198 protein-coding genes, 2 tRNA genes, 3 pseudogenes and 1 riboswitch (2 of these 204 running past the window's edge) are annotated in these 230,686 nt (G+C 55.1%); of the genes and pseudogenes, 97 read left to right on the forward strand and 106 right to left on the reverse strand.

The features are described 5' to 3' along the window. Window positions 1-59: the 3' portion of an HTH-type transcriptional regulator MalT gene (gene malT, locus HV127_RS04790; RefSeq protein ID WP_182235140.1), read on the forward strand. 2,647 nt of this gene lie to the left of the window's left edge; only the last 59 of its 2,706 coding nucleotides appear in the window; its start codon lies off the left edge, out of view; it ends in the stop codon at window positions 57-59. Here the strand turns inward: malT and rtcA are convergent. From rtcA to HV127_RS04810, 4 genes are all read right to left on the reverse strand, one after another. Further along, entirely contained in the window at window positions 56-1,075 is a 1,020-nt protein-coding gene (gene rtcA, locus HV127_RS04795; RefSeq protein WP_182235141.1) for an RNA 3'-terminal phosphate cyclase, read from the reverse strand. The two genes, malT and rtcA, sit on opposite strands and share 4 nt — an antisense overlap. A 4-nt stretch (window positions 1,076-1,079) precedes the next feature. After that, window positions 1,080-2,294 carry an RtcB family protein gene (locus HV127_RS04800; protein WP_182235142.1) on the reverse strand — a complete coding sequence of 405 codons (1,215 nt, stop codon included), beginning with the start codon at window positions 2,292-2,294 and terminating at the stop codon, window positions 1,080-1,082. 87 nt (window positions 2,295-2,381) lie between these two features. After that, window positions 2,382-2,509 (reverse strand) — tRNA-OTHER (locus HV127_RS04805). 223 nt (window positions 2,510-2,732) lie between these two features. Beyond that, on the reverse strand, window positions 2,733-4,286 hold the full coding sequence (locus tag HV127_RS04810; RefSeq protein WP_182235143.1) for a TROVE domain-containing protein: 1,554 nt from the start codon (window positions 4,284-4,286) through the stop codon (window positions 2,733-2,735). A 188-nt stretch (window positions 4,287-4,474) separates the two neighbouring features. On the opposite strand from HV127_RS04810, the gene rtcR reads away from it, so the two are divergent. Continuing rightward, window positions 4,475-6,073, forward strand: coding sequence for an RNA repair transcriptional activator RtcR (rtcR, locus tag HV127_RS04815; protein WP_182235144.1), 1,599 nt, complete (start codon window positions 4,475-4,477; stop codon window positions 6,071-6,073). Here the strand turns inward: rtcR and HV127_RS04820 are convergent. The 3 genes from HV127_RS04820 to glpE are packed head-to-tail and all read right to left on the reverse strand — an operon-like array spanning window position 6,055 to window position 8,052. Next, a complete protein-coding gene (locus HV127_RS04820) occupies window positions 6,055-6,813 on the reverse strand; it encodes a DeoR/GlpR family transcriptional regulator (protein ID WP_110274938.1) in 759 nt (252 codons plus the stop codon). The two genes, rtcR and HV127_RS04820, sit on opposite strands and share 19 nt — an antisense overlap. Window positions 6,814-6,832: 19 nt before the next feature. Beyond that, window positions 6,833-7,663, reverse strand: a complete 831-nt coding sequence (gene glpG / locus HV127_RS04825) for a rhomboid family intramembrane serine protease GlpG (RefSeq protein ID WP_110274937.1) — start codon at window positions 7,661-7,663, stop codon at window positions 6,833-6,835. Between the two features lie 59 nt (window positions 7,664-7,722). Continuing rightward, window positions 7,723-8,052, reverse strand: a complete 330-nt coding sequence (gene glpE, locus HV127_RS04830; protein ID WP_110274936.1) for a thiosulfate sulfurtransferase GlpE — start codon at window positions 8,050-8,052, stop codon at window positions 7,723-7,725. 205 nt (window positions 8,053-8,257) lie between these two features. On the opposite strand from glpE, the gene glpD reads away from it, so the two are divergent. After that, window positions 8,258-9,766 carry a glycerol-3-phosphate dehydrogenase gene (gene glpD, locus HV127_RS04835; RefSeq protein ID WP_182235145.1) on the forward strand — a complete coding sequence of 503 codons (1,509 nt, stop codon included), beginning with the start codon at window positions 8,258-8,260 and terminating at the stop codon, window positions 9,764-9,766. Between the two features lie 68 nt (window positions 9,767-9,834). On the opposite strand, the gene HV127_RS04840 is transcribed toward glpD, so the two are convergent. Then, on the reverse strand, window positions 9,835-10,959 hold the full coding sequence (locus HV127_RS04840; RefSeq protein WP_182235146.1) for a glycerol dehydrogenase: 1,125 nt from the start codon (window positions 10,957-10,959) through the stop codon (window positions 9,835-9,837). 337 nt (window positions 10,960-11,296) lie between these two features. Here HV127_RS04840 and HV127_RS04845 point away from each other — a divergent pair, with 337 nt between their 5' ends. The 3 genes from HV127_RS04845 to HV127_RS04855 are packed head-to-tail and all read left to right on the forward strand — an operon-like array spanning window position 11,297 to window position 15,292. Continuing rightward, entirely contained in the window at window positions 11,297-12,631 is a 1,335-nt protein-coding gene (locus tag HV127_RS04845) for an MFS transporter (RefSeq protein ID WP_181484629.1), read from the forward strand. Next, entirely contained in the window at window positions 12,628-14,343 is a 1,716-nt protein-coding gene (locus tag HV127_RS04850) for a dihydroxy-acid dehydratase (RefSeq protein WP_110274932.1), read from the forward strand. The genes HV127_RS04845 and HV127_RS04850 overlap by 4 nt, the downstream gene beginning before the upstream one ends. 43 nt (window positions 14,344-14,386) lie before the next feature. Beyond that, the gene (locus HV127_RS04855; protein ID WP_181484627.1) at window positions 14,387-15,292 is read left to right on the forward strand and encodes a dihydrodipicolinate synthase family protein; all 906 of its coding nucleotides are present in this window, start codon (window positions 14,387-14,389) and stop codon (window positions 15,290-15,292) included. A gap of 43 nt (window positions 15,293-15,335) precedes the next feature. On the opposite strand, the gene HV127_RS04860 is transcribed toward HV127_RS04855, so the two are convergent. From HV127_RS04860 to HV127_RS04915, 12 genes are all read right to left on the reverse strand, one after another. Beyond that, a complete protein-coding gene (locus tag HV127_RS04860) occupies window positions 15,336-16,091 on the reverse strand; it encodes an IclR family transcriptional regulator (protein ID WP_110274930.1) in 756 nt (251 codons plus the stop codon). Window positions 16,092-16,267: 176 nt separating this feature from the next. Further along, window positions 16,268-18,715, reverse strand: a complete 2,448-nt coding sequence (gene glgP, locus HV127_RS04865; protein ID WP_182235147.1) for a glycogen phosphorylase — start codon at window positions 18,713-18,715, stop codon at window positions 16,268-16,270. Between the two features lie 15 nt (window positions 18,716-18,730). Then, entirely contained in the window at window positions 18,731-20,164 is a 1,434-nt protein-coding gene (gene glgA / locus HV127_RS04870) for a glycogen synthase GlgA (RefSeq protein WP_142513338.1), read from the reverse strand. Further along, the gene (glgC, locus tag HV127_RS04875; protein ID WP_182235148.1) at window positions 20,164-21,459 is read right to left on the reverse strand and encodes a glucose-1-phosphate adenylyltransferase; all 1,296 of its coding nucleotides are present in this window, start codon (window positions 21,457-21,459) and stop codon (window positions 20,164-20,166) included. The genes glgA and glgC overlap by 1 nt, the downstream gene beginning before the upstream one ends. A gap of 81 nt (window positions 21,460-21,540) precedes the next feature. Further along, on the reverse strand, window positions 21,541-23,517 hold the full coding sequence (gene glgX, locus HV127_RS04880; protein WP_182235149.1) for a glycogen debranching protein GlgX: 1,977 nt from the start codon (window positions 23,515-23,517) through the stop codon (window positions 21,541-21,543). Beyond that, a complete protein-coding gene (gene glgB / locus HV127_RS04885; RefSeq protein WP_182235150.1) occupies window positions 23,514-25,700 on the reverse strand; it encodes a 1,4-alpha-glucan branching enzyme in 2,187 nt (728 codons plus the stop codon). The genes glgX and glgB overlap by 4 nt, the downstream gene beginning before the upstream one ends. 248 nt (window positions 25,701-25,948) lie before the next feature. Next, window positions 25,949-27,055, reverse strand: a complete 1,107-nt coding sequence (gene asd / locus HV127_RS04890; RefSeq protein ID WP_182235151.1) for an aspartate-semialdehyde dehydrogenase — start codon at window positions 27,053-27,055, stop codon at window positions 25,949-25,951. Window positions 27,056-27,508: 453 nt separating this feature from the next. Next, the gene (gene gntU, locus HV127_RS04895; protein ID WP_004854994.1) at window positions 27,509-28,849 is read right to left on the reverse strand and encodes a gluconate transporter; all 1,341 of its coding nucleotides are present in this window, start codon (window positions 28,847-28,849) and stop codon (window positions 27,509-27,511) included. Continuing rightward, window positions 28,849-29,379 carry a gluconokinase gene (gntK, locus tag HV127_RS04900; RefSeq protein WP_110275063.1) on the reverse strand — a complete coding sequence of 177 codons (531 nt, stop codon included), beginning with the start codon at window positions 29,377-29,379 and terminating at the stop codon, window positions 28,849-28,851. Before gntK ends, gntU begins: the two co-directional genes overlap by 1 nt. Window positions 29,380-29,560: 181 nt before the next feature. After that, window positions 29,561-30,556: a gluconate operon transcriptional repressor GntR gene (gntR, locus tag HV127_RS04905; protein WP_110274923.1), complete on the reverse strand. Its 996-nt coding sequence runs from the start codon at window positions 30,554-30,556 to the stop codon at window positions 29,561-29,563. Window positions 30,557-30,780: 224 nt separating this feature from the next. Beyond that, a complete protein-coding gene (locus HV127_RS04910) occupies window positions 30,781-31,476 on the reverse strand; it encodes a pirin family protein (protein ID WP_110274922.1) in 696 nt (231 codons plus the stop codon). Window positions 31,477-31,597: 121 nt separating this feature from the next. Then, complete coding sequence (locus HV127_RS04915; RefSeq protein ID WP_182235152.1) at window positions 31,598-32,635, reverse strand: oxidoreductase; 1,038 nt, start codon at window positions 32,633-32,635, stop codon at window positions 31,598-31,600. A 255-nt stretch (window positions 32,636-32,890) separates the two neighbouring features. Between HV127_RS04915 and HV127_RS04920 the strand changes: the two genes are divergently transcribed. After that, window positions 32,891-33,550, forward strand: a complete 660-nt coding sequence (locus HV127_RS04920) for a polymer-forming cytoskeletal protein (RefSeq protein WP_182235153.1) — start codon at window positions 32,891-32,893, stop codon at window positions 33,548-33,550. Between the two features lie 260 nt (window positions 33,551-33,810). Then, the gene (yhhY, locus tag HV127_RS04925; protein ID WP_181486319.1) at window positions 33,811-34,290 is read left to right on the forward strand and encodes an N-acetyltransferase; all 480 of its coding nucleotides are present in this window, start codon (window positions 33,811-33,813) and stop codon (window positions 34,288-34,290) included. Between the two features lie 164 nt (window positions 34,291-34,454). Here the strand turns inward: yhhY and ggt are convergent, their stop codons facing one another. Further along, complete coding sequence (gene ggt, locus HV127_RS04930; protein WP_182235154.1) at window positions 34,455-36,197, reverse strand: gamma-glutamyltransferase; 1,743 nt, start codon at window positions 36,195-36,197, stop codon at window positions 34,455-34,457. A gap of 121 nt (window positions 36,198-36,318) precedes the next feature. On the opposite strand from ggt, the gene HV127_RS04935 reads away from it, so the two are divergent. Continuing rightward, complete coding sequence (locus HV127_RS04935; RefSeq protein ID WP_182235155.1) at window positions 36,319-36,639, forward strand: DUF2756 family protein; 321 nt, start codon at window positions 36,319-36,321, stop codon at window positions 36,637-36,639. A gap of 17 nt (window positions 36,640-36,656) precedes the next feature. On the opposite strand, the gene ugpQ is transcribed toward HV127_RS04935, so the two are convergent. The 5 genes from ugpQ to ugpB form a co-directional block, all read right to left on the reverse strand. Then, window positions 36,657-37,397: a glycerophosphodiester phosphodiesterase gene (gene ugpQ / locus HV127_RS04940; protein WP_182235156.1), complete on the reverse strand. Its 741-nt coding sequence runs from the start codon at window positions 37,395-37,397 to the stop codon at window positions 36,657-36,659. Then, window positions 37,394-38,464 carry a sn-glycerol-3-phosphate import ATP-binding protein UgpC gene (locus tag HV127_RS04945; protein ID WP_182235157.1) on the reverse strand — a complete coding sequence of 357 codons (1,071 nt, stop codon included), beginning with the start codon at window positions 38,462-38,464 and terminating at the stop codon, window positions 37,394-37,396. Before HV127_RS04945 ends, ugpQ begins: the two co-directional genes overlap by 4 nt. A 1-nt stretch (window position 38,465) precedes the next feature. After that, window positions 38,466-39,311 (reverse strand): sn-glycerol-3-phosphate ABC transporter permease UgpE, encoded by an 846-nt coding sequence (gene ugpE, locus HV127_RS04950; RefSeq protein ID WP_112214810.1) that lies wholly within the window; start codon window positions 39,309-39,311, stop codon window positions 38,466-38,468. Beyond that, window positions 39,308-40,195 carry a sn-glycerol-3-phosphate ABC transporter permease UgpA gene (gene ugpA, locus HV127_RS04955; RefSeq protein WP_182235158.1) on the reverse strand — a complete coding sequence of 296 codons (888 nt, stop codon included), beginning with the start codon at window positions 40,193-40,195 and terminating at the stop codon, window positions 39,308-39,310. Before ugpA ends, ugpE begins: the two co-directional genes overlap by 4 nt. 154 nt (window positions 40,196-40,349) lie before the next feature. Beyond that, entirely contained in the window at window positions 40,350-41,666 is a 1,317-nt protein-coding gene (gene ugpB, locus HV127_RS04960; RefSeq protein ID WP_181484614.1) for a sn-glycerol-3-phosphate ABC transporter substrate-binding protein UgpB, read from the reverse strand. 271 nt (window positions 41,667-41,937) lie between these two features. Here ugpB and HV127_RS04965 point away from each other — a divergent pair, with 271 nt between their 5' ends. The 4 genes from HV127_RS04965 (at window position 41,938) to HV127_RS04980 (ending at window position 46,793) form a co-directional block, all read left to right on the forward strand. After that, window positions 41,938-42,705, forward strand: a complete 768-nt coding sequence (locus HV127_RS04965; RefSeq protein ID WP_181484613.1) for an IclR family transcriptional regulator — start codon at window positions 41,938-41,940, stop codon at window positions 42,703-42,705. 229 nt (window positions 42,706-42,934) lie between these two features. After that, a complete protein-coding gene (locus HV127_RS04970) occupies window positions 42,935-43,834 on the forward strand; it encodes a dihydrodipicolinate synthase family protein (RefSeq protein ID WP_182235159.1) in 900 nt (299 codons plus the stop codon). 18 nt (window positions 43,835-43,852) lie between these two features. Then, window positions 43,853-45,163, forward strand: coding sequence for an MFS transporter (locus HV127_RS04975; protein WP_182235160.1), 1,311 nt, complete (start codon window positions 43,853-43,855; stop codon window positions 45,161-45,163). Window positions 45,164-45,197: 34 nt separating this feature from the next. After that, complete coding sequence (locus tag HV127_RS04980; protein ID WP_182235161.1) at window positions 45,198-46,793, forward strand: altronate dehydratase family protein; 1,596 nt, start codon at window positions 45,198-45,200, stop codon at window positions 46,791-46,793. Between the two features lie 192 nt (window positions 46,794-46,985). Here HV127_RS04980 and livF read toward each other — a convergent pair whose 3' ends face one another. Genes livF through livK form a run of 5 tightly spaced genes read right to left on the reverse strand, consistent with a single transcriptional unit; the run spans window position 46,986 to window position 51,848 of the window. Continuing rightward, complete coding sequence (livF, locus tag HV127_RS04985) at window positions 46,986-47,699, reverse strand: high-affinity branched-chain amino acid ABC transporter ATP-binding protein LivF (RefSeq protein WP_182240561.1); 714 nt, start codon at window positions 47,697-47,699, stop codon at window positions 46,986-46,988. Between the two features lie 17 nt (window positions 47,700-47,716). Next, on the reverse strand, window positions 47,717-48,484 hold the full coding sequence (livG, locus tag HV127_RS04990) for a high-affinity branched-chain amino acid ABC transporter ATP-binding protein LivG (protein ID WP_110274907.1): 768 nt from the start codon (window positions 48,482-48,484) through the stop codon (window positions 47,717-47,719). Further along, the gene (locus HV127_RS04995; RefSeq protein ID WP_182235162.1) at window positions 48,481-49,758 is read right to left on the reverse strand and encodes a high-affinity branched-chain amino acid ABC transporter permease LivM; all 1,278 of its coding nucleotides are present in this window, start codon (window positions 49,756-49,758) and stop codon (window positions 48,481-48,483) included. Before HV127_RS04995 ends, livG begins: the two co-directional genes overlap by 4 nt. Then, window positions 49,755-50,681: a high-affinity branched-chain amino acid ABC transporter permease LivH gene (livH, locus tag HV127_RS05000; RefSeq protein ID WP_110274905.1), complete on the reverse strand. Its 927-nt coding sequence runs from the start codon at window positions 50,679-50,681 to the stop codon at window positions 49,755-49,757. The genes HV127_RS04995 and livH overlap by 4 nt, the downstream gene beginning before the upstream one ends. Window positions 50,682-50,738: 57 nt before the next feature. Beyond that, the gene (gene livK, locus HV127_RS05005; RefSeq protein WP_182235163.1) at window positions 50,739-51,848 is read right to left on the reverse strand and encodes a high-affinity branched-chain amino acid ABC transporter substrate-binding protein LivK; all 1,110 of its coding nucleotides are present in this window, start codon (window positions 51,846-51,848) and stop codon (window positions 50,739-50,741) included. A gap of 421 nt (window positions 51,849-52,269) precedes the next feature. Here livK and panM point away from each other — a divergent pair, with 421 nt between their 5' ends. Beyond that, window positions 52,270-52,653, forward strand: a complete 384-nt coding sequence (gene panM, locus HV127_RS05010; RefSeq protein WP_182235164.1) for an aspartate 1-decarboxylase autocleavage activator PanM — start codon at window positions 52,270-52,272, stop codon at window positions 52,651-52,653. Window positions 52,654-52,884: 231 nt separating this feature from the next. Here panM and HV127_RS05015 read toward each other — a convergent pair whose 3' ends face one another. Together HV127_RS05015 and HV127_RS05020 are read right to left on the reverse strand one after the other, a co-directional pair. Further along, window positions 52,885-53,988: a branched-chain amino acid ABC transporter substrate-binding protein gene (locus HV127_RS05015; RefSeq protein ID WP_182235165.1), complete on the reverse strand. Its 1,104-nt coding sequence runs from the start codon at window positions 53,986-53,988 to the stop codon at window positions 52,885-52,887. A 317-nt stretch (window positions 53,989-54,305) separates the two neighbouring features. Further along, window positions 54,306-55,571 (reverse strand): 4-aminobutyrate--2-oxoglutarate transaminase, encoded by a 1,266-nt coding sequence (locus HV127_RS05020; RefSeq protein ID WP_182235166.1) that lies wholly within the window; start codon window positions 55,569-55,571, stop codon window positions 54,306-54,308. Between the two features lie 118 nt (window positions 55,572-55,689). Between HV127_RS05020 and HV127_RS05025 the strand changes: the two genes are divergently transcribed. Next, entirely contained in the window at window positions 55,690-57,204 is a 1,515-nt protein-coding gene (locus HV127_RS05025; protein WP_182235167.1) for a PLP-dependent aminotransferase family protein, read from the forward strand. A 34-nt stretch (window positions 57,205-57,238) separates the two neighbouring features. Here HV127_RS05025 and rpoH read toward each other — a convergent pair whose 3' ends face one another. From rpoH to ftsY, 4 genes are all read right to left on the reverse strand, one after another. Next, complete coding sequence (gene rpoH / locus HV127_RS05030) at window positions 57,239-58,093, reverse strand: RNA polymerase sigma factor RpoH (protein WP_004106554.1); 855 nt, start codon at window positions 58,091-58,093, stop codon at window positions 57,239-57,241. A 256-nt stretch (window positions 58,094-58,349) separates the two neighbouring features. Then, on the reverse strand, window positions 58,350-59,408 hold the full coding sequence (gene ftsX / locus HV127_RS05035) for a permease-like cell division protein FtsX (protein WP_182235168.1): 1,059 nt from the start codon (window positions 59,406-59,408) through the stop codon (window positions 58,350-58,352). Beyond that, the gene (ftsE, locus tag HV127_RS05040) at window positions 59,401-60,069 is read right to left on the reverse strand and encodes a cell division ATP-binding protein FtsE (protein WP_142513353.1); all 669 of its coding nucleotides are present in this window, start codon (window positions 60,067-60,069) and stop codon (window positions 59,401-59,403) included. Before ftsE ends, ftsX begins: the two co-directional genes overlap by 8 nt. 2 nt (window positions 60,070-60,071) lie before the next feature. After that, window positions 60,072-61,619, reverse strand: a complete 1,548-nt coding sequence (gene ftsY, locus HV127_RS05045) for a signal recognition particle-docking protein FtsY (RefSeq protein ID WP_182235169.1) — start codon at window positions 61,617-61,619, stop codon at window positions 60,072-60,074. Between the two features lie 193 nt (window positions 61,620-61,812). On the opposite strand from ftsY, the gene rsmD reads away from it, so the two are divergent. Next, window positions 61,813-62,409, forward strand: a complete 597-nt coding sequence (gene rsmD, locus HV127_RS05050; protein WP_110274895.1) for a 16S rRNA (guanine(966)-N(2))-methyltransferase — start codon at window positions 61,813-61,815, stop codon at window positions 62,407-62,409. After that, window positions 62,399-62,677, forward strand: coding sequence for a DUF1145 family protein (locus HV127_RS05055; protein ID WP_110274894.1), 279 nt, complete (start codon window positions 62,399-62,401; stop codon window positions 62,675-62,677). The genes rsmD and HV127_RS05055 overlap by 11 nt, the downstream gene beginning before the upstream one ends. A gap of 14 nt (window positions 62,678-62,691) precedes the next feature. Here the strand turns inward: HV127_RS05055 and HV127_RS05060 are convergent, their stop codons facing one another. Next, on the reverse strand, window positions 62,692-63,051 hold the full coding sequence (locus HV127_RS05060) for a DUF2500 domain-containing protein (RefSeq protein ID WP_182235170.1): 360 nt from the start codon (window positions 63,049-63,051) through the stop codon (window positions 62,692-62,694). A gap of 130 nt (window positions 63,052-63,181) precedes the next feature. Here HV127_RS05060 and HV127_RS05065 point away from each other — a divergent pair, with 130 nt between their 5' ends. Both HV127_RS05065 and zntA read left to right on the forward strand, forming a co-directional pair. Next, complete coding sequence (locus HV127_RS05065) at window positions 63,182-63,808, forward strand: lysoplasmalogenase (protein WP_139539048.1); 627 nt, start codon at window positions 63,182-63,184, stop codon at window positions 63,806-63,808. Window positions 63,809-63,886: 78 nt separating this feature from the next. Further along, on the forward strand, window positions 63,887-66,091 hold the full coding sequence (gene zntA / locus HV127_RS05070) for a Zn(II)/Cd(II)/Pb(II) translocating P-type ATPase ZntA (protein WP_182235171.1): 2,205 nt from the start codon (window positions 63,887-63,889) through the stop codon (window positions 66,089-66,091). Between the two features lie 103 nt (window positions 66,092-66,194). Here zntA and tusA read toward each other — a convergent pair whose 3' ends face one another. Further along, the gene (gene tusA, locus HV127_RS05075) at window positions 66,195-66,440 is read right to left on the reverse strand and encodes a sulfurtransferase TusA (RefSeq protein WP_004106582.1); all 246 of its coding nucleotides are present in this window, start codon (window positions 66,438-66,440) and stop codon (window positions 66,195-66,197) included. Between the two features lie 166 nt (window positions 66,441-66,606). Here tusA and HV127_RS05080 point away from each other — a divergent pair, with 166 nt between their 5' ends. Continuing rightward, window positions 66,607-67,272: a 7-cyano-7-deazaguanine/7-aminomethyl-7-deazaguanine transporter gene (locus HV127_RS05080; RefSeq protein ID WP_182235172.1), complete on the forward strand. Its 666-nt coding sequence runs from the start codon at window positions 66,607-66,609 to the stop codon at window positions 67,270-67,272. 73 nt (window positions 67,273-67,345) lie between these two features. Further along, window positions 67,346-67,903: a DcrB family lipoprotein gene (locus tag HV127_RS05085; protein ID WP_110274889.1), complete on the forward strand. Its 558-nt coding sequence runs from the start codon at window positions 67,346-67,348 to the stop codon at window positions 67,901-67,903. Here HV127_RS05085 and HV127_RS05090 read toward each other — a convergent pair whose 3' ends face one another. Beyond that, on the reverse strand, window positions 67,904-69,124 hold the full coding sequence (locus tag HV127_RS05090; RefSeq protein ID WP_182235173.1) for an MFS transporter: 1,221 nt from the start codon (window positions 69,122-69,124) through the stop codon (window positions 67,904-67,906). It lies immediately after the preceding gene. 132 nt (window positions 69,125-69,256) lie between these two features. Here HV127_RS05090 and HV127_RS05095 point away from each other — a divergent pair, with 132 nt between their 5' ends. From HV127_RS05095 to HV127_RS05185, 19 genes are all read left to right on the forward strand, one after another. Beyond that, window positions 69,257-70,306 (forward strand): AI-2E family transporter, encoded by a 1,050-nt coding sequence (locus HV127_RS05095; RefSeq protein WP_182235174.1) that lies wholly within the window; start codon window positions 69,257-69,259, stop codon window positions 70,304-70,306. 411 nt (window positions 70,307-70,717) lie between these two features. Then, window positions 70,718-71,107 carry a hypothetical protein gene (locus tag HV127_RS05100; RefSeq protein ID WP_182235175.1) on the forward strand — a complete coding sequence of 130 codons (390 nt, stop codon included), beginning with the start codon at window positions 70,718-70,720 and terminating at the stop codon, window positions 71,105-71,107. A gap of 74 nt (window positions 71,108-71,181) precedes the next feature. Continuing rightward, window positions 71,182-72,243: a class I SAM-dependent methyltransferase gene (locus HV127_RS05105; protein WP_181484593.1), complete on the forward strand. Its 1,062-nt coding sequence runs from the start codon at window positions 71,182-71,184 to the stop codon at window positions 72,241-72,243. Window positions 72,244-72,319: 76 nt separating this feature from the next. Then, on the forward strand, window positions 72,320-73,045 hold the full coding sequence (locus HV127_RS05110; RefSeq protein ID WP_182235176.1) for a beta-ketoacyl synthase chain length factor: 726 nt from the start codon (window positions 72,320-72,322) through the stop codon (window positions 73,043-73,045). Continuing rightward, window positions 73,042-73,857 carry a lysophospholipid acyltransferase family protein gene (locus HV127_RS05115; RefSeq protein ID WP_182235177.1) on the forward strand — a complete coding sequence of 272 codons (816 nt, stop codon included), beginning with the start codon at window positions 73,042-73,044 and terminating at the stop codon, window positions 73,855-73,857. Before HV127_RS05110 ends, HV127_RS05115 begins: the two co-directional genes overlap by 4 nt. Then, window positions 73,838-74,095, forward strand: a complete 258-nt coding sequence (locus HV127_RS05120) for a phosphopantetheine-binding protein (RefSeq protein WP_024131035.1) — start codon at window positions 73,838-73,840, stop codon at window positions 74,093-74,095. Before HV127_RS05115 ends, HV127_RS05120 begins: the two co-directional genes overlap by 20 nt. Before the next feature lie 12 nt (window positions 74,096-74,107). After that, window positions 74,108-74,359 (forward strand): acyl carrier protein, encoded by a 252-nt coding sequence (locus HV127_RS05125; RefSeq protein WP_110274883.1) that lies wholly within the window; start codon window positions 74,108-74,110, stop codon window positions 74,357-74,359. A 6-nt stretch (window positions 74,360-74,365) separates the two neighbouring features. Further along, window positions 74,366-74,947, forward strand: a complete 582-nt coding sequence (locus HV127_RS05130) for a hypothetical protein (protein ID WP_182235178.1) — start codon at window positions 74,366-74,368, stop codon at window positions 74,945-74,947. Continuing rightward, window positions 74,944-76,293: an AMP-binding protein gene (locus tag HV127_RS05135; RefSeq protein ID WP_182235179.1), complete on the forward strand. Its 1,350-nt coding sequence runs from the start codon at window positions 74,944-74,946 to the stop codon at window positions 76,291-76,293. The genes HV127_RS05130 and HV127_RS05135 overlap by 4 nt, the downstream gene beginning before the upstream one ends. Further along, on the forward strand, window positions 76,280-76,633 hold the full coding sequence (locus tag HV127_RS05140) for a hydroxymyristoyl-ACP dehydratase (RefSeq protein WP_182235180.1): 354 nt from the start codon (window positions 76,280-76,282) through the stop codon (window positions 76,631-76,633). Before HV127_RS05135 ends, HV127_RS05140 begins: the two co-directional genes overlap by 14 nt. Next, complete coding sequence (locus tag HV127_RS05145; protein ID WP_182235181.1) at window positions 76,624-78,315, forward strand: glycosyltransferase; 1,692 nt, start codon at window positions 76,624-76,626, stop codon at window positions 78,313-78,315. The genes HV127_RS05140 and HV127_RS05145 overlap by 10 nt, the downstream gene beginning before the upstream one ends. A 2-nt stretch (window positions 78,316-78,317) precedes the next feature. Further along, complete coding sequence (locus HV127_RS05150) at window positions 78,318-78,740, forward strand: thioesterase family protein (protein ID WP_182235182.1); 423 nt, start codon at window positions 78,318-78,320, stop codon at window positions 78,738-78,740. Continuing rightward, window positions 78,737-79,342 carry an outer membrane lipoprotein carrier protein LolA gene (locus HV127_RS05155; protein ID WP_112214838.1) on the forward strand — a complete coding sequence of 202 codons (606 nt, stop codon included), beginning with the start codon at window positions 78,737-78,739 and terminating at the stop codon, window positions 79,340-79,342. The genes HV127_RS05150 and HV127_RS05155 overlap by 4 nt, the downstream gene beginning before the upstream one ends. Further along, complete coding sequence (locus HV127_RS05160; RefSeq protein ID WP_182235183.1) at window positions 79,311-81,629, forward strand: MMPL family transporter; 2,319 nt, start codon at window positions 79,311-79,313, stop codon at window positions 81,627-81,629. Before HV127_RS05155 ends, HV127_RS05160 begins: the two co-directional genes overlap by 32 nt. Then, the gene (locus HV127_RS05165; protein WP_182235184.1) at window positions 81,626-82,210 is read left to right on the forward strand and encodes a DUF3261 domain-containing protein; all 585 of its coding nucleotides are present in this window, start codon (window positions 81,626-81,628) and stop codon (window positions 82,208-82,210) included. Before HV127_RS05160 ends, HV127_RS05165 begins: the two co-directional genes overlap by 4 nt. 1 nt (window position 82,211) lies before the next feature. After that, window positions 82,212-83,381: a beta-ketoacyl-[acyl-carrier-protein] synthase family protein gene (locus tag HV127_RS05170; RefSeq protein ID WP_182235185.1), complete on the forward strand. Its 1,170-nt coding sequence runs from the start codon at window positions 82,212-82,214 to the stop codon at window positions 83,379-83,381. Then, window positions 83,378-83,854: a 3-hydroxy-fatty acyl-ACP dehydratase gene (locus HV127_RS05175; protein WP_182235186.1), complete on the forward strand. Its 477-nt coding sequence runs from the start codon at window positions 83,378-83,380 to the stop codon at window positions 83,852-83,854. The genes HV127_RS05170 and HV127_RS05175 overlap by 4 nt, the downstream gene beginning before the upstream one ends. Then, window positions 83,851-84,582 carry a 3-ketoacyl-ACP reductase FabG2 gene (locus HV127_RS05180; protein ID WP_182235187.1) on the forward strand — a complete coding sequence of 244 codons (732 nt, stop codon included), beginning with the start codon at window positions 83,851-83,853 and terminating at the stop codon, window positions 84,580-84,582. The genes HV127_RS05175 and HV127_RS05180 overlap by 4 nt, the downstream gene beginning before the upstream one ends. Then, the gene (locus tag HV127_RS05185) at window positions 84,579-85,808 is read left to right on the forward strand and encodes a beta-ketoacyl-ACP synthase (protein ID WP_182235188.1); all 1,230 of its coding nucleotides are present in this window, start codon (window positions 84,579-84,581) and stop codon (window positions 85,806-85,808) included. The genes HV127_RS05180 and HV127_RS05185 overlap by 4 nt, the downstream gene beginning before the upstream one ends. 241 nt (window positions 85,809-86,049) lie before the next feature. Here the strand turns inward: HV127_RS05185 and arnF are convergent, their stop codons facing one another. The 8 genes from arnF to HV127_RS05225 all read right to left on the reverse strand — a co-directional run bounded on the left by arnF (window position 86,050) and on the right by HV127_RS05225 (window position 94,334). Further along, entirely contained in the window at window positions 86,050-86,433 is a 384-nt protein-coding gene (gene arnF / locus HV127_RS05190; protein WP_182235189.1) for a 4-amino-4-deoxy-L-arabinose-phosphoundecaprenol flippase subunit ArnF, read from the reverse strand. Continuing rightward, window positions 86,433-86,771 (reverse strand): 4-amino-4-deoxy-L-arabinose-phosphoundecaprenol flippase subunit ArnE, encoded by a 339-nt coding sequence (gene arnE, locus HV127_RS05195; RefSeq protein WP_182235190.1) that lies wholly within the window; start codon window positions 86,769-86,771, stop codon window positions 86,433-86,435. The genes arnF and arnE overlap by 1 nt, the downstream gene beginning before the upstream one ends. Continuing rightward, on the reverse strand, window positions 86,768-88,423 hold the full coding sequence (arnT, locus tag HV127_RS05200) for a lipid IV(A) 4-amino-4-deoxy-L-arabinosyltransferase (protein ID WP_182235191.1): 1,656 nt from the start codon (window positions 88,421-88,423) through the stop codon (window positions 86,768-86,770). The genes arnE and arnT overlap by 4 nt, the downstream gene beginning before the upstream one ends. Then, window positions 88,423-89,325: a 4-deoxy-4-formamido-L-arabinose-phosphoundecaprenol deformylase gene (gene arnD, locus HV127_RS05205; protein WP_182235192.1), complete on the reverse strand. Its 903-nt coding sequence runs from the start codon at window positions 89,323-89,325 to the stop codon at window positions 88,423-88,425. Before arnD ends, arnT begins: the two co-directional genes overlap by 1 nt. After that, window positions 89,322-91,307, reverse strand: a complete 1,986-nt coding sequence (arnA, locus tag HV127_RS05210) for a bifunctional UDP-4-amino-4-deoxy-L-arabinose formyltransferase/UDP-glucuronic acid oxidase ArnA (RefSeq protein ID WP_182235193.1) — start codon at window positions 91,305-91,307, stop codon at window positions 89,322-89,324. The genes arnD and arnA overlap by 4 nt, the downstream gene beginning before the upstream one ends. Next, the gene (gene arnC, locus HV127_RS05215; RefSeq protein ID WP_182235194.1) at window positions 91,304-92,287 is read right to left on the reverse strand and encodes an undecaprenyl-phosphate 4-deoxy-4-formamido-L-arabinose transferase; all 984 of its coding nucleotides are present in this window, start codon (window positions 92,285-92,287) and stop codon (window positions 91,304-91,306) included. Before arnC ends, arnA begins: the two co-directional genes overlap by 4 nt. A 1-nt stretch (window position 92,288) precedes the next feature. Then, entirely contained in the window at window positions 92,289-93,428 is a 1,140-nt protein-coding gene (gene arnB, locus HV127_RS05220; RefSeq protein ID WP_182240563.1) for a UDP-4-amino-4-deoxy-L-arabinose aminotransferase, read from the reverse strand. Window positions 93,429-93,827: 399 nt separating this feature from the next. After that, complete coding sequence (locus tag HV127_RS05225; protein WP_182240565.1) at window positions 93,828-94,334, reverse strand: phenolic acid decarboxylase; 507 nt, start codon at window positions 94,332-94,334, stop codon at window positions 93,828-93,830. A gap of 97 nt (window positions 94,335-94,431) precedes the next feature. On the opposite strand from HV127_RS05225, the gene HV127_RS05230 reads away from it, so the two are divergent. The 7 genes from HV127_RS05230 (at window position 94,432) to nikR (ending at window position 100,962) form a co-directional block, all read left to right on the forward strand. Further along, on the forward strand, window positions 94,432-95,289 hold the full coding sequence (locus tag HV127_RS05230; protein ID WP_181484572.1) for a LysR family transcriptional regulator: 858 nt from the start codon (window positions 94,432-94,434) through the stop codon (window positions 95,287-95,289). A 379-nt stretch (window positions 95,290-95,668) separates the two neighbouring features. Then, the gene (gene nikA / locus HV127_RS05235) at window positions 95,669-97,237 is read left to right on the forward strand and encodes a nickel ABC transporter substrate-binding protein (protein ID WP_182235195.1); all 1,569 of its coding nucleotides are present in this window, start codon (window positions 95,669-95,671) and stop codon (window positions 97,235-97,237) included. Then, window positions 97,237-98,181, forward strand: coding sequence for a nickel ABC transporter permease subunit NikB (nikB, locus tag HV127_RS05240; RefSeq protein ID WP_182235196.1), 945 nt, complete (start codon window positions 97,237-97,239; stop codon window positions 98,179-98,181). Before nikA ends, nikB begins: the two co-directional genes overlap by 1 nt. Next, the gene (gene nikC / locus HV127_RS05245) at window positions 98,178-99,011 is read left to right on the forward strand and encodes a nickel ABC transporter permease subunit NikC (RefSeq protein WP_182235197.1); all 834 of its coding nucleotides are present in this window, start codon (window positions 98,178-98,180) and stop codon (window positions 99,009-99,011) included. Before nikB ends, nikC begins: the two co-directional genes overlap by 4 nt. Then, a complete protein-coding gene (nikD, locus tag HV127_RS05250; protein WP_182235198.1) occupies window positions 99,011-99,775 on the forward strand; it encodes a nickel import ATP-binding protein NikD in 765 nt (254 codons plus the stop codon). The genes nikC and nikD overlap by 1 nt, the downstream gene beginning before the upstream one ends. Next, a complete protein-coding gene (gene nikE / locus HV127_RS05255; protein WP_182235199.1) occupies window positions 99,772-100,542 on the forward strand; it encodes a nickel import ATP-binding protein NikE in 771 nt (256 codons plus the stop codon). Before nikD ends, nikE begins: the two co-directional genes overlap by 4 nt. Before the next feature lie 3 nt (window positions 100,543-100,545). Then, window positions 100,546-100,962 carry a nickel-responsive transcriptional regulator NikR gene (gene nikR / locus HV127_RS05260; RefSeq protein ID WP_142670538.1) on the forward strand — a complete coding sequence of 139 codons (417 nt, stop codon included), beginning with the start codon at window positions 100,546-100,548 and terminating at the stop codon, window positions 100,960-100,962. Here the strand turns inward: nikR and HV127_RS05265 are convergent. Continuing rightward, a complete protein-coding gene (locus tag HV127_RS05265) occupies window positions 100,957-101,865 on the reverse strand; it encodes a DMT family transporter (RefSeq protein ID WP_182235200.1) in 909 nt (302 codons plus the stop codon). The two genes, nikR and HV127_RS05265, sit on opposite strands and share 6 nt — an antisense overlap. A 102-nt stretch (window positions 101,866-101,967) precedes the next feature. On the opposite strand from HV127_RS05265, the gene HV127_RS05270 reads away from it, so the two are divergent. Together HV127_RS05270 and HV127_RS05275 are read left to right on the forward strand one after the other, a co-directional pair. Next, the gene (locus HV127_RS05270; RefSeq protein ID WP_182235201.1) at window positions 101,968-102,882 is read left to right on the forward strand and encodes a LysR family transcriptional regulator; all 915 of its coding nucleotides are present in this window, start codon (window positions 101,968-101,970) and stop codon (window positions 102,880-102,882) included. Between the two features lie 97 nt (window positions 102,883-102,979). Continuing rightward, window positions 102,980-103,163, forward strand: a riboswitch (M-box (ykoK) riboswitch). Window positions 103,164-103,219: 56 nt separating this feature from the next. Continuing rightward, the gene (locus HV127_RS05275; RefSeq protein WP_182235202.1) at window positions 103,220-104,233 is read left to right on the forward strand and encodes a magnesium transporter; all 1,014 of its coding nucleotides are present in this window, start codon (window positions 103,220-103,222) and stop codon (window positions 104,231-104,233) included. Between the two features lie 38 nt (window positions 104,234-104,271). Here the strand turns inward: HV127_RS05275 and HV127_RS05280 are convergent, their stop codons facing one another. Continuing rightward, complete coding sequence (locus HV127_RS05280) at window positions 104,272-105,465, reverse strand: NAD(P)/FAD-dependent oxidoreductase (RefSeq protein WP_182235203.1); 1,194 nt, start codon at window positions 105,463-105,465, stop codon at window positions 104,272-104,274. A gap of 230 nt (window positions 105,466-105,695) precedes the next feature. On the opposite strand from HV127_RS05280, the gene pitA reads away from it, so the two are divergent. Beyond that, complete coding sequence (gene pitA, locus HV127_RS05285; protein WP_182235204.1) at window positions 105,696-107,192, forward strand: inorganic phosphate transporter PitA; 1,497 nt, start codon at window positions 105,696-105,698, stop codon at window positions 107,190-107,192. A gap of 68 nt (window positions 107,193-107,260) precedes the next feature. On the opposite strand, the gene uspB is transcribed toward pitA, so the two are convergent. Next, window positions 107,261-107,596, reverse strand: coding sequence for a universal stress protein UspB (gene uspB, locus HV127_RS05290; protein ID WP_110274851.1), 336 nt, complete (start codon window positions 107,594-107,596; stop codon window positions 107,261-107,263). A 380-nt stretch (window positions 107,597-107,976) separates the two neighbouring features. Between uspB and uspA the strand changes: the two genes are divergently transcribed. Both uspA and dtpB read left to right on the forward strand, forming a co-directional pair. Next, window positions 107,977-108,414 carry a universal stress protein UspA gene (gene uspA, locus HV127_RS05295; RefSeq protein ID WP_004126268.1) on the forward strand — a complete coding sequence of 146 codons (438 nt, stop codon included), beginning with the start codon at window positions 107,977-107,979 and terminating at the stop codon, window positions 108,412-108,414. 255 nt (window positions 108,415-108,669) lie between these two features. Next, the gene (gene dtpB / locus HV127_RS05300; protein WP_182235205.1) at window positions 108,670-110,142 is read left to right on the forward strand and encodes a dipeptide/tripeptide permease DtpB; all 1,473 of its coding nucleotides are present in this window, start codon (window positions 108,670-108,672) and stop codon (window positions 110,140-110,142) included. An 87-nt stretch (window positions 110,143-110,229) separates the two neighbouring features. Here dtpB and HV127_RS05305 read toward each other — a convergent pair whose 3' ends face one another. Further along, window positions 110,230-110,733, reverse strand: a complete 504-nt coding sequence (locus tag HV127_RS05305) for an Rrf2 family transcriptional regulator (protein WP_181484559.1) — start codon at window positions 110,731-110,733, stop codon at window positions 110,230-110,232. A 233-nt stretch (window positions 110,734-110,966) separates the two neighbouring features. Between HV127_RS05305 and HV127_RS05310 the strand changes: the two genes are divergently transcribed. Next, window positions 110,967-112,166, forward strand: a complete 1,200-nt coding sequence (locus HV127_RS05310) for an NAD(P)/FAD-dependent oxidoreductase (protein ID WP_182235206.1) — start codon at window positions 110,967-110,969, stop codon at window positions 112,164-112,166. A gap of 35 nt (window positions 112,167-112,201) precedes the next feature. On the opposite strand, the gene HV127_RS05315 is transcribed toward HV127_RS05310, so the two are convergent. Genes HV127_RS05315 through HV127_RS05330 form a run of 4 tightly spaced genes read right to left on the reverse strand, consistent with a single transcriptional unit; the run spans window position 112,202 to window position 116,059 of the window. After that, window positions 112,202-113,275: an extracellular solute-binding protein gene (locus HV127_RS05315; RefSeq protein WP_182235207.1), complete on the reverse strand. Its 1,074-nt coding sequence runs from the start codon at window positions 113,273-113,275 to the stop codon at window positions 112,202-112,204. A 20-nt stretch (window positions 113,276-113,295) separates the two neighbouring features. After that, complete coding sequence (locus HV127_RS05320) at window positions 113,296-114,132, reverse strand: ABC transporter permease (RefSeq protein WP_110274846.1); 837 nt, start codon at window positions 114,130-114,132, stop codon at window positions 113,296-113,298. Beyond that, complete coding sequence (locus tag HV127_RS05325; RefSeq protein WP_182235208.1) at window positions 114,129-114,995, reverse strand: ABC transporter permease; 867 nt, start codon at window positions 114,993-114,995, stop codon at window positions 114,129-114,131. Before HV127_RS05325 ends, HV127_RS05320 begins: the two co-directional genes overlap by 4 nt. Continuing rightward, a complete protein-coding gene (locus HV127_RS05330) occupies window positions 114,992-116,059 on the reverse strand; it encodes an ABC transporter ATP-binding protein (protein ID WP_182235209.1) in 1,068 nt (355 codons plus the stop codon). Before HV127_RS05330 ends, HV127_RS05325 begins: the two co-directional genes overlap by 4 nt. A 215-nt stretch (window positions 116,060-116,274) precedes the next feature. On the opposite strand from HV127_RS05330, the gene HV127_RS05335 reads away from it, so the two are divergent. Then, a complete protein-coding gene (locus HV127_RS05335; protein ID WP_182235210.1) occupies window positions 116,275-117,105 on the forward strand; it encodes a glycerophosphodiester phosphodiesterase family protein in 831 nt (276 codons plus the stop codon). A gap of 19 nt (window positions 117,106-117,124) precedes the next feature. Continuing rightward, complete coding sequence (locus HV127_RS05340) at window positions 117,125-118,243, forward strand: ROK family transcriptional regulator (RefSeq protein WP_182235211.1); 1,119 nt, start codon at window positions 117,125-117,127, stop codon at window positions 118,241-118,243. 268 nt (window positions 118,244-118,511) lie between these two features. On the opposite strand, the gene rsmJ is transcribed toward HV127_RS05340, so the two are convergent. From rsmJ to gntX, 5 genes are all read right to left on the reverse strand, one after another. Then, a complete protein-coding gene (rsmJ, locus tag HV127_RS05345) occupies window positions 118,512-119,276 on the reverse strand; it encodes a 16S rRNA (guanine(1516)-N(2))-methyltransferase RsmJ (protein WP_182235212.1) in 765 nt (254 codons plus the stop codon). Window positions 119,277-119,283: 7 nt separating this feature from the next. Then, window positions 119,284-121,326 carry an oligopeptidase A gene (gene prlC / locus HV127_RS05350; protein ID WP_182235213.1) on the reverse strand — a complete coding sequence of 681 codons (2,043 nt, stop codon included), beginning with the start codon at window positions 121,324-121,326 and terminating at the stop codon, window positions 119,284-119,286. A 208-nt stretch (window positions 121,327-121,534) separates the two neighbouring features. Then, on the reverse strand, window positions 121,535-122,851 hold the full coding sequence (gntT, locus tag HV127_RS05355; protein WP_110274838.1) for a gluconate transporter: 1,317 nt from the start codon (window positions 122,849-122,851) through the stop codon (window positions 121,535-121,537). Window positions 122,852-123,182: 331 nt separating this feature from the next. After that, window positions 123,183-123,758: a Fe-S biogenesis protein NfuA gene (gene nfuA, locus HV127_RS05360; protein ID WP_110274837.1), complete on the reverse strand. Its 576-nt coding sequence runs from the start codon at window positions 123,756-123,758 to the stop codon at window positions 123,183-123,185. 58 nt (window positions 123,759-123,816) lie between these two features. Next, window positions 123,817-124,491 (reverse strand): DNA utilization protein GntX, encoded by a 675-nt coding sequence (gene gntX / locus HV127_RS05365; RefSeq protein WP_182235214.1) that lies wholly within the window; start codon window positions 124,489-124,491, stop codon window positions 123,817-123,819. A gap of 37 nt (window positions 124,492-124,528) precedes the next feature. Here gntX and bioH point away from each other — a divergent pair, with 37 nt between their 5' ends. Together bioH and HV127_RS05375 are read left to right on the forward strand one after the other, a co-directional pair. Continuing rightward, complete coding sequence (gene bioH / locus HV127_RS05370; RefSeq protein ID WP_182235215.1) at window positions 124,529-125,311, forward strand: pimeloyl-ACP methyl ester esterase BioH; 783 nt, start codon at window positions 124,529-124,531, stop codon at window positions 125,309-125,311. A gap of 111 nt (window positions 125,312-125,422) precedes the next feature. Beyond that, window positions 125,423-125,692: a YdgH/BhsA/McbA-like domain containing protein gene (locus HV127_RS05375; protein ID WP_110274834.1), complete on the forward strand. Its 270-nt coding sequence runs from the start codon at window positions 125,423-125,425 to the stop codon at window positions 125,690-125,692. A gap of 62 nt (window positions 125,693-125,754) precedes the next feature. Here HV127_RS05375 and HV127_RS05380 read toward each other — a convergent pair whose 3' ends face one another. Then, window positions 125,755-127,029, reverse strand: a complete 1,275-nt coding sequence (locus tag HV127_RS05380; RefSeq protein ID WP_182235216.1) for a phosphatase PAP2 family protein — start codon at window positions 127,027-127,029, stop codon at window positions 125,755-125,757. Window positions 127,030-127,222: 193 nt separating this feature from the next. Here HV127_RS05380 and HV127_RS05385 point away from each other — a divergent pair, with 193 nt between their 5' ends. Beyond that, window positions 127,223-128,065, forward strand: a complete 843-nt coding sequence (locus HV127_RS05385; RefSeq protein ID WP_110274832.1) for a 23S rRNA (adenine(2030)-N(6))-methyltransferase RlmJ — start codon at window positions 127,223-127,225, stop codon at window positions 128,063-128,065. Window positions 128,066-128,136: 71 nt separating this feature from the next. Beyond that, window positions 128,137-129,489, forward strand: a complete 1,353-nt coding sequence (gene gorA / locus HV127_RS05390; RefSeq protein WP_182235217.1) for a glutathione-disulfide reductase — start codon at window positions 128,137-128,139, stop codon at window positions 129,487-129,489. A 50-nt stretch (window positions 129,490-129,539) separates the two neighbouring features. Here the strand turns inward: gorA and HV127_RS05395 are convergent, their stop codons facing one another. Next, entirely contained in the window at window positions 129,540-130,163 is a 624-nt protein-coding gene (locus HV127_RS05395; protein WP_220471420.1) for a glutathione S-transferase, read from the reverse strand. 120 nt (window positions 130,164-130,283) lie between these two features. Here HV127_RS05395 and HV127_RS05400 point away from each other — a divergent pair, with 120 nt between their 5' ends. Further along, a complete protein-coding gene (locus HV127_RS05400; protein WP_182235219.1) occupies window positions 130,284-131,432 on the forward strand; it encodes an iron-containing alcohol dehydrogenase in 1,149 nt (382 codons plus the stop codon). Window positions 131,433-131,690: 258 nt separating this feature from the next. Here the strand turns inward: HV127_RS05400 and HV127_RS05405 are convergent, their stop codons facing one another. Beyond that, entirely contained in the window at window positions 131,691-132,254 is a 564-nt protein-coding gene (locus tag HV127_RS05405) for an NADAR family protein (protein ID WP_182235220.1), read from the reverse strand. 435 nt (window positions 132,255-132,689) lie between these two features. On the opposite strand from HV127_RS05405, the gene HV127_RS05410 reads away from it, so the two are divergent. The 7 genes from HV127_RS05410 to HV127_RS05440 all read left to right on the forward strand — a co-directional run bounded on the left by HV127_RS05410 (window position 132,690) and on the right by HV127_RS05440 (window position 139,973). Beyond that, window positions 132,690-134,204 (forward strand): transcription antiterminator, encoded by a 1,515-nt coding sequence (locus HV127_RS05410; protein ID WP_182235221.1) that lies wholly within the window; start codon window positions 132,690-132,692, stop codon window positions 134,202-134,204. Between the two features lies 1 nt (window position 134,205). After that, entirely contained in the window at window positions 134,206-134,679 is a 474-nt protein-coding gene (locus HV127_RS05415; protein WP_182235222.1) for a PTS sugar transporter subunit IIA, read from the forward strand. 21 nt (window positions 134,680-134,700) lie between these two features. Beyond that, complete coding sequence (locus HV127_RS05420; protein WP_182235223.1) at window positions 134,701-136,113, forward strand: fructose-specific PTS transporter subunit EIIC; 1,413 nt, start codon at window positions 134,701-134,703, stop codon at window positions 136,111-136,113. 3 nt (window positions 136,114-136,116) lie between these two features. After that, window positions 136,117-136,977, forward strand: coding sequence for a ketose-bisphosphate aldolase (locus HV127_RS05425; protein ID WP_182235224.1), 861 nt, complete (start codon window positions 136,117-136,119; stop codon window positions 136,975-136,977). Between the two features lie 245 nt (window positions 136,978-137,222). Beyond that, complete coding sequence (locus tag HV127_RS05430; RefSeq protein ID WP_182235225.1) at window positions 137,223-138,875, forward strand: alpha,alpha-trehalase; 1,653 nt, start codon at window positions 137,223-137,225, stop codon at window positions 138,873-138,875. Between the two features lie 68 nt (window positions 138,876-138,943). After that, window positions 138,944-139,492 carry a GNAT family protein gene (locus tag HV127_RS05435; protein WP_182235226.1) on the forward strand — a complete coding sequence of 183 codons (549 nt, stop codon included), beginning with the start codon at window positions 138,944-138,946 and terminating at the stop codon, window positions 139,490-139,492. Window positions 139,493-139,544: 52 nt separating this feature from the next. Further along, a complete protein-coding gene (locus HV127_RS05440; RefSeq protein ID WP_182235227.1) occupies window positions 139,545-139,973 on the forward strand; it encodes a lysozyme in 429 nt (142 codons plus the stop codon). Here HV127_RS05440 and HV127_RS05445 read toward each other — a convergent pair. Together HV127_RS05445 and HV127_RS05450 are read right to left on the reverse strand one after the other, a co-directional pair. Next, window positions 139,970-140,578 carry a response regulator transcription factor gene (locus tag HV127_RS05445; protein ID WP_182235228.1) on the reverse strand — a complete coding sequence of 203 codons (609 nt, stop codon included), beginning with the start codon at window positions 140,576-140,578 and terminating at the stop codon, window positions 139,970-139,972. The genes HV127_RS05440 and HV127_RS05445 overlap by 4 nt on opposite strands. Window positions 140,579-140,934: 356 nt before the next feature. Then, on the reverse strand, window positions 140,935-141,693 hold the full coding sequence (locus HV127_RS05450) for an SDR family oxidoreductase (RefSeq protein WP_182235229.1): 759 nt from the start codon (window positions 141,691-141,693) through the stop codon (window positions 140,935-140,937). A gap of 119 nt (window positions 141,694-141,812) precedes the next feature. Between HV127_RS05450 and HV127_RS05455 the strand changes: the two genes are divergently transcribed. From HV127_RS05455 to HV127_RS05465, 3 genes are all read left to right on the forward strand, one after another. Next, window positions 141,813-142,712, forward strand: a complete 900-nt coding sequence (locus HV127_RS05455) for a LysR family transcriptional regulator (protein WP_182235230.1) — start codon at window positions 141,813-141,815, stop codon at window positions 142,710-142,712. Between the two features lie 258 nt (window positions 142,713-142,970). After that, the gene (gene yhjD / locus HV127_RS05460; protein ID WP_182235231.1) at window positions 142,971-144,002 is read left to right on the forward strand and encodes an inner membrane protein YhjD; all 1,032 of its coding nucleotides are present in this window, start codon (window positions 142,971-142,973) and stop codon (window positions 144,000-144,002) included. Between the two features lie 269 nt (window positions 144,003-144,271). Continuing rightward, the gene (locus tag HV127_RS05465; protein ID WP_110276200.1) at window positions 144,272-145,594 is read left to right on the forward strand and encodes an MFS transporter; all 1,323 of its coding nucleotides are present in this window, start codon (window positions 144,272-144,274) and stop codon (window positions 145,592-145,594) included. A 50-nt stretch (window positions 145,595-145,644) separates the two neighbouring features. On the opposite strand, the gene HV127_RS05470 is transcribed toward HV127_RS05465, so the two are convergent. After that, window positions 145,645-147,696 (reverse strand): AsmA family protein, encoded by a 2,052-nt coding sequence (locus HV127_RS05470; protein ID WP_182235232.1) that lies wholly within the window; start codon window positions 147,694-147,696, stop codon window positions 145,645-145,647. Between the two features lie 192 nt (window positions 147,697-147,888). On the opposite strand from HV127_RS05470, the gene HV127_RS05475 reads away from it, so the two are divergent. Further along, window positions 147,889-148,521, forward strand: coding sequence for a hypothetical protein (locus HV127_RS05475; RefSeq protein ID WP_001567369.1), 633 nt, complete (start codon window positions 147,889-147,891; stop codon window positions 148,519-148,521). Between the two features lie 28 nt (window positions 148,522-148,549). Here HV127_RS05475 and HV127_RS05480 read toward each other — a convergent pair whose 3' ends face one another. Further along, complete coding sequence (locus HV127_RS05480) at window positions 148,550-149,953, reverse strand: ISNCY-like element ISKpn21 family transposase (protein WP_001567368.1); 1,404 nt, start codon at window positions 149,951-149,953, stop codon at window positions 148,550-148,552. Window positions 149,954-150,173: 220 nt separating this feature from the next. Between HV127_RS05480 and HV127_RS05485 the strand changes: the two genes are divergently transcribed. After that, window positions 150,174-151,103: a sugar kinase gene (locus tag HV127_RS05485; protein ID WP_182235233.1), complete on the forward strand. Its 930-nt coding sequence runs from the start codon at window positions 150,174-150,176 to the stop codon at window positions 151,101-151,103. Window positions 151,104-151,395: 292 nt separating this feature from the next. On the opposite strand, the gene HV127_RS05490 is transcribed toward HV127_RS05485, so the two are convergent. From HV127_RS05490 to bcsR, 9 genes and pseudogenes are all read right to left on the reverse strand, one after another. Continuing rightward, window positions 151,396-152,895: a pitrilysin family protein gene (locus HV127_RS05490; RefSeq protein ID WP_182235234.1), complete on the reverse strand. Its 1,500-nt coding sequence runs from the start codon at window positions 152,893-152,895 to the stop codon at window positions 151,396-151,398. Between the two features lie 221 nt (window positions 152,896-153,116). Continuing rightward, the gene (locus tag HV127_RS05495) at window positions 153,117-154,403 is read right to left on the reverse strand and encodes a dicarboxylate/amino acid:cation symporter (RefSeq protein WP_110276204.1); all 1,287 of its coding nucleotides are present in this window, start codon (window positions 154,401-154,403) and stop codon (window positions 153,117-153,119) included. Window positions 154,404-154,556: 153 nt separating this feature from the next. Next, window positions 154,557-156,563, reverse strand: a complete 2,007-nt coding sequence (gene hmsP, locus HV127_RS05500; protein WP_220471436.1) for a biofilm formation regulator HmsP — start codon at window positions 156,561-156,563, stop codon at window positions 154,557-154,559. A gap of 393 nt (window positions 156,564-156,956) precedes the next feature. Then, window positions 156,957-160,442: a cellulose synthase complex outer membrane protein BcsC gene (gene bcsC, locus HV127_RS05505; RefSeq protein WP_182235235.1), complete on the reverse strand. Its 3,486-nt coding sequence runs from the start codon at window positions 160,440-160,442 to the stop codon at window positions 156,957-156,959. After that, complete coding sequence (bcsZ, locus tag HV127_RS05510) at window positions 160,424-161,533, reverse strand: cellulose synthase complex periplasmic endoglucanase BcsZ (RefSeq protein ID WP_182235236.1); 1,110 nt, start codon at window positions 161,531-161,533, stop codon at window positions 160,424-160,426. Before bcsZ ends, bcsC begins: the two co-directional genes overlap by 19 nt. Window positions 161,534-161,536: 3 nt before the next feature. Continuing rightward, complete coding sequence (gene bcsB / locus HV127_RS05515) at window positions 161,537-163,888, reverse strand: cellulose biosynthesis cyclic di-GMP-binding regulatory protein BcsB (protein WP_182235237.1); 2,352 nt, start codon at window positions 163,886-163,888, stop codon at window positions 161,537-161,539. 10 nt (window positions 163,889-163,898) lie between these two features. Then, window positions 163,899-166,517: pseudogene (gene bcsA, locus HV127_RS05520) on the reverse strand (UDP-forming cellulose synthase catalytic subunit). Next, the gene (gene bcsQ / locus HV127_RS05525; RefSeq protein ID WP_182235238.1) at window positions 166,514-167,251 is read right to left on the reverse strand and encodes a cellulose biosynthesis protein BcsQ; all 738 of its coding nucleotides are present in this window, start codon (window positions 167,249-167,251) and stop codon (window positions 166,514-166,516) included. Before bcsQ (HV127_RS05525) ends, bcsA (HV127_RS05520) begins: the two are co-directional and overlap by 4 nt. Before the next feature lie 11 nt (window positions 167,252-167,262). Beyond that, complete coding sequence (bcsR, locus tag HV127_RS05530) at window positions 167,263-167,451, reverse strand: cellulose biosynthesis protein BcsR (protein WP_110276210.1); 189 nt, start codon at window positions 167,449-167,451, stop codon at window positions 167,263-167,265. Window positions 167,452-167,619: 168 nt separating this feature from the next. On the opposite strand from bcsR, the gene bcsE reads away from it, so the two are divergent. Genes bcsE through bcsG form a run of 3 tightly spaced genes read left to right on the forward strand, consistent with a single transcriptional unit; the run spans window position 167,620 to window position 171,043 of the window. Next, the gene (gene bcsE, locus HV127_RS05535) at window positions 167,620-169,176 is read left to right on the forward strand and encodes a cellulose biosynthesis protein BcsE (protein WP_182235239.1); all 1,557 of its coding nucleotides are present in this window, start codon (window positions 167,620-167,622) and stop codon (window positions 169,174-169,176) included. Next, window positions 169,173-169,370, forward strand: a complete 198-nt coding sequence (bcsF, locus tag HV127_RS05540; RefSeq protein WP_182235240.1) for a cellulose biosynthesis protein BcsF — start codon at window positions 169,173-169,175, stop codon at window positions 169,368-169,370. The genes bcsE and bcsF overlap by 4 nt, the downstream gene beginning before the upstream one ends. After that, entirely contained in the window at window positions 169,367-171,043 is a 1,677-nt protein-coding gene (bcsG, locus tag HV127_RS05545; RefSeq protein WP_182235241.1) for a cellulose biosynthesis protein BcsG, read from the forward strand. The genes bcsF and bcsG overlap by 4 nt, the downstream gene beginning before the upstream one ends. Before the next feature lie 84 nt (window positions 171,044-171,127). Here the strand turns inward: bcsG and HV127_RS05550 are convergent, their stop codons facing one another. The 8 genes and pseudogenes from HV127_RS05550 to bcsO form a co-directional block, all read right to left on the reverse strand. Next, complete coding sequence (locus HV127_RS05550) at window positions 171,128-171,235, reverse strand: type I toxin-antitoxin system toxin Ldr family protein (protein ID WP_182235242.1); 108 nt, start codon at window positions 171,233-171,235, stop codon at window positions 171,128-171,130. A gap of 266 nt (window positions 171,236-171,501) precedes the next feature. Next, a complete protein-coding gene (locus HV127_RS05555; RefSeq protein ID WP_182235243.1) occupies window positions 171,502-172,500 on the reverse strand; it encodes a glycosyl hydrolase family 8 in 999 nt (332 codons plus the stop codon). Window positions 172,501-172,511: 11 nt separating this feature from the next. Beyond that, window positions 172,512-172,988 carry a cellulose biosynthesis protein BcsD gene (gene bcsD / locus HV127_RS05560; RefSeq protein ID WP_182240569.1) on the reverse strand — a complete coding sequence of 159 codons (477 nt, stop codon included), beginning with the start codon at window positions 172,986-172,988 and terminating at the stop codon, window positions 172,512-172,514. Continuing rightward, window positions 172,988-177,040 carry a cellulose biosynthesis protein BcsC gene (locus HV127_RS05565; RefSeq protein ID WP_182235244.1) on the reverse strand — a complete coding sequence of 1,351 codons (4,053 nt, stop codon included), beginning with the start codon at window positions 177,038-177,040 and terminating at the stop codon, window positions 172,988-172,990. Before HV127_RS05565 ends, bcsD begins: the two co-directional genes overlap by 1 nt. Further along, the gene (gene bcsB, locus HV127_RS05570; protein ID WP_182235245.1) at window positions 177,037-179,445 is read right to left on the reverse strand and encodes a cellulose biosynthesis cyclic di-GMP-binding regulatory protein BcsB; all 2,409 of its coding nucleotides are present in this window, start codon (window positions 179,443-179,445) and stop codon (window positions 177,037-177,039) included. The genes HV127_RS05565 and bcsB (HV127_RS05570) overlap by 4 nt, the downstream gene beginning before the upstream one ends. Next, the gene (bcsA, locus tag HV127_RS05575) at window positions 179,442-181,553 is read right to left on the reverse strand and encodes a UDP-forming cellulose synthase catalytic subunit (protein WP_110276219.1); all 2,112 of its coding nucleotides are present in this window, start codon (window positions 181,551-181,553) and stop codon (window positions 179,442-179,444) included. Before bcsA (HV127_RS05575) ends, bcsB (HV127_RS05570) begins: the two co-directional genes overlap by 4 nt. Before the next feature lie 20 nt (window positions 181,554-181,573). Further along, window positions 181,574-182,366, reverse strand: a pseudogene (gene bcsQ, locus HV127_RS05580) (cellulose biosynthesis protein BcsQ). Between the two features lies 1 nt (window position 182,367). After that, window positions 182,368-182,943: a cellulose biosynthesis protein BcsO gene (gene bcsO, locus HV127_RS05585; protein ID WP_182235246.1), complete on the reverse strand. Its 576-nt coding sequence runs from the start codon at window positions 182,941-182,943 to the stop codon at window positions 182,368-182,370. Between the two features lie 808 nt (window positions 182,944-183,751). Between bcsO and HV127_RS05590 the strand changes: the two genes are divergently transcribed. Continuing rightward, on the forward strand, window positions 183,752-184,663 hold the full coding sequence (locus tag HV127_RS05590) for a LysR substrate-binding domain-containing protein (protein WP_182235247.1): 912 nt from the start codon (window positions 183,752-183,754) through the stop codon (window positions 184,661-184,663). Here HV127_RS05590 and HV127_RS05595 read toward each other — a convergent pair. Next, window positions 184,646-185,431, reverse strand: coding sequence for a DUF2877 domain-containing protein (locus HV127_RS05595; RefSeq protein WP_182235248.1), 786 nt, complete (start codon window positions 185,429-185,431; stop codon window positions 184,646-184,648). The genes HV127_RS05590 and HV127_RS05595 overlap by 18 nt on opposite strands. A gap of 243 nt (window positions 185,432-185,674) precedes the next feature. Between HV127_RS05595 and HV127_RS05600 the strand changes: the two genes are divergently transcribed. The 6 genes from HV127_RS05600 to HV127_RS05625 all read left to right on the forward strand — a co-directional run bounded on the left by HV127_RS05600 (window position 185,675) and on the right by HV127_RS05625 (window position 192,512). Next, complete coding sequence (locus tag HV127_RS05600) at window positions 185,675-186,337, forward strand: cysteine hydrolase (RefSeq protein ID WP_110276224.1); 663 nt, start codon at window positions 185,675-185,677, stop codon at window positions 186,335-186,337. Window positions 186,338-186,410: 73 nt separating this feature from the next. Then, window positions 186,411-187,961 carry an acyl-CoA synthetase FdrA gene (fdrA, locus tag HV127_RS05605; protein WP_182235249.1) on the forward strand — a complete coding sequence of 517 codons (1,551 nt, stop codon included), beginning with the start codon at window positions 186,411-186,413 and terminating at the stop codon, window positions 187,959-187,961. 3 nt (window positions 187,962-187,964) lie between these two features. Next, window positions 187,965-189,371 carry a DUF1116 domain-containing protein gene (locus HV127_RS05610; RefSeq protein WP_182235250.1) on the forward strand — a complete coding sequence of 469 codons (1,407 nt, stop codon included), beginning with the start codon at window positions 187,965-187,967 and terminating at the stop codon, window positions 189,369-189,371. Continuing rightward, window positions 189,358-190,311, forward strand: coding sequence for a carbamate kinase (gene arcC / locus HV127_RS05615; RefSeq protein ID WP_182235251.1), 954 nt, complete (start codon window positions 189,358-189,360; stop codon window positions 190,309-190,311). Before HV127_RS05610 ends, arcC begins: the two co-directional genes overlap by 14 nt. A gap of 190 nt (window positions 190,312-190,501) precedes the next feature. Then, window positions 190,502-190,897: a glutamyl-tRNA amidotransferase gene (locus tag HV127_RS05620; protein ID WP_112215995.1), complete on the forward strand. Its 396-nt coding sequence runs from the start codon at window positions 190,502-190,504 to the stop codon at window positions 190,895-190,897. A 16-nt stretch (window positions 190,898-190,913) separates the two neighbouring features. Continuing rightward, complete coding sequence (locus HV127_RS05625) at window positions 190,914-192,512, forward strand: regulator (RefSeq protein ID WP_182235252.1); 1,599 nt, start codon at window positions 190,914-190,916, stop codon at window positions 192,510-192,512. A 243-nt stretch (window positions 192,513-192,755) separates the two neighbouring features. Here HV127_RS05625 and dppF read toward each other — a convergent pair whose 3' ends face one another. The 9 genes from dppF to HV127_RS05670 form a co-directional block, all read right to left on the reverse strand. Continuing rightward, complete coding sequence (gene dppF, locus HV127_RS05630; RefSeq protein ID WP_142513403.1) at window positions 192,756-193,769, reverse strand: dipeptide ABC transporter ATP-binding subunit DppF; 1,014 nt, start codon at window positions 193,767-193,769, stop codon at window positions 192,756-192,758. After that, window positions 193,766-194,749, reverse strand: coding sequence for a dipeptide ABC transporter ATP-binding protein (gene dppD / locus HV127_RS05635; protein ID WP_110276231.1), 984 nt, complete (start codon window positions 194,747-194,749; stop codon window positions 193,766-193,768). Before dppD ends, dppF begins: the two co-directional genes overlap by 4 nt. Before the next feature lie 10 nt (window positions 194,750-194,759). After that, window positions 194,760-195,662: a dipeptide ABC transporter permease DppC gene (gene dppC, locus HV127_RS05640; RefSeq protein ID WP_182235253.1), complete on the reverse strand. Its 903-nt coding sequence runs from the start codon at window positions 195,660-195,662 to the stop codon at window positions 194,760-194,762. 9 nt (window positions 195,663-195,671) lie between these two features. Continuing rightward, window positions 195,672-196,691 carry a dipeptide ABC transporter permease DppB gene (gene dppB / locus HV127_RS05645; protein ID WP_182235254.1) on the reverse strand — a complete coding sequence of 340 codons (1,020 nt, stop codon included), beginning with the start codon at window positions 196,689-196,691 and terminating at the stop codon, window positions 195,672-195,674. A 164-nt stretch (window positions 196,692-196,855) separates the two neighbouring features. Further along, window positions 196,856-198,463: a dipeptide ABC transporter periplasmic-binding protein DppA gene (gene dppA, locus HV127_RS05650; protein ID WP_182235255.1), complete on the reverse strand. Its 1,608-nt coding sequence runs from the start codon at window positions 198,461-198,463 to the stop codon at window positions 196,856-196,858. Between the two features lie 769 nt (window positions 198,464-199,232). Beyond that, window positions 199,233-199,309, reverse strand: a tRNA-Pro gene (locus tag HV127_RS05655). A 90-nt stretch (window positions 199,310-199,399) separates the two neighbouring features. Then, on the reverse strand, window positions 199,400-201,091 hold the full coding sequence (eptB, locus tag HV127_RS05660) for a kdo(2)-lipid A phosphoethanolamine 7''-transferase (RefSeq protein WP_182235256.1): 1,692 nt from the start codon (window positions 201,089-201,091) through the stop codon (window positions 199,400-199,402). A gap of 240 nt (window positions 201,092-201,331) precedes the next feature. Next, window positions 201,332-202,534: an MFS transporter gene (locus HV127_RS05665; protein ID WP_181484508.1), complete on the reverse strand. Its 1,203-nt coding sequence runs from the start codon at window positions 202,532-202,534 to the stop codon at window positions 201,332-201,334. A 239-nt stretch (window positions 202,535-202,773) separates the two neighbouring features. Continuing rightward, window positions 202,774-203,418 (reverse strand): autotransporter outer membrane beta-barrel domain-containing protein, encoded by a 645-nt coding sequence (locus tag HV127_RS05670; RefSeq protein ID WP_182235257.1) that lies wholly within the window; start codon window positions 203,416-203,418, stop codon window positions 202,774-202,776. 160 nt (window positions 203,419-203,578) lie between these two features. On the opposite strand from HV127_RS05670, the gene tag reads away from it, so the two are divergent. Both tag and HV127_RS05680 read left to right on the forward strand, forming a co-directional pair. Next, entirely contained in the window at window positions 203,579-204,160 is a 582-nt protein-coding gene (gene tag, locus HV127_RS05675; protein WP_182235258.1) for a DNA-3-methyladenine glycosylase I, read from the forward strand. Then, entirely contained in the window at window positions 204,138-204,584 is a 447-nt protein-coding gene (locus tag HV127_RS05680) for an N-acetyltransferase (protein WP_182235259.1), read from the forward strand. The genes tag and HV127_RS05680 overlap by 23 nt, the downstream gene beginning before the upstream one ends. On the opposite strand, the gene HV127_RS05685 is transcribed toward HV127_RS05680, so the two are convergent. Continuing rightward, on the reverse strand, window positions 204,547-206,877 hold the full coding sequence (locus HV127_RS05685) for a molybdopterin guanine dinucleotide-containing S/N-oxide reductase (RefSeq protein ID WP_182235260.1): 2,331 nt from the start codon (window positions 206,875-206,877) through the stop codon (window positions 204,547-204,549). The two genes, HV127_RS05680 and HV127_RS05685, sit on opposite strands and share 38 nt — an antisense overlap. A gap of 167 nt (window positions 206,878-207,044) precedes the next feature. Between HV127_RS05685 and HV127_RS05690 the strand changes: the two are divergent. The 6 genes and pseudogenes from HV127_RS05690 (at window position 207,045) to ghrB (ending at window position 212,994) form a co-directional block, all read left to right on the forward strand. Continuing rightward, window positions 207,045-207,707: pseudogene (locus HV127_RS05690) on the forward strand (OmpA family lipoprotein). Between the two features lie 91 nt (window positions 207,708-207,798). Beyond that, on the forward strand, window positions 207,799-208,815 hold the full coding sequence (locus HV127_RS05695) for a LacI family DNA-binding transcriptional regulator (RefSeq protein WP_182235261.1): 1,017 nt from the start codon (window positions 207,799-207,801) through the stop codon (window positions 208,813-208,815). A 108-nt stretch (window positions 208,816-208,923) separates the two neighbouring features. Beyond that, on the forward strand, window positions 208,924-209,673 hold the full coding sequence (locus HV127_RS05700) for a sugar phosphate isomerase/epimerase (RefSeq protein WP_182235262.1): 750 nt from the start codon (window positions 208,924-208,926) through the stop codon (window positions 209,671-209,673). A 3-nt stretch (window positions 209,674-209,676) separates the two neighbouring features. After that, a complete protein-coding gene (locus HV127_RS05705) occupies window positions 209,677-210,615 on the forward strand; it encodes a sugar kinase (RefSeq protein WP_182235263.1) in 939 nt (312 codons plus the stop codon). A 102-nt stretch (window positions 210,616-210,717) separates the two neighbouring features. Further along, the gene (locus tag HV127_RS05710) at window positions 210,718-211,998 is read left to right on the forward strand and encodes an MFS transporter (RefSeq protein WP_182235264.1); all 1,281 of its coding nucleotides are present in this window, start codon (window positions 210,718-210,720) and stop codon (window positions 211,996-211,998) included. 24 nt (window positions 211,999-212,022) lie between these two features. After that, window positions 212,023-212,994 (forward strand): glyoxylate/hydroxypyruvate reductase GhrB, encoded by a 972-nt coding sequence (ghrB, locus tag HV127_RS05715; protein ID WP_182235265.1) that lies wholly within the window; start codon window positions 212,023-212,025, stop codon window positions 212,992-212,994. A 50-nt stretch (window positions 212,995-213,044) separates the two neighbouring features. Here the strand turns inward: ghrB and HV127_RS05720 are convergent, their stop codons facing one another. Further along, window positions 213,045-213,755, reverse strand: coding sequence for a DUF3053 domain-containing protein (locus HV127_RS05720; protein ID WP_110276247.1), 711 nt, complete (start codon window positions 213,753-213,755; stop codon window positions 213,045-213,047). 441 nt (window positions 213,756-214,196) lie between these two features. On the opposite strand from HV127_RS05720, the gene HV127_RS05725 reads away from it, so the two are divergent. From HV127_RS05725 to cspA, 3 genes are all read left to right on the forward strand, one after another. Beyond that, on the forward strand, window positions 214,197-215,555 hold the full coding sequence (locus HV127_RS05725; protein ID WP_182235266.1) for an aromatic acid/H+ symport family MFS transporter: 1,359 nt from the start codon (window positions 214,197-214,199) through the stop codon (window positions 215,553-215,555). 238 nt (window positions 215,556-215,793) lie between these two features. Beyond that, on the forward strand, window positions 215,794-216,084 hold the full coding sequence (locus HV127_RS05730) for an HTH-type transcriptional regulator (RefSeq protein WP_182235267.1): 291 nt from the start codon (window positions 215,794-215,796) through the stop codon (window positions 216,082-216,084). A gap of 260 nt (window positions 216,085-216,344) precedes the next feature. Beyond that, the gene (gene cspA / locus HV127_RS05735) at window positions 216,345-216,557 is read left to right on the forward strand and encodes an RNA chaperone/antiterminator CspA (RefSeq protein WP_110276250.1); all 213 of its coding nucleotides are present in this window, start codon (window positions 216,345-216,347) and stop codon (window positions 216,555-216,557) included. Window positions 216,558-216,576: 19 nt separating this feature from the next. On the opposite strand, the gene yidD is transcribed toward cspA, so the two are convergent. The 6 genes from yidD to HV127_RS05765 all read right to left on the reverse strand — a co-directional run bounded on the left by yidD (window position 216,577) and on the right by HV127_RS05765 (window position 222,937). Then, complete coding sequence (gene yidD, locus HV127_RS05740) at window positions 216,577-216,987, reverse strand: membrane protein insertion efficiency factor YidD (protein WP_228727451.1); 411 nt, start codon at window positions 216,985-216,987, stop codon at window positions 216,577-216,579. Between the two features lie 118 nt (window positions 216,988-217,105). Continuing rightward, window positions 217,106-218,725, reverse strand: a complete 1,620-nt coding sequence (locus HV127_RS05745) for an ATP-binding cassette domain-containing protein (RefSeq protein ID WP_182235268.1) — start codon at window positions 218,723-218,725, stop codon at window positions 217,106-217,108. Between the two features lie 305 nt (window positions 218,726-219,030). Next, window positions 219,031-219,183 (reverse strand): type I toxin-antitoxin system toxin HokA, encoded by a 153-nt coding sequence (gene hokA / locus HV127_RS05750; protein WP_110276253.1) that lies wholly within the window; start codon window positions 219,181-219,183, stop codon window positions 219,031-219,033. Window positions 219,184-219,509: 326 nt separating this feature from the next. Then, window positions 219,510-221,579 carry a glycine--tRNA ligase subunit beta gene (glyS, locus tag HV127_RS05755; protein ID WP_182235269.1) on the reverse strand — a complete coding sequence of 690 codons (2,070 nt, stop codon included), beginning with the start codon at window positions 221,577-221,579 and terminating at the stop codon, window positions 219,510-219,512. A gap of 9 nt (window positions 221,580-221,588) precedes the next feature. Further along, window positions 221,589-222,500, reverse strand: coding sequence for a glycine--tRNA ligase subunit alpha (gene glyQ, locus HV127_RS05760; RefSeq protein WP_110276255.1), 912 nt, complete (start codon window positions 222,498-222,500; stop codon window positions 221,589-221,591). A gap of 137 nt (window positions 222,501-222,637) precedes the next feature. Continuing rightward, window positions 222,638-222,937 carry a YsaB family lipoprotein gene (locus HV127_RS05765; protein WP_182235270.1) on the reverse strand — a complete coding sequence of 100 codons (300 nt, stop codon included), beginning with the start codon at window positions 222,935-222,937 and terminating at the stop codon, window positions 222,638-222,640. Window positions 222,938-223,122: 185 nt separating this feature from the next. On the opposite strand from HV127_RS05765, the gene HV127_RS05770 reads away from it, so the two are divergent. Then, window positions 223,123-224,118, forward strand: coding sequence for an acyltransferase (locus tag HV127_RS05770; protein ID WP_182235271.1), 996 nt, complete (start codon window positions 223,123-223,125; stop codon window positions 224,116-224,118). A 2-nt stretch (window positions 224,119-224,120) separates the two neighbouring features. Here HV127_RS05770 and yiaB read toward each other — a convergent pair whose 3' ends face one another. The 3 genes from yiaB to xylA all read right to left on the reverse strand — a co-directional run bounded on the left by yiaB (window position 224,121) and on the right by xylA (window position 227,514). Then, window positions 224,121-224,498: an inner membrane protein YiaB gene (gene yiaB, locus HV127_RS05775; RefSeq protein WP_182235272.1), complete on the reverse strand. Its 378-nt coding sequence runs from the start codon at window positions 224,496-224,498 to the stop codon at window positions 224,121-224,123. Between the two features lie 169 nt (window positions 224,499-224,667). Continuing rightward, window positions 224,668-226,122: a xylulokinase gene (xylB, locus tag HV127_RS05780; protein WP_182235273.1), complete on the reverse strand. Its 1,455-nt coding sequence runs from the start codon at window positions 226,120-226,122 to the stop codon at window positions 224,668-224,670. A 69-nt stretch (window positions 226,123-226,191) separates the two neighbouring features. Continuing rightward, a complete protein-coding gene (xylA, locus tag HV127_RS05785; RefSeq protein ID WP_110276288.1) occupies window positions 226,192-227,514 on the reverse strand; it encodes a xylose isomerase in 1,323 nt (440 codons plus the stop codon). 374 nt (window positions 227,515-227,888) lie between these two features. Between xylA and xylF the strand changes: the two genes are divergently transcribed. The 3 genes from xylF to xylH all read left to right on the forward strand — a co-directional run. After that, complete coding sequence (gene xylF / locus HV127_RS05790) at window positions 227,889-228,881, forward strand: D-xylose ABC transporter substrate-binding protein (RefSeq protein WP_220471421.1); 993 nt, start codon at window positions 227,889-227,891, stop codon at window positions 228,879-228,881. A gap of 64 nt (window positions 228,882-228,945) precedes the next feature. After that, window positions 228,946-230,487: a xylose ABC transporter ATP-binding protein gene (locus HV127_RS05795; protein ID WP_182235274.1), complete on the forward strand. Its 1,542-nt coding sequence runs from the start codon at window positions 228,946-228,948 to the stop codon at window positions 230,485-230,487. Continuing rightward, window positions 230,465-230,686: the beginning of a xylose ABC transporter permease XylH gene (xylH, locus tag HV127_RS05800; protein WP_182235275.1), read on the forward strand. It continues 960 nt past the right edge of the window; 222 of the gene's 1,182 nt are visible here — the first part of the coding sequence; its start codon is at window positions 230,465-230,467; the stop codon falls past the right edge of the window. The genes HV127_RS05795 and xylH overlap by 23 nt, the downstream gene beginning before the upstream one ends.

Below are 230,686 nucleotides of genomic sequence, written 5' to 3' on the forward strand. Positions count from 1 at the left end.
GCCAGGATGCCGTACAGCATGCCCAGCGATTGCTCAAAATGATGGGGTATGGGGTTTAACCCCGTACCTGAATAAGATAGCCGCCGTCGAGCGGTTCGCAGCTAAACCTCACCGGTAAAAAACGTTCGACCACCGCGATATTCGTCAGCAGATGCGCTGACGTTTTCGCCACGGTAAACGCGCCTTCTCCCGCCAGCGCTAGCGGTAAAATCAGCTGGTCAGCCAGATATTCCCCCACCGCCGCCGGGCTTGCGAGATAGCGTTTTGCCTCCGATGCCAGCTGGTGCGAGACCTTTTCCGCGCTCACGCCTTTGGTGCCAAAGGCGATAAACAGCTCCGTCAGATGCACGCTCTCAACGGTCAGCGACAGCGTATTTCCCGGTCCGGCACCACCTTCCAGCACCCGAACTTTCTTATCCGTCAGCGGAAACCAGGCTTCCAGCGCCATCAATTCGCGCTCGCCAACGTGGTAAGGAACTGCCGCCAGCAGGGCTTCGGCGTGAATACTCACCGTTTCACCCCGCGATATCAGTTGCAACCCGCTCAACGCCTTAACCGGCTCAACGTCGGTGGTTACCGCACCGCCGCCTGCCGGATAAAAGCCATGTTTTATCAGGGTGGTGCGCTGGTTTATCCCCATCTTCACCAGCAGTGGTTCCCAGACGCGGCAAATAAAATCCGCACTGGGAGCGGCCTGATTGTGGGTTCCGCCATGCACCTCAATACGTGCGCCAGCGTCGGCAAACCACAGCGCTGGAAGTACGGTTTGCAGCACCAGCATGCAGCTACCTGCGCTACCGATGGCAAATTTATACTCCCCACCGCGAACCCGTCCCGGAGCAAAGCGTAACCGCTGCGAGCCCAGTTCATCGCCGCTGACCTCGGCACCACAGATTTCCTTCGCCGCCAACACCGCCGTTAAATGCTGGCGCAGAAGACCCGGCTTAGCCCGCCCGGCGCGAATGCCAGTAATCTCAAACGGCTGGCCGGTTATCATCGACAGACTCAGCGCCGAGCGCAAAATCTGCCCGCCGCCTTCTCCCTGCGCGCCGTCCAGCACGATAGTCCTTTCCATTTTGTTATCCCTTAACGCACACCACCTGACGCAGCGTATGCACAATTTCCACCAGATCGGATTGCGCGGCCATCACCGCATCAATGTCCTTATAGGCCATCGGAATCTCGTCTATGACATCCGCATCCTTACGACATTCTACATGCGCGGTGGCGCGAATCTGATCGTCGACGCTAAACAGTTTTTTCGCTTTGGTTCGGCTCATCACCCGTCCGGCGCCGTGGCTGCACGAGCAGAACGACTCTTCATTACCCAGGCCGCGCACAATAAAGCTTTTCGCCCCCATGGAACCCGGAATGATCCCAAACTGCCCCTTCTGCGCGGATACCGCGCCTTTACGGGTCACGAAGACCTCTTCACCAAAGTGCTGCTCTTTTTGCACATAGTTATGGTGGCAGTTAATCGCCTCACTCTCCAGCGTAAAGGGCTTGCTGATGATTTTACGCAACGCCAGCAGCACGTTTTCCAGCATCGCTTCACGGTTGGCACGCGCATAATCCTGCGCCCAGCCAACAGCGCGAACGTAATCAATAAAATGCTCGCTACCTTCGGCAAAATAAGCCAGATCGCGCGAAGGAAGATTAGCAATATGCTGCTGCATATCTTTCTGCGCCATTTCAATAAAATAGCTACCAATAGCATTACCAATTCCGCGCGAACCGGAGTGCAGCATCACCCATACCTGCTGCGTCTCGTCCAGGCAGATTTCAATAAAATGGTTACCAGTACCCAGTGTTCCCAGATGCTTATAGTTATTGGTGTTAAGGAAGCGCGGATATTTGCTCGTCAGCCACTGAAACTCCGTGTGCAGCGTTGACCAGTGGGCGTCAACGTTAGCCGGGGGATTTTCCCATGCCCCTGCGTCACGACGGCCCCGTCCAGTTGTACGCCCGTGCGGTACCGCGGCTTCAATTGCGTTACGCAGTTCAGCAAGGTTATCCGGCAGATCCGCCGCCGTTAAGCTGGCACGCAGCGCGTTCATTCCACAACCGATATCCACGCCCACCGCGGCCGGGATAATCGCCCCTTTAGTCGGGATCACGCTACCAATCGTGGACCCTTTACCCAAATGCACATCCGGCATCACCGCCACGTGGTTAAAAATAAAAGGCATTTTTGCCGTATTAATCAGCTGCTGACGAGCTTCGTCTTCTATCGGCACGCCTTTGGTCCACATTTTTACCGGAGCATTCTGGGTAGTCATTAATTCGTAATTCATTGTCTTTTCTCATTTTATTAATAGGGTGGCGACAAGTTTTATGGCGGATCGTTATCAGTATGCTCTATCTGATTGAGCTACAGAGGCTTGCTCTGGCAGGATTTGCACCTGCAACCTTACCGTCCCATGTAGATTCGCCGGCATTCGCCGAAATTCATTAAAAATGGCGACAAGTTAATGTGAATACACCGCTCTACCATTGAGCTACAGAGCCAGGCTCTGACGGGACTCGAACCCGCAACATATGTAGATCCACAGGCATTCGCCAAAACAGGGTGGCACGACAAGTAAAGGTGGATCGGCCTGCTCTACCGCTGAGCTACGGAGTCGGACTCCGGCAGGATTCGAACCTGCGACCTGGATCGTTATAAGATGTAGATCCACCGGCATTCGTGCCTTCAGCGTTGCGCAAAAACTGTACGCCGCGCTGAATACTCTTTACAGCACCACAGACTCGATCTCTTCCAGCCAGTGCTCGCTGCCGTAGCGACCGTTAACAAAGTTATCAATCACCGTAAATACCTCGTCGCTAAAACCGCCGACGTTTAAAATATCGCCCCGTTCCATTGCCTGGGTGGTGCCGTAAGGCAGCAGGTCGATGCACACCAGACGCGCCAGCGGGTTACGTTTTTTCAGTTCAACCCAGCACTCCATGGTGGCCGTCGAGCCGTGGCGCGACTTATCCATCCAGGATTCGTTATCCGACACCATAATCACCAGATCCACTCGTGCCCGTTCGGCCAGCAGCTTGCGCAGCGGCGCGGAGCAGTTGGTGCCGCCACCGCCCACCGCCGCCAGCTTCTGCGCGTTGTGCATCACCGACTGCTTAGCATCAAGCGCAACGTTCACCACATCGCATTCAAACGGCAACACGCGGGCCTGCGGGTGGTTACGCAGCACGGTGGCGGCAATCAGCCCGGCAACGTCCACGCAGCGAATTTTGCTGGTCGCCCCCTGGCGATGGCCAGTTACCGGTGAACGCATCGACCCGGACACGTCCGGGCAAACCACCACGTTGCCGCGAAACTGTGGCACGTTTTCCAGCGCGTATTCCATTGCCTGCTCTAAGGCCTCGCCGATAACCTGCGGCACGCTGCTTTGCAGATTGCTCCACGCCGACAGCAGCTGGTAAGGATAGACCCAGGACTGACGCACCTGCGCCCTGTCCGCCAGCCGTTTCGCCACGCTGGCGGCAAGCGTTGCATCCTCAAACACGCCGTGACGCGCCAGGGTATTCAAATTCATACGCAGCGTTTGCCAGCTCATCCGCTGGGCCAGCAGTGCCCACTGTTCAGTACTTAGCGGCGAGTGAGTCAGTAGTAAAAACGGTACATCCGGTAAGGCCGCGCCTTCACGACCTTCGCGAAACGCCAGCAGCGCCTGCGTTTTCTCCGGCAACTGCGCTTTGTCGCACGGCTTGCCAATTAGCCAGGCAAAGAAAGCGTCGTGCCACGGAGCCTGTGGACGCGGGTGCACCATCTTCACGATATCCGCCAGCGATGGTGCGTTGCCTACCGAAGCCTGCAATAAGCGCTCTTCGCTGGCCTCCTGTAGCCAACGCTGAACCAGCTTCTTCGGCCGCGTGCCCAGCGAGCGCCGACCGGTGACGCCGCTGCGCAATATCTGCACGAAGTTACGCAGCATCCGACCATTGTTAATTACTCGCGCAAACACCACCGGCAGCAGCGCCGAACCTCGCGCCGCCAAAAGTGCGGTCAACAACGCGGGCATATCTTTCATCATTCCCCGCTCGCGGCCATAAATCGCCAGCTTCGCGAGAAACAGATCGTCCAGGTCTTTCGCTATCTCCAGAACATCACTGAGCTGTGCCTGAGCGCTGGCATAAAAGGTCTCGTTCATGCAGCCGGTCATCACCATCTGCGCCAGCTTATGGCGCGGGGTGAAGGCAAAAGCCGCTGCACGTTCGTGGTTTTGCGCATTTGCCAGCGGCGCGTCCCGTAACAGTGAACGGAACAAAAGTGGATTAGCCATCTGTCTTCCCATTTCCGTTATTCTCCATGCCATGACTATTGCAACCACCGTGCCAGATTTTAAAAATAATTATATTTTATTGATTTTTATGAATTAATTATTTTTATCTTCGTTTTAACGAAAAAACCGCTGCGCGGCAGAAGCCAAAAGACGATAATTAAATATCGTCTTTTATAAGGAAATCTAAGATGCGCAAAACGGTAGCCTTCGGTTTTGTCGGTACGGTATTGGATTATGTTGGCCGCGGCAGCCAGCGCTGGGAAAAATGGCGACCAACCTTAAGCCTGTGCCAACAGGAAACGTTAGTCGTCCATCGCCTTGAGTTGCTGTACGACGCGCGTTCGCGGGGGCTGTTTGAAACCTTAAAACAGGATATCGCCAGCGTATCGCCGGAAACGGAAGTCATTGGCGTCGAGATAGCCATCCGCAATCCATGGGACTTCGAAGAGGTTTACGCCTGCCTGCATGATTTCGCCCGCAGCCACAGGTTCCATCCTGAAGATGAAGACTATCTGATTCACATCACTACCGGCACCCACGTCGCCCAGATCTGCTGGTTTTTACTGGCCGAAGCACGCTATCTCCCGGCGCGGTTAGCCCAGACCTCACCACCGCGCAAGAAAGATAAGCCGCATAGCACGGGCGAAGTGACGATCATCGACCTCGATCTCAGTCGTTACAACGATATCGCCAGCCGCTTTGCCCAGGAGCGCGAAGAGACGCTTAACTTCCTGAAATCCGGTATCGAGACCCGCAATCCGCATTTCAACCGCATGATCGAGCATATTGAGCGCGTCGCCATCCGCTCCCGTTCACCCATGTTGCTTAACGGCCCGACCGGCGCGGGCAAATCATTTTTGGCCCGCCGCATCTATGAATTAAAGCTGGCACGCCATCAGTTTAGCGGCGCGTTTGTTGAGGTGAACTGCGCGACTCTGCGTGGCGATACCGCAATGTCGACGCTGTTTGGTCATGTCAAAGGGGCGTTTACCGGCGCGCGGGAAGAGCGTGCCGGTCTGCTACGCAGCGCGAACGGTGGGATGCTTTTTCTCGATGAGATTGGCGAACTGGGGGCAGATGAACAAGCGATGCTGCTCAAAGCTATTGAAGAAAAACGCTTTTATCCCTTCGGCAGCGACCAGCAGGTGAGCAGTGATTTTCAGCTTATCGCCGGTACCGTGCGCGATTTACGCCAATTGGTTGCCCAGGGTAAATTCCGCGAGGATCTGTATGCGCGTATCAATCTGTGGACGTTTGAACTGCCGGGTCTGCGCCAGCGGCAGGAAGATATCGAGCCGAACCTCGATTATGAAATTGAGCGTCATGCCACGCTGACTGGCGATAGCGTGCGCTTCAACACCGAAGCACGTCGCGCCTGGCTGGCCTTCGCCACCTCACCGCAGGCGGCGTGGAGCGGCAATTTCCGCGAGCTTTCCGCCAGCGTCACCCGTATGGCAACCCTGGCGGACAACGGTCGCATCACGGTAAACACGGTAGAAGATGAGATTGAGCGCCTGCGCTACAGCTGGAATGATAACCGCCCCTCAGTGCTCGATGCGCTATTAGGGGCGGAGGCGGAAAATCTGGACCTGTTCGACCGACTGCATCTGCAAAACGTCATTGTCGTATGTCAGCAGGCAAAAACCATTTCCGATGCCGGACGCCAGCTCTTTAACGTCTCACGCCTCGGTAAAGCCACCATCAACGATGCAGACCGGCTGCGAAAATATCTCGCGCGCTTTGGCCTGACCTGGGAAACGCTGAAGAATCAGCACAGCTCCAGTTGAAGGTTGTTGTCGGTTATCACTTTCAGCACACCAGCTGGCGGCATCACGTCGGTGTAGACTGCATCGACCATGCTGATGCTGCCCATATTGACCATCGCGTTACGGCCAAATTTAGAGTGGTCAACAACCAGCATCACGTGGCGCGAGTTTTCAATAATCGCTCGCTTGGTGCGCACTTCGTGGTAATCAAACTCGAGCAGCGAACCATCGCTGTCAATGCCGCTGATGCCGAGAATGCCGAAATCAAGGCGGAACTGGGAGATAAAGTCCAGGGTCGCTTCGCCGATAATACCGCCATCGCGGCTGCGCAGTTCGCCGCCCGCCAGAATAATGCGGAAATCCTCTTTCACCATCAGCGTATTAGCGACGTTGAGGTTATTGGTGACGATGCGCAGGTCGTTATGGTTCAGCAACGCATGGGCCACAGCTTCAGGCGTGGTGCCGATATCGATAAACAGCGTCGCGCCGTCAGGGATTTCACTCGCCACCTTGCGGGCAATACGCTCTTTCTCCTGGGTTTGGGTCGACTTCCTGTCGTGCCAGGAAGCGTTCACCGAACTGGAAGGCAGCGCCGCGCCGCCGTGGTGGCGCAAGATCATTTTTTGTTCGGCTAAATCATTCAGATCGCGACGAATGGTCTGCGGGCTGACGGCAAACTGCTCAACCAGCTCTTCAGTACTGACGTATCCCTGTTTTTTTACCAGCTCGATAATCGCGTCATGACGTTGTGTTTGTTTCATGAAATATCCCTGGGAGTCTCTACGTTCGCTTTCGCACATTCTGCGTATCAACAAACGCCATCGCCAGCCCGGTCGCCAGACCAGCCACGTGGGCACCGTTTGCGATCGACATGCCGAAAACGTCAAACCAGCCAGCAATTAACCATACTAAAGAGAAGAGTATCAAGCCGCGCTGCAAAAAAATGCCGCTTTGCGGATCGCGTTCGCCGCGTAGCCAGACATAGCCCATCAGCGCATAGACCACACCCGATAAGCCACCAAACCACGGACCGCTAAACTGATGTTGAACAAAGCCGCTCAGCAGGGCGCTGATCACGGTAATCACCACCAGCTTTCCGCTGCCAATGCGCTTCTCCACCGCTCCGCCGAGGTACCACCACCATAGCAGGTTGAACAGAATGTGCATCAGCGAGAAGTGCATGAAAGCGTGAGTAAAGTAACGCCAGACTTCAAATTTCAGCGAAGGATCGTAGGGCCAGGCCAGCAGTAGCATAACCGGCTGATCGCCAAGAACCGTTTGCAGCACAAACACTGCAATACAGGCGAATAAAATCCCCCATGTAAACGGCCCGGCGTTGTGGCGAAGCGTCGCTAAAAAGGGGAAACGCTGATAGTGCAGGCCGCTGTTGGTGTGCCCCGACTGCCAGCTGGCAGCCAGATAGCGCGGATCGGCAGGATTTTCCAGAAAGCGGGCCAGCTCGGCATGAACCCGCCCGGCCTGGCTCTCATCAGCAAGCCAGACATCGCTCTGCGTATGCTGCTGGATAGTCAGAATAATCCCCTGCGTCGCCATATAGTCGACAAACGCCTGGGCCACGCGAGGGTTGGCAAAAGAGGTAATCATTAACATGCAGCGGATCGCTTATTCCACACAAAGGGGGATATTATAGCCATAACCTGCGCTAACGCCTAAAGCGCGCCATGCGCGACTTCCGCCGGAAAATGCCGATGCCAGGCATCAAATCCGCCATCCACGCTGTACACCTTGTCGTAGCCCTGCTGAAGCAGATACTGCGCGGCGCCTTTACTGCTATTACCGTGATAACACATCACCATAACGGCCGTCTCAAAGTCGTTATCGCGCATAAACGCACCCAGCGTATCGTTGGTCAGATGAAAAGAGCCCGGCGTATGCCCCATCGCGTAGCTCTGCGGGTCGCGAATATCCACCAGCACCGCCGTCTGCTGATGCATTTTCTGGTGGGCTTCTTCTACGTTAATACATTCAAAGTGATCCATATGCTCTCTTCTCTATATAGGCAGGCGGCTGATAAGCGCTCGCGATTTTAACGTCTAGTGTACAGCCAGGCGGTAAATAAACGCCAATATGTTACGCACATCACTCTGAAATGTTTTTTTGATGTTACCAATGACGCGATTGTTTGCTATATTGAGCGATATCGAACATTTGTGAACTTAAACGAAAGTGTAAGAGGTAGCGAGCGTGGAAACCAAAGATCTGATTGTGATAGGAGGAGGCATCAACGGTGCCGGTATCGCGGCAGACGCCGCAGGGCGTGGTTTATCCGTGCTGATGCTGGAGGCAAACGACCTGGCCAGCGCCACGTCCAGCGCCAGCTCAAAACTGATTCACGGCGGGCTGCGCTACCTTGAACACTACGAATTCCGCCTGGTGAGCGAAGCGCTGGCCGAGCGTGAAGTGTTGTTAAAAATGGCTCCGCACATCGCCTTTCCGATGCGCTTTCGTTTACCGCATCGCCCGCACCTGCGCCCGGCCTGGATGATCCGCATCGGTCTGTTTATGTACGATCATCTGGGCAAGCGCACCAGTTTACCCAGCTCAACTGGATTGCGTTTTGGCTCGGAATCGGTACTTAAACCTGAAATCGTGCGCGGTTTCGAATATTCCGACTGCTGGGTTGATGATGCGCGTCTGGTGCTGGCCAATGCCCAAATGGTCGTGCGTAAAGGTGGGGAAGTGCGTACGCGTACCCGCGCTATTTCCGCAAAGCGCGAGAATGGTTTGTGGATTGTTGAAGCGGAAGATATTGATAGCGGCGAGAAGTTCAGCTGGCAGGCGCGCGGTCTGGTGAACGCCACCGGCCCGTGGGTCAAACAATTCTTCGACGACGGTATGCATCTACCATCGCCCTATGGCATCCGCCTGATTAAGGGTAGCCATATTGTCGTGCCGCGCGTGCATACCCAGAAGCAGGCCTACATTCTGCAAAACGAAGATAAACGCATCGTGTTTGTGATCCCGTGGATGGACGAATTCTCAATAATCGGTACCACCGACGTTGAGTACAACGGCGATCCGAAAGCCGTGGCGATCGATGACAAAGAGATCAACTACCTGCTGAACGTCTATAACGCGCATTTTAAAAAGACGCTCTCTCGCGATGATATCGTCTGGACTTACTCCGGCGTCCGTCCGCTGTGCGATGACGAATCAGACTCACCGCAGGCGATCACCCGCGATTATACTCTCGATATTCATGATGAGAACGGGCAGGCTCCGCTGCTGTCAGTGTTTGGCGGCAAGCTCACCACCTATCGTAAGCTGGCCGAACACGCGCTGGAGAAACTGACGCCTTACTACAAAGGTATCGGCCCGGCATGGACCAAAACCGCCGTTCTGCCCGGTGGCGATATCGGGAGCGACCGTGATGATTATGCGGCAAAGCTGCGCCGTCGCTTCTCATTTATCAGCGAGTCAATGGCGCGCCACTACACCCGAACCTACGGCAGCAATAGCGAGTGGATCCTTGGTGAAGCCACGTCACTTGCCGATCTCGGCGAAGATTTTGGTCACGAGTTTTACGAAGCGGAACTTAAATACCTGGTCGAACATGAATGGGTGAGAACCCTGGACGATGCGATATGGCGGCGAACCAAGCAGGGAATGTGGCTAACGGCCGAGCAGCAGGCTCGCATCAGCGAATGGTTGGCGCAGCACGTGGGAAAGTCTGAGCTGTCGCTGGCGTCGTAAATTTACATCAAACACGATAAAAGGGGGAACTTATCCCCCTTATGCTAATTAACGGACACTTTCCTGAGTCACTTTCCGCCAGAGGCCGAAGCGATGGCAGCTTTTTTCCGCGCCTGACCAACGGCATCGGCGGCCCGCAATGCCGCCTGCACGGCCTCCGGCGTAATGGTAAACGGCTCGTTGTGCATCGTTTCCCCTATTTGACAAGACGCCCTGGCAACGGCCAGCAGTTCATCATCGCTAACGCCAGCCAGACCAATATCCGCCAGCGTGGTGGGCAAGCCAATATCTTCGCAAAACTGATAAACCTCCTCTATGAGCTCAGGCGCTCTATCGGTGAGCATGAGCATTGCCAGTGTGCCAAACGCAACTTTTTCCCCATGCCAGTATTTGTGCGTGGCGGGCAGTACCGTCAGACCGTTATGAATGGCGTGCGCTGCCGCCAGCCCACCGCTTTCAAAACCGAGCCCGGATAATAGCGTATTCGCTTCGATAACATGTTCGAGCGCCGGAGTAACCTGATGTTGTTCACAGGCAAGCTTCGCCAGGCGCCCATAGCGCATCAAGGTGGTGTAGCAAAAGCGCGCCAGCTCAAATGCAGTCATCGGTCCTGGCCTGGTGGTCATATTGCCTGCCCCTTTGATGCGGCAATCTTCCGCTTCAAACCAGGTTGCTAGCGCATCGCCTATCCCAGAAACCAAAAAGCGTACCGGCGCGGCAGCAATAATACTACTGTCCACCAGCACAAGCGTCGGGTTACGTGGAATCATGAGGTAGCGTTTGAATTCCCCTTCTGGTGTATAGATAACAACCAGTGAACTGCAGGGCGCATCCGTTGAGGCCAGTGTAGGAACCACGGCAATAGGCAGCCGCAGGCTGGCACCGGTTGCTTTTGCCGTATCCAGGGTTTTCCCGCCCCCCATACCAACAATCACATCGGCGCCAATTTCATGCGCACGTGCGGAGATGCGAGCAATTTCCTCATCACTGCATTCGCTACTGAACACTTCGATATCAAAATCAATCACCCCGTGCAGTGCTGTTGCAACCGCATCCCGGTAGGTGCTGTAAACAACAGGATCCTGCAAAATCAGCGCCTTATGACCGAGTGCGGCCAATTCCTGCGGGAGATGCGTTGTCAATGCTCCTTTACCCTGAACATATCGTGACGGAAAGATCGCGGTAGTAACCATTGTTTCTCCTTAAAAACATTAAAGTTCAATATACAGAACACAAATTCCACATAAAGAATTTAATGCTGTTTATTCTGAACGCACAATGACCAGGTGAGAGCATAATTTTATCCTGTGAGGCAGCGCACAATTTTGGCTACGTATTAGACCAATGCGCAGTTTCCATTGGGTTACCCACTCTTTCTCACCTTATCTCCGTTCATTTTTGAAGCAAATCACAAAATATAACCTTCCTTAGAGTATGGAATTGACGCTGTATGAATACGTCGGCATAGTATCAATATACAGAACAACAGTTCCATATGCAGAACATAATTTTTGATACTAAAGGGATGCAATGATGAGCATTGAAATAGAGAAACCGACCACACGAGGGCGCTGGCTGCATATTATTCCAGCCACGATCCTCGTTTATATCGTGGCCTATATGGACAGGACCAATATCGCCATTGGGATTGCAGGCGGCATGGATGAAGATTTAGGCATGACTGCTTCTTTTGCTGGCCTGGTCGCCGGGATCTTCTTTATTGGTTATATCTTCCTGCAAATTCCCGGCGGTCAGATAGCCGAGCGGCTAAGCGCCAAAAAGTTGATTGCCTGGACAATCGTCGCCTGGGGTGGCTTTGCCCTGCTGACCGGTTTTGTTCAGACATCGACGCAGTTGTTGATCATTCGCTTTGTGCTCGGCGTGGCGGAAGGTGCCGTGTATCCCGCCATTCTGGCACTGATTGGTCACTGGTTCCCAAATGAGGAGCGCGCCAGGGCTATCGCCTATTTCCAGATGAACCTGGCCGTCGCCTCTATCATTACCGGGCCGCTTTCCGGCTGGCTTATTGAAACATACGGCTGGCGGGAGATGTTTATCATCGAAGGCTTGCTCTCTCTGGGACTGCTCTTTGTCTGGCTACCTTTGGTTTCCGATCACCCGCATCAGGCAAAGTGGCTAGATCCGAAAGAGCGCGCCTGGATCGAACAAAAATTGCTGGCCGATCGCGCGTTGAGTATTGGCGGAGAGCAAAGCAGCATTCGTGGCGTATTAAAAAGCATCAACCTGTGGAAGCTTGTCGGTATCTATTTCTTCGTACAGGTCGGATTCTATGGCTTCGCACTGTGGATGCCAAATCTGATTAAACACCTGACCGGCAGCGGCATGACCATCGTTGGGGTACTCACCGCGGCGCCTTACGTTCTGTGCATTATCGGTCAGTATTACATCGCCAAATGGTGTGATAAAACAATGAATCGCCGCCTTTACACGGCTATTCCTCTGCTGGGTTTCGCGGTCTGCCTCGCCCTCTCCTTATTACTGAAAGATAACGTCTGGCTCGCTTACGGCATGATGGTTATTTGCGGGTTCTTCCTGCAAGCCTATGCCGGTCCATTCTGGACGCTGCCACCATTACTCTTCGCCCCCAACGTTCTGGGCGGCGTGCGCGGTACGATCAACGCCCTGGGCAACATCGGTGGCTTTATCGGTCCGTACCTCGTAGGGCTGTTAACGGTGACGTTCTCGCAAACAGCAGGTATGACCGTACTGGTTGCCGCCCTGCTTATCGCCGTTGGACTGCTTTTCAGCTTGCCTTCTGTTACCGCTCGTCCTGCAGGTAGCAGCAACACGCCTAACACCTCGACGCCGGGTGCGTCACTTAAACAGGAAGGAATCGCCAAATGAGCCAGAAATGTCAGCATGCTCGCGATCTGTGGTCACAGCTCGACGCTCTGCGTCTTGGAATGAATTACAGCAAAGAAGATGTCAATAAACTGCAGGTCCTGGTGGATGATTGCTATGGCGAAAGCCATCCGGGCAGTTTCCATCTTAACCAACTGGGCGATGAAGCCGTACTGGGTGTTCATGAAAGCGGCGGTCGTGCGGTCCGTCACCATGTGACGGATATCTGCGACGGCTGGGGTCAGGGCCACGATGGGATGAACTACATTCTGGCATCTCGCGAAGCCATTGCCAACATGGTCGAAATTCATGCCTCAGTGGTGCCTTATGATGCCGGAATTCTGATCTCAAGCTGCGATAAATCTATCCCGGCGCATCTGATTGCCGCCGCACGTTTGAATCTACCGCTATTGCATATTCCCGGCGGTTCTATGCGTCCGGCACCGAATATGAGTACTTCTGACCTAGGCGGGATCACCGCTAAGTTGAAGAAAGGCGAAATCGGCATTCAGCAAGTGGAAGCAATGCAGCAATGCGGTTGTCCCACCGCCGGAGCCTGCCAGTTTATGGGAACGGCCAGTACCATGCAGTGCATGTCGGAGGCATTGGGGCTGGCTCTGCCTGGTAGCGCTCTGCTGCCATCGACCCTTGCGGAAATTCGCCGCGTTGCCAGAACCGCAGGCCACCAGGCGCTGTATCTGGCGGAGAAAAATATCACCACCCATAAGATCCTAACTCCTGCGGCGTTTGAAAATGCTATCAAAGTCCATGCCGCTATTGGTGGCAGCACCAATGCGATGATCCACCTTCCGGCCATCGCTCATGAACTCGGATGGGAGCTGAAGCCCGAACTGTTTGATCGGATCAATAATGAAATCCCTTATCTGACCAACATTCAGCCCAGCGGTGAATACGTTACCGAAATGATGTGGTTCGCAGGCGGCGTGCCAATGGTGCAATGGTATCTACGCGATTATCTGGATCTTGATGTTCTTACCGTGACTGGCCGTACGCTCGGCGACAACCTGGAAATGCTCCATCAATCCGGCTTCTTTACCCGCAACCACGGTTACCTCAACAATTACAAAGTCAGCCCAGAGGAGGTGATCCGGAAACCAGAAAATGCCACCAAAAAAGGGTCGATTGCGGTACTGAAAGGCAACATCGCGCCTGAAGGAGCGGTCATTAAATATGCGGCCTGTGCGCCGGATATGCATCACCATACCGGTCCTGCTCGGGTCTTTAACTCCGAAGAAGACGCTCAACAGGCCATCATCCATAACCATATCGAACCCGGCGACGTCATTTTCATTCGCTACGAAGGCGCAAAAGGCTCTGGCGCACCGGAAATGCTGATGACAACCGATGCCATAGTGTATGACAAACGCCTCGACGGAAAAGTCGCATTGATTACCGACGGTCGTTTCTCTGGAGCGACCAGCGGGCCATGTGTCGGACACGTCTCGCCAGAAGCCGCTGATGGCGGGCCGATTGCCCTGGTGGAAGATGGTGATTTAATCGAAATGGATGTGAAAGGCCGTAAGCTCAATATCGTAGGGATCGACGGAGTGTTTAAAACAGAAGAGGAAATACGCCGCTGCCTTGAAGACCGTCGAGCAAGCTGGAAGAAACCTGATTATTCAAACCGTCGCGGCGTCTTTAAACAATTCACCGCTAATGCAACATCATTAATGGCCGGAGCCTGGCTTAAATAATATCCCTGGCGGGCTACGGCTCGCCTGTTTTAAGGATCAATACATGACTCAGATTACAAAATTTCACGGCGTATTTCCGCCAGTCCCGACCATTGTTAATGCGCAGGGAGAGTTAGATAAAGTCGGCATGGCGACCTTGCTGGATCATCTTATTGCAAGCAAGGTCAATGGCGTATTACTGCTGGGCAGCGGGGGGGAATTTTGCCATATGACCAATGCGCTGCGTCTGGAAACCGCAGAGTTTTGCGTCCGTCATATTAACCGCCGCATTCCAGTACTATTAGGTATTAGCAGCACCAGCACGCAGGAAGTGATTGAGTATGGTCAGCATGCCGACCGGCTCGAAGTCGATGCCGTGCTGGTACTCAATCCCTACTATGCCAGATTGACCGATGAGTATATTTATCATCATTTCAAAACCGTGGCTAATAACATAAAAAGCCCGGTCATTCTATACAACTTTCCAGCATTGACGGGACAGGACCTTAGCGTTGATTTAATTACCCGGCTGGCGCAAGATCACCCCAATATTATCGGTATTAAGGATACCGTTGATAATATCAGCCATATTCGTGAAATCATCAATAATGTCAGGCCAGCGCGTCCGGACTTCGTTATTTTCTCCGGCTATGATGAATATATGATGGATACACTTATCTTAGGCGGCAACGGCGGGATCCCAGCGACAGCGAACTTTGCGCCGCAGCTAACCTGCGGGATCTACCGCGCGTGGTGTGAAAAAGAGTATGAGATAATGTTCGGATTACAGCGCAGGCTGTCCGCGCTTTCCACTATTTACAGCCTGGATTCACCTTTCTTCGGGATAATCAAAAAGGCAATTCAGCTTAGCGGAGTCGATATTTCAACTCACGTAATGCCCCCCGTTTTGCCGGCAAATGAAGAACATATTTCGAATTTGAAGCAGGTCTTACAGCGTGCGGGACTTTAAGCGATGACGAAAGCGGGCTTCTTGCCCGCTATGTTTTTTTATTTCAGCACATCAGGCGCGTCAGGCTACGGCTGGCATCCATCATCAGCGTAGCAAGCGACTCGCGTTTATCATCGGGGATCTGGAACGCAACGCCGGATACGCTCAGGGCGGCAATCACTTTCCCCTGCGCATTGAATACCGGCACCGCAATGCAGCGCACGCCAAGGGAGTCTTCTTCGTTATCATAACCCCAGCCGCGGCGGCGAATTCCGGCTAACTCCTGTTTAAGGATATTCACATCCGTGATCGTCGTATCCGTAAAACGCGTTAATATCTGATCTGGAGGCAGCAATTCTTCCAGCTCTTCCCCGCTAAGCCATGCAATCAGTACCTTCCCCAGCCCTGAGCTATGTAATGAGAGGCGCTTGCCCTCCCAGCTTCGAATCACAATAGCCTGTGGGCTTTCGACTTTCAAAAGATAAATGGGGGCATCGCCTTCCAGAACGCCGAGATGGCAGGTCAGGCCGGTGTTATCGCGAATCTCTTCAAGAATCGGTAACGCGATTTTTTTAATGTCGTACTGTTCCGCCGCTTTATTACCTAATTCATACAGGCGTAACCCCAGATAATACTTGTCTTTTTCCTGGCGTAATAACCCGTGTTCCACCATGCCATTGAGCAAAGATGAGGTACTGCTTTTCGCAATCCCTGAATTTTGATGGATCTGGGTAAACGTTGCGCCATCGCACTCCAGAAGATAAGCAAATACGCGCATGATTTTATCGAGGGCCGGAATAGATGTTGTAATCTTTTTCATATTATTATCAATTAATTATGAATTTTTCTGCTAATACTATACACCAGTACTCAACCCTTTTTCCATAACAGAGACCAAATGCTGCTAATAGATTCAGCAGACGAATATCAGCATACCCACGAATATACCACGATAAAAAACGGGGCCGTTTGGCCCCGTTCTCAAGGTTTAACCCACTACAGCCTGACCGGGTCGATATGCCAGATATGGTCGGCGTACTCTTTGATCGTACGATCGGAAGAGAAGTAGCCCATATTGGCGATATTCAGCATCGCTTTATTGGCCCACTCTTCCGGATGACGATACAGTTCGTCCACCTTATCCTGACAATCCACATAGCTGCGGTAATCTGCCAGCACCTGATAGTGGTCGCCAAAGTTAATCAGCGAATCCAGCAGGTCGCGATAGCGGCCCGGCTCCGACGGACTGAACAGACCGGTGCCGATTTGCGTCAGAGTCTGATGCAGCTCTTCATCCTGCTCGTAGTATTCGCGCGGTTTGTAGCCACTGGCTCGCAGCGCTTCAACTTCTTCCGCGGTATTACCGAAGATAAAGATATTGTCTTCGCCGACGTGCTCCAGCATCTCAACGTTAGCGCCATCCAGCGTACCGATAGTTAACGCGCCGTTAAGCGCGAACTTCATGTTGCTGGTCCCGGAGGCTTCCGTTCCCGCCAGCGAAATCTGCTCAGAGAGATCCGCCGCCGGAATAATCAACTGCGCCAGGCTCACGCTGTAGTTAGGGATAAACACCACTTTCAGCTTATCGCCAATCTGCGGATCGTTATTCACCACCGCCGCCACGTCGTTGATCAAATGAATAATATGCTTGGCCATGTAGTAAGCGGAAGCCGCTTTCCCGGCGAAGATATTCACTCGCGGCACCCACTCGGCATCAGGATCGGCCTTAATGCGATTGTAGCGAGCAATCACATGCAGCACGTTCATCAGTTGGCGTTTGTACTCGTGAATACGCTTGATCTGCACGTCAAACAGCGCTTTCGGGTTCACCACCACGATAAGCTGCTGGCCGATGTAGTTCGCCAGCCGCTGCTTGTTCTCAAGCTTGGCCTGCCGTACCGCTTTATTCACCGTCGGATAGTCAATGTGCTGCTCCAGCTCCTTAAGCTGGCTCAGGTCGGTACGCCAGGTACGACCGATATTCTCATCAAGCACTTTCGACAACGGCGGGTTGGCCACCGCCAGCCAGCGACGAGGCGTCACGCCGTTGGTGACGTTGGTAAAGCGCATCGGGAAAATTTTCGCAAATTCAGCGAACAGCGACTCCACCATCAACCGGGAGTGCAGCTCAGACACGCCATTAACCTTATGACTGACCACTACCGCCAGCCAGGCCATGCGCACGCGACGACCATTAGACTCATCGATAATCGATGTGCGACCCAACAGCGCGGTATCGCTGGGATACTGTTCCTGCAAGGTCTTCAGGAAGTAGTCATTAATCTCGAAAATAATCTGCAAATGACGCGGCAGGATTTTACCCAGCATCTCAACAGGCCAGGTCTCCAGCGCTTCGCTCATCAGGGTATGGTTGGTGTAAGAGAAGACCTGGCAGGTCACCTCAAACGCCTCATCCCAGCTGAACTTATGTTCGTCAATCAGCAGGCGCATCAGCTCAGGAATCGACAGCACCGGGTGGGTGTCATTGAGGTGAATGGCGATTTTATCCGCCAGATTGGCGTAGGTTTTATGCAGCTGATAGTGACGACTGAGGATATCCTGCACCGTCGCCGAAACGAGGAAATACTCTTGACGCAAGCGCAGCTCGCGCCCGGAATAGGTGGAGTCATCCGGATAGAGCACGCGGGAGACGTTTTCAGAGTGGTTTTTATCCTCTACCGCCGCGAAGTAGTCACCCTGGTTGAATTTCCCGAGGTTAATTTCGCTACTGGCCTGGGCGCTCCACAAACGCAGCGTGTTAGTGGCGTCGGTATCAAAGCCAGGGATAATCTGGTCATAGGCTTCGGCGAGGATCTCTTCGGTTTCCACCCAGCGCGAGTTTTTACCTTCCTGCTGAATACGTCCGCCAAAACGGACTTTATAGCGAGTATTATGGCGCTCAAACTCCCACGGGTTACCATATTCCAGCCAGTAATCCGGGGACTCTTTCTGCCGTCCATCGACGATGTTCTGCTTAAACATGCCGTAGTCGTAGCGAATACCATAACCGCGGCCCGGTAAACCCAGCGCCGCCAGAGAATCGAGGAAGCAGGCCGCCAGGCGACCCAGACCGCCGTTGCCTAAGCCGGGGTCGTTTTCTTCGTCAATCAGCTCTTCAAGGTTCAGCCCCATTTCTTCCAGCGCGTTATTGACGTCGTCATAGATTCCCAGCGACAGCAGCGCATTAGACAAGGTTCGGCCAATCAAAAACTCCATCGACAGGTAATAGACCTGGCGAACCTCCTGCGAAAGCTGGGCGCGGTTTGAGCGCAGCCAGCGCTCCACCATGCGATCGCGAACGGCGAACAGCGTGGCATTGAGCCATTCATGCTTGTTAGCGATAGCCGGATCTTTGCCGATGATAAACATCAGCTTATAAGCAATAGAGTGTTTTAACGCCTCAACGCTCAGCGTGGGTGATGAGTAGCTAAAAGGTACATTCATAGCGTTGGCTCCTGGTTACAGCAAGCGCTGATAAAGTTCGCGGTAAGAATTTGCGGCAACCTGCCAGCTAAAATCCATATTCATCGCCTGACGCTGAACGTAGCGCCAGAGCGACGGGCGCGACCACAGAACGAATGTGCGTCGAATAGCCCTCAGTAACGACACGGCGTTACTATCTTCAAAAACAAACCCGGTGGCGAGACCGTCAGCAAGGTTTTCCAGCGAGCAGTCGGAAACGGTATCCGCCAGACCACCCGTGCGCCGAACCAGCGGCAGCGTGCCGTACTTCAAGCCATACAGCTGAGTTAGGCCGCACGGCTCAAAGCGGCTCGGTACCAGAATCACATCCGCGCCGCCCATAATGCGGTGCGAGAAGGCTTCATGGTAACCAATCTGCACGCCAACTTTGCCAGGATGCTCAGCAGCGGCAGCAAGGAATCCCTCTTGCAGCACCGGATCTCCGGCCCCCAGCAGCGCCAGTTGGCCTCCCTGCTCAAGCAGACCCGGCAGCGCTTCCAGCACCAGGTCCAGCCCTTTCTGGCTGGTTAGTCGGCTGACAACAGCAAACAGCGGCGCTTTGTCATCCACCTTCAGCCCCATGGCGATTTGCAGCTGACGCTTATTCTCGGCCTTCTCTTCCAGACGATCGCGGTCATAGCGTGTGGCCAGCAGCAGATCGTTTTGCGGATTCCAGATTTTATCGTCAACACCGTTGAGGATCCCTGACAGACGACCCTCATGCTGACGCTGGCGCAGCAAACCTTCCATTCCGTAGGCAAACTGCGGCTCGGTAATTTCGCGAGCATAGGTCGGGCTGACCGCCGTAATGTGGTCGGCGTAATAAAGACCCGCTTTCAGGAAGGAGATCTGACCGTTAAATTCCAGACCATGAACGTTATAGAACGACCACGGCAGCTCAATGTCATTCATATGCCATGAGTAGAACATGCCCTGGTAGGCCAGGTTATGTACCGTAAAGACCGACTTAGCCGGATGGCCGCGCGCCGCCAGGTATGCAGGCGTCAGGCCCGCATGCCAGTCGTGGGCATGGACGACATCAGGACGCCAGAATGGGTCCAGGCCGCAGGCCATCTCGCTGCCCACCCAGCCCAGCAGCGCAAAACGCAGCACGTTATCGGTATAAGCATGCTGATGGGTATCGTGGTAAGGGCTCCCTGGGCGATCGTAGAGATGTGGGGCATCAATCAAATAGATGCCCACGCCGTCAAAATGTCCGAACAGCAGGGTAACAGGACCGGCAAAGGTCTCCCGGCGAGTCACTACCTGTGCATCGGTAATACCGCGGCGGATATCAGGGAACGCGGGCAGCAGCACGCGGGTATCGATGCCCTGTGCAATTTGCGCCGCAGGCAGCGCGCCGATCACATCCGCCAGTCCACCGGTTTTCAACAGCGGGAACATCTCCGAACATACATGTAATACCTGCATTAGCGCTCCTGTGGGTACCCCAATTTCCGCAGCATGTCGCGGGTGACCAGCACGATACCTTCTTCCGAGCGGTAGAAACGACGTGCATCCTCTTCCGCATTTTCACCGACAACCATACCTTCCGGGATCACACAGGCGCGGTCAATAATGCAGCGACGCAGGCGGCACGAACGGCCAACCCAAACCTCTGGCAACAAGACTGCCGAATCAATGTTACAGAATGAATTCACCCGCACGCGCGGGAACAGCACCGACTGAACGACCACGGAGCCGGAGATAATGCAGCCGCCGGATACCAGTGAGTTCAGAGTCATTCCATGACTGCCTGAGCGGTCCTGGACGAATTTTGCTGGCGGCAAAGGTTCCATATGGGTGCGAATCGGCCAGTTCTGATCGTACATATCCAGTTCCGGCGTCACCGACGCCAGGTCGAGGTTGGCCTTCCAGTACGCTTCAAGGGTACCGACATCGCGCCAGTACGGCTCAGACTGCGGGTCTGACTGCACGCAGGAGAGCGGGAAAGGATGTGCATAAGCCATGCCAGCTTTGGTTATCTTTGGAATGATGTCTTTACCAAAGTCGTGACTGGAGTTCTCATCGCCATCATCTTCTTCCAGCAGCTCATAAAGGTAATCCGCATCAAAGATATAGATACCCATACTCGCCAACGATTTGCTCGCATCCCCCGGCATCGCCGGTGGGTTAGCCGGTTTTTCGACGAACTCGATAATCTTCTCGCTTTCGTCAACCGCCATCACGCCAAACGCCGGTGCTTCTTCAATGGGCACTGGCATACAGGCCACGGTGCAACGCGCCCCTTTTTCGACATGGTCGATCAGCATGCGCGAGTAGTCTTGCTTGTAAATATGGTCGCCCGCGAGGATCACCACATACTCCGCCTTATAGCGGCGGATGATGTCGAGGTTCTGCGTCACCGCATCCGCCGTGCCACGATACCAGTTTTCACCCTGCATCCTTTGCTGGGCGGGCAGCAGGTCGACAAATTCGTTCATCTCTTCATTGAAGAACGACCAGCCGCGCTGGATATGCTGCACCAGAGTATGTGATTGATACTGGGTGATGACGCCGATGCGGCGAATACCTGAGTTAATACAGTTAGATAACGCAAAATCGATAATACGGAACTTACCGCCGAAATGGACAGCAGGTTTCGCACGTTTATTGGTTAAATCCTTCAGACGGGTACCACGTCCCCCGGCAAGGATCAGCGCAACAGATTTGATCGGCAACTGACGTGCCAGCATCAACGGATCGTTCTTTTCTACCCCAACCATAATTAACTCCTTTTTTACTCCCCAGCTTGCCTGCCCTTCTCGCCGCGCCGCCGCTTCGAGACCAACCGGAAGCCTCGAGGTTTACGACCTTTGAAATACGCACACTCCGTGCGCGGGCCCATGCCAGACAGCCATAATGACCGGATTATCCTCTCCGGCGAAAGGTGGAATGGCGCGCCATTCCCCCGCAGGTAAAACCATCTCCGCCACCTCAGGGGTAGCATTGAGCGTTATCAACCAGCGATCGGACAATATGATCTGCATACGCGGTGCACCATGCTGCCATTCATTGGCAGACAGCGGCTGCGCATTCTGGTTTAACCAACGAACACTGCCGTCACCCTCCTGCCACCAACGATTAGCGGTTAATGCCGCAATACGTCGGCGCAGATGAATCAGCGCGGCGGTGAACGCGGTCAGCCCGCGGTTCGTATGGTTCCAGTCCAGCCAGGTCAACGCATTGTCCTGACAATAAGCATTGTTGTTGCCATGCTGGCTGTGACCCTGTTCGTCACCCGCCAGCAGCATCGGCGTTCCTTGCGCCAGCAGCAGCGTCGCCAGGAGGGCGTGGACGCTGGCACGGCGCCGTTCAATCACAGCAAGATTCCCTTCTAATCCCTCTATACCATGATTGTTGCTGTAGTTATTGTTAGTCCCATCGCGATTCTCTTCGCCGTTTGCCTCATTATGTTTCTGATTGAAACAAACGCAGTCGCGAAGGGTAAAACCATCGTGCGCGGTGACCAAATTGACCGCCGCCGCAGGCTGCCGTCCATTGCGCTGAAAAACATCGCTGGAGGCAGCAAACCGCTGAGCGAAATCGCCCAACGAGACATTTTGTTGTAACCAGAAACGACGCGCGGTATCGCGGAAGTGGTCGTTCCATTCAGCAAACAGCGGCGGAAAATTACCGACCTGATAGCCGCCGGGGCCAATATCCCAGGGTTCAGCGATCAGCTTCACTTCCGCCAGACGCGGGTCGTTCCGGATAGCCTCAAACAACGGTGCATCCTGACGAAACTCCGGCGTGCGCCCCATGACTGACGCCAGGTCAAAACGAAAACCATCAACGTGACACTCATCCACCCAAAAAAGCAGACACTGACGGGCATACTCAACCACGCCCGGATGGCTGAGGTTGATGGTGTTCCCGCAGCCGGTCCAGTTGTGATAATCACCGTCTTCTCTGATCCAATAATAGCTACGGTTGTCGATTCCGCGCAGGGAGAAGGTCGGCCCTTCAAGATCTATTTCAGCGCTATGGTTCAGCACCACGTCGAGGATCACTTCAATGCCCGCGGCGTGCAGCGCTTTTACCGCATCGCGAAACTCATTGAGCGCCCGTTCCGGCTCGCTGGCATAGCGCGTATCAAGGGCGAAAATCGCCAATGGGTTATAGCCCCAGTAGTTGCTTAACCCCATCCGCTGGAGACGCGGCTCGCTGGCGAACTGCGCCACCGGCATTAACTCTAGTGCAGTAATACCCAGCGTGCGGAAGTAGTCGATCATCACCGGGTGACCCAGCGCCTTGTAAGTGCCGCGAATCGCCTCGGGTAGTTCAGGATGCAGGTACGTCAGCCCTTTGACGTGCGCTTCATAAAGGACCGTCTGACCCCACGGCGTGCGCGGCGGTTTATCACCGCGCCAGTCGTAATGCAGATCGATAACCCGCGATTTCGGCGCTATTGCCGCGCTATCGCGGTTATCGGGGTCGCAATCGCCGCCATGAAGACGCTCATCATCAGGCAGCACGCCGTCAACCTGATGGCAGCAGGGATCGAGCAGCAGTTTCGCCGGGTTAAAGCGGTGCCCCTGCGCCGGAGCCCACGGACCGTGGACGCGGTAGCCGTAGCGCAATCCCGGCCCGACATCAGCGAGCCAACCGTGCCAGATATCACCACTGCGCGTGGGCAGGTCGACACGCCGTTCGTTGCCCTGCTCATCGAACACACAGAGTTCCACCCGCTCCGCATGGGCGGAAAAGAGGGCGAAGTTCACTCCCTTACCGTCGTAGCAAGACCCCAACGGCGCGGGCTTTCCTGCCGTGAGCACGATCATTGTGCCTCCCGCACCAGCCACACCGTCGCCAGCGGCGGCAGCGTGATCGAGAGAGAGTATTCACGGCCGTGGCTGGCAATCGCTTCGCTTTCAACAACCCCACAGTTACCTGTATTGCTGCCGTGGTAATGCATGGAGTCGGTATTCAGCTCTTCGCGCCATTTCCCCGGCTGGTTGATACCAAAACGGTATTCATGACGCGGCACCGGGGTAAAGTTGCTGGCCACGATGATTTCATTACCAGACTTGTCACGACGGACAAAAATAAATACCGAGCGCTCATGATCGTCGACCACCAGCCATTCGAAGCCGTAAGGGTCAAAATCCAGCTCGTGCAATGCTTTATGGTGACGATAGGTATGGTTCAGGTCGCGCACCAGCCGCTGAACGCCGTGGTGCCAGTTATCACCGCCCTCCAGCAGGTGCCAGTCGAGGCTCCCGTCATGGTTCCACTCACGACCTTGAGCGAATTCATTGCCCATAAACAGCAGCTTTTTACCCGGGAAGGCAAACAGCCAGCCGTAGTAGGCACGCAGGTTGGCGAACTTCTGCCAGGCGTCACCCGGCATACGGTCAAGTATCGATTTTTTACCGTGCACCACTTCGTCGTGGGAGAGCGGCAACACAAAGTTCTCGGTGTAGTTATAGAGCATGCCGAAAGTCATCTTGTCGTGATGATGGCGACGATGCACCGGATCTAACTTCATGTAATCGAGAGTGTCGTGCATCCAGCCAAGGTTCCACTTAAACCAAAAACCCAGACCACCATCAGATGAAGGGCGAGATACGCCAGCAAAATCGGTCGACTCTTCCGCCATCGTCACCGCGCCCGGCGTTTGTTCGCCCAGGACCCGGTTGGTATTACGCAGGAACTCAATCGCTTCAAGATTTTCCCGACCGCCGAATTCGTTCGGCACCCACTCGCCCTCTTTACGGCTGTAGTCGCGATAAATCATCGATGCCACCGCATCGACCCTCAGCGCATCAATGCCAAAGCGCTCAATCCAGTACAGCGCATTGCCAACCAGGAAATTGCTGACCTCGCGGCGACCGTAGTTGTAAATCAGCGTGTTCCAGTCCTGATGATAACCTTCGCGCGGATCGCTATGTTCATACAACGAGGTGCCGTCAAACGACGCAAGGGCAAAATCATCCGATGGGAAATGACCCGGCACCCAGTCAAGGATGACGTTAAGGCCAGCAGCATGTGCGGCGTTGATAAAGTAGCGGAAATCTTCCCGAGTGCCGAAACGGCGGGTTGGCGCATATAGCCCGGTTGGCTGATAGCCCCAGCTACCGTCAAACGGATGTTCATTAACCGGCAGCAGCTCCAGATGGGTAAAGCCCATCCATTTGGCATACGGCACCAGTTGATCGGCCAGCTCACGATAGCTCAGCCAGAAATTGTTATCGGTATGGCGACGCCAGGAGCCGAGATGAACTTCATAGATAGATATTGGCGCATCAAACCCGTTAGCCTGTTTACGCGCCTGCGGCTGCTCAACTTTCTCCGGAAGCCCGCAGATAAGCGAAGCGCTGTCCGGGCGCATCTGCGCTTCAAAAGCGTAAGGGTCAGACTTCACCCTTAGCTTGCCGTGGGCATCAATAAGCTCGAATTTATACAGTTGGCCGTTCACGGCTCCGGGAACGAACAGCTCCCAGATACCGGACTCTTTGCGCAGACGCATCGGGTGGCGGCGGCCGTCCCAGTAGTTAAACTGGCCGACGACTGAGACCCGGCGAGCGTTCGGTGCCCAAACTGAAAAACGCGTCCCAATGACGCCGTCCATAGTATCGGCGTGCGCACCCAGCGTTTCATACGGGCGCAGATGCGTGCCTTCCGACAGCAGCCATACGTCCAGGTCCTGCAACAGAGGGCCGAAACGGTAAGGGTCGTCGATCAGGTTTTGCTGGTCATGCCAGGTCACGGCCAACTGATAGCGAAAAGGATTTTTACGTCGCGGCAGAACGCCGCTAAAGAAACCGCGCGAGTCAAGGCATTCAAGCTTGCCGACTTTGCGTCCGGTTTTCGGTTCAATGACCCACACGTCGGTGGCGTCAGGTAATAATGCGCGAACTTCCAGCCCGGCTTCGGTGCAATGCATACCAAGTACGGAAAAAGGATCCGCAAAATGGCCAGCAATAAGCGCATTAATCACGTCCCTATCAATACGATTAGACATGGTTTCATCCTGTTGTAAGTGCCGCCTTTTCCTGCATCCGGCGACTTTTTTTGACCTGAACGGCGCAGCACAATGTGCATCCTCCTGCTCCGTCCCACCTTCAGGTAAGGAGACATCATTGCCCCTTACTTAAAGCATAGCCAAGGCTGCGTTACCTCCGTTGGGAAAAATCAAACATCCGCGTTTACTCCTTGTATTACGCAAAAAAAAGGGGTGTTCTATCACCCCTTTTTGCTCATCCTGTTTTTTTATGCCAGCTGTCGTAGCATGCGGCGTAGCGGTTCAGCTGCGCCCCACAAGAGCTGGTCACCGACGGTGAAGGCCGACAGATACTCAGGCCCCATGTTCAGTTTACGTAAGCGACCCACCGGGGTGGTCAAGGTGCCGGTCACGGCAGCTGGGGTCAGCTCACGCATGGTAATGTCACGATCGTTCGGTACCACTTTGGCCCACGGATTGTGCGCAGCCAGCAGTTCCTCAACGGTCGGGATTGAAACATCTTTTTTCAGCTTGATGGTGAACGCCTGGCTGTGACAACGCAGCGCGCCAACGCGAACGCACAGGCCGTCTACCGGAATCGCCGAAGCGGTCGCGAGGATTTTGTTGGTCTCCGCCTGGCCTTTCCACTCTTCGCGGCTCTGACCGTTATCCAGCTGTTTGTCGATCCAAGGGATCAGGCTGCCTGCCAGCGGTACGCCAAAGTTGTCCACCGCCAGCTCGCCGCTGCGGGTCAACGACGTCACTTTGCGTTCAATATCCAAAATGGCGGAAGCCGGATTCGCCAGCTCTGTCGCGACATGGCTATGCAACTGCCCCATCTGAGTCAGCAGCTCGCGCATATGCCGCGCGCCGCCGCCGGAAGCCGCCTGGTAAGTCGCCACGCTGACCCACTCAACCAGATCCTGAGCAAACAGGCCGCCAAGGGACATAAGCATCAGGCTGACGGTACAGTTACCACCAACAAAGGTCTTCACACCGTTGTTCAAGCCAGCGGTGATAACATCCTGGTTCACCGGGTCAAGAATGATAATCGCGTCATCTTTCATGCGCAGCGAAGAGGCCGCGTCAATCCAGTACCCCTGCCAGCCGCTTTCACGCAGCTTCGGGTAAATCTCGTTGGTGTAATCGCCGCCCTGACACGTGACAATAATGTCCAGCGCCTTCAGTGCTTCCAGGTCAAACGCATCCTGAAGCGTGCCACCGGTACTGCCACCAAAAGATGGAGCAGGCTGCCCCAACTGGGAGGTGGAGAAAAAAACAGGGCGAATGGCGTCAAAATCGCGCTCTTCAACCATGCGTTGCATCAGGACAGAGCCGACCATTCCGCGCCAGCCGATAAAACCAACATTTTTCATAACGTATTCCTGCGAGGTGTGTGCTGTTTGTGCCAAGCCAGTTTCCTACTGGTTAATCCCTCACATTACAAAATGCAGCTAAAGTCGCAAGTGAAATTAATCAATGATTGCCAGGCAATCAGTAACGCAACTAATTCTGCATCGTGGCTACCATCATTGGCATCCCGGAAAACTGTAATGATTATCAGGGTATTTGTATTGCGAAGGGAATATTTTCTCGCGCTATTTTATTGATCCGGGTTATGGATCAGGGCGGAAATTCAGTAGCTTTAATCTTCCTGACAAAACCCGACAAACCCAGTGCTGGCGCGGGTTGATGATATCTGTGACGTTCGTCGTATTTATCATGATGGGGATTTAAGTGGGGGTAAAACGAAGGATTTCGAGTAAAAAAGTTTGGTGGGGAAATCTCACCCGGCGTCGCTTTGCTCAGCCGGGCATTATTTCTTACATTTAACTCAACAACGTGAACGCAATCATACCAACAATCGCGCCGACGGTGCCGAGGATGGTTTCCATCATCGTCCAGGTCTTCAGCGTTTGCGCTTCGGTCGCGCCGGTAAACTTACCGAACAGCCAGAAGCCCGCGTCGTTGACGTGGCTGACCACAATAGAGCCACCGGCGATACAGATAGAGAGCGCTGCCATCTGCGCGCCGCTGTAGTGCAACTGTTCGATAACCGGCATCACCAGGCCAACGGCCGTCAGGCAGGCGACGGTCGCGGAACCCTGAATAATACGCACCGCCGCAGCCAGCACGAAGCAGGTGATCGCAATCGGCAGACCCATGCCGGTCAGCGCTTCGCCCAGCGCCGGACCCACGCCGGAGTCAACCAGTACCTGTTTGAACACACCGCCCGCGCCGATCACCAACAAGATAATCCCCGCTGGCTGGAGCGCATGGCCGCAAATCTCCATCACCCGGTCTTTCGCCATCCCCTGACGTACCGCCAGGCCATAGATAGCCACCAGGCAGGCAACCAGAATCGCGGTAAACGGATGGCCGATAAACTCAAACCATTCGTAGGCGGTAGAACCTTCCGGTACAAAGCGCGCAGCGATAGTTTTCAGGCCAACCAGCACTAACGGCAGCAGAATTAACGACAGGCTGAAACCGAACGACGGCATTTTGCCTTCGCCAAGGTGCGGCTCGCTAATATCGTCAGGGATGTGCAGCTCAACGTAGCGGCTGATAAAGTTGCCCCACAGCGGCCCGGCAATGATCATCCCCGGAATTGCCGCGCACAGGCCAATCAGGATCATCCAGCCAAAGTCGGCGTGCATCTGCGAAGCCAGCAGCATCGGCGCAGGCCCCGGCAGCAGAAATGCCGCAGCAGCAGCCACCCCGGCAAACAGCGGGATCACCAGCTTCACAAGGTTGGTACCGGTATGGCGCGCCATCGAGAAGGCCACGCTAATCAACAGGACAATCGCGACTTCAAAAAACAGCGGCAGCGCGCAGATAAGCCCGGCCAGGCCAATCGCATAGTGGGCGCGGCTATGACCGAAAGATTTCAGCATCTTGACGGCAATCTGGTCGACCGCGCCGGTTTCATGCAGGATCTTACCGAACATTGCCCCTAACGCGACGACGATTGCCAGAAAGCCCAGCGTGCCGCCCATGCCTTTTTCCATCGTCGCCGCGATTTTATCCAACGGCATTCCGGAAAAAAGACCTGCTCCAATAGAAACCACCATCAAAGCCACGAAGGCATGCATACGCGCCTTCATAACTAAAAACAGCAGCAGCAAAACGGAGCCGACTGCTGTTAAAACAAGCGTTAATGTACTCACTAGTTACTGCCTTTGTTGATCACCTCAATGGTGCTGGCGACCACGCCTTCCAATGACTGGTCGATATCGACGATTAAAACATCGCTTTCTTCTGTGCCCGGTTCTTGCAGCGTTTCAAACTGCGTCACCAGCATCTGGGTTTTAAAGAAGTGGCCTTTGCGCGCCTTCAGGCGTTTTTCAATAACCTCAAAATCGCCTTTCAGGTAGATAAAGGAGAGATTCGGGTTACCTTTACGCAGGATGTCGCGGTAGCTCTTTTTCAGCGCAGAACAGACAATCAGCGACACTTTGTTGGTACGCTGCATGGCGAATGCGGCATCGTTCAACGCCTGCAGCCACGGAGTGCGGTCGTCATCGTTTAACGGTTCGCCCGAAGCCATCTTGTTGATGTTGCTGCGCGGATGCAGAAAGTCGCCGTCGAGAAACGCGGCATGCAGTTGATGCGCCACTTCGCTGGCGACAGCGGATTTACCGCTGCCGGAAACGCCCATCAGGACATAGATGTGGTGATCATGGTTAGTCGTGCTCAAAGCTTCCTCCCACTGGACACATACGCGCAGCCTGGCTGCTTTAAAAGGCATGAAATGCTCGCGTACAGATTAATTGTTACGGGTAACTGTTATCGGTAACATTGTCATGCCGGACTTGTGGAGAAGCAATAACCATTCGTGCCAGATGTGAATATGTGTGATCTACTTCAAATTTGTCAGTTTAAATAGATCCACCCGGTGACAATGTGAAACCTAAATCTAACATCTTAGGCGTCACTACTTCACCGCGAATGCGTGCCAGCAGACGTTCAGCGCCAATACGCCCCATACGCTCACGCGGCGTGAGAACGCTGGCCAGACGCGGCTCCATCACCTGGCCGATATCATGACCGTGGAAACCGGCAATCGCCATATCATCAGGGATTTTCAGCCCCAGGCGCTGACACTCGAACGCCGCGCCAACCGCCAGGTCGTCGTTGGTGCAGAAGATACCGTCAAGCTGCGGATATTCGCGACGCGCCTGGCGCATCAGCTCAATTCCCGATGAAAAAGAGGAAGACTGTTCGACCATCACGCTGTAGGGCATCATCCCGGCATCAAGCATCGCCTGCTCATACCCCTTCTGTTTGATGATAGTACGTTCGTCGAGACGTGCGCCAAGATAGGCAACGTGGCGGTGGCCGTGATTGATGATCGCCGCGGTCATCTGCCGGGCCGCTTCGAAGTTATCAAAGCCGACGGCAATATCGAGGCACGGCGACTGGCTGTCCATCAGTTCGACAACCGGGATCCCGGCCACTTCAATCATTTTCAGCGTGCGCGGCGTATGGCTACGTTCGGTGAGGATCAGGCCATCGATGTTCCAGGAGAGCATCGATTCCAGGCGTTTTTCTTCCATTTCCGGCTTATAGCCGTAGTGCGCTAGCATGGTCTGATAACCAAAAGCGTCAGTAACGCTTTCAATACCACGCAACACTTCCGAAAAGACCTGGTTAGTTAACGAGGGCAGCAGCACGCCAATGGCGCGACTGGTGGCATTAGAGAGGATGTCAGGGGCGCGATTTGGAATATAACCCAGTTCATCGAGAGCAACGGCTATCTTGCCACGCAGCGCCTCGGAAACCTGTTCCGGGTTACGTAGATAGCGACTGACCGTCATTTTGGTCACGCCGACAAGATCGGCTACATCCTGAAGTACGGGTCTTTTCTTTTTCATCGTCCTGACTGTGATAAATGGGAAACATTTTCTCAGTTTATCACGGACAAAGCGCAACCTTCCCGGAGAAAAGAGGGCTGACAGATTTATTTAGAGTTGGTACGCAAAATCATTCAAGTTGCATTGAGGCGGCAACGCAACGAATCCCCGGAAGCGTACAAGGGGTACGCGCCCGGGGTGAGTGAGGAGAGCCAACAAAAATGCGGCTTGAAGGATGACGCGTATCATACCGGCGGCAGATCGAACAGCAGGATCTCACTATCGCTATCGGCGTGTACGGAAATCGCCTGCTCATCCCAAATCGCCAGACCATCGCTGGTGGTTGCTTTGGTCCCATTAATGGTCACTTCGCCTTTCACTACCTGAATCCACACGCGACGTTCGGCGGCAATCTGATGCACTGACTGCTCATCTTTCAGCAGCGCCCAACGGTACAACTCCATATCCTGAAACACTTTCAGCGAGCCATCACGTGCATCCGGTGACAACACCAGTTGTTTGCCCTGCGCGGCGTCAAAGCGACGTTGCTCGTAGCGCGGGGTGATGCCATTTTTTTCCGGCATGATCCAGATCTGATACAGGTGCAGTTTATCGGTGTCGCTCGGGTTGTACTCAGAGTGACGGATCCCGGTGCCTGCGCTCATAATCTGGAACTCACCCGCCGGAACCTGCTCTTTGTTACCCATGCTGTCCTGGTGTTCAACCGCGCCTTCCAGCACATAGGTCAGGATTTCCATGTCTTTATGCGGATGGGTACCGAAACCCTGGCCTGCATCAATCACGTCATCATTGATCACGCGCAGCGCCGAGAAGCCCATAAAGTTCGGGTCGTAATAGTTAGCAAAAGAGAAAGTATGCCAGGAATCCAGCCAGCCGTGGTTAGCGTGACCGCGTTCGTTAGCTTTGCGTAAAAAGATCATGTTGCACCCCCGTATGTTTTCGATGGATTAAGTGTGGACCCAATCCCCAAACGATCATAGAGGGTGAAAATTGACTCCTCTGTTCAAAAAATATGAACGAGTACAGAGGAGCCATCGTGGCTTATCTGGCGAGGGTTATGGTTGAGGGTGATGGCTGTTCAAAGCCGCGTTCAAGGATCTCCATATTGGTGAGAGTTTCAGATTCCTTGACGAAATTCGGCTGGCCGCTAACGATTGTGTCATAAAGCGAATCATAGACGCGGCCATAGTCGCCGGTTTCAACCGGAATCTCTTCCCGCACGGTTTCACCCGCCTCATTGACGTACTCCAGCAGGCCGAGCGTGTCGTCCGCGCCGAATCCCGGCTCGCCCGGCATAATGTTGGCCTTAAGGCTGGTCTCCTGCTGGTCAATTCCGTATTTGATAAACGAGCCTTTATGGCCATGAACGATGAATTTTGGATAGGGCAATTTCACCAGATGGCTGGTTTTGACGACCGCCTTCAGGTTGCCGTAGAACAACTGAGCCTCAAAAGTATCGTCCGGATTGGCCTGGTTGCGCACGCTACGAATGTCATACGACACGTGATCCGGACGGCCAAACAGAGAGATAATTTGGTCCATGGTATGGACGCCCAGACCGTAGAACGCGCCGTCCTGCGGCAGTCCGGGTTTCCCCCCATCCACCGGGCGATAGTTGTCGAAGTGGCTTTCAATCTCGACAATTTCACCGAGTTTTCCACTCTCGATAACCTTTTTGGTGGTCAGGAAGCAGGAGTCAAAGCGGCGATTCTGGTAAGGCGTGACCGTCAGCCCTTTGCTTTTCGCCAGCGCAAATAGCGCTTTCGCCTCTTCCAGGGTTGGGGTGAAAGGCTTTTCGACCAGCACGTTTTTGCCCGCCTCCAGCGCCCGTTTCGCATACTCAAAGTGGCTGTCAGCTTGGGTACAGACAATCACCAACTTGACCTGCGGGTCATTAAGTATCTCATCAAGGTCGCTGGTGAAATGGATATGTGAATACTGCGGCGACTGCTCCTCCGGCTTTGCGCTGCGGCGGAAGATATGCGCCACATGCCAGCGGTCTTTACGGTGCAGTACATAGGGAAGATGGTAGCGGGTGGTGCTTTTGCCAAATCCAATAAATGCGCAGTGCAAAGTCATAACGCTGTCCTTAGTTAAGGTCTCTGCTATTAACCATAGCGCAAGCTGGTAGCGAACTTAACCCTCTATTTAGCGTAGCAAATTCTTAAATGTTAAATTTATCGATCAAATTCATTGACCCCACTGATTAAATTACGGATAAGAGGAATTCTCGGGAAAAGAACATTTTTTATCCAGAACGTTCGCGGGCATGACGCCACTTCGCGCTCACCCTTTCCCAAATACGATGACTAAAGGAGTAGCCATCTCATTCACATGGAAAGCAAGTATATCGCCTTAAACAGCGCCCTTCTCTTCTGGCTGCTTGGCCTGATGGCCTGGTGCTTTGAGTCTACGTACATAGCCTTACTATCAGGTTCTTTCTCTCTGTCATCCTTCGTTTTTCATTTTCAATACCATCGGGTTAACCATATGTTTAAAAAGAATAAAACTACCGAAGCTACGCCACCAGCTGTGAGTACGCCAGCCCCCGTCACGACACCCCCGCAAACCGTGATAAAAAAGCCTGCCGCCACGATTATCGCCAGCGGCATCCGCTTTGAAGGAAATATCATTGCGGAAGGAGATGTTGATATTTACGGTACCGTAAATGGCAATATCGACGCTAAAGACAGCCAAATAAAGATTATGACCGGCGGCCTGGTCGAGGGGAATATCCTCTGTCGAGAGCTGATTATTGACGGCGGCGTCATCGGCCAGTGCAACAGCGACACCATTGAAATCGACAAGAACGGCAAAATCACCGGCACGTTAGCCTACCGCACGCTGGCTATCAAAAAAGGTGGCGTATTTTCAGGCCAGGCAGAAGTACTGCCGCCACTCGCAGAAAAGAGCAACGTCGTGGGGTTTATCACTGATACCACTGCGGAAATCAAAGATAAGGCTGAGATACAAAGCGCAAAGGTTGCGCAGTAACCCTCTTCCGGGAGTTGGCTGAAAAAAGAGCAAAAAAAAGCCAGCACCCGGCTGGCTAAAGTAATACTGGAAGCAATGTGAGCAATGTCGTGCTTTCAGGCTTTCCGCAAGGGTCTCCCTGAATGCAGGACAATAATAATCATTCTCATTCGCACTTGTCTACTCCTTTTTGCAAAAAATAGTCGTTGACGCATTTTTTAAAGTCAGTGATGTTTAAAGGGACTTTTAGCCAACTAAGGAAATGAAGAATGAGTGACATAGTGATACGCCATGCCGAGCCACGCGATGCTGAACCTTTACGCCAGCTGACTTCGCATCCGGAGGTCTATCACGACACGTTACAGCTACCTCATCCTTCTATGGAAATGTGGCAGGAGCGCCTGCTACCGAAACCCGGTAGCCGTCATCTGGTCGCCACCATCGATGAACAGGTTGTCGGCCACCTCAAGCTGAGCGTCGAGCCTAATCCTCGTCGCAGCCACGTGGCGACCTTCGGCGTTAGCGTTGCGTCGCAGGCACACGGTCGTGGCGTTGGCAGCGCGCTGATGCGTGAGATGATTAACCTGTGTGATAACTGGCTGCGCGTTGAACGCATCGAGTTAACCGTATTTACGGACAACCCATCCGCGATGGCGCTTTACCGCAAATTTGGCTTTATTGTGGAAGGAACCGGCAAGAGATACGCCCTGCGCAACGGCGAGTATGTGGATGCGTACTTTATGGCGCGACTGAAGGGGTGACCCTCACCCTAACCCTCTCCCTAAAAGGAGAGGGAACCGTTTCGAGCTGTAGTTTAGATCGCATACAGCCCTGCCTCTCCCACAGAGCACCATAGCTAAGATCGCACACAGGCCCCGCTTTCCCCCACTCCCTTCCAAGGTGTACAGTCCGGGTGAGGGTGAAACTAATACCCTGCCGTTAAATCATCTGGCGAACGCGGATCGGATGCGCCATACAGCGTGCCATCCGGGCCGACCATAATACTTTGGGTGCTGCCCATCGCCTCCTTCAACGCCACTTTCTGTCCTTTTCCCTCCAGCAGCTTCAGCGTATCCGGGCTAAACCCCTTCTCCACCCGCAGCTCATCCGGCAACCATTGATGATGGAAGCGCGGAGCATTGGTAGCTTCTGCGACGTTCATACCGAAATCGATGGTATTCACCACCATCTGCAGCACGGTGGTGATAATACGGCTGCCGCCGGGGCTGCCGGTCACCAGCCAGGTTTTGCCATCTTTCACCACGATGGTCGGCGACATCGACGACAGCGGACGCTTTTTCGGCTCGACGGCGTTGGCATCGCCGCCCACCAGCCCGTAAACGTTCGGCACGCCGGGTTTCGCAGAGAAGTCATCCATCTGATTATTCAACAAAATGCCTGAGTTACCCGCCACGATACCGGTACCAAAGGTCGTATTCAGCGTATAGGTGACCGCAACGGCGTTACCGTCTTTATCCACCACCGAGAAATGGGTGGTTTGATTGCTTTCATACGGCGCCAGCTTGCCGGGGCGAATCTGGCTCGACGGTTTCGCTTTATTCACGTCGATCTGTTCGGCAATCGATTTGGCGTACGCTTTGCTGGTTAGCGCCTGCCACGGCACTTTGACGAAGTCCGGGTCACCAAGGTATTCCGATCGGTCGGCATAGGCATGTTTTTCCGCTTCCGCCATTACCTGCATGGCGTCGGCGCTGCCGAAGCCGTACTTATGCATATCGAAATTTTCCAGGATATTGAGGATCTGTACGATGTGAATGCCCCCGGATGAAGGCGGCGGCATTGAGAAGACCTGGTAGCCGCGATATTCGCCGCTAATTGGTGTGCGCTCGACCGCTTTGTAATTTGCCAGATCTGCTTTGGTAATAAGCCCGCCATTATTCTTCATTTCTCCGGCAATCTGGTCGGCAATCACGCCTTTATAGAAGGCATCTGGCCCCAGCTCGGCAATCAGTTCCAGGCTTTTACCTAGCTGTTTTTGCACCAGTTTATCGCCCTTTTTCAGCGGCTCGCCGTTTTTCCAGAAGATGGCCCGGCTGTTGGCGTGGTCGGGGATCACTTCGCTACCGTAGGTTTTCAGGTCATCGGCCAGCGCATCGTTGACGATGAAGCCCTCTTCCGCCAGCTTAATCGCCGGATGAATAACCTTGTTCAGCGGCATCGTGCCGTATTTTTCCAGCGCGAGGGAGAAACCCGCAACCGTGCCCGGCGTGCCGGAGGCCAGATGCGATGTCAGCGATTTTTTGCTGTCCGGGTTACCCTGATCGTCGAGAAACATATCGCGGGTGGCCTGCTCGGGGGCCATCTCACGAAAATCGACCGCCGTCGTATTACCGTCTTTGGTACGCAGCATCATAAAGCCGCCACCGCCAATATTACCGGCCTGTGGGTGCGTCACCGCCAGCGCATAGCCCACCGCCACGGCGGCATCCACCGCATTGCCGCCCTGACGCAGAATATCCACGCCGACGTTGGTTGCCAGCGCATCCACCGAGGCCACCATCCCCTGCTGTGCGCGAACCGGATGAAAAACATCTTCCTCGACACCATAAGAAACCGGAGGCGGAGCGGGATTTGCCGCGACGGTAAAACTGCCGCCCGCCAGCAAAGCAGCGATGACCACCTGACGCCAGCGCGTTGTTTTTATCATTGTCATACTCCTGAATATGTTTTTATTTACACATAATCCTGGATGATAAGTCTTAAAAAATCATTGTTATGCCGGAAAGGGGGTAAACTTAACTCATGCCACTCACGTGGAGGAGAGAACAATGAAAGCACTTTTATTTCTGGCGGCGCTGCTGCCGTTGAGCACTTTAGCACAACCGCTCAACGTCGATAACAATCCCAACCAGCCGGGGTACGTGGTGCCCAGCCAACAGCGGATGCAAAACCAGATGCAGAACCAGCAGATGCAGCAGCAAAACAAGCTGAAACAGGATATTCAAAGCCAGTCGCGCACGCAGCAACAGCATCTACAGACGCAGATGAATAACAATCAGCAGCGGGTACAGCAGAATAACAACCTGAATCGTCAGCAGCCTCTGCCGAACAATAACGGTGGGATGTTGCAGCGGCAGACGACCCCATAAGGGCCGCCTGTCACAGATTACGCCGGGAAGTTGGGGCCGATAACGTCAATCGCATCGGTGCAGATGCAATCCACGCCCCAACGCAGCAGCTCGGCGGCGCGCTGGGGTTTGTTTACGGTATACACGAGGATGTGCAGGCCCGCCTCTTTCAGGCTCGCCACGCGCGCTTCATCCAGCAGTTTATGATTAAGATGGATTGAGACGCAGCCCAGACGCGTGGTCAGTTCGCGCCAGTCATCCCGCCATTCATCCAGCAGCAGCCCGCGCGGCAGTTCAGGCGCAGCTTCTTGTGCCGCTTCCAGAGCATCGATTTCAAACGACGAAAGCAGCGGCGGAGTCATTCCCTGCCAGAATTCACGGGCCGCCAGCGCCACCATTTTACCGGTCAACGGGCTGGTACCAGTAGTAGGCTTAATTTCGATATTCGCCATCATGCCGTGCTGACGGCAGCGCTCGGCCACTTCAATCAGCAGCGGCAACGGTTCACCTTTGAACTCACCGCTATACCAGCTTCCGGCGTCCACTTTCAGCAGATCCTGCCATGCCAGTTCACCCGCCACGCCCCAGCCGTTACTGGTCCGTTCGAGGTTGTCATCGTGGAGTAAAAAAATCAGCCCATCTTTCGATAACTTAGCGTCAAACTCAATCATCGTATGACCGTAGCGAGCGCCGGTATCGATAGCCGCGAGGGTATTTTCCGGAGCCAGTTTACCGCCGCCCCGGTGGGCGACGATATGAGGATAAGGCCAGTGACTCATGCGCGTTGTCCTGTTTCACTATCAAAAAGATGCAGATCCCCCGGCGGCAGATGTAGCCACAGAGTGCAGCCCGCCTGTGGACGCTGCAGATGCGACAGCCTGACCACCAGCTTCTGTTCGCCCCAGCGCCCGTGGGCGAGGTTATCGGCACCTAAAATTTCCAGCGTATCCATCACCAGCGGTACGCCACCTTCCGCCTGCGAGCTTAATGCAAAATGTTCCGGGCGGATACCGAGCGTCATCTTACGCCCGGCGTAACGGCGATGCTCGCTGTTCATTGGCAAAAGCATTCCGTCCTCAAGCTCAAAGCGGCTACCATCATCGCTGACCCGCCCTTTCAGTAGGTTCATTGCCGGGCTACCGATAAAGCTCGCCACAAAGAGGCTGGCCGGTTTTTCATACACTTCAATCGGCGTGCCTATCTGTTCGGCAATCCCCTTATTCATCACCATCACCCGCTGAGCGAGGGTCATCGCTTCAACCTGATCGTGAGTGACGTACAGCGAAGTGGTTTTCAGACGGCGATGCAGCTGTTGCAGCTCAAGGCGCATCTGTACGCGCAGCTTGGCATCGAGGTTGGAGAGCGGCTCATCAAACAGGAATACCGCCGGATCGCGAACGATGGCTCGCCCCATCGCCACGCGCTGGCGCTGGCCGCCGGAAAGCTCGCGTGGGCGGCGCTTTAGCAGACCGTCCAGCTCCAGAATTCTTGCCGCCTCCTGCACGCGCTCGGCAATTAATCCCTTGCCCATGCCGCGAATCTTCAAGCCCCAGGCCATGTTCTCTTCCACGCTCATATGCGGGTAGAGGGCGTAGTTCTGGAACACCATCGCGATACCGCGATCTTTCGGCTCCATTTCAGTAACGCGCTTGCGGTCAATCCAGATATCGCCGCTGGTCACTCGCTCAAGCCCCGCCACCATCCTAAGCAACGTTGATTTCCCGCAGCCCGATGGGCCGACCATCACGATAAATTCTCCGTCCGCCACGTCCAGCGTTAACGGTTGAATGACCTGGGTTTTGCCATCCCAGCTTTTCGTTACTGCCTGTAGTTTTAAACCAGCCATTTTATTTCTCACTATCGACCAGGCCACGCACAAACGCGCGCTGCATGGCTAAAACGATGACAACCGGGGGAATCAGCGTGAGCAGCATCGCCGCCATCACCTGGTTCCACTGCGTAGTGCCTTCGCCGGTGGCAATCATGCCTTTAATGCCGGCGACGGCGGTGCCAAGATTCACATCCTGAATAATCAGCAGCGGCCACAGGTACTGGTTCCAGCCGTAGATAAAGGTGATAACGAACAGCGCCGCCAGATTGGTTTTCGACAACGGCAGCACGATATCGCGAAAGAAGCGCATCGGTGACGCGCCGTCGATACGCGCGGCCTCAATCAGCTCGTCCGGTAACGTCATAAAGAACTGGCGGAACAGGAAGGTGGCGGTGGCCGAAGCCATCAACGGCAGCGTTAGCCCGGCGTAGCTATCGAGCATTTTCAGGTTAGCGATGACTTCCACGGTCGGGAAAATACGCACTTCAACCGGCAGCATCAGGGTGATGAAAATCATCCAGAAGAACAGGTTACGCAGCGGAAAGCGGAACCAGACGATGGCGAAAGCGGAGAGCATTGATACCGCGATTTTGCCCACCGTGATGCCGAAGGCCATAATGAAGCTGTTGAGCATCATCAGCCAGAACGGCGCGCTGTTGGCCCCGACGCCGTTCACCCAGATGGTTTTCATGTTGTCGAGCAGGTGCCCGCCGGGGATCAAGGTCATCGGCGTTTCAAAGACCGCTTTGCTATCCAGCGTCGCCGCAACAAAGGCGACATACAGCGGGAACAGGATTACCGCGATGCCTAAAATCAACATGGTGTGGCTGAAAATCGTCAGCCCGCGACGGTTCTCAATCATTGGTAGCGCACCTTACTTTCAACGTAGCGGAACTGCACCACCGTCAGAATAATGACGAGGAACATCAGCACTACCGACTGGGCGGCGGAAGCGGAAAGGTCGAGCCCGGCAAAACCCTCACGGTAGATTTTATAAATCAGCGTTGTCGTTGCCTGTACCGGCCCGCCGCCGGTTGCGGCATCGATAACCGGGAAAGTATCAAAAAAGGCGTACACCAGGTTCACCACCAGCAGGAAGAAACTCACCGGGGCGATCAGCGGCAGCGCCAGCTTGAAGAAGCGGCGAACTGGCCCGGCGCCATCAATCGCGGCGGCTTCCACCAGCGAACGCGGGATAGATTGCAACGCGGCGAAGAAGAATAGAAAGTTGTAACTAATCTGCTTCCATACCGAGGCGAAAACCACGAGGAACATCGCCTGTCCGCTGTTCTGCGCGTGGTTCCAGTCGTAACCAAGCTCGCCGAGAAAATGGGTAATCAGCCCGCGCCCGGGGTTGAACAGGAAGATCCACAGCACGGCGGCCACCGCAGGCGCAACGGCATAAGGCAGCAGCATTAGCGTTTGGTAGAAACGGCTACCACGCACCACGTAATCCACCAGCGCGGCAAAAAACAGCGAGAGCAACAGACCGCTAAAAGTAACCATCGTGCTGAACTTAATCGTGGTCCAGAACGAATCAAGATAGTACGGGTCGTGGAATAGCATCAGGAAGTTATCCAGACCAACAAACTGGCTGGAGAGCCCAAAAGGATCGACGCTCTGTAGCGAATACCACAGCGCTTCGCCCGCAGGCCAGATAAAGAAGATAACGGTGATGACCAACTGTGGCGCAACTAATGCGTAGGGCAGCCAGCGGGATTTAAACACCGGACGGGATGAGGACATAGTTAAACTCTGCGTTGGTTTCCCCTCACCCCGGCCCTCTTCCCAAAGGGGCGAGGGAGGAAAGACAGCCCGGAGCACTCTCTCGCAGAGAGCACCGAACGGTCCCCTCTCCCCTATGGGGAGAGGGCTAGGGTGAGGGGGTCAGGCTATAAAATTAAGACTTCGTCGACTGCTCGAAACGGCGCAGCAGCTGATTACCGCGTTCAACGGCGGAGTCCAGCGCCTGTTGCGGCGTTTTCTTACCGGTCCATACGCTTTCCAGTTCCTCATCCACGATGGTGCGGATCTGCGGCATATTGCCCAGGCGCAGGCCCTTGGTAAACGGCAACGGCGGCTTGTTCAGCATCTGGCGCGTAGCGATATCAGCACCCGGGTTCTTATCATAGAAGCCCTGCTCACGGGTCAGGTTGTAAGCGGCAGTGGTAATTGGCAGATAGCCGGTTTTCTGATGCCATTCGGCAGCATTTTCTGGTTTAGCGAGGAAATCGAGGAATTTAGCGACGCCAGTATAAGTTTCTTTATCTTTACCTTGCATCACCCACAGACTGGCCCCGCCGATAATGGCGTTCTGCGGCGCGCCCTTCACGTCGGCATCGTACGGCATCATGCCAACGCCGTAGTTGAATTTGGCGTACTGACGGATATCCGCCAGGGAGCCGGAAGAGGCGGTAGTAATCGCGCAGTCGCCGTTATAGAACTTCTCGGTGGACTCGTCTTTACGCCCGAAGTAGCTAAAGTCGCCCTTCTTGTTCATCTCTTCGAGCAGGGCGATATGTTTCACCTGCTCCGGCTTGTTGAACTCCAGCACCGCATCGGTACCATCAAAGCCGTTGTTTTTGGTGGCGACCGGCAGACCATGCCAGGCGCTGAAGTTTTCAATCTGAATCCAGCCCTGCCAGCCGCTGGCGTAGCCGCACTTCATACCCGCCGCTTTCAGCTTGGCGGTATAGGCTGCCAGATCCTGCCAGGTTTTCGGTGGCTGTTCCGGGTCTAAACCCGCTTTTTTGAAGGCGTCTTTGTTGTAGTACAGCACCGGAGTGGAGCTGTTAAACGGCTGGGAGAGCAGATGACCGGTTTTGGAGTCGGTGTAATAACCGGAAACGGTCGGCACGAACTGCGTCTCATCAAACTTGATGCCCGCATCGCTGAATACCTGGTAAACCGGTTTAATGGCTTTGGAAGCCATCATCGTCGCGGTCCCCACTTCATAGACCTGCAAAAGCGCCGGGGCGTTGCCGGTACGGAACGCAGCGATACCCGCGCTCAGGCTCTGCTCATAGTTGCCTTTGTAAACCGGAACAATTTTGTAATCAGGATTGGCCGCGTTGAAACGTTGCGCCAGTGAATCAACTTCTTTCCCTAACTCCCCTTCCATCGAATGCCAGAACGGAATAGTGGTTACCGCCAGGGCTTGTCCGGCAAACGCCAGGCTGAGCGCCAGTCCTAAAGCTGTATGTCGTAACGATTTCATCGGTTATCTCTCTTGTTGTTCCGGATGCGCGATTTCACGCGTTTTATGCTCGCGGGGGTAACATGACATGCTCGAATGACAGAAAAATAACTATTGCATTACAAAAATATTACAATAAATTGGCGAAAACATGATGAAACGGTGAAAAAAAAGTGGCAGGGAAATGGCAAAGCGAAAAAGAGAGGCAGGCCAGGCTACAGATAAAAGGGAATCTGTAGTTAAATAAGGTTCGTTAAAAAGCACTCTCCGGCGAACCGTCACAAGGAAAAATATGAAGACGCTTCATAAACCTACCGAGCGCGTTTTACTCATTCTGGAAACATTAGCCAACGCGGATGGGATGACGCTTTCTGAGCTATCGCTCAAAACGGACATTTCGAAAGGAACGATTTTTCCCATCCTCAAATCATTACAATACCGAAAATATATCAGTCACGACGATCGCAACGGTATTTACACCCTGGGGATCTCATGCGCGGTACTGGCCAGCTCAACGGTTGAAAAAGAGTTTTGGCTTAAAATGATCAACAGTGAAATGCACACGGTGGTCAATGAGTGCAATGAGGTTTGCCAGCTCGGAATTCTGGATGACGCCTGGGTGCTTTACGTTGATAAAGTGCAGGGTGAGCAAACCGTACAGCTGGTCTCTAAGGTAGGAACGCGTCTCCCGGCAATTTGCTCTGCGTTGGGAAAAGCACTGCTGCATAAGCATCGCGACGAAGAGATTCTGGAGCTCTATCCGCAAGGTCTCCCTTCAGTCACCGCTCGCAGCGTGACGGATATGGCTCAGCTTCGTCAGCAGTTAGTGCAGGTCGCAGATAACGGTTATGCCATGGACGATCGGGAAATCAACGACGATACCATCTGCTTCGCCGTCCCCCTGCAGCAGAAAGGCATCATTCTGGCAGCAATTAGCGTCTCATTACCTTCCTTTCGCGCCACTGATGAAAAAACCCAGCAGGTCATTCGTTCGTTAAAAGACGCGAAAGACAGGATTGAAAGCGTGCTGAACAAGCTGCCCGATATCAAAAATTACTAATTCATTCACAATGCAATGCCGCAGGAATTGTGATTCCCCACACAATACCGATATTTAATCATTCGCTGCGGCACCTGTTCTTTCTACTTATTCTCCCATCTATTCATTGACTTAATCAATTATCCAGACGTCTTTTTCGCCATTTGACTTCGCATTCATAGCGTGTTTTCTTATGTCAAGTCGCAAATACAAACACAGTTTGTATATACGAACAAATAAGAGGAAAAATATGCAAAGTCGTTACATCACACCAGCAATAACGGTTTTTGATGAACATGGCAGGCTGGATCCTGAAGGGAATTTCCGTCTGTACGATTTCATTAAAAATAGCGTCTCGGGATTTGTCGTCATGGGCAGTACCGGTGAGTTTTTCTCCCTTGATATGAAAACCTCCCGTCAGATAATTCAAATGGCGGCAGAATTCCCACGCGAAGGTATAAAGGCCTATGCGGGCACCAGCCGCATGGATATTGACGAGTGCGTAGAGCTGGCAAACTACGCCGACGAATGCGGGCTTGATGGCGTTATGATTATCAGCCCCTGGTACTTCCGCCTGACTGATGAGGGAATTTATACATTTTATAGCCAGATAGCTCGCCGTACTGCCGCCAAAATCTTCATCTATAACTTCCCGGAACGTACCAGTTATTCCGTCTCACCCGAAGTCTGTTTACGCCTCGCCAGAGAATTCCCCAATATTATCGGTCTTAAGGACACAATTCCGGACACCAATCATACAGCGCAGGTCATTCGCCAGGTAAAATCTGAACTGCCATATTTTGAAGTTTATGCCGGTTATGACAATAACTTTGCGCACAATGTCTTGTCAGGAGGAGATGGATGTATCGGCGGGTTATCCAATATTTGCCCGGAGATCTTCCGCGACTGGATGCAGGCATTTAACGATAACAATCTGGACCAGATTTCACTATTCCAGCAAAAAGTGGATGATTTAATGGATATTTACGCGGTTAACGATCCGTTCATTCCCACATTTAAAAAAGCGTTACAGCTGCGCGGAATTATTCAGTCCGATCGCTGCACACCACCTTTTAGCACGCTCTCAACCGGCCAGACCGAAAGTATTCAGCAGATACTTTCCCGGGCTGGTATTGCCATTAATGCCTGACCTCAACGCGGAGGTATTATGAAAACGATCACAGCTTACGACAACCCGGTATTGAATTCCGCGATTACTAAATCATGGAAGCGCCTGGTGCCACTGATGTTTATTTTATACTTCATCGCCTTTATCGACAGGGTCAACGTGGGATTCGCCAAAGAGGCGATGCAGGTGGATATTGGGCTCTCCAACTCCGCCTTTGCCCTGGGCGCAGGGATATTTTTCGCCGCCTATGCGTTGTTTGGTATTCCAGCCAACCTGATCCTCAATAAGATTGGCGCGCAAAAATGGTTAAGCATCACCACCATCCTGTGGGGCATATTGTCTGCCCTCACCGGGCTGGTACAGACGGAAGCCCAGTTTATTGTCCTGCGCTTCTTATTAGGATTAGGCGAAGCGGGTTTTTACCCCGGCATTCTGCTGCTGGCTTCTATCTATTTCCCCAATAAGGTTCGCGCATCCGTCGTCGGCATTTTCGTCCTCGGCGTCCCGCTGGCGTTGACCCTCGGCTCGCCTCTCTCCGGCGCACTACTGGAAATACACGGTTTTCTCGGCAAGCCCGGCTGGTTCTGGATGTTCTTTATCGAAGGGATCCCAGCGGTCATCATGGGGATCTTTGCCTGGTTCTGGCTCGACGATACGCCGGACAAAGCTCGCTTCCTGAGCGAAGAGGAGAAAAAAGCGCTAATTGAACAGCTTCAACAGGAGCAGCGACAAACCGAAACCAGCAGCGTCAGTACCGCGCTGAAAAGCCTTAAAGTCTGGCACCTGGCGCTGATCTACGGCACCATCCAGATCAGCGTTTACGGACTGATGTTCTTCCTGCCTTCACAAGTTGCCTCATTAATGGGATCCACGCTCGGCTTTAAAGAGTCGTTAGTTGCCGCCATTCCGTGGGCCTGCTCTGCCGTCGGCGTTTATTACATCCCGCGTCTTGCAGACAAAATGCCGAACCGGCGGATCCTGATTTCGGTACTGTGCATGCTGGCAGCGGCGCTGGGTCTGTTTGTTTCGGCCTGGTCAGGCCCGGTGCTGGCCATTGCCGCCCTCTCGCTCTCGGCGATCGGCTTCCTTTCCGTACAGCATATTTTCTGGACCTTCCCGGCGCAGATTGTGTCAGGTTCAGCGCTGGCGGCCAGTATCGGCTTCTGTACCACGATGGGCGCGTTTTGTAGCTTTCTGGCTCCGCTCATTCGCGTTGAGGTCGATACCTTCTTCGGCAACGATTCGGCTGGACTGGTTGCCCTGTCGCTTATCACCGTCTGCTGCGCACTGCTGATTGCCGCACTCGCGGGCAGAAAAGCGACAAACGGCGTCGCGGTCACCCACCACTAAAGTCCTGATGCACTCATAAAAAAGGATAAATAAAATGCAGACCATCTTAAAAATTGACCCTACTGACAACTTGATCGTTGCGCTGCAAGACTTACGCAAAGACCAGCGGGTTAACTGGAACGATGAGGAGTACGTTTTACAAAGCAATGTCAAAGCCAAGCACAAGTTCGCCACCCAGGATATCCAGCCCGGCGATATCGTTTCGCTATATGGCGTTCCAGTTGGCAAAGCGACGCAACCCATCACCCGCGGCGAAGCCATCACCACCGACAATATCAAACATTATGCGGCCCCGGTTTCGCTTGACGATGTTGCGCCCTATGACTGGCAGCAGCCCGATGTCTCCGCCTGGCAGCAGCGGACCTTTCGCGGGATCGTCCGTGAAGATGGCCGGGTCGCCACGGCAAACTACTGGCTGGTCATTCCACTGGTTTTCTGTGAAAACCGCAACGTTCAGCGCGTCACCGATGCGCTAAACGACGCCCTCGGCTATGCCAATAACGGCCTGAAAAATTTCGCCCGACAGGTAACGTCGGCCAGTGCTTTAAACGATAACCGGCATCTGCCCTTCCCGCATCTTGACGGTATCCGCTGTATCACCGTCAACTCCGGCTGCGGCGGCGCGACATCAGACAGCATGACAATGTGCGACGTCCTTGCCGCTTATTCCGATCACCCAAACGTTCTCGGCGTAACGGTCTTCGCGCTAGGCTGTGAAAAAGCGCGAATTGTTGATTTCAAGGCCGCACTCGCGAAGCGTAACCCACAGTTCAGCAAGCCGGTAATCTACTTCAGACAGCAGGACTGGAGTAGCGAAGAAAAAATGATGCAGGATGCATTGACCGAAACGTACAACGCAATTCGCGAAGCGCCCGTCGCTGAGCGTCAGGACGTCCCGCTCTCCCACCTCAAAATCGGCGTGAAGTGCGGCGCTTCCGACGGATTCTCAGGGATCAGCGCGAACCCGGCCATGGGCGAAGTATCAGACCGTCTTGTCGCCCTTGGCGGCGCATCCGGGCTGGCGGAGTTCCCGGAACTGTGCGGCGCGGAGGGGGATATCGTACAACGCTGCATGAATCGTGAGCTGAAAGAGAAGTTTCTGTCGCTGATGAAAAACTATGAACATGTGGCTAACTTCTTCGGCACCACCATTGCCGATAATCCCAGTCCGGGAAATATTGCCGATGGACTGATTACTGACGCCATCAAATCCGCCGGTGCGGCGAAAAAAGGCGGCAGAGCACCGGTGAGCGCAGTATGCGATTACGCCGAACCGATGGGTGAGAGCGGCCTTTCACTGGTCTGTACGCCGGGCAATGATGTCGATGCGGTGACGGGACTGGTTGCAGCGGGATGCAACGTCGTTATCTTCTCAACCGGGCTCGGTACGCCGACGGGTAACCCTATCGTTCCGGTTCTCAAAGTTTCGACCAATTCTACGCTGGCGAAAAAGATGCCGGATATTATCGATTACGACTGCGGGCCGATTATCGAAGGTACCCCGCTGGCGGAAATTGCCGACGGCCTGTTTGAGAAAATTATCGCCACTGCCAGCGGGACCTGGCAGACAAAAGCGGATGCGCTTGAACAGTATGATTTTATGATGTGGAAACGATCGCTGGAGCTGTAGGAAGCGAGCAAAACGCCCGGTGGCGGCTAGCGCCTTACCGGGCCTACGAAAAATGCACAATTTATTGATATTGTGGGTTTTGTAGGCCGGGCAAGGCGTCAGCCGCCGCCCGGCAGAAACGCGAGCACAATCATTAAACCTGGTTTGTCATCAGATTCAAACGCCCGGCAGATGTCGGGCGTTTTTACTTCATTACCCACCCAGATAGGCGCTGCGTACCGCTTCGTTAGCCAGCAGCGCATCACCGGTATCCTCTAACACCACGTGGCCGTTTTCCAGCACGTAGCCGCGGTCAGCCAGCTTCAGCGCCTGGTTAGCGTTCTGTTCGACAAGAAATATTGTCATCCCTTGTTCGCGCAGCTGTTCGATGGTGTCGAAGATTTGCTGAATGATAATCGGCGCAAGTCCCAGCGAGGGCTCATCGAGCAGCAGCAGACGCGGCTGGCTCATCAACGCACGGCCAATCGCCAGCATCTGCTGTTCGCCGCCGGACATAGTGCCCGCTCGCTGAACCCGACGTTCATGCAGGCGCGGAAACAGCTCGTAGACCCACTTGATGCGGGACTGAAACTGGTCGCGCTCGGCAAAAAAGCCGCCCATCGCCAGGTTCTCTTCTACCGTCATGCGCGAGAAGACGCGACGTCCTTCCGGCACAATCGCCACCGCTTCACGCATGATCTTCGCCGTCTGCCAGTCGGTAATATCTTTACCGTCGAAAACAACGCGCCCGCTGGAAGCGCGCGGATCGCCGCACAGCGTACCCAGCAGCGTGGTTTTCCCCGCGCCGTTCGCGCCAATCAGGGTGACAATCTCCCCATGGTTGATGTGCAGACTGACGTTATGCAGCGCCTGAATCTTGCCGTAGTGCGCGCTGACGTTGTCAAAAGATAACATCACTTTTTCCATCTTATCCGTCACCACCATTATGCTTCACCTAAATAGGCGCGGATCACGTCCGGGTTATTGCGGATCTCTTCCGGCGTACCGTTGGCCAGCGGCGTGCCCTGGTTTACCACGTAAATACGGTCGGAAATGCCCATCACCAGCTTCATATCGTGCTCAATCAGCAGGATAGTGGTGTTGTGATGGTTGCGCAGCTCGACGATCAGTTCGTCCAGCTCTTTGGTTTCTTTCGGGTTCAACCCTGCCGCCGGTTCGTCGAGCATCAGGATTTCCGGCTGGGTCACCATACAGCGGGCGATCTCCAGACGACGCTGGTCGCCATAGGCCAGGTTGCTGGCCTGACGGTTAGCGTGCTCAAGCAGGCCGATACGCTCAAGCCAGGTGGCGGCGCGATCGAGCGCTTCGCTCTGCGCACGACGGAAAGATGGCGTTTTCAGCAGACCAGAGAAGACGCCGGTTTTCAGTTGCTGATGTTGCGCCACCAGCAGGTTTTCAATCACCGTCATTTCGCGGAACAGGCGCACGTGCTGGAAAGTACGCACCACGCCCATACGGGCAATCTGCTGGCCCGGCAACCCTTCGAGATGCTGGTCGCGTAGCATAATGCTACCGCCGGTCGGTTTATAGAAACCGGTCAGGCAGTTAAATACCGTCGTTTTGCCGGCACCGTTAGGGCCGATAAGCGACACAATTTCCCGCTCGCGCAGCTCCAGCGACACGTTGTTGACCGCCAATAGGCCGCCAAAACGCATCATCAGACCGTTTACGGACAATAATGGCTGACTCATGCCTGCTCTCCTTTCGCTTGACCGTTTTTCAGCTTCAGCTGCGGACGGGTCATCGGCAGAAGGCCCTGCGGACGCCAGATCATCATCAGTACCATTAACGCACCCAGCATCAACATGCTGTATTCATTGAAATCACGCATCAGCTCGCGCGATACCACCAACAGAACTGCCGCCAGGATCACCGCAAACTGCGAACCCATCCCGCCCAGCACCACAATCGCCAGCACAAAGGCAGATTCGGCGAAGGTAAAGGATTCCGGGCTGACGAAGCCCTGACGCGCGGCGAACAGGGTTCCGGCAAAACCGGCAAACGCGGCGCTGATGGTAAAGGCGGTCAGCTTGATGCGCGTCGGGTTGAGGCCCAACGAACGACAGGCGATTTCATCTTCACGCAGCGCTTCCCATGCGCGGCCCAGCGGCATACGCAGCAGGCGGTTGATAACAAACAGCGAGAAGACCACCAACAGCAGGGCGACCAGATAGAGGAAAATCACCCGGTCGCCAGGGTCGTATTTCATACCAAAGAAGTTGCTGAAAGTGTCCCAGCCGCCTTCGCGAGCGCTGCGGCTAAACTCAAGGCCAAAGAGGGTTGGTTTTGGGATCTGGCTGATACCGTTCGGGCCACCGGTTATCTCAGTATTGTTGAGCAGCAGGATACGCACGATTTCGCCGAAACCGAGGGTCACAATCGCCAGATAATCGCCGCGCAGACGCAGTACCGGGAAGCCAAGCAGGAAACCCGCAGCCGCTGAAACCAGCCCCGCCAGCGGCAGGCAGGTCCAGAATCCCAGACCGTAATAGTGATTCAGCAGCGCGAAGGTGTAAGCGCCGATGGCATAGAAACCACCGTAGCCCAGCACCAGCAGGCCGGAAAGCCCCACTACCACGTTAAGGCCCAGGCCGAGGATGATATAAATCATCGTCAGCGTGGCGATATCCACCGTCCCGCGCGACACCATAAACGGCCACACCACGGCGATAACCAGCAGCGCAATCAGGAACAGTTTCTGCTTAACCGTCGAACCATCGATAGCCGGCAGAATAAACTTCGGCCCGGAGACGTTTTTCATGGTTTTCTGAAAAACAGGACGCAGTAGCTGGAAGAGGAAGACGACCGCGGTGCCGATAAAAATCCACTGCCAGCGGATATCCGCGGCGGTATCCACCACCAGCTTGGTGCCGTCCAGCTCCAGCTGCACGCCCATAAAAACGCCAGCCAGAATAAAGAACATCACCGCAGACAACAGCGCCATCGCAAAATGCATCGGTTTCATACTTTCTCTACCTCCGGGCGGCCCAGAATGCCGGTCGGCATCACCAGCAGCACCACAATCAGCAAGGCAAAGGAGACGACATCTTTATATTCCGTGCTGAGATAGGCAGAGGAAAGCGCTTCAGCGATACCCAAAATCAGACCGCCAATCATCGCTCCTGGAATACTGCCGATGCCACCCAGAACCGCAGCGGTAAAGGCTTTCATCCCGGCCATAAAGCCGATATAGGGGTTGATAACACCGTAGAACTGACCGAGCAACACACCCGCGACCGCCGCCATTGCAGCGCCGATCACAAAGGTCAGCGCGATCACGCGGTCGGTGTTAATCCCCAGCAGGCTGGCCATTTTGAGGTCTTCAGCACAGGCGCGACAGGCACGGCCCATGCGGGAATAGCGGATAAACACCGTCAGCGCCAGCATGGCGATAAAGGTTACGACCCAGATAACGGCCTGCATGGTGGTGATGGTAGCAGAGAAGTTTTCGCTGCTGCCTACCGTCCACTGGCCGTTAAACAGACTCGGCAGCGCGACATCGCGCGAACCTTCCGTCAGGCTGACGTAGTTTTGCAGGAAAATGGACATCCCGATGGCGGAGATCAGCGCAATCAGGCGCTTGGAGCTGCGAACGGGTCGATAGGCCACCCGTTCGATACTCCAGCCGTAGGCGCTGGCAATCACAATCGCCCCCACGAATCCGGCAGCGACCAGCAGCCAGCTGGTATCAATGCCCATCATCATCAGGGCGGCAATGATCATGAAGGAGACATAGCTGCCAATCATGTAAACCTCGCCGTGGGCGAAGTTAATCATGCCGATAATGCCGTACACCATGGTATAGCCGATGGCGATCAGCGCGTAGGTACTGCCCAGCGTGACGCCGTTAAACATCTGCTGCAGAAAATAGAGAAACTGCTCGGACATAAGGTAACCTTTTTCTACCGCCCGACGCGCGGGCGGTGGGATAACTTGTCTTATGGCTTATTTCGCGAGGGTGGATGACCCGTCCGCATGCCACTGGAAGACACCAAACTCAAATCCCTTCAAATCGCCTTTTTCGTCCCAATTCAGCGGCCCAATCACGGTTTTCGCACCGTGAGCTTTCAGATCTTTGATTAAATCCAGCGGCTCCTGGCTGCTGGCTCTGTCCATCGCCTGCGCCAGAGACTGCACGGCGGCGTAGGTGATCCAGACATACGGACCGCTTGGATCTTTCTTCTCAGCTTTGAGCGCGTCAACGATAGCGCTGTTCGCCGGATCCTGGTCATAGCGTTTTGGCATCGTGACCAGCATGCCTTCCGCCGCGTCGCCTGCAATATTCGACAGTGATGCGTTACCCACACCTTCCGGCCCCATAAACACGGTTTTCAGGCCGACGGATCGTGCCTGGCGCAGCATCTGGCCCATTTCCGGGTAGTAGCCGCCGTAGTAAACAAAGTCGATATTGTCTTTCTTCAGGCGCGCCAGCAGCGCGGAGAAGTCTTTTTCACCGGCGGTAATACCGTCAAAGAAGACAATGTTCGCGCCGCCTTTTTTCAGGCTATCCTGGACAGAACGCGCCAGGCCTTCACCGTATTGCTGCTTGTCATGAATAATAGCAATACGCTGCGGTTTGACGGTTTCCATGATGTATTTAGCAGCGGTCGGCCCCTGAGAAGAGTCCAGACCCGCGGTACGCATAATGTACTGGTAGCCGCGCTGAGTCAGTTCCGGGTTGGTCGCCCCCGGAGAGATCATCAGAATGCCTTCGTCTTCATAGATATCTGATGCGGGCTGAGTTGAGGAGGAGCAGAGGTGACCAATAACATACTGGATGCCGTCGTTAATGATTTTGTTGGCAACCGCAACGGCCTGTTTCGGGTCACAGGCATCGTCATATTCCACGCCAACCAGCTTATCGCCCTTAATGCCGCCCTGGGCATTAATGTCTTTAATCGCCTGGCGTGCGCCGTTGAACTCCATATCGCCCCACTGGGCTACCGGGCCAGACATCGCACCGACAACAGCGACTTTAATATCCTTGGCCATTACCGCATGGGACATCGCCAGTGCGACGAATCCCGCGATAATTGTTTTCGCGTTCCTTTTCATGCTGCAGAACCCCGTTCGTGATGTGATGTAAATATTTTGTATTTTTATGGTTAAAAAGCATTCTGTGCTTTTATTAAACAACGCTACTTTTACCATTATCTTTAATGGTTTAGCGCAGTTTTTTGCCTAAATCCAGATTAAAATCTCTATTTTTCAGGCGATTAAGCAAAGATAATATTCTGTATTTGCGGGAAGATAAACAAAAAAAGTCCAGTAAACAGCATAAAATAACGATACATAAGGCGGAATAAAACGCTACATATTAGGTTAAAATTCTGCTTATTTTTCGATCCATGATGAATTGCGCTACCCTGCTCCATCCAGGAAAACGAATCACCTGATGAATGCGCAAAAAACAGCGCTCCGCCTGACAGTGAATTTGGATACACTGACGCATCCGTTTTAACTGGACTCACCGCGCATGAAACTGACCATTATTCGTTTACAACACTTCAGCGATCAGGACCGCATCGACTTAGCGAAAATCTGGCCGTCGCAGGATCTGGCAGCATTAACCTTAGATGATCGCCAGCGCATTTATGCCGCCCGTTTTAACGAGCGCCTGCTGGGTGCGGTTCGCGTAACGCTGAGCGGCGTCGCGGGCGAGTTAAGCGCGCTGTGCGTGCGTGAAGTGACCCGCCGTCGCGGCGTCGGGCAATATTTAGTCGAGGAAGTCTTGCGGGATAACCCGGAAATCAGCAGCTGGCGGGTTGAGGATGCTGGCGTGGAAGACCGCGGCGTGATGGCGGCGTTTATGCATACGCTGGGATTTAGCGCGCAGACGGGCGGTTGGGAAAAACGCTGAAAGTAGCCCGGACAGGCGCGACCAAACACTAAAAAAGGCAACTTGCGTTGCCTTTTTACTTCTACCTTTGCCCTCGCCTATACGAAGACGCAAGGAGCCACTGATTTAACCAAGAATTTCGCGTTGCAGAAAGGCGGCAAGAACCGAAATCCCCGGGAGCTTACATCAGTAAGCGACCGGGGTTGAGGGACGCAGCCAACGTATCTGCGGCGCGAAAGGCGCAGGTTAAATTTATTTGGCGTCGGTCGCGGTACCGTTAGCATGCCAGGTAAACACGCCGAACTCGAAGCCTTTCAGATCGCCCTTCTCGTTCCAGGAAAGCGGCCCCATAACGGTTTCGACCGTCGCCCCCTTCAGATACTTAGCAATTTCAGCCGGATCGTCTGACTGATTCAGGCCCGCTTCCAGCGATTGCAGCGCGGCATAGGTGGTCCACACGAACGCGCCGCTCGGATCCTGTTTTTTAGCTTTGATCGCGTCTACGATCGGTTTGTTCGCCGGAACCTGGTCGTAGTTCTTCGGCTTGGTGACCAGCATACCTTCCGCCGAAGCGCCAGCGATGTTAGACAGCGAAACGTTCGCTACCCCTTCTGGACCCATAAACTGGGTTTTCAGGCCAGCGGCGCGGGACTGACGCAGGATCTGCCCCATCTCCGGGTGATAGCCGCCGTAATAGACAAAGTCGATATTTTCTTTCTTCAGACGCGCAACCAGGGTGGAGAAATCTTTCTCACCGGCGGTGATACCGTCAAAGAACACCACGTTAGCGCCGCCTTTCTTCAGGTTATCCTGCACCGCACGCGCCAGGCCTTCACCATACTGCTGCTTATCATGAACAATCGCGATACGCTGCGGTTTCACCTGGTCCAGAATATATTTTGCGGCAGTCGGACCCTGGTCAGAATCGAGGCCAGTGGTACGCAGAATCAAGTGATAGCCACGAGCAGTCAGTTCCGGTGCGGTTGCCGCTGGAGTGATCATCAGCACGCCTTCATCTTCATAGATATCAGACGCCGGCTGAGTGGAAGAGGAGCACAGGTGACCGATAACGTATTTAATGCCGTCGTTGATCACTTTGTTGGCCACGGCAACTGCCTGTTTCGGGTCACAGGCGTCGTCGTATTTTACCATTTGCAGCTTATTGCCTTTGATGCCGCCTTTGGCATTGATATCCGCAATTGCCTGCTCTGCCCCAGTAAATTCCTGGTCGCCATACTGCGCTACCGGGCCAGACATCGCGCCAACAACGGCAACTTTAATGTCTTCAGCCATTGCCGCACTGCTCATGATCAAGGCAATACATCCTGCCAGTAACGCTTTACCCTTCATATTCATCCTGAGGCTCCCCATTATTATGGTTTTTTGCATTTGTTGTGATGTTGTTTATTAGCGCATTATTCTAATTAGACACATAAGAAAAGCATATGACAGTTAGATTAGGGTCTGCTGCCTGCGCTTTTGCAGCACACTATGCTAAACATACCGTCATTCAGGAGAATTGGAAACGATAAAATTGCGGGTTATGTAACAGATAAGTGACAAATAAAAATCTGCGCCAAAAGAAAACGTCACGGGCTAAACGATAGACGGGATGTATATAACGCGTAGGGATAATAAGTCTGCGGCAGCATCAACCGCCGCAGAGTGTAGGATTAGTTCTTCAGTATGCGGGCCAAAATATCCAGCGCCTTAGTAAACTGCGCATCCGGAATGGTTAACGGATAGAGGAAGCGAATAACGTTACCGTAAACACCGCAGCTCAGCAGCAGCAGACCGTTTTCCTGGGCTTTTTGCTGGATCTGACGAGTGATTTCCGCCGATGGCTCGCCGGTTTGCGGATCGTTAAATTCTACCGCTACCATTGACCCCTGACCGCGAACATCAGCAATGGCCGGGCAGTTCTGACGCGCCTGATTTAGCACCTCTTTCAGATGACTACCCAGCTGTTCAGCACGCTGACACAGCTGCTCTTCTTCAATGACATCAAGTACCGCGTGCGCCGCCGCCACCGCCAGCGGGTTCCCGGCGTAGGTGCCACCGAGGCCGCCAGGTGCCGGAGCATCCATCACTTCGGCACGACCCACCACCCCGGAAAGCGGGAAGCCACCGGCGAGGCTTTTGGCCATCGTCATCAGGTCAGGCTTCACATCATAGTGCTGCATCGCAAACAGCTTGCCGGTACGCGCAAAGCCGGTTTGTACTTCATCAGCAATCAGCAAAATGCCGTGGGTATCGCACAGCGTGCGCAATGCCTGCATGAAGTCAGACGGTGCAACATTAAAGCCGCCTTCTCCCTGAATCGGCTCCAGCACAATCGCCGCGACCTGGTCTGCTGCAATATCGGCTTTGAAAATGCGCTCAAGGCTTTTCATCGCGTCGGCGGTAGTAATACCGTGAGCGGCGTTTGGGTAGACGGCGTGATAAACCGAGCCTGGGAACGGGCCAAAGCCAATCTTATAGGGGGCCACTTTGCCGGTCAGCGCCATGGTCATAAAGGTACGGCCGTGGAAACCGCCGCCAAAGGTGATCAACCCCGGACGTCGGGTATAAGCGCGAGCAATCTTCACCGCGTTTTCAACAGCTTCCGCACCGGTGGTAAAGAACGCGGTTTTCGCCGGGCCATCAATCGGCGCCAGGTCGTTAATGCGTTCAGCCAGGGTGACATAGCTCTCATATGGGACAATCTGATAAGCGGTATGGGTAAATGCCTGTAGTTGCTGTTCAACTGCGGCAACCACTTTTGGATGGCGATGACCGGTGTTCAGCACCGCAATACCGGCGGCAAAATCAATCACCTCATTGCCTTCAAGATCCCACAACGTAGCGTTCTCTGCTTTCTCAACAAAGTAGCTGCACATTACCCCTACGCCGCGCGGAGTCGCCTGCTGGCGACGCTGATTCAGTTCTGAACTTTTCACCCGAGAATCTCCTGTCATGTGTGTCACGCTATCGCAACAAATTCGAAACTATGTCGTTTATTTACACAGGATTTGGCTCTACAATCGAGTACCAATTCAGATTATCTGAGGGATCCAATTGCGCTCGCTCGTCGCAGACCTGGTACTGGTCAGATTGCAGGAAGAAGCAGACCCACTCCTGCATAAACGTCTTTATAAGGCGATTCGCCGCTCAATTCTGGACGGTTCTCTGCCGCCTCATAGTCGCCTGCCCCCCTCACGAGACCTGGCCGGGGAATTACGAATATCACGCAACACAATTTTAACAGTTTACGAACAACTGCTTGCGGAGGGATATGTCGTTTCCCGCCGCGGTAGCGGGACGTTTGTGGCAAAAACGCTGCCTGATATGTTCCCTTCCGCAAGCAGCGCCAATGAAAACAGCGCCATGCCTGCGACAACAGCGTATATCTCCCGACGCGGTCAGCATCTACTGAGTCACGTTAGCGCCAGCCCTCGTCAATGGGGAGCTTTTATCCCTGGCGTTCCGGACGTCAACGCCTTCCCCCACCCGCTATTCAGTAAAATTCAGGCGCGTATCAGCCGCCGCCCGAAACCGGAACAACTTAGCTATAGCTGCAATGGCGGCACGCCCGAACTGCAACATGCGCTGGTGGACTACTTAAGAGTAGCGCGCGGCGTGCAGTGTCAGGCAGATCAGATTCTTATTACTGAAGGGATCCACCAGGCCATCGACCTGGTCACCCGTATGCTTTGTGACAACGGGGATCTTGCCTGGGTCGAAGAACCGTCTTATTGGGGCATTCGCCACGTGCTGGCGATGAATGAAGTACGAGCAGAACCGATTACCGTTGATGCCAATGGCCTGTGTCCGCCCGACACCATCGCCGAAGCACCAAGGCTTATCTTCGTCACGCCATCCCATCAGTATCCGCTGGGCGCGGTAATGAGCCTCGAGCGCCGACAACGGCTACTGGCACTAGCCCATCAGCACGGAAGCTGGATTGTGGAGGATGACTACGACAGCGAGTTTCGCTTTTCCGGTCAGCCGATACCGGCTCTTCAGGGCCTGGCCCCCGAAGCGCCGGTGGTCTACATCGGCACGTTCAGTAAGACGCTCTATCCGGGACTGCGGCTAGGCTATGTGGTGCTTCCCCGACCGCTGACGGCTGAACTCAAAAACGCCCATGCCGAACTGTATCGCGGTGGTCACTCGCTGATCCAGCTGGCGCTGGCGGAGTTTATCAACGCCGGTCATTACTCGGCGCATATTCGCCGTATGCGCCTGCTGTACAGCCGCCGCCGCATCTTTTTGACCGAGCTGATTCAGCAATACTGCGGCCCGCACGCACTATCAGATTTTAGCGATAATGCCGGACTGCATCTGATTCTGAATTTGCCGGATGAGGCGGATGACGTGGCGATTGCTCAGGACGCGAACAAGCACAATATTCTCGTGCGCCCGCTATCTCGCTACTACCTGACGGCACAACGTAAGAAAGGGTTATTGATGGGTTTTGCTTCCCAGCCTGAAGCGCAGATGGAACCGGCGTTCAATATTTTGCTGGAGTGCTTACGGATGTACTGTCCGCAGGCGCTGGCGGGGGCTAAAAAACAAAACGCCCCAACGTAATGTGGGGCGTTATCGGGGGGCGCTGGCGTTCAGATTAGGCTTCGATAGCCGCGCGCAGTTTTTTCATGGCGTTCTTTTCAAGCTGACGTACACGTTCAGCCGAAACGCCGTAACGATCTGCCAGTTCCTGCAGCGTGGACTTGTTATCTTCGTCCAGCCAGCGGGCGCGGATAATATCCTGGCTACGCTCGTCGAGTCCCTGCATCGCGTCGGTCAGCTTATTCGCCGCCTGCTCTTCCCAGTTATCGTCTTCAATGCCGTCGGCAAAGTTAGACGTTTTATCCTGCAGATAGAGCACCGGTGCCATCGGCTGGCTATCGGACTCATCATCCGACGACATATCGAAGGTCATGTCCTGCGCTGCCATACGTGACTCCATCTCACGCACGTCTTTGCTCGACACGCCCAGCTCACGGGCAACCATTTCCACTTCATCCTGGTTGAACCAGCCCAGACGCTGCTTAGTTTTACGCAGGTTAAAGAACAGCTTACGCTGCGCTTTAGTGGTCGCGACTTTCACGATACGCCAGTTACGCAGCACGTATTCGTGAATTTCCGCTTTGATCCAGTGCACGGCGAAAGAAACCAGGCGCACGCCCACTTCTGGGTTAAAACGGCGCACGGCTTTCATCAGGCCGATATTACCTTCCTGAATCAAATCCGCCTGCGGCAGGCCATAGCCCGAGTAATTACGAGCAATATGAACAACAAAGCGCAGGTGAGACAGGATCAGCTTTTTCGCTGCTTCCAGATCGCCCTGGTAATGCAGCTTTTCAGCAAGCTCCCGCTCTTCATCAGCCGATAACATCGGCCAAGTGTTCGCAGCCCGGATGTACGATTCCAGGTTACCAACGGGGGCTAAGGCTAAAGTTTGCATATCTTTGGTCATTCAAATCCTCTCAATCGATATCTTCTGACATCATTCTGTCCTCACAACGGAGCAACAAACATGCCAGCATTGATGAGCAACGAGAATATCACTCACATTAGTATCAGACAGTGATTTTATCCACAAGTTCCATGCAATGATGTGAATAGATTACGCACAAAATGTGACATGGAGATGAACTAAAGGGAAGAGCCGACAGGGACTCTTTCCCTGCAGAGAGACATTCAGTGCAGGGAAAGATTATACCAGATTTTTATTACTCGGGAGTAAAGTGACGTAAATGTTGAACGGTTGCCAGCCAGGCCGCAACCCAACCAATCATTGAACAAACCAGCAGCATCAGCAGGCATTCATCGAAGCCTAAACCACTGAGCTCGAACTGAGTACCGAACACTTTCGCCACTTCGGTGACCGCCGACGACAGGCGCATCACCATAATTTCTGACAGAATCAACGACAAAAATGCGCCGGAGAAACCTAACAGCGCGCCGCCGTACAGGAACGGACGCAGAATAAAGCCATCGGTCGCGCCGATAAGTTTCTGCACGTTGATAGTATCGCGACGGGCAAAGATGCTTAAACGCACACTGTTGCCGATAACCAGGAATACCGCCGCGATCATCAGCACACCGATCATCGCCGAAACGCGCCCGACCAGTCCGGTCAACGACGAGAGCCGCGCAAACCAGCTGTCATCCATACGCACTTCATCAACGCCCTGAACATGACTCACCCGGTCACGCAGCGTATTCAGCGCCTCAACGCTCTGGAAATCAATCTTCGGCACCACAATCGCGACCGCCGGCAGCGGGTTTTCTTCCAGCATATCCAGCGCGCCGCCAAAACCCGACCAGTTACGGAACTCGCCAAGGGCTTCATCGCGCGACAGGTAGTTTACCTTTTCCACGCCCTGCTCGGCTTGTAGCTGACCAACGACCCGGGCGGCTGCATCGTCATCCAGCGTTTTTTCCAGATAGACGGTAATTTGCGGCGTCGGATAATACTGCGTCGCGGCGGTGCTGACGTTTTTGTACACCATGTAGCACACGCTCGGTAGCGTCAGTGAAATGGCGATCACCATTACCGTCAGGAAAGTCGCCAGCGGTGTGCTTTTCAGATCCTGAAGCGCACCGTTCCAGGCGTAGCGCACCTGTTCATTAAACACGTTGCTCTTACGGGAAGCCGGATTCGGTGTCGCTTTTGGCCGTTTTGACGAATTGCGCCCGCCGCTACCGCCTGCGCCCGTCGTGTTGCGAAAACGATCGAATCGATTACCGAACCGGCGAATGTGGTTCATTGCCTCACGTTTATTCACCGATGCGGCCTCCATGCATATGCCCGTCGCTGAGGGACAGGACGCGGTACGGACGGCTGGAGATAAGCCCCAGGGCATGCGTTGCCATCAGAACCGTCACCCCAACGCGGTTAAACTCTTCAAACAGACGTAAAATCCCTTCCGACAGCGCTTCGTCGAGGTTACCCGTCGGTTCATCAGCCAACAGCACCGCAGGCTTGTTCACCACCGCGCGGGCAATACCCACACGCTGCTGCTCACCACCCGAAAGCTGAATGGGAAGGTTTTTCGCTTTGTCCAGCAGGCCCACTTTATCCAGCGCCGCCGATACGCGACGACGAATGTCATCGCCGCTGGCACCCGCAATGATCAGCGGAATCGCCACGTTATCAAATACGGTCCTGTCCATCAGCAGGTGGTGATCCTGGAAAATCATACCGATTTGGCGGCGCAAAAACGGCACCTCACGGCTTTTGAGACGGCTAATATCGTGGCCGCCAAATAAGATTTTCCCGGCGCTGGGCCGTTCAATACCGCAGATAAGCTTCAGCAGGGTACTTTTCCCCGCGCCGGAATGGCCGGTCAGAAACGCCATCTCGCCTGACTGCAGGTGGAAATTGACCCCCTGCAGCGCTTGTCTCCCACCGAGATAGGCTTTGCTGACTTGTTCAAAGCGAATCATTCTTAATCCTCTCGGGCAAAAAGTGCCTCAATAAAGTCGCCCGCATTAAACGGACGCAGATCTTCAATACGTTCGCCAACACCGATATAGCGAATTGGAATACTGAACTGGTCAGCAACCGAGAAGATAACCCCGCCTTTGGCGGTACCATCCAGCTTAGTCAAGGTGATACCGGTCAGTCCAACCGCTTCATGGAACAGTTTGGCCTGGCTAATCGCGTTTTGCCCGGTGCTGGCGTCAATCGTCAGCATGACTTCATGCGGCGCATCGACATCCAGTTTTTTCATGACGCGGACAATCTTCTTCAGTTCTTCCATCAGGTGCGATTTATTCTGCAGGCGGCCTGCGGTATCGGCAATCAGGACGTCAACATTACGCGCCTTCGCCGCCTGGATGGCATCGAAAATAACCGATGCTGAGTCCGCACCGGTGTGCTGTGCAATCACTGGAATATTGTTACGCTGACCCCAAACCTGGAGCTGTTCAACGGCTGCCGCACGGAAGGTATCCCCTGCCGCCAGCATCACCGATTTACCCTGCTGCTCGAACTGACGCGCCAGCTTGCCGATGGTGGTGGTTTTACCGACGCCATTGACGCCGACCATCAGAATAACAAATGGCGTTTTGCCTTCAACGTTTAGCGGCTCGTCCACTTTAGCAAGAATATCGCCCATCTCTTCTTTCAGCAGGCCGTATAGCGCTTCCGCGTCGCGAAGCTGTTTACGGCTGGCGCCTTCGGTAAGATTCGCGATGATCTTACGGGTGGTCTCCACGCCTACATCGGCAATCAGCAGTTGCTCTTCCAACTCTTCAAACAGATCATCGTCGATTTTCTTGCCGCGGAACAAGCTGATAAATCCGGAACCGAGGTTCTGTTTGGTTTTTACCAGGCTACGTTTGAGGCGGGCGAAGAAGCCTTCTTTGGTCGGCTTTTCTTGCTCAAGCTGCGTGACGACGGTTTCATCCGGCACCACAATGGCATTTTCTGCCGCATCCGCTGCAGCCAGGGCCTGCGCTTCCAGCTCTTCGTCAGAAATTTCCGGCTCCGCGTCGTCTTCTATCGGTTCTTCAACCGTCAGCGCTTCAACGACCACGACTTCCGGTTCGGCAATCACCTCTTCCGGTATATTTTCAGCCACCACCGGCTCGGCAATGACGTCTTCAATCAGAGGCTCAACAGCCGCCTCTTCCGGCACCGGCTGTTCCACAATCTCCTCAACCACAACTTCAGGTTGATAAGCGACCGGTGGGACGATATTTTCTTCAGCAACCGGGGCTTCAACGACCGAATGCGGCTGCTCGTTTTCCACAACCTGCTCGGTTACCTCAACGATATCGGCAGCGAAGGCTTCCGCATCTTCTTTTACCGCAGCAGGCGCTTCAATCGTTTCAGGCGCCACAACCGCTTCCACTGGCGATTCAGCCGCCGGAGATTGCTCTTCAACCTCTTGCTGAGCTTCTACTTTTTGTTCTGTTTCTGTTCCCTGCGCCTGCTCTTTTTGTCCAAAGCCCAGCCAGGAAAAGAAGCCACGTTTCTTGTCTTTCGCCATTTGCGACTACACTCCTCGCTGTTTATTCATGGCACAGCTTCGGCATATCTGTCGCGGAAGCTGAAAAAATGATGAAATTAGTCGGATAGTCTACCACTTAACTTAACTCGCATCACCGCCCCCGGATTAAGGTTTCGTCAACCGCTATCGATCGTTAGAATAGCAGCCCGGAAGTTGAGACTTGAGCAAAAAAATGAAGAAACCAAACCACGCAGGCAGCGGCCAGATCCGCATTATCGGCGGGCAATGGCGAGGCCGCAAATTACCGGTGCCGGAGAGCCCGGGTCTGCGCCCGACAACCGACCGGGTTCGCGAAACGCTTTTTAACTGGCTATCACCCACCATCGTCGACGCAAAATGCCTCGACTGCTTCGCCGGTAGCGGCGCGCTGGGCCTTGAAGCTCTATCCCGCTACGCGGCGAACGCCACGCTGCTGGAAATGGAGCGCGGCGTCGCCCAACAGTTGCAAAAGAATCTGGCCACGCTGAAGGCCAGCAACGGTAAAGTCGTCAATACCAATACCTTAGCGTTTCTTGCTCAGACAGGTACGCCGCACGATATCGTGTTTGTCGATCCCCCTTTCCGTAAAGGGCTACTCGAAGAGACGCTGAAATTGCTGGAAAGCAACGGCTGGCTTAACGATGAAGCGCTAATCTACATTGAGAGTGAAGTCGAAAACGGCTTACCGCCGGTGCCTGCAAGCTGGCATCTGTATCGAGAGAAAGTGGCCGGACAGGTCGCCTACCGCCTTTACCAACATGAGGTCCAGGGAGAAAACCATGCTGATTAATTTTGGCCGCTTGCTGATGCTGTGCGTGTGGGCGTTTTTATTGCTGAATCTGTTTCAACCGTTCCCAAAGCCGCTGAATATCTTCGTTAACGTGGCGCTGATCTTTATGATCCTGATGCACGGTCTGCAGTTGACGCTGCTGAAGGCGACGCAGACGAAAGAGATGCCGCCGCTGGGGCGCTTCGAGCAGGTTCGGATTTTCGTCTTCGGCGTGTTCGAACTGGTCGCCTGGCAAAAGAAGCTCAAGGCGACCCTGAAGAAGAAGTAGTCATCAAATATGGCTCAGGGGTCCGGCGTAAACGCCATAAACTGCGAGCCCTTGTAGCTCAGCGTGCCTTTATCGCCGACGCTCAGCGCATGATACTGCGGTGCCTGCAGGCGAAAAACCACTTCCAGCCCGCCAGCTTCCGGCCTGAAGCTGGCCTCATAACGCATCTCGCTGCCGGCAGGCGTCACCGTCTGCTGGCGTGAGCGACGATCGTTAAGCACCTTCTCCTGCTTGTTGCTCACCACCACCCGCTTTTGTAACAGCGGCGCGGCTTCGTTCTCCATCTTTTCCCGACGCTGCTGCACATAACGATACGATGCGGCGACCACAATGACGGCAACGGCAACCATAAAAAAAAGCGGAACTTTACTCATTCACCTTGCCCCCAGGAATTATCAGGATTAAGAGTATTACATTGTCATCTTCCTCAGCAAACCACTACACTGAGATTCAGTACCGTAAGTACAATCACTTACTTAATGATAACAGATACAGGGACTTACTATGCTTTGGTCATTTATTGCTGTCTGTTTCTCCGCATGGCTTTACGTCGATGCATCTTATCGTGGACCCGCCTGGCGTCGTTGGGTGTTTAAGCCCGTCACGTTGATCCTGCTTCTGTTACTGGCCTGGCAAGCGCCGATGTTCAACGCCATCAGCTATCTGGTGCTGGCCGGTCTTTGCGCCTCGCTGGTTGGCGATGCGCTCACGTTGCTGCCTCGCCAGCGGGTGATGTACGCCGTGGGAGCGTTCTTTCTCTCGCATCTGCTCTACACCATTTGGTTTGCCAGCCAGCTAACGCTGTCGTTCTTCTGGCCGCTACCGTTGGTGCTGCTGATCCTCGGCGCTCTGCTGCTGGCAATTATCTGGACCCGACTGGAAGAGATGCGAATGCCAGTGTTTACCTTTATCGGCATGACGCTGGTGATGGTCTGGCTGGCCGGTGAGCTGTGGTTCGCCCGCCCAACCGATACCGCGCTGTCCGGTTTCGTTGGTGCGGCATTCCTGTTGCTGGGTAACGCTGTCTGGCTTATCAGCCATTATCGCCGTCGTTTCCGTGCCGATAACGCCATCTCCTCCGCGTTTTACTTCGCCGGGCACTTCCTGATCGTCCGCGCGCTTTATTTGTAATTAAGCGCTTGACTCTGGAGTCGACTCCAAAGTGTATCATTCGGGTAATGAGAAAATTATCATTACCCGGAGGGTCCTATGTTGACTCCAGAATCGCAGGATAAAAAAGTCCCACAATTCTCTTCATTAAAATTCGCGCCCGCTGCCCAGCCGCCTGAAAGCTGCTGCACGGACCACGCTTGTACCAATGAAACCATCGTCGAAAATGAAGTGCTGAATAACGCGCGCTATAGCTGGATCGTCGAGGGAATGGACTGCGCGGCCTGCGCCCGCAAGGTGGAAACTGCGGTTCGCCAGGTGCCAGGCGTCAGCCAGGTTCAGGTGCTGTTCGCTACTGAAAAACTGCTGGTCAATGCTGATGCCGATATTCGCCCGCAGGTCGAAAGCGCAGTGCGCGCCGCAGGTTACAAACTGCGTGATGAAAACGCGCCACAGCAAGAGGAAAAAACCTCGTGGCTGCGCGAGAATCTGGCGCTTATCACGCTGGTCGTGATGATGGTACTGAGCTGGGGGCTGGAGCAGTTCAACCATCCCTTTGGCGAACTGGCGTTCATCGCCACCACCCTCGTCGGCCTGTGGCCCGTCGCCCGTCAGGCGCTTCGCCTGATTAAAAGCGGAAGCTGGTTCGCCATTGAAACCCTGATGAGCGTCGCGGCCATTGGTGCGCTGTTTATCGGTGCGACCGCCGAAGCAGCGATGGTGCTGCTGCTGTTCTTAATTGGCGAACGTCTTGAGGGCTGGGCCGCCAGCCGCGCGCGTCAGGGGGTTAGCGCATTGATGGCGCTGAAACCCGACACCGCAATTCGCATTCGCGACGGCGTGCGCGAAACGGTTGCCCAGCGCGACCTGCGCCCTGGCGACGTGATTGAAGTCGCCGCCGGGGGCCGCCTGCCTGCTGATGGTCAGCTGTTGTCTCCTTTCGCCAGCTTTGAGGAGAGCGCTTTGACCGGTGAGTCCGTACCGGTAGAACGTAATGCTGGTGAACGGGTGGCGGCGGGCGCAACCAGCGTCGATCGTCTGGTCCAGTTAACGGTTATCTCAGAGCCGGGCGACAGCGCTATCGATCGCATCCTGAAGCTGATTGAAGAAGCGGAAGAGCGCCGGGCGCCAATTGAGCGTTTTATCGATCGCTTTAGCCGCATCTATACCCCGGCGATTATGGTCGTCGCTCTGCTGGTCGCCATCATGCCACCGCTGCTGTTTGCGAGTGAATGGATGCCGTGGATCTACAAAGGCTTAACGTTGCTGCTGATTGGCTGCCCGTGCGCGCTGGTGATTTCCACCCCGGCAGCGATTACCTCCGGGCTGGCAGTAGCGGCACGTCGCGGCGCGTTGATTAAAGGCGGCGCGGCGCTGGAGCAGTTAGGACGCGTGCGCCAGGTCGCGTTTGATAAAACCGGTACCCTGACCATCGGCCAGCCACGGGTCACCGCCGTTATCGCAACCGCCGAAATCGTTGAAAACGATCTGCTGGCGCTGGCCGCCGCCGTGGAACAAGGCTCCAGCCACCCATTAGCCCAAGCAGTGGTGCGGGAAGCAGAACAGCGCCAGCTCGCCATTCCGCTAGCCCACGCCCAGCGCGCGCTGGCTGGTTCCGGCATTGAGGCGGAAGTAGAAGGCCGTCGGGTGCTAATTTGCGCCGCCAGCAAAAATAGCGACCCGCAGTATGAGGAACGTATTCAGCAACTGGAAAGCGCCGGACAAACGGTGGTGCTGGTGATGCGCGATGAGGTACTGCTGGGGATTCTGGCACTGCGCGATACGTTGCGCGACGATGCTCGCCAGGCGGTCGATGAGCTACATCAACTGGGCGTTCAGGGGGTGATCCTTACCGGTGATAACCCGCGCGCGGCGGCGGCTATCGCCAGCGAGCTGGGGCTGGAATTTCGCGCCGGGCTGCTGCCTGCGGATAAAGTGCAGGCGGTCATGGAGCTCAACGCGGACGCGCCGCTGGCAATGGTCGGCGACGGTATCAACGATGCCCCGGCAATGAAAGCCGCGACTATAGGTATCGCTATGGGTAGCGGCACCGACGTCGCCCTGGAGACCGCAGACGCAGCGTTAACCCATAATCGCTTAACCGGGCTGGCGCAGATGATTTCGCTGGCCCGCGCCACCCACGCCAATATTCGGCAGAACATCGCCATCGCGCTGGGTCTGAAGGGGATCTTCCTCGTCACCACGTTACTCGGTCTGACCGGCCTGTGGCTGGCGGTGCTAGCGGATACCGGGGCGACGGTGCTGGTCACCGCCAACGCGTTGCGGTTGTTGCGTAAGAAGTAGTATCCACCCCGGGGGCGGCGCAGAGCGCCTTGCCCGGGCTACAGGCTGGTTTTTGTAGCCTGGACAGGTGCGCAGCACCGCCTCCGGGGAAACCAGAAGCAGATCAGTGGCTTTTACGAATCAGATAACGGTACGGCAGCGCCTCGGTTTCCTGCGCCAGCAGCTCGTGTTCCATAAAGCGGCAAAAACCGGGGATATCGCGAGTGGTTGCCGGATCGTCGGCGACAATCAGCAGCGTCTCGCCCACCGGCATCGTACGCACGGTCTTACGCACCATCATCACCGGTTCCGGGCAACGAAGCCCCTGCGCATCAAGAGTATGGTCAGGGCTGGAGAAAAGTTCGCTCATTTTCATCTCATATCAACAAAACGCCCCTAGTTTACCCCCAGTTCATCAGTACGCAAGCCAGGTTAACGTTTGCGCGAAAAACAACCATTGCATTACGCACCCAACGCAGTATCATGCAGCCGTTTTTATTGGGTTCCCTCACCCCAACCACTAAAAAGGTCACAATATGAGTCCGTTTACTACCGTACAGCGTAAAAAAGCGCTGATCTGGCTATCGCTTTTCCATCTGCTGGTCATCACTTCCAGTAACTATCTGGTGCAGCTACCGATCTCCATCTTTGGTTTTCATACCACCTGGGGCGCGTTCAGCTTTCCGTTTATTTTCCTTGCCACCGATCTTACGGTGCGGATTTTCGGCGCTCCGCTGGCGCGACGCATTATCCTCGCGGTCATGATCCCGGCGCTGGTGATCTCCTACGGGGTTTCTGCGCTGTTCTATATGGGTGAATGGCAGGGTTTTGCCGCCTTAGCCAGCTTTAACCTGTTTGTCGCTCGTATCGCCGCCGCCAGCTTTATGGCCTACGCGCTGGGGCAAATCCTCGATGTCCACGTCTTTAACCGCCTGCGTCAAAACCGTCGCTGGTGGCTGGCGCCGACCGCATCGACCCTCTTCGGTAACGTCAGCGATACCCTGGCCTTCTTCTTTATCGCCTTCTGGCGCAGCCCGGACCCGTTTATGGCGGCGCACTGGGGAGAAATCGCCATCGTCGATTATTGCTTCAAAGTGCTGATTAGCATCGTTTTCTTCCTGCCGATGTACGGCATGCTGTTGAATATGCTAATGAAAAAGCTGGCAGATAAATCCGATTTATCGGCATTGCAGCCAGGTTAAGAGTACTCACAGAGTGATGTGATAAGATACGCGGATGAGCCGTTAATGGCCGTTTATCGAAAGGAAGATGTCAATGCGCAATTTGGTTAAATATGTCGGTATTGGCCTGCTGGTTATGGGGCTTGCGGCCTGTGATAACAGCGACACAAAAACGCCGACTGCCGGGGCTGCAGCGGAAAGTAACGCCAGCGGGCAACCTATTAGTCTGCTGGATGGCAAACTAAGCTTCTCTCTACCGGCAGGTATGACCGATCAGAGCGGCAAGCTGGGCACCCAGGCCAACAATATGCACGTCTACTCTGATGCCACCGGCCAGAAAGCGGTGATTGTGATTGTTGGCGACAGCACCAATGAAGATTTGGCCGTAATGGCGCAGCGTCTGGAAGAGCAGCAGCGCAGTCGCGATCCGCAGCTGCAGGTCGTAACCAATAAATCCGTTGAGATTAAGGGTCACACGCTGCAGCAGCTCGACAGCATTATCTCCGCGAAGGGCCAGACCGCATGGTCTTCTGTGCTCCTCGGAAAAGTTGACGACAAACTGCTGACCCTGCAGGTCACGCTACCGGCGGATAACCAGCAGCAAGCGCAGACTGAAGCAGAAAACATCATCAACACTCTAGTCATTCAGTAACTACTGGCCTGACGCTACGGCCTCCGGTTCACCGACCGGGGGCCGTTTTTTTAACCGCCACCCCAACAGCAACGCTACCGCCACCAGCCCCGCCGCCGCCAGATAAATCGAAGAAATCCCCGCCCACGCCATCAATAATCCGGCAAGCGGACCGGTGATCCCCAATGAGAGATCCATAAACACCGTATAGGTTGCCAGCGCCGATCCCTGATTCTGCTGCGGCACGGCCTTCACTGCCACCACGCCAAGCGCCGGGAACACCAATGAGAAACCTGCCCCGGCCAGGAAAGTACCGATTTTCGCCATCAGCGTCGTCTCCGCCAGTCCCACCAGCAGCAGCCCAATAATCTCAACCACAAAGCAGATCATCGCCACGTTCAGCCCGCCAAGACGATTAATCCCATTGGGAAACAGCAAGCGGGTGCCGACAAACGCACAGCTAAACAGCGTTAACGCGAAGGCCGCGCCATCCCAACCTTTGGCGTCATAAAACAGGGTGATAAAGGTGGCGATAACGCCAAAACCGGCCGAAGCCAGGGCCAGGGCCATCCCGTAGAGCCAGACCCGTCCCAGCACCGCGCGAAACGACATCGCTTTGCCCTTACCCGCTTTCACCGCTGCACGCGGCAGTGCGCACAGTACCGCCACCAGCGCCACCGCCATAATGGTGAACGCCAGACCGTGCAGGCCGATTAGGGAATAACAAAGCACGCCGAGCGGTGCGCCCATCGCCATTGCGCCGTAGGTCACGATACCGTTCCACGAAATCACTCTGCCGATATGCAGCGAACCGACAACACCGACGCCCCATAGCGTCGAACCTGTGCCTGCAAAGCTTTGTCCGATACCAAGAATAACGCGCCCAAGGCACAGCAGGAGCAAGCTCACCATCGGCCAGCCGCCGCTAAACGCCGCCAGCAGATAGCACAGCCCGCTCAGAAAGCAGCCGCACAGGCCAAAAACGACGATTTTTTTCGGCCCAAGCAGGTCGGCGTAGCGCCCGGCATGAGGGCGGCTCAGCAGCGTGGCGAAATACTGGAGGCTAATCACCAGACCCGCCCAGAACGCGCTGAACCCCATCACGTCATGAACATAACCCGGTAACACCGCCAGCGGCAGCCCAATCGTCATGTAGCTGGCAAAGTTAAAGATAACCACCGAGACAATCCGCAGATTGAGACGCAGTCCATTGAGTGCCGGTTCGGCAGCGGCTTCAGGCATGGGTTCCACCATTTTTTTACAACAGTGTTTCATTTTTACCATGCTGCACGCTTTAAATCAGCAGCCAGATTAGGAATATCGGCAGCAAACCAACCGCTACACTTAATGAAAATCATAAGAAAGGAACCGTTAATGACAACCCCCCAGCCCGATAAAACGGGCATGCATATCCTGCTTAAGCTGGCATCACTGGTTATTATCCTCGCGGGTATTCATGCGGCGGCAGATATCATCGTACAGCTATTGTTGGCGCTTTTCTTCGCCATTGTCCTCAATCCCCTGGTGACCTGGTTTATCCGTCGCGGCGTCCGGCGTCCCGTAGCCATCACTCTCGTGGTAGCAGTAATGCTGATTGTTCTCACCGCGCTTATTGGCGTGCTTGCCGCTTCGGTTAACGAATTCGTCGCGATGCTGCCGAAGTACAACAAGGAGCTGACGGCAAAAGTCATGCACCTGCAGGAGATGCTGCCATTCTGGCATACCCATATGTCCCCGGAGCGTATGCTACAGCGCATCGATTCCGATAAGCTGGTCACCCTGACGACGGCGCTAATGACCGGGCTGTCGGGCGCTATGGCCAGCGTCATCCTGCTGGTTATGACCGTTGTCTTCATGCTGTTTGAAGTGCGCCATGTCCCCTACAAGCTGCGCTTTGCGCTTAATAATCCGCAAATTCATATCGCCGGTCTCCATCGGGCGTTGAAAGGGGTCTCACATTATCTGGCGCTGAAAACGCTGCTCAGTCTGTGGACCGGGGTTATCGTCTGGTTAGGGCTGCTGTTAATGGGAATTCAGTTTGCATTGATGTGGGGAGTCCTGGCTTTTCTGTTGAACTATGTGCCCAATATTGGTTCGGTGATTTCCGCCGTTCCGCCAATGATTCAGGCGCTGCTGTTTAACGGTTTTTATGAATGCCTGCTGGTTGGCGCACTCTTTTTAGTTGTTCATATGATCATCGGCAATATTCTGGAACCGCGCATGATGGGGCATCGACTGGGCATGTCTACGCTGGTGGTTTTCCTCTCATTACTGATTTGGGGGTGGCTGCTTGGCCCGGTGGGTATGCTACTTTCGGTGCCGTTAACCAGCGTATGCAAAATATGGATGGAGACTACTAAAGGCGGCAGCAAATTAGCCCTCTTGCTCGGGCCAGGGCGACCCAAAAGCCGGTTGCCCGGCTAGCCACTTTTTACAGCAACAACGGGTTACCGTATTTCGTATTGGAATACAGTAACCCCAACAGCGTCCATTAAGAGCCCCATATTAAAACACCAGACACCCTTAATAATTCGCCTGCTACCCATCCCAAAAACGCCACCAGAAAAAGTAGTAAATCATCCCTCAATGATTATATTTATTGATAGAAAACGTTAATTTTTTTATACTTTCCCCCTTGCATTTATATTTGCAACTGGTGTTAATGCGGCACTAATAATCTAATAACATTAGAATATTTGGCTGATACACTCGTTAAAAACAGATAAATGCATCAATCAAACAGAATAATACAGATGACTTTATTGCATCCATATATCGATATATTCAAGTGGTGTATAAAATATTTTTCGACCAATAGATTGATAGGGAGTATTCATGAAGAAGGTTATTCGCTGGGCTGCCGCGATTGCGGTTATCGGTGCTTTGACTGGCTGCGCACGTACCGCGCCTATTGAGCAAATTCAGACCACTATAAGCGCAGGTCATACCGAAGCCCAGGTCAAAAAAGCAATTATCAAAGCGGGCGCACAACGCGAATGGATTATGTCAGAAGCAGGTCCTGGGGTCATCAAGGCCCGCCAGCAATCACGTGACCATGTTGCCGAAATAAAAATCACCTACTCTGCCACCCGCTATTCCATCAACTACGATAGCAGCCTCAACCTGATGGCTTCCGGCGGGAAAATTCATAGAAACTATAACCGCTGGGTACACAACCTCGATAAAGACATTCAGATTAACCTGGCCGCAGATTCGGCTCTGTAATTCTGTCCCTGAAGTACATGCGGGCCAGTAATGGCCCGCTCCCTCTACTGACACTGTAAAAGGTTGTGCCGAACGTGTACAAAAAGGACTCTCTCAGCGCACTGGATGCCATTACCGAAGCGCAACGTATTGCTTTTGCCCCCATGCTCTTTCAAACCGCATTATGCCTGCGCAATTCAGGCATCCTGGATTATCTCGATAAGCAAGGAAAACTCGGCGCAACGCTTGAAGCTATTTGCACGGATTGCGACGTCAATGAATATGCCGTCAGCGTATTGCTGGATATGGGATTAAGCGGACGCATCCTTACCCATAAAGAGGGGCAATATTATCTCGCTAAAGTAGGACATTTCTTACTTCATGATGCAATGACCCGAGTAAATATGGATTTCACTCAGGACGTTTGCTATCAGGGATTGTTCTTTTTAGAAAATGCGCTGCAGGAAGGAAAGCCTTCTGGGTTAAAAGTTTTTGGCGACTGGCCAACCATTTATCCTGCATTATCGCAGCTCCCACAGGCGGCGCGTAAAAGCTGGTTCGCATTCGATCATTACTATTCTGACGGCGCTTTCAACGCCGCGCTGCCGTATGTATTCGCCAGTCAGCCTGCAACCCTGTACGATGTAGGCGGAAATACCGGAAAATGGGCGCTGCGCTGCTGCCAGTATGATGAAAATATCGCGGTAACGTTATTAGACTTGCCACAACAAATTGCGCTGGCTCGCGAAAATATAGAAAATGCGGGTCTGTCTCATCGTATTGATTTTCATGCCGTGGATATGCTGAGCGACGAGCGCCTGCCGGGAGAGGCTGATATCTGGTGGATGAGCCAATTTCTTGACTGCTTTTCGCCAGAACAAATTGTCACCATGCTCAGTAATGTGGCGCGCGTGATGAAGCCAGGCGCAAGGTTATGCATTCTGGAACTGTTCTGGGACGCGCAGAAATTTGAAGCGGCCTCATTTAGCCTGAATGCGTCTTCGCTCTATTTTACCTGTATGGCCAACGGGAATAGCCGTTTCTACAGCGTAGAGAAGTTTTACCGCTATCTTGAAATGGCAGGATTCGAGATAGAACAACGCCACGATAATTTAGGCGTCGGGCATACCTTATTGATATGCCAGAAAATAAAATAATAAAGCAGCGCTAAGCGCTGTTTTGGCGTTCAAATTAACGCCAGCAGAATCATTGATCGATCGCGGACGCGAGTGGATGACATTTTCATTAAACATAGTTGATTGGCAAGCCATGGCACCTGGGGTCAATGGCAGCGAACAGTGGCTTCAGTGGTCACGGCATTTGCACGCCATCGATCCAGCGGCCTCCCCAGCCAGGCTTAGCGAGCTGCCGATGATGACCGCCCGCCGACTCAGTTCCGGTAGCAAGCTGGCCGTAGAATGCGGACTGGCGATGCTGCGCCGTCATCATATCGACGCGGTGCTGTACACCAGCCGCCACGGCGAGCTGGAGCGCAATTACCGAATCCTCCACGCTCTGGCGACAGAGCAGGCGCTCTCGCCAACCGATTTCGCCTTATCGGTGCATAACTCCGCCGTGGGTAATCTGACGATTGCGGCAAAAAAACCGATAGTCTCATCATCGCTTTCTGCCGGACGAGATACCTTCCAGCAGGGCTTATATGAAGTGATGGGGCTGTTACAGGCGGGATATCAGCGCGTACTAATGGTCGACTTCGATGGCTTCCTGCCCGAGTTTTATCACCCACAGCTGCCATCTGATATGCCAACCTGGCCCTATGCGACGGCATGGGTGATTGAAGCAGGCAGCGAATGGCAGTGTCAGACTCAGCGCCAAAGCGTGTCCAGCGAAGAGACTGCCCTGCCGCAAAGCCTGCTGTTTTTACGCCACTATTTACAACACGCCGACGCCTTTACGCTCCCCGGCGAGCGCGTTCAGTGGCTATGGAGCCGCGCATGAACGGCGTCTTGTCACAGCTAAACCGTCTCTGGCGAGCGGCGATGACCGGCCTTTGTTTCGCGCTGTTCGGGATTGGCGGGCTGCTGCTCTCTCTTGTCTGGTTCAACCTGCTGCTGGTGACGGTCCGCAACAAGGCCCGCCGCCGTCGCCTCGCGCGGCGCAGCATTTCGGCAAGTTTCCGGCTCTTTTTAACCGTAGTAAAATCCGTCGGCGTACTCGATTACCGCATTGAAGGGGGCGATATTTTACGCCAGGAGCACGGTTGCCTGGTCGTCGCCAACCACCCCAGTCTTATCGATTACGTCATGCTGGCGTCCGTCATGCCCGAAACCGACTGTCTGGTGAAAAGCGCGCTGCTGAAAAATCCCTTCCTCAGCGGCGTAATTCGTGCCGCGGATTATCTGGTTAACGATCAAGCCGATGCCCTGCTGCCCGCCAGTCGTCAGCGTTTACAGCAAGGCGATACTATTTTGATTTTTCCCGAGGGAACGCGCACGCTTCCCGGCGAAAAAATGACGCTACAACGCGGCGCGGCTAATATCGCCGTGCGCTGTAGCAGCGATTTACGCGTGGTGGTTATCCGCTGCAGCGAGCACATGCTGGGCAAACAGAGCAAGTGGTATGACGCACCGCAAACCAAACCGCGCTTTACCATTACGGTTGGCGAGCGGGTGCAAATCGACCAATTTTACGACGCAAATGTACAAGAACCGGCGCTGGCGGCAAGGCAGTTGAACCGGCATCTTTTGCTTCAATTACAATCAGGTACTACGCCTGGCACAGGAATTAATGATGCAAGCGCTCTATCTTGAAATTAAAAATTTGATTATCAACACACTGAACCTGGACGAGCTGTCCGCTGACGATATCGACACTGAAGCAGCGCTGTTTGGCGATGGTCTGGGTCTGGACTCAATCGATGCTCTGGAGCTCGGTCTGGCAGTGAAAAACCAGTATGGCGTGGTGCTGTCGGCTGAGAGCGAAGAGATGCGGCAGCACTTCTTTTCCGTCGCCACGCTGGCATCTTTCATTCACGCGCAACGTGCCTGAGGAGAGTCCGTTATGACCGATCAAAAAGCCATTTACGAAGAAGTCTCCACGCTGTTGGTTAAGCTGTTTGAAATCGACCCACAGGATATTAAGCCCGAGGCGCGCCTGTACGACGATCTGGAGCTGGACAGCATTGATGCTGTTGACATGATCGTGCATCTGCAAAAGAAAACCGGTAAGAAAATCAAGCCGGAAGAGTTCAAAGCCGTGCGTACCGTGCAGGATGTTGTCGACGCGGTAGAACGCCTGCTCAAAGAAGCCTGATTCGTCATGTCAGGCGTTCGCTCGCTACCGGTGGTCCCACTGCTGACGGGCTTACTGCTTCTGGCCTGGCCATTTTTGATTTGGTTTGGGCTGGCGCATAACAGCCTGCACTGGCTGCTGCCTCTGATGGCGCTGCTGCTTTTTTTACGCTTTCGCCAGACCCGGCGACAGGCGGGACCGTTGCGCATTGTCACCCAGGTGGTAGCGATAGCGGGCATAACGCTGTGCATTGCCAGCTATCTGCTTAAAACGCACCAGCTGCTGCTGTTCTACCCGGTGGTGGTCAACGCCGTCATGCTGGCGGTGTTTGGCGGTTCGCTATGGTCATCCATGCCCATCGTCGAACGTCTGGCGCGACTGCGCGAGCCCGCTCTTGCGGATACTGGCGTGCGCTATACCCGCCGCGTGACGCAAATCTGGTGCGCCTTTTTCATCATCAACGGCGGCATTGCGCTGTTTACCGCGTTACGCGGTGATATGTCCCTGTGGACGGCCTGGAACGGGATGCTCTCCTATCTGTTGATGGGAACGCTGATGGCGGGCGAGTGGTTAGTCCGCCGCCGGGTGATTAAACGAGATATCCAATGAAGCAGCCCCTCCCACTCTCAGAGTGGCTCAGCGCCCAACGTCCAGCCGAGATGCCCATTGCGTGGCAAGAAGACTGCACCTGGACACTCGACCATCTACGCCATGATGTTGACCAATTGATAACGCACCTTCATCAGCAGGAAGCTGAACGCTGGGCGCTATGCTTTGAGAACAGCTATCTGTTTATCGTGGCGCTGCTGGCGACGCTGCATGCGGGCAAAACACCGGTGATCCCCGGTCACTGCCGCGTGTCGTTATTAAACGAGCAGCGCGCGCTGTTTGACGGCGTCTTGAGCGATAAGCCGCTGGACTGGCAGGGAGCGCAGCTGATTGTCAGCTCTACCATGGCAACCGCAACGCACGAAATCTCTTTACCCGCGATCCGCGAGGACGCCTTCGTTGAACTCTTTACTTCAGGCTCTACCGGCCAGCCGAAGCGGGTCATCAAGCCCATTAGTCGCCTTGACCGCGAAGCAGCACTGCTCGCCTCACGTTTTGCCGACCGTCTTGCAGGCTGTCGGGTCGTGGCCTCGGTGGTCCCTCAGCATCTGTACGGCCTGACGTTTCGTATCTTCCTGCCTATGACGCTGGGTTTGCCGCTGCATGCCGCCATGACCTGGTACGCCGAACAGCTGGCCGCCCTGAGCCATGAACATCGCTATGCGTTTATCAGCAGCCCGGCGTTTCTCAAACGCCTCGACAACCAGCTGACGCCTCCACCGGTCGAACTGATTTTGTCCGCAGGCGGCATGCTGCCCTGGCAAGATGCCGCACAGGCCGCCGGTTGGCTGCAAGTCTGGCCGGACGAAATTTATGGCAGTACCGAAACCGGCGTTATCGCCTGGCGCCATCGCCAGCAAGACGACGCGGCATGGTTGCCCTTTCCCGGCGTCAGATTTCATGCTGAAAATGACGTATTTCGCGTGTTTTCTCCGCTGATTGCTGATGATAACGGCCTGTTACTCGACGATGCCCTGCATTTTGAAGAAAGCGGCCAGTTTCGCCTGACGGGGCGTCGGGGCCGGATAGTTAAAATTGAAGAGAAACGTATTTCACTTGGTGAAGTGGAGCAGCGCCTGCTGGCGCTGGACGGCATCCTTGAAGCGGCGGTATTGCCAGTGACTCGCGGCAGCCGTCAGGGCGTTGGCGCATTGCTGGTGCTGGACGACAACGCCCGCGAGCGCTGGAGTAAAAGCCAGGAATTAGCATGGCGTAAAGCGCTGCGCGCGTTGCTTGAGCCGGTTGCTATTCCTCGTTACTGGCGGGTGGTTGATGAAATCCCGGTCAACAGTATGAACAAGCGTGTCTATGCGCAATTACAGGAGTTATTTCATGAAACCCCATGAAATTGAGCGCCATCAGGCACAACCTCATCAGGTTGAAATCGTTTTGCATCTCGACCCTTCTCTGTTCTGGTTTCGTGGACATTTTGCCGTGCAGCCGCTGCTGCCCGGCGTCGCGCAGATGGACTGGGTAATGCATTACGCCACCACGCTGCTCGCCCCCGGCTGGCGTTTTCACAGCATTCAGAACGTGAAATTTCAGGCCCCGCTGCTGCCGGAAACCACCGTCACGCTGACCCTGAACTGGCAAGAAGAGCGGCAGATGCTGAGCTTCAGCTATCAGCGCCATGATGGCGATGCGCGCCACACCACCAGCAGCGGGAAAATCCGGTTATGCCAATAGCCTTCCAGCCCTGCGTACTGATCCCCTGCTACAACCACGGCGCAATGATGGCAAGCGTGCTGGCGCGGCTTCAGCCGTTCGGCCTGCCCTGCATTGTGGTGGACGACGGCAGCGACGACGCCACGCGGGATGAACTGGCCCGCCTGGCGGCAGAAGATAAAAATCTGACCCTAATTCGCCTGCCGATTAACTCAGGCAAAGGTGCGGCGACGATCTGCGGCATGCAGGCGGCGGCAGAGGCCGGATTCAGCCATGCGGTGCAGGTTGATGCCGACGGCCAGCATGCCATTGAAGATATTCCTGAACTGCTTGCGCTGGCAGAGCTTCATCCAACTGCGTTGATTTCCGGGCAACCCATTTATGACGATTCCATACCCCGCTCGCGCCTGTACGGACGCTGGGTGACTCACGTCTGGGTGTGGATTGAAACGCTCTCGCTCCAGCTCAAAGACAGCATGTGCGGCTTTCGGGTTTATCCGGTAGCACCGACGCTACAGCTGGCGCAGCGCGTGACGCTCGGCAAGCGAATGGATTTTGATACCGAAGTAATGGTGCGCCTCTACTGGCAAGGTAACACCAGCTATTTTGTCCCCACCCGCGTCACCTATCCGCTGGACGGGCTATCGCATTTCGATGCCCTCAAAGACAACCTGCGCATTTCACGGATGCACACGCGCCTGTTTTTTGGCATGTTGCCGCGCATCCCGTCGCTGCTTTTTCGCCGCGCATCGCCACACTGGGCGCGCCAGCAGGAAGTAAAGGGATTATGGGGGATGCGCCTGATGCTACTGGTGTGGCGATTACTCGGGCGCAAAGCATTCTCCCTGCTGCTCTACCCGGTGGTCGGCGTTTACTGGCTGACGGCAACCACCGCCCGCAAAGCCTCCCAACGCTGGATTGCTCGCGTGCGTGAACAGCTAACCGCTCGCCAGATGCCGCTGCCGCCATCGCTCACCAGCTATCAGCACTTCCTGCGTTTTGGCGATGCGATGCTCGATAAAATTGCCAGCTGGCGTGGCGAACTGCGGTTAGGCCGCGATGTGGTCTTTGCTCCAGGCGCTGAAGAGACGCTCAACGTTAGCTCTCCACGCGGCAAGCTGCTGCTGGCCTCGCATCTGGGCGATGTTGAAGCCTGTCGCGCGCTGGCGCAATTACAGGGCAGCAAAACCATCAACGCGCTGGTGTTTAGCGACAATGCCCAGCGCTTTAAGCAAATCATGCAAGAAATGGCCCCGCAGGCCGGGCTGAATCTGCTGCCGGTAACCGATATTGGCCCGGATACCGCGATCCTGCTTAAAGAGAAGCTGGATCGCGGCGAGTGGATTGCCATCGTCGGCGATCGCATTGCAGTCAACCCGCAACGCGGCGGCGAATGGCGCGTCTGCTGGAGCCACTTTATGGGGCAAGCGGCCCCCTTCCCGCAGGGACCCTTTATTCTCGCCTCTATTTTACGCTGCCCGGTGGATCTGATTTTCGCCCTGCGCCAACAGGGGAAACTGCGTATTCACTGCGAGCCTTTCGCCGACCCGCTACTGTTGCCGCGCGCCGACCGGCAAAACGCATTACAGCAAGCCATCGATCGCTACGCCGAACGTCTGGAACACTACGCGCTACAGTCACCGCTCGACTGGTTTAACTTTTTCGATTTCTGGCAGCTGCCGGATACCAAAGACAAGGAGTAAGGGTGCTTAACGATCCCCGTTTTACGGCTGAAGTCGAGCTGACCATTCCGTTCCACGACGTCGATATGATGGGCGTGGCGTGGCACGGAAACTATTTCCGCTATTTCGAAATTGCCCGCGAGGCGCTGCTGAATCAGTTCGATTATGGCTATCGGCAGATGAAAGAATCGGGCTATCTGTGGCCAGTGGTCGATACCCGCGTCAAGTACCGCAACCCTCTGACCTTTGAGCAGCGCATTCGCGTACGCGCCCGCCTTGAGGAGTTCGAAAACCGTCTGCGCATTGGTTACGAAATTTTCGATGCCGAAACCGGCAAGCGCGCGACTACCGGCTACACCATCCAGGTGGCGGTGGAAGAAAAAAGCCGCGAACTGTGCTTCGTCAGCCCGGCTATCCTGTTCGAACGTATGGGGGTCACACCATGAGATACTTACCACTGCTGGCGCTGCTCATCAGCCCTTTCGTCAGCGCCCTGACGCTTGATGATCTACAACAGCGCTTTACCGAACAGCCGGTGGTTCGCGCTCACTTCGATCAAACCCGCACCATCAAGGATCTGCCGCAGCCGCTGCGATCCCAGGGCAAAATGCTGATCGCTCGCGAACAGGGTTTACTGTGGGATCAAACCGCCCCGTTCCCGATGCAGCTGCTACTGGATGACAAACGGATGGTACAGGTGATCAACGGCCAGCCGCCGCAAACCATCACCGCCGAGAACAACCCACAAATGTTCCAGTTCAACCATCTGCTGCGCGCGCTGTTCCAGGCGGATCGTAAAGTGCTGGAAGAGAACTTCCGCGTGGAGTTTGCTGACAAAGGCGAAGGCCGCTGGACGCTGCGCCTGACGCCGATCACCACGCCGCTGGATAAGATTTTCGCGACCATCGATTTAGCCGGAAAAATCTATCTGGAGAGCATTCAACTGAACGATAAGCAGGGCGATCGTACCGATATCGCCCTTTCCCAACACCAACTGACGCCTGCACAGCTGACCGATGACGAACGCCAACGCTTTGCTGCCCAGTAAACGTCCCGCGCTGTTCTGGGGAATCGCCTGCCTGATCCTGCTGGGCGTGTTGCTGACGCTGTTGCCTCAGGCGCGGCTTAACAGCAGCGTCCTGGCGATGCTGCCAAAACAGGCGCTCGGCGCGATCCCACCGAGCCTCAACGACGGCTTTATGCAGCGCCTTGACCGGCAGCTGGTCTGGCTGGTAAGCCCCGGGAAAAAAGCCGACCCGCAGGTTGCCCGCAGCTGGTTATCGCTATTACAGAAATCGCAGGCGCTGGCTGAGGTCAAAGGCCCGATGGACGCCGACAGCCAGCAGGCCTGGGGCACCTTCTTCTGGCAGCACCGCAACGGCCTGATCGATAGCGACACCCGAGCACGCCTGCAAAACGGCGGCGAGGCGCAGGCGCAGTGGATTCTTTCCCAACTCTACTCAGCCTTCTCTGGCGTGAGCGGTAAAGAGCTGCAAAACGACCCGCTGATGCTGATGCGCGGCTCGCAGTTGGCAATGGCCAAAAACGGCCAGCGCCTGCGGCTGATGGACGGCTGGCTGGTGGCCCAGGATGAACAGGGTAACTACTGGTACCTGCTGCACGGCGAGCTGGCCGGTTCGTCGTTTGATATGCAGCAGACGCACCAGCTAGTCACCACGCTCAATACGCTGGAAGGTGAGCTCAAGGCGCAATATCCGCAGGCGCAGCTGTTGTCTCGCGGGACCATGTTCTACAGCGATTACGCCAGCCAGCAGGCGAAGCGAGATGTTTCGACCCTCGGCGTTGCCACCCTGTTTGGGGTGATTTTGCTGATTGTGGCGGTGTTCCGTTCCCTGCGCCCGCTGCTGCTGTGCCTGATTTCGATCGGCATTGGCGCGCTGGCGGGCACCGTCGTCACGTTGCTGATTTTTGGCGAGCTGCACCTGATGACGCTGGTGATGAGCATGAGCATCATCGGGATCTCCGCCGACTACACGCTCTACTATCTGACCGAGCGGATGGTGCACGGCGCAGAAACCTCACCGTGGCAAAGCCTCAGCAAAGTGCGCAATGCCCTGCTGCTGGCGCTGCTTACCACCGTGGCGGCGTATCTGATTATGATGCTCGCCCCCTTCCCCGGCATTCGTCAGATGGCGGTATTCGCGGCGGTGGGCCTGAGCGCTTCCTGCCTGACGGTGATTTTCTGGCATCCGTGGCTGTGTCGTGGGCTGCCGGTGCGCCCGGTTCCGGCGATGGTGCTGATGCTACGCTGGCTTGCGGCCTGGCGACGCAATAAAAAGCTTTCCGTCGGCCTGCCGGTAGCGCTGGCTCTCTTCTCACTGGCGGGAATAGCGACGCTGCGCGTGGATGATGATATCTCGCAGCTTCAAGCACTGCCGCAGGATATTCTGGCACAGGAAAAAGCGATTACCGCGCTGACCGGGCAGAGCGTCGATCAGAAGTGGTTTGTGGTGTACGGCAAGTCTGCACAGCAAACGCTGGAGCGGCTGGAACTGTTTACCCCCGCGCTGGAGCAGGCGAAAAAAGAGGGATGGCTTGGCGGCTATCGCACTATTGCGCTGAATTCACTCGCTCGACAGCAGCTGGATCTCAGCCTGCTGAAAAACGCAGCACCAGCCGTCATCAAAGCCCTGAACAACGCCGGGCTGGCGACGGTAAATCCCGATCTTAACGCTATGCCGGTAACGGTCGATGCCTGGCTTGCCAGCCCGGCCAGCGAAGGCTGGCGGCTGCTGTGGATAACGCTGGCCGATGGCGAAAGCGGCGTGCTGGTACCGGTTGAAGGGATGAAAAACAGTGCTGCATTAAGCACCCTCAGCACGAAATACTCCGGCGTCGCGTGGGTGGATCGTAAAAGCAGCTTTGACGAACTGTTCGCGCTGTATCGCCATATTCTGACCGGCCTGCTATTGGTGGCGCTGGCAGTGATTGCCTGCGGCGCGATGGTGCGGCTTGGCTGGCGCAAAGGGCTAATCAGTCTCGTGCCATCGGTATTATCGCTGGGCTGCGGTCTGGCGGTGCTGGCGCTCAGCGGCCATGCAGTCAATCTGTTCTCGCTGCTGGCGCTGGTGCTGGTGCTCGGCATCGGCATTAACTACACGCTGTTTTTCAGCAATCCGCGCGGCACGCCGTTGACCTCATTGTTAGCGATTACGCTGGCCATGCTAACCACCTTGCTCACGCTGGGGATGCTGGTCTTTAGCGCCACTCAGGCGATCAGTAGCTTTGGCATTGTGCTGGTCAGCGGCATTTTCACCGCCTTCCTGCTGTCACCGCTGGCGATGCCAGGGAAAAAAGAGAAAAAAAGAAGATGATTAAACAGACATTCTGGCGCACCGCTGCGCTGGTCGCCACGCTGATGCTGGCCGGTTGCAGCCACTCACAGCCCGAACAAGAAGGCCGACCACAGGCGTGGCTGGAGCCGGGCGCACGCGTGACGCTACCCGCGCCGGGGATCTCTCCGGCGGTCAGTTCCCAGCAGCTCCTCACCGGCAGTTTTAACGGCAAAACCCAGTCGCTGCTGGTGATGCTTAACGCCGATGATAAAAAACTCACCCTGGCAGGCCTCTCCTCTGTCGGTATCCGCCTGTTCCTCGTCACTTACGATGAAAAAGGACTGCATGCCGAACAATCAATCGTGGTGCCGCAGCTGCCGCCAGCTAGCCAGGTGCTGGCCGACGTGATGCTCAGCCACTGGCCGATTAGCGCCTGGCAGCCACAGCTGCCGAAGGGCTGGACGCTAACCGATATCGGCGACAAGCGCGAGCTACGCAACGCCCGCGGCAAGCTGGTCACCGAAATCACCTACCTGAACCGCAAAGGCAAGCGCGAGCCCATCAGCATCGAACAGCACGTGTTTAAATACCACATCACCATTCAATACCTGGGTGACTGAGATGATCTACATTTCTGCGGTTGGCATGATTAACGCGCTGGGCAACAACGCCGATGAAATCGCCGCCAACCTGAAGCGCGGCGTGGCTCCCGGTATGCGCCCGCGCACCGGCTGGCTTCAGGGCCATCCGCACGCAGTTTTAGCCGGCGTCGACGGTGAACTGCCTACGATTCCCGATGAGTTTAGCGCCCACCGTTCGCGCAATAATCAGTTGCTGCTGGCGGCACTGGCGCAAATCCAGCCGCAGGTAGATGACGCCATTGCGCAGTTTGGTCGCGACCGCGTTGCCGTGGTGCTCGGCACCAGCACCTCCGGGCTGGACGAAGGCGACGTGCATGTTGATCTCACGCTCAACGGCAAAGCGAGCAGCGCCTGGCAGTACCCGCAGCAAGAGCTGGGCGACCCGTCGCGCTTTCTCAGCCACTGGCTGGCATTGGACGGCCCGGCATTTACGCTCTCTACCGCCTGCTCATCCAGCGCCCGCGCGATCATGAGCGGACGCCGCCTGATTGAGTCAGGGCTGGCGGACGTGGCGATTGTCGGCGGGGCGGACACGCTCAGCCGGATGCCAATCAACGGTTTCCACAGCCTGGAATCACTCTCGCCAACGTTATGCCAGCCGTTCGGTCGCGACCGCTGCGGGATTACTATCGGTGAAGGCGCGGCGCTGATGCTGCTGACCCGCGAACCGCAGCCGATTGCGCTGCTGGGCGTCGGCGAATCCAGCGACGCGTACCATATTTCGGCTCCGCATCCGCAAGGCGAAGGGGCGATTCGCGCCATTCGTCAGGCGCTGAACGACGCGGGGCTAACGCCGGAGCAGGTGGGCTATATCAATCTGCACGGTACCGCCACGCCGCTGAACGACAAAATTGAGTCCAACGTGGTAAGCGAGCTGTTTGGCGAGCGCGTTCCGTGCAGTTCCACCAAGCACCTGACCGGACACACGCTGGGCGCGGCAGGTATTACCGAAGCCGCCATCAGTATGCTGATTTTGCAGCGCGACCTGCCGCTGCCGCCGCAGGATTTCCGCCAGTCGCCGCGCGATGAAACGCTGCCTGCCTGCGGGATTATCGAGCGCCAGCAACCGCTACCGCGCCCGGTCATCCTGTCAAACTCGTTTGCCTTTGGCGGCAATAACGCCAGTATCCTGCTCGGGAGAATGCCATGAGCCACTATTTAGCGCCCGGAGACTATCTGCCTCACGATGCGCCGATGCTGCTGCTTGAAGAAGTGGTTAGCGTGACGGACGACTCCGCTACCTGCCGCGTCACGGTATCGCCCAACGGCGTACTGGCTCCGTTTCTCGATGCCGAGGGCAATCTGCCCGGCTGGTTCGCCCTGGAGCTGATGGCACAGACCGTTGGCGTGTGGTCCGGCTGGCACCGTCATCAGGCGGGTCAGGCCAGTATCTCGCTGGGCATGGTGCTCGGGGCACGTGAATTAGTCTGTGCGGCGGGAATATTGCCAGGTGGCCTGACGCTGGATATTAGCGTCACGCTACTGATGCAAGATGCACGTTTTGGCAGCTTTGAATGCGCCATTCAGGCCGGTGAAGAGATGCTGGCAAGCGGTCGCGTCAACACCTTCCAGCCGACAGCGGAAGAACTTAACACCCTATTTCAACAAGGAGCGTCCGCATGAGTCGTTCAGTTTTGGTTACCGGCGCCAGCAAGGGCATTGGTCGCGCCATCGCCCGCCAGCTGGCGGCGGACGGCTTTGTGGTCGGCGTTCACTATCATCGCGATGCACAAGGTGCCCAGGAGACGTTGGATGCAATCCTCGCTGCTGGAGGTACGGGGCGTCTGCTGGCCTTTGACGTCGCCAACCGCGATCAGTGTCGAGAAGTGCTGGAGCAAGATAACGACGCGCACGGTGCCTGGTACGGCATCGTCAGCAATGCCGGCATTACCCGCGATGCCGCCTTCCCGGCGCTCAGCGATAACGACTGGGATGCGGTGATCCACACCAACCTCGACAGCTTCTATAACGTTATCCAGCCGTGCATGATGCCGATGATCAGCGCTCGTCAGGGTGGGCGCATCATTACCTTATCGTCGGTTTCCGGGGTGATGGGCAATCGCGGCCAGGTCAACTACAGCGCCGCCAAGGCGGGTATCATCGGAGCCACCAAAGCGCTGGCGATTGAGCTGGCAAAACGCAAAATTACCGTCAACTGCATCGCGCCGGGGCTGATTGATACCGGGATGATCGAAATGGAAGAGGCCGCGCTGAAAGAAGCCATGTCGATCATCCCGATGAAACGGATGGGCCAGGCCGATGAAGTGGCCGGGCTTGCCAGCTATTTAATGTCGGATATCGCGGGTTACGTCACCCGTCAGGTGATTTCTATCAATGGAGGGATGTTATGACACGTCGCGTCGTGATCACAGGGATGGGCGGCGTTACCGCCTTTGGCGAAAGCTGGCAGGCCGTTTCCGCCCGGCTGCAGGCCTATGAAAACGCAGTGCGCAAAATGCCGGAGTGGCAGGTTTATGACGGGCTGCACACGCTGCTGGGCGCGCCAGTCGATGATTTCACCCCACCGGAGCACTATACCCGCAAGCGTATTCGCTCTATGGGTCGCGTGTCGCTGATGTCCACCCGCGCGACCGAACTGGCGCTGGAGCAGGCCGGGCTAATTGGCGATGCGGTGCTGACCAACGGTGAAACCGGCATCGCCTACGGCTCGTCAACCGGCAGCACCGGTCCGGTGAGCGAGTTCGCGACCATGTTGACCGAAAAGCACACCAATAATATTACCGGCACCACTTACGTGCAGATGATGCCGCACACCACCGCCGTCAACACCGGGTTATTCTTCGGCCTGCGCGGGCGAGTGATCCCCACCTCCAGCGCCTGCACCTCTGGCAGTCAGGCGATTGGCTACGCATGGGAAGCGATTCGTCACGGCTACCAAACGGTGATGGTCGCCGGCGGCGCGGAAGAGTTGTGTCCGTCGGAAGCGGCGGTGTTTGATACGTTGTTCGCCACCAGCCAGCGTAACGACGAACCGAAAACCACACCTTCGCCGTTTGATGAACATCGCGACGGGCTGGTAATAGGCGAAGGCGCAGGCACGTTGATTCTGGAAGAGCTTGAGCACGCCAATGCGCGCGGCGCGACGATTTACGGTGAGATTATCGGTTTTGCTACCAACTGCGATGCGGCGCATATCACCCAGCCACAGCGCGAGACGATGCAGATTTGCATGGAGCAGTCGCTGAAAATGGCGGGCTTAAACGCGCGGGATATCGGCTATATTTCGGCTCATGGCACGGCTACCGACCGCGGTGATATTGCAGAAAGTCTGGCAACGGCGGCGATTTATGGCAACAACGTGCCGATCTCGTCACTGAAAAGTTATTTTGGTCATACGCTGGGTGCCTGCGGGGCGCTGGAAGCCTGGATGAGTTTGCAAATGATGCGCGAAAGCTGGTTTGCCCCGACGCTCAATTTAAACCGTCCGGATGCTAACTGCGGCGCACTGGATTACATCATGGGTGAAGCCCGCAAGATTGATTGCGAGTTCCTGCAAAGCAACAACTTTGCTTTTGGTGGCATCAACACCTCGCTGGTGATCAAGCGCTGGCCCTGAGAGATAGCTTTTGGGAACAGCGCCGGCCCATTTCCCGGAGGCGGCGCTTGACGCGCCTTGTCCGGGCTACCAAACTGCACGCACTTGTAGCCCGGCTAAGCGTAGCGCGAGCCGGGAAGTAGCTGCGCCGAACCATCAGGCCCGGCACATTTCCCGGAGGCGGCGCTTGACGCGCCTGTCCGGGCTACCGGCCCGCAGACGGTTGTGAACCCGTAGCCCGGGAAGCAGCAGCACCTACGCATCAGCCCCGGCGCTTCACTGGCCAGAAGATAGTCAGTACCCCGGCAACAATCAGCAGCACGCCCAATAACGATTGCCAGTGGAAAGGCTCATACCAGCCGGGGAGCCAGATGGCGGCGGCCCACACCAGAATGTAGCTTAGACTGAGCAGCGCGTAAGCCTTCGCCAGCGGTAATTGGTGCAGGGCGAAGTACCAGCAGACCATCGACAGCAGATAGCCGAAAAGGCCAAACGCCAGGCCGAAGGTCCCCGCCCGCAGATGCAGCAGATGATTAAGAAAGGTGAATAAATCCGTCAGCGGCGGCAGTTCGACCATCGCGCTGCGCAGCAGCAGCTGTGCGGCGCTGACTAAACCCACGCTAAATAACGCCCAGATTAAGCCCATCAGATGCGGCTCCCCAGAATAACGATCCCGACGACGATCAGCCCTACGCCAACCCAGTGGCGGCGCGCCACCGGCTCGCGCCAGATCCCCCACGCAGCAAGGGTCACCCAGACAAAGTTCAGGCTCAGCATCGGATAGGCAATGCTGACCGGGATAGACTGCAGTACGCTAAGCCACAACAGCATGCTGCAGCCCAGGGAGAGCAATGCTAATCCCAACCAGCCAAGGATATGGTGCCCGCGCCGTCCGGATTTAGACGGGCGGGTCGCCTGTTTCTGGCACAGCTGTCCGACGCAGCTCAGCAGGCTGGCGAAAATCAGACAGATCCAGACGCTCATTGCGGCAGGTACTGGATAAACACCACCCGGCCTAGCTCATAGGAGTTATCAGGTTTGGGTAGCGGTAAGTCGGCCATACTCTCTCCTTTGTCCATCAGCAGAACCAGTGAAATCGGCCCCTGCTGGCGGTGCGCAGCCAGCCAATCGGCAAATTGTTCTTTATCCACAAACTGGCTCTGGGCATCCGGCCAGGACAGGCCGTACTTCAGCTCGCCCTGCTTGTCGAACAATATAATATCGCTGCGCTTTAGCTCCCATGACAACCCGCCAGCAATACCGACGTTATTGGTCAAAACGTAGCGGCTCGGCGTCAGCGACTCGCTGACAATATCCACCAGGAACTGCGGCTGCTTGCTGTCGATAACCCGGTCCGGGATAGCAAAACCCACCAGCAGCGCCAGCCCCAGCGGGCAGATGGCGGCTAAGGTCCAGCGGCGGCCATTGTCCTTCATCGCCATCCAGCCCATCAGCGCCCAGCAACCAAAAATCAGCGCCGCCAACAGGCACTTATACAGCTCAATATGGTTCCACACCGGCTGATGCATAAAGCCCCAAGGCGAAACGACCAGCACGGCGACCAGGCCAATGAGACCGAAGCCTAAGTTGATCATGCCGTTAATTTTCAGCGCTTTCGCCCCGGACTTCGCCGCATCCAGCGCGTAGCGCGCCATCAGAATCGACAACGGAGCGAAACACGGCAGGATATAGGTTGGCAACTTACCTTTGGCAATGCTGAAGAACAGGAACGGCATCGCCACCCATCCCAGCAGATACAGCGCCCTGCGTGATTCATCGCGCTCGGTCCAACCGCGCTTGAGCGCTCCCGGCAGCAGCGCCAGCCACGGCAGGCTCCCGGCAATCAGGAACGGAATGTAGTACCAGAACGGCGCTTTATGCTGGGCATCTTTTTCAGCAAAACGCTGGATATGTTCCACCCAGAAGAAGTAGCGCCAGAAGTCCGGTTCACGTTTGGCGATGGCAAGCCCCCACGGCAGCACTACCAGCACGCAGACGCCCACCGCCAGCCAGCCGTAGGTCAGCACTTCGCGCCAGCGCTTACGCGCAATCACCCACGGCAATACCCCGACCACCGGCACCGCCAGCGCGAGGAAACCTTTGGTCATCACCCCCATTCCACAGGCCACGCCCAGTAAGACGTAGCCAACGATTTTGCCGCTGTGGCTTTGGGCCTGTACCGCGCCCCAGAAGCTGCACATCGCCAGCGCCATCCACATGGTAATCATCGGGTCCAGTACCGCATAGGTGCCAATACTGTAGACCAGCAGCGCAGTCAGGAAGATAACCGGCGACAGGATCGCCAGGCGTTTATCGCGAAATATCTGCCACGCCAGCCAGGCCACCAGCAGGGCGGTGACGGTAATAGAGAACACGACCCCGAAGCGGACGCCAAAATTATTGTGACCGAATAGCCACTGGCCAATGCTGTTAATCCAGTATCCGGCGATGGGTTTTTCAAAATAGCGCAGGCCGAGGAAATGCGGCACCACCCAGTCGCCGGTCGCCAGCATCTCACGGCTGATTTCCGCATAGCGGGTTTCATCCGGCTGCCAAAGCAGGCGGAAGTTGAGCGGCAGTAAATAGTAGAGGGCAAAAAGAGCGACCAGAGCCGCACCGTAGCGAATGCTTTTCATCAAACACCCGAATTGAGTAATTGTTCACGTCCAAGCCAGCCTTCCCGGCCAGCCAGCTCTCCACGAACCACTTTGCCTCGCGGCAGCACGCTAAAATCGGCGGGCAGCAACTGGCTTAGCGGGCAAAACTGAATCTCTTCCTGAGCGGCCATGGTCAGCAGTTCATCAAACTGTTGAGCAAAGGCAATCCCCTCGACTTCAGCATGGATGGTATAGACCGGAGTACCCGTATCGCGATGGATACAATCCAGCAGATAGCGGTTAAAGCCCGCAATATCCACTGCGCTGCCGACCACTTCATCCCAGGTCGGTAACGTCACCGGGATTTGCACGGTTCCCGGCGCGCCGTTGCCCAGCACCGGTAGGAAGGGACCCGTTCCCCGACAATCGCTGTTGTAGAGGAAGTCAAAAGCCTCTTTGGCCTTGATGACCCGCTGATCGGCCCGCCAGCCCGCAACGGCGGAGCAGGCCACCGGACGACCGATAATCCGCTCCAGCTCCAGCAGCCCGCGTTCAACTTCCAGCGCCAGCCGCTCCTGTGGCCAGACGCCGCTCCACGCCTGCCAGCTATAGTGATCCCAGGCGTGCAGGCCCACTTCATGCTCCTGCGCGGCGGCGCGGATAACCTCTTCATTACCCGCACCAATTCTGCGCCCCGGCCAGGCGGTACCGGCCAGCAGGATATCCCAGCCGTACAGCGAAGCGGCCTTTGAACGCAGCATCTTCCACAGAAACTTCGGTTTTACCAGGCGCCATAAATGACGCCCCATGTTGTCCGGCCCGACGCTAAAAAAGAAGCTTGCCTGAATTCCGCGCTGCCCCAGCAGAGCCAGCAGCCGCGGGACCCCGTCCCGCGTCCCGCGAAAGGTATCGACATCTATACGTAAGCCGACCTGTCTCATGATTTGTTGTCGTCCACCAGTTCAACCGTGCGCAGGAAGAAGTCCAGAGTGTGTTCCACCGTCTCTTCCATCTCTACCGTCGGCACCCAGTTCAGGCAGCGCTTCGCGTTGCGAATGCTCGGCTTACGGTGCTCAACATCCTGGTAGCCTTTACCGTAGTAATCGCTACTTTCGACTTCGCGGAAACCGGCAAACGGCGGGAAGCGGTCGCGCAGCGGGTGGCGCTCAAAGCAGGCCAGCAGCATTTCCGCCAGCTCTTTGATGCTCGCTTCGTTATCCGGGTTACCGATGTTAATAATCTGCCCATCGCAACGGCCATCTTTGTTCTCGATAATGCGGAACAGCGCTTCGATACCGTCGCTGATATCGGTGAAGCAACGCTTCTGTTTACCACCCTCAATCAACTTGATCGGCGAACCTTCGACCAGGTTAAGGATCAACTGAGTGATGGCACGGGAGCTACCGATACGCGCGGCGTTGAGGTTATCAAGACGCGGCCCCATCCAGTTGAACGGACGGAACAGGGTAAACTTGAGGTTGTTCTTATCGCCGTACGCCCAGATCACGCGGTCCAGCAGCTGCTTGGAAACCGAGTAAATCCAGCGCTGTTTGTTGATCGGCCCAACCACCAGGTTCGAACTATCTTCATCGAAGTTATTGTCGGTGCACATACCGTACACTTCGGACGTCGACGGGAAGATAATGCGCTTATCGTATTTCACGCAGTCGCGGATGATCTTCAGGTTCTCTTCAAAATCCAATTCAAATACGCGCAGCGGATTGCGGGTGTACTCAATTGGGGTCGCAATCGCCACCAGCGGCAGCACGACGTCGCACTTCTTAATGTGGTACTCGATCCACTCGGAGTGAATGCTGATATCGCCTTCCACAAAGTGGAAACGCGGATTATCGAGGAAACGGCTGATGGCGTCAGAGCCAATATCCAGGCCGTAAATTTCGTAGTTGTCGTCCTGCAACAGGCGCTCGGTCAGGTGGTTGCCGATAAAGCCGTTCACCCCGAGGATCAGCACGCGGGTGCGGCGCTTAATCGCCACGACCGGCTTGCTGCTCAGCACCGCGCCAGCAACCAGGCCCAGCGCCTGCGCCAGTTGCGTACCCTGCATATAAACGCCGCGTTCGGTCTGCCCGGTGACGATTTCCAGCGCCCCTTCCTGACAGGCAACAACCAGCGGCGCAGTGGAAATCACCGTACCCGCTTTCGCGGCGTTCAGGTCCTGGCGCACGCGAGATTTCCAGACGATAAACTTGTTTGCCCCGGCGTAGCCAAACGCGCCCGGCCACGGATCGGAGACCGCGCGCACCAGGTTATGCAGCGTCTGAGCGGGTTGCTCCCAATCGAGGCGACCATCTTCCGGCGTGCGGCGACCCACGTAGGTCGCCTGGCTTTCATCTTGTGCACACTCTTCGGTTTTACCGTCGCGGATAGCCGGCAGCGCCTGGCCCAGCAGTTCGGATGCCGCAGCGCAAAGTTTACGATGCAGAACCAGCGCCGCGTCATCTGCGCCAATAGCCACGCTTTTCTGCGCCACGATATTCCCGGCATCGGCGCGGCTAACCATACGATGCAGCGTCACGCCGGTTTCGCTTTCACCATTCACCAGCACCCAGTTCAGCGGCGCTCGGCCACGGTATTTCGGCAGCAGTGAACCGTGTAGGTTGAAAGCCCCCTGCGGTGCGAGGTTCAGAATGTCATCGCACAGCAGGTTGCGGTAATAGAACGAGAACAGCACGTCCGGTTTTATCTCACGGATACGTTCGATCCACAGCGGATGGTTCACGTCTTCTGGCGCCCACACCGGAATGCCTTGCTCCGCGGCAATACGCGCCACGGAGCCAAAGAAATGGTTTTCGCCAGGGTTGTCCGGATGGGTAAAAATAGCGGCGATGTTATAACCGGCATCCAGCAGAGACTGAATACCTGCACAACCCATATCGTGATAAGCGAAAACTACAGCTTTCATGAACGATCTTCCTCTTGAGATGCCGTTTCCGGCTGGCGAACAACACGTTGAATAAAGTAGCGGGGACGGGCGCGGACATCGTTATAGATGCGGCCGATATACTCCCCAAGCAGGCCCATGCCGACGAACTGAGCACCGATAAACATAAACAGCACGGCGAACAGCATAAACACCCCTTCTGCCGCCCACTGCGGGCCAAACACCAGGCGCAACGCCACCAGCAGGATGGCGAAACCAAAGCCCAGCAGGGCGATAACGCTGCCGAACAGGCTCAGCAGGCGCAGCGGCGTGGTGGTCAGGCAGGTGACCAGGTCGTACATCAGGTTAATCAGGCGCATAAAGCTGTATTTGGAATCACCAAATTCACGCTCGGCGTGCATTACCGGGATCTCGACCGCCCGACGGGCAAAGGTATTCGCCAGAATCGGGATAAACGTACTGCGCTCGTGGCAGTTGAGCATCGCGTCGATAATGTGGCGGCGATAGGCGCGCAGCATGCAGCCATAATCGCCCATCGCTTTACCGGTAGTGCGCTGGATCAGGCGGTTGATCATCTTCGAGGCGCTTTTACGGAAAAAGGTATCCTGGCGGTTCTGGCGAACGGTACCGACCACGTCGTAGCCCTCGTCGGCTTTCTCTACCAGCCGTGGGATCTCTTCCGGCGGGTTTTGCAGGTCGGCATCGAGGGTAATAATCAGGTCGCCGGTGACGTGGCTGAAGCCCGCCATAATTGCCGAATGCTGGCCGTAGTTGCGGTTCAACAACACCGCCACCACGTGGCTGCCTTCGGCCTCGGCGGCTTCGGTTAACATCCGCGCCGAGTCATCGCTGCTGCCATCGTCGACCAGCAGAATCTCATACTGGCGTCCGAGCGTCGCGCAGGCGGTGTCGGTACGGCGGATAAGCTCCGGCAGGCTCTCCTGTTCGTTATAAACCGGGATAACCACCGAGACTTTTTTCACGGGAGGATAGCTAAACATATCAACGTCCTGACAGCTGGTGTAGTGCGGAAATCACCCGAGTGACATCGTCATCGGTCATATCTGGAAATAGCGGAATGGAACAAATGCGCGCGCTGTTCCATTCCGTATGCGGTAATGAAACTTCAGGGAAACGCTCGCGGTAATACTTTTGCGTATGCGCCGCGCGGAAGTGCAGGCCGGTGCCGATGCCCATGGCTTTCAGTTTTTCCATCAGAGCATCGCGGCTGATACCGCAGGTGGCCTCGTCGACGCGGATAATAAACAGGTGCCAGGCGTGCTGATGTTCCCAATCGGGTACCGCCAACGGCTTGAATGGGGTATCCGCCAGTTCGCTCAAGTAGCGTTGGGCAATTTTGGCGCGCCGCAGATTGGCGTGGGCCAGTTTATCCAGCTGCACCAGGGCCAGCGCGGCGTTGATATCCGCCAGATTGTATTTAAAGCCCGGCGAGATCACTTCCGCCTGCGGAGCGCGGCCCAGAGTCTGGCGGTCGTAGGCATCAACGCCGAGACCGTGGAACTTCAGGCTGCGAATGCGCGTCGCCAGCTCGTCATCGTCGGTCACCACCAACCCGCCTTCGGCGCAGGTCATATTTTTGATCGCATGGAACGAGAAGATGGCGGTACCGCGCCAGCCGACATGGCGGCCTTTGTAGTGTGTTCCCGCCGCGTGGGCAGCGTCTTCAATCACCGCAATTCCGTGCCGCTCGCCAATGGCGCGAATAGCGTCGATATCCACCGGCGCGCCCGCATAGTGCACGGGAACGATCGCTTTAGTACGCGGAGTGATCGCCGCTTCCACCGCTTCAGGGGTAACCATCAGATTATCGGGATCGACATCGATCATCACCGGGGTCGCGCCAAGCAGGCAGATCATGTTCAGCGTGGAGACCCAGGTTTGGGAAGGGGTGATCACTTCATCACCCGCGCCAATGCCCAACGCCATCAGCGTGACGTGCATCCCGCCGGTCGCCGAACTGACCGCGATAGCGTGGCGGTTGCCAGTTAACGTACAGAACGCTTCTTCCAGCGCCTGATTTTTCGGCCCGGTGGTGATCCAGCCCGATTGCAAAACTTCACGCAGCGCAGCCAGCTCTGCGTCGCCCATCGACGGGCGCGAAAACGGCAAAAAATCGCTCATCATTTTCCTGTTCTGTAAATGACCCGACGAGGAACGGGGTCGATAAGAAATATCCTGCACCTGCTGACTTAAACAAAATGAAAATGAAAGCGAAATCAGTTTGATGGCGCATTTCATTACAGGATATTTAGATGCTATTAAATTTAGACAGGTTTGCTTAGGATAATATTAAGAAATTAATATTAATTAGATATGCATTATGATTTTGTTAAAAATCATTGAGATAGAGTTTTTCTTCGGAACTTAATGAGGTTTAGCGCTCCTGCCAGAGGGGGAGGACAGCAGGAACGCACTAGCGAAAAGTAAACGAACATTAAACCAGGTTTCAATAAACCACCTTTAAACATGGTCTACGAAATATAAAAAATCCAGTCGAATCACAAAATTATTTCATAAATATTACAGATTAGCAGGAAAGTTTTCCGGTAATTCATTAGCCGGGCAATTAATCACTTCGTCGTTATCCGCACCGCAATCACGAACAAACGTAATAGTGGCAAACTCATCAATCACTTCTGTCGGATAGGCTGGACCAGCTTCACGGTAAGAGACCATCAGCGGGATATGATCGTTCTGGAAACAGACGGTTTTTTCCGGATTGTTGATCACCCAGCGCGGGAAAAAGATGGTGCCGTGGAACAGTTTATCGCCAAGGTTAACAATCAGGCTCACGTCGGTACCGGTCGGCTCGGTCCAGGAAATTTTATAGATGCTTTCACCCACGCGAACAATGTAAGCCTGCTGATCTTTCACCCAACGATTAGCCACGATCCCGCTATGGATTCGGTAATCCAGGGTGGTGGTGTTTTTAACGTAAATCTCGTAGTTCCAGCCGTTATCGTAGGTATAAACCAGATGTTTGCCGATAAAACCGCTCAGGTCATGTTTGTCGAAAGTGCTCATAATCTGTTCTCCTCTATTTGTTGAGAACAAGCATACTGCTTTAAAAAATGGATAAATAACGCTATGTTTGGATTAAATACATCCACTTTTTAGATTAGTCATGCACAAGACCACCCTCGAGCAATGGGCGCTACTGGAAAAAGTTGTTGAGCTGGGTAGCTTTGCGAAGGCGGCGGAAGAGACCCACCGCAGCCAGTCTTCGGTGAGCTATAACCTTGCTCTGTTGCAGGAGCGGCTGGGGGTTACGCTGCTCACGCCTTCTGGCCGCCGCGCAGTACTCACCCCGGCGGGCAAGCTGCTGCTCGGCCAGGTCAAGCCGCTGTTGCAGGCCTTTTCTTATGTTGAAACCCATGCCGCCACCCTTCGAGACGGCGCACGAACCCGGCTGGATCTGCTGGTCGATAGCATTTTCCCCCGCGAGCGGCTGTTTGCCATTCTGCGCCAGTTTCAACAACGCTATCCGCAAACCCAGGTCAGGCTGACCGAAGTACTGGAAAATGTTGAGGAGGAACACCCGGCGCGCAGCGAAGCCGACGTGATGGTGCTCACCCGCCGTCAGGATATTACCGGGCGCGGCGAGTGGCTGATGAATATCGATTTTGTCGCCGTCGCCCATCGCGATCACCCGCTTTCGGCATTCGAGGGGCCGCTGGATGATAATGCGCTGGCGCCCTGGCCGCTGGTGCGCATCGCTGACCGCAGCAACGACCCGCAATCCGTCCGCGATGCGTGGACGTTCTCTACTATTGATGCCGCCATTGATGCGGTGTTATATCAGGTTGGTTTCGGCTGGCTGCCGGAAGAGCGCATTCGTTCACAGCTCAAACAGGGGGTGCTGAAAGCGCTGCCGCTGGGCCACGGCGCACGGCGGGCAACGCCGCTGCACCTGATCGTTAAACGGGATTTAACGCCGATTGATGAGCAGGTCGCCACGCTGCTCGATCTGTTCAGAACATAAAGCGCCCGGTGGCGGCTGACGACTTACCGGGCCTACGGGTTCACAACCGTCTGCGGGCCGGTAGCCCGGACAGGCGCGTCAAGCGCCGCCTCCGGGGGATGTGCCGAACCTGATACACCGGCGCTGCTTCGTCCCGGTGGCGCTGCGCTGACCGGGCTACGGGTTCACAGCCGTCTGCGGGCCGGTAGCCCGGACAGGCGCGTCAAGCGCCGCCTCCGGGAGATGTGCCGGAGCTGCGGCAGGCTTGTTCTCCATTTCATACCGTCAAAATATATATACTGTTTTCTTATACTTTCAGGCCAAATATTGATCCAGCTTACGCTGAAAGTATGATGAATCCTTAAAATCGTCATACTTTCCTGTCGCTGAGACTAAAGCCTTGTCTATCATCCGCTCCGCCCTGCTGGCGCTAATCGCCTGCGCACCTTTGCTGGCCAATGCCGCCCCCAACGAAATCACCACCGCCTGGCCGGTTAACGTCGGCCCGCTCAACCCGCACCTCTATACGCCCAACCAGATGTTCGCCCAGAGCATGGTGTATGAACCGCTGGTGAAGTATCAGGCAGACGGTTCGGTTACCCCGTGGCTGGCAAAAAGCTGGACACATTCGGCGGACGGTAAAATCTGGACCTTCGCCCTGCGCGACGATGTGCAATTCTCGAACGGCGAAGCCTTTGACGCCGTTGCTGCGGCAGAGAACTTTCGCGCGGTACTTGATAACCGTCAACGCCATGCCTGGCTGGAGTTGGTCAATCAGATAGTCGACGTCAAGGCGCTCAGCAAAAACGAGCTGCAAATTACCCTGAAAAGCGCTTATTACCCATTTCTGCAGGAGCTGGCGCTGCCGCGCCCTTTCCGCTTTATCGCCCCGTCGCAGTTTAAAGATAACGAGACCCTGCACGGCATTAAAGCGCCGATCGGCACCGGCCCGTGGATGCTAAAAGAGTCAAAGCTCAATCAGTACGATGTGCTGGTACGTAACGACCGCTACTGGGGCGAAAAACCGCAGATTCAAAAGATTACCGTCAAGGTGATCCCGGACCCGACCACCCGCGCGGTGGCGTTTGAGACCGGTGATATTGACCTGTTGTACGGCAACGAAGGGCTGCTGCCGCTGGATACCTTCGCGCGCTTTAGCCACAACCCGGCGTATCGAACCCAGCTTTCGCAGCCGATTGAAACGGTGATGCTGGCGCTCAACTCCGCAAAGGCACCGACTAACGAGCTGGCAGTACGCGAAGCGCTGAACTACGCGGTAAATAAAAAATCGCTTGTCGATAACGCCCTATACGGCACCCAGCAGGTAGCCGATACGCTGTTTTCTCCCACCGTCCCTTACGCGAATATTGGCTTGAAACCACGCCAGTACGACCCGCAGCAGGCAAAAGCATTGCTGGAAAAAGCGGGCTGGATAATGCCCGCAGGCAAAGCGTTCCGTGAGAAAAACGGTCAGCCGCTGCGCATTGAGCTGTCGTTTATTGGCACCGACGCGCTAAGCAAGTCGATGGCCGAAATTATCCAGGCCGATATGCACCAGATTGGCGTCGACGTAGCGCTGGTCGGCGAGGAAGAGAGCAGTATTTATGCCCGCCAGCGTGACGGTCGCTTCGGCATGATTTTCAACCGTACCTGGGGCGCGCCTTACGACCCCCACGCCTTTATGAGTTCGATGCGCGTCCCGTCCCATGCTGATTTTCAGGCACAGCAGGGTTTAGCCGATAAACCGATCATTGATAAAGAGATTGGTGAAGTGCTGGAAACGACTGACGAAACTCAGCGCCAGGCGCTATATCGCGACATTCTGACCCGTCTGCACGACGATGTGGTCTACCTGCCCATCAGCTACGTCTCGATAATGGTGGTCGCCAGACCGGAGCTGGGCGCAATTCCCTACGCGCCGATTGCGTCTGAAATTCCGTTTGAACAGATTAAACCGGTGAAACCCTGATGCTGCGTTACGCGTTGCGGCGCATGGCGCTGCTGATCCCGATGATTTTCGCCGCCTCGGTGATTATCTTTTTAATGCTGCGCCTGGGGACCGGCGACCCGGCGCTCGACTATTTGCGCCTGTCGAACCTACCGCCGACGCCGGAGATGGTCGCTTCCACGCGGGTGATGCTGGGTCTGGATCAGCCGCTTATCGTGCAGTACGGCTCCTGGCTGTGGAAGGCGCTGCACCTGGATTTTGGCATCTCGTTCGCGACTCAACGTCCGGTACTGGATGATATGCTGACCTTCCTTCCTGCCACGCTGGAGCTGGCGGGCGCAGCGCTGATACTGATCCTACTCACCTCGGTACCGCTCGGCATCTGGGCGGCGCGCCACCGCGATCGTCTGCCGGATTTTGTTGTGCGGGTTATCGCTTTCCTCGGCGTCTCAATGCCCAACTTCTGGCTCGCCTTTCTGCTGGTGATGCTCTTCTCGGTATATCTGCAATGGTTGCCCGCGCTGGGCTATGGCGGCTGGCAGCATCTCGTTCTGCCAGCGGTGTCGATTGCCTTTATGTCGCTGGCGATTAACGCCCGTTTGCTACGTGCCAGCATGCTGGAGGTCGCCGGGCAGCGTCACGTGACCTGGGCGCGGCTACGCGGTCTCAACAACAAGCAAATCGAGCGCCGCCATATTCTACGTAACGCCTCGCTGCCGATGATCACCGCCGTCGGCATGCATATCGGCGAGCTGATTGGTGGCACCATGATCATCGAAAATATTTTTGCCTGGCCCGGCGTGGGACGCTATGCCGTGTCGGCGATATTTAACCGCGACTACCCGGTCATTCAGTGTTTTACGCTGATGATGGTTACCGTTTTTGTGGTCTGTAACCTGATTGTTGACCTGCTGAACGCCGCGCTGGATCCGCGCATTCGCCGCCATGAAGGAGCGCACTCGTGAATTTTTTCCTCTCATCGCGCTGGCCCATCCGCCTCTCCTTAATCATGATTGCCCTGCTGGCGGTGATTGCGCTCACCAGCCAGTGGTGGTTACCTTACGATCCGCAGGCCATTGATTTACCGTCACGTTTGCTTGCTCCCGATAATCAGCACTGGCTGGGTACCGATCATCTGGGGCGCGATATTTTCTCGCGCCTGCTGGCGGCAACCCGCGTGTCGCTTGGCTCGGTGATGGCCTGTTTGCTGTTAGTTCTGGCGCTAGGGCTGATCGTCGGTGGCAGCGCGGGGCTGATTGGCGGCCGTGTCGATCAGGTCACCATGCGCATCGCGGATATGTTTATGACTTTCCCGACCTCTATCCTCTCTTTTTTTATGGTCGGCGTGCTGGGAACCGGGCTGACCAACGTGATTATCGCCATCGCCCTGTCGCACTGGGCGTGGTACGCGCGGATGGTGCGCAGCCTGACGATCTCCTTGCGCCAGCGCGAATTTGTGCTTGCCTCCCGGCTTTCCGGCGCGGGCCATGTTCGGGTGTTTGTCGACCACTTAGCAGGTGCCGTGATCCCCTCGCTGCTGGTGCTGGCGACCCTGGATATTGGTCATATGATGCTGCACGTCGCCGGAATGTCGTTCCTCGGCCTCGGCGTGACCGCGCCAACCGCCGAATGGGGAGTGATGATTAACGACGCCCGCCAGTACATCTGGACCCAGCCGCTGCAAATGTTCTGGCCGGGGCTGGCGCTGTTTATCAGCGTAATGGCCTTCAATATGGTGGGTGACGCGCTGCGCGATCATCTCGACCCCCATCTGGAAACGGAGCATGCCCACTGATGCCGCAACAGATTGAACTGCAAAACATCACCTTACAGGCCGAACGTCCACTGGTACACGGCGTTTCTTTGGCGCTCAAACGCGGACGCGTGCTGGCGCTGGTCGGCGGCAGCGGCAGCGGAAAATCACTGACCTGCGCCGCTGCGCTGGGCATTCTGCCCGCAGGCGTGCACCAGACGGCGGGAGCCATTCTTGCGGACGGCAAACCCGTTTCACCCAGCGAACTGCGTGGTGTGGAAATCGCCACCATTATGCAAAACCCGCGCAGCGCCTTTAATCCGCTGCATACTATGGCGGCTCACGCGCGGGAAACCTGCCGAGCATTAGGCAAACCATCAGATGACGCTACGCTTATCAGTGCGTTAGAGGCCGTGGGGCTGGAGCAGGCAGAACGCGTGCTGAAGCTTTATCCCTTTGAGATGAGCGGCGGCATGCTCCAACGGATGATGATTGCGATGGCGCTGCTGTGCGATGCGCCGTTTATTATCGCCGATGAACCGACCACCGATCTGGACGTCGTCGCCCAGGCGCGCATTCTCGATCTGCTGGAGAGCATAATGCGCAGCCGTGCACCCGGAATGCTGCTGGTCACTCACGATATGGGCGTCGTCGCGCGGCTGGCGGACGACGTAGCGGTGATGGATAACGGCAAGATCGTGGAACAGGGGGATGTCGAAACCATCTTCAACGCGCCACAGCACCCCATCACCCGCAATCTGGTTGCCGCACATCTCGCCCTGTATGGGCTGGAGCTGGCCTTATGACATTACTTAGCGTCTCTACGCTCTCGCACCAATACGCAAACTTACCGGTGCTAAAAGAGGTTTCTTTAGCGCTGAAAAACGGCGAAACCGTCGCCCTGCTGGGACGCAGCGGCTGCGGAAAAAGCACGCTGGCGCGCCTGCTGGTTGGGCTGGAATCACCCACCGAGGGCAGCGTCAGCTGGCGCGGCGAGACGCTCGCCCACCTCAATCGCAGCAAACAAAAAGCATTTCGCCGGGATATTCAGATGGTGTTTCAGGATTCCATCAGCGCGGTGAATCCGCGTAAAACGGTGCGTGAGATTTTGCGTGAACCGATGCGGCATCTGCTGTCATTAACGAAACAGAAACAACTGGCCCGGGCAAGAGAAATGCTCAACGCAGTCGACCTGGACGATAGCGTGCTCGACAAGCGGCCACCGCAGCTGAGCGGCGGGCAGCTCCAGCGCGTCTGCCTGGCGCGGGCATTAGCGGTAGAACCTAAGCTGCTTATTCTGGATGAAGCGGTGTCGAATCTCGATCTGGTACTCCAGGCGGGCATCATTCGTCTGCTCAAAAAACTACAACAGCAGTTCGGCACAGCCTGCCTGTTTATCACCCACGATTTGCGTCTGGTGGAACGCTTTTGCCAGCGGGTGATGGTGATGGACGAGGGGCAAATCGTCGAGACGCAGACCGTGGGCGACAGATTAACCTTTTCCTCCAACGCCGGCCGCGTGTTACAAAATGCGGTACTTCCCGCCTTTCCCGTACGCCGTAATAAGGTCTAACAGATGCAACGTGTCACTATCACCCTTGATGACGATTTACTCGAAACGCTGGATAGTCTGAGCCAGCGCCGTGGCTACAACAACCGTTCCGAAGCGATCCGCGATATTCTGCGCGGCGCGCTGGCCCAGGAAACCACCCAGGAGCACGGCACTCAGGGCTTCGCGGTGCTCTCGTATGTTTATGAACACGAGAAGCGAGATTTAGCCAGCCGTTTAGTCTCCACCCAGCATCAACACCACGATCTCTCCGTCGCCACCCTGCACGTACACATCAACCACGACGACTGCCTGGAGATTGCCGTGCTGAAAGGCGATATGGGCGATGTTCAGCATTTTGCCGATGATGTCATCGCCCAGCGCGGCGTGCGCCACGGCCATTTGCAGTGTTTGCCTACGGAGGACGACCTCTCCCACTCATAAAGCGTGGGACTCACTAACCCGGCGCGAACGCGAGCACAGGGTAATACCACAGATAATCGCCAGCGCGCTGATCAGGTGGTACGTATAGAGCGGCGCGTGCAGAAAGAGAATGCTGAACAGGCCGCCGCTGAGCGGAATGAGGTGCGAGAACACCTCCCCACGCGTGGCGCCAATCGCCGCAATGCCTTTATTCCACAAAAGGTAAGAGAGCCAGGAAGGGAAAATCACCAGATAAGCCAGTCCGAGAAGGAAATTCAGCGACAGGTAAGGTGCTAAATCCAGATCAGCCGCCTGTAGCGTATTCGCCATCAAAACCGGCAGCAGCATAATCGCCCCCACCGAGGCGCTGACGGCGACAAAGCCATTACCGGCCACCTCTTTCGGTTTCAGGCGCAAAAAAGCGCAGTAGGCCGCCCAGCTCATCGCCGAGCCCATAGTCCAGAGATCGCCCCGATTCAGGTTGCGCAAAGTTGACCAGTCCGTGACGTTTCCCTGCAAAATAAGCCAGATAACACCGCAGGAACTTAATATTACGCCCGCGACATTTCCCGTCGAAATACGCTCGCGGAATATAAAGCGATTAATCAGCAGCACCATCGCCGGGGTCGTCGATAAATAAATTGCCGCATTCAATGATGAGGTATATTGCAGACCGACATAGAGCGTCAGGGGAAATAAAACCTGGCCGCACAGTGCCAGAAAGAAAACAATCCCTTTCGCCTGTTTTATCGCTGGCCACTGCTGTTTAACCTGGCGAAAGTAGAGCATCATCAACAGGATAGCAGTAGCCCACCAGCGCAGCGCTGATAGCACAATAGGGTCAACCTGCGATACCAGCAGGTGACCAATCACATAATTACCACCCCAGAAGCAGGCCGCCAGCGCGAGCAGAAGATAAGGCATACAAACTCCTTGATTTACCTTAAACCTATGCCATTCAGGGTACTGCTCACGAATAAGCCAGTGCTAATATAAAGTTTTCATTCAGGCGTATAGTTTGAAACTATGAAGTTCACCCTAAGACAGCTGGAATTCTACGTCGCGCTGGCCGAGACGCTACAAATCTCAAAAGCCGCCGGGCGTTGCCATATCTCTCAGTCATCGATGACGGTCGCGATGCGTAATCTGGAAACGATTATGAACACGCAGCTCTTTGTTCGCCATCCGAAGGGTATTGAGCTGACCGTCGACGGGGAACGCTTTCTGAGCCATGCGCGCAAAATCCTCTCTGATAGCGAAGCCGCGATTAACGACCTGCACAATCAGCCGGAAATGACCACCGGCAGCGTGCGGGTAGGCATCGCTGAAACGCTCTCGGCCTATCTGCTACCCGGCATTTATAGCGAACTGGAGCGCCGTTTCCCGCTTCTGGAGATTCATTTTCAGGAGGGTTCATCTCAGGCGCTGATAACATCCTTACATCAGCAAGAGGTCAACTTTTGCCTGGTGTTGACGTCAAACATTCGCCACGATGATGATCTGACGATTGATACTTTCCTGCGCTCCCTGCGTCGTCTGTGGGCGCCAATCGGTCACCCTTTACTCAGCCAGCCGGAACTGCGGCTGGCTGATATCGCAAAGGTCCCGTTTTTGCTGCTTGAGACCGATGATTACCCCACCGTGATCCTTGACGTCTGGCGGCAGCGCGGCGGGCAGCCGGATATTCGCTACCGTACCAACTCCTTCGAGGCTATCCGCACTTTTGTTTCACAGGGTAAGGGCGTCACGATCCTTTCGGACCTCGTTTGGCGTCCCTGGTCGCTTGAGGGGCTGCGCGTGATGCGACGCACGGTCGACGATTGTATGACGTGGATGGACGTCGGAGTGGCGAGCCTGCGGCAAACGGCACTACGGCCCGAAGCCCGCCGCGTAGTGGATTTCCTGCGTCAGGCGATACATCGCTTTGACGGTCAGCCATGATCCGCTAAAAAGCAGTCGGGCTTTCTCAACAATTAATAAACCATATGAATTATACTCTTGGTGAATTATCCACCTTCGCTAATAATTACGCCTCATTTAACGATCTCGTTATGGCGAGGCTCCTGCATAAATATAAGTTACCGCCCTGCTGGTATCGAGAGAGACCACTCAGGGAAATACAGGCTTCCATCGAATCAAGGTGTTGCCAAGGTAACTTCTGACGGCGTTCATGCCGGACAGATACGTTATGCAGTGCTAAAACCAGGACGTAGGGATCTGCCTGTGCTCATCCTGTCTTGTTCGCCCCTATGAGTGATTTTTTATAGGGAATTACACCATGTCTTCAATTCAACTGTGCGCCGCACATCAGGCTATCTCTGCTTTTGACGGCGACGCGATCGCCCAGTACATGCGTACCGATTTCATTACTCTGCCGGAGCATCTCAGCGTTCATGAAGCGCGAGAGCTATTCGTTTCTCAGCTTGCCGGCGATGAGATCCCAGGCCAGGTGTTTGTTGTCGCCGGAAAAAAACTGCGCGGTAGTTTGTCGATTAAAAAGCTGCTCCAGGAGAGCGATACCGCTCAATCCATTCGTTATTTAATGGATAGCTGTCTGTTTCGTGTCAGGCCTGACGACGAGCGCCCGCAGGTGGTCGCCGAACTGGCCGAGCGTGGTCTCGATCTGGTACCGGTAGTCGAAAAGGGCGAGCTGGTTGGCTGCCTTATGGAAAAAGAGATTGCCCATCTGCTGGAAGATGATGTGACCGAAGATGCCCAGCGTCAGGGAGCAACGCTGCCGCTGGAAAAGCCGTATCTGGAAACCAGCCCGTGGGCGCTCTGGAAAAAGCGTTCGGTTTGGTTACTGCTGCTGTTCGTCGCCGAAGCCTACACCAGCAGCGTATTGCAGCATTTTGAAGAAGCGCTGGAGTCAGCGATTGCGCTGGCCTTTTTCATTCCGCTACTGATTGGTACCGGTGGCAACAGCGGGACGCAGATCACCTCCACCCTGGTGCGCTCTATGGCGCTTGGGGAAGTGCGGCTGCGGGATATGGGGCGCGTAATCCGTAAAGAGGTCTCCACCTCGTTGCTGATAGCTATCACTCTCGGTCTGGCGGGCTGCCTGCGCGCGTGGATGATGGGCATCGGCATGGAAATCACGCTAATTGTCAGCCTGACGCTTGTATGCATTACCCTGTGGAGCGCGGTGGTGTCGTCGGTGATCCCGCTGACGCTCAAGCGCCTCGGCATCGATCCAGCGGTGGTTTCAGCACCGTTTATCGCCACCCTTATCGACGGCACCGGATTGATTATCTACTTCAAAATCGCCCAGTATTTTCTTGGGCTGAATTGATTATTTCGCCCGGTAGTGAAAATTGCCGGGCTCATCTCTTACTCTTCAACCAGCGCCTGCGCGCACGCCCAGGCTGACGCCCAGGCCCACTGGAAGTTATATCCGCCCAGCCAACCGGTCACATCCATCACTTCGCCGATAAAATAGAGACCCGGTACCTTGCGGGCTTCCATGGTGCGTGAGGAGAGTTCGTTGGTATCCACGCCGCCGAGGGTCACCTCCGCCGTACGATAGCCTTCGGTACCGTTCGGCTGAACGCGCCACCCGGTCAGCGTCTCAACCAGGGTCTGCTGATCGCGAACATTAAGCTGTTTCAGGGTGACGTCCGGAAGCTGCCCTAATTGCTGCAAGCACTCAACCAGCCGCTTCGGCAACTGCATCGCCAGCGTATTTTTCAGGCTCTGATTGGGATGCGCCACACGTTGCTCGTCGAGGAACTCATCAAGATGGCAATCCGGCAGCAGATTGATACTGACGAATTCTCCCGGCTGCCAGTAGCTGGAAATTTGCAGCACCGCCGGGCCGGACAGCCCACGGTGGGTAAAAAGCAGATTTTCGCGGAAGACCGTACCGTTTTCAGCGGTAATGGTTGAAGGCACCGAAACCCCGGACAGTACCTGTAACTGTTCAAGCAGCGGCTTATGCAGGGTGAACGGTACCAGTCCGGCGCGAGTCGGCAGCACCTTCAGGCCAAACTGCTCGGCAAGTTTATAGCCAAACGGCGAAGCGCCCAGGCCGGGCATAGACAGGCCACCCGAAGCAACCACCAGCTTTTTCGCCGCCACCGCGTCGCCGTTAAGCTGCAGCATGTAACCTTCGTCATCACGTTCGACGCTGAGAATTTCCGTACGCAGACGAATTTGCACGCCGCCCTTTTCACACTCGGCCAGCAGCAGGTTAACGATTTGCTCGGCTGAATCATCGCAAAAAAGCTGGCCCAGCGTCTTCTCATGCCAGGCGATGTTGTGTTTGCCAACCAGGTCGATAAAGTCCCACTGGCTGTAGCGCGCCAGCGCAGATTTGCAAAAATGCGGGTTTTGGCTGAGATACGCCGCGGGTTCGATATACATGTTAGTAAAGTTGCAGCGCCCGCCGCCGGACATCAGTATCTTGCGGCCAGGCTTTTTGCCATTATCGAGCAAAAGCACGCGGCAGCCCGCCTGCCCTGCCTGCGCTGCACAAAACATTCCCGCCGCTCCGGCGCCAATTACGATGGCATCAAACCTTTCCACACAACATTCCTCATATCCCGATTGTCGGGAATTGTAAATTTTTCACTCTGGTCGCACCAGCAGGAAAAAAACTGCACTTATGTACATCGTTGAAAGATATAGGAATACTCCCAACAAGGTAAAACTTAAACAGGAAGAAAATCAAAAAAAGTCTATATTTCACTTTGCCCGCGCCGCGAAAGTCACTGATAATGCGCCGCGTTCATGTCCTCAAAATGGCGTAACGTCCTATGCTACATTTATTTGCCGGTCTGGATTTACATACCGGGCTATTATTATTGCTTGCTCTTGCTTTCGTGCTGTTTTACGAAGCGATCAATGGTTTTCATGATACCGCAAACGCTGTTGCAACTGTGATTTACACACGCGCAATGCGGTCGCAGCTTGCTGTGGCGATGGCGGCCCTTTTTAACTTCTTCGGCGTTCTGTTGGGCGGTCTTAGCGTTGCCTATGCCATTGTGCATATGTTACCGACCGACCTGCTGCTTAACATGGGTTCAGCACATGGCCTCGCCATGGTCTTCTCCATGTTGCTGGCGGCGATAATCTGGAACCTCGGAACCTGGTATTTCGGCCTCCCGGCCTCCAGCTCGCACACGCTGATCGGCGCGATCATCGGTATTGGTTTAACCAATGCGCTGATGACCGGCACTTCGGTCGTGGACGCGCTGAATATCCCGAAAGTCATGGGTATTTTCGGCTCGCTCATCATCTCGCCAATCGTTGGCCTGGTGGTTGCGGGTGGTTTAATTTTCATCCTGCGTCGTTACTGGAGCAATACCAAAAAACGCGCTCGTATCCACCTGACACCTGCTGAACGTGAAAAGAAAGACGGCAAGAAAAAACCGCCATTCTGGACGCGTATTGCGCTGATTCTGTCAGCCATTGGCGTGGCTTTCTCGCACGGTGCGAACGATGGACAGAAAGGCATTGGTCTGGTGATGCTGGTTCTGATCGGCGTCGCTCCGGCGGGCTTCGTGGTCAACATGAACGCTTCCGGCTACGAAATCACCCGTACCCGCGATGCGGTCAACAATGTGGAAACCTTCTTCCAGCAGCGCCCTGAGCTGTTGAAGAAAGTGACCGGCGCAGAGCAGCTTATCCCGTCTCCGGACGCCGGTGCGGCAGCAAACGGTGAATTCCACTGCCACCCGGCTAACACCATCAACGCGCTTGACCGCATGAAGACGATGCTGACCGGTACCGAAAGCTACGACACACTCTCCGTTGAACAGCGTAGCCAACTGCGTCGCGTGATGCTCTGCATCTCCGACACCACTGATAAAGCAGCGAAGCTGCCGGAAGTGAATGCCGAAGATAAGCGTCTGCTGAAGAAACTGAAAACCGATATGTTGAGCACCATCGAGTACGCGCCAATCTGGATTATCATGGCGGTTGCTCTGGCGTTGGGTATCGGTACGATGATCGGCTGGCGTCGCGTGGCGACCACTATCGGCGAGAAAATTGGTAAGAAAGGAATGACCTACGCACAAGGTATGTCAGCCCAGATGACCGCAGCCGTATCGATTGGTCTGGCGAGCTACACTGGTATGCCGGTTTCCACCACTCACGTGCTCTCCTCCTCCGTTGCGGGGACTATGCTCGTTGATGGCGGCGGCCTGCAGAAGAAAACCGTCACCAGTATCCTGATGGCCTGGGTACTCACCCTGCCCGCAGCGATTCTGTTGTCAGGCGCGCTGTACTGGCTCTCGCTGAAGATTATCTAAGCGGATAGCACGCGCAAAAAATACTAACGGGTCAGGAAACTGGCCCGTTTTTTTTGGTTTTAGCCGGACTAATGCCAGATAAGCAGAGCAATCATACTCACAACGACCAGGCCGCATAGCGCGCTAGTGAGTATAAACTGCCGCCGAACCCGCTCGCAGCGACGGATAAACTCATCATCGTGATGATCGTGATAGCGCTGGGCATAAATATACCAAACCAGACGCATCTGCTTGCTGGGCTGCCCATGCGATGTGAAAAAACCACCGCCGTCGACATATTGATAGAGCAAAGGGTCACAACCACGTAGCACAACCAGTAATGCACGCAGTGACGAAAAGTAGCGTGCCATATTCACCACACAAACGATACACAGGGCCCAAAACAGCGCAATCGTGCTGATCATACCTCCTCCCCGGCGACCCGCCCTCGGAGAATCTCTCCGGGACTACCGCTCCCCAATATCAAATTGACTGTACAGTAAAAGAGTGCGATTCCGATCACGTTTATTTATTCGATCGGCTCATTAAATAGTGTAGGAGATCCGTTAATTTTTTTACCACAACGTTAACCGTTATCAATGCATAAATCGGATATATTTGTTTAACTATTTGCTGAACAAGGTAGATTGACGAAGCGCGAGGGGCGCTATAAGGTAGAAATATCTTCTACAATTAAGTCCTTAAGGACTAACCCCCGCGCATGTGGTACGCAGGACGCGGGCGAAGCGGCAGCGCTGGCTGTCAGGTCCAACGGTCATCGACAACTTATGGAAGGAGTAACACCATGGCTTACAAACACATTCTCATTGCAGTAGACCTGTCCCCGGAAAGCAAAGTACTGGTAGAAAAAGCCGTTTCTATGGCCCGTCCCTACAATGCAAAAGTTTCCCTGATCCACGTGGATGTGAATTACTCCGATCTCTACACCGGGCTTATTGATGTCAATCTGGGCGACATGCAGAAACGCATTTCCGAAGAGACACACCACGCGTTAAGCGAATTGTCCACCAACGCAGGTTACCCGATTACTGAGACTCTGAGCGGCAGCGGCGACCTCGGCCAGGTGCTGGTTGATGCGATTAAAAAATATGATATGGACCTGGTGGTTTGCGGTCATCATCAGGACTTCTGGAGCAAGCTGATGTCCTCCGCTCGCCAGCTGATCAATACCGTTCACGTCGATATGCTGATTGTTCCGCTACGCGACGAAGAAGACGAATAACCGTTTTCCCTGCTGACCGACGCCCGCATATGCGGGCGTTTTTGTTTCTTCCTGCCGCACCTCATCCTTCAAAAGAATATAAATCCAAAAAATTAGCACAATGTTAGATTGATCAACCAATTCAACCGCCCTATACCCATATAATAATCCATCAATTTATAAAATAATCACATCATTGAACACAATGCGACTTTTTCAGCGCGTTTTGGCATACGCGTTCATAATTTTCCGGACAGGATAAAAAGGCGAAGAAAGATGAACTCACCCGCACCGACAGGCTTACTGCAACAGCCCCGCCCATTCTTCATGATCTTCTTTGTAGAGCTTTGGGAGCGATTTGGCTATTACGGCGTTCAGGGTATCCTGGCCGTTTTCTTTGTTAAACAGCTTGGATTCTCCCAGGAACAGGCGTTTATTACCTTCGGCGCATTCGCAGCCCTGGTGTATGGCCTGATTTCCATTGGCGGTTATGTCGGCGACCATCTGCTCGGTACTAAACGCACGCTGGTTCTGGGTGCGGTCGTGCTGGCGATTGGCTACTTTATGACCGGACTGTCGCTGCTAAAACCCAACCTGATTTTTATCGCACTGGGGACCATTGCGGTGGGGAACGGGTTGTTTAAAGCCAACCCGGCAAGCCTGCTGTCTAAGTGCTACCCGCCGAAAGATGCCCGTCTGGATGGCGCGTTCACGCTGTTTTATATGTCGATTAACATTGGCTCGCTGCTGTCGCTATCGCTGGCACCGGTCATTGCTGAAAAGTACGGCTACGCGGTGACCTACAACCTGTGCGGTGCGGGGCTGATTGTCGCTCTGCTGGTTTACTTCGCTTGTCGTGGAATGGTGAAAGACATCGGTTCCGGGCCGGACCACAAGCCGCTGAATATTCGTAATCTGCTATTGGTGCTGGCGGGCACGGTGGTCATGATTTACCTCTGCGCCTGGCTGATGCACAACGTTAAAATCGCCAACCTGGTGCTGATTTTCCTCTCCCTGGTGGTGACGATTTTCTTCTTCCGCGAGGCCTTCAAGCTGGATAAAACCGGGCGCAACAAAATGTTCGTCGCATTTATCCTGATGCTGGAAGCCGTACTGTTCTACATTCTGTACGCGCAGATGCCGACCTCTCTGAACTTCTTTGCGATCAATAACGTCCATCATGAAATACTCGGTTTCGCCATTAACCCGGTCAGCTTCCAGGCGCTAAACCCGTTCTGGGTGGTGGTTGCCAGCCCGCTTCTGGCCGCTATCTACACGCGTTTGGGTAACAAAGGCAAAGACCTGACCATGCCGATGAAATTTACGCTCGGCATGTTTCTCTGCTCGCTCGGCTTTCTGACAGCCGCCGCCGCAGGAATGTGGTTTGCCGACGCTCAGGGGCTGACTTCACCGTGGTTTATCGTGCTGGTCTATCTGTTCCAGAGCCTGGGAGAATTGTTGATTAGCGCCCTGGGGCTGGCGATGGTCGCCGCGCTGGTACCGCAGCATTTGATGGGCTTCATTCTCGGGATGTGGTTTCTGACGCAGGCCGCCGCATTCCTGATGGGCGGCTACGTCGCCACTTTCACCGCCGTGCCGGACAATATTACCGACCCGCTACAAACGCTGCCTATCTACACCAACGTCTTCAGCAAAATCGGTCTGGTGACGCTGGCGGTAACGGTGGTCATGGCAATGATGGTGCCGTGGCTGAATCGGATGATTAATACACCCAGTACCGAACAGTAATGATCATTGCCGGACGGCGGCTAACGCCTCATCCGGCCTGGATTGTACTCGCCCGATTAGCCTTGCGCTGTCGGGCGCTTCCTGCGACTACGCTTTTCGCGCAGCAATCCAGTCCTGCACTTCCACCACAAAGGTATCCGGCGCTTTGCGGTACATTTTGCGCGCCAGATCGAGAATGGTGTGCTGGCCTAAAGCCTCTTCCATTCGCTGCTGCGCCATGTCCATGACCGAGCGCACGCCGCAAATCCCTTCGCAGGCCCATTCCGGCGGCTGCTCTTCGAATACCGCCAGACGCTGGCGAATCTCGCGACATTCAAAAATCCGTTTGTCACCGTCAATGGCGTTTGCCACGTCGAGAACCGTAATGTGTTCAGCTGGTTTCGCCAACTGAAAACCGCCGCCTTTACCCTCGATGCTGCGCACCAACCCAGCCTTTGACAGACGGGTGAAGATTTTGGCCAGGTAATCGTAGGGCACACTTTGCAGGTCAGCAATCTCACGCACGCTCATATCGCGGGCATCGCCTTTGCTGTCCACCATACACATCAGGCTATGGATGCCGTACTCAACCCCAGAACTGTAGAATGCCATGCTCTTATCTCAGCCAAAATCAATCTGAGTTTATTGTAGCTTTTCCGCTCTCCCGATTCCAGAGAGATTGCAAAATACAGGACCGGCATAAAATTTAAATTAATAATTATCAATTAGATAAATAAAAATCACAACGAAAACCGCTCCCGATATTTCAAATAACATTGCATCGACTAACTACGATCAATATAATCCGAGTAAATAAATCGTAGTGAACAGCGAGAACAACAGTGATGCGTAAACAAATTTTGATCATCGGGGCTGGCTTTGCCGGTATGTGGGCAGCGCTGAGCGCCGCACGTCTGGCGGATAAAAATCAGCAGGACATTGATATTACAGTGATTGCACCACAGCCTGAACTGCGTGTGCGCCCACGTTTTTATGAAAGCGCCGTTCAGACGCTGGTTGCGCCACTGCAACCGCTGTTCGACGTCACCGGTGTTACCTTCCTGCGCGGCACGGTTGAGAAAATCCTTCCGAACTCCAAAGAGGTGAGCTGGAAAGATACCCACGGTGAAACACGCCTGCATCGCTATGACCGTCTGGTTCTGGCCAGCGGCAGCCAGGTGAATCGCAGTATGGTCGCCGGTGCCGCAGAGCATGCCTTCGACCTCGATCAGCTTGAGAGCGCTGCCGTGCTGGAGCAGCATCTGCAAGACCTGGCTAAGCAGCCAGAGAGCAAGGCGCGTATTACCGTTGTCGTCTACGGCGGCGGCTTCACCGGCATTGAGATGGCGCTGGAGCTGCCGGGTCGTCTGCGTGACATCCTCGGTGCTGATGCTAAGACCAGAGTTGTCGTAGTTGAACGTGGTGCGCAGCCGGGTGCTCGCTGGAGCCAGGAATTACGCGATGTGATTGCCGAGGCCTCCACTGAGCTGAACGTTGAATGGATGGTCAATTCCGAAGTTGAGAGCGTAGATGCCTCTGGCGTGACGCTGAAAGATGGTCAGACAATTGCGTCACAGACGGTCATATGGACCGTTGGCGTTCAGGCTAACGGTCTGACCGCACAGATTGATGCGCCGCGCGACCGTCAGGGCCGTCTGCATGTAAATGCAAATCTTCAGGTGGTCGGTCATGAAGACATTTATGCCACCGGCGATGTGGCTTACGCCGCCACCGATGATAAGGGCAATCACGCGCTGATGACCTGTCAGCACGCCATCCTGCTGGGAAAATTTGCCGGTAACAATGTGGCAGCAAGCCTGCTGAACGTTGAACCGCTGCCGTATCGTCAGGAGATGTACGTCACCTGTCTGGATCTGGGTGCGTGGGGCGCTGTTTACACCGAAGGCTGGGATCAGCAGGTGAAGTTAACGCGCGCCGAAGCGAAAAAGCTCAAGATGTCGATCGTCAGCGAGCTGATTTATCCGCCAAAAGCCGATAAAGCGGTAGCGTTCGAGATAGCCGACCCACTGGCCCCGTTTGTATAAATGATCGTCCCCTGCCAGAGCGGCAGGGGAATTCTTCACTGCATCATCACCTGGCGTACGAACTCTTTCTTCATCTGCATACTGTAGGCCTTACCGTAAAATTGCACCTCGGTGTCGGGGCGCTTCACGTCCGGACTGACCTGTTTGTTCATCGGTGTGGAGCCGAAAGCCTTACTGAGCGCTTTTTGCGTCTCAGCCTGAATCAGCCAGTTAAGGAATAGCCGCGATGCCGCCGGATGTTGACTGTTGGCGGCAATAGCCGCGACATTACCGCCGCCGGGCATACCAAATTCCGGTACATAAAATTTCAGCCGTGAGGTAATCGCTCCCGTTTTTTGCAGCCCGGCCAGATGGTCTTCCCAGGCAGGTGTCAGCATCAGTTCGCCGTCGTTCAGGCGCGTCAGGCTGTCAGCTCCGGAAGCGGTACGGGTGATTTTGTCGTTATTGACGGCAAACCACTGCCAGCCCTTCAGCCAGTTTTTTACCACTGCGGCATCAACGGTAGCCGACTCACTGTCAAACTCACCGCTTTGAGTCGTAACGACACGCTGAATAAAGGCTTCTCCCGCACCGCCGTTATTCGGGTCGTTATAGCCAAAGCGCTTTGGATTGGCATCGATAAAACGCTGAAGGTCTTCCATAGTCTGCGGTAACGCCCGGTCGCCCATCTGCTGCGGATCGTAGACCAGCCCGGTCTGATTCCCCCAAAACGCCACGGCATAACCCTGAGTATCGACGTTCTGAATCTGGTGAATGGCGTCGCCATAGCCTGGCAGATCGTCCACCTTCGCCAGCGCTTTCGCCCCCGTTGTCACCGGGAGCTGCGCCACGGACAGGGCGATGATGTCGATTTTGCCCTTCTCTTTGCCCGCTTCCGCCAGCAGCTTGTTCATATTGCCGTCGATGCTCCCTTCCGGAATGCGCACCTTAACGCCGTACTGCTGCTCAAAATCCTTCACAAAGCTGCGCCACTGCGGCTGCAGGTACCAGACGTTAAAGGTCACGCTGCCCTCTTTTTTCGCCTGGGCAATCAGGTCGCTGTTATCCGCCGCCAGCGCCAGCGAGCTGCACAGCAGGCCGCCCGCCAGAATCATTACTGCTTTTTTCATCACATATCTCCTGTTAAAGGTCAGGCTTTCCCCGTGGATTGCGACAGATAGTTCCCCTTCAGCAGCTTCTCGATGATGACCATCAGGATGACGTTGGGGATCACCAGAATCATCGAGACCACCGCCGCGTCCGGGCGCACAAAGGAGTAACCGAGGAAGGAATAAAGAATGGTTGGGACGGTGATAAAATCCGGCGCGCCCAGCACGTATGAGATGCTGAACTCCTCCAGACTTCGCACCAGACAAAAAATCAGCGCGGCCAGAAAGCTTGGCTTGAGCAGTGGCAGATAAGCATTGCAGAACGTGCCCCACGCGCCGGAGCCTAAGTCGCGGCTGGCGTCGATCAGGTCCTGCGGCACCGCCTTAAAGCCTGCCGACATAATGCGGATCGAATAGGGCAGCGTCAGCACCGTATGGCCGATTACAATGCTGATAAAGGCATTGTCGATATTGAGATTGATAAGCATGGCGCTGAAGAATATGCCGATCAGCATCCCCGGCATCACCAGCGGGATCAGCGTCAGCATCTCCGCCACCGCCTTGCCGCGAAAGGTCATGCGCCCGAAGGCGTAGGCGGTGGGCAGCGATAGCAGCAGGCTAACGACCGCCACCGCTGGTGCGATGGTGTAGCTGTTAAACAGCGCCTCGGAAAGCGAGGTCTTTTCCCATACCAGCAGCCAGCGGCTGAACGATAATACGGGCGGGAAGATATCCGGGTAGCTCCACGGATGGGCCGGGTCAACCAGCGACCAGAGGATCGCCATGCCGAACGGCATGCCCAGCCAGACCAGGTTGGCGACCACGAAGAAGATCAGCGAAATCGTCACCACCCGGCGACCGTTGGTAGTGTGGCTCATTTGATCTCTCCTTTGCGGGTGGCGAACGGGGTAATCAGGGTGGCGATGAGCAGCGTGCAGATGGCCGCCGTGAGCATAATGATCACCGCAATCACCGCCGCGTTATTCCACTCGCCGTACTCCATGGCGGTGGCCTGCATCAGGCGCGCCAGCGAGTAGGTATTGCGCGGCCCGGCCACCGAGAAGAAGGCGAAGTCGCCCAGTGCGCCGATAAACACCAGAATCAGCGTCACCTGCACGGCGGGCAGCGTCAGCGGCACCACCACGCCGGTAAAACTGCGCCAGCGGCTGGCGCCGAGATTGCTGGCGGCGTCCAGCACATCGTTGCGAATAGCGTTGACCGCGCCGCCGACGAGGATCAGGGCGAAGGGCAAATTCTTCCAGATTTGCAGGATCACCACGCCCCAGCCGAAATCGTCGTTCTGCATGCGCAGCGGCTCGCTGATAATCCCCAGCGCCAGCAGCAGTTCGTTGATGATGCCGTGGTAAGCGACGATGTTGACGAACAGGAACGCCGCCACCAGGCCGGGGATAAACATCGGCGCGCGCAGTACCGCAATAATGCCCTCTTTACCCGCCATTGGTTTACGCAGCCACAGCGCCAGCGGATACGCGAAAATCACCGAGCCGAACGCGCCCAACAGCGACACCTTCACCGAGTAAAATAGAGCGCTGCGCAGCACCTCGTCCTGCAACATATTGCGCCAGTACTCCAGCGAGAAATGGCTGTCGCCTTCGAGGTTAAACCAGCCCAGGCTCTGGACAATCACCACGTAAAAAGTCGATCCCATCAGTAGCAGGATCGTGCCCAGCCCGCTGAGCATCAGCAGCCAGGCGATCGCATCGTTGCGCCAGTTTTTCATGATACCGGCTCCAGAAAATGAATGGCGTTTTCCGCCAGACGGAAGCAGGCGCGCTCGCCGGAGGCGACGGGCGGCTTTTTGATTAACTGCAAACGGACTGACAGCCCGCTGTCGTTGTGTCCCCAGGCTTCGGTAAGGTTGCCCATAAAGGCCATTTTATCGAGCGTCAGGGTGAAGTGATTGCCGCCCGCCTGCGGCTGGGTGACGTACTGCGCGTCTTCAGGCCGCCAGCAGATATAGCAATGTTCTGCGCGCGGCGGCTGGTCTGAGAACACGTAAAATTCGCCCAGGCCGCAGCGTACACGGTAGTAACCCGGCTGCTCTGCGGACGTGACCTGCGCAGTGTCGATATTAGCGGCACCGATAAAGTCCGCCACAAAACGGTTTGCCGGACGGTAGTAGATCTCTTCCGGCTTGCCAATCTGCTCGACGTTGCCACCGTTCAGCACCACGATTTTGTCCGACATCGACAGCGCTTCCGCCTGGTCGTGGGTGACGTAAATCGAGGTGAGCTGATACTGCCGCTGGAGTTCCTTAATCTCAAAACGCACGCTTTCGCGCAGTTTGGCATCGAGGTTGGAGAGCGGTTCGTCGAACAGGATCACGTCCGGGCGGGTGATCATCGCCCGCGCCAGTGCCACGCGTTGCTGCTGGCCGCCGGAGAGCTGGGCGGGCATTTTCAGCCGCTGGCTCTCCAGCCCGACCTGCTTCAGCGCCTCCGCCAGCCGGGCCTGCTGTTCGCCGATGGCGACCTTTTTCTGCTTCAGGCCGAAGCAGATGTTGTGCGCCACGTTGAGGTGCGGAAACAGCGCATAGGACTGGAAGCACATGGCGGTGTTGCGCTTTTCCGGCGGCAGGGCATTAACCGTTTTATCGCCAATCAGAATGCGCCCGCTGTCCGGCTGGTGAAAACCGCCGATCATTTTGAGCAGGGTGGTTTTACCGCAACCGCTCGGCCCGAGCAGGGTCACAAACTCCCCCTCTTCCGCGCAGAACGAGATCTCTCTGGCGGCGTAAAAATCACCAAACGTTTTGGTTACCTGTTCCAGAACCAGTTTTGACATGAGTCTGTTTTCCGTCGATTAAAAAGATGATTATTAAATTTACACACTAAACATTAAATTTATGTGACGCAGATCCTCAAAGCTGAAAAATGATCTAAATGTCAAATTAAATACATACAAAACAACATGTTGAACATGAAAAGATAAAAACACCTTTCACATTTAAATTTAAGTATTAAAGTTAATAACCATCTTACATTCGAGAGGAAAAGAAGATGGCGTTTACTTTTCACCGCGCGGCAGAAGGTATTGTGCTGGCCAACAGTCATCGCGGGTATTCCAGCTGTGCGCCGGAGAACACCTTTCCGGCCTTTGAAGCCGCCCGCCAGGCGGGTACACATTGCATCGAAATAGACATCCACCTGACGGCAGATAATCAGTTGGTCGTGACCCATGACCACCGTATCGACCGGGTTTCTACCGGGCAGGGATTTGTCGAACAGCTGACTTATCCTCAGCTGCTGGAGAGCGACTTTGGCGTGAAATATCACCCTGCGTTTAGCGGGACTCGCATCCCACTGCTGGCGGACGTGCTGCGCTGGGCGATGGAGAACCATATGGGGCTGATAGTTGAAGTGAAACAACGCCGCCGTCATGATGAGTTCGTCGCGGTGCTGGTACAGCTGCTGCGCGCCATGCCGGAAACAATTGGCCATATCCAGCTGCTGGGTTTCAATCATGTACTGATAAATCGAGTGAAGGCGCAAATCCCGGAGCTGGCGTTACAGGTAGTGACGCTGGAGCGTTACAATGACCAGTTGGCGGCAGTGCAGCAGTCCCATGCCAGCTGTGTCTGTTTTGAGTACGAATTTGCCCACGTTGACGATCTGCGGGCTTACAAAAAGGCGGGGCTGGGCGTACGGATGTATCTGCATGAAATGAAAAACGGCATGACGCCGCTGGAGCAGTACGACTATAAATTCGGCTGCGACAGCCGTCCGGTGATTATCGGCTGGATGCAGGCGGGGCTGATTGATATGCTCAGCCACGATGATATTCCGTATTTGCAGGGGCTGATTGAAGAGGCCGGACTGCGCTGGGATTAGATAAAAAATTAAGGACACCATGAACGCCCACTCTGAACGCCTTGAGCTGCGTGGTTCGCAGCGCCTGCTGCTGGAGCTTATCCGCCGCCATGCACCGGTTACTCGCGCGGAGCTGGCGCGTTTGTCAAACCTGACGGCGGGCGCGATTACCCAGCAGTGCCGGGAGCTGATATTTTCCGGTCTGGTGGTCGAAGGTGAGCGTAATACCGGGCAGCGGGGCCAGCCGTCGCTACCGCTGCGGCTTAATCCCGGCGGCGGCTGCGCCATCGGATTGTCGTTCAGTCCGGGTTTTATCGATATGACGGTGGTCGATCTCAGCGGTCGCCAGTTGCTCTCAATTTCCGAGGCGCATCAGGAAAACCAGCCGTTGGCCTCAACGCTCGCACAAATTAAAACGCTGGTCGAGCAGACGCTGAAAAAGCGCCAGCTTCAGCACGCGCGAATTTTCGGGATCGGCTACGCGGTGCCGGGTTTTCTGAAAGCTGACGGACGCAAGCGCCATAGCGTGGCGTGGCTGGAGAGCTGGCGTGAGGTCGATCTCCAGCAGGCGTTTGCCGACAACCTGCCGTGGCCGACATGGGTAGAGAACAACGCCAACGCCTCGGCGGTAGGCGAGCTGTACAGTGGCGAATGGAACGACTATAGCGATCTGACGTTTATCGACCTCGGCTACGGTATCGGCGCTGGGGTGATTTCCGGGCATAAGCTGCTGCGCGGCGGCTTCTTTAATGCGGGCGAGGTAGGGATGGCGTTCCCGTCCGGTACGCCGCGCCCGTCCTATAAAGATCTGGTCGCTACGCTAGAGCATGAGGGGCTAGAAGAAGCGCAGTTACCGGAGCTTATCGCCGGTCAGCATCCGCTGCTGGAGGGTTGGTTTGCCCGCTGCTGCGGCCAGGTAGAACAAACTGTTTTCGGCTGCGTGCAGTGGGTTGATCCACAGCTGATTGTGCTGGGCGGTGCGCTGCCTAAACCGATTATTAGTCGGCTGGTGCAGGAGCTAAATCATCGCCTGCAAACAAAGCTCGACCCTAACCGTCCGAAAGTCATGCTAGCGGCCTCATCGATGGGGGCGCTAAGCGCTTCACGCGGCGCGGCGATGATCCCGCTATATCAGGTGATTAACGAAGGGCAGAGCTAGCAGAAAAGAAGACATTCCCGGAGGCGGTGCTACGCACCTGTCCGGGCTACAAACCGCACGAATCCGTAGCCCGGGCAAGGCGCGTCAAGCGCCGCCCCCGGGAAAACGCGTACAATATTTGAGTCAGCAGCATCCCCGGATTGCGGCTGACACCTTATCCGGGCTACCAGACCGCACGAGACCGTAGCCCGGGAAAGGCGCGTCAAGCGCCGCCCCCGGGGAAAACGCGCACGATATTTGAGTCAGCAGCATCCCCGGGTTGTAACATTTATCCTTGTTGCTCAATCGCCGTTCCGGCGTAAATATCAAACCGGTGGCCTTTGGTGACCACCGCGTTCGGCGTCGCCACATCCGCCAGCGGCGGCGCATAGTCCGGGCGTTTCACCACCACGCGTTTGGTTGCCAACTGACGTGCCGGTTCCAGCAGGCCATCCGCATCCAGATCCGGCCCCACCAGCGACTGAAACACCCGCATCTCTTTCTTCACCAGCGCACTTTTCTGCTTATGCGGAAACATCGGGTCGAGATAGACCACCTGCGGACGCGGCGTGATATCGGTGAGCGCCGTCAGGCTGGAGGCGTGAATCAGCTGCAAACGCTCCTGCAACCACGGGCCAATTTCCGCATCGGCATAGCCGCGCGCCAGGCCATCGTCGAGCAGCGCGGCAACCACCGGGTTACGTTCCAGCATCCGCACGCGACAACCGACCGAAGCCAGCACAAAAGCATCGCGCCCCAGCCCCGCCGTCGCATCGACCACATCCGGCAGGTAATCGCCCTTAATACCAACCGCTTTCCCCACCGCCTCGCCGCGACCGCCGCCGAACTTGCGTCGATGGGCCATCGCCCCACCAACAAAATCGACAAAAATGCCGCCAAGCTTCGGCTCATCGCGTTTACGCAGTTCCAGATGCTCTGGCGTCATCACCAGCGCCATCAGGTTATCTTCGTCGTGCTCCAGCCCCCAGCGGGCGGCAAGAACAGATAAGGCGCCGTCTCCGGCGCCCGTTTCATCAATTAAACAGATTTTCACAACAGGATTAACTCTTAATACCGTAATGCTCAAGCATCGCATCCAGCTGCGGCTCGCGGCCACGGAAGCGTTTGAACAGCGTCATCGGCTCTTCAGATCCGCCGCGAGTCAGGATGTTATCGAGGAAAGACTGACCGGTTTCGCGGTTGAAAATCCCCTCTTCTTCGAAGCGTGAGAAGGCGTCTGCCGCCAGCACGTCGGCCCACAGGTAGCTGTAGTAACCCGCTGCGTAGCCACCAGCAAAAATATGGCTGAAGGCGTGCGGGAAGCGGCCCCATGACGGTCCTGGAATCAGCGCAACCTGCTTTTTAATTTCCGCCAGCGTTTCGAGGATTTTAGCCCCCTGCTCTGGCTGGAACTCCGCATGCAGGCGGAAGTCAAACAGGCCGAACTCCAGCTGGCGCAGGATAAACATCGCCGCCTGGTAGTTTTTCGCCGCCAGCATTTTCTCCAGCAGTTCTTTTGGCAACGGCTCGCCGGTTTCATAGTGACCGGAGATAAACGCCAGCGCGTCCGGCTCCCAGCACCAGTTTTCCATAAACTGGCTCGGCAGTTCGACCGCATCCCACGGCACCCCGCTGATGCCGGAAACCCCGGCGGTATCGATACGGGTCAGCATATGGTGCAGGCCATGACCAAACTCGTGGAACAGGGTGATCACTTCATCATGAGTGAACAGCGCCGGTTTGCCGTTCACCGGACGGTTAAAGTTACAGGTCAGATAGGCAACCGGTTTTTGCAGCGAACCATCGAGCTTGCGCATCTGGCCGACGCAGTCGTCCATCCATGCCCCACCGCGCTTGTGTTCACGAGCGTAGAGATCGAGGTAGAAGCTGCCGCGCAGTTCATTGTTTTCGTCATACAGCTCGAAGAAACGCACTTCCGGATGCCAGACGTCAACATCGGTACGCTCTTTGGCGGTAATACCATAAATACGTTTAACGACTTCGAACAGGCCGTTAACGGCTTTGTTTTCAGGGAAGTACGGACGCAGCTGCTCGTCGCTGATGCTGTACAGATGCTGTTTCTGCTTTTCGCTGTAGTATGCGATATCCCACGGCTGTAGTTCGTCGACGCCAAATTCGGCTTTGGCGAAGGCTCGCAGCTGGGCCAGCTCTTTCTCACCCTGGGGACGGGCGCGTTTGGCCAGGTCGGTCAGGAAGTCGAGCACCTGCTGTGGGTTCTCGGCCATTTTGGTAGCCAGAGACTTGTCGGCATAGCTGTCGAAGCCCAGTAGCTGCGCCAGCTCGTGGCGCAGGGCAAGGATTTCCGCCATCACTGGGCTGTTGTCCCACTTCCCGGCGTTTGGCCCCTGGTCAGAAGCGCGGGTGGAGTAAGCGCGATACAGCTCTTCACGCAGCGCTTGATTGTCGCAATAAGTCATCACCGGCAGATAGCTCGGGATATCCAGCGTTAGCAGATACCCTTCCTGCTCCTTGGCTTCAGCCTGCGCTTTGGCGGCGGCCAGCGCGCTTTCCGGCATCCCGGAAAGTTCGGCTTCATCGGTCACCAGCTTCGTCCAACCCATAGTGGCGTCGAGCACGTTGTTGCTGTACTGGTTGCCCAGCTCGGACAGGCGCGCAGCGATTTCGCCATAGCGTTTCTGCTGCTCTTTCTCCAGGCCAATACCAGAAAGTTCAAAATCACGCAGCGCGTTATCGACCGCTTTTTTCTGCGCGGTGTTCAGGGTGGCGTAGTGATCGCCATCACGCAGGTCGCGGTACGCTTTGTACAGACCTTCATGCTGCCCAACCCAGGTGCTGTACTCGGAGAGCAGCGGCAGGGTTTGTTCGTAGGCTTCGCGCAGTTCCGGGCTGTTTTTAACCGAGTTCAGGTGGCTGACCGGGGAAAAAATGCGCCCCAGCACGTCGTCCACTTCCGCCAGCGGCTGGCAAAGATTTTCCCAGGTGTACGGCGCCCCTTGCGCCACCGCGCTCTCTACCGCCGCCCGGCAATCATCCAGCGCTTTGGTGACCGCGGGGACGACATGTTCAGGTTGGATAGCAGAGAAAGGGGGCAATAAAAAAGGCGTCAGTAATGGATTGGTCATATGCGCAGTCCTGTTGAAGAGGGTAAATGAAGCGCACGTCCGGCGCTTTAGCATGAGATCTAGAATGGGGGATAGTTGGGTGAATTTCAATGTCAGGCGCTGCGCAGAACCGGGTATTACTGCGATAAGCATGGCCGTTGTGGTTATTGCGTATAAAAAAGCCGGGTCAGCATCGCTGCTACCCGGCCCGTTTTATACCGACGTTCTGTTACACCACCATCCCCAACAGCAAGCAGCCAATCAGACCGCACACGGAGATAATGGTTTCCAGCACCGACCACGACCTGATGGTCTCGCCGATAGTCAGGTTGAAGTACTCTTTAAACAGCCAGAAGCCCGGATCGTTGACGTGAGAGAAGATAACGCTACCGGAACCAACGGCGATAACCATCAGTTCAGGACTCACGCCGGTAGTCGCGATCAACGGTGCGGCAATACCGCCTGCGGTAATAGCCGCAACGGTCGCCGAACCCAGCGCAATACGCAGTACCGCAGCAATCGACCAGGCCATAAACAGCGGAGACATATTGGATTCATGCATGATAGAGGCGATGTATTTGTCCATCCCGCTATCAACCAGCACCTGTTTGAAGGCGCCGCCGCCACCGATGATCAGCAGCATCATGGCAATAATTTTGATGGAAGAGGTCAGCGTTTCGTTGATCTGGTCCATCGAACGGCCACGGTTGAGGCCAAAGGTGAACAGCGCGATCAGCACCGCAATCAGCGTTGCCATCACCGGGTCGCCAAAGAACTCAGCAACCGGCAGGAAAGCATGACCTTTCGGCAGCACCATCTCGGCTACCGCACGCATCGCCATCAGAATAACCGGCACCAGAGAAGTCCAGACGCTGACGCCAAAGCCCGGCATCTCTTCTTCAGTGAACGTTTTCGGGTTATGCAGGCCTTCAGGAATCGGTTTATCGATGCCTTTCAGGAAGCGTGCGTAAACCGGACCGGCCAGAATCACTGTCGGGATCGCCAGAATAGTACCAAACAGCAGAGTTTTACCCATATCGGCATGGAAAATGGTGGCAATCGCCGTCGGACCCGGGTGCGGAGGCAGGAAGCCGTGGGTAACGGAAAGCGCGGCCGCCATCGGTACACCGACGTATAGCAGCGGGATGCGGGCGGACGCAGCGATGGTAAAGACCAGCGGCAGCATCAACACGAAACCCACTTCATAGAACAGCGCGAAGCCGACGGTAAAACCGGTCAGCACGACTGCCCATTGGATGTGTTGTTTACCAAATTTGTCAATTAGCGTGGTGGCGATACGCTGCGCACCGCCGCAGTCCGCCAGCATTTTACCGAGCATAGCGCCGAAGCCCATGATCAGCGCGAGGCTGCCGAGGGTTCCGCCAACGCCGTTCTTGATGGAGACGATAACTTTATCCAGAGGCATGCCCTGCATGAGCCCGACGGCAAGCGCCACCAGAACCAGAGCGATAAAACCGTTCATTTTGAAACGGATCATCAGCAACAATAACAGGGCAACCCCGATAGCAACGATGACTAATGGCATGATTTACCTGGCCTTAATTTGTTATGGGTAACGTCATAGTTTCAACATTGACTTCATCCGTTCCGACCGGAACAAAAAATGTCCGACGCCGTAAATGCTAGCTTTATCCTTACCCAGAGAAAGGATAGCTGGCTATTTTTTAATCTGTGGCGCCTGAAACGAATGATACGGGTAACATGGTAAGTTTGAGAATCACCTAAGCAGTGAAAATTTCAAATATGAGACTTAAGTCATACTCTTTCCCGGGTTTTTGCCGGGTTGCTTAGCGGGGAATGTTGTGCGGTAACTGAGAAGAGTAGCCCGACAGCGCAAATACTGCCGGGCGGGGGAATTAATAGTAGGAGTGCTCGCCGCGCTGGTGTTCGGTCAGATCGCGTACGCCTTTCAGTTCCGGGAATTCGTTCAGCATCTGCTTCTCGATCCCTTCTTTCAGGGTTACATCGACCATCGAACAGCCATTGCAGCCGCCGCCGAATTGCAGGATCGCCAGGCCATCGTCGGTGATTTCCATCAGCGTGACGCGCCCGCCGTGACCGGCCAGCTGCGGGTTAATCTGCGATTGCAGCAGGTATTCGACGCGCTCCATCAGCGGGGCATCATCAGAAACCTTGCGCATCTTGGCGTTTGGCGCTTTTAGCGTCAGCTGAGAACCGAGCTGGTCGGTAACAAAATCGATTTCAGCGTCTTCCAGGTACGGCGCGCTAAGTTCATCGACATAAGCGGTCAGTTGCTCAAACTTCAGCGCAGTATCGGTGTCTTCCACCGCATCCGGTGGGCAGTAGGAAACGCCGCACTCAGCGTTTGGGGTACCGGGATTGATCACAAATACGCGAATTTGTGTCCCTTCTTCCTGATTTACCAGCAGTTTGGCAAAGTGCGCTTGTGCAGCATCGGAAATACGGATCATAGCGTTGGCCTAATAGTTGACTATTTTACTTGGTTATAATACGCCCATCAGCAGGGGTCTACAAGGTACGGCATATACACCATACCTGAACCGTCGCGGCGCCGTTTCGCAAAAGCAGGCGGGATATCTCGGCGACGGTGCTTCCGGTTGTGACGACATCATCCACAATGGCGATATGGTGACCCCGCACCGACAATTCAAGCTGAAAGGCGTTTTTCAGGTTCTGTTTGCGCAATCTGGCGCTGAGCTGATGCTGGGTGGCGGTACGACGCTGGCGGGTGAGCGCATCGCTACGCCAGGCACAGCCCATCCAGCGCGCCAGCAGGCGGCACAGCAGATCGCTCTGATTAAAGCCCCGCTTCCACTGACGACGCTGCCAGAGCGGCACGCTGATAATTCTATCTGGTTTGGGAAGCCCCCTGCTCTGATGAATGCGCAACAGCAGAAGACGCGCCAGCGCCGGAGCCAGCTCTGGTCGTTTGTTGAATTTCAGCTGGTGAATCAGCCCGCTCAGCGGCGGCCGATAATCATTCACCGCAACCAGCCGCTGCCACGGCGGTGGTTTTTGCAGGCAGCGCCCGCACGGCAGCAGGCCTGCCTGAGCAGGTAGCCCACACTGAGGACAGAGCGGCTCAGACGCCATCAGCGATGCAGCGCATCGCGAGCAGATCCCCCAGCGGGCGATGGCCAGCGGCATTTGGCATAGCCAGCATAAGCTGTGTGCTGTTAGCATATTTCCCCTTATATTGATGGAAAGAGAACAGTAACCGATGAAAGAGATCTGGTGGCAAACCACGGGCGAAGGAAATTGTCATCTTGTGCTGCTGCACGGATGGGGGCTGAATGCGCAAGTGTGGGATTGCATCACGCCGGAACTGGCCTCGCATTTCACGCTGCACCTCGTCGACCTTCCGGGCTATGGCCGCAGCGGCGGCTTTGCTGCCCTATCGCTCCAGGAGATGGCGCAGCAGGTGCTAGCCAAAGCGCCAGAGCGCGCTATCTGGCTGGGCTGGAGCCTCGGCGGGCTGCTGGCAAGTCAGGTTGCGTTAACTCACCCCGACCGCGTGCAGGCGCTGGTCACCGTCGCCTCTTCTCCCTGTTTTAGCGCTCACGATAGCTGGCCGGGAATCAAACCCGAGGTGCTGAGCGGTTTTCAACAGCAACTGAGTGAAGATTTTCAGCGCACCGTCGAGCGCTTTCTGGCGCTGCAAACCATGGGAACCGAGAGCGCCCGCCAGGATGCCAGAGCACTGAAGAAGACGGTGCTGTCGCTGCCGATGCCTGCGCCGGAGGTGCTAAACGGCGGGCTGGAGATCCTCAAAACCGCCGATTTACGCCAGCCGCTGACGGCGCTAACGATGCCGTTTTTACGTCTGTACGGTCGGCTGGATGGTCTGGTGCCGCGAAAAATCGTGCCGGTGCTCGACGCGCTGTGGCCACAGAGCCAATCCATCATCTTTGATAAAGCCGCCCACGCGCCGTTTATCTCTCATCCACAGGAATTTTGCGCACCTCTGATAGCGCTAAAAGCCCAGGTCAGTAAATATTTTTAGCAGGACATGGTAAAAACGCAGGGCCCGACAATACTTAGGTTGTTGCGACGGTTGACTATTTCATGTCGCCTCCGCGACCTAAAAACAACAACCTAATGGAGAGTAGAGGCTATGAAACTTGTTACAGGAATTGTTGCATCTCTGGTGATTGGCTCCCTGTCCTTCGGCGCGTTCGCTGCCAAGGAAATTCAAAAAGATGAAGTCGCTAAAATGAATCTGACCAAAGTCGGTTCGATTACCACCTCAAAAACGACTTCTCCGATGGATGCGAAGCGCGATCTGTCGAAAAAAGCGGATGAGATGGGCGGCACCTATTTTGTGGTGATTGCAGGCGAGAAGAACGAGAAAACGGTTCACGCGAACGCGGACGTCTACAAGTAAGCCAGTAAGCGGGTCTCTGGACCCGCTTTCGGTATCGCGACGGTGCGAGCGGTTTCCCGTGATTATTGATGAACTTTGGTCGCCATCTGATACGCAGCAGGCAGGTTCAACCGCTGCCAGAACTGCTGGTCACCGGTCTCACCCGACAGCGGGTATCCTGCGGGCAGAGCCGTTTTGACCATCAGCGTCCGACGCTGCGCAGCAGACAGGTTCGGCAATGCCGCTTCCAGCAGCACTTCCGCCCCTTCCGGCACCGTCAGACTCTGTTTTTCACCCTTCTGCTGCGGCAGGCTGTAGGTCATGGTGAAGCGATAAAAATCACGCATTGCCGGGTCGCGATAGGGATCGTCCTTCGCAGGCACCTTCGCGCATTCCGCTAGCGTTGTACCGCACTCTTTCTCCAGCGCCGTACGCAGTTGGTCGCGAGCTTCATTGAACAACGCGCGATACTTCGCATCATTCAGATAGTGAGCGACGTTGCGCTGCGCCACCATCCGCGAGCCCATCACGTCCAGCGGATAATGCACGCCCAGCACGATGCGCGAGTAACCATAGCGAGCGCCGCGGGTTACCAGCGCATCAAAGCGCTCGGGGATCATCTCCGCCATCAGCAGCGCATCGGTATAGCCGGTATTGGTGTGCCCGCTCGGGAATGAGCCACCATCAGCGGTATACGGTTTGTTATCCTTCACCACCACATCGTCCGGTACCAGATGAATCGTGTTCCCCTGAATCAGGAACGGACGCGGGTTATTAAAATGCTTTTTTGCCGCTCCGGTACTCACTTCGGAAGCTTTAATCAGCGCAGCTGCCTTGCCGAGTTCGCCTTTATCGTAGGCGGTCAAAAACGCTTTCCCCAGACGCGGTCCCATCGCATCGCTAAGGAAATAGAGATAGCTGATGCCTTCCGCGTCTGCCAGCGCCTGATGACGAGAGGTCTGCACAGCATCGCGGTTAATCGCGGTGACGGTTTCGAGGTTTTGCTGTATGACCGCCTCCGGCAACGTGCTAAACGCCGAGAGCAGCTCGATACCGGCCTGCTGGTTGGCTTTAGCCTGAAAGTCATAATCGCTGGCCTTTAGCCACGCTTTATCCGCCTGAGTTTTAGTCTGTTTGGCGTGCTCCAGCTGGTCACGTGTGAGGGTTGATGCATCGCCCTTCAGCGCATTACGTAGCTGCGCCAGGCTTTGGCTCTCCAGGGCATCGAATGCCGGACTCGCAGCCGCAGGCGTCACGCCGTTAGCCATCGCCGCCGCCTGATTCAAAGGGACATCTTGCGCCATAACCGGCAGCGCCAGAATGAGCGCCGATGTCAGAAGTGTGATTTGCAGTTTCATTATTTTCCCTTTATACAAACAATTACCTTGCCGGTATGCGACGCTAGTCCCCCTGTTTTACGTTTTTATGACACGGTTATGTTTTGCAACGCTTTAGCAGGAATTGAAACAGCACAGTGCCGGAAGCGGTAATCCAGGCGGATCTGCGGTAAACTATCGGTTATCTTGTTTACTTCCCGGAATCACCGCATCCATGCTCAGTTATCGCCACAGCTTTCACGCAGGCAACCACGCCGACGTCCTTAAACACACCGTTCAGAGTCTGATCATTGAATCGCTCAAAGAGAAAGAAAAGCCGTTTCTCTATCTGGACACTCACGCCGGTGCAGGCCGCTATCAGCTGAGCGGCGAGCACGCCGAGCGTACTGGTGAATATCTTGAAGGTATCGCCCGCATCTGGCAGCAGGATGACCTGCCCGCCGAGCTGGAGCCGTATATCTCCGTCGTCCAGCATTTCAACCGCAGCGGTCAATTGCGCTACTACCCGGGCTCCCCACTGATTGCCCGTCAGCTGCTGCGCGAGCATGACAGCCTGCAGATGACCGAGCTGCACCCGAGCGATTTCCCGCTGCTGCGCTCCGAGTTCCAGAAAGATGATCGCGCCCGCGTGGAAAAAGCCGATGGCTACCAGCAACTTAAGTCTAAGCTGCCGCCCGTTTCTCGTCGTGGGCTGGTGCTTATCGACCCGCCTTACGAAATCAAAAGCGACTACCAGGCGGTAGTGACCGGTATTCATGAAGGCTACAAGCGCTTTGCGACCGGTACCTACGCGCTGTGGTATCCGGTGGTGCTGCGAGCACAGATTAAGCGCATGATCAAAGAGTTAGAAGCCACCGGCATTCGCAAAATTCTGCAAATTGAGCTGGCGGTACGCCCGGACAGCGATCAGCGCGGCATGACCGCCTCCGGGATGATCGTCATCAACCCACCGTGGAAGCTGGAGCAGCAGATGAACAACGTGCTGCCGTGGCTACATAAGAAGCTGGTACCGAACGGTATCGGCCACGCAACGGTCAGTTGGATCGTGCCAGAGTAATCGCAACCATCGGTGGAACCTTTTACGCCTCGCGCTACAATCGCGGCCATTCAATAATAAGGACCAGAGCCATGACCAAACATTATGACTACATCGCTATCGGCGGCGGCAGCGGCGGCATCGCCTCCATCAACCGTGCGGCAATGTATGGACAGAAGTGCGCGCTGATTGAAGCCAAAGATCTGGGCGGCACCTGCGTGAACGTCGGCTGCGTGCCGAAGAAAGTCATGTGGCATGCGGCGCAGATCCGCGAAGCAATCCATCTGTATGGCCCGGATTACGGCTTTGATGCCACCATCAATAATTTCGACTGGGACAAACTGATCGCCAGCCGTAGCGCCTATATCGACCGTATCCACACCTCTTACGATAACGTGCTGGGTAAAAACAAAGTCGATGTAATTAAGGGCTTCGCGCGCTTTGTCGATGCGAAAACCGTGGAAGTGAATGGTGAAACCATCACCGCCGATCATATCCTGATCGCCACCGGTGGCCGTCCGAGCCATCCGAATATTCCGGGCGTCGAGTACGGCATCGATTCCGATGGCTTCTTCGAACTGCCGGCGCTGCCGAAACGCGTTGCGGTCGTTGGTGCAGGCTATATCGCCGTTGAGCTGGCGGGCGTGATTAATGGCCTGGGTGCGGAAACTCACCTGTTTGTGCGTAAACACGCGCCGCTGCGCAGCTTTGATCCGCTAATCGTCGAGACGCTGGTCGAAGTGATGAACGCCGAAGGCCCGCAGCTGCACACCAACTCCATTCCGAAAGCGGTGGTCAAGAATGCCGATGGCAGCCTGACCCTGGAGCTGGAAGATGGCCGCAGCCAGACCGTCGACTGCCTGATTTGGGCGATTGGTCGCGAACCGGCAAACGATAACTTCAATCTCGCCGTTACAGGTGTGAAAACCAACGATAAAGGCTATATCGTCGTCGATAAATTCCAGAATACGAACGTTTCTGGTATTTACGCCGTTGGCGATAATACCGGTGCCGTTGAGCTGACCCCAGTGGCGGTTGCCGCCGGTCGTCGTCTCTCAGAGCGTCTGTTTAACAACAAGCCGGACGAGCATCTGGACTACAGCAACATCCCGACCGTGGTCTTCAGCCATCCGCCTATCGGCACCGTCGGCTTAACCGAGCCGCAGGCACGCGAGCAGTACGGTGATGACGCAGTGAAGGTGTACAAATCCTCTTTCACCGCCATGTACACCGCGGTGACCTCGCACCGCCAGCCGTGCCGCATGAAGCTGGTCTGCGTCGGCCCGGAAGAGAAGATTGTCGGCATTCACGGCATCGGTTTTGGTATGGACGAAATGCTGCAAGGCTTCGCGGTGGCGCTGAAAATGGGCGCGACTAAGAAAGACTTCGATAATACCGTGGCGATTCACCCGACGGCATCGGAAGAATTTGTGACGATGCGCTAAAGCACTCATCGGTCTATAAAAAGAAGCTCCCCGGAGCTTCTTTTTTATATTTACGCCACGCCATTATTCCCATGGCGCTTAAACGCCGAACGCTGATTCAGCGCCATATACCAGCGCTCGACTTCCGCCATTTCCGGATGGGCGAACGGCGTTATTTTCCAGCGATGCACCGACAGACCAAGGACAATATCCGCGAGGGTAAACTGGCTACCGGTGACCCATGCTCCGGTCTGCTGAAGCTGCGCATTAACGATCTGCACGCAGCGGGTCCAGGCGGCAATACTCTCTTTAATCGCCGCCGGATCCTGAAAGCGTGGATCCTTGCGCACCAGCCCCATAAAAGCGTAGCGCCAGGCACTGTTAAACTCCGTCGCCTGCCAGTCCATCCAGTGCTCAACCTCAGCGGCAGCCTGCGGTGCGCTGGGGAGCAGGTCTTCCCGCCCCGCTTTACGCGCCAGGTAGCGGCAAATACTGTTCGACTCCCACAACACAAAATCGTCATCCAGCAGCACCGGTACCAGGCTATTCGGGTTAAGGGCACGAAACTCAGGCGTCTCGATTGACTGGAACCCACTGCCATAATCTTCCTGCTGATAATCCAGCCCTGCTTCTTCACAGGTCCACAGCACTTTACGCACGTTAATTGATGAGCGCTTGCCCAGTATTTTTATCATTGTCAGCAATTCCGCAATCAAAAGAGATGGTTGATTCACAATACTCCAACAGCAACACGTGTACAGCTTGATAATGTGTATAGTGGATTGCAGGATTTTTCTCCAGAACAGGTACCCGACATGTTGACCCCTTTTAACGTTTTAACACCGGGCAATATCCGCTTTGGACGCGGCCTTGCTCGTAGCGCAGCCCCCTGGCTCGCCGGGCATTCCGCGCAGATACTGCTGGTTCACGGCGCCAGCCTGCAACGCGCTGAGTTTTTGCTGGCGGAACTGCGCGCGCATCAGCTTGACGTCACCACTCTATCTATCACCCATGAACCTTGCTTACAGGATATTGAACAGGGCGTTCGCCTGGCGCGGGCAAAGGGCATCGGGGCGGTGGTCAGTCTCGGTGGCGGCGCGGTGATTGATGCAGGCAAAGCGATTGCGGCGCTGATTCCGGCCCAGGGAGCGGCTCTCGAGTATCTGGAAGTGGTCGGTACCGGGCGCGTGTTAGAGGCTAACCCGCTACCGTTCGTCGCTATCCCTACCACCGCTGGCACAGGAGCGGAGGTGACGAAAAATGCGGTGATTAACGTCCCTGAACAGCAGCGTAAAGTGAGCCTGCGCGACGATCGTATGCTGCCAGACCTGGCGATTGTTGACCCGTCGCTCACCGACAACGCGCCGCGAGCAGTGACGTTAGCTTCCGGACTCGACGCCATCACCCAGGTGATCGAGCCGTGGCTCTGCACCCGCGCCAATCCCTTTACCGATGCGCTATGCCGGGAGGCGATCCCGCGCGGAATTAAAGCGCTCAGAACGCTGATGGCAAAAGAGTGCCCGGACAGCCGCGACGAGATGGCATGGGTTAGCCTGTGCGGTGGACTGGCGCTGGCGAATGCCGGACTCGGCGTGATCCACGGCCTGGCTGGTCCACTGGGCGGCCTAAGCAACGCCGCCCACGGCGCGCTTTGCGGCAACCTGCTCCCCTTCGGCCTGGCGCTGAATGAAAGCCAGATTAGCGACGAGAAAATCAAACAACGCTTTGCTGACGTACGCCAGTGGCTGGCCGCCGGGCTGGATGTTGATCCGAGCAACGCCTGGGAGAGCCTGCGAGAGTGGAGCCAGCACGCGGGTCTGGGCAATCTGCACGATCTCGGCGTACCGCGCGACGCCCTGGAGCCTGCGGCGCTCGCCGCCAGCAGCTCATCATCGATGAAGGCTAACCCGGTGATGCTGACCAGCGAGCAGCTACTGGAGATGCTGGAAGCCGCGTGGGAATAAAAAGTTGAGGATCGTTTTCTCCCTTTCCCCTAAGGGGAGAGGGAGCCGTTCCGCTGACATTTTTAATGACATAACAACGCGTTAATATTTCCAGTAAGACAGAATGATTTTCCGGGGATTCCTCAGCCCTGGAACTGCATGAGAATCTCACCTTTCCCGCAATTGCTGGCGTGGAATAACCTCAAGACAACGGCACGTTACCTGGTGAAGTCTATCGAAGCAGGATCGGCACCATTCACCAACGGGATACTATTATCATTAATTGGCACCTCCAATCGTGTCCCTTACCACCATCAGCGCAAAACCGAGCAAATTTTTTCCATTCCATCTCAGCGGGTTAGCTGCACGCTCGTCATCCTGCGCTAAGCCGATACCCCAGATGCGGTCAACAGGGCTGGCCTCAACCAGCACACGCGTACGGGTGCCGACAAGAAATGCGCCCAGTTGCGGGTGCTGACTAAATTTGTGGAGGTTGCCTTCGCACACCAGGTCAAAACAGTGCGCTTCCCATATTTGCTGATTAAAACCGGAGACCTGCCTGCCGAACTTCTTCGCTTCTGCTGGCGATTTAGCATTCAGAATGCGGAGCAATATAGCCTCGTCGCTAAATAACCTGGCCTTACCCGCCATCATCCAATGTTCGGCACTAGCATAGGTCACGCCGTCCACCTCAAACGGTGATGACCACCACTGACTAAAGCAGGAGGAGGTTACAACGCCGCTGGGAGAAGGTCGATGACTCCAAAAATAGAGATACTTGAAACGTTTACCCATCCGTATGCTCTGCTGCAATGTATCTAACGTATACTTTCCCTGTTGCATAACTCATCATCCACAAAATTATCGTCAATTTGACCACTTTGTTACTCTCGGCACTTCATGTTGTCAAGAACCAGAGATATACCCGTTATACTTCAAGTTGCATATGCGTTGGCTTTCCTCGCTCACCCCGGTCACTTACTTCAGTAAGCTCCGGGGACTCCCTGCGTCGCCGCCTTCCTGCAACTCGAATTATCTAGGGTATAAACCAGTAAATACCCATCGCGGCTGCCAAAAATCATAATACCCTCAATGCAAATATCTTAATTTTGCGCCTTAATTATCTGCCATGCTGGATTTAGTGATCCCCCTCACCATTCCACGGTGCTGTTCATCTTAGTGGTAATATTGCACTCATTGTTTAGTATTTTATTATTTACCCCGCACCATTATAACTACTCTCATAGAAGCACCCATATCTCTACAAAGAGGTTGAAAATGAACGTGCTGGATAAACGACAAATTGACCTGATCAATTTATTAGCGCTGGAAAATGAATGGTTACCGGCGACACGCGCCGCCGAACTCTTAAATGTATCGGTCAGCACTTTGCGCAGAGATATCGAGGTAATCAATGAATTTTACCACGGCAAGGAAAATCGTATCGATAGCAAACCCGGTTTCGGTCTCAAACTGGTTGTCGGGAAAGCATTATCCCTGCCCCATCATCCTGGCGATCGTTCGATACGTGAGATATTGAGGAGCAAAAGATTAATCGGTATTACTACTGATTTACTCACTCATTCGCCGGAACCACTATCGATCAACGCGTTGGCCGAGAAATATTTTATTAGCCGTTCATCGATTGTCGTTGATTTAAAAAAGATTGAAGCCTGGGTTATATCGTTTAGCCTGAAGATGATCAAAAACCATACCGGAACGTATATCGAAGGTAGCGATTTTAATATCCGAATGGCGCTCAAAGATATAATTACCTACAGCGTTTTGAACAACTATCAAATGACCGATAGCAGAATCGATCGATTTTCCCGGGTTCAACTTATCAAAGAATTTGGTAAAACTAATGTTGCTAACTGTATGAACCTTATATCGATAATAGAAGAGGAGCTACACTGTTCTATTAGCGAGCCATATTACACCAATTTATTCTCTCACCTCCTGGTGACGATTCGACGCTCGGAAAGTAAACATTTTAGTAATGATACCAGCGATGATTTTATTCGTGCCGATAATAAAGAGTGGCAGATTGCAGAAAAATCAATTCAATGGCTGGAAAATGAATACAACACCACCTTCCCGCCTATTGAAGCCAGCTATATTTATCAATACATTATCTCTTCCGGGATTCACTCGTTATCCAACGCGTCAGGAGAGTCGCAGTCAAATAATCATGATGCTACCAGCTATGCCACAACGTTAATTAAAGACGTCTCAACGTTGTTATCTATTGATTTATCATACGATAGCGTGCTGAAAAACGCGTTAACCTCTCATATTAAACCGATGTTGAATCGGCTGTCCTACAGCATCATTATACACAACCCGTTGCTGGAAGAGATCAGGCAAGAGCTAAACTCGGTGTTTTCGTGTGTGAAAATAGCGGTCGAAAAACTCAATTCACATTTAAATATGTCTGCACCATCAGATGATGAGATTGCTTACCTAACGGTATATATCCAGGCGGCGATTGAAAGAATAAAAGTCAGTAAGAAAATCATTCTGGTTTGCTCTAGCGGAATCGGTACGTCACAACTTCTTTATAGCCGAATAAAACGGGCATTTCCCGACTGGGAAATCATCGATATTGTACCCGGAGCCAAATTAAAAGAAGTGCTGATGCATAAGGCCTGCGATCTTATCATCTCCACAATTCGTCTTGACAATGTCAACATTCCTGTGGCCTACGTTTCTGCTTTATTTTCTATGAAAGATATTACCCGCGTTACTGAATATTTAGGGGAAAACCTGAATCCAAACATTAGGGAGAAGTAAGATGTTAGAAAAAATCATTATTTCCGATTTACTCAGTAAATCATGCGTCATGGTCGATCTGGTGGCGAAAAATAAATTAGATGTTATCGAAAAGATGACGGATCAATTATGTTCAGAAGGAGCCATTAGTAATAAACAGGGTTTTATTCAGGATGTCCTGGCGCGTGAGGAACTTGGCGCGACGGGCTTCGAAAATCACATCGCCATCCCGCATGGGAAATCATCCTGGGTCAATGAAACGCGCATTGCCGTTGCCAAACTTAAAACCCCCATTGATTGGGAGGCGATGGATAGCACTGACATCAAGCTGGTTATCCTGTTTGCCGTCAAAGATATTGATAGCGGTGCCGGGCATATCAAGGTGCTCGCTAAAATGTCAATCGCTCTGGGCGATGATGATATCGTTGAAAAATTACTTAACGCTAATACCCAGGAGGAACTATACAGCTTGATTATTAACAACACCGAAGAATAATAACTTTCCCAGGAGAGAAACGTGAACATCATAGCCATTACCGCCTGTCCAACGGGCGTCGCTCACACGTACCTTGCAGAAGCCAACTTAAAGAAAAATGCAAAAAAGATTGGCATTAATATTCTTGTTGAAACACAGGGAGCGGTAGAAAGTGAATATATATTTACGCAGGAAGATATAAAAAAAGCAGATATCGTTCTCATTGCCGCAGATAAAGTGATTGACCTCTCCCGTTTTACCGGGAAGAAAGTGATTCGGGTATCAGTGACGCGCGCAGCGAAAGATGCCGCAGGATTATTACAGGATATTATTTCCGGCAAGTTGACTGCTGAATTGCAGCAAAATGCAAGCCAGTCGCCGACTGCTGATTCCCCTCCTGCTGGGGAGCGCAATAAGCTACTTTCTCAGGTCTATGTCCATCTCATTACCGGCGTCAACCTGATGATTCCCTTCGTCGTTGCCGGGGGCATCTTAATTGCGCTCAGTTTTTCTTTTGGTATTACCGCCGCAACGCCAGGCGACCCCCACTTTAGCCCTCTCGCCAAAATGCTTTCCGATATTGGCGGCGGCGCCGCTTTTGCGCTAATGCTGCCGATATTATCTCTCGGTATCAGCAAATCCATCAGCGGTAACGCCGGAATTGTTTCCGGGGCCGTCGGAGGGATGCTGGCAATACATACTGGCTCAGGCTTTTTAGGTGCGCTGCTGGCCGGTTTTATGGCCGGGTACGTCACGTTTGCAATCGTAAAATATATCAACCTCCCCAAAGCGATTGCTGGCCTAAAACCGATTCTGATTGTTCCCCTGCTCAGCGTATTTATTACCGGCGCGCTGATGATTCTGGTTATTGGAGAGCCGATTAAGCTGCTGCTTGAAGCCCTCACCGCCTTTTTGGCCAATATGGGCAATACCAATGCCGCAATCATGGGGCTAATGATGGGCATGATGGTGGCCTTTGATATGGGCGGCCCACTGAATAAAACCGTCTGTATGTTTGCTATCGGCCTGATGTCTACCGGCATTTACGAACCTATTGCTGCCTGTATGGCCGCAGGTATGGTGCCACCTTTAGGCATCGCACTCGCAACCACATTGTTCAAACGCAAATTCACCGACCAGGAAAGAGAAACCGGCAAAGTTACCTATGTACTGGGGCTGTCGTTTATTACCGAAGGCGCTATCCCTTACGCAGTATCCGATCCGCTCAGAGTGATCCCAGCCATTGTTGCCGGTTCAGGGCTCGCCGGGGCGCTTTCGATGGCGCTAGGCTGCGCTTCCCGCGCTCCCCACGGCGGCGTCTTTGTGATGTTTATCCCTAATGTCATTACCAACGTACTGGGCTATCTATTTGCAATTGCTGCGGGCGCACTGCTGACCGCCGTCATCCTTCGCTTTATCAAAAAAGATACCCTGCAAACTATTCAGGAGAGTTAAGCCATGCTGATTAATATGAAAGATCTACTGCACGTTGCTCAGGCCAATAAATTTGGTGTGGGGGCGTTTAATATTGCCTCGGCGGAATTCGCGCGCCTGGTTATTGAGGTTGCCGAAGCGCAGCGCTCGCCGGTAATTATGGAGGTTCATCCCGAAGAGCATGAATTTGTGGGCGACGCCTTTATTGGTTACTTACGTGAGCTGGCGGTCAACGCCTCCGTGCCGGTTGTTATTCACCAGGACCACGGTCAAACCTTTGAGCATATTATGCGTGCAATTCGCACTGGCTATACCTCCGTGATGATCGATGCTTCTGCAATGTCGCTGGAGGAAAATATCGCGATCACCCGCCGCGTCGTCGAAGTCGCTCACACGGTTAACGTTTCGGTTGAGGCAGAACTTGGCACTATTGGCGTCGCTCAGGGAAGTTCAGAAGGCGGGCATAGCGAGATTTTGTTTACCGACCCGGCGCAGGCGGAACGCTTCGTCAACGAAACAGGCGTCGATACGCTAGCGGTGGCAATCGGGACCTCTCACGGCCTGTACCCGGCAGGTATGCAGCCTAAACTCGATATTGAGCGCCTCCAGGAAATTCACCAGCGCATCAATATTCCCCTTGTTTTGCACGGCGGTTCTGGCAATAAAGACAGTGAAGTTGCCGAATCCATCCAGTACGGCATCGGTAAAATTAATATTTCCAGCGATATGAAAAAAGCCTTCTTTGTCGCTCTGGAAGAGGAACTCAAGTCCAGCAGCCATGAACCAAACGCACTGTATCTCAAACCAATGGCGTCGGCTCGTGCAGTGGTAGAACACAAAATGCGGCTGTTTTCTTCCATCGGCAAAGCGGAACTTTACCTCTGAATTTACCGGGGGCCTGACCAGGCTCCCGTTTACAACTCGTAGCAATCAAAAGCGAATTATCCCGACAGATAAAATTAAGCATATAATTCAGTTTGTTATAAAATTGAATGTTCTGATTTTTACCCCTTTAATGTGATCCAGAACACACTTTACCTCCCGCATCCCGCTGCGAATGTCTACGCTTAATAGACAGGTCGGGCGCGCCCGGCATCCTCTACAGACGCAATCCGGAGGCCCGCATAACTATGTTCAGCCAGAAATTACGCAACGTTGATGACGACGAGTTGAGGATCGAAAACGATCTGTGCTACGAAGCCGATCCGTATGAGTTAAAACTGGATGAAATGTTCGACGCCGAACCTGAACCGGAGATCATCGAAGGGCTGCCCGCCTCGGATGCCCTGACCCCTGCTGACCGCTACCTGGAACTGTTCGCCCACGTGCAGAAGTCACGTATTTTCGTCGATAGTAAAACCTTCCCCGACTGCGCGCCGAAGCAGGATCCGCTGGATATTTTAATCCACTATCGTCGCGTGAGACGCACGCCCGACTTTGATTTACGCCAGTTCGTTGAAGAACACTTCTGGCTGCCGGACGACCGCGCCGAGGATTATGTTTCCGATCCCAAGCGATCGCTTAAAGAGCATATCGATAATCTGTGGCCGATCCTCACCCGTGAACCGCAGGATCACATTCCCTGGTCATCGCTGCTGGCGCTGCCGCAGTCCTATATTGTGCCCGGCGGGCGTTTCAGCGAAACCTATTACTGGGACTCCTACTTCACCATGTTGGGGCTGGCGGAAAGCGGCCGGGAAGATCTGCTCAAATGCATGGCCGACAACTTCGCGTGGATGATTGAAATGTATGGCCATATCCCTAACGGCAACCGCACCTACTATCTCAGCCGCTCGCAGCCGCCGGTCTTCGCGCTGATGGTCGAACTGTTCGAGGAGGATGGCGTGCGCGGTGCAAAACGTTATCTTGATCATCTGCAAATGGAGTACCGTTTCTGGATGGACGGCGCGGAATCGCTGATACCTAACCAGGCCTATCGCCATGTGGTGCGCATGCCGGACGGCTCGCTGTTGAACCGCTATTGGGACGATCGCGATACGCCGCGCGACGAATCCTGGCGCGAAGATGTGGAAACGGCGAAACGCTCCGGCCGACCGCCGAACGAGGTTTACCGCGACCTGCGCGCCGGGGCGGAATCCGGCTGGGATTACTCCAGCCGCTGGCTGCGCGATGTTACCCGGCTAGCGAGCATCCGCACCACTCAGTTTATTCCCATTGATTTGAACGCCTTGCTGTTCAAGCTGGAAAACACCATCGCCAATCTTTCTGGCCTGAAGGGCGATCGCGAGACGGAAGCAGCCTTTCGCCAGAAGGCCAACGACCGCCGGGCGGCAGTCACCCGCTACCTGTGGGACGACGAGAGCGGCTGCTTTCGCGATTACGACTGGCGTCGCGAGCAGTTGGCGCTCTTCTCCGCCGCCAGCATCGTTGCACTGTACGTCGGTATGGCGACCCATGAACAAGCTGACCAGCTCGCCGATGCGGTACGCGCACGCCTGCTGACTCCCGGCGGCATCATGGCGACCGAGTATGAAAGCGGCGAGCAGTGGGATAAGCCCAACGGCTGGGCGCCGCTTCAGTGGATGGCGGTGCAGGGTTTTAAAATGTACGGTCAGGACCCGCTGGGTGATGAGATTGCCCAAAGCTGGCTGCAAACGGTGAACCATTACTACAAACGGCACCATAAGCTGATTGAAAAGTACCATATTGCCAGCGCCACGCCGCATGAGGGCGGCGGCGGGGAATATCCGCTCCAGGATGGCTTCGGCTGGACCAACGGCGTGGTGCGGCGGTTAATCGGTCTGTACGGCGAACCTTCGTAGCCGGTCACTATTCCCGGAGTCGATGTCCTGCTATGTTCTTGACATCGACTTTCGCCGGAAGCCTTATCATGCCTGAACTCCTTACACCACGCCTGCGCTGCTCACCGCTGCAGCTCGATGATTGGCCGTTTTTTCTCTCTTTGCAGCAAGACCCCCAGGTGATGCTTTACGTCGCCGACGATCGCCCGGTAGCTGAAATTCGCGAGGCTTTTGACTCACGCCTGCCTGTATGGTCGCCCGGCGCTGCCCACTGGCTGTGCCTGGTGGTACGCGATCGACAGACCCACGCGCCCCTTGGCCTTACCGGATATCATCATCACGCTCCTGATTGCGCAGAAGCTGGTTTTCTGTTTGCTCCTCAGGCGCAGGGCAAAGGCTACGGCTATGAATCCCTGCGCGCGCTGTGCGATTACGCCTTCTCCGCAGGCGGCATCAGGCGGCTCACCGCAACCGTCACCGCGGGCAATCAGGCGTCAAAAAGCTTGCTACAGAAGGTTGGATTTCGTCAGGAAGGCGAGCTGCGTGAATGTTATTGGCTCAACGGTCGTTGGCATAATGACTGGCTATTTGGCCTGCTGCGTCACGATTACAACCAGCCTGGGCCATCTGGCGAATAGGGAGTGGTCAACTTTTCCTCTACACTGCAGGCCAGAAACAGAGGAAGCCCAAATGTCCCCACCGAAACCGTCGCTAAGCCCGCAGGGTCTGAACTTTATTAAACAAGTTCAAGGATTAGCGCTCGACCCCTATTGGGATGAGAACGGCCTGCGCGTGATTGGCTACGGCCATGTTCTCAATGACTATGAAACCTTCAGTCACTTTACGCGGGAGGTCGCGGATACTTTACTTATCGTGGATCTCCTGCAATGCCAACGGGAACTCCAGCGGAACCTCAACATTCCGCTCAATCAATCACAATATGATGTGCTGGTCTCATTAGCCTTTAGCTGTGGCCCGTCGTCTCCCGCACTCAATACCATTTTGACTCACCTCAACCAGCAGCGATTTGCACAAGCGCTGGCCGTGTGGAGAAATATCCGCAGCGGCCATCAGCAACGACAAGAAGAGTGTGAAAGATTTTCCGTTGCAGTAGATTAAGTTTCGCTGACGCCATTAAACACCATCGCCGCCTGAGTACGATTTTTCACATCCAGTCGGCGATACAACGACTCAAGATGAGCCTTTACTGTACCGGCGCTAATATTTAAAGCCCGGCTAATCTCTTTATTCGAATCTCCCGCAGCCAGCAACTGGAGAATCTCACGCTGACGATGGCTCAAATGAACCAATTTATTATCCCGGGTTTCTGCGGTCATTAACCAATCACCTGGCAAACAAAGTAGCCCAAGCAGGATGCTGTTAATCGCCTGGGCAAAAGTTTGCAGACTCTCTTCGCGCTGAACAATAGCGCGCACATTGTAGGAGAGCACACGCTGCAGCCAGCTCTTGTTATCATCAGAAACGATCAGCAGCACCTGAGTTTGCGGAAAGCGTAGCTGTTTTTCCTGTAACAACCAGCAGCAAAATTCACTGTGCATATCGCCATCCAGAATCAGCAGAGCTTCCGGGTGCGCCGTCAGCTTCTGCCAGAGTTGCTCTGCCTGACAGGTACCAAAAATATCAATTTCAGGAATGTGTTGCTGAAGGCCAATTTTCATTCCATGAATAAATATCGACTGCCTGTCAAACATGATTACCTGCATGGATTTATCTCCATCGAAAAAACGCCCGATAAAATGAGGGGGGAAGGGTAATATCAGCAAGATAAAATAAGAACTCGCTGTTTGGCCTGGGGCATTTTACCGATGGAGGGGATTAATGAAATATCAAAACAATGAATAGTTACATGCCTTATCGTCACCATTACGCATTCACAATATTTATTACATTTAAATTAAGGAAATCCTTAATTAAGTGGGCGAATAGACATGCTAATAATATTAATTCATGGATTCTAAACCAACCCGGCAACGCGGGCGATGGCAAAACGCGGAAAGAATGTTACGGAATAAGAAAGCGCATTAAATGCCGTCCCCCAGCATGCTGGGGGACAGACTGATTATACAAACATACCGCCGGAAACTTCCACCCGCTGGGCGTTCATCCAGTGAAGATCGTCACTCAGCAACGCGGCAATGGCATCGCCGATATCATCCGGCAGACCGACTCTTCCCAGCGCCGTTTGTGCGGCGATATGCTGGTTGACCTGCGCGTTATCCCGCACCACACCGCCGCCAAAATCGGTTTCAATCGCGCCTGGAGCGATGATATTGACCGATATTCCCCGCGCTCCGAGTTCTTTTGCCTGATAGCGTGTCAGCACTTCCATCGCCCCTTTCATTGAGGCATAAGCCGCATAGCCTGGCAGAGCAAAACGCGCCAGCCCGCTGGAAACATTGAGAATTCGTCCCCCATCCTGCAATAACGGCAGCAGGCGCTGGGTGAGGAAAAACGGTCCCTTAAACTGGATGTTCATCAACTCATCAAACTGGGCTTCGCTGGTCTGCGCAAAAGCAACGTTCAGACCGATACCGGCATTGTTCAATAAATAGTCGAAGGTGTCGCGCTGCCAGCGCTGCTGAAGTAATTCTGCCACCTTCTGAGCAAAGCTTTCAAAACTGCTAACATCACCGACGTTTAAAGGTAATGCCGCTGCTTTCACGCCTGTTCGCTCAATTTCTGCGACAACTTCCAGCGCCGCCTGCGAGTTGCTGTGGTAAGTCAGAATAATATCGGTTCCCTTCGCCGCCAGCTTCAGCGCGGCATTTTTTCCCAATCCGCGGCTGCCGCCGGTCACTAAAGCAATACGTTGTGTCATCAGAAAACCCCTTCACCATTGTGTTTGTATGGTTGAAGAGCTTATTAGATGCAATAAATACAATAAATACGCTAGATTACGTTTTACTGTTTCAACATAAACAACAATAGGCTTCCGGGATGGATAAAATTCACGCAATGCAGTTGTTTATTCGGGTAGCGGAATTGGAGAGTTTTTCTCGCGCCGCCGATACCCTCGGCCTGCCTAAAGGTAGCGTATCGCGTCAGATTCAGGCGCTGGAGAGCCACCTTGGCACTCGCCTGCTGCACCGCACAACCCGCCGGGTGCAGCTCACTCAGGACGGTATGGTCTATTACGAACGCGCAAGGGATCTGCTTAGCAACCTCGACGAACTGGACGGCATGTTCCAGCTTGACCCCTCCAGCATCAGCGGACGCCTGCGGGTAGATATGCCGGTAAGTCTGGCTAAAAGGCTGGTCATTCCGCAACTACCGGGATTTTTGCAACAGTACCCCGGAATCGAACTGGAACTGAGCAGCAGCGATCGGCTGGTCGATGTGGTTCGTGAAGGATTTGACTGTGTGGTGCGCGTCGGCACGCTGAAAGACTCCGGTCTCATCGCACGTCCGCTGGGGAAATTAACGCAAATCAACTGCGCCAGCCCGCAGTATCTGGCGCGATTCGGCTACCCGCAATCGCTCGACGATCTGGCCGATCATGCGCTGATCCACTACGCCAGCAATCTGGGTGTTCGCCCGCTGGGGTTTGAAGTGGTCAGCGACGGTGTGGTTCGCTGGGTCAAAACTGGCGGAGTACTCACCGTCAACAGCACCGAGACCTATCAGGCATCGTGTCTGGCAGGACTGGGGATTATTCAGGTACCACGTACCGGCGTTCGCGAGATGCTGCGCACCGGTGAGCTGATTGAAATTCTGCCCCACTATCGCGCCGAACCGCTGCCGGTTTCATTGCTCTACCCGCACCGGCGTAATCTTTCACGCCGGGTGCATCTATTTATGGAGTGGCTGGGCGGGCTGATGAAAAGCTATGTTGATTAATCAGAATGGTGAAAAATCTGTATTTGAGATTGTGCTGACATTTCCGCCGGGTGGCGGCTGTCGCCTTACCCGGCCTACAAAACCAACAATATCATAATGTTATTAATTTTTCGTGGACCTATTCGAGCTAAATGCCATCGGAAATTCGAGATGAACGCACTTCATCCACAACGCTCATGTCCCCCTCAAACGCCTTATCCACGATTTTATGTATATAATTTTGATGAATACAGCTGTAAAGAAAGGAAGAAATAATTTATGACGCCGGAAAACGACGCTCAACGCCCGACCCAGGATCCGGGCCAACAGCCGGAAAAAAACAAAAGCACCCTCGCTGCGATCAACGACTCCACCGTCGCCAAAAAAGCCAATCAGGCGCTGAAAAGCGTCACCGGGACAGCAGAAAAAGTTCAGCGCAACCCCATTATTGCGCATCTGATCCGCGCGGCTGAACGCTTCAACGACCGGCTTGGCAATCAGTTTGGCGCGGCAATCACCTACTTCTCGTTTTTATCGATGATCCCCATTCTGATGGTCTCTTTCGCCGCCGCCGGTTTTGTTCTGGCCTCGCACCCCACGCTGCTACAGGATATTTTCGATAAAATCCTGCTCAACGTTAGCGACCCGATGCTGGCGGCAACGCTGAAAAATACCATTAGCACCGCCGTGCAGCAGCGTACCACCGTCGGTATCGTCGGCCTGCTGGTGGCGCTCTACTCCGGGATTAACTGGATGGGCAACCTGCGCGAAGCGATTCGCGCCCAGTCGCGCGACGTCTGGGAACGCACACCACAAGATCAGGAGAAGATTTGGGTAAAATACTTCCGCGATCTTATCTCGCTAATAGGCCTGCTGGTTGCGCTGGTGATTACCTTATCAATCACCTCTGTCGCAGGCTCGGCCCAGCAAATGATTATTTCGGCGCTCTATCTCGATAGCATTGAGTGGCTGAAACCAGCATGGCGACTGATTGGCCTGGCGATATCCATTTTCGCCAACTATCTATTATTTTTCTGGATATTTTGGCGGCTCCCGCGCCATCGTCCCCGCCGCAAGGCCTTGATTCGCGGCACCCTGATTGCGGCTATTGGCTTTGAGATAATCAAAATCATCATGACCTGGACGCTACCAGCGCTGGTGAAATCCCCTTCCGGCGCGGCGTTTGGCTCGGTGCTGGGGATAATGGCCTTCTTCTATTTCTTCGCCCGGTTGACGCTTTTCTGCGCCGCATGGATTGCCACCGCCGAGTATAAAGATGACCGCCGAATGCCGGGTAAAACCCACGATTGAGCAATCGTTGGGCTGAATGAAGTCGCAAAATTCAGCCCAACCCATCATTTCAGCAGATAAATCCAACATGTAACTTTTATTTAACCTAAACCTGGTTTTATCAACCATTATTTTAATTGTGTGAAGCATTTCATAGAACTTATTCTTCTGGTGCAGAAATTATTCACTTTTTGCCTATTTTTTAGACTACCGCTTCCCTTGTTACAGATTGAAATGTCCCCAAGGCTGTGGCTATATGGCCTTTCGTTCGCAAAAAATAAGAAAGATCTATGCAAGCCACAGCCACAACACTCGACAACGCGCAGGAAACCGTACCGGTTAACTCACGCAATAAAGTCGTCGTCGCCTCGCTCATCGGTACCGCCATTGAGTTCTTCGACTTCTATATTTATGCCACCGCGGCGGTTATTGTATTTCCGCACATTTTCTTCCCGCAGGGCGACCCCGCTGCCGCGACGCTACAATCGCTGGCGACCTTCGCGATCGCCTTTATTGCTCGTCCTATTGGTTCCGCGGTATTTGGTCACTTTGGCGACCGCGTAGGCCGTAAAGCGACGCTGGTGGCCTCGCTGCTCACGATGGGGATCTCTACCGTGGTTATCGGCCTGCTGCCGGGCTATGAAACCATTGGCATTATGGCCCCGGTACTGCTGGCACTGGCGCGCTTCGGTCAGGGCCTCGGCCTTGGCGGTGAATGGGGCGGTGCGGCGCTGTTGGCCACGGAAAATGCTCCTCCGCGCAAGCGCGCGCTGTACGGCTCTTTCCCACAACTCGGTGCGCCTATCGGCTTCTTCTTCGCTAACGGGACCTTCCTGCTGCTCTCCTGGCTGCTGACCGACCAGCAGTTTATGGAATGGGGCTGGCGTATGCCGTTTATCTTCTCCGCTGTGCTGGTGATCATCGGCCTGTACGTCCGCGTTTCGCTGCACGAGTCGCCGGTGTTCGCTAAAGTCGCCGCCGCCAAGAAACAGGTGAAAATCCCGTTAGGCACTCTGCTGACAAAGCATGTCCGCGTGACCGTTCTCGGCACATTCATCATGCTGGCGACCTATACGCTGTTTTACATCATGACCGTCTACTCCATGACCTTCAGCACCGCCGCCGCGCCGATTGGCCTCGGTCTGCCGCGCAACGAAGTGCTGTGGATGCTAATGATGGCGGTAATTGGTTTTGGCGTGATGGTGCCGGTTGCGGGCCTGCTGGCGGATGCATTTGGTCGTCGTAAAAGCATGGTCGTTATCACCACGCTGATCATCCTTTTCGCGCTGTTTGCCTTTAAACCGCTTCTTGGCTCCGGCAATCCAGTACTGGTCTTTGCCTTCCTGCTGCTTGGCCTGAGCCTGATGGGGCTGACCTTCGGCCCGATGGGCGCGCTGCTGCCGGAATTGTTCCCGACCGAAGTTCGCTATACCGGCGCATCCTTCTCGTATAACGTCTCGTCGATCCTCGGGGCTTCCGTGGCGCCGTATATCGCCGCCTGGCTACAGGGCAACTACGGCCTGCCTGCGGTTGGGCTCTACCTGGCCGCAATGGCGGCGCTGACGATGATTGCGCTGCTGCTCACTCACGAAACGCGCCATCAATCGCTGTAACGCACTGACTTCGCCCCCGGCTCTGTGCAGCCGAGGGCGAATCCCCATCCTTATTTTTTCATCTGCGATAAAATCGCCCGACACTGATTCTCATCCCCCTCAGCAGGCGATATCAACGCCAGTAATGCTGCGGCCGGAGTGACCAACGTCGCCAACGCTGCCGCCACCGCACCGCGCACAATCAACGGTCCCGCCTTCACGCCCGCATTCGGTGATTTAAAGCTACCGCGCACATACAGCGGCGAACGCAGAGTGATAATGCGAAAGCCCTTACTCTCCGGATCGATAGTCAGATCCAGCTGCTCCGAGGCAAAGCTGGCGGTACCGGTCACGTTGATCAGTGCATTTTCTGTATCAAAGGCAAACACCTGTGGCCGGGCGACGCCGTTGGTCACATCGATATTCGCCGCCGCACAGTTCACCCGCACTTCGTCATCGCCAAAGATCTGCCCAATAATAAAGTTACCGACGTTCAGGCCAAGAATTTCCATCAGGTTGCGGCTAATCAGTCCGTCGTTCATCAACAGCTTCAAATTACCGTTACTGTTGCCCAGCAGCGCGGCGACGGAATTACCGGTCCCACGAAGCTGGATATCGCCATTCATCTCACCGAGGGTTTTCTGCATCATCTCCACGTTTGGCATCAGCGCTTTCAGCTTCAGACGCCGCGCCTGTAGATTCGCCGTGCCCTGTAGCGGCTTTTTATCTCCTTGCAGATGAATACTGCCAGCGATAGTCCCGTTGGCGAGGCCAAGACGTAGCGGTTGCAGGCGCAGGTCGCCTCGTTCAAGGATCACGTGGGTGGAGAGATCGCTAATCGGCAGCGTCCCGCCGTGCTCAATCTTGCGCCCTTTAAAGCGCACATCCGCATCCATTACCTGCCACTTGTCGGTTTCAAAACGGTCATATGGCAACACTTTCCCGGCGGGCTGCGGCGAGGCTTCGCCTTTACGTTGTTCCGTTTTACTTCCTTTCCCCCCGGAATCGACGCCGATCAGCGGGCCTAAATCCGCCAATCTTAGCTGTCGGGACTCCAGATCGCCTTCGAGCTTAGGCCGGGGTTTACCGGTGGTGTAGGTCAGCGAACCGTGAATATCGCTCTCGCCGATGCGGCCATTAAAATCCTGATAGGCAAAACGTGAACCGCTCTTATCCTTGAAAGTGGCCCGCAGATGCCCATCGGTTGAGAAAGCGGGCGTATCCGGCAGCAGAACGCCGGTCAGGTCGTAGAGATCGCCCAGCGAATCGCCGGAAAATTTCAGCCGCAGATCGACCCCGCCGAGGTTAAGCGGATCGTTAACCGTACCGGTGAACGCTACCCGGGAATTGCCGGAACGAAAATCACCCTGTAGCGGGAACGGCGTCCCTTCACTGCGCAGCGCCAGCATGCCGCCGATTTTTCCCGTCCCGGAGAGCGGCTGCCCGTTATAGCTGCCTTTCGCCTGCAGGCCGAAGACGTAATCGCCGACTTTTTGCGACTCGCCCTTGCCCTTTTCACCCGTCACCTCACTAAACGCCAGCGGTTTACCCAGCGGGTCGACCATAATCGTGACGTCGGCGCGGGTCACTTTATCGTCAATAGCAATCTTGCCGCGATCGAAAAGAATATTGTCGAGGCGGAAAGACCAGCTGGAAGGCGGCGCGTTTTTATTCGCCGCATCGTTCGAGGCGAGATCAAATGTCCAGTTATTCGCTTTCTCCGACAATCGAATCAACCGCGCGTCCGGTTGCTCCAGCTTGATCCACGGTAAATAGACCGTCTTGCTGAGCAACGCCAACGGCGCGAGGGTCGCTTCAACTCGCGGCAGATGTACCATCGTCACCTGCGGGATGTCTGGCGGGTTGCCGAGGACGATATCTTCGGCGTGAACGTGCGGCCAGGGAACCCAGCTACGCCAGCCGCTTTCGCCAGGTTGGCGCTCCCAGACCACGCCCAGATCGCCGCGAATGGCAAACGGTCGGTTCAGTTCAGCGGAAACCTTCTGGTTAATCGTCGGCTTCAGGCGATTCCAGTCAAAGGTCGCCAGCACAATAAAAAACACAACGATCAGTAAGACTATCGTTCCCGAGATAATCGCAACGGTTTTACGGGTTCTGCTCATCCCCTTTGCACTCCTTTTGCAACATGTTAGTCCTGAATATAGTTGAGAAACGCCAGGTGCTCCGCCGAATGAGGTTTGTCAAGGCTCAATTGAAATGTCCGTTATCCAGCTCAATTAAAATGACCACTTTGATCTCTCATTCTCTTTACTGATAGACTTTCCTCCGACTGAAACAACAGGATGATTGAGCCCATGCTTCGATACGAGTTAACGCCGAACAATGCAGGTTTTATACTGTGGGGAGATTCAGAAGCCCTGAATGAATTACATGAACTCATTCATTACATCGTGGATGAAAGCCCACTGATTAAAGTTAAAGACGGATTTATGTTATCCCTTGCCTATGATATTCGTAAAGCACGGGAAGGTAATCGTCGTGTTGAGCAACATCAGTATGATCAACATGATACATATAAGCTTTATGGTGTTGAGCTTTTATGGCCTCTGGTCCTGGTACAGTCCTCAATACTCAGAAACTCAATGGGTTATATTCAGACAGACAAAAACCAGCTGTCTGTCATGTATGCCTTTGAATACCTGATAGAATCAGCATTAACAGAGTCTGAGAGAACAACGTCGAATGATATTATGCTAACAGTAAAATATGCATCAGACTCTGATTTTAATTTCATTGAGGATAATATTGACAGCAGGTGCTGCTATTTTATCAGCCTATCTCCGGAGCAAAGAAAAAAGCAGTTAATCAGTATTGTTCGTTCTTTTCATTCATTATGGGGTAAGTATGCCCGTGAAAAGCAGGACATAAAGATGCTGAACGAAATGAATAATACATCATGGGTCTGGCCGGACAATATCAACTGGTGAGCAACCACTGTCCGGCCAGTGAGTACCATCAGCGGGCTCTTTTACCAAAAATGTCCTCTGAACGTGACTGAAGCTGTTTGAGTGCTTCGAGCATGTCATCATTATCCAGTGAGCGCTGGGATTTCTTCCCTTCCTGCTTTGGCCGTCGTCGGGAAGGGCCATCTCCAGCGGGAATTGACTGAGAGCGCGTGTTATCCCGCTTGCTCTGCACCAGACTGATAAACTCCAGGGTTCGGCCAAGACGCTTGTTATCGACAATCGCGCCCTGGTCGATTTCTGACAGTCGGTCGTAGGTAGAGTAGGGAAGTAGCGTACCGTTCAGGCGCAGCTCTTTTCTGCCATCAGGATAGTGATACACATCGATATATTTACCTATTGCACGGCGACTCAGTTCGCTGTCTTCAATCAGGTACAACATTTTATCATATTGTATCGTCAACGATTTTGAGACTTTACGTTTTTCACGAACAGTGAAAATAAGCCCCAGGTCCTCATCATGTTCTACAGCACGGTGTACGTCAAAATCATGTCGCGGTACTTTGCCAAAACGGCGGTTATAGTCAGCCATATAGGCCTCAGCGAAGTCATTTGCAGCCTCCATTGAACAAATGCCCTGTAACCGCAGCTCTTTGACCAGACGATCCTGTAAAGTGAGGTGAGCTCGTTCTACACGCCCTTTGGCGGGACTGGTTTCTGCACAGATAGTCTGGATGTTCAGTTCATGCATGGCTCGCCCAAACTGAGTATGCCCGTCTCCGCCTGTGGCGTGTTTATTGTTAACACGAAAAACACCGGCTTTATCGCTGTACAGTGCCAGCGGTTTACCATGCTTATCGATATAGCGCCGCGTGGCTTCGAAGTAAGAAAACGTGGACTCCGATTTAACAAACAACAGTTCCATCAGTTTGCTGGTTGCATCATCAACATAGACCAGCGCGGTGCAGGCCGGGCCACGGCCTTCAAACCAGTCGTGATCACAGCCATCTATTTGTATCAGCTCACCAGTACACGGACGCCGGTACCGTGGTTGAGGGATCCTTGCGGCACGTTGTTTACGGGGAACCCATAAGCCAGCCCGCACCATGATGCGCCGGACAGTTTCTTTGCCAAGAAACAGTCCGTGGAGTTCTTCGAGCTTTTCACGCGCCAGAGTCGGACCGAAATCAGCATAACGCGTCTTGATCAGTTCCAGAGCCTGATCTGCGAGCCCGGGTGGCAACTGGCGGTTACCACGCATGCCACATCGTCTGCTGGCCATACCAAGCGGTCCGCCTTCACGGTAACGGGCAAGAAGTCTGCGGCATTGCCTGTCGCTGATACCGAGGTGCTCGGCCGCACGGCGCGTTGTGATGCGACGTTCAATGACGTCCTGTATAATCTTGATCCGGTTGATCTCTTTCAAAGTAAACACTCCTGAGCTTTCTGCGCTCATGATATGCCTCCCGGTAGTTTAAACGGACCAGTGAAGCTTACCATAGCGCGGACATCTGAATTGAGCCACAGGCGGACATTACTATTGAGCCATTACAGGTTTTCGTCACATAATCCGCGTTATGTCAAAAAAATAATGGAACGTTGTTTTAATATCATTGACCATAAAAGCGGCCCAGCGCACACTAGGGTTAATATTGATTTAATTTCAGGTCCTCACTATGTCTAAGAAAATTGCCGTCATTGGCGAATGCATGATTGAGCTGTCAGAGAAAGGCGCGGCGGTAAACCGTGGCTTTGGCGGCGATACCTTAAATACCTCCGTCTATATTGCCCGTCAGACCGACGCCAGCGTGCTGGGTGTGCATTACGTCACCGCGCTGGGGACGGATACTTTTAGCCAGCAGATGTTGGAGTCCTGGCAAGGTGAAAATGTCCAGACGGACCTGATACAGCGTATGGCTGACCGTTTGCCGGGCCTGTATTACATCGAAACCGACGACACCGGTGAGCGTACGTTTTACTACTGGCGCAATGAAGCGGCGGCGAAATTTTGGCTGGAGAGCGAGCAGTCTGCGGCTATCTGCGAAGAGCTGGCAACGTTTGATTACCTTTACCTTAGCGGTATCAGCCTGGCTATCCTTAGCCCGACCAGTCGCGAGAAGCTGCTAACGCTGCTGCGCGAATGCCGCGCAAACGGCGGCAAGGTGATTTTTGATAATAACTATCGCCCGCGCTTGTGGAGCAGCAAAGAAGAGACGCAGCAGGTTTATCAGCAGATGCTGACCTGTACTGATATCGCGTTCCTGACTCTCGACGACGAAGATGCGCTGTGGGGAGAGAAGCCGGTCGAAGAAGTGATCGCCCGCACTCACGCCGCTGGCGTTGAAGAAGTGGTGGTTAAACGCGGCGCTGACTCTTGCCTGGTGGCGATTGTCGGTCAACCGCAGCTGGAAATCCCGGCCGTGAAGCTACCGAAAGAGAAAGTGGTTGATACTACCGCTGCTGGCGATTCATTCAGCGCGGGCTATCTGGCTGTGCGCCTGACCGGCGGCGATGCAGAGTCTGCGGCGAAACGCGGACACCTGACCGCCAGCACGGTAATTCAGTATCGCGGCGCGGTTATCCCGCGCGAAGCGATGCCGCAGTAACTGTAGCGTCGCTAATTCCCGGCTCGCGCTGCGCTATTGTCACAGCGCTCTGCGGGCCGGTAGCCCGGACAAGGCGCGCCAGCGCCGCCTCCGGGAAATGTGCAGGGGCTGATACACCGGCGCTGCTGCTTCCCGGTGGCGCTGCGCTGACCGGGCTACGGGTTCACGGCCGTCTGCTGACTGGTAGCCCGGATAGATGCGCAGCATCGCCTCCGGGGAAAAACACCCGGCGCAATACCCAAAACAGATTTGCCATTAGCAAATCCGGATAGCATTGCTATCCGGTTTTTCTTTACTGTCCTGGCGGAATATCAGTGACTTCGTTACGCCCTTCCACAACATCGCTGGCGCTGCTGGTCGCCGCCGTTGGCGCAGGCATCATCAGTTTTTCCCACGTCGCCTGCAGATCCTTCATGTTGTACTCCGGCTCGCCCTGTGGCTGCTGCAATACCAACGCCATATCCTGCGATAGCTGCTGACGCAGATACTGATTGAGCATATCGACCGTCAGCGAGTTAAGAAACTCCTGGCGCAGCTTCTGATACTGCTCGGGAGCAATATCCACCACCTGGTTTTGCAACGAACGCATCCGCTGGCTAATCAGGATATAAGTATCAGTACGCGCATAGGTGGCGAACAGCTTCTGTAGCTCAAGGTTTTTCTGCGCAATCAGAGCATCAAACTCATCCTGCGGCAGGCCGTTGTCGCGCACTTTCGCCAGCTCACGCGCCACGGTCGTCAAGTTGGCGTTCAAGCGCTCACCCGGCGATTCGATATTGATCGCACACTGCGCACGTTGGTAGAGCACACGACAATCAAAGCCCAGGCCGATATCCTTGATATTACTCTTGCTCAGATTCTGCTGTACGTGCCAGAACAGCGCTTCACGCGCAAGATCATCGCGCCAATAACGCTGGAGCGCTGCCGATTCACGAATAGGCTGCCACGGCGTATCCCACATCAGCGACAGCTTATCCTCGCGCACCGCATCGGTCATGATGCTGACCGGCGTCGTCGGCAGCGGAGATAACGTCGGAACCGCTACTGGCGTTTCGCGTTTGCCCTTCAGGCCGCCAAAGGTTTTGTTGATCTGTTCCGCGACGCTGCGGCTGTCCACGTTGCCGACCACGATCAGGGTCATGGCGTCCGGGGTATACCATTTTTGATAGAAATCTTTGAGCTGAGCGATATCAACCGGTTGTTTCAACGGTGCCGCTGGATCGTGCCCCAACATCGTTGAGCCTTTCAGCCGATAGCGCCACCAGCCTTCTTTGGTATCCGCAGGCCAGGTCACCACCATGTCTTCGCCCTGTAGCGCGTGGTTGACCGTTTCCGGGGTGATCGACATTTTACCGCTAGCGCTCGCCAACCAGCTCAGCGCTTCTTTCAGCAGATCATTGCGGTTATTCGGTAAGCTCAGATTAAACAAACTGTAGTCATAAGAAACGATGGCGGGCGGCAGAGGACGCTTAGGGTCAATACTCTGCTGCCACAAAGAACGCGCCTGCATAGTCGGGAGGCTACCGCTTTGCGTCAGTGCAAGACGCGGGATAAAGTGGCTAAAGCCGCTCTGCTGAGTGCTTTCGCTCAGCGAGCCAATATTCACGGACAGGCGAACTTCGATACGATCGCTGGGACGCTGCGGGGTGGCTAAAACCTGCCACTGAAACCCATTAGCAAGTGTCCCCTGTTGCCAGGCCGGGTCCGGCTGGAGCGCTTCTGCCTGCACATAACCGACCGCCGCTATCATCAGCAAACCACCGGTTAAGAGTCGAATTTTTGTGCCCTGCATGTGAACCCCTGATGAACAATCCTGGTTACAACAGCAGCCCACAGGCGGGCCGCCGAAAAAATGTGGTGAGTTAAGTACGTCGTTTAGACCACGCGGAGATGAAAATGTCGCATGTAGACGTTAAAAAATCATAAGGGTCACCACCGTGCAAGCGGCAGCGACCCCTAATTATGCGCAGGAGCCCGGAGTCCAGCAAGGGACAACGGGCCTAACAGGTGGATTTATGAGGATAATTCGTGCGATTTGCTCGCTGGAGTACGGTTATTCAGGACATCATCCAGCTGTTTGGAGTCCAGCTCTTTTACCCATTTAGCGACCACGATAGTTGCCACGCCGTTACCCACCAGGTTAGTCAGCGCACGCGCCTCGGACATAAAGCGGTCGATACCGAGGATTAACGCCAGACCGGCTACTGGCAAATGGCCGACGGCGGAAATGGTCGCCGCGAGGACGATAAATCCGCTGCCCGTTACGCCCGCCGCGCCTTTCGATGATAGCAGCAGTACCACCAGCAGGGTTATCTGATGGAAAATATCCATGTGGCTGTTGGTTGCCTGAGCGATAAACACTGCCGCCATTGTCAGATAGATGGAGGTGCCATCGAGGTTAAATGAGTAGCCCGTTGGAATAACCAGCCCCACCACCGACTTACGGCAGCCGAGTTTCTCCATCTTATCGAGCATGCGCGGCAGCGCTGACTCAGATGAAGAGGTTCCCAGCACAATCAGCAGCTCTTCGCGGATATAGCGGATAAATTTAAAGATGCTGAAGCCGGTAGCTTTGGCTATCGACCCCAGTACCACTACCACAAACAGGATACAGGTGATGTAGAAGCAGACGATCAGCTGACCAAGCTGCACCAGCGTCCCGACGCCATATTTACCGATGGTAAAGGCCATTGCCCCGAAAGCACCGATTGGCGCCAGGCGCATAATCATGTTGATGATGCCGAAGATGACCTGTGAGAAGCTTTCGATAACGTTGAAAATCAGCTGGCCTTTGCTGCCCAGTCGGTGCAACGCAAAACCAAACAGCACCGCAAACATCAGCACCTGCAGAATGTTGCCGCTGGCAAAAGCGCCGATCACGCTGCCGGGGATAATATCGAGCAAAAACGCCACAATGCCCTGATCTTTCGCCTGTTCGGCGTAAACCGCCACGGCCTTCGCGTCGAGGGTCGCCGGGTCCACGTTCATTCCCGCGCCGGGTTGCACCACGTTGACAATAATCAGGCCGATAATCAGCGCGATGGTGCTCACGACTTCAAAATAGAGCAGCGCAACCGCCCCGGTGCGGCCGACGGCCTTCATGCTTTCCATCCCGGCAATCCCTGTCACGACTGTACAGAAGATAACCGGTGCAATAATCATTTTAATCAGTTTAACGAAGGCATCGCCGAGGGGTTTCATCTGCGCGCCCAGTTCCGGGTAGAAGTGGCCCAGCAGAATACCGATCGCGATGGCCGATAAAACCTGAACATAAAGGCTTTTAAAGAAAGAGATTTTCATAGGTGTCCTTTGGGAAAAACCACAGACAAAGAGTGGATATCGCGTCTGTGGCTTAAAAATAACACCCAAGAAACATTTCAGAAATAACGAGGAGTTAAATTGCAATGGAATTGTTAATTTTTTAGAGCTGACTCGTACAAGCTAACAATATCGTTACAAATTTGCATCCTCAGCATCGGTCTTTAAAAACCGTGCCATAAAAGCGTCTGGCGGCATGGCGCAGCCAAATAGATATCCTTGAACCGCTTCTACGCCCGCCTCCTGCAGCCAGGCATACTGCGCTTGGTTTTCGACCCCTTCCGCGACAATACGCAAATTCAGACCGCGCGCCAGCTGGATAATCGCCGGAACCATGCTGATATCGTCCGGTAACATATCGATAAAGACTTTATCGATTTTCAGAATGTCCACCGGCAGCGATTTAATATGCTGCAGCTGCCGCAGGCCCGCGTAGCCCATACCAAAATCATCCAATGCAATCCGCACGCCGGCTTCACGCAGTGGGCGTAACAGGGAGATTATCGCCTGCGGATCGTCTATCCGGCGACTCTCGGTTACTTCCAGTACCAGCGTTCCCGGCGCGATACGGTAGCGCGAAAGCAGCGCCAGCATTTCGGCGCCACGATCGTGGTGCAGTAACTGTAGCAACGACACGTTAACCGACAGCGGCAGCATGATCCCCTGATTTTGCCAGGCGGCAAGCTGCCGACAGGCCTCTTCCATTACCCAGTAACCGACCGGAACCATCAGCCCACAGGCTTCGATACGCTCAATCAGATCCCCCGGCAGCGACCAACTGCCGTCCGCCTGACGCTGACGCAGCAGCACTTCCGCACCGCACACCTCACCGCTGGCGGTATCCACCTGCGGTTGCAGCCAGGTAGCAAACTGCTGGTTATCGAGCGCCGTCAGAATATCGTGCTCCTCCATTAATCGGCGCTGCGCTTTTTCCATTTGCTCTGGATCGAAGAACTCAATCTGGTTTTTCCCTTTACGCCGCGCGGTCACCGCGGCGGAAAACGCCCGGCGATAGAGTTGTTCGGCGTTGATCTCGCCATTAAACATCGCAATACCGATGCTGGCGCAGGGGCGAAGCTGAATACCATACAGCGGCAAACGCTCATTTACGACAGTAAGTACTTGCTTACTTAACGTCACCGCCTGCCAGGGTTCGGTAATGCCGCTGGCCAGAATTGCGAAGTCATAACCGCTGACCTGGGCCAGCACCATCTGCGCAGGAATGATCGCCCGCAGCTTTCCGACCAGGGTCAGCAGCAGCATTTCACGCTGCGTCTCTTTCAGCACGCCAGCAGTATCTTGTAAGGTTTCGCAGGCAACAACCAGCAGCGCCGAGGGCTGCGGGCGGGCAACGGTCTGCTCCAGCATCGCCATCAAAAAGGCTTTATTGGGCAGGTCTGAGACCGGGAACCGGGTCGACTGCAACGAGAGTTCATCGTGCAGGCGCAGCAGGGTCTGCTGGTTACGGTTGTAGCTGCGCACCAGCATGCCGATCTCATCATCATGATGCAGGCGCGGCAGCGTGAGCTGGTGGCCCAGACGCTCCTGCTGTGGAACATCGTTAAGCTCGCGGGCGACTTTGCGCAGAGGCCGTACTATCAGGCGGTTGATGCACCAGGTGATTGCCACTGTCAGAATCAGCACCAGAAGTAAGTAAGCAGTTACTAACGTCGACAGGGTACTCATCACGAACTTATACATGCGATACGAGTCGGCCTGGAGCACCAGATAGGCCAGCGGCTGCGGGTTAGCTGGTCGTTCAAGGGAATAGATCGGTAGTGAAATCTGCACCGGCAGCTCAAACATGCGGGTGATCATGACCGGCACCGGGCGCTCGGGAATAAAGCGCATTCGCAGCGCCTGGAATTGATTCGGTAATACCACATCCGCCCGGCTGACGATGCCTGCAGGCTGAATGCGGCTCAGAATGGCTTCCGCGTCAGGAATATCGGCTTTGAGGATAGCCGCTGACAGCGGTTCGCGAACGGAACGCGCGATGCTTTCTAATTGCGTGGCCGTGGTAAAGCGACTCTGCTGTACAAAGTGGAACAGCAAAATAGAGCAGAAGACCAATACAAACGCCATGGACACGCTCGCGACCATCGCCATCTGTTTAATTGTAAGTGAACGGCTGACGCGCAACGGGGTTCTCCACTGAAGCTGAACGCATACCCGGTTTAGATCCATCATCACCGGTCTTTTTCAGGCTGATTATATACTCAAATCATTCGCTCGCGCCCGCAAGGTGTGCAGCGATGTCCTGGGGTGCCTTCCCGGAGGCGGCGCAAAACGCCTGTCCGGGCTACAAAACCCAAACCGCACGGACCCGTGGCCCCGGTCACCGAGGAGAATTCCCGGAGGCGGCGCGGTGCGCCTGTCCGGGCTACAAACCCAGACCGCACGGACCCGTAGCCCGGGAAGCCGCAGCGCCACCGGGAAAAAACGATCGGTATTGCCAAAGGCGGGCGAAGTGTGACGAGTATACGCGAAGAGCGTCGTGGAGTGACGCCCTGTCACGTAATTCAGGCTAATCTGCTACCAGTCTGCGTAAGGGACCAGCGGCTGTGGCGGAATATCCATATCGCCCTGCCAGCCGGAAGCCGAGTAGCGAACATAAAGCAACGCATGGCTTGGGGTGTAATCCTTCGCCTGCTGAATATCCACCGCCGCCCCAACAAACCAGTTGCCGGTCACCCGCCGCTCAACCAGCGCCCGGGCGGTATAACCGACGCCCGAACTGCTGCTGCCTTCTTCCGTCAGCTGGCTGGCTGCGTTGCGATACTGCGAGGGAATCAAATTCAGCAGCGGATAGCGAGCTTCTGTTTTGGTCCGCGAATGGGACCAGGAAACGGAACCGCCCAGCTCCCAGGACCAGTTTTCCGTCCGCTGACGCCAGGTCACCGGCACGGCGAAGGAGACATACTCCTGCGGACTGTAGTAACCGCCCTGGCCGAGGGTATAGCCGCTCAGGTCCTTGTCGTAGTGCCAGAGCATATTGTTCAGCCCGACGGTCACCCGGCGATTATCTTCATTAATAACTTTGTAGTAGTAACCGGTCATCCAGCGCACGCGCCAGTTGTCAGCAACGTTTTTACCCGTCAGCTGATCAACGCCCAGCGACGACCACACGCCGTTGGCCTCGCCCTTATCGTAGCTCAGGCTAAGCCCACCGCCGTCGGCGCGCACTCCGCCCCAGGTCTTACCGGTATGACCATCATTACCGTTATCTTTCTGCCCGCCAAAAGCCAACAACGAGCTGGAAATGGGTCGACGATGAACGTTAACGGTGTAGCCCAGCGGGCCAACATCGCTACTGTAGCTCAGGCCACCCACCACATCAACGACGTTAAAGCCCATCGGCGTGGTGCCGATATCGCCGCTCCAGGTGTCGTTTTTCCAGCCCACCGCAACGCTGGCGCCGCTGTCGCTTTGGTGTTTGCTGCCGCCAGTACAGGCGATTTCACCGCAGGTACCCCAGCTCGGCGAGTAGCTGCCGTCGCTATCCGTAGAAAAACTACCGGCATCCATATTGACCAGGTCGGTACGCAAGAACATCCGCCCGTCGGCCAGCGGCGCATCCACGTGCAGCATCGTGGTATGCGCTTTCAGGTCGGAATAGCCGCCGGTACCGCTGGATCCCCAGTAATCGTGCTCAAGCGTGACGTTCAGATCCTGCTGACGATACAGATCGGCAGCATCGCTACGCACCCCGCGCTTCAGCCAGTCGTCACTGCTGTCATTACGCGTCAGGCGCGTGAAAGTGTCGTTATCCTGTGGGCGCACGAGGGTCACGCCGGAGGCCACCATCGCATCTTTGTAACCCTCCAGCGCCTGCTGCGGCTCACCGTTTTGCGCCTGGAAGCGCGCGGCATCGCGTAGCACCAGCGCGCTTTCCATCGACGGCGGCTGGGCTTTCGCTTGCGGAACAATACGGGCGAAAGTTTGCTGCGCCTGAACGCTATCGCCGAGACCCGCTTGTGTCAGAGCAATGCGTCGCTGCATATTGATGGAGCCAACATCCTCGCCCTTGAGCTGAGCCACCTGGGCCCGGGCGGCATTTTTATCGCCATCGGCAAGATAGACTTCCGCAAGGCCCAGACGCGCATCGCCGTTACTCGGCTCTTGCCCGAGGACCTGCTGATATTCCGCTATCGCCGTCCGACTGTCGCCGCGCTGCTGCGCCCAGTCCGCAAGGGTTAGCTCGTAGCGCACCGACGTCGGCTGCTGTTTGATCAGCGCAATGGCCTGCGCCTCCTGACCGCCATCGCGCAGCTGGTTTGCCTGACGCAAGATCTTGTCGCTTTGCAGACGCGCATCCAGCTCGCGAATATTGTCCGTCCACTGTCCACGCGGCAGAGCATTAATCTGTGCCAGCGCCATCTCATCCTGATCGTTACCGGATAAATAGAGGCCATAAGCATAAATCCGGTCGGCATCGCCGGGCTTGCGGTTGACCATCGCACGCATCAGCGCATCAGCTTCACTACGACTGCCCGCGCTGACCAGATCCCGCGATAAGCGGTAAGTTATCCATACGCTATCCGGATCCAGCGCCAGCCTTCGGCGCTGTACTTCTGCTGCCTGCACCCAGTTGCCCTGGCTCTCCAGCAATTCGGCCTGTTTCTCCAGCCGATCGTTGGTCAGGCTACGCTCGATATCGTCAATGCTGCGCCGCTGGCCCGGCGACAGGCTGGCAATGTAGGCACTGGCTTTTTCCGGCGATTCAGCGCGATAGAGATTGGCAAGGCCGCGCACCGCCAGGCTATTGCCGCGGTCCATGCGCAGCGCGCGCTGGTAGTAACGCTCCGCCGCCGCGTTTTCTTTACGCGCCGCCGCCACATCTCCCAAACCCAGCACCGCATAGCTGTCGGTATTGTCTACTCGCTGCGCCTGAGCGTAATAATTTTGCGCCTGCGCCAACTGGCCGCTTTTCAGCGCGTTGTCGCCCTGCTTGATCAGCAGCCAGTAGCGGTTGGTCTTGAGCAGGCTGTCCCATTTGTCGCGGCTCGGGCTATCCGGGTCCATTTTGATGGCTTTACTCAACTGAGCAACCGCCCGCGCCCGATCGCCGCGCTGGGAGTACGCCTGCCCTAACGCGCCAACCGCATCGCTGTCTTTGGCATCCGCCCTTACGGCTTGCTGCAAATCGGCGACGGCCACCGAACCTTTTCCAGCTTTCACCGCCGCCAGACCTTCAGCACGATCGCGGAACGTCGGATCTCTAAGCTGCGTCTGCTGCTGGTCGAGCAGCACCCGAGCATTGGCCGAGGCGGAGCCGGTAGGGAACTGCATTAGAAATCGCTGTAGGGCTTGCACGCTGGCCTTGCTAACCGGCATGCTTTTGACTTCAGTAAACCACATATCGGCAGCGATACCGCGGCCCGCCGCCGAGCGCGACATCTGCTCAAGGTAAGCGAATCCCTCTTCCGGCTTATTGTCGCCAAACATCTGTTTCGCCAGCGCCGTTTGCAGTTGGACGTTGCCCGGCGAGCTGGCGTTAAGTTTTTTTAGCTGATTGACGCCCTCGTTATGGCGTGATGGCAGACGCGCCACCAGCGTCCAGTACTCAATCGCCGCATTTTCATCGCTCGGTACGCCGTTGAACAACTTCTCGTAAGCAGCAATCGCTTCATCAACTTTCCCGGCAACGCCAAGCAGACGGGCCTGCTGTAGCTCCTGGCGACCATCGCCGGTGCTGATATCCATCTCGTTACGTGAGGTTTTGAGCTCCGTCGAGTCCGGGGCCAATTTAGCCAGACGCTCAAGCTGTTTCTGCGCACCGGCGGTATCGCCCTGGCGGATCAGGTAACGCATTCGCGCAGCCACCACATCCGGGTTATTTGGGTCGATCAATTCCAGGCGATACAACGACTGACGTACCAGGTCTTCACGATTGCTGGCCTCGCCGAGGCGCACCTGCTCCAGCAGATGTTGCTGAGCGGGCGTGTTCGCGGCGTGCGCCAGCGGCATCAGCGCGACGCTTAAAGAGAGCGTGAATAAGCTTAGTGAGAACTTGTGCATTCCTGGTTCCAGTCAGGTCGTAATTCGCCAGCGGCGGTGAAGCGAAAACGGTGTTGATCCCATCCCTGACCGAAAAGGGTCAGGACCGCGCTGTAGTAAGCATCCGCGCCGGGGTAATCGTCAGCGACGCGCTGGCGCTGAATCGCCCGGGCGTCGTCATTTTGCAAAAATGGCAGTAGCGACGCGGAGAAGCCAACCGGGCCATTGCCAGTGGTTTTACCGTTGGCGATATTGGTTTTTTCCGGCGGCACGCCCTGGCTGATAGTCTGAGTTTCCATCGGCTTAAAGCGCGCCAGCAGAGGTTTTTTTTGCTTATCGCCGTCGTCAAGCATACCGGCCCACAAATAGACGCGAATGGCGTCATAGCTGCCGATAATGGGTTTATCCGCTTTCAACTGCCAGCCTTTGCCTTTTTCGTAGCGTACCCAGTCAGGCGAAAAACCTTTTGGCGCGGTCTCCAGCAGCAGGCGCAGATTCGCTTCGCGTACCTTCGGCCATGGAGCGCCAAAAGTGGCAAAGTAGGTCGCCAGCTGCGGCGGCAGGTAGCTGGGGTTAAAGCGCCAGCCGCCGTCATCGACGAAGCCAACTTTCCCCGGCAACACCAGCGGCCCGAGCCCCGGCACCGTCACGATTTCTTCATCGGCAATCCGCGCCAGCAGCGCTTTACCGACTTCAGTGTATTGCGGCATTTTCCACAAGCGTCCGGCTTCCAGCAGCGACCAGGCTATCCATAAATCGGAATCAGACGCCGAGTTGCTATCGAGAACCGTCCACTCATCATCACTCTTTTTACCCCACAACCAGCCCGGCAGATGCGCGCGCAGGTCACCCTCCGCGAGGTTGTTTTGCGTCCACTCAAATAGCTTGCTAAAACCCTCGCGGTCATTGGCCGCCAGGGCAAAGAACAACGCGTAGCTTTGCCCTTCCGAAGTGGTGATTTTTCGTGAATCGCTGGGGTCGATAACCCGCCCTTCGGCGCTGACGTACTCTTTTTTAAACTGCTCCCAGGCCGGCCACTGACAGGCGGCGCTAACCTGCGCCGCCGCCAGAATCAACACCGATAACACCACTCCACGTACTGCATTCATCATCGATTACTCATCATCAAGGTCGAGGCGACGACGGCTGATAATACGCAGCATGCGCCACAGTACCCACGCCAGCAGCACGATGCTCACCGCCGCAAGAATCGCCAGCAGCACCGGATGGCTGGAGAGCGCAAACCAAATGCGTTCGAACCACGGCAGATGCCCGATATAATACACATCCCCCACCCGCAGGCTGTTCACGCCCGATTCACGAATGACCGAAACGGAACCAAACATCGCCGCGCGTTTGCCGCTGTCGTTCAGCGCCGCGGTCAGCAGTTCGTTACCGCGCGGGCTATCGGCCAGCAGCGCAACGACGCTGCGCTGATCGTTGTAAGGCGACTGGAAGCCGATAATGGCCGCCATCGGCCCGGACGAGGTGATATCAGTGCGGGTATTCGGCGTTCTGGCTTCAAGATCGGGGTAAATGCTCGCCAGGTCGTAGTGGCGCATTGGCATTTTCACCCAGCTTTTGGTCGCTTCAACCAGCAGATTAATTTTGGTGTCGTCCTTCAGCGCCTGCGGAATGGAGCCAATCAACAGCAGGTCGGCATCTTTGTCTTTAATCTGGCTACCGTCATCGGTCATGCGAAGGTTAATTGACGCCAGACCGGTTTGCGCACCGATGCCGCCGGTGGTCTCCAGCAGCGTAGCAACCTGGCCCTCAGTCGGCGCTTTTGGTACCACAACCAGGGTGTCGGACAGATCGGCCATCCGGCTATACGGGAAGCCCGCGTTGGCAAACACGCGCAGATCCGGCATCGCCATAAAGTGATAGTACTTCGAGAAGTCGATGGTCGAGTCGTCGCCAATCACCACGTGGTTCTGTACCGCCTGGAAGGTAATACAGTTATCAATGGAGCCGCCGGGCATCGGATTCATATACTGGAAATCAAAGCGCAGCTGGTTCATCGCCCCGAGGCGTAGCGCCGGGATTGTCACCTCCGTTTTGCCATCCAGCAGCCCCTGCAGCACCGGCAGGCGCAGTATCAGTTTATTCACATCCTGCGAGCTATTGAGGCTAAACGACTGCAAGAACTGATCGTTCAGGCTGATATCCATGCGCGAGCTGTCTTTGATCGGCGGCATGGTGTAGCGATAGTTCAGATTCATGTCGATGCCGTTGGCGCGCAGCAGGTACAGGTCTGGCGGCAGGTTCAGCGCGACATTAATGGAATCCGGCACCAGACCGCTGGATTGCAGCTGCTGTTCGTAGGTCTTCAGCTCAGCAAAGGTCACCGCCCGGTCGGTGCGCACCCAATTTGGCGCATCGTAAGGCTTACGTGCCTGTAGCTCTTTCACATCGTCAACCGTCACGCTGCTGCCGCGGAACAGAATATTGCCCTGAGCAATCCCCTTCGCCGCCTGCAGCAGGTCCTTATCATCACGACCGAATACCACCAGCAGCTTGACGTACGGGTTGCTCGGATGGTCGATCATTTCGATAGTCGGCGCGCTAACCGGCGGGTGCTCGCGCAGGAAGTCCGGGCGCTTATCGTTGGTGGCAAAAACAATGGCATTACGATCCGGCAGCGCGTTGAAGTGAACCGGGAACTGCTGGCCGCGCCAACCCGCTTTGCTGCCGAACCACGAGGCGATAATCGCCGCCGCCTGCTGCTGCTGAACATCCGGCGCGGAAGCAAAGACCATCGGCAGCGTGAGCTGGCGATTATCGCGGGAATCGTAGAATGGGACCGGGAAATGCGAGAGATCGTTGCGCACGTTCAGCGACTGATAGGTTAAATCCAGATAACTTTCGCGGCCCACGTCCAGCCACAGGGTGCTGCTGGCCGGGTTTTCACAGACATCACGATAGTGGCCAACGAACTCCAGGCGCACGCGGTTAAAGTCGGTGATATACAGCGGATCTATCGGGATCTGCGCGCTGACTTTTTTGCCCAGTTGCTCTTTAGTGACCGGCAAAACGCCCATCAGCTCATCGTTAAGATAGACCTTCAGTTGCGACTGGATCGGTAGTAGCGACGGCGATGGCGTGTAGTCGAGGTTAAGCAGCGCTTTCGCCACCACTTCATCGCTGCGCATACCAAACTCTACCGAGCCATCAGGACGCGCGCCGCGCAGCACCATACTGCCCGGAGGCGGGGCGATTTTGGCGAAGGTGAGCTTTACGTCACGGGTCGGAGCATTATCCAATATCACCACCGGGGCCGCCGGGTCAGCAAGGGCCGCCGTTGGCTGGCTATCAGCAACCACCCCGGCAATACCGGGCACGGTAGTCGTCTGTGCCGCTTCCGGTGCCGCAGCTACCGCTACCGTCGGTTCCGCATACGAAGCGAAGGGGGACCAGCCGCCAATGCTCACCGCTACTGCACAAATCAAAGAGAGTTTTCTGTTCATCGCATTATCATCATTGTTGAGCCATTGCCGGTTCCGCCGAGAGTGTCGCTGCCGCGCGTTCAGGACGGCGCGGAACAAACGAGACAACCCAGGCCACCAGCAAGGTGAGCGAGCGGAAAATAACCTTCACCGACGGCGGTGAGAACTCCGCCAGGTGACGATATCCACGGAACCCCAGCTTCAGGATATCCAGCAGGCTTTCCATCGGTTTATCTTCCGGGAAGCTATCCTGCCAAAGCGCCCACGTATCTGCGCGGGCAAACGTACACTGCACAAAATCAATATGTTGCCGATTGCTTAACGGCAACAGCTGTAAACCCACTTCGCTCCCGTTCACGCGCGCAACCCGTACCGGGAAGCTGTACTCCTGCTGCCCGCGTTTGAGCAGCAGCTTGACGTGCTGGCCTTCCAGCACCTGCGCCTCGCCGTGAATTTTGACACCAAGCCCACCGTCGGAGTAGTCATGAACGGTGCAGGAGAACAGATGGCCATCTTCGCGAGCAATCGCTGCCGGCATCGACATCTCTACACGATGCGAGCGCCGCACCTGCTTGCTTTCGACCGACACGGCCACCGCGCCGCCAAGAATAATCAGGTTATAGAACACCCAGATAATACTCACCCAGACGGTCAGGACCTCGTTTTCCGGGCCGTACATAAAGCGCCAGATACCCACGGCGACGCCGACCAGATTCAGCAGCACAAGGTAGATATAGGGACGGGAAATCACCCAGTCGACGTACTCGTCTTCCACCAGCCCGCCCTTCGCGGTAACGTTGAATTTGCCCTTGTGCGGGTTAATCAGCGCGACAAACGTCGGTGGCGCGATATACCAGGCCAGCACCGTTTCGTAGATTTCACTCCAGAAAGAGTGACGGTATTTACCCTGAATCTTCGAGTTGGTCAGGCTGGCGTGAATCATATGCGGTAGCACAAACAGGGCGATCATCAGCGCGGGGGCGTAAATGATATAGGCGTGCAGCAGCAAAAAAGCCAGCGGCGCGGTCAGGAAAATCAGGCGCGGAATACCGGAGAGGAAGTGCAGCATCGCGTTGACGTAGCAGACGCGCTGCGCCAGCTTCAGCCCTTTGCCAAACAACGGATTATCGAGACGGAAAATCTGCACCATCCCGCGCGCCCAGCGGATACGCTGGCCGATATGCGCCGACAGGCTCTCCGTTGCCAGACCGGCCGCCTGCGGTATGCGCATATAGGCGGAAGTGTGGCCGCGGCGATGCAGACGCAGAGAGGTATGAGCATCTTCCGTCACCGTCTCCACGGCGATACCGCCAATTTCATCCAGCGGGCCGCGGCGGATTACCGCGCAGGAGCCGCAGAAGAAGGTGGCATCCCACATGTCGTTCCCATCCTGCACCAGGCCATAAAACAGCGTGCCTTCGTTCGGCGTTTTGCGAAAACGCCCGAGGTTGCGTTCAAATGGGTCAGGGGAGAAGAAGTGGTGCGGCGTCTGCATCATCGCCAGCTCTTTCTCTTTCAGGAACCAGCCCATGGTCATTTGCAGGAATGAGCGTGTCGGCACGTGGTCGCAGTCGAAAATCGACACAAACTCGCCTTTGGCGTACTTCAGCGCATTATTGATATTCCCGGCCTTCGCGTGTTCATGCGTAGTTCGCGCGATGTAGTGCACCCCGACGTCTTTGGCGAACTGGCGGAACTCTTCGCGCCCGCCGTCGTCGAGGATCCAGATATTGAGCTTGTCCTTCGGCCAGTCGATCCCCTGCGAGGCATAAATGGTGTTTTTTACCACGTTGAGGTCTTCGTTATAGGTCGGCACGAAGATATCCACCGTCGGCCACTGTTCCATATCCTCCGGCAGCGGCACCGGCTGACGGTTCAGCGGCCAGACGACCTGGAAATAGCCCAGCACCAGCACCACCCAGGCGTAGGTTTCGGCGAACAGCAGAATGATCCCGCATACCAGGCTTACCGGGTCATCCCAGTTAAGCGTTGAGGTGTAGCGCCACCAGATATAGCGACAAGAAACGGTTAGCGAGAGCACGATCAGCATCAGCGCTGAGAAGCGCCCTGGAATACGGCGCACCAGCAACGCGACGCCCCACAGCAACAGCAGGAAAATAAACTGCGACAGCGGATTAAAGGGCTGAGTAATACAGAGCAGCGCGAGGATCAGCGAGAAAAACGTCACCGTGCCGAGAATCAACCGCCTCAGCTTCGGGTTCAGGTGAGCCAACTCTTTGTGTTTATCTAAATGGCTAGTGCGGGCATTAACCTTCTCCGGCAGCTTCTCCAGCCACTGCGCGTAGCGTCCCTGCACACCTTCCAGCGCGACCAGCGAACGCCAGTTGACCTTTTTATCCGCCTCCGGCACCCGCGTCACCAGCAGCCATAAGGATTGCAAAAGATAGCGAATGGGATCCAGCGGGCGCGGACGGTGCGGATTGATATGTGGGAAAAATTCATCATGGCGCTCGCGTATCGCCTGCCAGCGCGGCGTTTACAGCGGCATAAACGCCCACGCCAACGACGCCCACAAGCAGCCCAACGCGGCCGCCAGCCACGACGCGCCGTGCCGACGATAATCACGATAGCGCTCACTCAGCCGTTCGCCAACCGGCGGAGCCAGCAGTAGGGTACTCAGGCGAATCATTCAGCCCCCTTGCCGACATAGTGCAGCAGGCACCAGTTGGCAAGCGTGAGTATCTCTTCCGCCGCCAGAGAATCCTGACGATATTCGCCGAGCGGTTGCTTCGCCGCCAGACACTCCGCCATCGCCTCATCGCGATGAATCGTCACCGGCAAAATGCGGCGCTGGCTCTCCAGCCACAGCTGATATAAATCTTCCTGCAGCTGGCTGCCGACGCGCAGATCGTTGATCAGAATATCGCTATTCGTCGGTAATGCCTGCTGATGCAGGCGAATATGGCTGTTACCGTCCGGGTGGACCACCACCAGCGTACGGTCGCATACGTTGATTAAGGTGCGCGTCAGCGGCGAATAGCCGTCCGGCAGGTCAATCAACAGCCAGCGGTGATCGCCCTGCTGATGGAGCTTTTGCACCATTTCGGCCATCGGCGAAAGCATCGCCTGAAGCTGGTCAATATTCTCGCGTTCACCCGGTTCGAGCTGACCAAACGGCAGCAGATCGATATGCGAAGTGTAGCGAAGTCCGGCATCGCGCCAGTCATCGCCGTCGATCATCGCACGCGCCCAGCCCGCTTTGTGGCTGAAATCGACGTTGAAAAAAAAGCGCAGCATATTGTCCGGGCTGGCATCAACCACCAGTACGGTTTCCCCGAGTAATTGCAGCGCCCAGGCCAGCGCAGCGGTAATCGATGTGGTGCCAGTGCCACCGCGCACGCCTTGTAATCCCAGAATAGCCATCAACGGCTTCCTTACTTTTTCTCAGCTAATTCAGCCAGTAATGGCCAGCGTTTCAGCGCCGCAGTTAACTGCTCGCGTCGGGAAATATCGTGATAATCAATATCAGGCAGGGAAAATGCCCGGCTTAATGCCAGAAAATCATTTTGAAAGGTGTAACCCAAAGTCGCATCGGTGGGCACAGCGAGATCTTTTTCTGACATTTCTCTGTCCGTTGGCAAAATTCATTAAATTAAACCAGAAAGTATAGGTTCATCCTTAAATTAGGTTTACATGCTAAAACTGATATCCTTTAATTTCAATGTTAGGTTTACTCTCACGCTTTCGCTAGTAAACTGATCCAGTGTAAATCAGGTCTCACGAGGGACGCCGTGGATATCGTATATTCTTTGGGTATTTCATCATTATGGGACGAAGTCTGCCATATGCCTGTTGGCGGGGTATGGTGGCTTAACGTTGACCGCTATCCTGATGCGGTAAGCCTGCTCAACCATACGCTAGCCGCCCAAAGTAAAGAGAGCCAGCTCGCAGCAATAGTAATGGGAGATAACCCAAATAAAATCATTTCGTTAGAAAACGATTGCGGGCCAGAAAAAATTGCCTTGTTCACCATGCCCAACGACATTAAAGGGCTGGAAGAAATGCACCGCGATTTAGTTTGCTCCCTCGAACCTGGCAATTATTTGTTTATTCTGCTATGTGCAGAAAATGCCTGGCAGAATATGAAAAGCGAAGAATTATGCAAGTGGGTAGAAAAAACGTATCGCTGGGCTAAATACCATCATTGTTCCCTATTAGTACTTAATTCTGGGCATGATATCGATAAACAGCTTTCCCCTTTATTACGCGAGTATCGTTCTCTTGCCGGTCTGGCAAGCATTCGTTACCAGGGTGACAGCCACCTGTTTGATATTGCCTGGTGGGGAAGCGAAAAAGGAATAAGCGCCCAGCAGCAGCTCACTGTTTTGCACGATGAGAATGGCTGGCGACTGGCGCAGGATGAAGAAACCGTCGTTCAGCCACGCAGCGACGAGAAAGTCGTCCTCAGTAACCTGCGCGTACTGGAAGGGGCGCCCGCGCTTTCCGAATACTGGACACTATTCGATACCAACGACGCTGTTTTCAATGCCGGACGGATGGCGCAGGCGGCAACGCTTATCTTCTCCATTACCCAAAACGAGCAGATTGAGCAGTTGGGACGCTATATCCACACGCTGCGCCGCCAGCGTGGCAGCGCGTTAAAAGTGATCGTTCGCGAGCAGACCCCAAGCCTGCGCGCCACCGATGAGCGACTTTTGCTAAGCAGCGGCGCAAATATGGTTATCCCCAGCGGCGCACCGCTCTCGCGCTGCCTGACGCTAATTGAAAGCGTACAGAAACAGAAGTTTACCCGCCATATTCCGGAAGATTTCTCCACCCTGCTCACCTGGAGTCAACCGCTAAAACTGCGCGGCTACCAGAAGTGGGATGCCTTCTGCGAAGCGGTGCACAATATTATGGTTAACACTATGCTGCCCGCCGATAGCAAAGGCGTAATGGTGGCGCTACGTCCGGCACCGGGCCTGCGCGTCGAGCAGGCGCTGACGCTGTGTAAACCCAACCGCATGGGCGACATCATGACTATTGGTAACAATCGTCTGGTGCTGTTTCTGTCGTTTTGCCGTGTAAACGATCTCGATACCGCGTTAAACCATATTTTCCCTTTGCCTACCGGCGATATTTTCTCTAACCGAATGATTTGGTTTGAAGATAAGCAGATATCCGCTGAAATTATGTTGATGCGCGGCATCATGCCGGAGAACTGGAACACGCCACTGCCTATCTCTCTGGGCAAGAATGAGACCATCAACGCGACCCATGATGGACGAAGCTGGCGTCGAAACCCTGAGCCACATCGTTTATCCATCGATGGGGAGCTAAATCTATGATGTCTATTGCCGATATTATTCAGTTGGTCGCCCTGTGCGCCCTGCTGTTTTTCCCGCTGGGATACCTGACGCGCCACTACCAGCGGCGTATTCGTACCACGTTACGACTGATGTTCTTTAAACCCCGTTATGTCAAACCGGCTGGCGTGTTGCGCCGGGAAACGGCATCCAGGCAAGGCAAATCAACAAAATGACCAATCCAAAAACAACCGCTGCATCGCTTCCGCTCTGGCGGTACTGGCGCGGCTTATCCGGCTGGAACTTCTACTTTCTGGTGAAGTTTGCTTTGCTGTGGGCGGGATACCTTAATTTTCACCCGATGCTGAATCTGGTGTTTCTCGCCTTCTTATTGGTGCCAATTCCGCAGTATAAGCTGCACCGCCTGCGCCACTGGATAGCGATCCCGCTGGGCTTTATGCTGTTCTGGCACGATACCTGGCTACCCGGCCTGGAAAGCATCTTCAGTCAAGGTTCGCAGATTGCTGGCTTTAGCGCCGACTACATCTGGGATCTGGTGACCCGCTTTATCAACTGGAATATGGTCGGCGCGTTCTTTGTCCTGCTGGTCTTGTGGCTGTTTATCAGTCAATGGCTGCGGGTGACGGTTTTTGTCTCGGCGATCATGGTCTGGCTGGTTGTTGGCCCGCTGCTGCCCTCTTTTACCCTATGGCCAGCAGGTCAACCTACGGCAGCGACGGCTAATACCGCAACCAATACCGGCGGCGGTACCGCTATCGCCACCAATACCGCCGCGGCGAATAACGATATTCCGCCGCAAACGGAGCCACCAACGTCGGCTAATCTCACCAACTGGCTTAATACCTTTTATGCCTCCGAGCAGAAACGTAAAACGCCTTTCCCTGATGCGCTACCGGCCGATGCCCAGCCATTTGATGTCTTAATTATCAACATCTGCTCGCTCTCATGGTCAGATATTGAAGCCGCCGGGTTAATGGATCACCCGCTGTGGAAGCATTTCGACCTGCTGTTCAAAAACTTTAACTCAGCCACCTCGTACAGCGGCCCGGCGGCGGCTCGCCTGCTGCGCGCCAGCTGTGGTCAACTCTCTCACGCTAACCTGTATCAGCCGTCAGGTAATGAATGCTACCTGTTTGAAAACCTGGCAAAACTGGGCTTTACCCAGCAGTTGATGCTTGGGCATAACGGTATCTTTGGCGACTTCCTGAAAGAGCTGCGCTCTCTGGGCGGCATTCAGAGCCCGCTGATGGATCAAGCCGGTCTGCCGGTGATTTTGCAAGGCTTTGACGGTTCGCCAGTTTATGACGACCAGGCAACGCTGAACCGCTGGCTACAGACGCTCGATAAACTGAACACGCCGCGTACTGCGACCTTCTACAACACGCTGCCGCTGCACGATGGCAACCACTACCCGGGCCAGAGCAAAACTGCGGACTATAAAGCCCGTGCGCAGAAGTTCTTCGACGAACTGGACAGTTTCTTCACTGAACTGGATAAATCGGGCCGTAAGGTGATGGTCATCGTCGTGCCGGAACATGGCGCGGCATTGAAAGGCGACAAAATGCAGGTTTCCGGCCTGCGCGATATTCCAAGCCCCTCAATTACCAACGTCCCGGCGGCGGTGAAGTTTTTCGGCATCAAGGCGCGGCATCCCGATGCGCCGATCACAATAGATCAGCCAAGTAGCTATCTGGCTGTTTCGGAGCTGGTGGTTCGCGCCCTGGATGGCAAGATGTTTGGCGAAAACGACATCAACTGGCAGCAGTATATTGCTAATCTGCCGCAGAGCGCAGCGGTCTCGGAAAACTCCAACGCTATCGTGATTCAGTATCAGGGCAAGCCCTACGTTCAGTTGAACGGCGGCAGTTGGGTGCCTTACCCGCAATAATGCGAAAAAGGCCGCAGGCTTTTCCCCCTGCGGCCCCGTCCGGGCGCATGCTGCCATTAAGGCAGACTGATACCCACAGGCCGGTTACTTCCGGTTATCCATCCAGCCCACGATGATGCTGACAAGAATACCAGCAAGCACCGGAGCCGCCAGATCGTCCCAGAGCACCAGGCCTAACTGAGCGAGCGTCATACAGCCGCCTTTGTTGCAATGGCAACCGTTCGCGGCTATCCTCGAATTGTCTAGGTTCGAGAGTAGCCCCCGATACGTTGCCAGGTTTTTACCAAACAACGTGCGGGGGTTTTCTCTTTCCAGCAACCAATTCATCTATGCCGCCGGGGTTCAAGCCCCCGCAACATTGCGCCTCACCGGGTAACCCCGGCTTGCCGACGATTCTACGACCCTGCCCTGATACCCGCACCTCACTATTACGCATCGTGCGAGGCGCATTCCACAGTTTATTGGCGGTCTTTATTAGCCAGCCACACCAGCAGCTTAAGGCTGGCGGAGTAGTAATCATCCTGAGCGCTAATCTGGATTTCGGCCTGTTCTTCACCAAGCGTTAAATCGCGCACCGCCAGCAGCCCGCCGGTCATAAACCACGGCGCGACTTCATTGGTATTGACGTTGATCCACGCCGGCGTTTGCAGACGCGGATAGCTCCGGAACCAGGTTTTCCACGGCGTCAGCAGGCTGCTTTGCGGGTCATTCCAGTAGACATACAGCGGGATGCGAATTGCATCGTAGCTCATGCGCGTCGGCCACTCTTTTGCCGGTTCCATCTTGCCGTCAGCTCTTAAGGCGACCCAGTCGCTGGGAAGCTGCGATTTCCCCCACGCCATTTTCCCCAGCAGCGCCTGTCCATCGGTTTGCAGCTTTCGCCAGGCGGTCAAATGCGTACGCGCGGCGAAGGCCTGCCAGGCCGGAAAGATAAAGTAGGATGGATTAAGATTGAGATGGTCGTTGAGATAAAACCCCTTCGCGCCAGGAAGCATCACCTGGCGCCCGGCGAAGGTGACCACCGTGTGTTTGAGTAGCGAAGCGGTTATAGCATCAGAGGCCGTGCCGTAGGATCTTTCATGCCATTGCTGCTGCGCGCGCAGCAGCGCCCAGGCAATCATCGTATCGCCATCGGTGGCGTTGTTTTTATCCGCCACCGGGTTGGGTGCCACCGGATTATAGCGCCAGTAAAACAACCCATTGTCTTTGTTACGTAGCGTTTTATCGGTCCATTGCCATAGCGCGTCAAACGCCGGGCGATCGTTATTCGCTACCGCCAGCAGCATGGCAAAACCCTGCCCTTCAGTGTGCGACACATTGCCGTTGCCAGTATCAACAATGCGCCCATCAGGCATCATAAAACGCGATTTGTAGTTTTCCCACGCCGTATCGGCCCACGCGTGGGGAAGCATCATTACCGTCGTCACCACGACCGCAGCTAAAGCACGCAAGGACATAAATTCACCCGTTATGGATGGAAGTAAAGAAACTGAACGTCAGAGACCGAAAACAGCCGCTCGCGCTGTAATACAACGTGCGCACCACCGCCCTGCCCCTGTAGCCAGCGGGAATAAAGCCCCTCGAGTATGGCACAAAATGCATTACACCAGCGGACGCGACGCGCTTCATCGCGGCTCACCGGCAGCGCCTGATGGCGCAATCGCAGACCATCGTCGCTGACGTCAACGGTGACAATCCCCCACTGGAAACGGCTCAGTTGAGCATTGATATTGGCCTCCAGTTGCCCGACCGTCTCCGATTCCGGCAACGGATGCTCATCAGCCAACGCCTCCCCCATCTGACGCAGGAAGGGCTGGCTCTCCAGTTCTCCAGCGTTGTTAACCATGCCATCAACCATAATCAGCAGCAGATCGAACCATCCGGCAGGCGTTTGCTGCTGCTGAAACCAGGCCGTCACCAGCGCATTATTATTCTCCGTCATGATCAGTTGTCTCCCAGCATGTAGCGGATATAGAGGCCGGCGGTGCTTTCGTTATAATCGCCGAAGGTGTCATAGCCAATCTGGCCGCCGAGCGACATCTGTTTGTTGACTTTGTAATCCGCTCCGGCGCGTAGGGTGTAGCCGATCCCGCTCTTCGACGTCGCTGAATAGTAGGCTTCTTTGGCAAAACCATTGGTCACCGCGGTCTCAAGCGTCTGCTGCCATTCGGAGTTAGTCGGGAAATAAGCGCTCTTATCCTGGCTGTAAGATTGGTAGCCCACCGAGCCGCCAAGCTTCATCGTCCAGTTATCATATTTTTCCGTCAGGCTGACCGGCAGCGACACGCTAACGTAGTTCTGCGGGCTGAAGTAACCCCCTTGCCCATAGGTGAAGTAGCTCAGGTTTTTCGAGTAATCCATGTAGCTCATACTCAACCCGGTTTGCAACTGACGATACTCATCGTGATAAGGCCGCAGGTAAACCCCGGCGTTAGCGTTAATACTGGTGTTGCTGGCGATGTTTTGACCAAGGTAGCTATAGCCTCCGCCGCCGACGTAAAAACCCGCATCGCCATCGTCATAGCTCAGTTGCAGGGTGCCGCCGTTTTTGGTCACCTGGCCCCAGGTTTTGCCAGAGTAGGAATCCTTCAGGCCGACGTAAGAGAGCAGGCTATCGGTCAGTGAACGACGCTCGCCGGTGAAAATTAGCGACAGATAATTGGTCAACTTCGGCGACCACTTCACGCCGCCCACGACAGTATTAAGATCCTGACCCAGCGGGGTACTGCCGATATCGACGCGGTATTGATCGCCGCTCAGCGCCAGCGCCAGTTCCACGCCGTTCGCCTTCTGCGAATCCGTCGAGCCGCTGGCCTGATCAACGTTAGGTTTCAGGTTTGAAGAAGACAGATAGCTGGCAACCTGCCCGGAGTCATAGGTCCCCAGTTTCGCCAGATTCTCCATGCCGCTACTGGTAGTGGCGTTAAAATCTGAGGCATTCAGCGTACCCAGATCGCTTAAGGCCTCCGCCCCCGGATTGCTGGCAAAGTAAGTCGTGCGCTCGGTATCGGTCATCGCCGCAATCGCCGCCTGTTCGCTGGTGGCGGTAGAAACCATATTCGAAACCGCATTAGAAAGCGGGTTTGCACCGTAGCGCCGCCAGGCGTCGCCGGTTGCCGTACCGGCATTCAACGTAATCGGCGTGACGGTAAAGTCGAAACGCGAATCACCAAACGGTGAGGAGGACCAGGTTAGCGGCGTTTTCATTTCAGTGAGCTTGCTGGTGCCGGATTCGCCATCGCGGCCGCGAACTTCCATGCCGCCCTGCAGCCAGGTGCCGGTTTTTTCCTGCAATGTCTCCATCATAGTATCCACCTGGCGCAGCATGCGGGTCTGCGCGGTTTCAACCGGCAGGTCAGGACGCTGGATCCCCGGCAGCGTGCTGCCATCCCCCGTCGAGACCTGGGAAACCTGCCATGGCATATATTGCCCGTAGGTGGAAGCGCTGCGCGTTGTCGTGGGGGTGCGAGAAACGCCGATAAACGGGTTATCCGCCGCCAGCACGCCGCCCACGGTGGGCGTTTGCGCGCTATTGCTGCTCTGTTGCCCCAACAACCTGCCGCGCGCACTGCGCAGGTAGGTCATCGCCTGCTGGTGATGCCCCTGCGATTCAGCGACGCGCGCCAGCAGCAGCAAACGGTCAGGCGAGTTATCCGGACGCAGTCCGCCCGCCAGTTGTTCGGCCCGATCGTTGTCACCCGCCGACAGCGCGACATCAATCGCTCCGCTGCGCGCATCCTGGGTCGGCGTATCGCGGGTCATCAGATAGTCATAGACCACCCCGGCCTCTTTGTTCATTTTGCCGCTCTGATAGAGACGCGCCATAGCGAACATCAGGTCGGTATTTTGCGGGTCGCTTTGCATCGCGCCCATCAGCTTGTCATACGCCGCCGCGTAGTTGCCCTGCTCGCGCAGATGATCCGCTTCGTTAATCACGTAACCGTTGCGAATGCTGGCCAGCTGCGTCGGCGTACTGCTCGCCTGCAGCTGCGGGTTGGTTAGCAGCCTCTGCGCTTCATTGGTCAGGCCCGCCTGGTTAAGTACCGTGACCTGGTCGGCGTAATCCCCGGCATTGCCCGAGATACCGCCGTTAATATTGTTGCGCACCAGCGATACCGCGGTGGTGACATCGCCGCTTTGAGCCAGCAGGCGCGCCAGTTTGCCGACATCCGCCGGGGCTTTTGGCGGCGTTGCGGCCATCGCCCTGAGCGTATTGGAGGCCGCAACGGTGTTACCCTGCGCCAGATAGCTTTGCGCCGTTGCCAGCTGCAGGTTGTAGTTCACCCGCTGATGCAGATCGCGCATCTGGCTGGTCTGGCTAGCGGGAGGAATTCTTGCCAGCAGCGTTTGCGCCTGCTGCCAGCCGCCGTTCTCGCTGGCAAAAAGCGCGGCGGCGTACAGCGAATTACTGCTGGCGCCGGGGCGATAAGCGGCGGCCATAATCGAGTTTGCCTCACCGTCGTTACCCGATTTTTGCAGCAACCGGGCCAGGTCGAGACGCATCCACGCATCGTCCGGATAGCGGGAGACCCCCTGGCGCAGCGTGGCGATTGCGCCCGCCACGTTGCCGCTGCTAGCCTGTTCCTGTGCCTGCCGGCGCAGCGAATCCCCCGGCATCCCGGTGACCACTCTCGGCTGTAGTTTTTGCTGCAGGCTTTCCGGCAGCGTGCGCAGCACCGTCTGCGCTTCTGCGGTTTTATTCTGATCGCGCAGAACGTAGTAGAGATTCTCCCGCGCCGGGCCGTTTTGCGGCTGATCGTTGAGCAGCGCACGCAGCGTTTGCTCGGCCTGCGGCAGGTCTTTGTTGTGGCGCAAAACGTCAGCACGAAACAGTTTCGCCGCCGTCCCTTGCGTTCCGCCCTGCTGCGCCAGCGGCGCGGAGAGCGCCAGCGCCTGGCTGATATTGCCCTGCTTATAGGCCTGCTGCGCCTGGGCGAGCTGGCCGTAAAACAGTGCATCCGTCGCCTGCTGACGCCGGGTTTGTGAAGCATCGCCGCCAAGGTCCGCCGCCCGGCTCAGATACTGAGAAGCCGCCTGAAAATCACCACTGCGCTGGGCGATATAGCCCATCCCTGCCAGCGCGTCCGCATCCTGCGGGTTGGTTTGCAGAACCTGTTCAAACTGCTGCTTCGCCGCAGCAGTATTACCGCTGTTGAGGTCAGAGTAACCCTGCCCACGCGCCTGACCACTGCGCCGTTCGCGAAAATAGTTTTGTACTTCAGTATCCTGCGGATGGCGCTGCATCCAGGTATCATAGAACGGCTCATCACCCGCCTGCGGCCCCATCCACAGCAGCGCCTGACGCAGACCGCTATCGGCTTCTTTGCTGCCGCTGGCCATTGGCTCCAGCATGGAGATCCCTTCCCGGCGGGAGTCTTCGCGCCAGGTCAGCACCTTGCCCAACGCCACGCGCGGCCCGTTTTCCTGCGGATGCTGTGCAACGTACTGACGCAGCTCGCTCAGCGCCTGCGGATAGAGCGACTTATCGCTGGCCATCGTCATGTAGTATTCCGCCGCCAGTCCCGACGGTGGCGTGTTGCCGTTGAACATGCTCCGCCAGGTCGCCAGCGCGGCGGGGACATTGCCGCTCCGCGCCTGCTGCCTGGCCAGATTGAGCTGCCCCTGCGGCACCTGCGCCATTTTTTTAGCGCTATCTAAATCCTGCAATCCGGGGCTATTGGGTGCCGCTTTCTCCAGCCGCGCTCGCCACTGGGCCGCCGCCTGAAGATTTCCCCCCTGCTGCGCCCAGAGCGCCATCAGGTACAGCGCCTGAGTGTTGTTGGCATCGACCGACAACACTTTTTGCAGCGATTCCATCGCCAGCTCGTCGTGGGATTTTTCATGCCAGTAGTTGGCTTGTGCGAAGAGCGCCTGTAGCGCCGCATCGTTGCCTGCCGCCTGCGCTTCGCCAAACGCGCCAAGCGTCAGCGCGCCGGACAGGCACAGCGTTGTGAATTGACGGGCCGCCTTGTTATTCATTTTGCTAACTCTTTTCATTGGCTATCCCCCGAACCCAGGCGCTTACGGGCATGACGTTTAAACATCGCGGTCAGCGCCAGACCCAGAATCGACGTAACAATCAGCCCCAGCACCGCCAGCAGCCCGGAGTGTTGGTTGGCATACCAAACCGCCATCATGTACCACGGCATCTGACCGCTGGGGAACGGCGTGCTGACCTGGAAGCTGCGCACGCCGTTATCGCTGGTGATCACCGCCGTATCGCCGCGAATACCGGCGTTAATACGCGGTGAATTAAGGTCGTCTTCCAGCTTCGATAGCTGATCGTCGTTGCTGGCCATCGCCACCACCACCACCCGCTTCGGGTTCCACGGCGAGCGGTAGCTGATGAACCCGCGCCAGGCGCTACTGGAAGAGAAATAGCGGTCAGCATCCACACCATCTGAAGCCCAATCGCCGCTCAGCTTGCGCTGGATTTTTGGCCACAATGCCGGTTCGCGCACGCTCAGCAGATTATCAACCGGGTTATAGGGTGAATCGGCCAGGAGACGCTGGTTAAACGCTTTCTGGTCCAGTGAGCTCACCGCCAGTACGTCACGATCGCGCAGCAACGACGAATTCGCACCACCTTCAGGAATACCCAGCACCACGCGGTTATTGGCCAGCGCTTTACCGGTCGAATTACCCGAACGGGCGGCCAGATTCAGCATTGTCGCCACCTGGGTTTCCGAAGGCCTCTCCGGGAGCAGCAGAGTGGTTTGCGAGTAGTCCGCCAACCGTGAGAACGGGAATGAGGCACCGACAAAATAGGAGAGATTGGGCAGCAGCGAGAAGTGTCGCGTACTGCTCAAATCAATCCACGAATCATCAGTGATTCGGCTCTTAATATTGCTATTCATCAGCACCGCACAGGGCGCGTTATCCTTCGGCACCAGATTGAAATAGAGCGAAAGCTGGTTATCACCGTAAATCAGATACGGCGCTAACGGGATGGTAAAACGCTCCTGACGCGCATCGCCGCCCAGATGACGCCAGAGTTTCTCCAGCGGCCCCTGCTTGTTCATCGGCAAGTTGTTAAGGAAGGTGTTGTTGAGCGTCACGCTCAGCAGCGATTTATCCTCATTGATCCAGTTTTCCGACGGGAAACGATAGCCAATCTGCAAAGGAATGGTTTCGCCATCCCACAGATAGAGGTCCGGCGCGGCGCGGAAGGCCACGCGCAGCGGCTCGTGCCACACGCCGCTGACGGTCATGCTTTGATCCTGGCGGATCAATTCACTGATTTTTACCGGACGATCGGTTGGGATCCAGCGCGGCGCATCATACGGTTTGCCGACCGGAATAGCCTGCGGATCCACATTCAAGCTGGGGGTCTGCGGGGCAAAATCGCCGCGAGTCAGCCGCCAGGCCGCCATCCGCAGCGCGGCGTCATTTTGGCCGACGATCAGCAGCAGCTTATAGGCCGGGTTACCGGGGTTCTCAACGATCTGCAACAACGGTTTATCGGTTTGCGGCAGCGTCAGTCCGCCAACCTGCTCGCCGGGATGACCAATAATAATGCCGTGCTTCTCCGGCAGTCGATCGCGCAGTGCATCGAATGCAATACCGCGATAATCAGCCTGAATACCCAGCCATGACGACACCAGCGCCGCTGCGCTGAAGACGTCCGCCGTCGGTTTTTCCGGGTAAGCAATAGCAATATCCGCCGGGGTCATCTGCATGCTGTCGAAGAACGGACGCGGGAAGTGGCTTAAATCATTGCTGATATTGAGCTGCTGACTCTCCCAACTAAAGTGCGAGGTGGGCAAAATCGTCACTCGCGACGTGTCATGAATATCGAGCCGACACTGCATGGCGTCGCCGTCATTAATCTTAAAGCTCAGGTTATTGCTCGATACCATCAGCGCAGCCGGAATATCCAGCTGGTAGTGTGAGATATCTTCCCCGTCAGCTCCCAGCGGCAAGGTACCGAGCGGCTGACCGTTGAGCATTAATTGCAGCGTAGCGTTACGGGTGGCCATCTCCGGCGAGACTTTAATCTCGAGCATCAGCTGGGCATGCGTCACCACCTGATCGGAAGGCAGCGTAAAATCAGCGCCGCCCTGGCTTTGTCCGCCGCTGAGGATGATGCCGTCCGGCATTCCCATCTGCACCAGGTTCAGGTCCCCGCCCACAATCGGGGTTAATGGCACCGTACTAGGTACGCTGGGGGTTACCGGAGGCGGCATCGCGGGCAGTGAAGCCGGCTCTGCGGTGCTTTCCGTTGTGGCCGCCGAATCTGATTCATTCACAGGCGCGGGTTCAGCAACCGGCGCACTGTCGACCCCCGCGTTAAACAGCGGGAAATTGAGCTGCGGCAACGAGTCCGCAGGTGTTTCTTCACTATGTAGCGCGGGTGCGGAGAACATTCCAACCAGCAGCGCAAGCGTCGTTAAACGTTTCATAGGTGACCATCCTCCTGCGCGGGCTTCGCAGCAGGCGGCTGGCGACGCTGGCTGCGGCGTGTTTTCCACGTCAGCCAGAACAGTTCAAACACACAACGCAAAATGGTGACGAAAGAGCGGAACGGGTTGTCCTGCGGGCGCGGCGGATTAATCCACGCATCGGCGCGGGCCAGCACCACGCGCACCAGTTCGCGACGGCGTGAAAGCGGAATGTTTTCATCGAATTGCAGACGAATAAAGCGATCGTCAGCGGTCACCTGGCGGACGGGAATCGAGATAGCGCCTGACTGGAGAATCAGCTCAATCTCTTCAATCTCATCCTGCTGGTGACGCTTATCCGGTGCGCTAATGCGGCAGCCGCCCATCGACAGGTCGGCGGTGTGGCTACGCGAGACAATACCGCTGGCGTAGTGAATAAGCACCGGAATATCGACATCGATACGAATCGTTTTGCGCACCTGTCGGGTTTCGCGCGCCACGGCGATGGCGGCCAGCAGAAAGATCAGGCTGTAAATCCCCCAGCCAACGTTGAGCGCGATAACGTTAGGATCTGAACCAAAATAGTCGTGGCCGACAGCGCGGACGATGCCGACCACCACGCCCAGGCCCAGCAGGCAGGCAACGACCAGATGCGGCCTGACGACGGTAAAGTCGAAGTAGCCAACGTCCAGCAGGCCGCCCTTATCGGTCACGTTGAATTTTCCGCGTTTGGGGAAAATCATCGTCACCAGCGTCGGCAGCACCAGGTGGAATGCCAGCACAATATCGTAAATTTCGCCCCAGAAGCTGTAGCGATAGCGGCCGTTCATCCGCGATCCGACATAGATAGCGAGGAACAGATGCGGTAGCGCGTAGGAGACAATCAGGCTCGCCGAGGAGTAGATAATATTCAGGTTAAACAGCAGGTAAGCCAGCGGCGCGGTGACAAACACCACGCGCGGCAGGGCAAACTGATAGTAAAGCATAGCGCTGAGGTAGCATAGACGCTGCTGGAACGTCAGCCCACGCCCCAGTAACGGGTTATCGAGACGGAAAATTTGCGTCATCCCACGCGCCCAGCGGGTACGCTGAATCACGTGCACCACCAGACGTTCAGTGGCTAAACCGGCCGCCAGTGGAATATCAAGGAACGCCGATTTCCAGCCCAAACGCTGGAACTTCAGCGCGGTATGGGCGTCTTCAGTGACGGTTTCTACCGCAAAGCCGCCAATCTGCTCCAGCGCGGCGCGACGGATCACGGCGCAGGAGCCACAGAAGAAGGTCGCGTTCCAGTTATCGTTACCCTGCTGAATGGGGCCATAGAACAGCATCCCTTCGTTAGGGATATTGCGGCCCACGGAGAGGTTGCGCTCGAACGGGTCCGGCGAATAGAAGTAGTGCGGGGTCTGCACCAGCGCCAGCATCGGATCGTTGAGGAACCCGCCGACCGTCGCCTGTAAGAAAACGCGGGTCGCCACGTGGTCACAGTCAAAGACGCAGATCAGCTCGCCGTTGGTCAGGGTCATCGCGTGGTTAAGGTTACCCGCCTTGGCGTGTTTGTTATCGTTACGGGTGATATACCCCACCCCGACGTCGGCGGCGAATACCGCAAATTCGTTGCGCTTACCATCATCCAGTAAATAGATTTTTAATTTATCTTTTGGATAATCAATGCACTGCGCGGCCAGCACGGTATCACGAACCACATCAAGCGGTTCGTTATAGCTCGGAATATAGATATCCACCGTCGGCCAGGTGCTCATGTCATCCGGCAGCGGGACGATTTCGCGCTTCAGCGGCCACACCGTTTGCAGGTAGTTCAGCAGCAGCATCACCCAGATATAGACTTCTGCCAGGAACAACCCCATCCCCAGAATCGCCTCGATTGTGGAGTTAAAATGCAGGGTCTGCGTCAGGCGGAAATACATATAACGGGTCGACATTAGCAGCGATGTCACGACCATAATGACCGAAACGCTGCGGTTTTTACTAAAACCCATGACGAAGAGAATACCGATACTCAGCAAGCCAAAAATATACTGCTTTTGGCTGTCCATCGGCGTGATCACCACCAGCACGGCAATAGGCGAGAGCACCAGTACCAGCAACCAGAAAAGAGATTTTTTCATTCAGCGGCCCTGCAATTAAATTAATGCCCTGACATGCGAGGCTGGCTGTGTACCGTGCCGTCGCCAATGTTGATACCCAACTGCGCAGAGATTTTTTTGGCAATGATTTCAATATCAAAGGCGGCTGCGGAGGATGAACTAAAGTCAAGAATCGACTTCTGAGAAGCATTCGCCTCTACCACACTTTCATCACGATGAATGACGCCCAGCAGGCGGTCACCCAGTTTTTCTTCCATCAACGCGGTGACATCACGACTCACCTGACGGCGATTATCGCTCTGGTTAATCACAAAATAGTGTCCGTGCTTATGATTGAGCGCCCCCCCGGTTAAACGCTGCTTTTCGACCTGCGACAGGGTCGACATCGAGGCGGTATCCGCCAGCAACGGCACCAGATGCAGGTCGGCAAGCGCCGTCAGCGCCGTCAGCGCGGGTGAGGGTCCCGGCGGCAGGTCGGCGATAGTAATCAGCCCCGGGTAATTGAGTAATGCCGCCAGGCCGCGGGTTAAAAAATGCTCGTCATGGGCCAGGCGCTCATCAAAAGCCTGGCGCTGCGCTTCACTCACGTCGCCATAGGGCAGGACGAAAATATTGCTACCGGCGCTGAGTACGCACTGGCTCCAGTCATGCAGCTCCAGCGCTTTCGCGACAAAGCCGCGCTCATCGCTAAGAGGCACGCCAAAATGCAGGCGCAGGGCGTTCTGCACATCAAAATCGAGGGCCAGAACTTTACTGCCCGCGCGGGCCAGCGCCCAGGCCAGGTTTGCCGCGAGGGTCGTTTTTCCTACGCCGCCTTTCGGGGAACACACGCAGATCAGCGGCATGTCGCAATCCTTTCTAAGAGTGATTTCAGGGGCTGGTCTTTATCTTTCGCTACCGGTTCCGGCTCCACGGTTTTCGTCGCGAAGAGATGGGCGTAGCTTTCCGCCGTCGGCACGATGGCCTGACGAGGTTTGATTGCAGGTGCGGGGACGCTGGCAGGTACCGGTTGGGGAATCTCTACCCGAGGAACAGGGATCGGCGGCGCGACGTTTTCCGGCACAATGAACTCCACGGCGGCCGGTACGGTTTTTTCAGTCGCGGCAATGGGCTGTACCGCTACAGGTTCAAGTATCACCGCCGGAGCAACCGGCGGTGTCGGAGCTACCGGCGGTGTCGGAGGTGCGGCCTCAACCTTGCGGAACATATCAACAGGTACCAGCTGTGGCAGGGGTAATGAAACCGATCCGCCCATAGCGATAGAGGATTCTTCCGCTACGGGAATAAGTTGATTGAGAATAACCCAATCCCCTTTTTCACTGGCGGCAGCTTCTGATGAGAGGTCCTTGAATTTTAGACTGTGTGTCCGCGTCTTTTCCTTGAAGCGCTGCAAATCATCATAATGGTTCATAGATAACCTCATGATTTTAAATACATCATATTTAATCTGTTTTAATTGTCATTCTACGCCGCTAAAGCATAGTTTAATTTGTTGTTTTTTGAACATTTAACCAGCGTTATGCCTGTCACAACACGGTTACTTTAGTACAGCTTTAATAATTTTGAATAAGCCAGGTTGGTATAATTCCATAGTGGTAGTGCGGCTACCCTATCAGTTTCTTTTCAAAATGATAGCCCCATTTTTTGGGCGGCAGCGCCGTCAAAACCCACGTAACACGCCGGGTCATTCACATAGAGTAGTTTTTTATACTGTTTAAATTTTAAAACCTGGCGTAATGCACGCCTGTAGAATACTAACGAGAATACATTTTAATATTTTTTAATCCATTTAGAAATCACTTAACTGAATTAATGGAAATAATAAATAAAGCTCAGACTTAAAATAAATAGCTCAGGATGTTATCTGAAAACCAGGAATATAATGAGTTGACCGAACAACAAAGAACAGCATCAGAAATCATTGCTGCCCCCCTTTTAGACCACCTGAAGGCTTGAACAGCGTAAAATAAAATATATTCATAGAGTTAGCTTAGTTGATAGACATAGTGATTTAAGATCCTCTATATTCGATAAATGTTCGTTTTATGTTCCCGATCGTGAAGGGTTTTTTCAGTCTATACACAAAATCATTCGAGATGCATCGAGGCGGCAAGGGAAGAAATCCCCAGGAGCATAGATAACTATGTGACTGGGGTTTCTGAGTGCAGCCAACAAAGAGGCAGCTTGAAGGATGACGGGTATATCGGTAGGAAGAGGATATGTTGATAAGCGTCCAGGCATTGAACGTCATCGTCACCATCGCGCGCTGTGGCAACTTTAGCGCTGCCGCCGAAGAGCTGCACAAGGTGCCCACGGCTCTCAGCTATACGGTACATAAGCTGGAAAACGAGCTGGGCGCCAAACTGTTTGAGCGCCAGGGCAAACAGCTGATCCTGACGGAAGCGGGCCGTTATTTTATCAAAAAAGGGCAGTTGATCCTGAGCGAGCTGGGAGAGTTGCAGCATACCACTCGTCGCATTGCCAGCGGTACAGAGACGAGCTTAAGCCTCTCGCTCAATAACATTATCAGCCTGCAACCTCTTTACGCGCTGCTGAAACAAAGTGAACACCACTTCCCGCAAACGGAAATTCAGTTGAGTATTGATGTGCATGATGGCGTCTGGGACGCGCTGCTGGAAAAGCGTGCGGACATCGCTATCGGCGCGCCTAACCAGGTGGTACGCCACGGTGAAGTCCTTTGTGCGGAAATGCCCGCCGTTGAGTGGCTGTTCGCCATTGCTCCCGACCATCCGCTGGCGGCGGTTCACCGCCCGCTACAGGCAGAAGATCTGCGCCGCTACCCGGCAATCTGTATCCAGGATACCTCCGTGCAGCTCGAACCGCAGGTTGCCTGGCAACTGCGCGGCCAAAAAGCGCTGCTCGCTCCCGATTACCACAGCAAAATTACGATGCATCTCCACGGTCTGGGCATTGGCTTTCTTCCCCGCCATTTTTGCCAGCGCTACATTGACGACGGCAGACTCGTTAGCGTGCCGGTGGACGTCAGTAAACCGCCGACGCCGCTTTTTCTGGCCTGGCAAAACGAACCTCCCCGCCCTTGTTGCCACTGGTGGCTGACGCAGTTGCAGCGAGCGGATGTCATCGAAGGGTTTTTAACCGAACTCAGTTGACCGGGTTGATAGAACGCAGACCGCCGCCGCCATCCCGGCCAGCATATCCAGCCCGGAGGTGTGACCATACCTGGCAACCGCAGGAAAATTAACCGCAGGCGTCGCCATCAGCGCTAACAAATGCTGGCTATAGCGGCCCTGACACGCATGTCCCAGCATTTCCCGACTGATATCCGTGGTGGCTGACGACAGCGGGGGAATAGCCCGGCGCAGCAAGGACAGCCGGGGATGTTGCCAGTTCTCCATAACCAGCAATACGCCCACCAGGAAATCATCGCCAGAGGGCGTTAGCCCCTCCCCGCGCCCAATCAGAAAACGCAGCAGCGGAACCACATCGCCTTCGCCGTTAGCCAACCAGCGGATAAAGCGTTGATAGACATCAGCCAGCGCAGGCTCTTTTTGCAAGGCCAGTCGAATGCCAATGCGCGGTTGTCCTGCGAGGAAAACGGATAATGCACTAGCAAAACACCGCAAATTCGCAGCGTTCCCGGCAGAAATAAGCTGCGTGGAGACGGGACTCGAACCGAGCATCGACACATCGCCCCCGCGGGGTAAACAGGCCACGTTCATCCCGGCGATAAAACGGAGTCGCAAATCGTCAACGTCGACAATGATACCGTTGGGGGCCAGCGGCATTTCGCGGGTTTGCACAACCCAGAGTTCGCCATTCGGCATGAGCAGATTACAGGCGTGGGTGAAGACCGAGTGCACGCGCCCCGCTTGTCCAGAAGTCAGCCTGGCGCAATGTTTTAGTGCATTCAAAGCCATACGTTAACCTTATTTCCCGAGGGGGGTCACACTTTTGCACATCCATTTTCGCCCCCTTGACCGACCGGCTGATATCCCCTGTTCGCCGTAATCCCCACGCCATCAGGACCCCAGCCATTTTGCCTTGCCGATATGGATTTATCCCTCATATTTTTTTGAGGGATAAGCAGAAAACCTTTCTGCGCAGCCATCGCGTTCTGTCCATACACTGCTAGTGTAGTCATAGCTAACAAGGGATCGTTTATGCGTACTATTCAAGCTCAACCTTTTGATTTCACGTTTGATCCTGCCAGCACTGCGCTGGTCATCATCGATATGCAACGCGACTTTGTCGAACCCGCCGGTTTTGGTGAGGTGCTGGGTAATGACGTCTCGCATCTGCGCCGGACTATCGCGCCATGCCGTCAACTACTGGAACAAGCCCGAGCCTCAGGGTTATTTATTATTCACACCCGCGAAGGCCATCGCGTGGATATGGCGGACTGCCCCCCGGCGAAAAAAACACGCGGCGGGAAAACATTTATCGGCGAATCCGGCCCGATGGGGCGCATTTTAATTCGCGGCGAACAAGGGCACGACATCATCCCGGAGCTCGCGCCACTCCCCGGTGAACCGATTATCGATAAACCCGGCAAGGGAGCATTTTACGCCACCGACCTGGGGCTGATTCTGCAAACTCGCGGCATTAAATCGCTGATCATCTGCGGCGTGACCACGGAAGTGTGCGTGCAAACCACGGCCAGAGAAGCCAACGACAGAGGCTACGAGCTGGTCATCCCGGAAGACTGCTGCGCCTCTTACTTTCCAGAATTCCACCGCGCCGCGCTCGACATGATGAAAGCCCAGGGCGCCATCGTCGGCTGGGTCAGCGATTCAGCCAGCATTATCGGCGCGCTGCAAAACTAATTTTTCGACAACTGGTAATAACCCCATTCCGCCACATCTATGGCGGTGGCCTCTTATTGCCCGAGGACAGGAAATGACTCTGCATTACCAATGCTTCCCTAACCTGTATAAAGACTCCGTTTCACTGATGCAGGTTTCCGCAAAACTCAATGCCTTAGAGGGCGTTGAGCAAGCTTCTGTCGCCATGGCGACGGCGGCCAATATCGAACGCATGCGCGATGCGGGAATGCCCATTACGCTTGAGGCCCGACCTAACGACCTGCTTATTGCCCTGCTGGCAGATGACGAAACGGCAAAACAGGCGCTGGCGCTGGCGGGTGAGTTACTGAGCCCTCCAGCCACAACGGAAAACACCGAAGGTACAACCCGACGCCCGGCCACCAGCATCGCCGCAGGTGTGGGGGCGTCCGCGCAGGCCAATCTGGCGCTGATTTCAGTTCCCGGCAGCTACGCCGCCGCCGAAGCGCTTAAAGCCCTGAGCGCCGGGCTGCACGTGATGCTCTTCAGCGATAACGTCCCGGAATGTCAGGAAGCGGCGATTAAGCAGTATGCCCGCGAGCGTGACCTGCTGGTGATGGGGCCGGACTGCGGTACCGCCATCATTAACGGGATGCCGCTGGGATTTGCCAACGTAGTCCGCCGCGGAGCAATTGGTCTGGTTGCCGCTTCCGGCACCGGCTTACAGGAAGTGAGCTGCCGCATTCACCACCTCGGTGAAGGTGTTTCACAAGCCATCGGCACCGGCGGTCGCGATCTGCATGAAGAGATTGGTGGTCTGAGCATGCTGCAAGGGATCGCCATGCTGGCGGACGATCCCGAAACGCAGCTCATTGCGCTGATCTCCAAACCCCCGTCACCCGCCATCATGGAAAAAGTGCTGGAATCCGCCCGTCAGTGTGGCAAACCGGTTGTAGCCCATTTCCTCGGGACAAGCGATGCGACGCTGCTGACGTATGGCATCATCCCAGCCCACAGTCTGCAGCATGCCGCGGATATCGCGGTCGCCACGCTGCGGGGAGAAACGGCCGCCGCCAGCCATTCCTTACCTGAAGCTTTACGGCAGCAAGCGGTGCAATCGATTCGCGAGATGACCGCGGAGCAAACCGACATTCGCGGCGTTTTCGCGGGCGGGACTTTCTGCTACGAAGCCCAGCTCGCGCTCCAGGCGGCGGGACTATCCTGTGAATCCAATGCCCCGGTAACGGGCGCACGGGCGCTGCAGGATAAACATCATGGTCACGGCCACAGCCTGGTAGATATGGGCGATGATGAATTCACCCAGGGACGCCCGCATCCGATGATTGACCCGGAGCTGCGTAACGCGCGCCTGCTGTTGGAAGCGCTGGACCCGCGCACCGCCGTCCTGCTGTTCGACATCGTGCTGGGCTATGGCGCCAGCATCGAGCCGTGCAGCGCCCTGCTGCCCATTATTGAAGAAATTCAGCGCATTGAAGCCGCTGAACAGCGCCATATTGTCTTGCTTGCTCACGTCTGCGGCACGGATACCGATCCACAGGACAGAGCGCAGCAGATAACGCTGCTGCAAAGCGCTGGCGTCCTGGTGGCTGACAGCAATATCGAGGCCGCTCGCCTGGCGGCATTTATCGCGCAACAACGGAAATAGACTATGACGACTTTATTTCAACAACCGCTTTCGGTTATCAATCTCGGACTGGAAAGTTTTGCTGATAATCTGCGCGAAGCCGGTGGCGAAGTGCTTCATCTGCAATGGCAACCCGTGGCGCAGGGTGATGAACAGGCGGGCTGGACGCTGGCGACCCTGCTGGCCGACGAGCGTATAAAAGCCGCTAACGAACAGGCGCTACAGCGCTATCTGGATGCCCAGCCGGTGCTGGTCGATGTTGCCAGGGCCCGCGAGGCAATCTCCGGCCTGAACGGCGTACGCAAAATTCTTCATGCCGGACCACCGATCGCCTGGAGCGATATGTGCGGCCCGATGCAGGGCGCGATTGCTGGCGCGATTGTTTTTGAAGGCTGGGCCAGCAGCACGGAAGAAGCAATGCAAATGGCGGCGACGGGGCTGGTCGATCTCGAACCATGCCATCATCACCACGCTACCGGACCGATGGCAGGGATTATCAGTCCTTCCATGCCGGTGTGGATTGTAGAAAACCGCACTCACGGCAATCGCGCATTTTGTAACTTCAACGAGGGACTCGGCAAAGTTCTGCGTTTCGGGGCCAATAACGAGGATGTGCTGAGCCGCCTGACCTGGATGGGGAACGTGCTGGCTCCCGCATTGAAGCAGGCGCTGGCGCTCAGCGGCGAAATCGAGCTCAAACCGCTGATTGCCCAGGCGCTGCATATGGGTGATGAGTGTCATAACCGCAACGCGGCAGCGAGCGGGCTGTTCTTTAAACGCCTGGCGCCGCTCCTGGCGCGTATTCAACACGGTCCGGAAGCGCTAGAGTTTATCGCCGCCAACGACCATTTCTTCCTTAATCTTTCGATGGCTGCCTGTAAATCGATGCTGGATGCCGCCTGTGATGTCCCGCACAGCTCGCTGGTTACGGTAATGGCGCGCAACGGCGTTAACTTCGGCATTCGCCTCTCCGGTACCGGTGACCGTTGGTTCCAGGCTCCGGCCAACCCCGTCGATGGCCTGTTCTTCCCGGGCTACGGTATCAACGATGCGGCAGCCGATTTAGGCGACTCAGCAATTACCGAGACCGCCGGAATAGGCGGATTTGCCATGGCAGCCTCCCCGGCCATCGTTAAATTCGTCGGCGGCACGCCAGCCGATGCCGTCCGTCATAGCCTGACGATGCAGGAAATCACCCTCGCCACCCATCCGGCGTTCACGCTGCCCGCGCTGAACTTTGCCGGTAGCGGCTGCGGCATCGATGCCCGCTACGTGGTTGATCGCAATATTCTCCCGGTCATCAACACCGGGATTGCGCATAAACGCGCGGGCGTAGGGCAGATCGGTGCCGGGATCACCACCGCGCCGCTGGCCTGCTTTACCGCCGCGCTTCGCGCGCTGGCAGAAGGAGCTGACCATGAAAAAAACTAAAGTCGCCGTCGTCGCCGTCGGCGGTAATGCATTGATCCGCAACCCCGGAGAAAATGCGCTGGAACAGCAGTACGAAGCGGTGAAAGCCACCGCTGAAAATGTGGTTGATCTGATTGCCGCAGGCTGGCGCGTGGTGTTGACGCACGGTAATGGCCCGCAGGTGGGTTTTATCCTGCGCCGTAGCGAAATCGCCAAAGACGCCGTTCCTGCGGTGCCGCTGGAGTACGCGGTCGGCGATACCCAGGGCGCAATTGGTTTTATGTTCCAGAACGCGCTGAATAACGCGTTGACCGCACGCGGTCTTGATAGCATCCGCACCGTCGCGCTGGTGACGCAAACGTTAATAGACCCAAACGATACCGCCTTCAGCCATCCTGATAAGCCTATCGGCGACTATATGACTCAGGAAACGGCGGAGACGCTGGCGGCGGCTCAGAGCTGGGATATCGCAGAAGATTCGGGCCGCGGCTGGCGACGCGTCGTGGCATCACCGGCACCAAAAGAAGTCATCGAAACGCCGGTTATTCGCACCCTGCTTGAACAAAATGTCTTAGTCATTGCCTGCGGCGGCGGCGGTATTCCTGTCTGGCGCGATACGTCTGGCAAGCTTATTGCCGCCCAGGCGGTCATTGATAAAGACCGCGCATCGGCGCTGCTGGCCTGCGAATTGCAGGCGGACATGCTGCTGATTCCGACCGGCGTTGAGCAAGTCGCCATCAACTTTGGTACACCGGAGCAGCGCTGGCTCGACACTTTAACGTTAGCTGAAGCGCAGGCCATGCTGCAAAGCGGTCAGTTCGGAGCAGGCAGCATGGCGCCCAAAGTCGAAGCCATGCTGACCTTCCTGCGATGTAATCCTGCGGGGGTTGGGTTGATTACCAATCCGGAAACCATCGTTCGCGCTATTGACGGTAACGGTGGAACCCGGTTTACCGGTTAATTTTACGCCGCCATGTGCACGGCGAATGGCGGCCCCATATTCGGGTATATACCCTAAATAATTCGAGTTGCAGGAAGGCGGCAAGCGAGAAAGTCCCGATGAGCTTACTTGAGTAAGTGATTCGGGCGAACGAGTGTAGCCAACGCACAAGCAACTTGAAGTATGACGGGTATAAATAAGGATAAAAACGATGTCAGAGAGCAAAATCCTGCTTGCAGTTAACGGCACGCTAATGCGTGGCCTGAAGTTAAACCCCAACATGCTGGCAGTTAATGCCGAATTCGTTCGTGAGGATAAAACGGCCCCCTGCTACCGCTGTTGGAGCATCAACGACGATCATCCCGGAATGATTCGTTCACCGGATAACGGCGCAAACATCGCGCTGGAAATCTGGGCGGTTCCTCCTGCCGGACTGGGGAATATTCTGCAAAAAGAACCTGCCGGACTCTGTATCGGCAAAGTGTTACTGGACGACGGTAGTGAAGTGTTGGGCGTTCTGGCGGAATCCTGGCTGGTTGAAGGCCAGCCGGAGATCACCGACCTCGGCGGTTGGCGGGCATACACCGGTCACCACATGACTGAATAACTTCAGGAGAAGGATTATGGAGCAAGGAAAACTCACATTTCGTCCACGGCTATGGGTGACGGGCGATCTCAACGCTTTTTTCGGACTCTTTACCAACGTATTGCTGAACGTGCTGGTCCTGTCAGGCCTCGCGCTGTACGTCGCGCAAATTCCGGCGGCTACCGTTTATGGCCGCATCCTACCAGCGTTAGGTATCGCGCTGCCGCTGGGTAATCTGTTTTACGCCTGGCTTGCCTGGCGGATGGCAAAACGCGAGGGTCGCGACACGGTGACCGCCCTGCCATACGGACCAAGCGTGCCGCACATGTTCATTGTGGTGTTCGTTGTCATGCTGCCAACGCTGCTTATCCATAAAGACTGGATGCTGGCGTGGAAGCTCGGGCTTATCTGGGCGATGATTGTCGGCCTTATTGTGCTGGCAGGCGTGCTGGTTGGCCCGGCAATTCGTAAATATACGCCGCGCGCCGCAATGCTGGGGACGCTGGCGGGGATTGCGATTGCGTTTATCGCCATGCGCCCGGCGTATCAGATGTTTGATACCGCCTGGATTGGCATTGTCTGCTTCGCCATTATCCTGCTCAACTGGGTCGGTAACGTGCGGCTGCCGTTCGGTCTGCCGGGTGGGCTGGCGGTGGTTCTGGTGGGCTGCCTGCTGGGCTGGGGCGCGACCTGGCTTGGCTTTAGCGACATTATGAATCCGGCGGAAGTCAAAGAGGCGGCGGGGCGTTTCTCGCTCTATTTACCCACGCTTTCTACTGATGTCTTTAACGTCCCGATGAGCCTGGTCTGGCCGCTGCTGGTGACGGCGATCCCGTTAGGGATTTTCAACTTCACCGAAATCCTCAATAACGTCGAATCCGCGGCGGTAGGGGGCGACAGCTACAACCTGCGCGCGGTACTGGCGGCTGACGGGCTGGGCGCGATTGTCGGCGCGCTGCTGGGTTCGCCGTTTCCACCTGCGGTTTATATCGGTCATCCGGGCTGGAAAGCGATGGGCGGGCGTATTGGTTATTCGCTGGCAACCGGTGTTTGTATGGCAATCGTCTGCTTCCTGGGCCTCACCGCGCTGCTGCTCTCCATCATCCCACTGGTGGCGATCGTACCTATTCTGCTGTTTATCGGTCTGGTCATTGGCGCTCAGGCGTTTCAGGTTTCGCCGAAACGCCACGCTCCAGCGATCGTGTTGGCGCTGGTACCGAATATCGCCGAATGGGCGAAAACCCAGGTCGATGGCGCACTGGCGGCAGCCGGCGCGAATACCGTCAATCTCCCGGCGGACGTCGTCAATACGATGGCCAACAACGGCGTGCTGTATCACGGTATGGCAACCACCGGGGGCGGTGCGGTGTTGGCGGGGTTGATGATGGGTGCGATTGCCGCGTTCATTATCGACCGGCGCTTTAACTGGGCGGCGCTTTATGCCGCGGCGGCTACGGTGTTGTCGTTCTTCGGCTTTATTCACGGTCATCAGATGGCGCTCAACGCTTCGCCCACGGTGACGTTTGGCTATGGCGTCGCGACGTTGTTCCTGACCTTTATGGCCTGGCGACAGGTTAGGGAAGAAGGAAAAGTCGACTGGTCGCCGATTGATAACGGCGATGAAGTGGTGCATTAAGTCGCTCTCAGGAACTTCCCGGCTTGCGGCGTAAACGCCTTAGCCGGGCTACTAAACTCGCAGAACGCACGGACCTGTAGCCCGGGCAAGGCGCGTCGAGCGCCGCCCCCGGGATGAAGCCACGCGCAGACATCTGGTCCGCCACATTTCCCGGAGGCGATGCTACGCATCTGTCCGGGCTACCAAACCGCTGACGGCTGTGAACCCGTAGCCCTCCACTGGGGGAGTCTTCACCTTATTCGGTCAGCTCAGCGGCTTCTCGCCGTTTTGATCCTGATCGACGGCAAAGCAGGCCACCAGTTGGCCGCCGTAGTCCTTCAGCTGCGGCTGGAGCTGGGTGCATGGGCCGAAGCGACGACGGCAGCGGGCGTTAAACGCGCAGCCCGGAGGCGGATTCAGCGGGCTTGGCAGCTCGCCGGTCAGCTTGATACGCTCGCGGCGATCGTCCGGATTCAGGCGCGGCGTTGCCGACAGCAGCGCCTGAGTATACGGATGCTGCGGGTTATTGAAGATTTGGTCCTTCGACCCTTTCTCTACGCAGCGGCCTAAATACATCACCATCACTTCGTCAGCAATGTGCTCCACCACCGACAGGTCGTGGGAGATAAAGACGTAAGAAAGCCCCAGCTCCTGCTGTAAATCCATCATCAGATTCAGCACCTGCGCGCGTACCGACACGTCCAGCGCGGAGACCGGTTCGTCGGCGATCACCACGTCCGGGTCAAGCATCAGGCCGCGGGCAATGGCAATACGCTGACGCTGGCCGCCGGAGAACATATGCGGATAGCGGTCGTAGTGTTCCGTTTTCAGGCCCACTTTGGCCATCATCGCCAACGCTTTCTCACGGCGCTGCTCTTTGCTTAAGCTGGTGTTAATCTGCAGCGGCTCCTCCAGAATCTGCCCCACCTTTTTACGCGGGTTCAGCGAACCGTAGGGGTTCTGGAACACAATCTGGATTTTCTGCCGACGCAGTTTTTGTGCGTGCGGATCGTGCTTAAGCAGGTCCTGCCCCTGGTAGTAAAGCTCGCCGCCGGTGGGGATTTCAATCATCGTCAGCAGGCGGCCGAGTGTTGATTTACCGCAGCCGGACTCACCCACGACCGCCAGCGTTTTGCCGCGCTCAAGGGTAAACGAAACGCCATCCAGCGCTTTCACCAGGCGTTCCGGAGCGAACAGCCCCTTCTTCACCGGGTAGTATTTTTTCAGATCGGTGGCCAGCAACAGAGGCTGTTGCGTGGTGGCCTCATGCGTACTCATAATCCAGGCCTCCCGGCATCATCAAGTGGGTAGTGGCATTTCGACTGGCGGCCGTCATTAAGCAGGTTCAGTTCAGGCTCCTCACTGCGGCATTTATCGGTCGCATAGGGGCAGCGCGGGTTGAGCAGACAACCGTTCGGGCGGTCATATTTCCCCGGAACCACGCCCGGCAGCGAGGCCAGACGCGCTTTATCCTGAGCGAACTCAGGCAGCGCACGCAACAGCGCCTGGGTGTACGGATGACGCGGCGCGCGGAAGATATCCTTCGCGTCGCCGGTTTCCACTACCTGACCGGCGTACATCACAATAATTTTGTGCGCCGCTTCGGCTACCAGCGCCAGATCGTGAGTGATCAGGATCAGCGCCATGTTCTCTTTCTGCTGTAGTTCAAGCAGTAGCTCGATGATCTGCGCCTGGATAGTTACATCCAGCGCCGTCGTGGGCTCATCGGCAATCAGCAACTTTGGCCGACAGGCAATCGCCATCGCAATCATCACGCGCTGGCTCATGCCACCGGAAAGCTGATGCGGATAGACGTCGAGACGCGAAGCCGGGTCGGGTATCCCCACCAGCGTCAGCAGGTCAATTGCCCGCTGAATACGCGTCTTTTTATTGCCGCCCTGATGGACTTTAATGGCTTCCATAATCTGGTAACCCACGGTGTAGCACGGGTTGAGGCTGGTCATCGGGTCCTGGAAGATCATCGCCACTTCCGCGCCCACCAGTTGGCGCCGCTCTTTTTCGGAAATGCGCTTCAGGTCGCGACCATTAAACTCCAGCTTTTCAGCCATCACCCGGCCGGGATAGTCAATCAGTCCCATAATCGCCAGCGAGCTGACCGATTTACCCGAACCAGACTCACCGACAATGCCGACCACTTCACCCTGATTCACGCTGTAGCTCACGCGGTCTACGGCGCGGAACGGTGCCTTTTCGTCGCCGAAATGCACCGATAATTTATCTATATTCAATAACGCCATCTCGAACCTCTTACTGCTTCAGTTTGGGATCGAGCGCGTCACGCAGACCGTCACCCATCAGGTTAAATGCCAGCACCGTCAGCAGGATCGCGACACCTGGGAAGGTGACGACCCACCAGGCGCTCTGCGCGAACTGCAACACGTCGGAGAGCATGGTGCCCCACTCCGGTGTCGGCGGCTGCGCACCCATGCCAAGGAAGCCAAGAGCGGCCATATCGAGAATGGCGTTAGAGAAGCCCAACGACGCCTGAACAATCAGCGGCGCAAGACAGTTAGGAAGAATATTGATGAACATCTGGCGCATCGCACCAGCCCCCGCCACGCGAGATGCGGTGACGTAGTCGCGGTTCACCTCCACCAGCACCGCAGCGCGGGTCAGACGGACGTAGTGCGGCAAGGCGACAAAGGTCAGCGCTATCGACGCGTTGACGATCGAGGGGCCAAAAATGGCCACCAGCACCAGCGCGAGCAGCAGGCTCGGCAGCGCCAGCATGATATCGACAACGCGCATGATGATTGAGTCAAGCACGCCGCCGAAATAACCTGCGACCAGACCGAGCACCACGCCAAGGATCAGCGACAGCACCACCACCAGACAGCCAACCAGCAGCGACAGACGCGCACCGTACATTAAGCGTGAAAGGATATCGCGGCCAACGTCATCAGTACCGAGCAGATGGGAGAAGCTCCCGCCATCCATCCAGGCCGGGGGGGCCAGCAGCGTATCGCGGAACTGATCCGCAGGATTGTAAGGCGCAATGAAGTTGGCAAATACGGCGATAAAAATCATCACCGCCACGTAGACCAGGCCAATAACGGCGCCTTTGTTGCGTTTAAAATAGTGCCAGAACTCCTGCAAAGGGGTCATTGGCACCGGTGCGGCGACAACTTTATTTTCAGTAACTTGTGACATGATGGCCCCTTACTTCTTATGCCGAATACGCGGGTTCACCACGCCGTACAACAGGTCTACCAGCAGGTTGACGAGGATAATCATCGTCGCCACCAGAAGCACCCCGCCCTGCACAACCGGATAATCGCGGCGCTGGAGCGCGTCAATCAGCCAGCGGCCAAGACCCGGCCAGGAGAAGATGGTTTCGGTCAGGATTGCGCCCGCCAGCAGCGTACCTACCTGTAGACCGATAACCGTCACCACTGGCAGCATGGCGTTACGCAGAGCATGAATGATGATCACCCGCATACGCGTCAGCCCTTTGGCGCGCGCGGTACGGATATAATCCTCACCCAGCACTTCGAGCATCGATGAACGGGTCATACGCACAATTACCGCCAGCGGGATGGTGCCCAGCACCACGGCAGGCAGGATCATATGCATCAATGCATCGATAAAGTCCCCCGGCTCGCCCCAAATCGCGGTATCTATCAGCATAAAGCCGGTTAACGGTAGGGTATCGTCGAGGAACACGGTGTCGCTGACGCGCCCGGAGACCGGCGTCAGGTTCCAATGCACGGAGACCAGCATAATCAGCATCATGCCCCACCAGAAGATAGGCATGGAGTAGCCGGTCAGCGCGAGGCCTACGGAGGTGTGGTCGAAGATAGAACCGCGTTTGACCGCGGCCAGCACACCAACCGGGATCCCAACGGCGACGGCGAAAATCATCGCGCAGACGCCCAGCTCCATGGTGGCCTTAAAGCGCGGCACGAACTCTTCCCATACGGGAATGCGGCTTTTCAGCGAGATGCCTAAATCGCCATGCATCACGCCCCAAACATAGTGGGCGTACTGCTGCCACATCGGCTTATCAAGGCCCATTTCGGCCAGTAGCTGCGCGTGACGTTCAGGGGAAATACCACGTTCGCCCGCCATAATCAGCACCGGGTCACCGGGGATCATATGGACGAAGGCAAAAGTGAGAAGGGTAATACCGATAAATGTTGGGATGACAAGTCCCAAACGTCGGAGAATGAACTGCAACATAACCCGGATTCTCTCTAGTAACGACCCGCCTGGTGACAGGACGTCTGTATTGCTCACAAAAGTAAACACCCTCTCCCCGTTAGGGGGAGGGTAAGAGTGAGGGGGCAGCTTTTCCACCCTCACCCCGGCCCTCTCCCTCAAGGGAGAGGGGGACGTATTGCTTATTATTCGATAGAGACGTTATCGAAGTGGTGTTTACCTAATGGATCAACCACATAGCCTTTGACTTCTTTGCGCACTGGCTCATAAACGGTGGAGTGAGCGACGATCAGCGCCGGGGCCTGGTCATGCATCACCACCTGAGCCTGCTTGTACAGCTCAATGCGTTTGTTGTGGTCGTCAGTAGCACGAGCCGGTTGAATCAGGTCTTCAAACGGCTTGTAGCACCAGCGAGAGTAGTTAGAACCATCTTTCGCCGCAGCGCAGCTGAACAGGGTGGCGAAGAAGTTATCCGGATCCCCGTTGTCGCCGGTCCAGCCCATCATCACGGTCTGGTGTTCGCCCGCTTTCGCGCGCTTCAGGTACTCACCCCACTCGAAGGTGACAATCTTGGCCTGAACGCCCACTTTGGCCCAGTCAGCCTGAATCATCTCTGCCATACGGCGTGCGTTCGGGTTGTACGGACGCTGTACCGGCATCGCCCACAGGTCAATGCTGAAGCCTTTTTCCAGACCCGCTTCTTTCAGCAGCGCTTTCGCTTTCTCTGGATCGTAGGTGTAGTCTTTAACGTCGTCGTTATAGCCCCACATGGTCGGCGGGATCAGGTTCTTCGCAGACTGGCCCGCGCCCTGATAAACGGCTTTGATGATCGCTTCTTTATTCACCGCGTAGGTCAGCGCCTGGCGAACTTTCACCTCATCCAGCGGTTTCTTCTCGGTGTTGAAGGAGAGGTAACCGACGTTCAGACCCGGTTGTTCCAGCAGATTAATGTTTTTATCTTCCTTCATGCGCGCGATGTCTGCCGGGTTCGGGTACGGCATCACCTGGCACTCGTTTTTCTGCAGTTTCGCGTAGCGCACGGAAGCATCAGGGGTGATGGAGAAGACCAGACGATCGATCTGCGGTTTGGTGCCCCAGTAGCCCGGGAAGGCTTTATAGAGAATACGGGAGTCTTTTTGATATTGCAGCAGCTGGAATGGGCCGGTACCGATTGGGTTCAGGTCCACTTTCTCCGGCGTACCGGCTTTCAGCATGTTGTCGGCATACTCTTTTGACAGAATAGAGGCGAAGTCCATGGCGAGGTCAGCGAGGAACGGGGATTCCGGACGAGTCAGCACGAACTGGACGGTATTATCGTCCACTTTCTTCACTTCGCTAATCAGGTCGGAAAGGCCCATGCCTTCAAAGTATTCATAGCTGCCGCCAGACACTTTATGGTACGGGTTATTGACATTTTTTTGTCTGTCGAACGAGAAGACAACGTCATCGGCGTTCAGCGCGCGAGTCGGTTTAAAATCTTTATTATCCTGCCACTTCACGTCTTTACGCAGATGGAAGGTATAAGTTTTACCGTCTTCGCTGACTTCCCATTTCTCGGCCAGGCCCGGAATAACTTCCGTGGTACCGGTTTTGAATTCAACCAGGCGGTTATAAATCGGCACTGAGCTGGCGTCATAGGTGGTGCCAGAGGTGAAGAGCTGCGGGTTAAAGCCTTCCGGCGAGCCTTCTGAACAATAAACCAGGGTCTTCGCTTGTACGCTTGCTGCGACGGTCATGGCAACCAGGCTCAGACCAAGCTTCAGCATCCCTGACCTTTTCAAGGAAATACTCATTATTCTGCTCCAAATGTGATGTTGTTTGCATTGCATATATCCGCCAGACCTTTATTTATTTTTATTCGTCATATTTCGAACTACGGATGCGTTGGCTGCGCTCGATCACCCCAGTCACATAGTCATCTATGCTCCTGGGGATTCTCAAGCTTGCCGCCTTCCCGCAGCTCGAACTATTTAGAATATACCCGGTCCGGTCGGTGGTGCTCGAAAGCGTTGAGAGAGATGGGGATTCCTTTCGCAAAAACGACTGAGTTGCAGTACGGATTCTCCATGAAATGCCCCTCATGCCCTACAATCTGTCAACAGAATGGGTAAACGTCAATACAGCCAACCTGGTTTTACATCCGGGGTGAGAATCGGCGGGCAAAGATTAAAAAAAGTGCACAGCCCTATTTCCAGCAGAGAAATTTATGCTAGCGGCTAATAGACAGAATAAATCCCTTAATATTTTTCGAGATGTAGTGATAAGCAATTATGGGAAATGGTAAAAATTTCTTGCGATGTGACCAATATGTGAGCGATAAATAGTGCGAACGTTAAAACGCACAGCGGAAAATGCTGAAGTTATCCATAAGCTTCGCGAAAAAAGATTGATGTATATATAAAAAAATACAATGGAAGATGTCACAAAATAGCGAATTGGCGGCAGGAAATGGTGATGGGCGAGTTTTCTTACAGTCTGGTGCGATCGATATCTTCCCGGAGGTTCTCATCCTCTCGGCTACAAATGCAAAAAAGCCTGCTCGTTGAGCAGGCTTTTCGAATTTGGTCGGTGATAGAGGATTCGAACCTCCGACCCCTTCGTCCCGAACGAAGTGCGCTACCAGGCTGCGCCAATCACCGAATGCGGGGCGCATCTTACTGCTGAGATGCAAACCCGTCAATGCCTTATTATGAAAAAGTCACTCAAGCGGCGAGAAACTCACCACTGTGTTAATCCTTCTTCTTCGCCGCTGCGTCAGGAACGTGACACCAGTTGTTATACTGGTTTATTCCGCCATCCGGTGAGGTGTAACCAAGACAACCCATGATGGTGTCATACAGCTCAACGTGACGACGCGGTACCTTCATCGCCGCCTGCTGTTTAAGGCGCGCAAAAGAAGCCGCATGGTCAGGCGATTCCAGATACTTATCCGACATCCACACCAGCATCGGCACACGGAACTGCTCCGGCGGCGCCATCTTGCGCGGCGTACCGTGCAGGTGCTCACGCTCGTTGATGGACTCACCGTGGTCAGCCGCGTAGAAAACAATCGCTTTCTTATCCCGTAGTTGGTCCAGCACGCTAACGATAAAGTGATCGACATAGGTCACGCTGTTATCGTACGAATTAATCAGCTCAGCCTTCGAACACTTGTTATCAACGCCCACGCATTCCGGCTGCCATTGGGCAAAACTGCGCGGATATCGCTGGGTGTAGTTAAAGTGCGAGCCTTTGGTATGCAGAATAATCAGGTGTTTACCATTGGGGTTTTTCAGCAACCCGCGCTTCATTTCATCCACCAGCAGCATGTCGTCAACGCTCTTGCCGCGGTTACGCGGTTCGGCGCCAATCTGCTCGCGATAGGCAATGTTATTAGCCATCGTGTTGCTGTAGAACCACATCTCGCTCTGCATGGCATACAGATCGCCGGTAAAACCGAGCTGATGCAGGACCGCGAACACGTTTTGTTCTTTCAGCGTCCGCTGTGGATTATCATCCGCCCCGCCCTGACGCACAAACATGCAGCGCAGCGACAGCTTCGTGGCGGTATCGCAGGAGTAGCCGCGGAAGGCGACCAGGTTTTTCTCCTGCGCCAGCTTCGGCGTGGTGTTCCGGTTATAACCCAGAATGCCCATATGATCCCAGCGGGTGGTTTCGCCGATAATAAACACCACATAGGTGTCATCCAGCCCTTCAGGTGCGACGTAGGTGAATTTCTTTGCCGGGTTAATCAGGGATTTATTATCTGAAGACTCATCGACCTGCGCCCAGGCATACAACCCCAGCGCCGAAAGCCAGTTAGACGGCAGATAGGAGTTGGCCACCACCCCGCCGTAACTTGGCAGATCAACCTCTGAGCTACGTTCAAAGTTCTTCTGACGGACTTCCAGCAGGCGAATGGGTCCCCAGACCATCAGACCGGCCAGCACCACGATGGTAATATTCTTCATCCGCTGACCAGGCGTGCGAATTTGCCGTAACAGCGTGAAGCGGCAGCGGTTACTCCAGATAAGCAGCAGCGGCAGCGCGCTCATCAGTACCAGCCAGAGAATCAGATGCCAGCCGATGACCTCTCTGGACAAGTCGATGTCCGTGGTCATCACCGACGCAATAATCCCGTAGCCAATCACAACGTTCAGGAAGGTCATGTAATAACTGGCGGCGGCAGAGAATATAACGACTAAGGTTGCAAGGATGCGCCAGATACGGCGTCCAAATAGCGACAAAATACGCAGCAGGAAGAAGGTAACCAGCGCGGTACCGACCAATTCTACTGCACCTGAGAGTCCTTTCCAGATGGTAAATTCCTGAGCGTAACCTTCGAAGCGACGGAAGAATACGGCAGCGTTCATAAACCAGCCGATGTACAGCGCCAGCCAGATACTGAGCTTCAGCTGCGTCATCGTTTTAATGTATTTCATGCAAAAAACCTGGAAAACGAAGAGATAAAACCGCCCGACTTAAGCGATATAAGTAAGCAGGTTAATAAAGTGCGTTTAGCTTGGTTATAAGAAACCTCTACAAAGCGCGCTAAGTAGACCACAGCAGAAGGAAAAAGTATCAGGAGGGAATGTGATCCAACCAAACATTTACAAAACATTTGGTTGGATAGGCACTATTTGCTTAGGTGATTAATCATGAATACGACGAGGCCCCACTTCTCAGGCATGGGCCTCGCGGTAAACCTCGCTTTTCGGCTGGCGAATGGTGGTAGAAAGCGCCAGAGAAAGAATCAGCAGGGCGAAGATAACGCAGAAGGTCACGTAGAAACCGCCGAACAGGGAAGCAATCAGCGAACCACAAATACTACCAATACCAAAGCCCAGATAAATCACACCGTAGTTTTTCGCCAGGTTATTCAGGCCAAAGAACTCGCTAATCAGTGATGGGAACACGGTAATCGTCCCGCCGAAATTGAAAGCGACACAGGCAATGGCAGCGAAGAAAGTGGTAGCGTTAAGCGGTGCGAACAGCAGCGCGGCCATACCGATGAGCGACACAACCTGGCCGATGGTAATCACCCGGATACGTGAGATTTTATCTGACAGAATACCCAGCACCAGACGACCGCTAAGGTTGGCAATGGAAATCACGGTGACCGCATTTGCTGCCGTCGTGATATCAAGATGCACCATCCCCTGAGCAATATCTTTCGCCACGCCAATCACATACAGGCCGCTCATACAGGCAGTCAGGAACATCACCGCCAGCATCCAGTACTGCGGTTTACGCATCGATTCGGCAAGAGTGAAGTCATTTTCAACAACGCCATTGCTTGCGGTGGCGGTATGATTCGGTGCGTCAGTCATCAGCGTCGCGCCAAAGACAATCATCACCAGCACAATAGCGCCCCAGATGATAAAGGTTTTCTCAAGACCGACCGTCGCCAGCAGGTGGGTATCGATAAATTTAAAACCGAGGCTGCCGAGGCCATAAGAACCGATAGAGAAAGCCGAAATCAGCCCCTTACGTTCCGGAAACCATTTGACGCAGTTCGACAGCGTCAGCAGATAACCTGCGCCGTCCGCTAGCCCCACCAGCAGACCCGCGCTCAGCCACAGCATCATCAGGCTATTCGAATGAGCGGTAAGGAAGAAACCGAGGCCCAGCAGAACGCCGGAAGCCATGGTGACGCGTTTGACGCCAAAACGTTCCTGTAATTTACCCGCAACGGATGAGGAGAGCGCCAGGCCGAGGCTTAACAGACCAAATGAGAACGCCACCTGGCTCACCGGTTCATCCAGCTTGGCGGAAAGAGAACTATTGAACAAACTCCATGTATAAACCGATCCCAGCGCGAATTGCGTAATGATGGTGCCGAGCAGCGTAAGCCAGCGGGTGTATTGACGGTTTGCAGCGTTCATAGCAGTTGTCCTGAAGAATTAACTGCCGCCACAATAACGAAGTCCCCGGTAAACCTGGGGGAAAAAGGCATGAGCTGCCGTCACCACGGAATGAAATGCATTAAAGACGGAATGAATGACATTGAAAAACATTCACACCTTAAATAATTTCCAAAAAGTTAGTACCTGCTATCGCAGGAAGGTGCTTCATTCCTGTGATTGATAAGTTAAATAATTGCATCATACATGATGCGGATAAATTAAAAATTGGCGCTCACACCCATCAGGTAGAGATAATTCGCCCCGGTGGGCAAATTATCCGCCTGCGACAGCGCCGCCCAAGCGGCAAGATGGGAGTTGAGCGACATATCCGCACCGAAGGTCACATCTCGCCAGGCTCCTTCCTGCGTGCGATTCGCGCCCACAGGATCGGCTGAGAGCGTCTGGTTATAGCTCACCTGCGCCCACGGGTGAACCCCCCATAGTTCCTGATAATCGACCCGCCAGCCCAGCGTATTCACGTAGCCAGTTCCGGTAGCATTACGGGAATCGGGTGGCGACGTCAGATCGCTACGTAAACTGGCCACCGGGCCGGAGGTGATACCGTTTGCCACGGCGAAGTTCCAGCCAACGCTCATGCCATGTACGTTATCTGGTGGCGATACCGCCTGATTGAACGCCAGGCCAGCAGGATCGTCGGACGCATTGATCCGCTCCGCAAGGATATCTTCGTAGCGCGGTTGGTGATCGCTATCCCATGTATAGCGTTCCGGAGTATTACTTTTTGTATCGATAGCGATATATTCCTGTTGCCAGGCATTCGCTCCGGCAACACACGACGCCCAGACGGATACGCACGCCGGGATGATAAACCCCCGGAGGCCATTGCATTTCTTTATTATCATTAATGCGACTCCAAAAAGAGCCGAAACGGCAAGGTTGCTGTGTTTTTTTATGGGGGTGTCTTATTCCCATGTTGGCAATAATAACCCTGTATTAACTATTATCTTTATCTTTCAGCCGTCAAGGTGAACAGTCAACTTTTATGACAAAAGGGAGAGGCAAATGGAACGTTGTGGATGGGTGAGTCAGGATCCTTTATACATTCAGTACCACGATAGCGAGTGGGGCGTCGCCGAAAAGAACCCTGCCCGGCTGTTTGAAATGATTTGCCTTGAGGGTCAGCAGGCAGGGCTGTCGTGGATAACGGTGCTGAAAAAGCGTGAAAACTATCGCCGTGCCTTTCACCAGTTCGACCCGCTTCGCGTAGCGGCCATGGATGAGGCGGATATTGAACGCCTGGTTCTCGATGCCGGCATTATTCGCCACCGCGGGAAAATTCAGGCCATCATCGGCAACGCCCGTGCTTTTCTGGCGATGGAAAAAAATGGCGAGCCTTTCGCAGATTTTGTCTGGTCGTTCGTCGACAATCATCCTCAGGTCACCGCTGCGGCAACGCTGGCGGAAATCCCGACCACCACTCCAGCTTCTGACGCTTTGTCGAAAGCGCTGAAAAAGCGGGGTTTTAAATTTGTCGGTTCGACTATCTGCTACTCCTTTATGCAGGCCTGTGGCCTGGTCAACGACCATGTTACCGGCTGCTTCTGTCACCCCGGAGGTCAGGATGATCCGCAACTGGGACGCTAACGATACTGGCCCGCTAATCGAATTATGGCTGGAAAGCACTATTTATGCGCATCCGTTTATCGCCGAGAGCTACTGGCATGACAGCATCGCGATAGTGCGGGATGTGTATCTTCCCGCCGCCTGCACTTGGGGTTGGGAGCAGGGCGGCGTGCTAAAGGGCTTTATCAGCGTGATGGAGTCGCGCTTTATCGGCGCGTTGTTCGTCGCGCCGGATGCCGCCAGGCAGGGCATCGGCAGCGCGTTGATCAATGAAGTCAAAAAGCACTACGACTGGCTAAGTCTTGAGGTATACCAAAAAAACGTCCGGGCGGTGAATTTCTACCATGCACAGGGCTTTCGCATTGAAGACTGCGCATGGCAGGATGAAACCCAGCATCCGACCTGGATTATGCATTGGTCGGCGGATCAAATGCCGTCAGCGTAAGCTCGGGTCCGGTATATTTTTCCAGCCAGGCCAGCGCCGTATTTCCGGCGCAGCCGTTGCCCAGTCGCGACGTTGGAATATCTTTAGTCAGCACGTTTACCGCGCCGTTTTTGCAGATGCCCGCCTGGGCGTCGAGATCCGGCCACGCCCCCTCATGCAAGCAAATGACGCCAGGACGGATGCCGTCGGTCACCACCGCCCCGGCCAGTACCTGACCGCGCGAATTCCACACCCGCACTACGTCCCCATCAGCGATATTACGCGCCTGCGCATCCTGCGGGTGAAGCGTTAGCGGTTCACGGCCCGCCACCGCGTACTGCTCGCGCAGCGAGGTATGATTGAGCTGGCTGTGAAGGCGATGCGCCGGATGCGCTGACAGCACCTGTAGCTGACCTTCCTGCGCGTTGCCGTGCCACTCATCCGGCTCCAGCCACATGGGATGCGGCGGGCAATCCGGATAAGCAAAACCGGCGATAGTCGAGGAGTGAATCTCAATTTTGCCACTGGCGGTCTTCAGCGGATTCGCCTGCGGATCGGCCCTAAAGGCGGCAAAGCGGGCGAAACGCGCATTTTCCGGGCTTTCCGGCATCTCAATGAACTGATTCGCCTGCCAGAACTGCGTGAACGGCGGCAGCGTCACCTGTTGCCCAGCCCCGCGCTGGGCGGCAATCTGGTAGAAAGTTTCCAGCCACTGCACATCGTTTTTACCTTCGGTAAAGCGCTCACGACCGCCCTCTTCCCAGCGTTCGCTGAGGTCGGCAAACACATCGAAATCATCCCGCGCTTCATCGCGCGGCGCGACCACCCGCTTCATCGGCACCAGATGCTGGTTGCTGTAATCGCCAGTCATGGTCATATCGTTGCGTTCAAAGGAGGTGGTGGCGGGCAACACGATGTCGGCATGGCGCGCCGCCGCGGTCCAGAAGCATTCGGAAATCACGATAAGCTCCGGCTTCTGCCAGGCGCGAATCAGTCGATTGGTATCCTGATGATGGGTAAAGTTGGCACCGCCCGCCCACCAGATAAAACGAATATCCGGGAAGCTGCGCTCCATACCGTTGTGCTGATAAGCCGCGCCGGGGTTTTCCAGCGCCTCGACGATGCGGGCGACCGGAATTTTTTCTACCGCATCGGTGCCGCCCGCCACGCTGCCCTGCATTGAAGCCAGCACCGCAGCGCGGCGCGTGGGGTTGCCACCGTTGGCAAAATGGTAGGAAAGGCCAAAGCCCCCGCCCTCGGTGCCAATCTGCCCGAGCATCGCCGCCAACGTCACCAGCATCCAGTGTTTTTGCTCACCAAACTGCTGGCGCTGCATCCCCCAGCCGGACATCAGCATAGTCGTGTTTTCGTGGAATAATTTTGCCAGTTCGCGAATTTTATCCGCACTAACGCCGCAGATCGCCGCCGCCCACTCTGCCGTTTTTGGCGTCTCGTCGCTTTCACCGTTCAGATAGCGGGCAAAAACGTCGTAGCCGCTGGTACAGCGGGTCAAAAACGCATCATCCTGCCAGCCGTTTTCCACCAGCGTATGGGCGATGCCTAGCATCAACGCAACGTCGGTGCCCATGTGCGGGGCGATCCATTCCGCCGCGTCGCCGAAGAATTCCGCCGTTTCCGATCGCATCGGATCGATGCAGATCACTCGTTTCCCGCTCTGGCGCAATTGGTCGAACCATGGGATCCCCTGCTCATCGGAGGCATTCCAGGCAATTTTTAGCGTATTCAGCGGGTTGGCGCTCCACAGCACCACCACATCGCTATGCTCAAGCACCATCGGCCAGCTGGTCTGCTGCTGATAAACCTCATTGCCACCTACCACATACGGCATGATCGCCTGCGCCGCGCCGGTGGAATAATCCCCCAGATGCCCGGTATAGCCGCCCGCCAGGCTCATATAACGCTGAAGCAACGTCGCCGCTTTGTGCAGCACACCGTTGGAACGCCAGCCGTAGGAACCCGCAAAAATGGACTCGGGGCCATAATTATCACGAATACGTTGGTGCTGAGCGTGAATCAAATCCAGCGCCTGTTCCCAGCTCACCCGCACGAACTCATCCTGACCGCGCACACCCTGCGGACTTTCCGGCGAGGCGAGAAATCCCTTGCGTACCATTGGATAACGCACGCGAGTTTTGCTGTGCACCTGATCGCGCACGGCGGTTTGCAGCGAGTTCGCGAAAGGCGTATTGAGCGCCCCGCGCGAGGAGAGGACGTTTTCGCCATCCGTTTCAACCAGCATTGGGCCCCAGTGGGCTGCGGTGAGGATGGTTTTGGTGGCAGATGAGGTTGGCAAAGCAGGCTCCTGGTCAGCGATAGCAGGTGTGGTGACGGTCTGTTATTCGGCCGTTCAATGTTATTTACAAATTGAGATGCTCTCTGCGGAATTTTCTCCGTCTTCGGGCGTCATAATCAACCGTCACGGTCGCTGTGGCAAAGAATAAAAAAGATTAAGGAAATAAGATGAAAAAACGCGTACTCATGATTGCGGCTATCGTTAGCGGCACACTGGTCATCTCAGGCTGTACCACCAACCCGTACACCGGCGAGCGCGAGGCGGGTAAATCCGGCATCGGCGCAGGTGTCGGTTCGTTAGTCGGCGCGGGTATTGGCGCACTCTCCTCCTCAAAACATGACCGTGGCAAAGGCGCGCTGATCGGCGCGGCGGCAGGGGCTGCGCTCGGTGGCGGTATCGGCTACTACATGGACGTGCAGGAAGCGAAACTGCGCGAAAAAATGCAGGGAACCGGGGTGAGCGTGACGCGAAATGGCGACAACATCGTGCTGAATATGCCAAGCAATGTGACCTTTGATAGCAGCAGCGCCAACCTGAAACCAGCGGGTGCTAATACCCTGACAGGGGTGGCGATGGTGCTGAAAGAGTACGAGAAAACTGCCGTCAACGTCGTTGGCTACACCGACAGCACCGGCAGCCAGGAGCTGAATATGCGTCTCTCCCAGTAGCGTGCCGACAGCGTCGCCAGCTCGCTTATCACTCAGGGCGTGGCGGCAAACCGCATCCGCACCACCGGCATGGGTCCGGCTAATCCGGTCGCCAGCAATAGCACCGCAGAAGGTAAGGCACAGAACCGTCGCGTCGAGATCACCCTTAGCCCGTTGCAGTAACTCCCCTTTGCCCGGTACTCGCCGGGCAAAATGCTTGATATAGCGGATTTTCGCGCTAAGGTGTGTGCAGATTTCAGCAAAGGAAGCCACCATGGCGAAAGCGGCGCGAGCAACCATCAGCGATGTGGCGAAAGCCGCAAAGACCGGCAAAACCAGCATTTCACGCTATCTGAACGGCGAAAAGCATCTGCTTTCCGACGATCTGTTAGGGCGAATTGAAAAAGCGATTGCCGAGCTCGATTACCGTCCTAGTCTGATGGCCCGCGGCCTGAAGCATGGCCGCACCCGGCTGATTGGTCTGATCATCGCTGATATCACCAACCCCTACTCCGTCAACGTGCTCAGCGGCATAGAAGCCGCCTGTCGCGAAAAAGGCTTTACCCTGCTGGTGTGTAACACCAATAACGAGCTGGACCAGGAGCTGCACTATCTCGACCTGCTGCGCAGCTACCAGGTGGAGGGGATTGTGGTCAATGCGGTCGGGATGCGTGAAGACGGTCTAAACCGGCTACAGCAGTCGGCGCTGCCGATGGTGCTTATCGACCGCAAAATTCCTGAGTTCGCCTGTGATGTCGTCGGTCTCGATAATACCCAGGCCGCCACCACCGCCACCGAACATCTGGTGGAAAAAGGCTTCGAAGCCTTACTGTTCCTCAGCGAACCGCTCGGCTCGGTAAACACTCGCCGCGAGCGCCTGAGCGCTTTTCGCAACACGCTCCAGCACCATGCTGGCATCATCGCGGAAAATGCCGAAGTCCCGCTCAACGACGGTGCGATGCTCGACAACGTCCTGCGCCATTTCCACTCCCACCATCGCGGAATGCGTAAAGCGGTGATTTCCGCCAACGGCGCGCTGACCCTGCAAGTTGCGCGCTCTCTTAAGCGTATTGGCCTGATTTGGGGTAGCGATATCGGCCTGCTGGGCTTCGATGAGCTGGAGTGGGCCGAGCTGGCGGGCGTGGGGATTACCACCCTCAAGCAGCCAACCTGGCAGATTGGCTTCGCCGCCGTTGAGCAGGTGGTGCGCCGCATTGCGGGCAGCAATGACCCGGTCTGTGAACGGGTGTTTTCCGGCGAACTGATCGTCAGAGGCTCTACCTTCCGCTAACGATCCTTCGTGATGGCGATCATAAATTGAACATCTTAACCTTTGCTTTGGAACCGATACCATCTAGCGTAATAAACAACGCATTAGATAATCGCCGGGAGTGTTGGGATGGCCAGAAAAATTATTGTCGTAACCGCCGCGTACGGGAATGACCACGTTAAGGCGCTGGGTGGACAGTCCGCCGTACTGCCGTTTATCGCCGGTTCCGGTGCGGACGGCGTGGAAATTCGCCGCGAACTGTTTAGCGCTGATGAACTGAACCACCTGCCAGAACTGGCCGCAGACATTGAGCATCGCGGCCTGCTGGCCTGTTACTCCGCGCCAGAAGCCCTGTTTGCCGCTGACGGCTCGCTCAATCCGCGCCTCTCTGGCTTTTTACAGGAAGCGCAGACCCTTAACGCGCTGTGGCTAAAGCTCTCGCTGGGCCACTTTCGTCACCACAATGATCTGGAAACCCTGCGCGATATTCTGCAGGAGAGCGGAATGGCGCTGGTGGTGGAAAACGATCAGACCGACTGCGGCCAGCTGGCGCCGATGCAGCGCTTCAAAGCCGCCTGCCGGGTGAATCAGCTGCCGATCACTCTCACCTTTGATATGGGCAACTGGCTGTGGGTCGGCGATTCGCCGGAAGAAGCCGCACGCCAGCTGGCCCCCGCGGTCAGCTATATCCACGTTAAGGCAGCGGAACCGCACCATTCGCACTTTCGTGCCGTGCCGCCGGACGAAGCGTCCAACCGCTGGCTGGCGCTGCTCGACAATCTGCCCGCCGATGTTCCACGCGGGATTGAATTTCCGCTGACTGGCCATGACCTGACGGCCGTGACCCGCCGCTACGTCAACCTGTTACGCGAGGATTAAGTTATGCAAAAAACGTTAGATGTCATCACCATAGGCGAAGCCATGGCGATGTTTGTCGCTACCGAAACCGGCGAACTGGCTGAAGTAGAGCACTTTATGAAACGCATCGCGGGCGCAGAGTTGAACGTCGCTACCGGCCTGGCCCGCCTGGGCTTAAGCGTCGGCTGGGTGAGCCGCGTCGGCGAGGATAGCTTTGGTCACTTCGTCCTCAACGCGCTGGCGAAAGAGGGGATCGATGCGCACGGCGTGAGCAAAGATGGCCGCTACGCTACCGGCTTTCAGCTGAAATCTAAAGTTGAAAATGGAACCGATCCCATTGTGGAATATTTCCGCAAAGGCTCCGCCGCCAGCCATCTTTCGCCAGATGATTTTAACGAAGCCTATTTCGCCAGCGCTCGTCACCTGCACTTAAGCGGCGTAGCCGCCGCGCTGTCGGAAAGCTCGTACGCCCTGCTGGATCACGCGGCCCGTACCATGAAGGCTCAGGGAAAAACCCTCTCATTCGACCCCAATCTGCGTCCGACGCTGTGGAAAAGCGAAGCCGAGATGGTGGAAAAACTGAACCAGCTTGCTTTTCAGGCCGACTGGGTTCTTCCCGGCTTAAAAGAGGGGATGATTCTGACCGGTCAGCAGACGCCGGAAGCCATCGCGGACTTCTATCTCACCCGCGGCGTACGCACGGTAGTGATTAAGACCGGCTCTGATGGCGCCTGGTATAAAACCGCCGATGGCGAACAAGGAGCCGTGGCGGCAATAAAAGTGGATAACGTCGTCGATACCGTCGGCGCGGGCGATGGTTTTGCCGTCGGGGTGATTAGCGCCCTGCTGGAGGGCCAGCCGCTGCGCCAGGCGGTACAGCGCGGTAATAAAATTGGTTCGCTGGCCATCCAGGTCCAGGGGGACAGTGAAGGATTACCCACCCGCGAGGCGCTGGGCGAATAATCCGGTTCAGCACAATATCATAGCCGTCCTGTACCCTACATGCAGCGCGGCGTAACGCACCTTATCGATGATGAGTGTCACCTCACTAACAGAGGCAAGCCTATGAAAAGCTCGACGAACGCAACAAAACGCTGGTGGTACATCATGCCTATCGTGTTTATCACGTATAGCCTGGCGTACCTCGACCGCGCCAACTTTAGCTTCGCTTCGGCGGCGGGAATTACTGAAGATCTGGGCATTACCAAGGGTGTTTCTTCCCTGCTGGGGGCGCTGTTCTTCCTTGGCTACTTCTTCTTCCAGATCCCCGGCGCCATTTATGCGGAACGCCGCAGCGTGCGCAAACTGATTTTTATCTGCCTGATTCTGTGGGGCGGCTGCGCCTCGCTGACCGGGATGGTGCACAACATTCCCGCGCTGGCGGCGATCCGCTTTATTCTTGGCGTCGTGGAGGCGGCGGTGATGCCGGCGATGCTGATTTACATCAGCAACTGGTTTACTAAATCCGAACGTTCGCGGGCCAATACCTTCCTGATCCTCGGCAATCCGGTCACGGTACTGTGGATGTCGGTGGTTTCCGGCTATCTGATTCAGGCCTTAGGCTGGCGTGAAATGTTTATCATCGAAGGTGTCCCGGCGATCCTTTGGGCTTTCTGCTGGTGGGTGCTGGTGAAGGATAAACCATCCCAGGTGAACTGGCTGGCCGAAAGCGAGAAAGCTGCTCTGCAGGAACAACTGGAACACGAACAGCAGGGTATTAAAGCCGTACGTAACTACAAAGAAGCCTTTCGCTCACGCAACGTTGTTCTGCTGTGCATGCAGTACTTTGCCTGGAGCATCGGGGTTTACGGCTTCGTTCTGTGGCTGCCGTCGATTATCCGCAGCGGCGGCGAAAATATGGGTATGGTCGAGGTTGGCTGGCTTTCATCCGTTCCTTACCTGGCAGCGACTATCGCGATGATCGTTGTCTCATGGGCATCCGATAAAATGCAGAACCGTAAGCTGTTCGTCTGGCCGCTGTTGCTGATTGCCGCCTTTGCTTTTATGGGGTCCTGGGCCGTTGGCAGCGATCATTTCTGGGTATCTTATATTCTGCTGGTTATTGCCGGTGCGGCGATGTACGCCCCTTACGGGCCTTTCTTCGCCATCATCCCTGAGATGCTGCCGCGCAACGTTGCTGGCGGCGCGATGGCGCTGATCAACAGCATGGGTGCACTCGGTTCCTTCTTCGGTTCATGGTTTGTGGGCTATCTTAACGGCACCACCGGCAGCCCTTCGGCCTCGTACATTTTTATGGGAGTGGCGCTTTTCGTCTCGGTATGGCTTACTTTGATTGTTAAGCCTGCTAATAATCAAACCCTTCCGCTTGGCGCACGTCACGCCTGAACCCTTAACACAACGGAGATCCGCATGAAGCCGTCAGTTATTCTCTACAAAACGCTTCCCGACGACCTGCAACAGCGTCTGGAACAACACTTTACCGTCACTCAGGTCAAAAACCTGAGTCCGGAGACCGTTTCGCAGCACGCCCCGGCGTTCGCTGAAGCGGTAGGTCTGCTGGGTTCCAGCGAAAAAGTCGATACCGCGTTACTGGAGAAAATGCCCAAGCTTCGTGCGACCTCAACCATCTCCGTCGGCTACGACAACTTCGACGTCGATGCGCTGAATGCCCATAAGGTGCTGTTGATGCACACCCCGACCGTGCTGACCGAAACCGTCGCCGATACCGTAATGGCTCTGGTGTTAAGCACCGCGCGTCGGGTGGTTGAAGTTGCTAATCGCGTGAAGGCCGGAGAGTGGACCAAAAGCATCGGCCCGGACTGGTTTGGCAACGATGTGCATCACAAAACCCTCGGGATCGTCGGCATGGGCCGCATTGGGATGGCGCTCGCCCAGCGTGCGCATGCGGGCTTCGGCATGCCGATTCTCTACAACGCTCGCCGCCAGCACCCGCAGGCGGAAGAGCGCTTTAACGCCCGCTATTGCGATCTCGACACCCTGTTACAGGAAGCGGATTTTGTCTGCCTGATCCTGCCGTTGACCGAAGAAACCCATCACCTGTTTGGTAAAGAGCAGTTTGCCAAAATGAAATCTTCCGCCATCTTTATCAACGCCGGACGCGGTCCAGTGGTTGACGAGAAAGCGCTGATTACCGCCCTACAGGAAGGTAAAATTTATGCCGCCGGGCTGGATGTGTTTGAACAAGAGCCGCTGGCGAAAGACTCCCCACTGTTAAGCCTGCCGAACGTCGTCGCGGTGCCGCATATTGGCTCAGCAACGCATGAGACTCGCTATAACATGGCGGCCTGCGCAGTGGATAATCTGATTGATGCCCTGAACGGCAAAGTCGAGAAGAACTGCGTGAATCCGCAGGTGAAGTGAGAAAAGAAAACCCGGGCCAGGGTCAAGCCGTGCCCGGGTTGTCAGAACCGTTAACGGGTTGCGTTAACTGCCGCAGTCCATGCCTGGTTAAAGGCCTGGTGCTGAGCGGCCAGCGGCCCAATCAGCGTATTATACTGACTGGCCTGCTGTGAAGTCGGGAACTGAATACCGTTCGCCACGAAGCTCACCTGCGCTTCCTGCTGAGCAACAAAATCGCCCACCTGCACCAGCTGCTGGGTAAATACCTGCGCGGCTGGAATCAGCGGCTGTAGCGCATTCGCCGGAGCGGTCACCACTTTGTTATAAACCTGGTCGAAGACCGGCTTGAGATCGTCACCCTGTTTCAGCGCACCGTGTGCAGCGTCCGCCTGCATTTTTGCGTTTTCCAACTGTTGGCTTAATACGCCTAAAGCGCCGTTTGCCTGACGTAGCGGTTCACGCTGAGTCATATAATCCTGCGGGACACGAATCGCATTTACGCTATCAACCACCGGACGCAGACCGGCATCCATCGCCTGGCTCACCTGCTGTGAATAGCCATAAATCACCGCATAATCGGAGACGAAAGGCCCGAACTGTTTTTTCTGATCGGCGGTCAGCGTCGGCAGACGTTCGCCGCTACGCATTGCCGTATTTTGCAGGAAGTCGATGAACGCTTTGCGCTGATCGCCTTCTTTATCAAAACATCCACTCAGGCTAACCACCATTAACAGGGCTGCAATAGCCGCAAACCAGCGAGAGCAGGACTTTCCTGTCGCCATTTTTTTACTCCTTTCAGCCAAAAAAAGCGCAAACAGGCACACACGTGCCAGACGCTGACAAGGATAGTCCAGGTCGGCCTTGCAGGATACCTTTTCCTGACAATCTTCCGCCTTAAAATGCCGGTTATCGCTGTTTTAGCGCGCAATAATATCGTCTGTTAAGTTCATCACAATTACCACCATCCCTCGCCCAGGCCAGGACCGAATTAACAAACTGATTTTATTTAAATTTATTGCGTATCTTTGCTTTTACATTAGCAAAGCGGACGATAATCGCACGCTTCCCGACTAGCCTACATTGCCTGAAATGCCGTTCGATGATTTTATTAAATGAGCGATTAACGACAGTTCGTTCGATAATCGCACAAACAACATCAACGCCCGCGAGGGAGATAATAATAATCTATTGCTGTCCCCCGCTCTGCCTGCCAGGAATGCCGCATGAAGAAAACAACCATCGATATTCAGGCTTTTATCAATGAACATCCCTTCACGAAATACCAGTGGATGATTCTGGCCTTATGTTTTATCACCGTCGCTATGGACGGGTTCGATACCGCGATAATCGGATTTATTGCCTCCGACCTTGTACAGGAATGGGGGGTCGAAAAGTCAGCGTTGGGCCCGGTGATGAGCGCCGCGTTAGTGGGGCTTGCCGTCGGCGCGCTGACAGCCGGACCGCTAGCCGACCGCGTTGGGCGTAAGAAAGTGCTGATTATGTCAATCGTGGTTTTCGGTAGTTTCAGCCTGCTGACCGCCTTTGCCACAAGTCTCAATCAGTTGACGCTACTGCGTTTTCTGACCGGACTTGGACTGGGCGCCGCCATGCCAAACGCCGCGACGCTGATGAGCGAATATGCCCCCGAGCGCCGTCGGGCGCTGATGGTTAACCTGATGTTTGTCGGCTTTCCGATGGGCTCATCGCTGGGAGGTTTCCTCTCCGCCTGGATGATCCCTCACTACGGCTGGCAAAGCGTGCTGGTGCTTGGTGGCGTGATGCCGTTGCTGTTAGCGGTAGTGCTGATCTTTCTCTTACCCGAATCAGCGCGATATATGGTGGTGAAACAGCAGCCAGCACAGCATATTGCTGCCATTTTGCGCCGCATCGCTCCCGTTCCTGAACACGCTGAATTTGAACTACGCGAAGCGGGGCAGGTAAAAGAGAAATCGGCCATTGGGGTGATTTTCTCACCACGCTATGCCGTGGGGACCGTGATGCTCTGCCTGACCTACTTCATGGGCCTGCTGATTTTCTATTTACTGACCAGTTGGCTGCCGCTGTTAATTCGCGAAACCGGCGCAACCATGAGCCAGGCCTCGATTATTACCGCGTTGTTCCCGCTGGGTGGCGGCATTGGCGTGCTCATCCTCGGCGCATTGATGGATAAGATCAACCCGAACAAGGTCGTCGCCGTAGGTTGGCTGCTGACCGGAGTATTCGTTTGTCTGGTCGGTTTCTCAACCAGCAGCCTGCTGTTGATGGGTGTGATGGTGTTTATCGCGGGCAGTATTATGAACGGCGCGCAATCGTCGATGCCTGCGCTGGCTGCCGGATTCTATCCAACACAAGGACGCGCGACCGGCGTTGCCTGGATGCTGGGCATTGGGCGCTTTGGCGGCATTCTTGGCGCATTTAGCGGCGTATTCCTAATGGAAGCTCAGCTATCATTCGAGACTATTTTTACTCTATTGGCCATCCCGACGTTCTTGTCCGCCATCGCATTATTGGTGAAATACAAACTGAGCCAACGACAATCCACGGCCCCACAGGGTGAAGTCGATAAGCTGCAAAAGGCGTAACCCATAAGGCCAGCGGGAACGCGCTGGCCTTTTCTGCTTTTCTTCTTAACTGTTTACAATAATTTTCTAAACAGGCTGGCCCCATTATTAATCATCATCTTACCCAGACCATGACCCATCAGAAGAAACCGCGTCGGCAAATAATCACCTACGTGATCATTCTTAGATCTTTTTTGCGACTATTCTTAAGAGGCTCTACAAATTTCAACCTCCGCTGTATGAAAGAGAGGAGCTCTCAATGGAATATAAAGATCCTGTATTTGAATTAATGAGCAACCTGGAACAGATTATTTTTAAAGATCAAGCACAGGCGGCAACCCTGACGCGCAAGTCCGCCGCATTCAGCGAATTTGAACAGCTACGCAAAGGTACCGGGCTCAAGATAGATGATTTCGCCAATGCCATGGGCGTCAGCGTAGCAATGGTACAAGAGTGGGAATCGAGACGCCTGAAACCCTCTTCCACCGAGATGAAATTAATGCGCCTTATTCAGGCGAACCCACAGCTTTCAAGACAGATCATCGACTAACAATTTAGGCTATACTTCGTTCAGGCTGACGGTCCTGTTAAGGACCGTTTTTAAGCCAGTGAAAAAAAAGTTTGCCATCACGGCGCGAAAATGCGTTAATGCTCGCAGGTTTGATTTAAAGACCACAGAGTATTCGAATAGAGCAGTCCTTCAAAGGTTATCGTTGATACCCCGGTAGTGAACTTTCCCTTTATCGCTTCAAATCTGTAGTCCAGACCGTAACGCCGAAAGGCTCATTTATTTTTTAAAGGTAATTCGCTATGTCCGGTAAAATGACTGGTATCGTAAAATGGTTCAACGCTGACAAAGGTTTCGGCTTCATCACTCCTGACGATGGTTCTAAAGACGTGTTCGTACACTTCTCTGCTATCCAGAACGAAGGCTACAAATCTCTGGACGAAGGTCAGAAAGTTTCCTTCACCATCGAAAGCGGCGCTAAAGGCCCGGCAGCTGGTAACGTAAACAGCCTGTAAGCTTAAAAAGCTCAAAATTTCAAGTCCCTGCCAAACGGCGGGGATTTTTTTTATCTGCGATAACCTTTAAAACGCAGGGAAGAGCAGTCACAAGGACATTCCAAATCCGGCAGAGGGATTCTCGGTAATGAGTCCGGCAGATAAGTGCAACACTGGCCATCACAGCCCGAAAGGCCACAATCATCACACTCCTTTTTACGTTTCGGATCGTCTTTAGGCTTTTGTTTTTGCAAAGTTTCAGCCGACAGTCACTGAAACGCTGACGAATCTCTCCCCAGCCGCCAATCACACCTTTCTGTTGGATAATCTCTTTGACCGCTCCCGAGCATCCTTGCGTATGATGCAGAGCGCCATAAGCACAGCGATATCCTTTACGGGGAGAGATAACACGCTGATAGAAAACGATGAATTTCAAAATCAGGTTATTCATATAGGCCTTTTATGCCGGATACGACATGAACGGCAATAATAACCACCTTTTCTATAAGACTAATATAAATGGATTCTCAAAAAATAATTTGCTCAATCGAGAACCCATCTATCACTATTCAATACGCGCCAGCAAACCAGCCGCTTTCCCGCCACTCAAGAAAGTGGGTCAGATTCAGAGATTGTAAAAAAGCTTCATCATGCGACACAACCAGTATCGCGCCGGGAAACTGTTCTAGCGCTTTTTCAATCGCCTGAGTGGACGCCAGGTCGAGATGATTTGTGGGCTCATCAAGTAACAGTAATTGCGTAGCTTCCCGCCGCCAGAGCACACAGGCCAGCGCCGCCTTTAGTCGTTCTCCTCCGCTTAGGGCCGATAATGGTAGATGGACTTTGTCCGCCCCCAGCTGTAATTGCGCCAATTGGCTGCGTAGTGCACCTTCTTCTAATGGCGTATCGCCGAGATTCAGATGCATCATCACCGATAGCGACAAATCTAACTGACTCAGGTGCTGATCTAAATACGCTGCGTGAACGGATGAGTGACTGACTCCTGACTGAGCAGGTTCTAGCCCCAGCAGCGTTTTAAGCAGCGTCGTCTTACCGCAACCATTGGGGCCGCGCAGCGCCACCCGCATCGGCCCATCAAGCCGCCAGCTCAGCGGTAGCATATGCACATGCGCCAACTGCAACGTTTCCAGCTCCAGCACCTGTTTTCCCGCAGCGACCTGGCTACCGGGCAAAGTAAACATCACCGGGCTGTCCTCCTCTACCCGTTCACGCGCCTGTACTACCGCATCGTTGAGAGCACTATTTTGTTCACGATGCTGGCGCTTAAGGGTGCCGGGGCGCTCTTTCGCCGCCCCTTTGTAAGCCACCCGTTCGAATGAGGCGATATTTAGCGTGTCGATAGTCCGTAACGTCTGCGCAGAGCGCCGCTGGCAGGCATCATGCTCTTTTTGCATACGTGCGCGGGTACGTCTTCGCTCAGTGGCGGCATGTTCCAGCGCGGTGCGAGCCGCTTGTTGTTCCAGCTCGCGCTGCTGCTGATAATCCGCGTAGTTTCCGCCATAGCTGCGCAGAGCCACGGGCGTCAGCTCAAGGATGCGCGGCATTCTGGCCAGCAACTCCCGGTCATGGCTGGCAATCAGCGCCCCGCCACGCCAGCGTTCAAGCTGCTGATACAGCCACTCGCGGCCCTGTCGGTCCAGATGGTTGGTGGGTTCATCAAGCAGTAAATAGTCCGCGCCACTGAGAAATGCTCTACATAACAGCGCTTTCACGCGTTCACCACCGCTCAGCGAAGAGGCCGGACGTTTGGGGGAAAATTCACCTAAACCAGCATCCATGAATCCTGTACTCAGGCGATCAGGAAGATCCCAAAAACCATCAAGATGTTCAAGATCGTCAGCACGTCCTTCACCTCGATTCAGGCGAGCCAGAGCAGTGAAAACGGATTCAAAGCCTAATAACTCAGCCAGCGTAGTATTTGGGGTCATCGCATGCTGCTGCGCCACGTATCTAACTGAAGCAATACGCTCGATACTTCCGCCAGACGGCGAGTCAACCCCCGCCAGCAAACGCAGAAGCCTGGTTTTTCCGACGCCATTGCGCCCAACCAGGCCACAGAGGGAGCCTTCGAGCGATAAATTCAGCGGACCAAAAAGCGTATCTCCTGTCGCAAACTGACAGGTGACCTGATGCAAAATAAAAGAAGGGGACTGGGCACTATGAGCCATAAGCACTCCTGAATGAAATTAATACCTCCCCTGCCCGCAAATAGCGCCAAGCAAGGAGCGAAATTCATCAGTCGTGTTTGTTCATTTGTTGCGTGCTCTCCAGTAAGACGAGGGATTCGTCGGGACATAGGATAGCCACATCGCGGCAGGGATTTCAAGCCTGTTTTTTCAACAGGTAGACAGACAGGGGGAAAAAGGCCTCCTGATATCAGGAGGCAAAACATTTATTTGATGAAAAATGAAAGGGTGCATTGAGAATGCTTAACACCAAAAGAATGGTGGGGATAGCTCCCCACCAGACACTCTTACTGTTTAATTTCACAGGCTAAGAATGCCACCAGCTCAATATTTCCCTGCCTGAGTTGTAATTCACACAGTGAATCGCGAACCATCCAGGTAAATAATAAAACAGTGAAGCAAATCACTATTAAGCCAAACAACAGATACTTTTGCGGCATTCCTCGCCTCCAGTGTTGATTTTCAACAGGTAAGAGGCTACTCTTATGGTGTTGATGCATAGGGGAGCCTCACTTTGATTACCATCAGGTGGGGCTTTTCTCTATCTGTCTCCTGCAGAATACCTGAGACAAACAGTCTCAAGCACCCGCAAGCATTCTACCTTAAATATCCAACAAGACGGCGTTGATATATTCCTAAAAAATTTCCCACTGCTGAATGAAATTAATAAAAGCATTAATTAGAGAATTATTAACGGTTCACTTATTTATATTTCAGACACAAAAAAACCTGCCCAGAGGCAGGTCTTTTATTATTAACGATACGCTTACTGCAGCAGAGAAATATCCGCTACCTGCAGGAACAGATCGCGCAGCTTAGACAGCAGCGTCAGGCGGTTTACCCGCACGTTCTGATCTTCAGCATTAACCATCACGTTCTCGAAGAATTCATCTACCGGTTCACGCAGAGAGGCCAGCTCAATCAGAGCTTCCTGATAACGGCCCTCAGCGAAGTACGGTTGCAGTTTATCGCGCAGCACGACTAAATGGCCTGCCAGCTTAATTTCTGCCGCGTCTTTCAGTACGGAAGCATGAACGATATCGTTCAGCGTTACGTCTGATTTCGCCAGAATGTTGGAGACTCGCTTGTTCGCTGCCGCCAGCGCAGCAGACTCTTCGAGGGTACGGAAGTGCGAAACCGCCTTCATACGCGCATCAAAGTCTGCCGGACGAGTCGGACGACGCGCCAGTACCGCCTGAATGATATCAACGGTATAGCCTTCGTCCTGATACCAGGCACGGAAACGACCGAGCATGAAATCGATAACTTCATCGACAACTTTCGCATTAGTCAGCTTGTCACCGTACAGACGTACCGCTTCTTCGGTCAGCGTTTGCAGATCCAGATTCAGGTTCTTCTCGACGATGATGCGCAGCACGCCCAGCGCGGCACGACGCAGCGCAAACGGGTCTTTATCGCCTTTCGGATGCTGACCGATACCAAAGATACCCGCCAGGGTGTCCATCTTATCGGCAATCGCGACGGCACAGGCAACCGGGTTGGACGGCAGGTCATCACCAGCAAAGCGCGGCTGATACTGCTCGTTCAGCGCGACAGCCACATCTTCCGCTTCGCCATCGTGACGTGCGTAGTGCATACCCATCACGCCCTGAGTGTCGGTGAACTCAAAGACCATGTTGGTCATCAGGTCGCACTTGGACAACAGGCCCGCGCGGGTGGCATGATTAACGTCAGCGCCAATCTGCTCGGCAATCCAGCCCGCCAGCGCCTGAATACGGTCAGTCTTGTCGCGCAACGTACCCAGCTGTTGCTGGAACAGCACGGTTTGCAGACGCGGCAGATGGTCTTCCAGGCGTTTTTTACGGTCGGTATTAAAGAAGAATTCGGCATCCGCCAGACGTGGGCGCACAACCTTCTCGTTGCCGGAAATAATCTGAATCGGATCTTTCGATTCGATATTAGCGACGAAGATAAAGTTCGGCAGCAGTTTGCCGTCGTTCGCGTAAACCGGGAAGTACTTCTGGTCACCTTTCATGGTGTGAACCAGCGCTTCAGACGGTACGGCGAGGAATTTCTCTTCGAATTTTGCGGTCAGAACAACCGGCCATTCAACCAGGGAAGTCACTTCTTCCAACAGGCTTTCGCTCAGATCGGCATTACCGCCAATTTTACGCGCAGCTTCTTCAGCATCGGCTTTGATTTTCGCTTTACGCTCGGCGTAATCGGCAATCACTTTGCCGCGCTGGCGCAGGATTTCAGGATACTGGTCGGCATTGTCGATGGTGAATTCAGGCTCGCCCATAAAGCGGTGACCACGAATCACACGGTCAGACTGGATACCCAGAATCGTTGACGGAATAACTTTGTCGCCCAGCAGCAGCGTCACGGTGTGAACCGGACGCACAAAGTGCACGTCTGACGCGCCCCAGCGCATCAGCTTCGGGATTGGCAGCTTCGCCAGCGAGGTGGCAATCATATTCGGCAGCAGCGCTTCGGTGCTTTCGCCCTTCACGTGTGCGCGATACAGCAGCCATTCGCCTTTGTCGGTGGTCAAACGCTCAGCCTGATCGACGGTGATACCGCAGCCACGCGCCCAACCTTCGGCCGCTTTGCTCGCTTTGCCTTCGGCATCGAACGCCTGGGCAATCGCCGGGCCGCGTTTTTCGACTTCGCGATCGGCTTGCGCCGCCGCCAGATTTGCCACTTTCAGCGCCAGACGACGCGGAGCAGCAAACCATTCAACTTTACCGTGCTCGAGGCCAGCGTTATCCAGCTCCGCAGTCACGTTCGCAGCAAAGGATTCAGCCAGGCTGCGCAGTGCTTTTGGTGGCAACTCTTCAGTGCCGATTTCCACCAGGAAAGTTTTCTCAGACATGGCCGCCTCTTATTTATTCTTGTTGCACATCGGGAAGCCAAGGGCTTCACGGGAAGCATAGTAAGCTTCAGCCACTGCTTTGGTCAGAGTGCGGATGCGCAGAATATAGCGCTGACGCTCGGTGACGGAGATGGCTTTACGCGCGTCCAGCAGGTTAAAGCTATGGGCGGCTTTCAGAATACGCTCGTAGGCAGGCAGCGGCAGCGGGTTTTCCAGCGCCAGCAGCAGCTGAGCTTCTTTCTCATACTGCTCAAAGCAGGAGAACAAGAAGTCGACGTCTGCATATTCGAAGTTGTAAGTCGATTGCTCGACTTCGTTCTGATGGAACACGTCGCCGTAGGTGGTTTTACCCAGCGGGCCGTCGCTCCAGACCAGGTCGTAAACGCTGTCTACGCCCTGAATGTACATCGCCAGGCGCTCCAGGCCGTAGGTGATCTCACCGGTAACCGGTTTACACTCCATACCGCCGACCTGCTGGAAGTAGGTAAACTGCGTCACTTCCATGCCGTTCAGCCACACTTCCCAGCCCAGACCCCAGGCTCCCAGCGTTGGGTTTTCCCAGTTGTCTTCCACGAAGCGAATATCGTGAATAGTTGGATCCATACCCAGCTCTTTCAGAGAACCGAGGTACAGCTCCTGAATGTTATCCGGAGAAGGTTTAATCACCACCTGGAACTGATAGTAGTGCTGTAAACGGTTCGGGTTTTCACCGTAGCGGCCGTCGGTCGGACGACGAGAAGGCTGAACATAGGCGGTAGCCATCGGCTCTGGCCCCAGCGCGCGCAGGCAAGTCATGGGGTGAGAGGTGCCGGCGCCAACTTCCATGTCCAATGGTTGAACAATGGTGCAGCCCTGGCGAGCCCAGTAATCCTGTAAGGTCAGGATCAAGCCCTGGAAGGTCCTGGTATCAAACTTTTGCATATTATTTCGTGCTGGATACGTGTGGATTTAAAGGAAGGGATCAGTATACCCGCTGACTGAGAGATATACAGTATGAAACAGGGTTGTTTAAGGAAAATTGCGGAAATTAACGCCATCGTACGGCACCAGAGCCGCATTTAGCGCATGGAAAGATGCAAAAACTGCCCGTCCGGATCAAAAGAACAGATAAAGCGCTCATTCTGCGAGGTCATACCCGAAAGCTCATAGCTTCCCTGGAACTGTTCAACATGGCTAACATCGACCTGCCGAATGCCTGTACTGTAACGTATTGCCGCATTATCCTTGCACAATTGCTCCATATTGAGAGTCGTTTGCGGCGTTATCTGCGCTCTTTGCGCTTTTTGCTCTGGCTGAGATGGCGTCTGGCTACAGCCCGCCAGCAGAAGCAACAGCAGCCCAGAAAATACATATTTCATCACCACTTTTCTCGACCACCTTGTGAGTAAATTGTTATTGTGCAGATTGCGTAAATTGACCCAACCATTGTGCAAATCGGTCCATGTCACGACAAGTCTATGGCGATAAACTCAGATTATTCCACTGAGATACCATCGAATAATCGAAGTCAGACCCTTTTTGAGAGGACGCAATTGAGGCCCTGATGCAGGAAAAAATTAACTGGATTACCAATTTGCGCGGTATTGCTTGCCTGATGGTGGTGATGATTCATAGCACCACCTGGTACATCACTCACCCGCATACTATCAGCCTGCTGGATTGGGACATTGCTAATTTCCTTAACTCCGCATCCCGCGTCAGCGTACCGCTATTTTTCATGATTTCAGGCTATTTATTTTTCGGTGAGCGTAGTGCTCAGCCCCGGCATTTTCTGCGCATTGGCCTGTGCATCCTCTTTTACAGCGCGCTATCTCTGCTCTATATCACCCTGTTCACCCATATCAACGTCGAACTGTCGCTAAAGAATGTGCTGCAAAAGCCAGTCTTCTATCACCTGTGGTTTTTCTTCGCGATCACCGTGATTTATCTGCTCTCGCCGTTAATCCAGGTTAAACAGGTCAGCGGTAAGATGCTGCTGGCACTCATGCTGGTTATTGGCATCATGGCAAATCCCAATATGGTGGCGGTGAAAGCAGGCGGAATCGAATGGCTGCCAGTTAATCTCTATATCAGTGGCGATGCCTTTTATTATGTGCTGTACGGCATTCTGGGCCGGGCAATTGGGATGATGGACACCGATAGAAAATGGCTGACGCCACTGTGCGCAACGCTCTTTCTGGCAACAGTATGGGTGATATCACGTGGCACGCTGTATGAGTTGCGCTGGCGCGGCGACTTTGGCGATACCTGGTATTTATACTGCGGACCCGCAGTTTTTATCTGCGCGATTACCCTACTGACGCTGGCAAAAAATACGCTCAATACGCGCCAGATACCGCTTATTGCGCCAATCGCCCGCCATTCCTTAGGGATTTACGGCTTTCACGCACTGATCATCCACGCGCTTCGCGCCAGTGGGCTTGAACTGACGCGCTGGCCGTTGCTGGATATCGTGTGGATTTTTAGCGCCACGCTGCTGGGAAGCTTGCTGCTCTCAACCCTGGTTCAACGGTTCGATAGCCGTCGCCTGGTGAGCTAGGGTTATTCTGCGGAGTCTTGCTGCGCCACGCGTTTCGATACTGTTTTACGGGGCAATGTTGATGCGCCGTATAAACACACAAACCACGCCGCCACGTAGATGATCTTCTCATCCCAACCGGCGGGCACAAACATGGCGCCGACCATTAATAAACCAACTGATAGCAGGAGTACCAGGCGACATAACGAAGCAAAGCCATCATCTTTTTTACGTTCTTCTTGCATCGTACGCTGATGGGCTAACATCGCGAATATCCCCATCACCAGAACACCGAGAAAATAACCTTTACCGCTAAATAACGGGCACGTACGCCAGATACCCACCAGATAAATCAGCGCCCCGATGGCCATCAATAGCCTTGGAATAATATTATTTTTCATAGGGCCTCCCTGGCAAAAAAACAGCCCTCATTATGTACTGATGAAACGTGATTATCGGTACTTTTCGCATCCGAAATGACAAATTCGGAATATATAAATACACACAGCGAATGAATAAATCAGGACATATTCAAAGAATGGATTCGCCCCATCAACTGGGGCGAATTTATCAGGACATCAACGGTAAAAGCTGCTGATAAATCTGCCGGAAGGTTTCCCGACGAGGGGCATAACGGGCAAAACGTGCGACATCCGGACGATGAGCCTGTTCCAACGGGAGTTGCGGGAGCAGATCAGAGAATGCGACATTTTTATGTAGTGCTAACTGCGCCAGTCTCGCCGCGCCAAGCGCCGGACCGACATCGCCGCCGGTGCGAAAATCAAGCTGTTGACCGCTAATATCCGCGAGCATTTGCCGCCAGTACGCGCTGCGCGCACCGCCGCCAATCAGCGTTACGCTCTCTGGCTTAACGCCGCAGGCGTGAACAACATCCATCCCATCAGCCAGGGCATAGCCAACGCCCTCCAATACCGCTCGCGCCAGTTCCGCTGGGCCATGCTGATGGGTCAGGCCGAAAAAGACGCCTTTCGCCTGCGGATTGTTATGCGGCGTACGTTCTCCGGATAAGTAGGGCAAGAACCAGACCGGATCGGCATCGTCGTTAGCCGATTCCGCCGCTGCAATCAGCGCTGGAACCGTACCGAGACCGGTTAATTTCGCCGCCCAATCGAGGCAAGATGCCGCACTCAGCATCACCGACATCAGATGCCAGCGTCCGGGCAGCGCGTGACAGAAACTGTGAACGGCGCTTTCCGGTTTGCTAAGAAAACCGTCGCTGACGGCAAAGTAGACGCCCGATGTTCCCAGCGACAGCATCGCCTGACCGGCATCCGCCATGCCCACGCCAACCGCACCCGCCGCGTTATCGCCGCCACCGGCCACAACCAGCGCTTCCGGCATATTCCACGACTGCGCGATGGAAGAACGAAGCGAGCCCGTCACCTCACAACCTTCAAACAGCGCGGGCATGTTATCGCGGCTCAGCCCGCAAGCCGCGAGCATTTCATCGCTCCAGTCACGGCGCGCCACGTCCATCCACATCGTACCGGCAGCATCGGACATATCGCTGGCAAACTCGCCGGTCATACGTAAACGTAAATAATCTTTTGGCAGTAAAACTTTATCAACCAGGCGGAAGACTTCAGGTTCGTGCCGCTGAACCCACAGCAGCTTCGGCGCGGTAAATCCAGGCATCATCAGATTGCCGGTTATCTCCCGCGAACGGCTAACTTTCTCTTCCAGCAGCGCGCACTCTTCGCCACAGCGGCCGTCATTCCATAAAATCGCCGGGCGCAGAACGCGCTGTTGTTTATCCAGCAGCGTTGCGCCGTGCATCTGCCCGGCAATGCCTAAGGCTTTGACCTCGCGCAGAGAGTGTTGCGCGCCCAGCGCTTTCATTGCGCAGTCCGTTGCCTGCCACCAGTGTTCAGGATCTTGTTCAGACCATAGAGGGTGCGGACGCGATACGTCGAGCTTTTCGGTATGTGAAGTCACGACCTCGCCTTGCTCGTTGAGCAAAATGGCCTTAACACCCGAGGTACCCAGATCAATCCCGATATACATACAGTCTCTCCTTACTGGCGCGAATAAGCATCTGCTATAGCCAATGCCCGGGCTAGCCGGGCATCATCATTAATTATCAAACAGATAGCGATTAACAACGTTTTCCAGCAGCTCCTGATGGCCGCTTTGATGCTGCGGAGCCAGGTTATGTTGAGTCGCATACTGAGCGATTTCAGTCAGATTCATCTGCCCTTTAAGGATTTGCTGGCCCAGCTCACCGTTCCAACCGGCATAACGTTTGGCAACTCGTTTATCCAGGTCACCGCCTTCAATCATACGTGCTGCCACTTTTAAGGCCAGCGCCATAGTGTCCATCGCGCCAATGTGGCCGTAGAACAGGTCGTATTTATCGGTGCTCTGACGACGCACTTTAGCATCAAAGTTCAGACCGCCGGTGGTGAAGCCGCCCGCTTTAAGGATTTCGTACATCACCAGCGCGTTTTCTTCAACGCTATTCGGGAACTGGTCGGTATCCCAACCCAGTTGCGGATCACCACGGTTAGCATCAACGGAGCCAAACAGGCCAAGAGCGATGGCGGTAGCAATTTCGTGATGGAAAGTGTGACCTGCCAGCGTCGCGTGGTTCGCTTCGATATTCAGTTTGATCTCTTTTTCCAGACCGAACTGCTTGAGGAAACCGTACACGGTAGAAGCGTCGTAATCGTACTGATGCTTTGTCGGCTCCTGCGGTTTTGGCTCGATCAGCAGCGTGCCCTGGAAGCCAATTTTGTGTTTGTGCTCAACGACCAGCTGCATAAAGCGGCCAATCTGCTCGCGTTCCTGGCGCAGGTCGGTATTCAGTAAGGTTTCATAACCTTCACGACCGCCCCACAGAACGTAGTTTTCGCCGCCCAGTTTATGGGTCGCATCCATCGCAGTAACCACCTGAGTCGCCGCCCAGCTGAATACTTCCGGATCCGGATTCGTTGCCGCACCTGCGCCGTAACGTGGGTTAGTAAAGCAGTTCGCCGTGCCCCACAGCAGCTTGACGCCGCTCTGCTGCTGTTTTTCTGCCAGCACATCAACCATCTGCGCAAAGTTATTGGCATATTCTTTCAGGGACGCGCCTTCCGGAGAGACGTCGATATCGTGGAAGCAGTAATAAGGCACGTTCAGCTTGTGGAAAAACTCAAAAGCGACATCGGCTTTACGCTTCGCCATTTCCAGCGCTTCGCCCGGCTGCTGCCAGGGACGATTAAAGGAACCCACACCGAACATGTCAGCACCATTCCAGCAGAAGGTGTGCCAGTAGCAGGCCGCAAAGCGCAGGTGGTCTTCCATGCGTTTGCCCAGCACCAGCTCATCCGGATTGTAATGACGGAAAGCCAATGGGTTAGCGGATTTCGGGCCTTCATAACGAACGCGATCAAGTTGATCGAAATAGGTCTGCATAATGAACTCCATATTCAGAGGTGCGGCGAGTAATAAGTCATAATCCAATATAGAATTCTCCTTTTACTTTCCTCAATTACGTTATTTCACACCGCAATTGAGAGAATTCACAAACGTGCGCCAGGTCGCAAAAACAATACGTAAAACGCCTAATTTCGCTGCTTACATGATGAGAGATCAATGAAATACGATGATAATTGATTATTAAAGTACGATCACGGTCATAAATTCACAAATAAACAAAATTTCATAACCGTAAAATAAGCATAGATAATTGCCATCGCCCGTTTCCGAGTTAAAAATCTTCTCTGTATCAGGCCGTTTATTTTCATCACCCTTCTTATCCTGCACTTTACAAAAAAGGTGTTATTATTATGAAGATAAAGAACCTTTGCCTTACGCTCTGTGCCGCGCTGGTCCTCACTAGCTTTTCGGGTATCGCTAAAGAAGTTAAAATTGGCATGGCTATTGATGATCTCCGTCTTGAGCGCTGGCAAAAAGATCGTGATATTTTTGTCAATAAAGCTGAATCATTAGGTGCGAAAGTATTTGTACAATCAGCAAATGGCAACGAAGAAACCCAAATGTCGCAAATCGAAAACATGATAAATCGCGGTGTCGACGTTCTGGTTATTATTCCGTACAACGGCCAGGTGCTCAGCAATGTGATTAAAGAAGCAAAGCAAGAGGGTATTAAAGTTCTTGCTTATGACCGACTGATCAATAATGCCGATATTGATTTTTATATTTCCTTTAATAATGAAAAAGTGGGTGAAATGCAGGCCCAAAGCCTGGTCGATAAAGTCCCTCAGGGAAACTATTTTCTGATGGGCGGCTCCCCTGTCGATAATAACGCCAAGCTGTTCCGCGCTGGACAGATGAAAGTCCTCAAGCCCTATATTGATGATGGCAAAATTAAAATCGTTGGCGATCAGTGGGTCGACGGCTGGCTACCAGAAAATGCGCTGAAAATTATGGAGAACGCCCTGACCGCCAACAATAACAAAATTGATGCGGTCGTCGCCTCTAACGACGCTACCGCCGGCGGTGCTATTCAGGCCTTAAGCGCCCAGGGTCTTGCGGGTAAAGTGGCAATTTCCGGCCAGGACGCCGATCTCGCGGGCGTAAAACGCATTATCGCAGGCACCCAGACGATGACCGTCTACAAACCGATCACCACCCTTGCCACCACTGCGGCGGAGATCGCCGTCGAACTGGGCAACGATAAACAACCCCAGGCAGACGCCACGCTCAACAACGGGCTGAAAGATGTACCGTCGCGGCTGCTGACACCAATCGAAGTCAATAAAGACAATATTGATCAGACGGTGATTAAAGACGGCTTTCACAAAAAGAGCGAACTGTAATTGCTGACGCCCCTTTCCGGGGCGTTATCCTCGTCCAGCCGGATATCGCTTATGCGGAGCATCTATGTCCTGGTTACTCGAAATGAAAAACATTAGCAAAACCTTCGGTGTGGTGAAGGCGATTGATAATGTCAGCCTGCGGCTGAACGCCGGGGAAGTGGTTTCCTTATGCGGAGAAAATGGCTCCGGAAAATCCACGCTGATGAAGGTACTTTGCGGAATATATCCGCACGGAAGTTATGAAGGAGAAATTATTTTTTCCGGGGAAATATTACAGCCCGGCCATATTCGCGATACCGAGCGTAAGGGGATCGCCATCATTCACCAGGAGCTGGCGCTGGTAAAACACCTGACCGTTCTGGAGAATATTTTTCTCGGCGCGGAGATCTCTCGCTACGGCTTGCTGGATTATGAAACCATGACCTTACGCTGTGAGAAACTGCTGGCTCAGGTCAATTTATCTATTTCACCCGATACCCGTGTCGGAGATTTAGGTCTCGGTCAGCAGCAACTGGTCGAAATAGCCAAAGCGCTAAATAAACAGGTACGGCTGTTAATTCTCGATGAACCCACCGCCTCATTAACTGAACAAGAAACAGCCATTCTGCTGACTATTATTCGCGATCTGCAAAATCACGGTATCGCCTGTATTTATATTTCCCATAAACTCAATGAAGTCAAAGCCATATCAAACACCATCTGCGTAATCCGCGACGGCCAGCATATCGGCACTCGCAACGCCGATGGCATGAATGAAGATGACATCATCACCATGATGGTGGGCCGCGAGCTCACGGCACTTTATCCCAATGAAGCCCACAGCTGCGGCGATGAAATTCTGCGGGTTGAGAACTTAACCGCCTGGCACCCGGTGAATCGCCACATCAAGCGGGTCAACGACATCTCTTTCTCGCTGCGGCGCGGCGAAATTTTGGGTATTGCCGGGCTGGTCGGCGCGGGTCGTACCGAAGCGGTTCAATGCTTATTTGGCGTCTGGCCGGGCCGCTGGCAGGGAAAAATTTTTATTGATGGTCAGCAGGTAGCGATTCACAACTGCCAGCAGGCTATCGCGCTGGGCATTGCCATGGTGCCGGAGGACAGGAAAAAAGACGGTATCGTGCCAGTTATGGCGGTAGGTAAGAACATCACGCTGGCTGCCCTGAGCCAATTTACCGGCCCGCTGAGCAGCCTTGACGATGCCGGTGAGCAACACTGCATTCAGCAATCCATCCAGCGCCTGAAAATAAAAACCTCATCACCGGAACTGGCGATTGGTCGCCTGAGCGGCGGCAATCAGCAAAAGGCAATCCTCGCCCGCTGCCTGCTGCTGAATCCGCGCATTCTGATCCTCGATGAGCCCACCCGCGGCATCGACATCGGCGCTAAATACGAAATCTACAAGCTGATTAATCAGCTAGTGCAGCAGGGGATCGCCGTCATTGTCATTTCATCTGAGCTTCCCGAAGTGCTTGGGCTAAGCGACCGGGTGCTGGTGATGCATGAAGGCAAGCTGAAAGCCAATTTGATCAACCAGGACCTGACCCAGGAACAGGTGATGGAAGCCGCACTGAGGAGCGAACGCCATGTCGAAGAACACGTCGTCTGAAATAAAACTCACCCCGCCAGCCCCCGCCGCACTGTCAGGGCTAAAAGGCATGAATCTCCAGGTTTTCGTGATGATCGCCGCCATCGTGGCGATTATGCTGTTTTTCACCTGGACCACTGAAGGCGCTTATCTGAGCGCGCGCAACATCTCCAACCTGCTGCGCCAGACCGCTATCACCGGCATTCTCGCAGTCGGGATG

Source organism: Klebsiella sp. RHBSTW-00215 (assembly GCF_014103785.1).
In the GTDB taxonomy this organism is placed as follows: Bacteria; Pseudomonadota; Gammaproteobacteria; order Enterobacterales; family Enterobacteriaceae; genus Klebsiella.

Excerpts from the sequence above, each read along its gene's own strand:
- rtcA (WP_182235141.1), bottom strand. The coding sequence starts at position 1,075 with ATGGAAAGGACTATCGTGCTGGACGGCGCGCAGGGAGAAGGCGGCGGG.
- HV127_RS04800 (WP_182235142.1), bottom strand. The coding sequence starts at position 2,294 with ATGAATTACGAATTAATGACTACCCAGAATGCTCCGGTAAAAATGTGG.
- HV127_RS04810 (WP_182235143.1), bottom strand. The coding sequence starts at position 4,286 with ATGGCTAATCCACTTTTGTTCCGTTCACTGTTACGGGACGCGCCGCTG.
- rtcR (WP_182235144.1), top strand. The coding sequence starts at position 4,475 with ATGCGCAAAACGGTAGCCTTCGGTTTTGTCGGTACGGTATTGGATTAT.
- HV127_RS04820 (WP_110274938.1), bottom strand. The coding sequence starts at position 6,813 with ATGAAACAAACACAACGTCATGACGCGATTATCGAGCTGGTAAAAAAA.
- glpG (WP_110274937.1), bottom strand. The coding sequence starts at position 7,663 with ATGTTAATGATTACCTCTTTTGCCAACCCTCGCGTGGCCCAGGCGTTT.
- glpE (WP_110274936.1), bottom strand. The coding sequence starts at position 8,052 with ATGGATCACTTTGAATGTATTAACGTAGAAGAAGCCCACCAGAAAATG.
- HV127_RS04840 (WP_182235146.1), bottom strand. The coding sequence starts at position 10,959 with ATGGTTACTACCGCGATCTTTCCGTCACGATATGTTCAGGGTAAAGGA.
- HV127_RS04845 (WP_181484629.1), top strand. The coding sequence starts at position 11,297 with ATGATGAGCATTGAAATAGAGAAACCGACCACACGAGGGCGCTGGCTG.
- HV127_RS04850 (WP_110274932.1), top strand. The coding sequence starts at position 12,628 with ATGAGCCAGAAATGTCAGCATGCTCGCGATCTGTGGTCACAGCTCGAC.
- HV127_RS04855 (WP_181484627.1), top strand. The coding sequence starts at position 14,387 with ATGACTCAGATTACAAAATTTCACGGCGTATTTCCGCCAGTCCCGACC.
- HV127_RS04860 (WP_110274930.1), bottom strand. The coding sequence starts at position 16,091 with ATGAAAAAGATTACAACATCTATTCCGGCCCTCGATAAAATCATGCGC.
- glgP (WP_182235147.1), bottom strand. The coding sequence starts at position 18,715 with ATGAATGTACCTTTTAGCTACTCATCACCCACGCTGAGCGTTGAGGCG.
- glgA (WP_142513338.1), bottom strand. The coding sequence starts at position 20,164 with ATGCAGGTATTACATGTATGTTCGGAGATGTTCCCGCTGTTGAAAACC.
- glgC (WP_182235148.1), bottom strand. The coding sequence starts at position 21,459 with ATGGTTGGGGTAGAAAAGAACGATCCGTTGATGCTGGCACGTCAGTTG.
- glgX (WP_182235149.1), bottom strand. The coding sequence starts at position 23,517 with ATGATCGTGCTCACGGCAGGAAAGCCCGCGCCGTTGGGGTCTTGCTAC.
- glgB (WP_182235150.1), bottom strand. The coding sequence starts at position 25,700 with ATGTCTAATCGTATTGATAGGGACGTGATTAATGCGCTTATTGCTGGC.
- asd (WP_182235151.1), bottom strand. The coding sequence starts at position 27,055 with ATGAAAAATGTTGGTTTTATCGGCTGGCGCGGAATGGTCGGCTCTGTC.
- gntR (WP_110274923.1), bottom strand. The coding sequence starts at position 30,556 with ATGAAAAAGAAAAGACCCGTACTTCAGGATGTAGCCGATCTTGTCGGC.
- HV127_RS04910 (WP_110274922.1), bottom strand. The coding sequence starts at position 31,476 with ATGATCTTTTTACGCAAAGCTAACGAACGCGGTCACGCTAACCACGGC.
- HV127_RS04915 (WP_182235152.1), bottom strand. The coding sequence starts at position 32,635 with ATGACTTTGCACTGCGCATTTATTGGATTTGGCAAAAGCACCACCCGC.
- HV127_RS04920 (WP_182235153.1), top strand. The coding sequence starts at position 32,891 with ATGGAAAGCAAGTATATCGCCTTAAACAGCGCCCTTCTCTTCTGGCTG.
- ggt (WP_182235154.1), bottom strand. The coding sequence starts at position 36,197 with ATGATAAAAACAACGCGCTGGCGTCAGGTGGTCATCGCTGCTTTGCTG.
- HV127_RS04935 (WP_182235155.1), top strand. The coding sequence starts at position 36,319 with ATGAAAGCACTTTTATTTCTGGCGGCGCTGCTGCCGTTGAGCACTTTA.
- ugpQ (WP_182235156.1), bottom strand. The coding sequence starts at position 37,397 with ATGAGTCACTGGCCTTATCCTCATATCGTCGCCCACCGGGGCGGCGGT.
- HV127_RS04945 (WP_182235157.1), bottom strand. The coding sequence starts at position 38,464 with ATGGCTGGTTTAAAACTACAGGCAGTAACGAAAAGCTGGGATGGCAAA.
- ugpE (WP_112214810.1), bottom strand. The coding sequence starts at position 39,311 with ATGATTGAGAACCGTCGCGGGCTGACGATTTTCAGCCACACCATGTTG.
- ugpA (WP_182235158.1), bottom strand. The coding sequence starts at position 40,195 with ATGTCCTCATCCCGTCCGGTGTTTAAATCCCGCTGGCTGCCCTACGCA.
- ugpB (WP_181484614.1), bottom strand. The coding sequence starts at position 41,666 with ATGAAATCGTTACGACATACAGCTTTAGGACTGGCGCTCAGCCTGGCG.
- HV127_RS04965 (WP_181484613.1), top strand. The coding sequence starts at position 41,938 with ATGAAGACGCTTCATAAACCTACCGAGCGCGTTTTACTCATTCTGGAA.
- HV127_RS04970 (WP_182235159.1), top strand. The coding sequence starts at position 42,935 with ATGCAAAGTCGTTACATCACACCAGCAATAACGGTTTTTGATGAACAT.
- HV127_RS04975 (WP_182235160.1), top strand. The coding sequence starts at position 43,853 with ATGAAAACGATCACAGCTTACGACAACCCGGTATTGAATTCCGCGATT.
- HV127_RS04980 (WP_182235161.1), top strand. The coding sequence starts at position 45,198 with ATGCAGACCATCTTAAAAATTGACCCTACTGACAACTTGATCGTTGCG.
- livF (WP_182240561.1), bottom strand. The coding sequence starts at position 47,699 with ATGGAAAAAGTGATGTTATCTTTTGACAACGTCAGCGCGCACTACGGC.
- livG (WP_110274907.1), bottom strand. The coding sequence starts at position 48,484 with ATGAGTCAGCCATTATTGTCCGTAAACGGTCTGATGATGCGTTTTGGC.
- HV127_RS04995 (WP_182235162.1), bottom strand. The coding sequence starts at position 49,758 with ATGAAACCGATGCATTTTGCGATGGCGCTGTTGTCTGCGGTGATGTTC.
- livH (WP_110274905.1), bottom strand. The coding sequence starts at position 50,681 with ATGTCCGAGCAGTTTCTCTATTTTCTGCAGCAGATGTTTAACGGCGTC.
- livK (WP_182235163.1), bottom strand. The coding sequence starts at position 51,848 with ATGAAAAGGAACGCGAAAACAATTATCGCGGGATTCGTCGCACTGGCG.
- panM (WP_182235164.1), top strand. The coding sequence starts at position 52,270 with ATGAAACTGACCATTATTCGTTTACAACACTTCAGCGATCAGGACCGC.
- HV127_RS05015 (WP_182235165.1), bottom strand. The coding sequence starts at position 53,988 with ATGAATATGAAGGGTAAAGCGTTACTGGCAGGATGTATTGCCTTGATC.
- rpoH (WP_004106554.1), bottom strand. The coding sequence starts at position 58,093 with ATGACCAAAGATATGCAAACTTTAGCCTTAGCCCCCGTTGGTAACCTG.
- ftsE (WP_142513353.1), bottom strand. The coding sequence starts at position 60,069 with ATGATTCGCTTTGAACAAGTCAGCAAAGCCTATCTCGGTGGGAGACAA.
- ftsY (WP_182235169.1), bottom strand. The coding sequence starts at position 61,619 with ATGGCGAAAGACAAGAAACGTGGCTTCTTTTCCTGGCTGGGCTTTGGA.
- rsmD (WP_110274895.1), top strand. The coding sequence starts at position 61,813 with ATGAAGAAACCAAACCACGCAGGCAGCGGCCAGATCCGCATTATCGGC.
- HV127_RS05055 (WP_110274894.1), top strand. The coding sequence starts at position 62,399 with ATGCTGATTAATTTTGGCCGCTTGCTGATGCTGTGCGTGTGGGCGTTT.
- HV127_RS05060 (WP_182235170.1), bottom strand. The coding sequence starts at position 63,051 with ATGAGTAAAGTTCCGCTTTTTTTTATGGTTGCCGTTGCCGTCATTGTG.
- HV127_RS05065 (WP_139539048.1), top strand. The coding sequence starts at position 63,182 with ATGCTTTGGTCATTTATTGCTGTCTGTTTCTCCGCATGGCTTTACGTC.
- zntA (WP_182235171.1), top strand. The coding sequence starts at position 63,887 with ATGTTGACTCCAGAATCGCAGGATAAAAAAGTCCCACAATTCTCTTCA.
- tusA (WP_004106582.1), bottom strand. The coding sequence starts at position 66,440 with ATGAGCGAACTTTTCTCCAGCCCTGACCATACTCTTGATGCGCAGGGG.
- HV127_RS05080 (WP_182235172.1), top strand. The coding sequence starts at position 66,607 with ATGAGTCCGTTTACTACCGTACAGCGTAAAAAAGCGCTGATCTGGCTA.
- HV127_RS05085 (WP_110274889.1), top strand. The coding sequence starts at position 67,346 with ATGCGCAATTTGGTTAAATATGTCGGTATTGGCCTGCTGGTTATGGGG.
- HV127_RS05090 (WP_182235173.1), bottom strand. The coding sequence starts at position 69,124 with ATGCCTGAAGCCGCTGCCGAACCGGCACTCAATGGACTGCGTCTCAAT.
- HV127_RS05095 (WP_182235174.1), top strand. The coding sequence starts at position 69,257 with ATGACAACCCCCCAGCCCGATAAAACGGGCATGCATATCCTGCTTAAG.
- HV127_RS05100 (WP_182235175.1), top strand. The coding sequence starts at position 70,718 with ATGAAGAAGGTTATTCGCTGGGCTGCCGCGATTGCGGTTATCGGTGCT.
- HV127_RS05110 (WP_182235176.1), top strand. The coding sequence starts at position 72,320 with ATGACATTTTCATTAAACATAGTTGATTGGCAAGCCATGGCACCTGGG.
- HV127_RS05115 (WP_182235177.1), top strand. The coding sequence starts at position 73,042 with ATGAACGGCGTCTTGTCACAGCTAAACCGTCTCTGGCGAGCGGCGATG.
- HV127_RS05120 (WP_024131035.1), top strand. The coding sequence starts at position 73,838 with ATGCAAGCGCTCTATCTTGAAATTAAAAATTTGATTATCAACACACTG.
- HV127_RS05125 (WP_110274883.1), top strand. The coding sequence starts at position 74,108 with ATGACCGATCAAAAAGCCATTTACGAAGAAGTCTCCACGCTGTTGGTT.
- HV127_RS05130 (WP_182235178.1), top strand. The coding sequence starts at position 74,366 with ATGTCAGGCGTTCGCTCGCTACCGGTGGTCCCACTGCTGACGGGCTTA.
- HV127_RS05135 (WP_182235179.1), top strand. The coding sequence starts at position 74,944 with ATGAAGCAGCCCCTCCCACTCTCAGAGTGGCTCAGCGCCCAACGTCCA.
- HV127_RS05140 (WP_182235180.1), top strand. The coding sequence starts at position 76,280 with ATGAAACCCCATGAAATTGAGCGCCATCAGGCACAACCTCATCAGGTT.
- HV127_RS05145 (WP_182235181.1), top strand. The coding sequence starts at position 76,624 with ATGCCAATAGCCTTCCAGCCCTGCGTACTGATCCCCTGCTACAACCAC.
- HV127_RS05155 (WP_112214838.1), top strand. The coding sequence starts at position 78,737 with ATGAGATACTTACCACTGCTGGCGCTGCTCATCAGCCCTTTCGTCAGC.
- HV127_RS05160 (WP_182235183.1), top strand. The coding sequence starts at position 79,311 with ATGACGAACGCCAACGCTTTGCTGCCCAGTAAACGTCCCGCGCTGTTC.
- HV127_RS05165 (WP_182235184.1), top strand. The coding sequence starts at position 81,626 with ATGATTAAACAGACATTCTGGCGCACCGCTGCGCTGGTCGCCACGCTG.
- HV127_RS05170 (WP_182235185.1), top strand. The coding sequence starts at position 82,212 with ATGATCTACATTTCTGCGGTTGGCATGATTAACGCGCTGGGCAACAAC.
- HV127_RS05175 (WP_182235186.1), top strand. The coding sequence starts at position 83,378 with ATGAGCCACTATTTAGCGCCCGGAGACTATCTGCCTCACGATGCGCCG.
- HV127_RS05180 (WP_182235187.1), top strand. The coding sequence starts at position 83,851 with ATGAGTCGTTCAGTTTTGGTTACCGGCGCCAGCAAGGGCATTGGTCGC.
- HV127_RS05185 (WP_182235188.1), top strand. The coding sequence starts at position 84,579 with ATGACACGTCGCGTCGTGATCACAGGGATGGGCGGCGTTACCGCCTTT.
- arnF (WP_182235189.1), bottom strand. The coding sequence starts at position 86,433 with ATGGGCTTAATCTGGGCGTTATTTAGCGTGGGTTTAGTCAGCGCCGCA.
- arnE (WP_182235190.1), bottom strand. The coding sequence starts at position 86,771 with ATGAGCGTCTGGATCTGTCTGATTTTCGCCAGCCTGCTGAGCTGCGTC.
- arnT (WP_182235191.1), bottom strand. The coding sequence starts at position 88,423 with ATGAAAAGCATTCGCTACGGTGCGGCTCTGGTCGCTCTTTTTGCCCTC.
- arnD (WP_182235192.1), bottom strand. The coding sequence starts at position 89,325 with ATGAGACAGGTCGGCTTACGTATAGATGTCGATACCTTTCGCGGGACG.
- arnA (WP_182235193.1), bottom strand. The coding sequence starts at position 91,307 with ATGAAAGCTGTAGTTTTCGCTTATCACGATATGGGTTGTGCAGGTATT.
- arnC (WP_182235194.1), bottom strand. The coding sequence starts at position 92,287 with ATGTTTAGCTATCCTCCCGTGAAAAAAGTCTCGGTGGTTATCCCGGTT.
- arnB (WP_182240563.1), bottom strand. The coding sequence starts at position 93,428 with ATGAGCGATTTTTTGCCGTTTTCGCGCCCGTCGATGGGCGACGCAGAG.
- HV127_RS05230 (WP_181484572.1), top strand. The coding sequence starts at position 94,432 with ATGCACAAGACCACCCTCGAGCAATGGGCGCTACTGGAAAAAGTTGTT.
- nikB (WP_182235196.1), top strand. The coding sequence starts at position 97,237 with ATGCTGCGTTACGCGTTGCGGCGCATGGCGCTGCTGATCCCGATGATT.
- nikD (WP_182235198.1), top strand. The coding sequence starts at position 99,011 with ATGCCGCAACAGATTGAACTGCAAAACATCACCTTACAGGCCGAACGT.
- nikE (WP_182235199.1), top strand. The coding sequence starts at position 99,772 with ATGACATTACTTAGCGTCTCTACGCTCTCGCACCAATACGCAAACTTA.
- nikR (WP_142670538.1), top strand. The coding sequence starts at position 100,546 with ATGCAACGTGTCACTATCACCCTTGATGACGATTTACTCGAAACGCTG.
- HV127_RS05265 (WP_182235200.1), bottom strand. The coding sequence starts at position 101,865 with ATGCCTTATCTTCTGCTCGCGCTGGCGGCCTGCTTCTGGGGTGGTAAT.
- HV127_RS05270 (WP_182235201.1), top strand. The coding sequence starts at position 101,968 with ATGAAGTTCACCCTAAGACAGCTGGAATTCTACGTCGCGCTGGCCGAG.
- HV127_RS05275 (WP_182235202.1), top strand. The coding sequence starts at position 103,220 with ATGTCTTCAATTCAACTGTGCGCCGCACATCAGGCTATCTCTGCTTTT.
- pitA (WP_182235204.1), top strand. The coding sequence starts at position 105,696 with ATGCTACATTTATTTGCCGGTCTGGATTTACATACCGGGCTATTATTA.
- uspB (WP_110274851.1), bottom strand. The coding sequence starts at position 107,596 with ATGATCAGCACGATTGCGCTGTTTTGGGCCCTGTGTATCGTTTGTGTG.
- uspA (WP_004126268.1), top strand. The coding sequence starts at position 107,977 with ATGGCTTACAAACACATTCTCATTGCAGTAGACCTGTCCCCGGAAAGC.
- dtpB (WP_182235205.1), top strand. The coding sequence starts at position 108,670 with ATGAACTCACCCGCACCGACAGGCTTACTGCAACAGCCCCGCCCATTC.
- HV127_RS05305 (WP_181484559.1), bottom strand. The coding sequence starts at position 110,733 with ATGGCATTCTACAGTTCTGGGGTTGAGTACGGCATCCATAGCCTGATG.
- HV127_RS05310 (WP_182235206.1), top strand. The coding sequence starts at position 110,967 with ATGCGTAAACAAATTTTGATCATCGGGGCTGGCTTTGCCGGTATGTGG.
- HV127_RS05315 (WP_182235207.1), bottom strand. The coding sequence starts at position 113,275 with ATGAAAAAAGCAGTAATGATTCTGGCGGGCGGCCTGCTGTGCAGCTCG.
- HV127_RS05320 (WP_110274846.1), bottom strand. The coding sequence starts at position 114,132 with ATGAGCCACACTACCAACGGTCGCCGGGTGGTGACGATTTCGCTGATC.
- HV127_RS05325 (WP_182235208.1), bottom strand. The coding sequence starts at position 114,995 with ATGAAAAACTGGCGCAACGATGCGATCGCCTGGCTGCTGATGCTCAGC.
- HV127_RS05330 (WP_182235209.1), bottom strand. The coding sequence starts at position 116,059 with ATGTCAAAACTGGTTCTGGAACAGGTAACCAAAACGTTTGGTGATTTT.
- HV127_RS05335 (WP_182235210.1), top strand. The coding sequence starts at position 116,275 with ATGGCGTTTACTTTTCACCGCGCGGCAGAAGGTATTGTGCTGGCCAAC.
- HV127_RS05340 (WP_182235211.1), top strand. The coding sequence starts at position 117,125 with ATGAACGCCCACTCTGAACGCCTTGAGCTGCGTGGTTCGCAGCGCCTG.
- prlC (WP_182235213.1), bottom strand. The coding sequence starts at position 121,326 with ATGACCAATCCATTACTGACGCCTTTTTTATTGCCCCCTTTCTCTGCT.
- gntT (WP_110274838.1), bottom strand. The coding sequence starts at position 122,851 with ATGCCATTAGTCATCGTTGCTATCGGGGTTGCCCTGTTATTGTTGCTG.
- nfuA (WP_110274837.1), bottom strand. The coding sequence starts at position 123,758 with ATGATCCGTATTTCCGATGCTGCACAAGCGCACTTTGCCAAACTGCTG.
- gntX (WP_182235214.1), bottom strand. The coding sequence starts at position 124,491 with ATGCTAACAGCACACAGCTTATGCTGGCTATGCCAAATGCCGCTGGCC.
- bioH (WP_182235215.1), top strand. The coding sequence starts at position 124,529 with ATGAAAGAGATCTGGTGGCAAACCACGGGCGAAGGAAATTGTCATCTT.
- HV127_RS05375 (WP_110274834.1), top strand. The coding sequence starts at position 125,423 with ATGAAACTTGTTACAGGAATTGTTGCATCTCTGGTGATTGGCTCCCTG.
- HV127_RS05380 (WP_182235216.1), bottom strand. The coding sequence starts at position 127,029 with ATGAAACTGCAAATCACACTTCTGACATCGGCGCTCATTCTGGCGCTG.
- HV127_RS05385 (WP_110274832.1), top strand. The coding sequence starts at position 127,223 with ATGCTCAGTTATCGCCACAGCTTTCACGCAGGCAACCACGCCGACGTC.
- gorA (WP_182235217.1), top strand. The coding sequence starts at position 128,137 with ATGACCAAACATTATGACTACATCGCTATCGGCGGCGGCAGCGGCGGC.
- HV127_RS05395 (WP_220471420.1), bottom strand. The coding sequence starts at position 130,163 with ATGATAAAAATACTGGGCAAGCGCTCATCAATTAACGTGCGTAAAGTG.
- HV127_RS05400 (WP_182235219.1), top strand. The coding sequence starts at position 130,284 with ATGTTGACCCCTTTTAACGTTTTAACACCGGGCAATATCCGCTTTGGA.
- HV127_RS05405 (WP_182235220.1), bottom strand. The coding sequence starts at position 132,254 with ATGCAACAGGGAAAGTATACGTTAGATACATTGCAGCAGAGCATACGG.
- HV127_RS05410 (WP_182235221.1), top strand. The coding sequence starts at position 132,690 with ATGAACGTGCTGGATAAACGACAAATTGACCTGATCAATTTATTAGCG.
- HV127_RS05415 (WP_182235222.1), top strand. The coding sequence starts at position 134,206 with ATGTTAGAAAAAATCATTATTTCCGATTTACTCAGTAAATCATGCGTC.
- HV127_RS05425 (WP_182235224.1), top strand. The coding sequence starts at position 136,117 with ATGCTGATTAATATGAAAGATCTACTGCACGTTGCTCAGGCCAATAAA.
- HV127_RS05430 (WP_182235225.1), top strand. The coding sequence starts at position 137,223 with ATGTTCAGCCAGAAATTACGCAACGTTGATGACGACGAGTTGAGGATC.
- HV127_RS05435 (WP_182235226.1), top strand. The coding sequence starts at position 138,944 with ATGCCTGAACTCCTTACACCACGCCTGCGCTGCTCACCGCTGCAGCTC.
- HV127_RS05440 (WP_182235227.1), top strand. The coding sequence starts at position 139,545 with ATGTCCCCACCGAAACCGTCGCTAAGCCCGCAGGGTCTGAACTTTATT.
- HV127_RS05445 (WP_182235228.1), bottom strand. The coding sequence starts at position 140,578 with ATGCAGGTAATCATGTTTGACAGGCAGTCGATATTTATTCATGGAATG.
- HV127_RS05450 (WP_182235229.1), bottom strand. The coding sequence starts at position 141,693 with ATGACACAACGTATTGCTTTAGTGACCGGCGGCAGCCGCGGATTGGGA.
- HV127_RS05455 (WP_182235230.1), top strand. The coding sequence starts at position 141,813 with ATGGATAAAATTCACGCAATGCAGTTGTTTATTCGGGTAGCGGAATTG.
- yhjD (WP_182235231.1), top strand. The coding sequence starts at position 142,971 with ATGACGCCGGAAAACGACGCTCAACGCCCGACCCAGGATCCGGGCCAA.
- HV127_RS05465 (WP_110276200.1), top strand. The coding sequence starts at position 144,272 with ATGCAAGCCACAGCCACAACACTCGACAACGCGCAGGAAACCGTACCG.
- HV127_RS05470 (WP_182235232.1), bottom strand. The coding sequence starts at position 147,696 with ATGAGCAGAACCCGTAAAACCGTTGCGATTATCTCGGGAACGATAGTC.
- HV127_RS05475 (WP_001567369.1), top strand. The coding sequence starts at position 147,889 with ATGCTTCGATACGAGTTAACGCCGAACAATGCAGGTTTTATACTGTGG.
- HV127_RS05480 (WP_001567368.1), bottom strand. The coding sequence starts at position 149,953 with ATGAGCGCAGAAAGCTCAGGAGTGTTTACTTTGAAAGAGATCAACCGG.
- HV127_RS05485 (WP_182235233.1), top strand. The coding sequence starts at position 150,174 with ATGTCTAAGAAAATTGCCGTCATTGGCGAATGCATGATTGAGCTGTCA.
- HV127_RS05490 (WP_182235234.1), bottom strand. The coding sequence starts at position 152,895 with ATGCAGGGCACAAAAATTCGACTCTTAACCGGTGGTTTGCTGATGATA.
- HV127_RS05495 (WP_110276204.1), bottom strand. The coding sequence starts at position 154,403 with ATGAAAATCTCTTTCTTTAAAAGCCTTTATGTTCAGGTTTTATCGGCC.
- bcsC (WP_182235235.1), bottom strand. The coding sequence starts at position 160,442 with ATGCACAAGTTCTCACTAAGCTTATTCACGCTCTCTTTAAGCGTCGCG.
- bcsZ (WP_182235236.1), bottom strand. The coding sequence starts at position 161,533 with ATGATGAATGCAGTACGTGGAGTGGTGTTATCGGTGTTGATTCTGGCG.
- bcsB (WP_182235237.1), bottom strand. The coding sequence starts at position 163,888 with ATGAACAGAAAACTCTCTTTGATTTGTGCAGTAGCGGTGAGCATTGGC.
- bcsQ (WP_182235238.1), bottom strand. The coding sequence starts at position 167,251 with ATGGCTATTCTGGGATTACAAGGCGTGCGCGGTGGCACTGGCACCACA.
- bcsR (WP_110276210.1), bottom strand. The coding sequence starts at position 167,451 with ATGTCAGAAAAAGATCTCGCTGTGCCCACCGATGCGACTTTGGGTTAC.
- bcsF (WP_182235240.1), top strand. The coding sequence starts at position 169,173 with ATGATGTCTATTGCCGATATTATTCAGTTGGTCGCCCTGTGCGCCCTG.
- bcsG (WP_182235241.1), top strand. The coding sequence starts at position 169,367 with ATGACCAATCCAAAAACAACCGCTGCATCGCTTCCGCTCTGGCGGTAC.
- HV127_RS05550 (WP_182235242.1), bottom strand. The coding sequence starts at position 171,235 with ATGACGCTCGCTCAGTTAGGCCTGGTGCTCTGGGACGATCTGGCGGCT.
- HV127_RS05555 (WP_182235243.1), bottom strand. The coding sequence starts at position 172,500 with ATGTCCTTGCGTGCTTTAGCTGCGGTCGTGGTGACGACGGTAATGATG.
- HV127_RS05565 (WP_182235244.1), bottom strand. The coding sequence starts at position 177,040 with ATGAAAAGAGTTAGCAAAATGAATAACAAGGCGGCCCGTCAATTCACA.
- bcsB (WP_182235245.1), bottom strand. The coding sequence starts at position 179,445 with ATGAAACGTTTAACGACGCTTGCGCTGCTGGTTGGAATGTTCTCCGCA.
- bcsA (WP_110276219.1), bottom strand. The coding sequence starts at position 181,553 with ATGAAAAAATCTCTTTTCTGGTTGCTGGTACTGGTGCTCTCGCCTATT.
- bcsO (WP_182235246.1), bottom strand. The coding sequence starts at position 182,943 with ATGAACCATTATGATGATTTGCAGCGCTTCAAGGAAAAGACGCGGACA.
- HV127_RS05590 (WP_182235247.1), top strand. The coding sequence starts at position 183,752 with ATGTTGATAAGCGTCCAGGCATTGAACGTCATCGTCACCATCGCGCGC.
- HV127_RS05595 (WP_182235248.1), bottom strand. The coding sequence starts at position 185,431 with ATGGCTTTGAATGCACTAAAACATTGCGCCAGGCTGACTTCTGGACAA.
- HV127_RS05600 (WP_110276224.1), top strand. The coding sequence starts at position 185,675 with ATGCGTACTATTCAAGCTCAACCTTTTGATTTCACGTTTGATCCTGCC.
- fdrA (WP_182235249.1), top strand. The coding sequence starts at position 186,411 with ATGACTCTGCATTACCAATGCTTCCCTAACCTGTATAAAGACTCCGTT.
- HV127_RS05610 (WP_182235250.1), top strand. The coding sequence starts at position 187,965 with ATGACGACTTTATTTCAACAACCGCTTTCGGTTATCAATCTCGGACTG.
- arcC (WP_182235251.1), top strand. The coding sequence starts at position 189,358 with ATGAAAAAAACTAAAGTCGCCGTCGTCGCCGTCGGCGGTAATGCATTG.
- HV127_RS05620 (WP_112215995.1), top strand. The coding sequence starts at position 190,502 with ATGTCAGAGAGCAAAATCCTGCTTGCAGTTAACGGCACGCTAATGCGT.
- HV127_RS05625 (WP_182235252.1), top strand. The coding sequence starts at position 190,914 with ATGGAGCAAGGAAAACTCACATTTCGTCCACGGCTATGGGTGACGGGC.
- dppF (WP_142513403.1), bottom strand. The coding sequence starts at position 193,769 with ATGAGTACGCATGAGGCCACCACGCAACAGCCTCTGTTGCTGGCCACC.
- dppD (WP_110276231.1), bottom strand. The coding sequence starts at position 194,749 with ATGGCGTTATTGAATATAGATAAATTATCGGTGCATTTCGGCGACGAA.
- dppC (WP_182235253.1), bottom strand. The coding sequence starts at position 195,662 with ATGTCACAAGTTACTGAAAATAAAGTTGTCGCCGCACCGGTGCCAATG.
- dppB (WP_182235254.1), bottom strand. The coding sequence starts at position 196,691 with ATGTTGCAGTTCATTCTCCGACGTTTGGGACTTGTCATCCCAACATTT.
- dppA (WP_182235255.1), bottom strand. The coding sequence starts at position 198,463 with ATGAGTATTTCCTTGAAAAGGTCAGGGATGCTGAAGCTTGGTCTGAGC.
- eptB (WP_182235256.1), bottom strand. The coding sequence starts at position 201,091 with ATGAAATACATTAAAACGATGACGCAGCTGAAGCTCAGTATCTGGCTG.
- HV127_RS05665 (WP_181484508.1), bottom strand. The coding sequence starts at position 202,534 with ATGAACGCTGCAAACCGTCAATACACCCGCTGGCTTACGCTGCTCGGC.
- HV127_RS05670 (WP_182235257.1), bottom strand. The coding sequence starts at position 203,418 with ATGATAATAAAGAAATGCAATGGCCTCCGGGGGTTTATCATCCCGGCG.
- tag (WP_182235258.1), top strand. The coding sequence starts at position 203,579 with ATGGAACGTTGTGGATGGGTGAGTCAGGATCCTTTATACATTCAGTAC.
- HV127_RS05680 (WP_182235259.1), top strand. The coding sequence starts at position 204,138 with ATGATCCGCAACTGGGACGCTAACGATACTGGCCCGCTAATCGAATTA.
- HV127_RS05695 (WP_182235261.1), top strand. The coding sequence starts at position 207,799 with ATGGCGAAAGCGGCGCGAGCAACCATCAGCGATGTGGCGAAAGCCGCA.
- HV127_RS05700 (WP_182235262.1), top strand. The coding sequence starts at position 208,924 with ATGGCCAGAAAAATTATTGTCGTAACCGCCGCGTACGGGAATGACCAC.
- HV127_RS05705 (WP_182235263.1), top strand. The coding sequence starts at position 209,677 with ATGCAAAAAACGTTAGATGTCATCACCATAGGCGAAGCCATGGCGATG.
- HV127_RS05710 (WP_182235264.1), top strand. The coding sequence starts at position 210,718 with ATGAAAAGCTCGACGAACGCAACAAAACGCTGGTGGTACATCATGCCT.
- ghrB (WP_182235265.1), top strand. The coding sequence starts at position 212,023 with ATGAAGCCGTCAGTTATTCTCTACAAAACGCTTCCCGACGACCTGCAA.
- HV127_RS05720 (WP_110276247.1), bottom strand. The coding sequence starts at position 213,755 with ATGGCGACAGGAAAGTCCTGCTCTCGCTGGTTTGCGGCTATTGCAGCC.
- HV127_RS05725 (WP_182235266.1), top strand. The coding sequence starts at position 214,197 with ATGAAGAAAACAACCATCGATATTCAGGCTTTTATCAATGAACATCCC.
- HV127_RS05730 (WP_182235267.1), top strand. The coding sequence starts at position 215,794 with ATGGAATATAAAGATCCTGTATTTGAATTAATGAGCAACCTGGAACAG.
- cspA (WP_110276250.1), top strand. The coding sequence starts at position 216,345 with ATGTCCGGTAAAATGACTGGTATCGTAAAATGGTTCAACGCTGACAAA.
- yidD (WP_228727451.1), bottom strand. The coding sequence starts at position 216,987 with ATGAATAACCTGATTTTGAAATTCATCGTTTTCTATCAGCGTGTTATC.
- HV127_RS05745 (WP_182235268.1), bottom strand. The coding sequence starts at position 218,725 with ATGGCTCATAGTGCCCAGTCCCCTTCTTTTATTTTGCATCAGGTCACC.
- hokA (WP_110276253.1), bottom strand. The coding sequence starts at position 219,183 with ATGCCGCAAAAGTATCTGTTGTTTGGCTTAATAGTGATTTGCTTCACT.
- glyS (WP_182235269.1), bottom strand. The coding sequence starts at position 221,579 with ATGTCTGAGAAAACTTTCCTGGTGGAAATCGGCACTGAAGAGTTGCCA.
- glyQ (WP_110276255.1), bottom strand. The coding sequence starts at position 222,500 with ATGCAAAAGTTTGATACCAGGACCTTCCAGGGCTTGATCCTGACCTTA.
- HV127_RS05765 (WP_182235270.1), bottom strand. The coding sequence starts at position 222,937 with ATGAAATATGTATTTTCTGGGCTGCTGTTGCTTCTGCTGGCGGGCTGT.
- HV127_RS05770 (WP_182235271.1), top strand. The coding sequence starts at position 223,123 with ATGCAGGAAAAAATTAACTGGATTACCAATTTGCGCGGTATTGCTTGC.
- yiaB (WP_182235272.1), bottom strand. The coding sequence starts at position 224,498 with ATGAAAAATAATATTATTCCAAGGCTATTGATGGCCATCGGGGCGCTG.
- xylB (WP_182235273.1), bottom strand. The coding sequence starts at position 226,122 with ATGTATATCGGGATTGATCTGGGTACCTCGGGTGTTAAGGCCATTTTG.
- xylA (WP_110276288.1), bottom strand. The coding sequence starts at position 227,514 with ATGCAGACCTATTTCGATCAACTTGATCGCGTTCGTTATGAAGGCCCG.
- xylF (WP_220471421.1), top strand. The coding sequence starts at position 227,889 with ATGAAGATAAAGAACCTTTGCCTTACGCTCTGTGCCGCGCTGGTCCTC.
- HV127_RS05795 (WP_182235274.1), top strand. The coding sequence starts at position 228,946 with ATGTCCTGGTTACTCGAAATGAAAAACATTAGCAAAACCTTCGGTGTG.